Annotated in this window: 216 protein-coding genes, 6 tRNA genes, 5 pseudogenes and 1 riboswitch (2 of these 228 cut by a window edge); of the genes and pseudogenes, 115 read left to right on the forward strand and 112 right to left on the reverse strand. The window is 60.3% G+C overall.

Annotated features, from left to right (window positions below; translation table 11 throughout):
- Window positions 1–55: the end of a type III secretion system export apparatus subunit SctU gene (gene sctU, locus AB7933_RS05370; RefSeq protein ID WP_024073281.1), read on the forward strand. The gene continues 1,043 nt to the left of window position 1, outside the view; the window shows 55 of its 1,098 coding nt (coding positions 1,044–1,098); its start codon lies beyond the left edge, outside the window; its stop codon occupies window positions 53–55.
- Window positions 56–67: 12 nt separating this feature from the next.
- On the opposite strand, the gene AB7933_RS05375 is transcribed toward sctU, so the two are convergent.
- Genes AB7933_RS05375 through sctC form a run of 3 tightly spaced genes read right to left on the reverse strand, consistent with a single transcriptional unit; the run spans window position 68 to window position 2,789 of the window.
- Window positions 68–430: a hypothetical protein gene (locus AB7933_RS05375; protein WP_024073282.1), complete on the reverse strand. Its 363-nt coding sequence runs from the start codon at window positions 428–430 to the stop codon at window positions 68–70.
- 5 nt (window positions 431–435) lie between these two features.
- Entirely contained in the window at window positions 436–639 is a 204-nt protein-coding gene (gene hrpT, locus AB7933_RS05380) for an HrpT family type III secretion system protein (RefSeq protein WP_024073283.1), read from the reverse strand.
- Window positions 636–2,789, reverse strand: a complete 2,154-nt coding sequence (sctC, locus tag AB7933_RS05385) for a type III secretion system outer membrane ring subunit SctC (RefSeq protein WP_024073284.1) — start codon at window positions 2,787–2,789, stop codon at window positions 636–638. The genes hrpT and sctC overlap by 4 nt, the downstream gene beginning before the upstream one ends.
- Window positions 2,790–3,071: 282 nt before the next feature.
- Between sctC and AB7933_RS05390 the strand changes: the two genes are divergently transcribed.
- Window positions 3,072–3,215, forward strand: coding sequence for a hypothetical protein (locus AB7933_RS05390; RefSeq protein ID WP_024073286.1), 144 nt, complete (start codon window positions 3,072–3,074; stop codon window positions 3,213–3,215).
- On the opposite strand, the gene AB7933_RS05395 is transcribed toward AB7933_RS05390, so the two are convergent.
- The 16 genes from AB7933_RS05395 to AB7933_RS05470 form a co-directional block, all read right to left on the reverse strand.
- Window positions 3,199–3,435 (reverse strand): hypothetical protein, encoded by a 237-nt coding sequence (locus AB7933_RS05395; protein WP_024073287.1) that lies wholly within the window; start codon window positions 3,433–3,435, stop codon window positions 3,199–3,201. The two genes, AB7933_RS05390 and AB7933_RS05395, sit on opposite strands and share 17 nt — an antisense overlap.
- 110 nt (window positions 3,436–3,545) lie before the next feature.
- Window positions 3,546–4,136, reverse strand: coding sequence for a type III secretion system stator protein SctL (gene sctL / locus AB7933_RS05400; RefSeq protein ID WP_024073288.1), 591 nt, complete (start codon window positions 4,134–4,136; stop codon window positions 3,546–3,548).
- Entirely contained in the window at window positions 4,114–4,695 is a 582-nt protein-coding gene (locus AB7933_RS05405) for a hypothetical protein (RefSeq protein WP_041160835.1), read from the reverse strand. Before AB7933_RS05405 ends, sctL begins: the two co-directional genes overlap by 23 nt.
- Window positions 4,688–5,473 (reverse strand): type III secretion system inner membrane ring lipoprotein SctJ, encoded by a 786-nt coding sequence (sctJ, locus tag AB7933_RS05410; protein ID WP_024073290.1) that lies wholly within the window; start codon window positions 5,471–5,473, stop codon window positions 4,688–4,690. The genes AB7933_RS05405 and sctJ overlap by 8 nt, the downstream gene beginning before the upstream one ends.
- Window positions 5,474–5,477: 4 nt before the next feature.
- A complete protein-coding gene (locus tag AB7933_RS05415) occupies window positions 5,478–5,843 on the reverse strand; it encodes a hypothetical protein (RefSeq protein WP_024073291.1) in 366 nt (121 codons plus the stop codon).
- Between the two features lie 88 nt (window positions 5,844–5,931).
- A complete protein-coding gene (locus AB7933_RS05420) occupies window positions 5,932–6,099 on the reverse strand; it encodes a hypothetical protein (protein ID WP_024073292.1) in 168 nt (55 codons plus the stop codon).
- Between the two features lie 172 nt (window positions 6,100–6,271).
- The gene (locus tag AB7933_RS05425) at window positions 6,272–6,478 is read right to left on the reverse strand and encodes a hypothetical protein (RefSeq protein WP_143036950.1); all 207 of its coding nucleotides are present in this window, start codon (window positions 6,476–6,478) and stop codon (window positions 6,272–6,274) included.
- 85 nt (window positions 6,479–6,563) lie between these two features.
- Window positions 6,564–7,487, reverse strand: coding sequence for a sigma-54-dependent Fis family transcriptional regulator (locus AB7933_RS05430; protein WP_024073293.1), 924 nt, complete (start codon window positions 7,485–7,487; stop codon window positions 6,564–6,566).
- Window positions 7,488–7,850: 363 nt separating this feature from the next.
- A complete protein-coding gene (ychF, locus tag AB7933_RS05435) occupies window positions 7,851–8,951 on the reverse strand; it encodes a redox-regulated ATPase YchF (RefSeq protein ID WP_024073294.1) in 1,101 nt (366 codons plus the stop codon).
- A 21-nt stretch (window positions 8,952–8,972) separates the two neighbouring features.
- A complete protein-coding gene (gene pth / locus AB7933_RS05440) occupies window positions 8,973–9,557 on the reverse strand; it encodes an aminoacyl-tRNA hydrolase (protein ID WP_010213318.1) in 585 nt (194 codons plus the stop codon).
- A 168-nt stretch (window positions 9,558–9,725) separates the two neighbouring features.
- On the reverse strand, window positions 9,726–10,325 hold the full coding sequence (locus AB7933_RS05445; RefSeq protein WP_024073295.1) for a 50S ribosomal protein L25/general stress protein Ctc: 600 nt from the start codon (window positions 10,323–10,325) through the stop codon (window positions 9,726–9,728).
- 138 nt (window positions 10,326–10,463) lie between these two features.
- Window positions 10,464–11,405 (reverse strand): ribose-phosphate pyrophosphokinase, encoded by a 942-nt coding sequence (locus AB7933_RS05450; protein WP_003208392.1) that lies wholly within the window; start codon window positions 11,403–11,405, stop codon window positions 10,464–10,466.
- 46 nt (window positions 11,406–11,451) lie between these two features.
- A tRNA-Gln gene (locus AB7933_RS05455) sits at window positions 11,452–11,526 on the reverse strand.
- A gap of 37 nt (window positions 11,527–11,563) precedes the next feature.
- Window positions 11,564–12,367 carry a 4-(cytidine 5'-diphospho)-2-C-methyl-D-erythritol kinase gene (gene ispE / locus AB7933_RS05460; protein ID WP_206379620.1) on the reverse strand — a complete coding sequence of 268 codons (804 nt, stop codon included), beginning with the start codon at window positions 12,365–12,367 and terminating at the stop codon, window positions 11,564–11,566.
- Window positions 12,368–12,416: 49 nt separating this feature from the next.
- Window positions 12,417–13,034: a lipoprotein insertase outer membrane protein LolB gene (gene lolB / locus AB7933_RS05465; protein ID WP_024073297.1), complete on the reverse strand. Its 618-nt coding sequence runs from the start codon at window positions 13,032–13,034 to the stop codon at window positions 12,417–12,419.
- A gap of 4 nt (window positions 13,035–13,038) precedes the next feature.
- Window positions 13,039–14,763 carry a tetratricopeptide repeat protein gene (locus tag AB7933_RS05470; RefSeq protein WP_024073298.1) on the reverse strand — a complete coding sequence of 575 codons (1,725 nt, stop codon included), beginning with the start codon at window positions 14,761–14,763 and terminating at the stop codon, window positions 13,039–13,041.
- Between the two features lie 228 nt (window positions 14,764–14,991).
- Here AB7933_RS05470 and hemA point away from each other — a divergent pair, with 228 nt between their 5' ends.
- The 6 genes from hemA (at window position 14,992) to AB7933_RS05500 (ending at window position 20,357) form a co-directional block, all read left to right on the forward strand.
- Window positions 14,992–16,281, forward strand: coding sequence for a glutamyl-tRNA reductase (gene hemA / locus AB7933_RS05475; RefSeq protein WP_024073299.1), 1,290 nt, complete (start codon window positions 14,992–14,994; stop codon window positions 16,279–16,281).
- A complete protein-coding gene (gene prfA, locus AB7933_RS05480) occupies window positions 16,278–17,360 on the forward strand; it encodes a peptide chain release factor 1 (protein WP_024073300.1) in 1,083 nt (360 codons plus the stop codon). Before hemA ends, prfA begins: the two co-directional genes overlap by 4 nt.
- Window positions 17,361–18,191 (forward strand): peptide chain release factor N(5)-glutamine methyltransferase, encoded by an 831-nt coding sequence (prmC, locus tag AB7933_RS05485; protein ID WP_024073301.1) that lies wholly within the window; start codon window positions 17,361–17,363, stop codon window positions 18,189–18,191.
- Entirely contained in the window at window positions 18,185–18,940 is a 756-nt protein-coding gene (locus AB7933_RS05490) for a molybdopterin-synthase adenylyltransferase MoeB (protein WP_024073302.1), read from the forward strand. The genes prmC and AB7933_RS05490 overlap by 7 nt, the downstream gene beginning before the upstream one ends.
- The gene (gene murI, locus AB7933_RS05495; RefSeq protein ID WP_024073303.1) at window positions 18,933–19,727 is read left to right on the forward strand and encodes a glutamate racemase; all 795 of its coding nucleotides are present in this window, start codon (window positions 18,933–18,935) and stop codon (window positions 19,725–19,727) included. Before AB7933_RS05490 ends, murI begins: the two co-directional genes overlap by 8 nt.
- A 111-nt stretch (window positions 19,728–19,838) precedes the next feature.
- Window positions 19,839–20,357 carry an acyloxyacyl hydrolase gene (locus AB7933_RS05500; RefSeq protein WP_024073304.1) on the forward strand — a complete coding sequence of 173 codons (519 nt, stop codon included), beginning with the start codon at window positions 19,839–19,841 and terminating at the stop codon, window positions 20,355–20,357.
- Between the two features lie 169 nt (window positions 20,358–20,526).
- On the opposite strand, the gene AB7933_RS05505 is transcribed toward AB7933_RS05500, so the two are convergent.
- The 12 genes from AB7933_RS05505 to AB7933_RS05560 form a co-directional block, all read right to left on the reverse strand.
- Entirely contained in the window at window positions 20,527–20,832 is a 306-nt protein-coding gene (locus AB7933_RS05505) for a YkgJ family cysteine cluster protein (RefSeq protein ID WP_024073305.1), read from the reverse strand.
- Window positions 20,833–20,886: 54 nt separating this feature from the next.
- The gene (locus AB7933_RS05510) at window positions 20,887–21,366 is read right to left on the reverse strand and encodes a DUF2878 domain-containing protein (protein ID WP_024073306.1); all 480 of its coding nucleotides are present in this window, start codon (window positions 21,364–21,366) and stop codon (window positions 20,887–20,889) included.
- Entirely contained in the window at window positions 21,359–22,630 is a 1,272-nt protein-coding gene (locus AB7933_RS05515; RefSeq protein ID WP_024073307.1) for an SAM-dependent methyltransferase, read from the reverse strand. The genes AB7933_RS05510 and AB7933_RS05515 overlap by 8 nt, the downstream gene beginning before the upstream one ends.
- Window positions 22,617–23,426: a DUF1365 domain-containing protein gene (locus tag AB7933_RS05520; RefSeq protein WP_024073308.1), complete on the reverse strand. Its 810-nt coding sequence runs from the start codon at window positions 23,424–23,426 to the stop codon at window positions 22,617–22,619. Before AB7933_RS05520 ends, AB7933_RS05515 begins: the two co-directional genes overlap by 14 nt.
- A complete protein-coding gene (locus AB7933_RS05525) occupies window positions 23,423–24,670 on the reverse strand; it encodes an NAD(P)/FAD-dependent oxidoreductase (RefSeq protein ID WP_024073309.1) in 1,248 nt (415 codons plus the stop codon). The genes AB7933_RS05520 and AB7933_RS05525 overlap by 4 nt, the downstream gene beginning before the upstream one ends.
- Window positions 24,667–25,449, reverse strand: coding sequence for an SDR family NAD(P)-dependent oxidoreductase (locus AB7933_RS05530; RefSeq protein ID WP_024073310.1), 783 nt, complete (start codon window positions 25,447–25,449; stop codon window positions 24,667–24,669). Before AB7933_RS05530 ends, AB7933_RS05525 begins: the two co-directional genes overlap by 4 nt.
- On the reverse strand, window positions 25,446–25,871 hold the full coding sequence (locus tag AB7933_RS05535) for a nuclear transport factor 2 family protein (protein ID WP_024073311.1): 426 nt from the start codon (window positions 25,869–25,871) through the stop codon (window positions 25,446–25,448). Before AB7933_RS05535 ends, AB7933_RS05530 begins: the two co-directional genes overlap by 4 nt.
- Window positions 25,864–27,309, reverse strand: coding sequence for a deoxyribodipyrimidine photo-lyase (gene phrB, locus AB7933_RS05540; protein WP_024073312.1), 1,446 nt, complete (start codon window positions 27,307–27,309; stop codon window positions 25,864–25,866). The genes AB7933_RS05535 and phrB overlap by 8 nt, the downstream gene beginning before the upstream one ends.
- Window positions 27,310–28,239: a MerR family transcriptional regulator gene (locus AB7933_RS05545; RefSeq protein WP_041161093.1), complete on the reverse strand. Its 930-nt coding sequence runs from the start codon at window positions 28,237–28,239 to the stop codon at window positions 27,310–27,312. It lies immediately after the preceding gene.
- 15 nt (window positions 28,240–28,254) lie between these two features.
- Window positions 28,255–29,220, reverse strand: coding sequence for a YbgA family protein (locus tag AB7933_RS05550; RefSeq protein ID WP_024073314.1), 966 nt, complete (start codon window positions 29,218–29,220; stop codon window positions 28,255–28,257).
- Window positions 29,221–29,332: 112 nt separating this feature from the next.
- Window positions 29,333–29,548: a TIGR02450 family Trp-rich protein gene (locus tag AB7933_RS05555; protein WP_024073315.1), complete on the reverse strand. Its 216-nt coding sequence runs from the start codon at window positions 29,546–29,548 to the stop codon at window positions 29,333–29,335.
- Window positions 29,545–30,531 (reverse strand): NAD(P)/FAD-dependent oxidoreductase, encoded by a 987-nt coding sequence (locus AB7933_RS05560; protein ID WP_024073316.1) that lies wholly within the window; start codon window positions 30,529–30,531, stop codon window positions 29,545–29,547. Before AB7933_RS05560 ends, AB7933_RS05555 begins: the two co-directional genes overlap by 4 nt.
- Window positions 30,532–30,756: 225 nt before the next feature.
- Here AB7933_RS05560 and AB7933_RS05565 point away from each other — a divergent pair, with 225 nt between their 5' ends.
- Together AB7933_RS05565 and hemH are read left to right on the forward strand one after the other, a co-directional pair.
- The gene (locus tag AB7933_RS05565) at window positions 30,757–31,656 is read left to right on the forward strand and encodes a TIGR01777 family oxidoreductase (protein WP_024073317.1); all 900 of its coding nucleotides are present in this window, start codon (window positions 30,757–30,759) and stop codon (window positions 31,654–31,656) included.
- A 14-nt stretch (window positions 31,657–31,670) separates the two neighbouring features.
- Complete coding sequence (hemH, locus tag AB7933_RS05570; protein WP_024073318.1) at window positions 31,671–32,696, forward strand: ferrochelatase; 1,026 nt, start codon at window positions 31,671–31,673, stop codon at window positions 32,694–32,696.
- Between the two features lie 277 nt (window positions 32,697–32,973).
- Here the strand turns inward: hemH and AB7933_RS05575 are convergent, their stop codons facing one another.
- Together AB7933_RS05575 and algW are read right to left on the reverse strand one after the other, a co-directional pair.
- Window positions 32,974–35,070, reverse strand: a complete 2,097-nt coding sequence (locus tag AB7933_RS05575; protein ID WP_024073319.1) for a TonB-dependent siderophore receptor — start codon at window positions 35,068–35,070, stop codon at window positions 32,974–32,976.
- A 112-nt stretch (window positions 35,071–35,182) separates the two neighbouring features.
- The gene (gene algW / locus AB7933_RS05580; protein ID WP_024073320.1) at window positions 35,183–36,337 is read right to left on the reverse strand and encodes a Do family serine endopeptidase AlgW; all 1,155 of its coding nucleotides are present in this window, start codon (window positions 36,335–36,337) and stop codon (window positions 35,183–35,185) included.
- A gap of 102 nt (window positions 36,338–36,439) precedes the next feature.
- Here algW and AB7933_RS05585 point away from each other — a divergent pair, with 102 nt between their 5' ends.
- The 3 genes from AB7933_RS05585 (at window position 36,440) to cysN (ending at window position 40,214) form a co-directional block, all read left to right on the forward strand.
- On the forward strand, window positions 36,440–37,198 hold the full coding sequence (locus tag AB7933_RS05585) for a Nif3-like dinuclear metal center hexameric protein (protein WP_024073321.1): 759 nt from the start codon (window positions 36,440–36,442) through the stop codon (window positions 37,196–37,198).
- Between the two features lie 186 nt (window positions 37,199–37,384).
- The gene (cysD, locus tag AB7933_RS05590) at window positions 37,385–38,302 is read left to right on the forward strand and encodes a sulfate adenylyltransferase subunit CysD (RefSeq protein ID WP_024073322.1); all 918 of its coding nucleotides are present in this window, start codon (window positions 37,385–37,387) and stop codon (window positions 38,300–38,302) included.
- A gap of 13 nt (window positions 38,303–38,315) precedes the next feature.
- On the forward strand, window positions 38,316–40,214 hold the full coding sequence (gene cysN, locus AB7933_RS05595) for a sulfate adenylyltransferase subunit CysN (protein WP_024073323.1): 1,899 nt from the start codon (window positions 38,316–38,318) through the stop codon (window positions 40,212–40,214).
- 117 nt (window positions 40,215–40,331) lie between these two features.
- Here cysN and AB7933_RS05600 read toward each other — a convergent pair whose 3' ends face one another.
- The 3 genes from AB7933_RS05600 to AB7933_RS05610 all read right to left on the reverse strand — a co-directional run bounded on the left by AB7933_RS05600 (window position 40,332) and on the right by AB7933_RS05610 (window position 43,701).
- Entirely contained in the window at window positions 40,332–41,231 is a 900-nt protein-coding gene (locus AB7933_RS05600; protein ID WP_024073324.1) for an acyltransferase, read from the reverse strand.
- Window positions 41,232–43,331, reverse strand: a complete 2,100-nt coding sequence (pta, locus tag AB7933_RS05605; protein WP_024073325.1) for a phosphate acetyltransferase — start codon at window positions 43,329–43,331, stop codon at window positions 41,232–41,234.
- Window positions 43,332–43,410: 79 nt separating this feature from the next.
- Window positions 43,411–43,701, reverse strand: a complete 291-nt coding sequence (locus tag AB7933_RS05610) for a DUF3565 domain-containing protein (RefSeq protein ID WP_024073326.1) — start codon at window positions 43,699–43,701, stop codon at window positions 43,411–43,413.
- Here AB7933_RS05610 and AB7933_RS05615 point away from each other — a divergent pair.
- A complete protein-coding gene (locus AB7933_RS05615) occupies window positions 43,700–44,185 on the forward strand; it encodes an FKBP-type peptidyl-prolyl cis-trans isomerase (RefSeq protein ID WP_012722137.1) in 486 nt (161 codons plus the stop codon). The genes AB7933_RS05610 and AB7933_RS05615 overlap by 2 nt on opposite strands.
- Before the next feature lie 205 nt (window positions 44,186–44,390).
- Here AB7933_RS05615 and rpsT read toward each other — a convergent pair whose 3' ends face one another.
- A complete protein-coding gene (gene rpsT, locus AB7933_RS05620; RefSeq protein ID WP_016976313.1) occupies window positions 44,391–44,669 on the reverse strand; it encodes a 30S ribosomal protein S20 in 279 nt (92 codons plus the stop codon).
- A gap of 253 nt (window positions 44,670–44,922) precedes the next feature.
- Between rpsT and murJ the strand changes: the two genes are divergently transcribed.
- The 6 genes from murJ (at window position 44,923) to ispH (ending at window position 52,457) form a co-directional block, all read left to right on the forward strand.
- Window positions 44,923–46,461 carry a murein biosynthesis integral membrane protein MurJ gene (gene murJ, locus AB7933_RS05625; protein ID WP_024073327.1) on the forward strand — a complete coding sequence of 513 codons (1,539 nt, stop codon included), beginning with the start codon at window positions 44,923–44,925 and terminating at the stop codon, window positions 46,459–46,461.
- 119 nt (window positions 46,462–46,580) lie between these two features.
- Window positions 46,581–47,519, forward strand: coding sequence for a bifunctional riboflavin kinase/FAD synthetase (gene ribF, locus AB7933_RS05630; protein ID WP_024073328.1), 939 nt, complete (start codon window positions 46,581–46,583; stop codon window positions 47,517–47,519).
- Window positions 47,520–47,533: 14 nt separating this feature from the next.
- A complete protein-coding gene (gene ileS / locus AB7933_RS05635) occupies window positions 47,534–50,365 on the forward strand; it encodes an isoleucine--tRNA ligase (protein WP_024073329.1) in 2,832 nt (943 codons plus the stop codon).
- Window positions 50,358–50,870 carry a signal peptidase II gene (lspA, locus tag AB7933_RS05640; protein ID WP_024073330.1) on the forward strand — a complete coding sequence of 171 codons (513 nt, stop codon included), beginning with the start codon at window positions 50,358–50,360 and terminating at the stop codon, window positions 50,868–50,870. The genes ileS and lspA overlap by 8 nt, the downstream gene beginning before the upstream one ends.
- 7 nt (window positions 50,871–50,877) lie before the next feature.
- Window positions 50,878–51,315, forward strand: coding sequence for an FKBP-type peptidyl-prolyl cis-trans isomerase (gene fkpB, locus AB7933_RS05645; protein WP_172831370.1), 438 nt, complete (start codon window positions 50,878–50,880; stop codon window positions 51,313–51,315).
- A 194-nt stretch (window positions 51,316–51,509) separates the two neighbouring features.
- Window positions 51,510–52,457 carry a 4-hydroxy-3-methylbut-2-enyl diphosphate reductase gene (gene ispH, locus AB7933_RS05650; RefSeq protein ID WP_024073332.1) on the forward strand — a complete coding sequence of 316 codons (948 nt, stop codon included), beginning with the start codon at window positions 51,510–51,512 and terminating at the stop codon, window positions 52,455–52,457.
- Here ispH and AB7933_RS05655 read toward each other — a convergent pair.
- Window positions 52,411–52,992, reverse strand: a complete 582-nt coding sequence (locus AB7933_RS05655) for a GspH/FimT family pseudopilin (RefSeq protein WP_024073333.1) — start codon at window positions 52,990–52,992, stop codon at window positions 52,411–52,413. The genes ispH and AB7933_RS05655 overlap by 47 nt on opposite strands.
- 204 nt (window positions 52,993–53,196) lie before the next feature.
- Between AB7933_RS05655 and pilV the strand changes: the two genes are divergently transcribed.
- Genes pilV through thiO form a run of 5 tightly spaced genes read left to right on the forward strand, consistent with a single transcriptional unit; the run spans window position 53,197 to window position 56,503 of the window.
- Window positions 53,197–53,682, forward strand: a complete 486-nt coding sequence (pilV, locus tag AB7933_RS05660; RefSeq protein WP_041160836.1) for a type IV pilus modification protein PilV — start codon at window positions 53,197–53,199, stop codon at window positions 53,680–53,682.
- The gene (locus AB7933_RS05665; protein WP_024073335.1) at window positions 53,679–54,386 is read left to right on the forward strand and encodes a PilW family protein; all 708 of its coding nucleotides are present in this window, start codon (window positions 53,679–53,681) and stop codon (window positions 54,384–54,386) included. Before pilV ends, AB7933_RS05665 begins: the two co-directional genes overlap by 4 nt.
- 7 nt (window positions 54,387–54,393) lie before the next feature.
- Window positions 54,394–54,924 carry a pilus assembly PilX family protein gene (locus AB7933_RS05670; protein WP_024073336.1) on the forward strand — a complete coding sequence of 177 codons (531 nt, stop codon included), beginning with the start codon at window positions 54,394–54,396 and terminating at the stop codon, window positions 54,922–54,924.
- A gap of 11 nt (window positions 54,925–54,935) precedes the next feature.
- A complete protein-coding gene (locus AB7933_RS05675) occupies window positions 54,936–55,337 on the forward strand; it encodes a type IV pilin protein (protein WP_024073337.1) in 402 nt (133 codons plus the stop codon).
- 56 nt (window positions 55,338–55,393) lie between these two features.
- The gene (gene thiO / locus AB7933_RS05680) at window positions 55,394–56,503 is read left to right on the forward strand and encodes a glycine oxidase ThiO (RefSeq protein ID WP_041161094.1); all 1,110 of its coding nucleotides are present in this window, start codon (window positions 55,394–55,396) and stop codon (window positions 56,501–56,503) included.
- On the opposite strand, the gene AB7933_RS05685 is transcribed toward thiO, so the two are convergent.
- Complete coding sequence (locus tag AB7933_RS05685) at window positions 56,490–56,723, reverse strand: PP0621 family protein (protein ID WP_024073339.1); 234 nt, start codon at window positions 56,721–56,723, stop codon at window positions 56,490–56,492. The two genes, thiO and AB7933_RS05685, sit on opposite strands and share 14 nt — an antisense overlap.
- Before the next feature lie 127 nt (window positions 56,724–56,850).
- Window positions 56,851–57,876, reverse strand: a complete 1,026-nt coding sequence (locus AB7933_RS05690; protein ID WP_024073340.1) for an outer membrane protein assembly factor BamD — start codon at window positions 57,874–57,876, stop codon at window positions 56,851–56,853.
- 149 nt (window positions 57,877–58,025) lie between these two features.
- On the opposite strand from AB7933_RS05690, the gene rluD reads away from it, so the two are divergent.
- The 7 genes from rluD to AB7933_RS05725 all read left to right on the forward strand — a co-directional run bounded on the left by rluD (window position 58,026) and on the right by AB7933_RS05725 (window position 63,146).
- Window positions 58,026–58,988: a 23S rRNA pseudouridine(1911/1915/1917) synthase RluD gene (rluD, locus tag AB7933_RS05695; RefSeq protein ID WP_024073341.1), complete on the forward strand. Its 963-nt coding sequence runs from the start codon at window positions 58,026–58,028 to the stop codon at window positions 58,986–58,988.
- Complete coding sequence (gene pgeF, locus AB7933_RS05700; protein ID WP_024073342.1) at window positions 58,985–59,710, forward strand: peptidoglycan editing factor PgeF; 726 nt, start codon at window positions 58,985–58,987, stop codon at window positions 59,708–59,710. Before rluD ends, pgeF begins: the two co-directional genes overlap by 4 nt.
- A 154-nt stretch (window positions 59,711–59,864) precedes the next feature.
- Window positions 59,865–62,429, forward strand: a complete 2,565-nt coding sequence (gene clpB, locus AB7933_RS05705; RefSeq protein WP_024073343.1) for an ATP-dependent chaperone ClpB — start codon at window positions 59,865–59,867, stop codon at window positions 62,427–62,429.
- A 303-nt stretch (window positions 62,430–62,732) separates the two neighbouring features.
- Window positions 62,733–62,808, forward strand: a tRNA-Asn gene (locus tag AB7933_RS05710).
- Window positions 62,809–62,818: 10 nt separating this feature from the next.
- Window positions 62,819–62,895 (forward strand) — tRNA-Pro (locus AB7933_RS05715).
- Window positions 62,896–62,900: 5 nt separating this feature from the next.
- A tRNA-Lys gene (locus tag AB7933_RS05720) sits at window positions 62,901–62,976 on the forward strand.
- A gap of 93 nt (window positions 62,977–63,069) precedes the next feature.
- A tRNA-Pro gene (locus tag AB7933_RS05725) sits at window positions 63,070–63,146 on the forward strand.
- Between the two features lie 193 nt (window positions 63,147–63,339).
- Here AB7933_RS05725 and AB7933_RS05730 read toward each other — a convergent pair.
- From AB7933_RS05730 to AB7933_RS05740, 3 genes are all read right to left on the reverse strand, one after another.
- Complete coding sequence (locus AB7933_RS05730; protein ID WP_017845476.1) at window positions 63,340–64,638, reverse strand: NAD(P)/FAD-dependent oxidoreductase; 1,299 nt, start codon at window positions 64,636–64,638, stop codon at window positions 63,340–63,342.
- A gap of 60 nt (window positions 64,639–64,698) precedes the next feature.
- A complete protein-coding gene (locus AB7933_RS05735; RefSeq protein ID WP_024073379.1) occupies window positions 64,699–64,872 on the reverse strand; it encodes a DUF3094 family protein in 174 nt (57 codons plus the stop codon).
- Window positions 64,873–64,961: 89 nt separating this feature from the next.
- The gene (locus AB7933_RS05740; RefSeq protein WP_017845475.1) at window positions 64,962–65,591 is read right to left on the reverse strand and encodes a DUF1780 domain-containing protein; all 630 of its coding nucleotides are present in this window, start codon (window positions 65,589–65,591) and stop codon (window positions 64,962–64,964) included.
- A 100-nt stretch (window positions 65,592–65,691) separates the two neighbouring features.
- Here AB7933_RS05740 and AB7933_RS05745 point away from each other — a divergent pair, with 100 nt between their 5' ends.
- The 3 genes from AB7933_RS05745 to AB7933_RS05755 all read left to right on the forward strand — a co-directional run bounded on the left by AB7933_RS05745 (window position 65,692) and on the right by AB7933_RS05755 (window position 67,137).
- Window positions 65,692–66,159 carry a hypothetical protein gene (locus AB7933_RS05745; RefSeq protein ID WP_024073380.1) on the forward strand — a complete coding sequence of 156 codons (468 nt, stop codon included), beginning with the start codon at window positions 65,692–65,694 and terminating at the stop codon, window positions 66,157–66,159.
- Window positions 66,156–66,845 carry an energy-coupling factor ABC transporter permease gene (locus AB7933_RS05750; protein WP_024073381.1) on the forward strand — a complete coding sequence of 230 codons (690 nt, stop codon included), beginning with the start codon at window positions 66,156–66,158 and terminating at the stop codon, window positions 66,843–66,845. The genes AB7933_RS05745 and AB7933_RS05750 overlap by 4 nt, the downstream gene beginning before the upstream one ends.
- A gap of 76 nt (window positions 66,846–66,921) precedes the next feature.
- The gene (locus AB7933_RS05755) at window positions 66,922–67,137 is read left to right on the forward strand and encodes a hypothetical protein (RefSeq protein WP_003171680.1); all 216 of its coding nucleotides are present in this window, start codon (window positions 66,922–66,924) and stop codon (window positions 67,135–67,137) included.
- Here the strand turns inward: AB7933_RS05755 and yacG are convergent.
- The 4 genes from yacG to AB7933_RS05775 are packed head-to-tail and all read right to left on the reverse strand — an operon-like array spanning window position 67,134 to window position 70,022.
- Window positions 67,134–67,334 carry a DNA gyrase inhibitor YacG gene (gene yacG / locus AB7933_RS05760; RefSeq protein ID WP_017845472.1) on the reverse strand — a complete coding sequence of 67 codons (201 nt, stop codon included), beginning with the start codon at window positions 67,332–67,334 and terminating at the stop codon, window positions 67,134–67,136. The two genes, AB7933_RS05755 and yacG, sit on opposite strands and share 4 nt — an antisense overlap.
- Entirely contained in the window at window positions 67,331–67,954 is a 624-nt protein-coding gene (gene coaE, locus AB7933_RS05765; RefSeq protein WP_024073382.1) for a dephospho-CoA kinase, read from the reverse strand. Before coaE ends, yacG begins: the two co-directional genes overlap by 4 nt.
- Complete coding sequence (locus AB7933_RS05770; protein WP_024073383.1) at window positions 67,951–68,817, reverse strand: prepilin peptidase; 867 nt, start codon at window positions 68,815–68,817, stop codon at window positions 67,951–67,953. Before AB7933_RS05770 ends, coaE begins: the two co-directional genes overlap by 4 nt.
- Window positions 68,814–70,022: a type II secretion system F family protein gene (locus AB7933_RS05775; protein WP_024073384.1), complete on the reverse strand. Its 1,209-nt coding sequence runs from the start codon at window positions 70,020–70,022 to the stop codon at window positions 68,814–68,816. The genes AB7933_RS05770 and AB7933_RS05775 overlap by 4 nt, the downstream gene beginning before the upstream one ends.
- Before the next feature lie 201 nt (window positions 70,023–70,223).
- Between AB7933_RS05775 and AB7933_RS05780 the strand changes: the two genes are divergently transcribed.
- The 4 genes from AB7933_RS05780 to AB7933_RS05795 all read left to right on the forward strand — a co-directional run bounded on the left by AB7933_RS05780 (window position 70,224) and on the right by AB7933_RS05795 (window position 72,649).
- Window positions 70,224–70,637, forward strand: a complete 414-nt coding sequence (locus tag AB7933_RS05780) for a pilin (protein ID WP_024073385.1) — start codon at window positions 70,224–70,226, stop codon at window positions 70,635–70,637.
- Between the two features lie 34 nt (window positions 70,638–70,671).
- On the forward strand, window positions 70,672–72,081 hold the full coding sequence (locus tag AB7933_RS05785) for an O-antigen ligase family protein (RefSeq protein ID WP_024073386.1): 1,410 nt from the start codon (window positions 70,672–70,674) through the stop codon (window positions 72,079–72,081).
- Between the two features lie 39 nt (window positions 72,082–72,120).
- A tRNA-Thr gene (locus AB7933_RS05790) sits at window positions 72,121–72,193 on the forward strand.
- Window positions 72,194–72,343: 150 nt separating this feature from the next.
- Complete coding sequence (locus AB7933_RS05795) at window positions 72,344–72,649, forward strand: DUF6388 family protein (protein WP_024073387.1); 306 nt, start codon at window positions 72,344–72,346, stop codon at window positions 72,647–72,649.
- Between the two features lie 121 nt (window positions 72,650–72,770).
- On the opposite strand, the gene nadC is transcribed toward AB7933_RS05795, so the two are convergent.
- The gene (gene nadC, locus AB7933_RS05800) at window positions 72,771–73,619 is read right to left on the reverse strand and encodes a carboxylating nicotinate-nucleotide diphosphorylase (RefSeq protein ID WP_024073388.1); all 849 of its coding nucleotides are present in this window, start codon (window positions 73,617–73,619) and stop codon (window positions 72,771–72,773) included.
- 244 nt (window positions 73,620–73,863) lie between these two features.
- Here nadC and AB7933_RS05805 point away from each other — a divergent pair, with 244 nt between their 5' ends.
- The 6 genes and pseudogenes from AB7933_RS05805 to AB7933_RS05830 all read left to right on the forward strand — a co-directional run bounded on the left by AB7933_RS05805 (window position 73,864) and on the right by AB7933_RS05830 (window position 80,221).
- Window positions 73,864–76,014 (forward strand): DUF1631 domain-containing protein, encoded by a 2,151-nt coding sequence (locus AB7933_RS05805; protein WP_024073389.1) that lies wholly within the window; start codon window positions 73,864–73,866, stop codon window positions 76,012–76,014.
- 61 nt (window positions 76,015–76,075) lie between these two features.
- Window positions 76,076–76,639 carry a 1,6-anhydro-N-acetylmuramyl-L-alanine amidase AmpD gene (gene ampD / locus AB7933_RS05810; protein ID WP_024073390.1) on the forward strand — a complete coding sequence of 188 codons (564 nt, stop codon included), beginning with the start codon at window positions 76,076–76,078 and terminating at the stop codon, window positions 76,637–76,639.
- Window positions 76,636–77,472, forward strand: a complete 837-nt coding sequence (gene ampE, locus AB7933_RS05815; protein ID WP_024073391.1) for a regulatory signaling modulator protein AmpE — start codon at window positions 76,636–76,638, stop codon at window positions 77,470–77,472. Before ampD ends, ampE begins: the two co-directional genes overlap by 4 nt.
- 1,120 nt (window positions 77,473–78,592) lie before the next feature.
- Window positions 78,593–78,796, forward strand: a pseudogene (locus AB7933_RS05820) (HAMP domain-containing protein); the annotation flags it as partial.
- A gap of 348 nt (window positions 78,797–79,144) precedes the next feature.
- Window positions 79,145–79,654 (forward strand): annotated as a pseudogene (locus AB7933_RS05825) (methyl-accepting chemotaxis protein); the annotation flags it as partial.
- 129 nt (window positions 79,655–79,783) lie between these two features.
- Entirely contained in the window at window positions 79,784–80,221 is a 438-nt protein-coding gene (locus tag AB7933_RS05830) for a hypothetical protein (protein ID WP_024073393.1), read from the forward strand.
- Here the strand turns inward: AB7933_RS05830 and AB7933_RS05835 are convergent.
- Both AB7933_RS05835 and cra read right to left on the reverse strand, forming a co-directional pair.
- Window positions 80,168–80,944 (reverse strand): TatD family hydrolase, encoded by a 777-nt coding sequence (locus AB7933_RS05835; RefSeq protein WP_024073394.1) that lies wholly within the window; start codon window positions 80,942–80,944, stop codon window positions 80,168–80,170. The two genes, AB7933_RS05830 and AB7933_RS05835, sit on opposite strands and share 54 nt — an antisense overlap.
- A 2-nt stretch (window positions 80,945–80,946) precedes the next feature.
- Window positions 80,947–81,942, reverse strand: coding sequence for a catabolite repressor/activator (gene cra, locus AB7933_RS05840; RefSeq protein WP_024073395.1), 996 nt, complete (start codon window positions 81,940–81,942; stop codon window positions 80,947–80,949).
- A gap of 294 nt (window positions 81,943–82,236) precedes the next feature.
- Between cra and ptsP the strand changes: the two genes are divergently transcribed.
- The 4 genes from ptsP to AB7933_RS05860 all read left to right on the forward strand — a co-directional run bounded on the left by ptsP (window position 82,237) and on the right by AB7933_RS05860 (window position 89,398).
- A complete protein-coding gene (gene ptsP / locus AB7933_RS05845; protein WP_024073396.1) occupies window positions 82,237–85,095 on the forward strand; it encodes a phosphoenolpyruvate--protein phosphotransferase in 2,859 nt (952 codons plus the stop codon).
- Window positions 85,096–86,037: a 1-phosphofructokinase gene (pfkB, locus tag AB7933_RS05850; protein ID WP_024073397.1), complete on the forward strand. Its 942-nt coding sequence runs from the start codon at window positions 85,096–85,098 to the stop codon at window positions 86,035–86,037.
- Between the two features lie 11 nt (window positions 86,038–86,048).
- Window positions 86,049–87,767 (forward strand): PTS fructose-like transporter subunit IIB, encoded by a 1,719-nt coding sequence (locus AB7933_RS05855; protein ID WP_041160838.1) that lies wholly within the window; start codon window positions 86,049–86,051, stop codon window positions 87,765–87,767.
- 89 nt (window positions 87,768–87,856) lie between these two features.
- Window positions 87,857–89,398: an alkaline phosphatase D family protein gene (locus AB7933_RS05860; protein ID WP_024073399.1), complete on the forward strand. Its 1,542-nt coding sequence runs from the start codon at window positions 87,857–87,859 to the stop codon at window positions 89,396–89,398.
- A 73-nt stretch (window positions 89,399–89,471) separates the two neighbouring features.
- On the opposite strand, the gene AB7933_RS05865 is transcribed toward AB7933_RS05860, so the two are convergent.
- Together AB7933_RS05865 and AB7933_RS05870 are read right to left on the reverse strand one after the other, a co-directional pair.
- The gene (locus AB7933_RS05865) at window positions 89,472–91,997 is read right to left on the reverse strand and encodes a PepSY domain-containing protein (protein ID WP_024073400.1); all 2,526 of its coding nucleotides are present in this window, start codon (window positions 91,995–91,997) and stop codon (window positions 89,472–89,474) included.
- Window positions 91,998–92,132: 135 nt separating this feature from the next.
- Entirely contained in the window at window positions 92,133–94,415 is a 2,283-nt protein-coding gene (locus AB7933_RS05870) for a TonB-dependent receptor (RefSeq protein WP_024073401.1), read from the reverse strand.
- 205 nt (window positions 94,416–94,620) lie between these two features.
- On the opposite strand from AB7933_RS05870, the gene AB7933_RS05875 reads away from it, so the two are divergent.
- Window positions 94,621–95,301, forward strand: coding sequence for a Fe2+-dependent dioxygenase (locus AB7933_RS05875; RefSeq protein ID WP_024073402.1), 681 nt, complete (start codon window positions 94,621–94,623; stop codon window positions 95,299–95,301).
- Between the two features lie 2 nt (window positions 95,302–95,303).
- The gene (locus AB7933_RS05880) at window positions 95,304–96,053 is read left to right on the forward strand and encodes a tetratricopeptide repeat protein (protein ID WP_024073403.1); all 750 of its coding nucleotides are present in this window, start codon (window positions 95,304–95,306) and stop codon (window positions 96,051–96,053) included.
- Window positions 96,054–96,103: 50 nt separating this feature from the next.
- On the opposite strand, the gene AB7933_RS05885 is transcribed toward AB7933_RS05880, so the two are convergent.
- The 5 genes from AB7933_RS05885 to AB7933_RS05905 form a co-directional block, all read right to left on the reverse strand.
- On the reverse strand, window positions 96,104–97,267 hold the full coding sequence (locus tag AB7933_RS05885) for a type III PLP-dependent enzyme (RefSeq protein WP_024073404.1): 1,164 nt from the start codon (window positions 97,265–97,267) through the stop codon (window positions 96,104–96,106).
- 476 nt (window positions 97,268–97,743) lie between these two features.
- Complete coding sequence (locus AB7933_RS05890; RefSeq protein WP_024073405.1) at window positions 97,744–98,901, reverse strand: betaine/proline/choline family ABC transporter ATP-binding protein; 1,158 nt, start codon at window positions 98,899–98,901, stop codon at window positions 97,744–97,746.
- Window positions 98,898–99,551: an ABC transporter permease gene (locus tag AB7933_RS05895; protein WP_024073406.1), complete on the reverse strand. Its 654-nt coding sequence runs from the start codon at window positions 99,549–99,551 to the stop codon at window positions 98,898–98,900. The genes AB7933_RS05890 and AB7933_RS05895 overlap by 4 nt, the downstream gene beginning before the upstream one ends.
- A gap of 12 nt (window positions 99,552–99,563) precedes the next feature.
- Complete coding sequence (locus AB7933_RS05900) at window positions 99,564–100,457, reverse strand: glycine betaine ABC transporter substrate-binding protein (RefSeq protein ID WP_024073407.1); 894 nt, start codon at window positions 100,455–100,457, stop codon at window positions 99,564–99,566.
- A gap of 20 nt (window positions 100,458–100,477) precedes the next feature.
- Window positions 100,478–101,194 carry an ABC transporter permease gene (locus tag AB7933_RS05905; RefSeq protein WP_004372306.1) on the reverse strand — a complete coding sequence of 239 codons (717 nt, stop codon included), beginning with the start codon at window positions 101,192–101,194 and terminating at the stop codon, window positions 100,478–100,480.
- 331 nt (window positions 101,195–101,525) lie between these two features.
- Here AB7933_RS05905 and AB7933_RS05910 point away from each other — a divergent pair, with 331 nt between their 5' ends.
- Window positions 101,526–103,109: a peptide chain release factor 3 gene (locus tag AB7933_RS05910; protein ID WP_024073408.1), complete on the forward strand. Its 1,584-nt coding sequence runs from the start codon at window positions 101,526–101,528 to the stop codon at window positions 103,107–103,109.
- A 231-nt stretch (window positions 103,110–103,340) separates the two neighbouring features.
- Window positions 103,341–103,607: a hypothetical protein gene (locus AB7933_RS05915; RefSeq protein WP_024073409.1), complete on the forward strand. Its 267-nt coding sequence runs from the start codon at window positions 103,341–103,343 to the stop codon at window positions 103,605–103,607.
- A gap of 199 nt (window positions 103,608–103,806) precedes the next feature.
- On the opposite strand, the gene AB7933_RS05920 is transcribed toward AB7933_RS05915, so the two are convergent.
- From AB7933_RS05920 to AB7933_RS05970, 11 genes and pseudogenes are all read right to left on the reverse strand, one after another.
- On the reverse strand, window positions 103,807–104,778 hold the full coding sequence (locus AB7933_RS05920) for a peptide ABC transporter ATP-binding protein (RefSeq protein ID WP_024073410.1): 972 nt from the start codon (window positions 104,776–104,778) through the stop codon (window positions 103,807–103,809).
- Window positions 104,778–105,746 carry an ABC transporter ATP-binding protein gene (locus AB7933_RS05925; RefSeq protein ID WP_024073411.1) on the reverse strand — a complete coding sequence of 323 codons (969 nt, stop codon included), beginning with the start codon at window positions 105,744–105,746 and terminating at the stop codon, window positions 104,778–104,780. The genes AB7933_RS05920 and AB7933_RS05925 overlap by 1 nt, the downstream gene beginning before the upstream one ends.
- A gap of 10 nt (window positions 105,747–105,756) precedes the next feature.
- Window positions 105,757–106,668, reverse strand: coding sequence for an ABC transporter permease subunit (locus AB7933_RS05930; RefSeq protein ID WP_026139829.1), 912 nt, complete (start codon window positions 106,666–106,668; stop codon window positions 105,757–105,759).
- 10 nt (window positions 106,669–106,678) lie between these two features.
- A complete protein-coding gene (locus AB7933_RS05935; RefSeq protein ID WP_003215992.1) occupies window positions 106,679–107,689 on the reverse strand; it encodes an ABC transporter permease subunit in 1,011 nt (336 codons plus the stop codon).
- A gap of 76 nt (window positions 107,690–107,765) precedes the next feature.
- A pseudogene (locus tag AB7933_RS05940) lies at window positions 107,766–109,364 on the reverse strand (ABC transporter substrate-binding protein).
- An 80-nt stretch (window positions 109,365–109,444) separates the two neighbouring features.
- Window positions 109,445–110,842 (reverse strand): OprD family outer membrane porin, encoded by a 1,398-nt coding sequence (locus AB7933_RS05945; protein WP_024073414.1) that lies wholly within the window; start codon window positions 110,840–110,842, stop codon window positions 109,445–109,447.
- Window positions 110,843–111,013: 171 nt separating this feature from the next.
- On the reverse strand, window positions 111,014–112,558 hold the full coding sequence (locus tag AB7933_RS05950) for an ABC transporter substrate-binding protein (protein ID WP_370531113.1): 1,545 nt from the start codon (window positions 112,556–112,558) through the stop codon (window positions 111,014–111,016).
- 365 nt (window positions 112,559–112,923) lie between these two features.
- On the reverse strand, window positions 112,924–114,552 hold the full coding sequence (locus AB7933_RS05955; protein ID WP_024073416.1) for an ABC transporter substrate-binding protein: 1,629 nt from the start codon (window positions 114,550–114,552) through the stop codon (window positions 112,924–112,926).
- A 258-nt stretch (window positions 114,553–114,810) separates the two neighbouring features.
- Window positions 114,811–116,412 carry an ABC transporter substrate-binding protein gene (locus AB7933_RS05960; RefSeq protein WP_024073417.1) on the reverse strand — a complete coding sequence of 534 codons (1,602 nt, stop codon included), beginning with the start codon at window positions 116,410–116,412 and terminating at the stop codon, window positions 114,811–114,813.
- Between the two features lie 110 nt (window positions 116,413–116,522).
- Window positions 116,523–119,375 (reverse strand): dermonecrotic toxin domain-containing protein, encoded by a 2,853-nt coding sequence (locus AB7933_RS05965; protein ID WP_143036967.1) that lies wholly within the window; start codon window positions 119,373–119,375, stop codon window positions 116,523–116,525.
- A gap of 360 nt (window positions 119,376–119,735) precedes the next feature.
- Window positions 119,736–120,449, reverse strand: coding sequence for an SIMPL domain-containing protein (locus AB7933_RS05970; RefSeq protein WP_024073419.1), 714 nt, complete (start codon window positions 120,447–120,449; stop codon window positions 119,736–119,738).
- A 204-nt stretch (window positions 120,450–120,653) separates the two neighbouring features.
- Between AB7933_RS05970 and AB7933_RS05975 the strand changes: the two genes are divergently transcribed.
- From AB7933_RS05975 to AB7933_RS05985, 3 genes are all read left to right on the forward strand, one after another.
- Window positions 120,654–121,916 carry an ATP-binding protein gene (locus AB7933_RS05975; protein ID WP_024073420.1) on the forward strand — a complete coding sequence of 421 codons (1,263 nt, stop codon included), beginning with the start codon at window positions 120,654–120,656 and terminating at the stop codon, window positions 121,914–121,916.
- Complete coding sequence (locus AB7933_RS05980) at window positions 121,909–122,469, forward strand: response regulator transcription factor (protein ID WP_010565532.1); 561 nt, start codon at window positions 121,909–121,911, stop codon at window positions 122,467–122,469. Before AB7933_RS05975 ends, AB7933_RS05980 begins: the two co-directional genes overlap by 8 nt.
- A 100-nt stretch (window positions 122,470–122,569) precedes the next feature.
- Window positions 122,570–124,294 carry an ABC transporter ATP-binding protein/permease gene (locus AB7933_RS05985; RefSeq protein WP_024073421.1) on the forward strand — a complete coding sequence of 575 codons (1,725 nt, stop codon included), beginning with the start codon at window positions 122,570–122,572 and terminating at the stop codon, window positions 124,292–124,294.
- 296 nt (window positions 124,295–124,590) lie between these two features.
- On the opposite strand, the gene AB7933_RS05990 is transcribed toward AB7933_RS05985, so the two are convergent.
- Complete coding sequence (locus AB7933_RS05990) at window positions 124,591–125,616, reverse strand: IS110 family transposase (protein WP_024074122.1); 1,026 nt, start codon at window positions 125,614–125,616, stop codon at window positions 124,591–124,593.
- Between the two features lie 124 nt (window positions 125,617–125,740).
- A complete protein-coding gene (locus AB7933_RS05995) occupies window positions 125,741–126,178 on the reverse strand; it encodes a YhcB family protein (protein ID WP_010568046.1) in 438 nt (145 codons plus the stop codon).
- A 147-nt stretch (window positions 126,179–126,325) separates the two neighbouring features.
- On the opposite strand from AB7933_RS05995, the gene AB7933_RS06000 reads away from it, so the two are divergent.
- From AB7933_RS06000 to zapE, 3 genes are all read left to right on the forward strand, one after another.
- On the forward strand, window positions 126,326–126,955 hold the full coding sequence (locus AB7933_RS06000) for an alpha/beta hydrolase (protein WP_024073423.1): 630 nt from the start codon (window positions 126,326–126,328) through the stop codon (window positions 126,953–126,955).
- Between the two features lie 24 nt (window positions 126,956–126,979).
- A complete protein-coding gene (locus tag AB7933_RS06005) occupies window positions 126,980–128,335 on the forward strand; it encodes a tryptophan--tRNA ligase (protein WP_024073424.1) in 1,356 nt (451 codons plus the stop codon).
- 79 nt (window positions 128,336–128,414) lie between these two features.
- Window positions 128,415–129,509 (forward strand): cell division protein ZapE, encoded by a 1,095-nt coding sequence (zapE, locus tag AB7933_RS06010; RefSeq protein WP_024073425.1) that lies wholly within the window; start codon window positions 128,415–128,417, stop codon window positions 129,507–129,509.
- A gap of 112 nt (window positions 129,510–129,621) precedes the next feature.
- On the opposite strand, the gene AB7933_RS06015 is transcribed toward zapE, so the two are convergent.
- The gene (locus AB7933_RS06015) at window positions 129,622–130,542 is read right to left on the reverse strand and encodes a GlxA family transcriptional regulator (protein ID WP_172831371.1); all 921 of its coding nucleotides are present in this window, start codon (window positions 130,540–130,542) and stop codon (window positions 129,622–129,624) included.
- Between the two features lie 220 nt (window positions 130,543–130,762).
- Here AB7933_RS06015 and AB7933_RS06020 point away from each other — a divergent pair, with 220 nt between their 5' ends.
- A complete protein-coding gene (locus AB7933_RS06020) occupies window positions 130,763–131,899 on the forward strand; it encodes an acyl-CoA dehydrogenase family protein (RefSeq protein WP_024073427.1) in 1,137 nt (378 codons plus the stop codon).
- Between the two features lie 137 nt (window positions 131,900–132,036).
- Here the strand turns inward: AB7933_RS06020 and AB7933_RS06025 are convergent, their stop codons facing one another.
- Window positions 132,037–133,077: an NADP(H)-dependent aldo-keto reductase gene (locus AB7933_RS06025; protein WP_024073428.1), complete on the reverse strand. Its 1,041-nt coding sequence runs from the start codon at window positions 133,075–133,077 to the stop codon at window positions 132,037–132,039.
- Between the two features lie 248 nt (window positions 133,078–133,325).
- Here AB7933_RS06025 and rplM point away from each other — a divergent pair, with 248 nt between their 5' ends.
- The 7 genes from rplM to AB7933_RS06060 all read left to right on the forward strand — a co-directional run bounded on the left by rplM (window position 133,326) and on the right by AB7933_RS06060 (window position 138,209).
- Complete coding sequence (gene rplM, locus AB7933_RS06030) at window positions 133,326–133,754, forward strand: 50S ribosomal protein L13 (protein WP_010568039.1); 429 nt, start codon at window positions 133,326–133,328, stop codon at window positions 133,752–133,754.
- A gap of 14 nt (window positions 133,755–133,768) precedes the next feature.
- On the forward strand, window positions 133,769–134,161 hold the full coding sequence (gene rpsI, locus AB7933_RS06035; RefSeq protein ID WP_003171743.1) for a 30S ribosomal protein S9: 393 nt from the start codon (window positions 133,769–133,771) through the stop codon (window positions 134,159–134,161).
- Between the two features lie 266 nt (window positions 134,162–134,427).
- Window positions 134,428–135,021, forward strand: coding sequence for a ubiquinol-cytochrome c reductase iron-sulfur subunit (gene petA / locus AB7933_RS06040; RefSeq protein WP_024073429.1), 594 nt, complete (start codon window positions 134,428–134,430; stop codon window positions 135,019–135,021).
- A complete protein-coding gene (locus AB7933_RS06045) occupies window positions 135,021–136,232 on the forward strand; it encodes a cytochrome b (protein WP_003171746.1) in 1,212 nt (403 codons plus the stop codon). Before petA ends, AB7933_RS06045 begins: the two co-directional genes overlap by 1 nt.
- Window positions 136,232–137,008, forward strand: coding sequence for a cytochrome c1 (locus tag AB7933_RS06050; RefSeq protein WP_024073430.1), 777 nt, complete (start codon window positions 136,232–136,234; stop codon window positions 137,006–137,008). Before AB7933_RS06045 ends, AB7933_RS06050 begins: the two co-directional genes overlap by 1 nt.
- Window positions 137,009–137,154: 146 nt before the next feature.
- Complete coding sequence (locus AB7933_RS06055) at window positions 137,155–137,772, forward strand: glutathione S-transferase N-terminal domain-containing protein (protein ID WP_024073431.1); 618 nt, start codon at window positions 137,155–137,157, stop codon at window positions 137,770–137,772.
- Window positions 137,773–137,789: 17 nt separating this feature from the next.
- Window positions 137,790–138,209, forward strand: a complete 420-nt coding sequence (locus AB7933_RS06060; RefSeq protein WP_024073432.1) for a ClpXP protease specificity-enhancing factor — start codon at window positions 137,790–137,792, stop codon at window positions 138,207–138,209.
- A gap of 65 nt (window positions 138,210–138,274) precedes the next feature.
- Here AB7933_RS06060 and AB7933_RS06065 read toward each other — a convergent pair whose 3' ends face one another.
- Window positions 138,275–139,864: a glucan 1,4-alpha-maltotetraohydrolase domain-containing protein gene (locus tag AB7933_RS06065; protein ID WP_024073433.1), complete on the reverse strand. Its 1,590-nt coding sequence runs from the start codon at window positions 139,862–139,864 to the stop codon at window positions 138,275–138,277.
- A gap of 231 nt (window positions 139,865–140,095) precedes the next feature.
- On the opposite strand from AB7933_RS06065, the gene AB7933_RS06070 reads away from it, so the two are divergent.
- The gene (locus AB7933_RS06070) at window positions 140,096–140,845 is read left to right on the forward strand and encodes a FadR/GntR family transcriptional regulator (protein WP_024073434.1); all 750 of its coding nucleotides are present in this window, start codon (window positions 140,096–140,098) and stop codon (window positions 140,843–140,845) included.
- A 1-nt stretch (window position 140,846) separates the two neighbouring features.
- Here AB7933_RS06070 and AB7933_RS06075 read toward each other — a convergent pair whose 3' ends face one another.
- The 3 genes from AB7933_RS06075 to AB7933_RS06085 form a co-directional block, all read right to left on the reverse strand.
- Window positions 140,847–141,056, reverse strand: a complete 210-nt coding sequence (locus AB7933_RS06075; RefSeq protein ID WP_024073435.1) for a hypothetical protein — start codon at window positions 141,054–141,056, stop codon at window positions 140,847–140,849.
- A 220-nt stretch (window positions 141,057–141,276) separates the two neighbouring features.
- Window positions 141,277–141,651 carry a hypothetical protein gene (locus tag AB7933_RS06080; protein ID WP_024073436.1) on the reverse strand — a complete coding sequence of 125 codons (375 nt, stop codon included), beginning with the start codon at window positions 141,649–141,651 and terminating at the stop codon, window positions 141,277–141,279.
- A 136-nt stretch (window positions 141,652–141,787) separates the two neighbouring features.
- Window positions 141,788–142,933: a phosphatidylcholine-hydrolyzing phospholipase C gene (locus AB7933_RS06085; RefSeq protein WP_024073437.1), complete on the reverse strand. Its 1,146-nt coding sequence runs from the start codon at window positions 142,931–142,933 to the stop codon at window positions 141,788–141,790.
- A 234-nt stretch (window positions 142,934–143,167) separates the two neighbouring features.
- On the opposite strand from AB7933_RS06085, the gene kdgD reads away from it, so the two are divergent.
- The 4 genes from kdgD to garD all read left to right on the forward strand — a co-directional run bounded on the left by kdgD (window position 143,168) and on the right by garD (window position 148,713).
- The gene (gene kdgD / locus AB7933_RS06090) at window positions 143,168–144,079 is read left to right on the forward strand and encodes a 5-dehydro-4-deoxyglucarate dehydratase (protein WP_024073438.1); all 912 of its coding nucleotides are present in this window, start codon (window positions 143,168–143,170) and stop codon (window positions 144,077–144,079) included.
- A gap of 54 nt (window positions 144,080–144,133) precedes the next feature.
- Window positions 144,134–145,579, forward strand: coding sequence for an aldehyde dehydrogenase family protein (locus tag AB7933_RS06095; protein ID WP_024073439.1), 1,446 nt, complete (start codon window positions 144,134–144,136; stop codon window positions 145,577–145,579).
- A gap of 204 nt (window positions 145,580–145,783) precedes the next feature.
- Window positions 145,784–147,148, forward strand: a complete 1,365-nt coding sequence (locus tag AB7933_RS06100; protein ID WP_024073440.1) for an MFS transporter — start codon at window positions 145,784–145,786, stop codon at window positions 147,146–147,148.
- Between the two features lie 11 nt (window positions 147,149–147,159).
- Window positions 147,160–148,713 (forward strand): galactarate dehydratase, encoded by a 1,554-nt coding sequence (gene garD / locus AB7933_RS06105; RefSeq protein ID WP_041160840.1) that lies wholly within the window; start codon window positions 147,160–147,162, stop codon window positions 148,711–148,713.
- On the opposite strand, the gene AB7933_RS06110 is transcribed toward garD, so the two are convergent.
- Genes AB7933_RS06110 through AB7933_RS06120 form a run of 3 tightly spaced genes read right to left on the reverse strand, consistent with a single transcriptional unit; the run spans window position 148,706 to window position 150,914 of the window.
- Window positions 148,706–149,431 carry an HAD family hydrolase gene (locus tag AB7933_RS06110; protein WP_024073442.1) on the reverse strand — a complete coding sequence of 242 codons (726 nt, stop codon included), beginning with the start codon at window positions 149,429–149,431 and terminating at the stop codon, window positions 148,706–148,708. The two genes, garD and AB7933_RS06110, sit on opposite strands and share 8 nt — an antisense overlap.
- A complete protein-coding gene (locus tag AB7933_RS06115) occupies window positions 149,428–150,288 on the reverse strand; it encodes a hypothetical protein (RefSeq protein WP_024073443.1) in 861 nt (286 codons plus the stop codon). The genes AB7933_RS06110 and AB7933_RS06115 overlap by 4 nt, the downstream gene beginning before the upstream one ends.
- Window positions 150,289–150,320: 32 nt before the next feature.
- Window positions 150,321–150,914 carry a GNAT family N-acetyltransferase gene (locus tag AB7933_RS06120; protein WP_024073444.1) on the reverse strand — a complete coding sequence of 198 codons (594 nt, stop codon included), beginning with the start codon at window positions 150,912–150,914 and terminating at the stop codon, window positions 150,321–150,323.
- Window positions 150,915–151,119: 205 nt separating this feature from the next.
- On the opposite strand from AB7933_RS06120, the gene AB7933_RS06125 reads away from it, so the two are divergent.
- The gene (locus AB7933_RS06125) at window positions 151,120–152,061 is read left to right on the forward strand and encodes an AEC family transporter (RefSeq protein WP_024073445.1); all 942 of its coding nucleotides are present in this window, start codon (window positions 151,120–151,122) and stop codon (window positions 152,059–152,061) included.
- 39 nt (window positions 152,062–152,100) lie between these two features.
- On the opposite strand, the gene AB7933_RS06130 is transcribed toward AB7933_RS06125, so the two are convergent.
- The 6 genes from AB7933_RS06130 to gatC form a co-directional block, all read right to left on the reverse strand.
- Window positions 152,101–152,484, reverse strand: coding sequence for a carboxymuconolactone decarboxylase family protein (locus AB7933_RS06130; protein WP_024073446.1), 384 nt, complete (start codon window positions 152,482–152,484; stop codon window positions 152,101–152,103).
- Window positions 152,481–153,527 carry a calcium/sodium antiporter gene (locus AB7933_RS06135; protein WP_041160841.1) on the reverse strand — a complete coding sequence of 349 codons (1,047 nt, stop codon included), beginning with the start codon at window positions 153,525–153,527 and terminating at the stop codon, window positions 152,481–152,483. The genes AB7933_RS06130 and AB7933_RS06135 overlap by 4 nt, the downstream gene beginning before the upstream one ends.
- 58 nt (window positions 153,528–153,585) lie before the next feature.
- The gene (locus AB7933_RS06140) at window positions 153,586–153,957 is read right to left on the reverse strand and encodes a septal ring lytic transglycosylase RlpA family protein (protein ID WP_024073448.1); all 372 of its coding nucleotides are present in this window, start codon (window positions 153,955–153,957) and stop codon (window positions 153,586–153,588) included.
- A gap of 184 nt (window positions 153,958–154,141) precedes the next feature.
- Entirely contained in the window at window positions 154,142–155,587 is a 1,446-nt protein-coding gene (gene gatB / locus AB7933_RS06145; protein ID WP_024073449.1) for an Asp-tRNA(Asn)/Glu-tRNA(Gln) amidotransferase subunit GatB, read from the reverse strand.
- 10 nt (window positions 155,588–155,597) lie between these two features.
- The gene (gatA, locus tag AB7933_RS06150; protein ID WP_024073450.1) at window positions 155,598–157,049 is read right to left on the reverse strand and encodes an Asp-tRNA(Asn)/Glu-tRNA(Gln) amidotransferase subunit GatA; all 1,452 of its coding nucleotides are present in this window, start codon (window positions 157,047–157,049) and stop codon (window positions 155,598–155,600) included.
- A 17-nt stretch (window positions 157,050–157,066) separates the two neighbouring features.
- Complete coding sequence (gene gatC, locus AB7933_RS06155) at window positions 157,067–157,354, reverse strand: Asp-tRNA(Asn)/Glu-tRNA(Gln) amidotransferase subunit GatC (RefSeq protein WP_010567677.1); 288 nt, start codon at window positions 157,352–157,354, stop codon at window positions 157,067–157,069.
- Window positions 157,355–157,564: 210 nt separating this feature from the next.
- Between gatC and mreB the strand changes: the two genes are divergently transcribed.
- From mreB to tldD, 8 genes are all read left to right on the forward strand, one after another.
- Window positions 157,565–158,602 (forward strand): rod shape-determining protein MreB, encoded by a 1,038-nt coding sequence (mreB, locus tag AB7933_RS06160; protein WP_002555108.1) that lies wholly within the window; start codon window positions 157,565–157,567, stop codon window positions 158,600–158,602.
- A 138-nt stretch (window positions 158,603–158,740) separates the two neighbouring features.
- Window positions 158,741–159,859, forward strand: coding sequence for a rod shape-determining protein MreC (gene mreC, locus AB7933_RS06165; RefSeq protein WP_081329150.1), 1,119 nt, complete (start codon window positions 158,741–158,743; stop codon window positions 159,857–159,859).
- Complete coding sequence (gene mreD, locus AB7933_RS06170; RefSeq protein ID WP_024073452.1) at window positions 159,859–160,347, forward strand: rod shape-determining protein MreD; 489 nt, start codon at window positions 159,859–159,861, stop codon at window positions 160,345–160,347. The genes mreC and mreD overlap by 1 nt, the downstream gene beginning before the upstream one ends.
- Window positions 160,348–160,398: 51 nt before the next feature.
- The gene (locus AB7933_RS06175; RefSeq protein WP_024073453.1) at window positions 160,399–160,995 is read left to right on the forward strand and encodes a Maf family protein; all 597 of its coding nucleotides are present in this window, start codon (window positions 160,399–160,401) and stop codon (window positions 160,993–160,995) included.
- Between the two features lie 71 nt (window positions 160,996–161,066).
- On the forward strand, window positions 161,067–162,524 hold the full coding sequence (gene rng, locus AB7933_RS06180; protein ID WP_024073454.1) for a ribonuclease G: 1,458 nt from the start codon (window positions 161,067–161,069) through the stop codon (window positions 162,522–162,524).
- A 75-nt stretch (window positions 162,525–162,599) separates the two neighbouring features.
- Entirely contained in the window at window positions 162,600–166,415 is a 3,816-nt protein-coding gene (locus tag AB7933_RS06185) for a YhdP family protein (protein ID WP_375156316.1), read from the forward strand.
- A gap of 47 nt (window positions 166,416–166,462) precedes the next feature.
- Window positions 166,463–167,311, forward strand: a complete 849-nt coding sequence (locus AB7933_RS06190) for a carbon-nitrogen hydrolase family protein (protein WP_024073456.1) — start codon at window positions 166,463–166,465, stop codon at window positions 167,309–167,311.
- Between the two features lie 16 nt (window positions 167,312–167,327).
- Window positions 167,328–168,770 carry a metalloprotease TldD gene (gene tldD, locus AB7933_RS06195; protein WP_024073457.1) on the forward strand — a complete coding sequence of 481 codons (1,443 nt, stop codon included), beginning with the start codon at window positions 167,328–167,330 and terminating at the stop codon, window positions 168,768–168,770.
- A gap of 44 nt (window positions 168,771–168,814) precedes the next feature.
- Here tldD and yjgA read toward each other — a convergent pair whose 3' ends face one another.
- Window positions 168,815–169,336 (reverse strand): ribosome biogenesis factor YjgA, encoded by a 522-nt coding sequence (gene yjgA, locus AB7933_RS06200; protein WP_024073458.1) that lies wholly within the window; start codon window positions 169,334–169,336, stop codon window positions 168,815–168,817.
- A 108-nt stretch (window positions 169,337–169,444) separates the two neighbouring features.
- On the opposite strand from yjgA, the gene pmbA reads away from it, so the two are divergent.
- The 6 genes from pmbA (at window position 169,445) to AB7933_RS06230 (ending at window position 174,700) form a co-directional block, all read left to right on the forward strand.
- Window positions 169,445–170,791 (forward strand): metalloprotease PmbA, encoded by a 1,347-nt coding sequence (gene pmbA, locus AB7933_RS06205; protein ID WP_041160842.1) that lies wholly within the window; start codon window positions 169,445–169,447, stop codon window positions 170,789–170,791.
- A gap of 148 nt (window positions 170,792–170,939) precedes the next feature.
- A complete protein-coding gene (locus AB7933_RS06210) occupies window positions 170,940–171,335 on the forward strand; it encodes a hypothetical protein (protein WP_024073460.1) in 396 nt (131 codons plus the stop codon).
- Window positions 171,328–172,704, forward strand: a complete 1,377-nt coding sequence (locus tag AB7933_RS06215) for a class II fumarate hydratase (RefSeq protein ID WP_024073461.1) — start codon at window positions 171,328–171,330, stop codon at window positions 172,702–172,704. Before AB7933_RS06210 ends, AB7933_RS06215 begins: the two co-directional genes overlap by 8 nt.
- A gap of 27 nt (window positions 172,705–172,731) precedes the next feature.
- Window positions 172,732–173,160 (forward strand): hypothetical protein, encoded by a 429-nt coding sequence (locus AB7933_RS06220; protein ID WP_024073462.1) that lies wholly within the window; start codon window positions 172,732–172,734, stop codon window positions 173,158–173,160.
- A 1-nt stretch (window position 173,161) separates the two neighbouring features.
- Entirely contained in the window at window positions 173,162–173,773 is a 612-nt protein-coding gene (locus tag AB7933_RS06225; protein ID WP_024073463.1) for a superoxide dismutase, read from the forward strand.
- Between the two features lie 33 nt (window positions 173,774–173,806).
- Window positions 173,807–174,700 (forward strand): ZIP family metal transporter, encoded by an 894-nt coding sequence (locus AB7933_RS06230; RefSeq protein WP_024073464.1) that lies wholly within the window; start codon window positions 173,807–173,809, stop codon window positions 174,698–174,700.
- A 35-nt stretch (window positions 174,701–174,735) separates the two neighbouring features.
- On the opposite strand, the gene AB7933_RS06235 is transcribed toward AB7933_RS06230, so the two are convergent.
- The 10 genes from AB7933_RS06235 to AB7933_RS06280 all read right to left on the reverse strand — a co-directional run bounded on the left by AB7933_RS06235 (window position 174,736) and on the right by AB7933_RS06280 (window position 181,747).
- Window positions 174,736–175,008, reverse strand: coding sequence for an HPr family phosphocarrier protein (locus AB7933_RS06235; protein ID WP_024073465.1), 273 nt, complete (start codon window positions 175,006–175,008; stop codon window positions 174,736–174,738).
- A 16-nt stretch (window positions 175,009–175,024) separates the two neighbouring features.
- Window positions 175,025–175,882 carry an RNase adapter RapZ gene (gene rapZ, locus AB7933_RS06240; RefSeq protein WP_024073466.1) on the reverse strand — a complete coding sequence of 286 codons (858 nt, stop codon included), beginning with the start codon at window positions 175,880–175,882 and terminating at the stop codon, window positions 175,025–175,027.
- Window positions 175,883–175,884: 2 nt separating this feature from the next.
- A complete protein-coding gene (gene ptsN / locus AB7933_RS06245; RefSeq protein ID WP_024073467.1) occupies window positions 175,885–176,349 on the reverse strand; it encodes a PTS IIA-like nitrogen regulatory protein PtsN in 465 nt (154 codons plus the stop codon).
- A gap of 12 nt (window positions 176,350–176,361) precedes the next feature.
- On the reverse strand, window positions 176,362–176,667 hold the full coding sequence (hpf, locus tag AB7933_RS06250; protein ID WP_024073468.1) for a ribosome hibernation-promoting factor, HPF/YfiA family: 306 nt from the start codon (window positions 176,665–176,667) through the stop codon (window positions 176,362–176,364).
- A gap of 75 nt (window positions 176,668–176,742) precedes the next feature.
- Window positions 176,743–178,236, reverse strand: a complete 1,494-nt coding sequence (locus tag AB7933_RS06255) for an RNA polymerase factor sigma-54 (protein ID WP_024073469.1) — start codon at window positions 178,234–178,236, stop codon at window positions 176,743–176,745.
- Window positions 178,237–178,421: 185 nt separating this feature from the next.
- Complete coding sequence (gene lptB / locus AB7933_RS06260; RefSeq protein WP_003171806.1) at window positions 178,422–179,147, reverse strand: LPS export ABC transporter ATP-binding protein; 726 nt, start codon at window positions 179,145–179,147, stop codon at window positions 178,422–178,424.
- Window positions 179,147–179,680 carry a lipopolysaccharide transport periplasmic protein LptA gene (gene lptA / locus AB7933_RS06265; protein ID WP_024073470.1) on the reverse strand — a complete coding sequence of 178 codons (534 nt, stop codon included), beginning with the start codon at window positions 179,678–179,680 and terminating at the stop codon, window positions 179,147–179,149. The genes lptB and lptA overlap by 1 nt, the downstream gene beginning before the upstream one ends.
- Window positions 179,667–180,239: an LPS export ABC transporter periplasmic protein LptC gene (lptC, locus tag AB7933_RS06270; protein ID WP_024073471.1), complete on the reverse strand. Its 573-nt coding sequence runs from the start codon at window positions 180,237–180,239 to the stop codon at window positions 179,667–179,669. Before lptC ends, lptA begins: the two co-directional genes overlap by 14 nt.
- A gap of 8 nt (window positions 180,240–180,247) precedes the next feature.
- Window positions 180,248–180,772, reverse strand: a complete 525-nt coding sequence (locus AB7933_RS06275) for a KdsC family phosphatase (protein WP_024073472.1) — start codon at window positions 180,770–180,772, stop codon at window positions 180,248–180,250.
- Window positions 180,773–181,747: a KpsF/GutQ family sugar-phosphate isomerase gene (locus AB7933_RS06280; RefSeq protein ID WP_024073473.1), complete on the reverse strand. Its 975-nt coding sequence runs from the start codon at window positions 181,745–181,747 to the stop codon at window positions 180,773–180,775.
- 312 nt (window positions 181,748–182,059) lie between these two features.
- Here AB7933_RS06280 and AB7933_RS06285 point away from each other — a divergent pair, with 312 nt between their 5' ends.
- The 10 genes from AB7933_RS06285 (at window position 182,060) to hisC (ending at window position 190,051) form a co-directional block, all read left to right on the forward strand.
- A complete protein-coding gene (locus AB7933_RS06285; protein WP_024073474.1) occupies window positions 182,060–182,869 on the forward strand; it encodes an ATP-binding cassette domain-containing protein in 810 nt (269 codons plus the stop codon).
- Window positions 182,869–183,666 carry a lipid asymmetry maintenance ABC transporter permease subunit MlaE gene (gene mlaE, locus AB7933_RS06290; protein ID WP_024073475.1) on the forward strand — a complete coding sequence of 266 codons (798 nt, stop codon included), beginning with the start codon at window positions 182,869–182,871 and terminating at the stop codon, window positions 183,664–183,666. Before AB7933_RS06285 ends, mlaE begins: the two co-directional genes overlap by 1 nt.
- Complete coding sequence (gene mlaD / locus AB7933_RS06295) at window positions 183,666–184,133, forward strand: outer membrane lipid asymmetry maintenance protein MlaD (protein ID WP_017845975.1); 468 nt, start codon at window positions 183,666–183,668, stop codon at window positions 184,131–184,133. Before mlaE ends, mlaD begins: the two co-directional genes overlap by 1 nt.
- Window positions 184,134–184,144: 11 nt before the next feature.
- Window positions 184,145–184,792 carry an MlaC/ttg2D family ABC transporter substrate-binding protein gene (locus AB7933_RS06300; RefSeq protein WP_041161099.1) on the forward strand — a complete coding sequence of 216 codons (648 nt, stop codon included), beginning with the start codon at window positions 184,145–184,147 and terminating at the stop codon, window positions 184,790–184,792.
- A complete protein-coding gene (locus AB7933_RS06305) occupies window positions 184,789–185,094 on the forward strand; it encodes an STAS domain-containing protein (protein ID WP_024073477.1) in 306 nt (101 codons plus the stop codon). The genes AB7933_RS06300 and AB7933_RS06305 overlap by 4 nt, the downstream gene beginning before the upstream one ends.
- 104 nt (window positions 185,095–185,198) lie before the next feature.
- Window positions 185,199–185,438: a BolA family protein gene (locus AB7933_RS06310; protein WP_024073478.1), complete on the forward strand. Its 240-nt coding sequence runs from the start codon at window positions 185,199–185,201 to the stop codon at window positions 185,436–185,438.
- A gap of 23 nt (window positions 185,439–185,461) precedes the next feature.
- Window positions 185,462–186,727: a UDP-N-acetylglucosamine 1-carboxyvinyltransferase gene (murA, locus tag AB7933_RS06315; protein ID WP_024073479.1), complete on the forward strand. Its 1,266-nt coding sequence runs from the start codon at window positions 185,462–185,464 to the stop codon at window positions 186,725–186,727.
- A gap of 181 nt (window positions 186,728–186,908) precedes the next feature.
- A complete protein-coding gene (gene hisG / locus AB7933_RS06320) occupies window positions 186,909–187,544 on the forward strand; it encodes an ATP phosphoribosyltransferase (protein WP_003188599.1) in 636 nt (211 codons plus the stop codon).
- A gap of 127 nt (window positions 187,545–187,671) precedes the next feature.
- On the forward strand, window positions 187,672–188,997 hold the full coding sequence (gene hisD / locus AB7933_RS06325; protein WP_024073480.1) for a histidinol dehydrogenase: 1,326 nt from the start codon (window positions 187,672–187,674) through the stop codon (window positions 188,995–188,997).
- A 1-nt stretch (window position 188,998) separates the two neighbouring features.
- The gene (hisC, locus tag AB7933_RS06330; protein WP_024073481.1) at window positions 188,999–190,051 is read left to right on the forward strand and encodes a histidinol-phosphate transaminase; all 1,053 of its coding nucleotides are present in this window, start codon (window positions 188,999–189,001) and stop codon (window positions 190,049–190,051) included.
- 129 nt (window positions 190,052–190,180) lie between these two features.
- On the opposite strand, the gene AB7933_RS06335 is transcribed toward hisC, so the two are convergent.
- Together AB7933_RS06335 and upp are read right to left on the reverse strand one after the other, a co-directional pair.
- The gene (locus tag AB7933_RS06335; RefSeq protein WP_024073482.1) at window positions 190,181–191,455 is read right to left on the reverse strand and encodes a uracil-xanthine permease family protein; all 1,275 of its coding nucleotides are present in this window, start codon (window positions 191,453–191,455) and stop codon (window positions 190,181–190,183) included.
- A gap of 2 nt (window positions 191,456–191,457) precedes the next feature.
- Window positions 191,458–192,096 (reverse strand): uracil phosphoribosyltransferase, encoded by a 639-nt coding sequence (gene upp, locus AB7933_RS06340; RefSeq protein WP_024073483.1) that lies wholly within the window; start codon window positions 192,094–192,096, stop codon window positions 191,458–191,460.
- A 164-nt stretch (window positions 192,097–192,260) separates the two neighbouring features.
- Here upp and AB7933_RS06345 point away from each other — a divergent pair, with 164 nt between their 5' ends.
- The 4 genes from AB7933_RS06345 to AB7933_RS06360 all read left to right on the forward strand — a co-directional run bounded on the left by AB7933_RS06345 (window position 192,261) and on the right by AB7933_RS06360 (window position 194,385).
- On the forward strand, window positions 192,261–192,818 hold the full coding sequence (locus tag AB7933_RS06345) for a hypoxanthine-guanine phosphoribosyltransferase (RefSeq protein WP_024073484.1): 558 nt from the start codon (window positions 192,261–192,263) through the stop codon (window positions 192,816–192,818).
- 3 nt (window positions 192,819–192,821) lie between these two features.
- The gene (locus tag AB7933_RS06350; RefSeq protein ID WP_024073485.1) at window positions 192,822–193,289 is read left to right on the forward strand and encodes a WbuC family cupin fold metalloprotein; all 468 of its coding nucleotides are present in this window, start codon (window positions 192,822–192,824) and stop codon (window positions 193,287–193,289) included.
- A 35-nt stretch (window positions 193,290–193,324) separates the two neighbouring features.
- Window positions 193,325–193,810, forward strand: a complete 486-nt coding sequence (locus AB7933_RS06355; RefSeq protein ID WP_024073486.1) for a hypothetical protein — start codon at window positions 193,325–193,327, stop codon at window positions 193,808–193,810.
- A 287-nt stretch (window positions 193,811–194,097) separates the two neighbouring features.
- Window positions 194,098–194,385, forward strand: coding sequence for a PA4642 family protein (locus AB7933_RS06360; protein WP_024073487.1), 288 nt, complete (start codon window positions 194,098–194,100; stop codon window positions 194,383–194,385).
- A 61-nt stretch (window positions 194,386–194,446) separates the two neighbouring features.
- Here the strand turns inward: AB7933_RS06360 and AB7933_RS06365 are convergent.
- The 3 genes and pseudogenes from AB7933_RS06365 to AB7933_RS06375 all read right to left on the reverse strand — a co-directional run.
- Window positions 194,447–194,560 (reverse strand): annotated as a pseudogene (locus AB7933_RS06365) (outer membrane lipoprotein carrier protein LolA); the annotation flags it as partial.
- The gene (mqo, locus tag AB7933_RS06370; protein ID WP_024073488.1) at window positions 194,557–196,065 is read right to left on the reverse strand and encodes a malate dehydrogenase (quinone); all 1,509 of its coding nucleotides are present in this window, start codon (window positions 196,063–196,065) and stop codon (window positions 194,557–194,559) included. The pseudogene AB7933_RS06365 and the gene mqo, both read right to left, overlap by 4 nt.
- 727 nt (window positions 196,066–196,792) lie before the next feature.
- A complete protein-coding gene (locus AB7933_RS06375; protein WP_024073489.1) occupies window positions 196,793–197,026 on the reverse strand; it encodes a hypothetical protein in 234 nt (77 codons plus the stop codon).
- A 193-nt stretch (window positions 197,027–197,219) separates the two neighbouring features.
- Here AB7933_RS06375 and AB7933_RS06380 point away from each other — a divergent pair, with 193 nt between their 5' ends.
- Entirely contained in the window at window positions 197,220–197,804 is a 585-nt protein-coding gene (locus AB7933_RS06380) for a YajG family lipoprotein (protein WP_024073490.1), read from the forward strand.
- Between the two features lie 56 nt (window positions 197,805–197,860).
- Here the strand turns inward: AB7933_RS06380 and AB7933_RS06385 are convergent, their stop codons facing one another.
- Entirely contained in the window at window positions 197,861–198,070 is a 210-nt protein-coding gene (locus AB7933_RS06385) for a hypothetical protein (protein WP_024073491.1), read from the reverse strand.
- A 182-nt stretch (window positions 198,071–198,252) separates the two neighbouring features.
- Here AB7933_RS06385 and AB7933_RS06390 point away from each other — a divergent pair, with 182 nt between their 5' ends.
- Window positions 198,253–198,510, forward strand: a complete 258-nt coding sequence (locus AB7933_RS06390) for a hypothetical protein (protein WP_024073492.1) — start codon at window positions 198,253–198,255, stop codon at window positions 198,508–198,510.
- Window positions 198,511–198,570: 60 nt separating this feature from the next.
- Here AB7933_RS06390 and AB7933_RS06395 read toward each other — a convergent pair whose 3' ends face one another.
- Entirely contained in the window at window positions 198,571–199,734 is a 1,164-nt protein-coding gene (locus AB7933_RS06395) for a 1-acyl-sn-glycerol-3-phosphate acyltransferase (protein ID WP_172831337.1), read from the reverse strand.
- Between the two features lie 131 nt (window positions 199,735–199,865).
- Between AB7933_RS06395 and AB7933_RS06400 the strand changes: the two genes are divergently transcribed.
- The 3 genes from AB7933_RS06400 to AB7933_RS06410 are packed head-to-tail and all read left to right on the forward strand — an operon-like array spanning window position 199,866 to window position 200,978.
- Window positions 199,866–200,048, forward strand: coding sequence for a CPXCG motif-containing cysteine-rich protein (locus AB7933_RS06400; RefSeq protein WP_069075273.1), 183 nt, complete (start codon window positions 199,866–199,868; stop codon window positions 200,046–200,048).
- Between the two features lie 11 nt (window positions 200,049–200,059).
- A complete protein-coding gene (locus AB7933_RS06405) occupies window positions 200,060–200,320 on the forward strand; it encodes a putative signal transducing protein (protein ID WP_024073494.1) in 261 nt (86 codons plus the stop codon).
- 37 nt (window positions 200,321–200,357) lie between these two features.
- Window positions 200,358–200,978: an SOS response-associated peptidase gene (locus AB7933_RS06410; protein ID WP_024073495.1), complete on the forward strand. Its 621-nt coding sequence runs from the start codon at window positions 200,358–200,360 to the stop codon at window positions 200,976–200,978.
- A 69-nt stretch (window positions 200,979–201,047) separates the two neighbouring features.
- On the opposite strand, the gene AB7933_RS06415 is transcribed toward AB7933_RS06410, so the two are convergent.
- Window positions 201,048–201,890, reverse strand: a complete 843-nt coding sequence (locus tag AB7933_RS06415; protein WP_370694637.1) for a methyl-accepting chemotaxis protein — start codon at window positions 201,888–201,890, stop codon at window positions 201,048–201,050.
- Window positions 201,891–201,905: 15 nt separating this feature from the next.
- A pseudogene (locus AB7933_RS06420) lies at window positions 201,906–203,186 on the reverse strand (HAMP domain-containing protein); the annotation flags it as partial.
- A gap of 244 nt (window positions 203,187–203,430) precedes the next feature.
- Between AB7933_RS06420 and AB7933_RS06425 the strand changes: the two are divergent.
- Window positions 203,431–204,249 (forward strand): M48 family metallopeptidase, encoded by an 819-nt coding sequence (locus AB7933_RS06425; protein WP_041160843.1) that lies wholly within the window; start codon window positions 203,431–203,433, stop codon window positions 204,247–204,249.
- 333 nt (window positions 204,250–204,582) lie between these two features.
- On the opposite strand, the gene AB7933_RS06430 is transcribed toward AB7933_RS06425, so the two are convergent.
- The 3 genes from AB7933_RS06430 to AB7933_RS06440 form a co-directional block, all read right to left on the reverse strand.
- The gene (locus AB7933_RS06430; RefSeq protein ID WP_041160844.1) at window positions 204,583–205,167 is read right to left on the reverse strand and encodes a TMEM165/GDT1 family protein; all 585 of its coding nucleotides are present in this window, start codon (window positions 205,165–205,167) and stop codon (window positions 204,583–204,585) included.
- A gap of 88 nt (window positions 205,168–205,255) precedes the next feature.
- A riboswitch (yybP-ykoY riboswitch) is annotated at window positions 205,256–205,377 on the reverse strand.
- Between the two features lie 50 nt (window positions 205,378–205,427).
- On the reverse strand, window positions 205,428–206,426 hold the full coding sequence (locus AB7933_RS06435) for a class I SAM-dependent methyltransferase (RefSeq protein WP_024073499.1): 999 nt from the start codon (window positions 206,424–206,426) through the stop codon (window positions 205,428–205,430).
- A gap of 30 nt (window positions 206,427–206,456) precedes the next feature.
- The gene (locus tag AB7933_RS06440) at window positions 206,457–207,422 is read right to left on the reverse strand and encodes a 2-hydroxyacid dehydrogenase (protein WP_024073500.1); all 966 of its coding nucleotides are present in this window, start codon (window positions 207,420–207,422) and stop codon (window positions 206,457–206,459) included.
- Between the two features lie 84 nt (window positions 207,423–207,506).
- Here AB7933_RS06440 and AB7933_RS06445 point away from each other — a divergent pair, with 84 nt between their 5' ends.
- The 7 genes from AB7933_RS06445 to AB7933_RS06475 all read left to right on the forward strand — a co-directional run bounded on the left by AB7933_RS06445 (window position 207,507) and on the right by AB7933_RS06475 (window position 218,373).
- A complete protein-coding gene (locus tag AB7933_RS06445) occupies window positions 207,507–208,139 on the forward strand; it encodes a LysE family translocator (RefSeq protein WP_041160845.1) in 633 nt (210 codons plus the stop codon).
- A gap of 200 nt (window positions 208,140–208,339) precedes the next feature.
- Complete coding sequence (locus AB7933_RS06450) at window positions 208,340–210,022, forward strand: fatty acid--CoA ligase (protein WP_024073502.1); 1,683 nt, start codon at window positions 208,340–208,342, stop codon at window positions 210,020–210,022.
- 330 nt (window positions 210,023–210,352) lie between these two features.
- Entirely contained in the window at window positions 210,353–212,212 is a 1,860-nt protein-coding gene (locus tag AB7933_RS06455; RefSeq protein WP_024073503.1) for a DUF1302 domain-containing protein, read from the forward strand.
- Window positions 212,213–212,240: 28 nt separating this feature from the next.
- Window positions 212,241–213,605, forward strand: a complete 1,365-nt coding sequence (locus tag AB7933_RS06460; RefSeq protein ID WP_024073504.1) for a DUF1329 domain-containing protein — start codon at window positions 212,241–212,243, stop codon at window positions 213,603–213,605.
- 241 nt (window positions 213,606–213,846) lie between these two features.
- Complete coding sequence (locus AB7933_RS06465; RefSeq protein WP_024073505.1) at window positions 213,847–216,579, forward strand: LuxR C-terminal-related transcriptional regulator; 2,733 nt, start codon at window positions 213,847–213,849, stop codon at window positions 216,577–216,579.
- 130 nt (window positions 216,580–216,709) lie between these two features.
- A complete protein-coding gene (locus AB7933_RS06470; RefSeq protein WP_024073506.1) occupies window positions 216,710–217,354 on the forward strand; it encodes an MBL fold metallo-hydrolase in 645 nt (214 codons plus the stop codon).
- A gap of 245 nt (window positions 217,355–217,599) precedes the next feature.
- On the forward strand, window positions 217,600–218,373 hold the full coding sequence (locus tag AB7933_RS06475; RefSeq protein WP_024073507.1) for an OmpA family lipoprotein: 774 nt from the start codon (window positions 217,600–217,602) through the stop codon (window positions 218,371–218,373).
- A 63-nt stretch (window positions 218,374–218,436) separates the two neighbouring features.
- On the opposite strand, the gene AB7933_RS06480 is transcribed toward AB7933_RS06475, so the two are convergent.
- From AB7933_RS06480 to AB7933_RS06495, 4 genes are all read right to left on the reverse strand, one after another.
- On the reverse strand, window positions 218,437–219,018 hold the full coding sequence (locus AB7933_RS06480) for a BON domain-containing protein (RefSeq protein ID WP_069075278.1): 582 nt from the start codon (window positions 219,016–219,018) through the stop codon (window positions 218,437–218,439).
- The gene (locus AB7933_RS06485) at window positions 219,015–219,608 is read right to left on the reverse strand and encodes a phosphoheptose isomerase (RefSeq protein ID WP_024073509.1); all 594 of its coding nucleotides are present in this window, start codon (window positions 219,606–219,608) and stop codon (window positions 219,015–219,017) included. The genes AB7933_RS06480 and AB7933_RS06485 overlap by 4 nt, the downstream gene beginning before the upstream one ends.
- 92 nt (window positions 219,609–219,700) lie before the next feature.
- A complete protein-coding gene (locus AB7933_RS06490; protein WP_024073510.1) occupies window positions 219,701–220,072 on the reverse strand; it encodes a YraN family protein in 372 nt (123 codons plus the stop codon).
- Entirely contained in the window at window positions 220,072–221,883 is a 1,812-nt protein-coding gene (locus AB7933_RS06495) for a penicillin-binding protein activator (RefSeq protein ID WP_024073511.1), read from the reverse strand. Before AB7933_RS06495 ends, AB7933_RS06490 begins: the two co-directional genes overlap by 1 nt.
- Before the next feature lie 175 nt (window positions 221,884–222,058).
- On the opposite strand from AB7933_RS06495, the gene rsmI reads away from it, so the two are divergent.
- Window positions 222,059–222,426 carry the 5' end (the start) of a 16S rRNA (cytidine(1402)-2'-O)-methyltransferase gene (gene rsmI, locus AB7933_RS06500; RefSeq protein WP_024073512.1) on the forward strand. Its footprint extends 538 nt past the window's final position, so only the first 368 of its 906 coding nucleotides appear in the window; it begins with the start codon at window positions 222,059–222,061; its stop codon lies off the right edge, out of view.

Here is a 222,426-nt window from a genome sequence, read left to right on the forward strand (position 1 = left end):
GGACGATGAGGCCAAGCGAGAGACCCTGGAGTTGCCCGAACTGGACCAGCGTTGAGCCATCGTGTGTTCAACGATTGCAGTGTCGATCCAGGGCTTCAAGTTCTGCGAGCGAGAGCAGGCGGCTGAGGATTTGATCCAGGGGAATATCGGTAGATACCACCGGGTGCCAGAGAATCAGGGCTCCCCCGGCATTCGAAAAGACAAAGCAGCCATCGAACGCCAAGGCCTGTTCGAAGCGGCGTTCCAGCACACGCTGGAACTGGCCGGCCTGTAAGACACGCGGTGCAATTTGCAGGGCCAGGCCGAGCTGTTCCCCGGCTTTCAGCGCAGACAGGTGGATGCCTTTTGACAGGTGCAGGTGAGTGGCAGCGCCACTCACCAGGTCATTGAGGAGTACCCGACGATGTTCGGCGTCTGTGGGTATTTCCATAGGGGTCATCGTTCCAGCGAAACCGTCTGGTGATCCGAACGTTCCCCGGAGGGGCCGGGTTGCACACGCATGTGTTCCGGCCACCAGATCACCATCTTGTCGGCGCTCGATTGTGGACGTGAGCACGAGTCACCCCGGCAGGTGGGGGTGCAACCGGCGACAAACAGCACCAGGCTGATCAATGTAAAGCTGGAGAGTAGGCGAGTCATTCTGGTTTCTTTCCGTTAGGTGCGATCAACGAGGGACGAGAAACGCCAATGTGTTCGTCTTTCACCACAGGGCGCATGGCGATGAACACTTCCGCTTCTTCACCCGGTTTGAGCCAGGCACGCGGCCAGGCGGTCACTGCCAGGGTCTGCGAATTGCTGCACTCTTTCTCATCGATGCGCACATGGCGGTCGTACTGGTTGCGCAGTACCACGACGGCGACGTTGAATTGCGGGCCGACATACCATTGGCTGCGTTCGGTATTGAGTGCGAGCAGGTCACGGGTGGTGCACAAGGTATCCAGGCCCAGTGGCATCGGGGTCGCCTTGAAGGCTTTGGGGACTTGCCCGGTGACGAGTGTGGCCATGGCATGGATCAAGTCGTTGCGCTTGATTTCCGGTGCGTGGGGCGTCATGCGCCGTGCCAGTGGTTTGAGGGCTGTTTGCAGTTCCAACTGATCGGCCTGGGGCAAGTAGCGCGAAGGGTCGGCCTGGTCGCCAATGACCCTGGGCGTGATGATGAACAGGCGCTCGCGTCGATTGTTTTTGCGTTCAGTGGACGAAAACAGCGCCTTGCCCAGCAACGGGATATCACCCAGCAGGGGAATCTTGTTGAGCTGGTCAGTGTTATCGGTGACGTGGAAGCCACCCACCACCAGCGAACGTTTTTCGGCCATGACCGCTTGGGTGCTGACCGCGCCCTTGCGCACATCGGGCCCGATGCGGTTGGGGTTGGATTCGTCGAAATTGCCGTCTTCGATATCGACCGCCAAGTGGATCTGATGGCTGCCACGCGAAGTGATTACCCGTGGGACCACCTGGAAGCTGGTTCCCACGGTGATCGGCAGGATGGTTGCCACTTCGGAGCCGGCCGTGAGGTACTGCGTGCGGTTGAAGTCGATCACTGCCGGTTGGTTTTCCAGGGTCAAGACGGATGGGTTCGACACCAGGGTCGCCAGGCCACGCCGCTCCAGCGCCCTGACAGCGGCAAAGAATCCATCCCGGTTATTGATCGCCAATTGCGACGAGGTGCCTGGGGCGATGTTGTTCACGCCGCCCTGGAAATTGCCATTGCGAAACCCCCAGTTCACGCCGAGCTCACGCATCTGCGTGCGTTCGATGTCGAGGATGATCGCGTCGATTTCCACCAACTTGCGCGCGACGTCCAACTGGGTGATCAGGTCGCGGTACATCGCGTGGCGTTCCGGCAAGTCGTAGATCATCACGGCGTTGTTGCGCACATCGGCTTCGACGCGAATTCGCCCGGGCGAGACCCGTGCGCGCGGGGTCAGGGACATGCCCGGGTCGGCGGTCGCCTGGCTCGTCGGCGGGGTGAGCATCTGGCCCAATAGAGGGTTGCCGAGCCGGGGAAAGCCCTGGGCCAGGGGCGATATTACAGGGGCGCCTGACGCGGCTGAGGGGCGCTGGGTAACCTGCGCGGCAGCTGAGGGAGAGCGAGGTTCAAGCAAACCCTGCAGCATGCTGGCGATACCGGGGATGAGCATTTTCTCGCCGCGATAATCGATCTGGCGGTCTGCCGCATTGGCGAATTTCAGCGGGTAGGTCAGCACGCTCTGTTTTTCGTCGGTAGAACGGCGCTGGCTGCTGAATTGTTTGATCTGTTCTATGTAGCGCTTGGGGCCGGACACCAGCACCACGCCGTCCTCGGGCAATTCGCCCCAGCCGAAACGGCTATCGAGAAGGCCGATATCGGTGAGTGCCTGCTTCAGGTCGGCTACGGTTTCGCTCGACACTTCCAGGCGCGCGGACTCCTGCTGGTCCAGGGTGCTGATGTAGAGGGTGTTGTTGTACAAGTACCACTGGAAGCGGTGTTCAGTCCCCAGGCGGTCGAGCAGTGACTGCGGGGTATTCGCGCGAATCTTGCCGTTGACGTTGCCTTCCAGCAGGCCTTCGATCTGCAATTGCGTGCCAAACGTCTGGGCGAAATCATCGAGTACTTCGCGCAAGGGTTTGTGCTCGGCCTCGTAGGCGTAGGCGGTGTTTTTCCACTCTGGGGGGATGGCGGCAAGGCTGCTGTGCAGCGGCGCCAGCAAGAAGGGCAGGGCCAGCAGGCAACGCCACTGAGTGGGTTTTACGGCTGCAACGGGCGAGCATGAGCGCAAGCGGGGGTGCTTGTGGATCTTGTTAGGCATGGCAGGTTCTCGGTTTCAGTACGGCAACTTACGTAGCGAAAGGGACCTGGACGGGGGGCCAGGCCTTGCCAGGCGCGCGACTACGCTGCGCCAGGTGTCGCGTTGGTTGAAAAGCGCTTCAAGGGATTTCAACAGGTGCTCCTGACTGCAATCCCGAGGCAGGCCTTGCAGCAGCCAGAGGTGGCCGGTTGCGGGAGCCAGGGCCAGGGCGCCCTGGAAATGCGCGAGACTGGACTGACCGAGACGATGCCAAGACTGCAACGAGTAATGTTCGAGGCGTGAATGCGTCAGTTGAACGCCCAGAAGTACGCGGTGTTCAGAGCATTGCACGCTGACTTCATCGTCCTGTTCAAACAGCAGCACATGCTGTTCGCGGCCAGCCAAACAGTCAGCCAGTTTTTGCTGGCAACTACTGGATACCATTGATGACGGCTTTTATCGTGTCGTGCTTGTAGCTGAGATAGCTTGAGCTTGTGGCAAAACTGGACACCAGGTTCGACTTCACCTCGATCATCTGTTCAAAAAGCCGTTGAGCCTCTTCACCGCCTTCGCTGTTATCAACATCGGCGCTGATTTGACTGAGCTGCTTTTCGGCCTGGGCCTGCTGCCGGTAGTGCCTTATGAGTAAACGGTCATCAAACGTCATCGGGGTTTCTCCTCGTTGGGGCTACCCCTGAGTGGCAGCCGATTTGTGACAAGTTCCATCCACCGATTTATTTGTTTTAAAAAACAACCCGCCCTCGCCAAGTCGTATCGTTACTTGATATTGGCCTTGGGGGAGGGCGTCACCAGGTTGTCCAGGGTATCGGTCCAATTGATGTGAAACCCACCGTCTTCTGTTTCCAGGACCAGCGATTGGGCGGCGAGCGTGCTTTCGACTCGAAGCGTCCAAGGCACACCGCAATGGCGGCTGAGCCACTGTTCGACAGGCTCGCGGTCCAGTGGATTGCACAGCAAGCTCGCCTTGATCGGCGGCAACTGGGCATCCAGCAGCTTGTTGAGCAGCGCGGTGAGGCGTTGAGCGGGTAGGGTTTCTTCCAGGAAACTTCGGATCGCTGTGTTTATGACTGACGTCGCGACCTGCTCCAGCTTTTCGTACATCGCCTGGCGTTCCGATTCCCAACGATGCAGTTGGGCGTTGGCGCGCTGCCAGAACTCATGCCCAGCGCTTTCCAGTATTTTTTCGCACTCTGCCTGTGCTTGGCAGGTGAGTGCCTGTGCGTGGGCTTCTGCCTGTTCGATCAATTGACGGGCCTGCGCATAGTCAGCCAGCATTTCTCTGGGAATCAGCGCCATGGGCAGGTTGGGCGTGAGGGTGTGCAGCTCAATCGTGTGGGCGCAAAACATGGCGGGAGTTCTCGCGTGGGGCGTGCGGGGCATCATCGAAGGGAGCAGAGGTGGCGCGCCAGAGAGCGGCTTGCCACAGGGTGTCCAACCGGCCTTGACTATCCATCAGCTTGGGCTGCCGCTCGACTTCAAGTACCCGTGGGGGGGCAAAGCTCAAGCGCAATCGTCGCCAGATGGCGGGGGCCACCCATGCGCGCAGGTAGTGCAAAGGGTCGTCGATGTTCATCTGTGTCGGGTCGGGTGCCAGTGCCTTGGCCAGGCGCTGGCACCAGAGAAGTTGTTCCTGGTTCAAGCGGCTGTCGTTGGGCGCGTTGTAGACCTCATTGACCAACACCAAGACGAGGTCTCGTTGGGGGGCGCTGGCGAGGACCAGTTGCAGCAAGGCGGGCGAAGGGGCAGGGGGGAGCTCGGGTTCGATGTCGAACAGGAGGCTCATCCTGCCATGATGACTGCGTGAAAGCGCTTCTGTTTGTTCAACGCCCGTATGAGTACGCCAATCCGGGTGGGCATGTTTCCAAGGCGAGGCCCACCATCGTACCCAGGCCAGATCCTCACTCATGGGCGTGATCGATTGCCGGTTTTGAGGTGGGAGCATGCATTGTCCTGCGCCGCCAGATCACCCATCCAGCGCCTGCCAGTACCAGGGCGACAAGAGGGGCGGTAACGCTGGTACGCCAGAACCCGAGGTCTTGTTCCGGCACCAGGAAGGGGCCGAGATAGGTCAGCTGTTGCTGCTCCTGATAGGCTGCCGCCGGTACGAAAACGACGGTCAGTTTTTGCGTATTGTCGATGGCCGACGTCATGCCGGGGATGCTGCTGGCCACCATCCTGCGTACCCTGGGGCGAATATTGTCGGGGTCCAGCCGAGGGTCATGCTTGATGAAAACGGAGGCGGATGCCGGTTGCACCGGTTCGCCGGGCGCCACCCGCTCCGGCAGCACTACATGGACGCGCGCAACGATGACACCGTCTATGTTCGATAAGGTCGCCTCCAGCTCCTGGGACAGCGCATAGATGTAGCGGGCGCGCTCTTCCAACGGGGTGGAGATGACACCTTCCTTGCGAAAGATATCCCCCAATGTCGAGCGGGTCACTTTAGGCAGGCCAACGGCTTCAAGCGTGCGGACCGCTCGGCTGATGTCATTTGCCCTGACACGAACGATGACTCCGTCTTTTGCCGGGACTTTCTGGGCACGGATCTGTTTGTCTGCCAACTCCGCAATGACTTCGTTGGCTTCCTGCTCGGATAATTGGCGATGAAGCTCTACGCTTTCACCGCAGCCCGCTAGCAGCAACACCGATGAAAAAAACAACGTAGTGGTTAGACGGCGGGACATACACCTACCCCATGCTGGCGACTTTATCGACGCCTTTCACGATTGCGCCGAGTACCTTGACGCCTGCCACCACGTTAACGTGCGATTCGGAAAGCGATTGGGCGAACTCATGTGCGTCCTTGGTTTTCTTGTTCAGGCTCATGTCCCGAAACCCCTTGGACACTCGTTTCGATAACGTCGCAGACTCAGCAGGCCCCAAGGTCAAGGGGAGGCCCATTCCCGTGGGCGCGGTACCTTTGCCTGGCCGCTCGGAGAGGTTCAGTTGCGCGGTGAAAAAATTGCTGTCGGACGTCCCGTCGAGCGCAGCCGGCGTTTCAGCCTGAGTGATGGTGTTCCCGTTTCCCGGGCCCCCTGCGTTGTTGGTGTACATATGAACCTCCAGCGAGCGCGTCGATTGTTGCATCTGTTGGGCAGTGGAGACCTCCTCTGCCGGATGGGCAAAGGAGGTCGGTTCTTACTTAGGCGAATCTCAACGATTTTACGCGGCCCGCTTTTGCTGTAGTCAGTTCTTGCTCAGCGGTTTTTGCAGCCTCTTCGACAACTTTCTTTTCTTTGTCGGCGTTGATTCGGTCCAGTTGTGCTTGAGCGCCAGCGCTCACTCCACCGGTAGGTATTGAGGAGGACATAAGAGTTACCTTCGTATTTGTCTGGATTGAAGTGCGGACAACGCTTGTTCGTTGTCTTTAGTGTTCTGAGCAACAGTGCAGTTGCTCATTGGCTAGGTGGTCAGCGACAAGAAGAACGTTCCGGTATATAAATAAGTTATTTGTTTTTAATTATTTCTTGTGAGACCGGGGTTCATGCGCTTCGCGATGGGCGATCAAGTGTTATTGCAATGTTGATGGATTCATATTCAATATGCTTTTTGTTATTGTTTGTTTCGTAGCAAGGGCGCTCCGGTGGTTTGTTGCAGCACTTTGCATTGTCAGGAGGGGCATCGTTTTGCGGGGGGCGTTTGATGTTGGTGATTAAACTCATAAAGTTGTTGATCAGGGTTAAGCACATGAAGTTTTCCTGTTGGCGTGTGAGTTAAGTCGCTCTAGAGGCTCACACGTATGTGGGAAATGCCTTCTGCTTCGTTCCAGGCACCCTAAGCCAGTGATATTTCGAGTTGCTTCATCCGGTAGTAGAGCGTGCGTTTGGCAACACCGAGTTCTGCTGCAACGTTATCGACACTGCGTGCGTGACGGCGCAGCGATTCCTCTATCAAGGCTTTTTCAATTTGCTGCAACCTTGCCTTCAGGTTTATTGGCGTGCTCTGTCGATTGGCCAGCGAGGAGGAGAGCGGGGGCAGGCCCAATACGAATCGCTTGGCGGTCGAGCGCAACTCACGCACGTTGCCCAGCCACGGGTGGCACAGTAACTGTTGCAACAACGCGGGGGGCGGAGGTGTTGCGGAACACTTAAAGTAGTTGGCCTCCTGCTCGATCATGTCCATGAACAAGGGGATGATGTGTTCACGCCTGTCACGCAGGGGGGGCAGGTGGATGTTGACGACATTCAGACGGAAATACAGGTCACGTCTGAAGGTGCCTTGCTCCACCATTTCATGCAATGCGTGCTGGGCCGAGGCAATGACGCGCATATCGACCTGGATGGATCGGGTCGATCCAAGGCGCTCGACGCCACGAGATTCCAGTACCCGTAACAGCTTGGCCTGTAACGAGAGTGGCATGCTATCGATCTCATCCAGATACAAGGTGCCCAAGTGGGCGGCTTCTACAAAGCCGGCGCGGGATTGCAATGCGCCGGTATAGGCGCCGCTGTTGACCCCGAATAGTTGGCTTTCGGCAAGGGTTTCCGGGATGGCAGCACAATTGACCGCGACGAAGTTACCCTTGCGCCGCGATAAACAGTGAATGCGTTGTGCCAGGGTGTCCTTGCCAGTGCCGGTTTCTCCAAGAAGCAAAATGTCGATGTTAAGAGGGGCGGTATTGTTGATGGTGGTTTCAATGATGGGGCAGTCGGTGAAAGGTATATCAGTCATAAGTTCATACTGATTGAGGGCCGACATAGTGCGAGTGCTCCAATGCAGTTGTCGCTTTGTTGAAGTTTAAGTTGGCGGTGGGCGCTCGCAAGTAAACCGGAAAACAGCAGCATTGTCATCGTGTTTTCGAACTGAGTTAGTCTTTTTGGAATGTGAGATGTAGAAGATTTTTAATGTGCGAATTCTATTTGGAGCAGGCGGGAATTGTGGTGTAAGAGAAATCTTAAATATGCTTTGAATGGTTTTAAAGTATGCATTTTTTGAGGGCAGGCTGGAAATTGGCCACTGACGATATCTTTGTTAAAGATGCAGGGGAAGGCCGGGGTGACAAATAGAACGCCCACAAAAAAGCCGATGCAGTGCATCGGCTTTTTATTGAAGCGGTAACGCTTACACGTTGAAACGGAAGTGCATTACATCGCCATCTTTAACGATGTATTCCTTACCTTCCAAACGCCACTTACCGGCTTCCTTGGCACCGGCTTCCCCCTTGAACTGGATGAAGTCGTTGTAGGCAATCACTTCGGCGCGGATAAAGCCCTTTTCGAAGTCGGTGTGGATCACGCCGGCAGCCTGTGGTGCGGTAGCACCCACTTTGACGGTCCAGGCGCGGACTTCTTCGACACCGGCAGTGAAGTAGGTCTGCAGGTTGAGCATTTCGTAACCGGCACGGATCACGCGGTTGAGGCCAGGCTCTTCCAGGCCCAGGGCCTCGAGGAACATGTCCTTCTCTTCGCCGTCATCGAGCTCGGCGATTTCCGCTTCGATCTTGTTGCATACCGGCACCACGATCGCGCCTTCTTCGTCGGCAATGGCCTTGACCACGTCGAGCAGCGGGTTGTTTTCGAAGCCATCTTCGGCGACGTTGGCGATGTACATCACCGGCTTGGTGGTCAGCAGGTGGAAGCCCTTGACCACGGCCTTCTCGTCAGCGCCCATGCTCTTCATCAAGCTGCGTGCCGGCTTGCCCAGGGTGAAGTGTGCGATCAGCTGCTCCAGCAGGCCTTTCTGGACCACTGCGTCCTTGTCGCCGCCCTTGGCGTTGCGCGCGACTTTCTGCAATTGCTTCTCGCAGCTGTCGAGGTCGGCGAAGATCAGTTCCAGGTCGATGATCTCGATGTCGCGTTTCGGGTCGACGCTGTTGGAGACGTGAATCACGTTCTCGTCTTCAAAGCAGCGGACCACGTGGGCGATGGCATCGGTTTCACGGATGTTGGCCAGGAACTTGTTACCCAGGCCTTCACCTTTCGACGCACCGGCCACCAGGCCGGCGATGTCGACGAATTCCATGGTGGTCGGCAGGATGCGCTTGGGATTGACGATGAGCGCCAGTGCTTCCAGGCGCGGATCGGGCATCGGTACGATACCGCTGTTGGGTTCGATGGTGCAGAAGGGGAAGTTCTCCGCCGCAATACCGGACTTGGTCAAAGCGTTGAACAAGGTGGATTTGCCGACGTTGGGCAGGCCGACGATGCCGCAATTGAATCCCATGGTGTTTCCCCTCGGTAAGAGTCAGGCCTTCTGGCTGTGCAGGTTTTTCATCGCGCGGTTCCATTCACCGGCGAAGATATCCGGCAGCACGCCGAGGGCAAAATCGATGCTGGCATCGAGTTTTTCCTGTTCGGCGCGTGGCGCACGACCCAGGACGAAATTTGAAACCATACTGGCAACGCCTGGGTGGCCAATGCCGAGCCGCAGACGGTAAAAATTATTCTGATTGCCCAACTGCGCGATGATGTCGCGCAGGCCATTGTGCCCGCCATGCCCGCCGCCCAGTTTGAGTTTGGCAACGCCGGGTGGCAGGTCCAGTTCGTCATGGGCCACCAGGATTTCCTCGGGTTTGATCCGGAAGAAGCCCGCAAGCGCCGCGACAGCCTGGCCGCTGCGGTTCATGTAGGTGGTGGGAATCAGCAGACGAACATCCTGACCCTGATGCGAGAAGCGTCCGGTCAGGCCGAAATATTTGCGATCGGCCACCAGGTTTACACCTTGGGCGTGGGCGATACGCTCAACAAAAAGGGCCCCCGCGTTATGCCGGGTCTGTTCGTATTCGGCGCCTGGATTTCCCAGGCCAACGATCAGTTTAATGGCAGTCACGACAGGGGCCCTTCCTTTGGAGTTGTGGATAACATCGCCGCAACCGGTGTGCGGCGAAAGTGGACAACAAAAGATCATTTACTCAAGAGTAAACGCCGCGTTATCGCCCGCTTTCTCGCTACGTTTCGGTCCGCGATGTTTCCTCAAGCTCCGGCAATACAGAGTGAATTACTCTGCAGCGCCTTCTTCAGCTTCTGGTGCAACGCGTGGAGCGTGAACGTTTGCAACAGCTTTGTCATCACCGTGAGCCAGTGCAACAAACTCAACGCCTTTAGGGGCTTTGAGGTCGGACAGGTGAATGATGTCGCCGATTTCCAGAGCCGACAGGTCGACTTCGATGAACTCAGGCAGGTCTTTCGGCAGGCAGGTCACTTCGATCTCGGCAACAACGTGCGAAACTTCGCCGCCTTTCTTGACCGGAGCGTCTTCACCAACAAAGTGTACAGGCACGATAGCGGTCAGTTTCTGGCCGGCTACGACGCGTACGAAGTCAGCGTGCAGCACGTGACCTTTAGCTGGGTGACGTTGCAGGGCCTTGATGATGACGTTCTGCTTGGTGCCACCAACGTTCAGCTCGATAATGTGGCTGTAGGCCGCATCGTTTTCCAGCAGTTTGGCAATTTCTTTGGCCAGCATGCTGATGGACTCAGGGGCTTTTTCGCCACCGTAGACGACAGCTGGAACCAGGCTTGCGAGACGACGCAGGCGGCGGCTCGCACCTTTCCCCAGGTCGGAACGCACTTCAGCATTCAGGGTAAAATCGTTCATGTTGTATCTCCAAAATAACCACATTCGCCCCAGCGTTTGCGACCAGCGCTAAAGGCGATATGGGCAAAAAAGCCCCGCCCCAACAGTATGCTGGGGCGGGGCGCTTTTCGTCAGTGAGGTGTTCCGTTGGTTTGACCCTTAACGGAACATCGCGCTGATCGATTCTTCGTTGCTGATACGGCGAACCGCCTCGGCAACTACCGGTGCGATATCCAGTTGACGGATACGCGAACAGGCTTGAGCAGCTGCGGACAACGGGATGGTGTTGGTCACCACCAGTTCGTCCAGCATTGAGTTTTCGATGTTCTCGATCGCTCGGCCCGACAGCACAGGGTGTGTGCAGTAGGCGAAGACTTTAGCCGCACCGTGCTCTTTCAAGGCTTTGGCCGCGTGGCACAGGGTGCCGGCGGTGTCGACCATGTCATCGACCAGAATACAGGTACGCCCTTCGACATCACCGATGATATGCATCACTTCAGAGTGATTGGCTTTCTCGCGGCGTTTGTCGATGATCCCGAGGTCCACGCCCAGGGATTTGGCAACAGCCCGTGCACGCACGACGCCACCAATGTCCGGGGACACGATCATCAGGTTTTCAAAGCGCTGGTCTTCGATGTCATCCACCAATACTGGGGAGCCGTAGATGTTATCTACCGGGATATCGAAGAACCCCTGGATTTGGTCAGCGTGCAGGTCAACCGTGAGGACACGGTCGATACCTACCACGGTGAGCATGTCAGCCACGACTTTCGCGCTGATAGCCACACGTGCGGAACGCGGACGGCGATCCTGACGGGCATAACCAAAGTAAGGGATTACAGCTGTGATTCGAGTCGCTGAGGAGCGGCGGAAGGCATCAGCCATCACGACGAGTTCCATCAGGTTATCGTTGGTCGGAGCGCAAGTCGGCTGAATAATGAAGACGTCTTTACCGCGAACGTTTTCATTGATCTCGGCGGTAATTTCGCCGTCGGAAAACTTGCCGACAGAGATGTCACCGAGAGGGATATGCAGCTGACGTACGACACGTCGAGCCAGATCGGGGTTGGCGTTCCCCGTAAAGACCATCATCTTGGACACGCGCAGTACCTAGAGGCTGAGGGTAACCTGGATGAGTATAGGAAAATGGCAGGGGCGGCTGGATTCGAACCAACGCATGGCAGGATCAAAACCTGCTGCCTTACCGCTTGGCGACGCCCCTGTATCTGTTGCAACGAGTACCCAGTACTCGATTCCTTTTAGAGCAGACTTTGCAGCTTGCGATGCAACATCGAAACGTTGCTTCCCTTTGCTACAAACCCTGTAAGGGTCTCTGTAAGAAGGGCCGAGACTTTATCAGCTTCAGCTTTGCTTGGGAAGCCCCCAAACACACAACTTCCAGTGCCGGTTAATTTTGCTTCGGTAAATTTACCTAACAAATTCAAAGCGTTACGTACCTCTGGATAACGCCTTGCTACAACCGGTAAGCAGTCATTTCGACTGTTTCCCTTGGGAACGGGGCGCACTTTAATGGGAGGAGAGTTACGTGTCAACAGTGGATCTGAAAAAATTTCTGCTGTACTTACAGATACTTGCGGGACAAGCACGACGTACCACGGCTCTTCGGGGTATTCGGGGGTGAGTTTCTCCCCCACGCCCTCGGCAAAAGCGGCGTGCCCGCGCACGAAAACCGGGACGTCGGCGCCCAGTGTCAGGCCCAGCGCAGCGAGGCGATCGAGGTCCCAGCCCAGCTGCCACAAGTGATTCAAACCCAGCAGTGTGGTCGCCGCATTCGAGCTGCCGCCACCGATGCCGCCACCCATGGGCAGGATCTTGTCGATCCAGATATCGATGCCGAGGGCGCATCCAGATTGTTCCTGAAGTTTTTTCGCCGCCTTCACGATCAGGTTGCTGTCGTGAGGCACGCCTTCGAATTCGGTATGCAGATGAATCACGCCGTCGTCGCGCAAGGCGAAGGTCAGTTCGTCGCCGTAGTCGAGAAATTGAAACAGCGTCTGCAACTCGTGATAGCCATCTTCACGGCGACCGAGGATGTGCAGCATCAGGTTGAGTTTGGCCGGGGAGGGCAGGGTCAGTTTCTGTGCTGTCACGTTATTGCCCCAGTTTGCGCGGTTGCCAGTCCTTGATCACCAGCGTGACGTCAAGGTCGGGGCCGTGCAGCTTGATGCGCTCGGGCAGCCAGTAGCCGTTCTGTTGCACGTAGCTCAAATATTCGACGTGCCAGCCATCCTGTTCCAGGGTGCCCAGGCGGCTGTCGCCATCAAGGCTCAGGCGGCTCTTGCTGTCAGGTGCCGGCAAGCCGCGTACCCACCACACCAAGTGCGAGACGGGCAGCTTCCAACCGATCTGTTGTTCCAGCAGATCTTCCGGCGAAGTCGCTTCATAACGGCCCTGGTTGGCCACTTCGAGGCTGACCTGCCCCGGTCGACCCGTCAGGCGGGCCGCGCCACGCCCCAGCGGGCCGGATAGGCGAATGTCGTAGTAGTCCTGGCGTTGCAGCCAGAACAGGGTACCGCTGCCCGAATCTTTCGGTGCCCGCACCCCGACCTTGCCTTCGATCTGCCAGCCATCGATGCTGCTGAGCTGATCCTTGTGTTGCTTCCATTGCGCCGGGTTGCCCTGGCCCTCAACGGATTCACGGGCGCCGAAGCCTGCGCAACCGGCGAGCAGGGCGATGAAGCTGAAAACGATAACGTGGCGCAAGAACATAAGCTTAAAGGGTCTCGGATCCGGTCAGGCGTTTGATGGTGCCGCGCAGAATGGCGCTTTCGGGTTGTTCCTTGAGGAACTTTGCCCAGATTTGTCGAGCTTCGCGCTGCTTGCCATTGGCCCACAGCACTTCACCCAGGTGTGCGGCGACTTCCTGGTCGGGGAAGCGTTCCAGTGCCTGGCGCAGCAGGCGCTCGGCTTCGTCCAGGTTTCCCAGGCGGTAGTTCACCCAGCCCAGGCTGTCGAGCACGGCCGGGTCTTCCGGGTTCAGCTTGTGGGCTTGTTCGATCAGCACCTTGGCTTCGGCGTAGCGTGTGGTGCGGTCGGACAAGGTGTAGCCCAGGGCGTTCAGGGCCATGGCGTTGTCCGGGTCGCGCTTGATGATCAGGCGCAGGTCTTTTTCCATCTGCGCCAGGTCATCGCGTTTTTCCGCCTGCATGGCGCGCGTGTACAGCAGGTTCAGGTCGTCCGGGTATTGCAGCAAGGCTTGTTGCAACACCTTCCAGGCGCGCTCGCCCTGATTGTTGGCCGACAGTGTCTCGGCCTGGATCAGGTACAGCTGGATCGCGTAGTCCGGTTCGGCCTCGCGGGCAGCCGCGAGGCGTTTTTCCGCCTCATCCGCGCGCCCGTTGCTCATCAGGATATCGGCCTGGCGCAATTGCGCGGGCAGGTAATCGTTGCCGGGGCCGACCTGGGCGTATTCGAGCAAGGCGGCCTGCGGGTCGTTGCGCTCTTCAGCGATGCGGCCCAGGTTCAGGTGCGCCGAGTCCACATGGCTTTCGCGGGCAATCAGGTCTTCCAGGTAGCCCTTGGCCTCATCCCAGGCCTTGGCTTCCAGGCACACCAGTGCCAGGGAATAGCGCAGTTCGTCGTCGTCCGGGTATTGCTGGACCAGGTTGGCGAACTGCACCTTGGCGTCCTCCATACGGTCCTGCTCGACCAGCGTGCGCGCGTAAGTCAGGCGCAGGCGTTTGTCTTCCGGGTACTTCTTGATGCTTTTTTCCAGCAGCGGAATCGCTTCCTTGCCGCGATTGAGGTTCTGCAGCAAACGTGCGCGCAGCAGGATCGGGGCGATCTCGCCGTCTTCCGGCGGGTTCTTCTCCAGCAGTGTCAGGGCGGCTTCGGGCTCGTCGTCCTGTTGCAGCAGCAAGGCTTTGCCGAACACCAGTTGGCTGTTCTTCGGGTGTTTTTGCAGCAGGCGGTCGAAACTCTTCATCAACCCGTTGCGCGTGTCCTGATCGGTGTCGGCCGCCGACAGCGCCAGGAAGTCGAAATGGGTGTCGCCCTTGCCCTGCAAGACTTTTTCCATATAGACCATGGAATCGTCATAGCGCCCGGCGCGCGCCAATTGAATGGCCGCCGCCCTCTGGGCTTCCAGGTCGTCCGGTGCGTTTTTCGCCCAGATCAGCGAGGTGTCCAGCGCCGCCTGGTCTGCCCCCAGGTACTCGGCGATGCGAAACGCGCGCTCGGAGATCCCTGGGTCCTGGGTGTTGATGGCCTGGGTCACGTAGTTATCCAGTGCAATATCGAAACGATTGCGCTGGCCGGCCAGCTCTGCGGTCAGCAGGCTGTACACCGTTTCTTCACTGAACGAGGAATAAACCTTGGGCTTTTCAGGGGCGGGGGTGCTGTCCTCCACCGGCGGTGTACCGTCCGGCGACACGGGTGCCATGGCCTGGCAGCCGCTGAGGAAGACAAAAGCAAGGAGCAACGCGGAGGATCTATTCATATAGGAAGAGGACGACTAACCTGCGGTCGGATCATCATGACACAAGCCTTCGGCCAAACATAACCGGGGCGCTCTTAATGCGTGTATTGCTGTCCCTGTAGGAGCGGCCTCGCTCCTGCGGTGACGTATTTATAGGCACAAGGTATAGGGACAATAGACGACGGTGGTTGTTCTGAATCTTTCGAAGTAGGACAATTGCCGGCTTCCCGACATCATCAGCGATATTGAATGGCCTTCCTCGCACTCGGTATTAACCACAAGACTGCCTCTGTAGACGTGCGCGAGCGCGTGGCGTTTACGCCAGAGCAGCTGGTTGAGGCGTTGCAGCAGCTCTGCCGTCTCACCGACAGCCGCGAAGCTGCGATCCTTTCGACCTGCAATCGCAGTGAGCTTTATATAGAGCAGGAACATCTCAGCGCGGATGTCGTGCTGCGTTGGCTGGCCGATTACCACCATTTGGACTTCAATGACCTGCGCGCCAGCGCGTATGTGCATGAAGACGATGCGGCAGTTCGTCACATGATGCGCGTCGCTTCCGGCCTCGATTCGCTGGTGTTGGGCGAGCCGCAGATCCTCGGCCAGATGAAATCCGCCTACGCCGTGGCCCGTGAGGCCGGCACCGTGGGGCCGTTGCTGGGGCGCCTGTTCCAGGCCACCTTCAATTCCGCCAAGCAGGTGCGCACCGACACCGCCATCGGTGAAAACCCGGTGTCCGTGGCTTTTGCCGCCGTCAGCCTGGCCAAACAGATTTTCAGCGACTTGCAGCGCAGCCAGGCCCTGCTGATTGGCGCCGGCGAGACCATCACCCTGGTCGCCCGCCATCTGCACGACCTGGGTGTGAAGCGTATCGTGGTCGCCAACCGCACCCTGGAGCGCGCGAGCATCCTCGCCGAGCAGTTTGGCGCCCATGCCGTGTTGTTGTCGGATATCCCGGCCGAGCTGGTGCGCAGTGATATCGTCATCAGCTCCACCGCCAGCCAATTGCCGATCCTCGGCAAAGGCGCGGTCGAGAGCGCGTTGAAGCTGCGCAAGCACAAGCCGATCTTCATGGTGGATATCGCCGTGCCCCGGGATATCGAACCCGAAGTCGGCGAGTTGGACGACGTTTACCTCTACAGCGTTGACGACCTGCACGAAGTGGTTGCCGAAAACCTCAAGAGTCGCCAGGGCGCTGCCCAGGCGGCCGAGGAAATGGTCAGCGTCGGCGCCGAAGACTTCATGGTGCGCCTGCGTGAACTGGCGGCGGTGGATGTGCTCAAGGCGTATCGTCAGCAAGGCGAGCGCCTGCGTGATGAAGAATTGACCAAGGCCCAGCGTTTATTGGCCAATGGCAGCAGCGCCGAAGACGTGCTGATGCAACTGGCCCGTGGCCTGACCAACAAGCTGCTCCACGCGCCGAGCGTACAGCTTAAGAAATTGACTGCCGAAGGCCGCCTCGATGCGCTGGCCATGGCCCAGGAACTCTTTGCCCTCGGTGAGGGCGCGTCAGATAGCTCTTCGGATAAAAAACCGCAATGAAAGCGTCACTGCTCAATAAACTGGACGTGCTCCAGGACCGTTTCGAAGAACTGACCGCCTTGCTCGGCGATGGCGAGGTCATCTCCGATCAGACCAAGTTCCGCACCTATTCCAAGGAATACGCGGAAGTTGAGCCCATTGTGGCTACCTATAAAAACCTGCTGAAAGTGCAGGCCGACCTCGAAGGCGCCCAGGCGCTGCTCAAGGACAGCGACCCGGACATGCGCGAAATGGCCGTGGAAGAAGTCCGTGAAGCCAAGGAAAAACTCGCCGAGCTGGAAGGCAACCTGCAACGCATGCTGCTGCCCAAGGACCCTAACGACGGGCGTAACGTGTTCCTGGAAATCCGCGCCGGCACCGGTGGTGACGAAGCGGCGATCTTCTCCGGCGACCTGTTTCGCATGTATTCGCGCTACGCCGAGCGTCGCGGCTGGCGCGTCGAGATCCTCTCCGAGAACGAAGGCGAGCACGGCGGCTATAAAGAAGTCATCGCCCGGGTCGAAGGCGACAACGTTTACGGCAAGCTCAAGTTCGAATCCGGTGCGCACCGTGTGCAGCGGGTTCCAGCGACTGAATCCCAAGGCCGTATCCACACGTCGGCGTGCACCGTCGCTGTGTTGCCAGAGCCGGACGAACAGGAAGCCATCGAGATCAACCCAGCCGACCTGCGGGTCGACACCTACCGCTCGTCGGGTGCCGGCGGCCAGCACGTGAACAAGACCGACTCGGCGATCCGTATCACCCACTTGCCGTCGGGCATCGTGGTGGAGTGCCAGGAAGAGCGTTCCCAGCACAAGAACCGTGCGCGGGCCATGTCCTGGCTGTCAGCCAAGCTCAATGACCAGCAGACCAGCGCCGCTGCCAACGCGATTGCCAGCGAGCGCAAGTTGCTGGTGGGGTCGGGGGACCGTTCCGAGCGTATCCGCACCTATAACTTTGCCCAGGGCCGGGTGACCGACCACCGGGTCAACCTCACGCTTTACTCGCTGGATGAAATCCTCGCCGGTGGTGTCGACGCGGTGATCGAGCCGTTGCTTGCCGAATTCCAGGCCGACCAGTTGGCGGCCATAGGTGAATAAATGACCATCATTGCCAGCCTCCTGCGTGCCGCAGAACTGCCCGACTCGCCCACCGCGCGCCTGGATGTGGAACTGTTGCTGTCGGCTGCCCTGGGTAAGCCGCGCAGTTATTTGCATACCTGGCCGGAGAAGATCGTCAGCAGCGAGCACGCATTGATCTTTGCCGACTACCTGCGGCGTCGCCGCGCCGGTGAACCGGTGGCCTATATCCTCGGCCAGCAAGGCTTCTGGAAACTCGACCTGGAGGTTGCGCCTCATACCCTGATCCCGCGCCCGGAGACCGAGCTGCTGGTGGAGGCCGCCCTGGAGCTGCTGCCGACGAGCCCTGCCAAGGTTCTCGACCTGGGCACCGGCAGCGGGGCCATCGCCCTGGCCCTGGCCAGCGAGCGCCCGGCCTGGGACGTCACCGCCGTTGACCGCGTGCTCGAAGCGGTGGCCCTGGCCGAGCGCAATCGCCAGCGCCTGCAGCTGACGAACGCTACGGTACTGAACAGCCATTGGTTCAGCGCCCTGCAAGGCCATACCTACGACTTGATCATCAGCAACCCGCCGTATATCGCCGACAACGACCCGCACCTGGTCGCGGGTGATGTGCGCTTCGAGCCCGCCAGTGCCTTGGTCGCGGGCCATGATGGCCTGGACGACCTGCGCCTGATCATCACCCAAGCCCCGGCCCACCTGGCGGCGGGTGGTTGGCTGTTGCTCGAACACGGCTACGATCAGGCCCCGGCCGTACGTGACCTGTTGTTGGGCGAGGGATTTGAGGATGTCCACAGTCGTGTCGACCTCGGTGGCCACGAACGTATCAGCCTGGGACGCCGTCCATGCTGAGCGATCAGGAGCTGTTGCGCTATAGCCGACAGATTCTGTTGCAGGCTGTCGACATCGACGGTCAGTTGCGTCTGAAAAACAGCCGCGCGCTTATCGTTGGCCTCGGTGGTCTCGGCGCTCCGGTTGCGCTGTACCTGGCCGCTGCCGGTGTGGGTGAACTGCATCTGGCGGACTTTGACACGGTCGACCTGACCAACCTGCAACGCCAGATCATCCATGACACCGACAGCGTTGGCTTGAGCAAGGTCGACTCGGCCATGCGCCGCCTGACGGCGATCAACCCTGAAGTCACATTGCTGGCCCATCGCACCGCGCTGGATGCCGATTCTCTGTCGGCGGCGGTGACGGGTGTGGATGTGGTGCTCGATTGCAGCGATAACTTTTCCACCCGTGAAGCGGTCAACGCTGCGTGCGTCGCCGCCGGCAAGCCACTGGTCAGCGGGGCGGCGATTCGCCTTGAGGGGCAATTGTCGGTGTTCGACCCGCGCCGCGCCGAGAGCCCCTGCTACCACTGTTTATATGGGCACGGCAGCGACACTGAATTGACCTGCAGCGAGGCCGGCGTGGTTGGCCCGCTGGTGGGCCTGGTCGGCAGCCTGCAGGCCCTGGAAGCCTTGAAACTGCTGGCCGGGTTCGGCGAGCCGTTGGTGGGGCGCCTGTTACTGATCGATGCCTTGACCACGCGGTTCCGTGAGTTACGCGTCAAGCGCGACCCCGGTTGCAGCGTCTGTGGGACGCAGCATGGTTAAGGACGCGCCAATTGGTGTGTTCGACTCCGGCATCGGCGGGTTGACGGTGCTGGAGGAGATTCAGCAGCTATTGCCCCATGAGTCGCTGCTGTACGTGGCCGACTGTGGGTACATCCCCTACGGTGAGAAAAGCCCGGCTTTCATTCTTGAGCGTTCCCGGCAAGTGGCGGGTTTTTTCCGTGAGCAGGGCGCCAAGGCGTTCGTGATTGCCTGCAATACCGCCACCGTTGCCGCTGTCGCCGATTTACGCCTGGATTACCCCGACTGGCCGCTGGTGGGCATGGAGCCCGCCGTCAAACCCGCCGCTGCCGCCACTCGCAGTGGGGTGGTCGGCGTGCTGGCCACGACCGGTACCCTGCAAAGCGCCAAGTTCGCGGCCTTGCTCGACCGGTTCGCCACCGATGTGCGGGTGATCACCCAGCCTTGCCCGGGCCTGGTGGAACTGATTGAAAGCGGTGACTTGAGCAGCCCGGCCCTGCGTCAGCTGTTGCAGGTCTACATCGACCCGCTGCTCAGTGCCGGCTGTGACACCATCATCCTGGGCTGCACCCATTACCCCTTCCTCAAGCCGCTCCTGGCGCAGATGCTTCCCGCGAGCATCATCCTCATCGACACCGGTGCTGCCGTCGCGCGCCAACTCAAGCGTCTGCTCGGCGAGCGCGACCTGCTGGCCACTGATCCGGCGCAGCCGGCACAGTTCTGGACCAGTGGTGATGTGTATCACCTCAGAAATATCCTACCGACACTTTGGAAACATCCTGGAGTTGTGCGAAGCTTCGGTTCGTGAAAATTTCGTTAAAAATCGCGATTAGAAGCTGAACTTCTGGCTACGCGTCAGCTTCTATTGCCCGTTAGTCTGTACAAAACCCTATAACTTCGTTCGGAAAGGATGTTTCTTATGAAGCGCTTGTTCTGTTTGGCTGCGATTGCGGCCGTTGTGGTGGGACACTCTTTTTCGGCGCAGGCCGCCGGCCTTGAGTTTGGCCTGGGGGCCACCAGTGATTCGACGCTGACCTATCGATTGGGGCTGACGTCGAATTGGGACAAGAGCTGGATGCAGAGCGATGTGGGTCGCCTGACCGGCTACTGGAGCGGCGCTTATACCTACTGGGAAGGTGATGAGCGTGCAGGTGCGAGCAGCCTGTCGTTCTCGCCAGTGTTTGTGTATGAATTCGCCGGGCAGTCGGTAAAACCCTACGTCGAGGCCGGGATCGGGGTGGCGGTATTCTCCCGCACACGCCTGGAAGACAACAACATTGGCCAGGCCTTCCAGTTCGAAGACCGTCTGGGCTTTGGTTTGCGCTTTACCGGCGGGCATGAGGTGGGCATTCGTGCCACTCACTATTCCAACGCCGGGATCAGCAACCACAACGACGGCGTAGAAAGCTACTCGCTGCACTACACGATGCCGCTGTAATTTCAGAACCCTGCAAAACCTGTGGGAGGGGCAAGCCCTGATGCCAGTCCGTTAAGGCTTTTTTGTAGGAGCGAGGGGGACGCCTAGTTCCAACAGAAGGCGATGTACGCTTAACTGGCAGGCATTAGGGGAAGCCCCCTCCCATATTGAGCGTTTCTTCGGCTTGGGATCAGCGATACGCCGTCGTAATCCCTTCACGCTCGACCAGGCACTCCGGCGCACCCATCTCGAACTCCCGGCAAATCAGCGGCCGGCGCTCGTAAATCGTGCACATCATCGTGTCCCGATCCAGCGCCGCGCACCAGCCATCATCCAGGCGCAGCATCACCTCGCCGCCCCAGTCATCGGTATCGATATAGCGCTGCGGTACGCCGGTGTCGGTGATCAGCATGACCTCCAGCTGACAGCAGCAGGCCGCGCACGTTGAGCACGTCACGGTGGGTTCGGCGATTTGGGTATGCGGGATGTTGGTCATAGGCGCGCAGTGTAAGGCAAGTGGGTGACACAGGTGTGAAAGGGCTGACAGACGTCAGCGTGCCAGCCGGTGCAAGCCGACGAACACCGCCGCCCAAAGCAGCGCCAGCCCCGCCATGGTTGGCCACAATGCGTAGCCAAACTGCACGCCCGCCAATTGGCTCCCTGCGTAATACGAGAATGGCCCGCCGAAGGCTCCCAGCACAGCTGCACGCCACCAGGGCCGGGCGCTCCAGGCCAGGCAATGGCGCAAGGTGGTTGCCAGCGTCGCCCACAGCAGGATCAACCACAACGGAATCAGCGGCCCCGGCTCGTTGAACTGAAAAACGCCGAGGTTGCGCAGCAGCGTATCCAGCACCGTACCCACCAGCGTCACGCGGATGATCAGCGCAGCATCCTCGGCCCACGAACTTATCCACAGCAGGTGGACTGCCAGCACCGCCACCCCCACCAGCAGCCAGGGGCTGTCGCCGCCGAGTACGCAGGCAAGCCAGCCGCACTGGAACAGCGCGGCGTTGGCGACGGTTTTAAGCACTGAACCGCCCGAGCAGGGGGGGCGTGATGGCCGAGGGCTTGGCCAGCAGTAACTGTGCGGTGCCGATGGTGCGCTCCATAAAGCCGCCTTCGCAGTAGCACAGATAGAATTCCCACAAGCGCAGGAAGTATTCGTCGTAGCCCAATTCTGTCAGGCGGCCATGGGCGCGGCGAAAGTTCTCATGCCACAGGCGCAGGGTTCGCGCGTAATGCAGGCCGAAATCTTCCATGTGCAGCAGGTTCATATCGGTGTTGCGGCTGACGATATGCAGCATGTTTTGCACGCTGGGCAGGGCGCCGCCGGGGAAGATATAGCGCTGGATAAAGTCGACGCTGTTCTTGGCCTGCTCGAAACGCTGTTCGCGAATGGTGATGGCTTGCAGCAACATCAGGCCGTCACTCTTGAGCAGGTGCGCGCATTGCTTGAAGTAGGTCGGCAGGAAGCGATGGCCCACCGCTTCGATCATTTCGATGGACACCAGCTTGTCGTATTGGCCGGTCAGGTCGCGGTAGTCCTGCAGCAACAGCGTCACCTGGTCCTGCAAGCCCAGGGCCTGGATGCGTTTTTCGGTGTAGGCGAATTGCTCCTTGGACAAGGTCGTGGTGGTGACCTTGCAGCCGTAATGCTGTGCGGCATACAAGGCCATGCTGCCCCAACCGGTGCCGATTTCCAGCAGATGATCGCTGGGCTTGAGCGCCAGTTTCTGGCAGATGCGCGCAAGCTTGTTCAGTTGCGCCTGTTCCAGGGTGTCATCGGCCGTGAGGAACTGCGCCGCCGAATACATCATGGTCGGGTCGAGGAACTCTTCGAACAGGTCGTTGCCCAGGTCATAGTGGGCGGCGATGTTTTTCTGCGAGCCTTTGCGCGTATTGCGGTTGAGCCAGTGCACACCTTGGGTGAACGGCCGCGCCAACTTGGCCAGGCCACCTTCCAGTGCATCGAGTACTTCCAGGTTGCTGACCATCACGCGTACCACGGCGGTCAGGTCTGGGCTGCTCCAGTAGCCATGGATAAACGCCTCGCCCGCGCCGATGGAACCGTTGGCCGCCACCAGGCCCCATACCGCCGAGTCGAGGATCTGGATTTCCCCGAGCAGGTGCGCTTCCCGTGCGCCGAAGACCTGGCGTTCGCCGTCCTCGATGATCACCAGTTGGCCATGGCGCAATTGACTGAGCTGGCGCAGCACGCCCTTGCGCAACAGCGCACTGGTCAGGCCGTTGATGTTCAGGCGGCTGGATTTGACCGATAAGCTAGGGGATTTCATGGCGGCGATCCTTGGTATAACCGACTGCTGTGCGAGAGGCGCCATCGGCGGCCTGATGGGAAAAAATCGGTATGCGCTTGAGTAACAGGTGCAGGGCCTGCCAGTAGATGGCCAGGCAGGTCTTCGCGGTCATCCACGGAAAACGCCACAGGTAACGGTGCAGGCTGGTGCGACTCAGTGCCTCTCTTTGCAGGCTCAAGGTCGCGTCGAAGATTTTTTGCGAGCCCTGCCAATCGGCCATGTGCACGCCAAGCCTGGCGGCGGGTGGGCTGAAGCTCATGCGGTATTCCAGGTTGCGCGGCAGGAACGGCGAGACATGAAACGCCTTGGCCACGGCGAAATGCTGGTGCTCGCCGGCGGCGAGGGCTTGGGCCGGGAGCACATAGTGATAGCGCTCGCGCCATGGGGTGTTGGTCACTTCACACAGGATCGCCGCCAATTGTCCGTCGGCTTCGAAGCAGTAGAAGAAACTCACCGGATTAAAAGCCAGGCCCCAACTGCGGGCCTGGGTCAGCAGGCAGATAGCGCCCTGGGGTGCACGCCCCAGTGCCTTGCCGACTTCCTGGCGCACGGCATCGCTCAAGCTCATGCCGTGGCGTGTGAATTCTCGCAGGTAATCCTGCTGGCGAAAGCCGAAGGGCGCCAGGCGACGCGTGCCGGCCAGGGGCGAAAGCCCAAGCACTTCGTCTTCTTCGCTCAGGTCCAGGTACAGCAGGCCGATGCGGTAGCGAAAGGCGTGGGCCTTGGGCGCGAACCGGCGATGGGCGATCCAGCCGCTGTACAGGGCGCTGTTCACAGGGTTTCTCCAAACGCCTTGCCCACGCGCAATGCGCTGACCACGCCGTCTTCATGGAAACCATTGGCCCAATAGGCGCCGCAATAATAGGTGTGCTGCGCGCCGTTCAATTCTTCCCAGCGCGCTTGGGCGGCCACCGCTGCCAGGCTGTATTGCGGGTGGGCGTAGGTGTAGCGGGCGAGGATCTTCAGTGGGTTGATCATCGGCGTCTGGTTGAGGCTGACGCAAAACGTGGTGGTGCTGTCGATGCCTTGCAGGATGTTCATGTCATAGGTGACGGCCGCCTGGGTCTGCGCGTTGCCGGTCAGCCGGTAGTTCCAGCTGGCCCAGGCCAATTCGCGATCGGGCAGCAAGCGGGTGTCGGTGTGCAGTACCACGTCGTTGTCGGCGTAGGGCAGGGCGCCGAGGATTTGCTGCTCGGCCTGGCTGGGATCACCGAGCAGCGCCAGTGCCTGGTCGCTGTGGCAGGCGAACACCACCTTGTCGAAGGCTTCGGTACCGGCGGCGCTGTGGATGATCACGCCCTCTGCGTTACGTTCCACCCGGCGCACCGGGCAATCGAGGCGGATCTGTTCACGAAAGCTTTGCGTCAGCGGTTCGATATAGCGGCTTGAACCGCCCTCGATCACACACCATTGCGGGCGGTTGTTCACTGACAACAAGCCGTGGTTCTTGAAGAACCTTACGAAGAACTGCAAAGGGAATCCGAGCATGTCGGCCAGGGACATCGACCAGATCGCCGCGCCCATCGGCACGATGTAATGCTGGATAAACCGCGGGCCGTAGCCGCCGGCGGTGAGGTAGTCGCCCAAGGTCATGTCGGCGTTGATGCGTTGTGCTTGCAGGTCCAGCGGTGCTTGGCGATTGAAGCGCAGGATATCGCGCAACATGCCCCAGAACCCCGGCGACAGGATATTGCGTCGCTGGGCAAACAGGCTGTTGAGGTTGTTGCCGTTGTACTCGAAATTCGCGCTCTGGTCGCACACCGAAAAACTCATCTCGGTGGGTTTGAATGTCACGCCGATCTGCCCCAGCAGACGGATGAAGTTGGGGTAGGTCCAGTCGTTGAACACGATAAAGCCCGTGTCCACCGCATAACGTTTGCCCTCGACGGTGACGTTGACCGTGTGGGTATGCCCGCCGATGCGATCGCCCGCTTCGAACAGCGTGATGTCGTGGCGACGGCTGAGCAGGTAGGCGCTGGTCAGCCCGGCGATACCGCTGCCGATAATGGCGATTTTCACAGCTCGTCCTTTTTCGGCGGAGGGCTGCGCAGCATGCGTTTACCGATGATCAGTTGCGCGCGATCTGGCAGTTTCGACAGCGGCCAGAGCGTGGCGATGAACAGCGCCGGGAAGGCGATTTCCAGGGGGCGCCTGTCCAGTTTGGCAAAGATATGCCGCGCGGCCTTGTCCGCCGACCAGCTCAGGGGCATCGGAAAGTCGTTGCGCGCGGTCAGCGGCGTGTCGACAAACCCAGGGCTGATCACGGTGACGTCGATATTTTCCGGTGACAGGCTGACGCGCAGGGATTCGAACAGGTAACGCAGGCCGGCCTTGGACGCCCCGTAGGCCTCGGCGCGGGGCATGGGCAGGTAGGTCACGGCACTGGCGACGCCCACCAGATGCGGCGTGCGCCCGGCGCGCAGCAGGGGCAGTGCGGCTTCGATGCAGTAGCTGCTGGCGAGCAGGTTGGTGCGCACCACATGCTCGACAATCGACGAGTCGAACTGCTGTGCGTCCACGTATTCGCAGGTGCCGGCATTGAGGATCACCGTGTCCAGCGAACCCCAGGTCGCGCTGATGCGTTCGCCGATTTCACGCACGGTCTGACTGTTGGTCAGGTCGCCCGCCACGATCAGCACCTGGCCGGGAAAGCGCTGGGCCAGGGCCTCCAGCGGCCCCTTGGAGCGCGAGCTGAGTGCCACGTGGGCGCCGCTGTTGAGCAGCTCCACGGCGAGGGAAGCGCCGATGCCACTGCTGGCGCCGGTCAGCCAATATCGACGGGGCGGTGTAAGGCTCATCCCATTCTCCTTTTCAGCCAACGGACCACACGGCCGATAATCGGCAAGTGTTCATAAAGCAGCGCGCCCGCATCGAAATAGTCACGATGGCGGTACACCTTGTTCTCGCGCCACATGAGGTGCGAGCAGCCTTCCACCCGGATCACCTTGCCATCGGCCAGGCGCGGGTGGCAAAAACTCATTTTCCAGCGCAGGTAGCCTTCACCGTCGGCCACCTCGTCGACGCCCTGGAAGTCAAAGCGCAGTTGGCTGATATTGCCGTACAGCTCGGCAAAGTAACGGTGCAGCGCCGGCAGCCCTTGCACGTCGTGCAGCGGGTCAGTGAAGGCGATGTCCTTGCTGTACAGGCTGTCGAGCAACTGCAGGTTGTGCTTGTCCAGCGTGGCAAAGGCCTGGGCGAAACGGCGCAGGAAGTCACTCATGCTCGGCTCCGACTGCCTGGCGCGATGGCAGGCTGCGGAAAGCCGCCAAGGCGCGTTCGCGCGATTGCTTGAGGTCGACGATGGCGCGGGGGTAATCGGCCACGCCGAACAAGCCGCCGACGGCTGCGGGGTTGTGCACTTCCTTTTTATTCAGCGCCGCCAGCTGCGGTAGCCAGTGCTTGATAAAGACGCCTTCGCTGTCGAATTTTTCCGACTGGCTCAGCGGGCTGAAAATCCGGAAGTAGGGTGCCGAATCGGTACCGGTGGACGAACTCCACTGCCAGCCGCCGTTGTTGGCCGCCAGGTCGCCGTCGATCAGGTGACGCATGAAGAAGCGCTCACCTTCGCGCCAGTCGATCAGCAGGTTCTTGGTCAAGAACATCGCCACCACCATGCGCAGGCGGTTATGCATCCAGCCGGTCTCCAGCAGTTGGCGCATGGCGGCATCGATGATCGGCAGGCCGGTACGCGCTTGCTGCCAGGCGGCGAGATCCTGGGGCGCATCGCGCCAGGCCAGCGCTTCGGTTTCGGGGCGGAAAGCGCGGTGGCGCGACACCCGGGGGTAGCCCACCAGAATGTGTTTGTAGAACTCCCGCCAGAGCAATTCATTGATCCACGTGATCGCGCCGATGTCGCCGCTTTCGAATTCGCCCTGGTTGGTTTGCAGCGCGGCGTGCAGGCATTGGCGCGGCGACACCACGCCGGCCGCGAGGTACGCGGAGAGCTGGCTGGTGCCGGGTTTGGCCGGGAAGTCACGCTCATCCTTGTAGTCGCTGATCTGCTGGTCGGCGAAGGCGTCGAGGCGGCGGCGGGCCTCGTCTTCGCCGGCGGGCCATAGCGCGCGCAGTGTCTCGCTCGGTGGTTCGAACCCTTCGACCTGGTGAGGGACCGGGTCGCTCTTGAGCTTGAGTGCGGCTTGGGCCTTGGGCGTCGCCACTAACCGGGGTAAAGCAGTGTGCAGGCGGCTGTAGCACACCTTGCGGAACTGGCTGAACACCTGGAAGTAGGTGCCAGTCTTGGTCAGTACGCTGCCCGGTTGGAAAAGCAGTTGGTCCAGGTAGCTGTGGAAGGCCACGCCATCGGCGTCCAGGGCCTGGGCGACGGCCGCGTCGCGACGGCTTTCATGGATGCCGTATTCCTCGTTGACGTGCACCGACGTCACCGACAATTCCCGGCACAGTTGGCTCAGCACGGCAGGCGCCTGGTCCCAGGTCTCGGCGTGGCGGATCAGCAACGGAATGTTCAGCGCACCCAGCGCCTGGCTCAAGTGCTGCAGGTTGCGCAGCCAGAAGTCGACTTTGCAGGGCGCGTCATCGTGGGCCAGCCATTGCTGCGGGGTGATCAGGTACACGGCGGCCACCGGGCCCCGCTGGCTCGCGGCGGCCAGGGCGGTGTTGTCGTGCAGGCGCAAGTCGGTGCGCAGCCAGGTCAAATGCATTTAAAGAAGTCCACGCTGGATCAGACGCTGGTGGGCCGACAATGGGTCTTCGGCCACGAACAATTCCGGGGTGTCGCCGATTAATACGGCCAGCTCCGTTTGGTGGATGCATACCGTGGGTCCGACGATCAGTTTTGGGCAACTGACGCCGGCCAAAAGTTTTTCGAATGCCGACCAGTGGAGGGCTTTGCTCGAATAGAGCAACACGGCACGCGGTTGCAGGTGTTCCACCGCCAAGGACAGTTCGCCGGCGGGCAGGGGCCAGTCGAACACCTCCACCGGGCAGTCGGCGCTGCTGGCCAGCCAGGCGCTGAGCCACACATGCGGTTCCAGGGGCAGGTCGGAATGGTTGATCAGCAGCAGTGGCGCGCCATGCAACTGGCGGTTGTTGTGATAGATGCGCGCGCCAAACTTGCTGCGCAGCCAGGACAGGAAAAACACCCGCTCCATCTGCGCGCCAAACTGGCCCTGCCAGCGTTGTTCCAGTTCATTGAGCAGCGGTAGCAGCAATTGCTCGCACAGGGTGCGCGGCGGGTACAGCGCCATGGCCTGGTTAAAGGCGTCGTCTACGCGGCGTTCGGCCAGTTCGCTGATGGCCTTCACCAGGTTCTGGCGCAGGGAATGCCATTCGTTTTCGACCGCCTCGGGGCTGACCTGGGCTGAGTCGATCAGGGTTTTCACCTGGCTGACGGGCACGCCACGGTTGAGCCAGGTAAGGATCGTGTGGATGCGTTGGACATGCTCGGCGCTGAACAACCGGTGCCCCTTGGGCGTGCGTTGCGGCACGATCAGGCCGTAACGGCGTTCCCAGGCGCGCAGGGTGACGGCGTTGACGCCGGTCTGGCGCGCCACTTCGCGGATCGGCAGCCAACCGTTCTCCAGGGCTTGGGCGATATCTTCGCCAGGTTCGTCGAGCAGGACGGCTTTGATGACACTGTTCATGGGTTAGATCGCATTACGCAGGCTGAGATTTTCCGGGTGCGGCTGCAAGTAGGCCTGCTGCGCGATGTAGCGATCCGGATGGAGGCGAAAGTGATGCTTGAGCAGCGTCAACGGCACCACCAGTGGCACGATGCCTTGGCGGTACTGACCGATGACGGTCTGCATTTCCTGTTTGTCATCGGCACTGATGACCTGCTTGAGGTAGCCGCTGATGTGTTGCAGCACATTGGTGTGGCTGCCGCGGGTGGCGCACTTTTTCAGGCCGGTCATCAGGTCACTGAAGTAGCAGGCCGCCAATTCGTCGAGGTTGGCATCCTTGGACATGCTGCCGAGCCGGTGGCCCAGGCTTTTGTAATGCATCAAGCTGTGGGCCATCAGCAAATACTTGTAGCGCGAGTGAAAGGCGAGCAAGCGGTGGCGGGTCAGGCCCTCGGCCAGCAGTCGTTGCCAGCTGGCGTAGACGAAGACGCGCGCCAGGAAGTTTTCCCGCAGGACCGGGTCATTCAGGCGGCCATCTTCTTCCACGGGCAGGTTCGGGTGGCGAGCGCAAAACGCCTGGGCGTAGATGCCGCGACCGCCGCCGTCCACCGGTGCGCCGTTCTCGCGGTACACCTTGACCCGCTCCAGGCCGCACGAGGGCGACTTCTGCATAAAGATGTAGCCGCACAGGTCAGTGTGTTCGGCGGCCATTTTCCGGCCGTATGCGTCAAGCGGCGCAGTGACGTTCAGTTCGCGATGCACCGTGCCAACGGCCTGTGGCTGTTCGGCATCGCCCACCAGGCGAATGGTTTCACGGGGAATGCCCAGGCCGATCGCCACTTCCGGGCACAGCGGCACGAAGTCGAAATACTCGGCAAGCACCTCGCTGCACAGATGGGATTGTTTGTGGCCGCCATTGAAGCGTACGGTCTCGCCCAGCAGGCAGGCACTGATGCCAATTTTCGGCTTGAAGGACGGGGTAGTGGGCATGGCCAAACCTCTGCAAAATTCCTGTACAAGGTGTAGAACCTGTACAACTAAATCTCATCATAGGTTTGGCGCTGTACAAGTCAAATTATTTGTACAAGTATTTTTGCGCAGGCTATTTCCAGCCGATGTGCCAATTCTCGGCGTTTTGCAGGGTTTGCCAGGCCAGGCGCTCTGTACGCCGGGTCATCACGGCTTGCAACTCGATGTCCAGCACGGTGCCTTCGTCGTCGCGAAACAGTTCAGTGACGAGGAAGTGCTTTTCCTTGTTGCGCGGGCTTGCTGCTGTCCATTTCGACAGCAGCAATTTGGCAGGATTGACGCGGTTCATCGCAGGTGCTCGATCAAGCGTCGCGCGGCTTCCTGGCCGCTGAGCCAGGCACCTTCCACCCGGCCTGACAGGCACCAGTCACCACACACGTACAAGCCCAGGTCGGCGTCGGCCAGTACGCCGAACTCATGGGCGCTGGACGGTCGTGCGTAGAGCCAACGGTGCGCCAGGCTGAAGGAAGGCGCGGGCATGGCGCTGTGCAGCAGTTCGGCGAAGGCACCGTGCAGGTGTTCGATCACCGCTTCCTTGGACAGGTCCAGGTGCGCCTTGCTCCAGGCGCTGGTGGCGTGCAACACCCAGGTGTCGAGGGTGGCGTCGCGCCCCGGTTTGCTGCGGTTGCGTGCCAGCCAGTCGAGCGGGCTGTCCTGCACGAAGCAGCCTTCCATCGGCGTATCCAGGGGTTTGTCGAAGGCCAGGGCGATGGCCCAGGTCGGGTCCATTTTTACGCTGGCAGCGACACCCGCCAGCTTGGGCGCGGCGGCCAGCAGGGCGGTGGCTTGGGGGGCGGGCGTGGCGATGATCACGTGGCTGAACGGCCCATGATTGCCGCCGTCGGCATCCAGCAGGTTCCAGTGGTGCTTGCCTTGGAATACCTCGGTGATCCGGCAACCGAACTCCACCGGCAGGTCGTCGAGCAGCGCGCGGGTGATGGCGCTCATGCGCGGTGTGCCGACCCAGCGGGTCTGTTCATCGGGGGAGGGCGTGAGCTGGCCGGATTTGAAGTTATACAACTGCGGTGTCCACTGCTCGGCCCAGCCGTTGCTTTGCCAGCGCTGCACTTCGTTGACGAAGCGTCGGTCGCGGGCGGTGAAATACTGTGCGCCCATATCCAACGCGCCGGCATCGCTGCGCTGGCTGGACATGCGGCCACCACTGCCGCGGCTTTTATCGAAGAGTTGTACAACGTGCCCGGCGTCTCGTAACGCTCGGGCGGCGGAGAGACCGGCGATGCCGGTACCGATGATCGCGATGGGGACAGTCATGGGAGGCCTCGTTTTACCGTTGGGTACAGACTACGCCGACACCAATAGCTGTACAATATTGTTTTTTGGTATAAGTTTTGGCGTACCTGATCGTTTGGCGTGGCCTATGGTTAAGACTGAGGCTAAACCCGTCTGCTTAAACCAATGTCACGCCCGATTACAAATTGATCCCTGCTTATAAAATAGACCAGTGATCGGCGGCGAACGTTACATGAGGAGCGTCCCATGCATATTTTGCTGACCGGCGGTACCGGCCTGATCGGCCGTCAACTCTGCCAACACTGGCTGGCGCAAGGTCATCACCTGACGGTGTGGAGCCGTCAACCTGCACAAGTCGCCAACGTGTGCGGCGACGCCGTGCGGGGTGTTGCCCGCTTGCAAGAGGTTATCGGCCCGGTGGACGCGGTCATTAATCTCGCCGGCGCGCCCATCGCCGATCGTCCCTGGACGCACAAACGCAAGGCATTGTTGTGGAGCAGCCGCATCAGCCTGACCGAAACCCTGCTGACATGGCTGGAAGGCCTGGCGCACAAGCCGCAGGTGTTGATTTCCGGTTCGGCCGTAGGTTGGTACGGCGATGGTGGTGAGCGCGAATTGACCGAGGCCAGTGGCCCGGTGCAGGACGATTTCCCCAGCCAGCTGTGCATCGCCTGGGAAGAAACCGCCCAGCGTGCCGAGGCGCTGGGCATTCGCGTGGTGCTGGTGCGTACCGGGTTGGTACTGGCGGCTGAGGGCGGCTTTTTGTCGCGGTTGTTGCTGCCGTTCAAACTGGCGCTGGGCGGGCCTATTGGTAATGGTCGGCAGTGGATGCCATGGGTGCACATCAAGGATCAAATCGCCCTGATTGATTTTCTTCTGCACCAGGGGGACGCCAGTGGTCCTTATAATGCCTGCGCGCCGCACCCGGTGCGCAACCGCGAGTTTGCCAAGACGTTGGGCCAGGTGCTGCACCGCCCGGCGTTCATGCCCATGCCAGCCTTCGCATTGAAGGTCGGGTTGGGGGAGTTGTCCGGTTTGTTGCTGGGCGGCCAGAAAGCTTTACCCGAGCGCCTGTTGGCCGCCGGTTTCACTTTCCAGTTCACTGAGTTGAAGGCGGCCTTGGACGACTTGTCCAGCCGCCTCTAGAGATAGGATGTTGCATGACGGATCACGCGTTGTTACTGGTCAACCTGGGGTCACCGGCGTCTACTTCGGTGGCCGATGTGCGCAGCTACCTCAATCAGTTTTTGATGGACCCTTATGTGATCGACCTGCCATGGCCGGTGCGGCGCCTGTTGGTGTCGCTGATCCTGATCAAGCGTCCAGAGCAGTCGGCCCATGCCTATGCCTCGATCTGGTGGGACGAGGGCTCGCCGCTGGTGGTGCTCAGCCGGCGCCTGCAACAGCAGATGACTGCGCAGTGGACCCAGGGTCCGGTGGAGCTGGCGATGCGCTATGGCGAGCCGTCCCTGGAAACCACCCTGACTCGCCTGGCCGCCCAGGGTATTCAGAACGTCACCCTGGCACCGTTGTACCCGCAGTTTGCCGACAGCACCGTGACCACGGTGATCGAAGAGGCCCGGCGGGTGGTGCGCGATAAGAAGCTCAACGTGCAATTCTCGATCCTGCAACCGTTCTACGATCAGGCGGAATACCTCGACGCGCTGGCGGCCAGTGCTCGACCTTATATAGAAGAGCACTACGATCACTTGCTGCTGAGTTTCCACGGCCTGCCCGAAGGTCATCTGAAAAAGCTCGACCCTACTGGCGCGCATTGTTTCAAGGATGCCGATTGCTGCAAGAACGCCTCGCCTGAGGTGCTCGCTACCTGCTACCGCGCGCAGTGCTTCAGCGTTGCCCGGGATTTCGCCGAACGCCTGGGCTTGCCGGATGGCAAGTGGTCGGTGGCCTTCCAGTCGCGCCTGGGCCGTGCGAAGTGGATCGAACCCTACACCGAGGCACGCCTTGAGGCGTTGGCCCAGCAAGGGGTGAAAAAGTTGCTGGTGATGTGCCCGGCGTTTGTCGCCGATTGCATCGAGACGCTGGAAGAAATCGGCGATCGCGGCAGCGAGCAGTTCCGCGAAGCGGGGGGCGAGGAGTTGGTGCTGGTGCCGTGCCTGAATGACAGCGAGCAGTGGGCGGTGGCGCTCAATGCCCTGTGCGAGCGGGCGCCCGTTGCACTGTAATGTGGGAGAGGGGCAGGCCCTCATGCCAGTTAGTTAAGGAAGAACGCTGTAACTGTGGCTAGCGGGCTTTGTTGTGGCGAGCGGGCTTGCCCCGCGTTGGGCTGCGCAGCAGCCCAACCAGCCGCTGAGGAGTGCCTGATACTCCGCATTCCGATTGATTGGGGCTGCTGCGCAGCCCAACGCGGGGCAAGCCCGCTCGCCACAGGTTGCTGTTTGCTTGTTCTATCTCTTAGCTGACTGGCATTAGGACAAGCTCCCTCCCACAGGCTTGATCGTGTTACAGGTTGAGGGTCAGGCTCACGGTGAAGTTGCGCGGCTCACCTGGATTGACCCAATAGCTGCTGTAGGACCGCTCGTAGTATTTCTCATCAAACAGGTTGTTCAAGTTCAGCCCCACGGTGACGTTGTCCGTGGCCTTGTAATGCGCGAGCAGGTCGACGGTGTGGTAGGCGGGCAGCTCGAAGCGGCCACCGGCTTCACCCGAGCGATCACCCACGTAGGTGAGGGCCGCACCCAGGTCTGAACCGCGCAATGCCCCATCCTGGAATTCATACACGCCCAACAGACTGCCGCTGCGCTTGGCTACGCCGAGCATGCGGCTGCCAGTCGGGATGGTTTTGTCACCCTTGGTCACTTCGGCGTCGATGTAGGCGAGGGCGCCAATCACGCGCACCGCGTCGGTCACCTGCCCGGTCACTTGCAGATCAAAGCCCTGGCTGCGTGCCTTGCCCATGGCGCGGTTGGTGTTGGTGGCCGGGTCCAGGGCCAATACGTTTTCCTTCTCGATATGAAAAGCGGCGAGGGTGGCGCTGAGGCGTTCGTCGAACAGCTCGCTCTTGATCCCCACTTCATACCCCACACCTTCCTCCGGCTTGAAGGATTTACCGTCGATATCCAGACCGCTGTTGGGCTTGAACGACGTCGAGGCGTTGGCGAACACGCCGAGTTCAGGCGTGAGCTGATAGAGCAGGCCGGCGCGTTGGGTAAGGGCAGTGTGGGTCTGTCGGCTCTTGGCGTGGTTGCGGGTGAAGTCGTCGGTGCTTTGTTCGAAATGCTCCACGCGTGCGCCGATCATGCCGCGCAGGCGGTCGGTGAAGAGGATCTGGTCTTGCAGGTTCAGCGCCTGGCTTTTGGTCTGTTCGAAGAAGTCGGTACCGGAGCGTGCGCCGTTGGGTTTGGGCTGACCATAGACCGGCTTGTAGAGGTCGATGGTGTAGCGGCTGCCGGCAATTGCGGTCACGCGCTCCTTCTTGCGGTAGTCCTCGTATTCGGTACCGATCAACAATTCATGCTGCCAACTGCCGATATCGAACAATCCCCGGAGCTCAAGCTGGGTAATGCTGTCATGCCAGCCCATGGAGCGTTCGCGGTAGCGGCGATCAACCGTGTGGCTGTCGGTATTCAGCGCACGGTTTTCCGATGCATCGCCCCACAGGCTGCCTTGTTTGTAGTGGCTGGCCAAGCGCAGTTTCCAGACATCGTTGAGGTGGTGCTCAAGGGTGGCCTGGATGCGGTTGTTGTGGTTATCAATATCGCCGTCGTTGGGTTCGCCGAGGAAGGTGGAGCGCGATACGCCTGGGGCGTCGACGATGCCGCGGTCGAAGGTGGAACTGTGGCGTACGAATTCGCTTTCCACCAGCAAGCGGGTGTCCGGGTCAAGCTGCCAGCTGAATGAGGGCGCGACAAATACGCGCTTGCTCTGGACGTGATCGCGGAAGCTGTGGTTGTCCTCCACCGCCAGGTTGACCCGCGACAGCAGGTTGCCCTCGCTGTCCAGCGGCGTATTGACGTCGAGAGCGGTGCGATAACGGTCCCAACTGCCGGCGCTGGTTTGCAGGGTGGTGAAGGCTTCAGGCTGAGGCTTTTTGGTGACGATATTCACGGTGCCGCCGGGATCGCCGCGACCATACAGGCTGGCGGCCGGGCCTTTGAGCACTTCGATACGTTCGATATTGGCCGCGTCCGGTGTGCTTGGGTAGCCCCGGTTGGCGCTGAAGCCGTCCTGGTAGAACTCCGAAGTGGTGAAGCCGCGCACGCTGTATTCGTAGAGCGTAAGGCCGCCAAAGTTGTTCTGCTTGGACACTCCGCCGGCAAACTCCAGGGCGCGTTCCACGTTGGTGCTGCCCAGGTCCGTGAGTACCGAGGCGGGAATCACGCTGATGGACTGTGGGATGTCGCGAAGGGCGGTGTCGGTTTTGGTTGCGCTGGCCGAGCGGGTGGCACGGTAGCCTTTGACCGGGCCGGTGGCGGATTCGTAGGCGTCGGTAGTGACGCTGATGGTCTCCAGTTCAACGGTGTTTTCTTCAGCAGCGGCGGGGTCGAGCAGCAAACCCAAGGCCAGGCCAGCCAAGGGGGCAAGTTTTCGAGACGGCATGATAGAGCGTTCCAATAACGATATTGAAACAATATAACATGTCTAATGAGAATGAATTTGCTTTGAAATATGAGCTTACAGGTACCCGCGCACGGGTACCTGGCGCTGTGGTTTATTCCTCTTCTTTCACCGGCGCAGGCGGTGGGCGCAGGCCGATTTCCGCCAGCAGCTTGATCTCTTTACCGTTGCGCATCACCTGGATCGTCACCTTGTCGGTCGGCTTGATCCGCGCCACCTGGTTCATCGACTTGCGACCATCACCGGCCGGTTCGCCATTGATACTGAGGATCACGTCGCCCAATTGCAGGCCGGCTTTCTGCGCCGGGCCGTCGCGGAAGATCCCGGCGACCACGATGCCTGGGCGCCCGGTCAGGCCGAACGACTCAGCCAGTTCCTTGGTCAGCGGTTGCACTTCAATGCCCAGCCAGCCGCGAATCACCTGGCCATGCTCGATGATCGACTTCATCACTTCCATCGCCAGCTTGACCGGGATCGCAAAACCGATGCCCTGAGAGCCGCCCGACTTGGAGAAAATCGCCGTGTTGATACCGGTCAGGTTGCCGTTGGCGTCCACCAGCGCGCCGCCGGAGTTGCCCGGGTTGATCGCCGCATCGGTCTGGATAAAGTCTTCGTAGCTGTTCAGGCCCAGCTGGTTACGCCCGGTGGCGCTGATGATGCCCATGGTGACAGTCTGGCCCACGCCGAACGGGTTGCCGATGGCTAATGCCACGTCGCCCACGCGCAGGCCGTCGGAGCGTCCCAGGGTAATGGACGGTAGGTTCTTGAGGTCGATCTTCAGGACGGCCAGATCGGTTTCCGGATCGCTGCCCACCACGCGGGCCAGGGTTTCACGACCGTCACGCAGGGCCACCACAATCTGGTCGGCGCCGGTGGTCACGTGGTTGTTGGTGAGGATGTAGCCTTCCGGGCTCATGATCACGCCCGAGCCGAGGCTGGACTCCATGCGCCGTTGCTTGGGCCCGTTGTCGCCGAAATAGCGGCGAAACTGCGGGTCTTCAAATAACGGATGCGCAGGTTTGTTGATGACTTTGGTGGTGTACAGGTTGACCACCGCGGGGGCAGCAATAACCACCGCGTCCGCGTAAGTCACCGGGCCTTGTACTACCGCGCTGGTTTGCGGGGCCTGTTGCAGGTTCACATCAAGGCTGGGCAAGCCCACCCATTCGGGGAAACGCTGAATAATCAGTATTGCAATCAGCACGCCAGCCAGTAATGGCCATCCGAAAAAACGCAGTGCCTTGAGCATCAAGTAAGTCCTGACAGGTTGCAGGGGGCGGGAGAGCGCCCATAATGTCGCGCATTATACGAGGCTGCGAGCGCCTCTGAACGGGATATTTAGGAGTCTTTTATGGCCGTTGCTTTGAGCACCCTCGTCGAGGAAGCGGACCGCTACCTTGGCAGCGCAAGAATTGCCGATTACTGCCCCAATGGCCTGCAGGTAGAGGGGCGTCCGCAAGTGATGCGCATCGTCAGCGGCGTGACCGCCAGCCAGGCATTGCTGGATGCTGCCGTCGAGGCGCAGGCCGACCTGGTGCTGGTGCACCACGGGTATTTCTGGAAGGGCGAGAACCCCTGCGTCACCGGCATGAAGCAACGCCGCCTGAAAACCCTGCTCAAGCACGACATCAGCCTGCTGGCCTATCACCTGCCGCTGGACCTGCACGCAGACGTCGGCAATAACGTGCAACTGGCGCGTCAACTGGACATCACCGTCGAAGGCCCACTGGACCCCGACAACCTCAAGATCGTCGGCCTGGTCGGGTCCCTGGCCGAACCCCTGTCGCCCCGCGATTTCGCCCGACGCGTGCAGGATGTCATGGGCCGTGAGCCCCTGTTGATCGAAGGCAGCGAGATGATCCGCCGCGTCGGTTGGTGCACGGGCGGCGGCCAGGGCTATATCGACCAGGCGATTGCCGCCGGTGTCGACTTGTTCCTGAGCGGCGAAGCCTCCGAGCAGACCTTCCACAGCGCGCGGGAAAACGACATCAGCTTTATCGCGGCCGGCCATCACGCCACCGAGCGCTATGGTGTGCAGGCGCTGGGCGATTACCTGGCGCGGCGTTTCGCCCTGGAGCACCTGTTCATCGATTGCCCCAACCCGATCTGACTAACCCCCATCAACCCGGTGGGAGGTAGGGCGATGTTCATGAGTCGGATGAGTCAAACCTGGGAGTATATTCATATACCGTTTCGATCTAGATCGCTCCCTGAATAGAAGAAGGTGCTGTGCTAGCATGCCCCGCTCGAACACGGCCCGCAGGCCGTCCATAAGATCGTTTTTCCGTGAGTAGCCATGGTCGACAAACTGACGCATCTGAAACAGCTGGAGGCGGAAAGCATCCACATCATCCGCGAGGTCGCCGCCGAGTTCGACAACCCGGTGATGCTCTACTCGATCGGTAAAGACTCCGCCGTGATGCTGCACCTGGCACGCAAGGCGTTCTTCCCGGGCAAGCTGCCGTTCCCGGTGATGCACGTCGACACCCAGTGGAAGTTCCAGGAAATGTACCGGTTCCGCGACCGCATGGTTGAAGAGCTGGGCCTGGAGTTGATCACCCATGTCAACCCGGACGGCGTGGCGCAGGGCATCAACCCGTTTACCCACGGCAGTGCCAAGCACACCGACATCATGAAGACCGAGGGCCTCAAGCAGGCTCTGGACAAATATGGTTTCGACGCAGCCTTTGGCGGTGCCCGTCGCGATGAAGAGAAATCCCGTGCCAAAGAGCGCGTGTACTCGTTCCGTGACAGCAAGCACCGCTGGGACCCGAAGAACCAGCGCCCGGAGTTGTGGAACGTCTACAACGGCAACGTCAACAAGGGCGAGTCGATCCGTGTGTTCCCGCTGTCCAACTGGACCGAGCTGGATATCTGGCAGTACATCTACCTGGAAGGTATCCCGATCGTGCCGCTGTACTTCGCCGCCGAGCGCGACGTGATCGAGAAGAACGGCACGCTGATCATGATCGACGACGACCGCATCCTTGAGCACTTGTCCGACGAAGACAAAGCCCGCATCGTCAAAAAGAAAGTACGTTTCCGTACCCTTGGCTGCTATCCGTTGACGGGCGCGGTGGAGTCCGAAGCCGAGACGCTGACGGACATCATTCAGGAAATGCTCCTGACGCGAACTTCCGAGCGCCAGGGCCGGGTCATCGACCACGATGGCGCAGGCTCGATGGAAGACAAGAAACGTCAGGGTTATTTCTAAGGGGTTGTCACCAATGTCGCATCAATCTGATTTGATCAGCGAGGACATCCTCGCCTACCTGGGCCAGCACGAGCGCAAGGAAATGTTGCGCTTCCTGACCTGCGGCAACGTCGACGACGGCAAGAGCACCCTGATCGGGCGCCTGCTGCACGACTCCAAGATGATCTACGAAGATCACCTGGAAGCCATCACCCGCGATTCGAAGAAGGTCGGCACCACCGGTGACGACATCGACCTGGCCTTGCTGGTCGATGGCCTGCAGGCCGAGCGTGAGCAGGGCATCACCATCGATGTCGCGTACCGCTACTTCTCCACCGCCAAGCGCAAATTCATCATCGCCGACACCCCCGGCCATGAGCAGTACACCCGCAACATGGCCACCGGTGCATCCACCTGTGACCTGGCGATCATCCTGGTGGACGCGCGCTATGGCGTGCAGACCCAGACCCGTCGCCACAGCTTCATTGCCTCGTTGCTGGGCATCAAGCACATCGTGATCGCCATCAACAAGATGGACCTCAACGGCTTCGACGAGCGCGTGTTCGAGCAGATCAAGGCCGACTACCTGAAGTTCGCCGATGGCATCGCCTTCAAGCCGAGCACCATGGCGTTCGTGCCGATGTCGGCCCTCAAGGGCGACAATGTGGTGAACAAGAGCGAGCGCTCGCCTTGGTACACCGGCCAGTCCCTGATGGAGATTCTCGAGACTGTCGAGATCGCCAACGATCGCAACTACACCGACCTGCGTTTCCCTGTGCAGTACGTCAACCGTCCGAACCTGAACTTCCGCGGGTTTGCCGGCACCCTGGCCAGCGGCATTGTGCACAAGGGCGACGAAGTCGTGGTGCTGCCGTCGGGCAAGAGCAGCCGCGTCAAATCCATCGTCACCTTCGAAGGTGAACTGGAACACGCAGGCCCCGGCCAGGCCGTGACCCTGACCATGGAAGACGAGATCGACATCTCCCGTGGCGACTTGCTGGTGCATGCCGACAACGTGCCGCAAGTCACCGACGCTTTTGACGCCATGCTGGTGTGGATGGCTGAAGAGCCGATGCTGCCGGGCAAGAAATACGACATCAAGCGTGCCACCAGCTACGTGCCGGGCTCCATCACCAGCATCGTGCACCGTGTGGACGTGAACACCCTGGCTGAAGGCCCGGCAAGTGCTCTGCAATTGAACGAGATCGGCCGGGTCAAGGTCAGCCTTGACGCCGCCATTGCGCTGGACGGCTATGCGAGCAACCGCACCACCGGCGCGTTTATCGTCATCGACCGTTTGACCAACGGCACCGTGGCCGCAGGCATGATCATCGCACCGCCCGTGACCCACGGCAGTGCGGCGCAGCATGGCAAGTTGGCCCACGTGTCCACCGAAGAGCGCGCGCAGCGTTTCGGTCAGCAGCCTGCCACCGTGTTGTTCAGCGGCCTGTCAGGCGCAGGTAAAAGCACCTTGGCCTACGCGGTTGAGCGCAGGCTGTTCGACATGGGCCGTGCAGTGTTCGTACTGGATGGCCAGAACCTGCGTCACGACCTCAACAAAGGCCTGCCGCAGGACCGTGTCGGGCGTACCGAGAACTGGCGTCGTGCGGCGCATGTCGCGCGCCAGTTCAACGAAGCCGGCCTGCTGACCCTGGCCGCGTTCGTTGCACCGGACGCCGAAGGGCGTGAACAGGCCAAGGCGCTGATCGGTGCCGATCGCTTGCTGACGGTCTACGTGCAGGCATCGCCGCTGGTGTGCGCTGAGCGTGATCCGCAAGGGTTGTACGCGGCGGGTGGGGATAATATCCCGGGCGAGTCGTTCCCTTACGACGTGCCGTTGAATGCCGACCTGGTGATCGACACCCAGGCACTGTCCCTGGAAGACAGCGTCAAGCAAGTGCTGGAGCTGTTGCGTCAGCGCGGCGCGATCTAATTCAAGATCGAGCGCGGTCAACTGTGAGAGGGGGCTTGCCCCCGATAGCGGTGGGTCAGTAAAGCATGTACTGACTGACACACTGCCATCGGGGGCAAGCCCCCTCCCACATTTTGATCAATGTTTGTCTGGGTATTCGGTGTGGAGCCTGTCCAGCAGCGCATCCTTGTCTTCCCATAGCGTGTTGATCCAACCCTGGAACGCCGTCCTGTATTCCCCATCCTGCTCATAATTCTTGCCAATGAACTCGGCCGGAATCGGCACCTCTTCAAACTGCACCACCACGTCCTGCACATTCCCGCACAGCAAGTCCCAATATCCTGGGCGTCCGGCGGGATAGTGGATGGTCACGTTGACCAGTGACTTCAACTGTTCACCCATGGCATCCAGGACAAATGCGATACCACCAGCCTTTGGCTTGAGCAGGTAGCGAAACGGCGAGTTCTGCTGCGCGTGCTTGCCCGGCGTAAAGCGCGTGCCTTCGGCAAAGTTGAAAATACCTACCGGGTTGTCACGAAACTTCGCGCAGGTCTTGCGGGTGGTTTCCAGGTCTTTGCCTTTCTTCTCCGGGTGTTTTTCCAGGTAGGCCTTGGTGTAGCGCTTCATGAAAGGAAAACCCAGCGCCCACCACGCCAGGCCAATCACCGGCACCCAGATCAGTTCCTGCTTGAGGAAAAACTTGAGCGGGCGAATCCGTCGATTGAGCACGTATTGCAGCACCATGATGTCGACCCAGCTCTGGTGGTTGCTGGTCACCAGGTACGAGTGCTGGTAGTCCAGGCCTTCAAGGCCTTTAAGGTGCCAACGGGTGCGGCGCACCAGGTTCATCCAACCCTTGTTGTTGGTGACCCAGGCTTCATGGGTGTGGTTCATCAGCCACTCACTGAAGCGCTTGGCGAACGGCAGCGCCTTGAACAGCGCGACGACAAACAGGAACGAACACAACAGGATCGTATTCAGCGCCAACAACAGCGAAGCGATCACCCCGCGCGCGGCGGCAGGTAGAAAATCCAGCATTTAGATATCCATAGGTCGGTTGGCGGCTTGAATCGCCGTCAGGGCGATGGTGTACACGATGTCATCCACTTGGGCGCCGCGCGGCAGGTCATTCACCGGCTTGCGCAGGCCTTGGAGCATCGGCCCCAGGCTGACGCAATCGGCGCTGCGTTGTACCGCCTTGTGGGTGGTGTTGCCGGTGTTCAGGTCGGGGAATACGAACACGGTGGCCTTGCCGGCTACCAGGCTGTCGGGCGCCAGTTGCCGGGCGACGTTTTCGTTGGCGGCGGCGTCGTATTGCAACGGGCCGTCGATCAGCAGCGAGCTTTGCTGTTCGTGGGCGAGCAGGGTGGCTTCGCGGACTTTTTCCACTTCTTCGCCGCTGGCCGAGTCACCGCTGGAATAGCTGATCATCGCCACCCGCGGGGTGATACCGAACGCGGCCGCCGATTCAGCGCTTTGCAGGGCGATTTCCGCCAGCTCGGCAGCGCTTGGGTGCGGGTTCATCACGCAGTCGCCGTACACCAGCACTTGTTCGGGGAACAGCATGAAGAACACTGACGACACCAAGGTGCAGCCCGGCGCGGTCTTGATCAGTTGCAGGGCCGGGCGAATAGTGTTGGCGGTGGAGTGGATAACCCCGGAAACCAGGCCGTCCACTTCGTCCAGGGCCAGCATCATGGTGGCGATTACCACGGTGTCTTCCAGTTGCTGCTCGGCCATCGGTGCGTTGAGGCTTTTGCTCTTGCGCAACGCCACCATCGGCTCGACATAGCGTTGGCGGATCAGGTCCGGATCGAGAATCTCCAGGCCTTCGGGCAATTCAATGCCTTGGGCGCGGGCGACCGCTTCCACGTCAGCCGGCTTGGCCAGCAGCACACAGCGGGCGATGCCCCGGGCCTGGCAGATGGCGGCGGCTTGGACGGTCAATGGCTCGCTGCCCTCGGGCAGCACAATGCGTTTGTTGGCCGCCTGGGCGCGTTGGATCAGTTGGTAGCGGAACACCGCCGGCGACAGGCGCATCTCCCGTGGCGTGCCGCAACGCTGGTGCAGCCAGCGCGCATCGAGGTGGCTGGCGACGAAATCGGTGATGATCTCCGCGCGCTCGCGGTCATCGATGGGGATTTCCTTGTTGAGGTTGTTGAGCAGGTTGGCGGTTTCGTAGGAACCGGTACTCACCGACAAAACCGGCAGCCCAGCCTGGAACGCGCCGCGGCACAGATCCATGATGCGCGGGTCGGGCAGGGTATCGCTGGTCAGCAGCAGGCCGGCCAGGGGCACGCCGTTGATCGCGGCCAGGCTGACGGCGAGGATGATGTCGTCACGGTCGCCGGGGGTTACCACCAGTACCCCGGGCTTGAGCAGCTCCACGGTGTTACGCATGGTGCGCGCGCAGATGATGATCTTGGTCATGCGCCGGGTTTCGTAGTCGCCGGCATTGAGGATTTGCGCGCCCATCAGGTCGGCCACGTCGCGGGTGCGCGGCGCGTTGAGTTCCGGCTGGTAGGGGATGCAGCCCAGCAGGCGGAAATCGCCGCTGCGCAATAACGGCGAATGTTCTTTCAGGCGGGCCGAGAAGGCCTCCATGCTTTCGTCGGTGCGCACCTTATTCAGGATCACGCCGAGGACTTTCGGGTCTTTCGGGCCACCGAACAACTGGGCCTGCAATTCCACGCGGCCGGAGAGTTCGGTGAGTACTTCATTTTCCGGAGCGGAAACCAGGATCACCTCCGCATCCAGGCTCTTGGCCAGGTGCAGGTTGACCCGGGCCGCGTAGCTGGCGCTGCGGGTCGGCACCATGCCTTCGACGATCAGCACGTCCTTGCCCACGGCAGCCTGTTGGTAAAGGGTGATGATTTCTTCAAGCAACTCGTCGAGCTGGCCATCGCCGAGCATGCGCTCTACGTGGGCCAGGCCGAGAGGTTGGGGCGGTTTCAGGCCGTGGGTGCGGGCCACCAGTTCGGTGGAACGCTCGGGGCCGGTATCGCCGGGGTGCGGCTGGGCAATCGGCTTGAAGAACCCGACTTTCAGCCCGGCCCGCTCAAGGGTACGCACCAGCCCGAGGCTGATGGAGGTCAGACCCACACCAAAATCGGTGGGCGCGATAAAAAAAGTCTGCATGCGAATTCTCTGGAGGTGCATGGCTTCGGTGGCGCTCTATGGTTGAGTGCCTACCGGGAATCAGGCGCCAAGGTTATCGTTATTCGCGCTCCTGCGCACACCAGCCGCAGGCAAAGGGCTGGCCTATTTTTTCAAGGCGTTGCGTGGGCTCCAGCACCCAGACACGAGACTGCCAGGGCGGCTGGTGGCGCAGGTGCTGGGTGTGTCCACAGGACAGCTCGGCAACCCAGTGCAGGTCGTCGTCCTGGTGGAATCCGGTGATGAACGAGGCCGTTGATCGGTCCCGTCCGTCCGGGTTCTGTTCGCTTTCGGGCAAATCCTTGTTTAGACTTGTCCGTTCTTCATTCTTATGCAAAAGGTCTCGCCCCATGACGATCGCCGCTAACAAGGCTGTCTCCATCGACTATACCCTGACCAACGACGCTGGTGAGGTCATCGACAGCTCAGCCGGCGGCGCGCCGCTGGTCTACCTGCAAGGCGCAGGTAATATCATCCCGGGCCTGGAAAAGGCGCTGGAAGGCAAACAGGTTGGTGATGAACTGACCGTGGCCGTAGAGCCTGAAGATGCCTACGGCGAATACTCCGCCGAACTGGTCAGCACCCTGAGCCGCAGCATGTTCGAAGGCGTCGACGAGTTGGAAGTGGGCATGCAGTTCCACGCTTCCGCGCCGGACGGCCAAATGCAGATCGTCACCATCCGTGATCTGGACGGCGACGATGTGACTGTCGACGGCAACCACCCCCTGGCAGGCCAGCGCCTGAACTTCCAAGTGAAGATCGTCGCCATCCGCGACGCTTCCCAGGAAGAAGTGGCTCACGGCCACGTCCACGGTGAAGGCGGTCACCACCACTGATTGATGCACTGATCAGGTGGTAGCAAAAATGCCCCGACTGGTTCGGGGCGTTTTTTTGCCCAGAATTCCCCGTTTTTTTGGCGAGCGGGCTTGCCACAGATCACGGCCAGGACTTTTCAGGCACAAACAAAAATGCCCCGGACCTTTCGGTACGGGGCATTTCTTAACTGTTACGCAACCGGGGTTACGTGGCAGTTCTTACCACTTAGGCTGCTGCAGCAACGCTCAGAGCCTTGATGTGGCCATTCAGGCGGCTCTTATGACGAGCGGCCTTGTTCTTGTGGATGATGCCTTTATCGGCCATACGGTCGATAACCGGCACTGCCAGAACGTAAGCAGCTTGGGCTTTTTCAGCGTCTTTGGTGTCGATGGCTTTAACTACATTCTTGATGTAGGTACGAACCATGGAACGCAGGCTGGCGTTGTGGCTGCGACGCTTCTCAGCCTGTTTTGCACGTTTTTTGGCGGAAGGTGTGTTGGCCACCGTCGAGCTCCTCGAAAGACTTTTTAGGAAATAGCAAACAAAATAGGCCGCGAATCATGCCGATGACTTGATGGGTTGTCAAGGGCGGCTGATGCGAACTGCTGAGTGGTCGATCTGAAGAGGCGGGTGATTTATTTCCGGCGCTTGACCTGTAAACTCGCGAGCTTTGGCTCTGTGCTGTTGCAGGCGCGCAGTATCGCATATGTAGGCGCTTAGTTCGCCTGCTCTTTATCTATAGGCGCAAACTCTTTCAATGAATCTGCTCAAATCGTTGGCCGCCGTCAGCTCTATCACGATGATCTCCCGGGTTTTGGGGTTTGTGCGTGACACCCTGCTGGCGCGCATTTTTGGCGCCAGCATGGCCACGGATGCCTTCTTTATAGCGTTTAAGCTGCCCAACCTGCTGCGGCGAATCTTCGCCGAGGGCGCATTTTCCCAGGCGTTCGTGCCGATCCTGGCTGAATACAAGACCCAGCAGGGCGAAGAGGCGACCCGTACCTTTATTGCCTACGTCTCGGGCCTGCTCACCCTGGTATTGATGCTGGTGACCATCGCCGGCATGCTCGCCGCCCCCTGGGTGATCTGGGCGACGGCGCCCGGTTTTGCCAACACCCCGGAAAAATTCGCGCTGACCACTGATCTGTTGCGCGTGACCTTTCCTTATATATTGCTGATCTCCCTATCCTCCCTGGCCGGGGCGATCCTCAATACCTGGAATCGTTTCTCGGTGCCGGCCTTCGTGCCGACCCTGCTGAACGTCAGCATGATTATCTTCGCGCTGTTCCTTACGCCGTACTTCGATCCGCCGGTCATGGCCCTGGGCTGGGCGGTCCTGGCAGGCGGGCTGGCGCAATTGCTGTACCAACTGCCGCACCTGAAAAAGATCGGCATGCTCGTCCTGCCGCGCCTGAACCTCAAGGACACAGGCGTCTGGCGCGTAATGCGCAACATGTTGCCGGCGATCCTCGGTGTGTCGGTCAGTCAGATTTCCCTGATCATCAACACCGCGTTTGCCTCGCTGCTGGTCTCCGGCTCGGTGTCGTGGATGTACTACGCCGATCGTCTGATGGAACTGCCGTCCGGCGTGCTTGGCGTTGCCCTGGGCACGATTTTGCTGCCGACCCTGGCGCGTACCTACGCCAGCAAGGATCGCCAGGAGTACTCGCGCATTCTCGACTGGGGGCTGCGCCTGTGTTTCGTCCTGGTGTTGCCGTGCTCCCTGGCGCTGGGAATCCTGGCTGAGCCGCTGACGGTGTCGCTGTTCCAGTACGGGCAATTCGATGCACACGACGCCCTGATGACCCAGCATGCGTTGATTGCCTACTCCGTCGGCCTGCTCGGCATTATCGTGATCAAAGTGCTGGCGCCGGGTTTCTACGCCCAGCAAAACATCCGCACGCCGGTGAAGATTGCAATCTTCACGCTGATCGTCACGCAGCTGCTCAACCTGGTATTCATCGGCCCGCTGGCCCACGCCGGTCTTGCCTTGGCGATCAGCGCCGGTGCCTGTATCAATGCGGGCCTGCTGTTTTATCAACTGCGTAAGCAGCAGATGTTCCAACCGCAGCCGGGCTGGGGGATGTTTGCGCTCAAGTTGCTGGTAGCGGTGGCGATGATGTCGGCCGTGCTGCTCGGGCTGATGCACATCATGCCCGCCTGGGATCAAGGCCATATGTTGGAGCGCTTCGTGCGCCTTGGCGTACTTGTCGTCGCCGGTGTGGTGGTGTACTTCGGGATGTTGCTGCTGCAGGGCTTCCGCCTGCGGGATTTCAATCGCAAGTCGCTGGGATAGAGACTTTGCCGTGATAAAACGATTGTTTTATCGATTCGACCCATTTGGCCTGCGCTGTTGCCTGTGATCCGGGGCCGGGTGTGGTTATAATCGACCACTTTATGAGCAAGAAGCGCGTTATGCAGCTGGTTCGAGGTCTCCACAACCTGCGCCCCCAGCATCGGGGCTGCGTCGCCACTATTGGCAACTTTGACGGTGTTCACCGTGGCCACCAGGCTATCCTGGCAAGGCTGCGCGAGCGTGCAGTCGAGTTGGGCGTGCCCAGCTGCGTGGTGATTTTTGAGCCGCAGCCGCGGGAATACTTTACCCCGGAAACGGCACCGGCCCGTCTGGCCCGCCTTCGGGACAAGCTGCAACTGCTGGCCGACGAAGGTGTGGACCGCGTCCTCTGCCTGGCCTTCAACCAGCGTTTGCAGAGCCTCAGCGCCGCTGAGTTTGTCGACCGTATCCTGGTCGATGGCCTGGGCGTACAGCATTTGGAGGTCGGCGACGACTTCCGTTTCGGTTGTGACCGGGTCGGCGATTTCGATTTCCTGCAACACGCCGGTGTCACCCAGGGGTTTACCGTCGAAGCCGCGCAAACCGTCGAACTGGACGGCCTGCGCGTGAGCAGCACCCAGGTGCGTAATGCCCTGGCCGCTGCCGACTTCGCCTTGGCCGAGCGTCTGCTCGGTCGCCCGTTCCGTATTGCCGGGCGGGTATTGCACGGCCAGAAGCTGGCGCGCCAACTGGGTACGCCAACTGCCAACGTGCAACTCAAGCGCCGTCGTGTGCCGCTGACCGGGGTTTACCTGGTGAGCGTCGATATCGACGGCCAATCGTGGCCGGGAGTCGCCAATATAGGTGTCAGGCCCACGGTTGCAGGTGATGGCAAGGCCCACCTGGAAGTTCACCTTTTGGATTTTGCCGGTGATCTGTATGACCGGCGTTTGACGGTGGTTTTCCACCAGAAGCTGCGTGAAGAGCAGCGTTTCGCCTCCCTGGAGGCGTTGAAAACGGCGATCAATGCGGATGTCGCCGCCGCCCGTGCACTAGCCGCACCTAGCGCCCATCGCTAACCGAAGAGCCTTAAATGACCGACTATAAAGCCACGCTAAACCTTCCGGACACCGCCTTCCCAATGAAGGCCGGCCTGCCACAGCGCGAACCGCAGATCCTGCAGCGCTGGGACAGTATTGGCCTGTACGGAAAGTTGCGCGAAATTGGCAAGGATCGTCCGAAATTCGTTCTGCACGACGGCCCTCCTTACGCCAACGGCACGATTCACATCGGTCATGCGCTGAACAAGATTCTCAAGGACATGATCATCCGTTCGAAAACCCTTTCGGGTTTCGACGCGCCTTATGTTCCGGGTTGGGACTGCCATGGCCTGCCGATCGAACACAAAGTCGAAGTGACCTACGGCAAGAACCTGGGCGCCGACAAGACCCGCGAGCTGTGCCGCGCCTACGCCACCGAGCAGATCGAAGGGCAGAAGTCCGAATTCATCCGCCTGGGCGTGCTGGGCGATTGGGACAACCCGTACAAGACCATGAACTTCAAGAACGAGGCCGGTGAAATCCGCGCCTTGGCCGAAATCGTCAAGGGCGGTTTCGTGTTCAAGGGTCTCAAGCCCGTGAACTGGTGCTTTGACTGCGGTTCGGCCCTGGCTGAAGCGGAAGTCGAGTACGAAGACAAGAAGTCCTCGACCATCGACGTGGCCTTCCCGGTTGCCGACGACGTCAAGCTCGCCGAGGCCTTCGGCCTGTCGAGCCTGGCCAAGCCTGCCGCCATCGTGATCTGGACCACCACCCCGTGGACCATTCCGGCCAACCAGGCGCTGAACGTGCACCCGGAGTTCACCTACGCCCTGGTGGACGTTGGTGATCGCCTGCTGGTGCTGGCTGAAGAAATGGTCGAGGCCTGCCTGGCCCGCTACGAGCTGCAAGGCTCGGTGATTGCTACCACGACCGGCTCTGCGCTGGAACTGATCAACTTCCGTCATCCGTTCTACGACCGCCTGTCGCCGGTGTACCTGGCTGACTACGTCGAGCTGGGTTCCGGTACCGGCGTGGTTCACTGCTCGCCTGCCTATGGCGTGGACGACTTCGTCATCTGCAAGAAGTACGGCCTGGTGAACGATGACATCATCAACCCGGTGCAAAGCAATGGCGTATATGCGCCTTCGCTGGAGTTCTTCGGTGGCCAGTTCATCTTCAAGGCCGACCAGGCGATCATCGACAAGCTGCGCGAAGTCGGCGCACTCATGCAAACCGCGACTATCCAGCACAGCTATATGCACTGCTGGCGCCACAAGACCCCGCTGATCTACCGCGCCACCGCGCAGTGGTTCATCGGCATGGACAAAGAGCCCGCCAGCGGCGACACCCTGCGTGTGCGCTCGCTCAAAGCCATCGAAGACACCAAGTTCGTCCCGGCCTGGGGCCAGGCGCGCCTGCACTCGATGATCGCCAATCGTCCAGACTGGTGCATCTCCCGCCAGCGCAACTGGGGTGTGCCGATCCCGTTCTTCCTGAACAAGGAAAGCGGCGAACTGCACCCTCGCACCGTCGAACTGATGGAAACCGTGGCTCAACGCGTTGAACAGGAAGGCATCGAAGCCTGGTTCAAGCTGGATGCCGCCGAGCTGCTGGGTGACGAAGCGCCGCTGTACGACAAGATCAGCGACACCCTCGACGTGTGGTTCGACTCCGGTACCACCCACTGGCACGTATTGCGCGGCTCGCACCCGATGGGCCACGAGAACGGCCCACGTGCGGACCTCTACCTGGAAGGCTCGGACCAGCATCGTGGCTGGTTCCACTCCTCGTTGCTGACGGGTTGCGCCATCGACGACCACGCCCCGTACCGCGAACTGCTGACCCACGGTTTCACCGTCGACGAGACGGGCCGCAAGATGTCCAAGTCGCTGAAGAATGTGATCGAACCGAAAAAGATCAACGACACCTTGGGTGCCGACATCATGCGTCTGTGGGTAGCCTCGACCGATTACTCGGGCGAGATCGCCGTGTCGGACCAGATCCTGGCCCGCAGCGCCGATGCCTACCGTCGTATCCGCAATACCGCACGCTTCATGCTGTCGAACCTGACCGGTTTCAACCCGGCCACCGACATCCTGCCGGCCGAGGACATGCTCGCCCTGGACCGTTGGGCCGTGGACCGTACCCTGTTGCTGCAGCGCGAGCTGCAGGAGCACTACGGCGAATACCGCTTCTGGAACGTGTACTCGAAGATCCACAATTTCTGTGTGCAGGAACTGGGTGGTTTCTACCTCGATATCATCAAGGACCGCCAGTACACCACCGGCGCCAACAGCAAGGCGCGCCGTTCGGCGCAGACCGCGCTGTACCACATCAGCGAAGCGCTGGTGCGCTGGATCGCACCGATCCTGGCCTTCACCGCCGACGAACTGTGGGAGTACCTGCCGGGCGAGCGTAACGAGTCCGTGATGCTCAACACCTGGTATGAAGGCCTGACCGAACTGCCGGCCGACTTCGAGCTGGGTCGCGAGTACTGGGAAGGCGTGATGGCCGTCAAGGTCGCGGTGAACAAGGAACTGGAAGTCCAGCGTGCGGCCAAGGCCGTCGGTGGCAACCTGCAGGCCGAAGTCACCCTGTTTGCCGAGGAAAGCCTGACCGCCGACCTGGCCAAGCTGAGCAACGAACTGCGCTTCGTGTTGATCACGTCCACCGCCAGCCTGGCACCCTTTGCCCAGGCTCCAGCGGATGCCGTGGCCACCGAAGTACCGGGCCTCAAGCTCAAAGTGGTCAAGTCGGCGTTCCCTAAGTGCGCCCGTTGCTGGCACTGTCGTGAAGACGTTGGCGTAAACCCCGAGCATCCGGAAATCTGCGGTCGTTGCGTCGACAACATCAGCGGTGCTGGCGAGGTTCGCCACTATGCCTGATGCAGCGGATCGTTTCGGACGCCTGGGCTGGCTCGTACTGAGCGTGCTGGTACTGGTCATCGACCAGGTCAGCAAGGCTCATTTCGAGGGTTCCCTGGAGATGTTCCAGCAGATCGTGGTAATTCCGGATTACTTCAGCTGGACCCTGGCCTACAACACCGGCGCCGCCTTCAGTTTCCTCGCTGACAGCGGTGGCTGGCAGCGCTGGCTGTTCGCCCTGATTGCCGTGGTGGTCAGTGCGGTGCTGGTGGTCTGGCTCAAGCGCCTGGGCCGCGATGACACCTGGCTGGCGATCGCCTTGGCCCTGGTGCTGGGCGGTGCGCTGGGCAACTTGTACGACCGCATTGCCCTGGGCCATGTGATCGACTTCATTCTGGTGCACTGGCAGAACCGCTGGTACTTCCCGGCGTTCAACTTTGCCGACAGCGCCATCACCGTCGGTGCAATCATGCTGGCGCTGGATATGTTCAAGAGTAAGAAAACCGGAGAGACCGTCAATGACTGATCAGGTATTGGCTGAACAACGTATCGGCCAGAACACGGAAGTCACTTTGCATTTCGCACTGCGCCTGGAGAATGGCGACACGGTCGACAGCACGTTCGACAAAGCCCCGGCGACCTTCAAGGTGGGTGATGGCAACCTGCTGCCGGGTTTCGAAGCGGCCCTGTTCGGTTTCAAGGCCGGCGACAAGCGCAACCTGCAGATCCTGCCGGAAAACGCCTTTGGCCAGCCAAACCCGCAAAACGTGCAGATCATCCCGCGTTCGCAGTTCCAGGATATGGAGCTGTCGGAAGGCCTGCTGGTGATCTTCAACGATGCGGCGAACACCGAGTTGCCTGGTGTGGTCAAGGCTTTCGATGATGCGCAGGTAACCATCGACTTCAATCACCCGTTGGCCGGTAAAACCTTGACGTTCGACGTTGAAATCATCGACGTTAAAGCAATCTGATCAACGACACACAATCATGTGTGGAGTGGGCTTGTGTGGGAGGGGGGCTTGCCCCCGATAGCGGTGGTTCAGTCAGAGGTTTGTCTACTGACCCACCGCCATCGGGGGCAAGCCCCCTCCCACCTATGATCTTCATTGTCGTTTGGGTCAGCGTCACGCCTGACCCAAAATAGCCGCAAGACACGAGGCACCGCATGCAAATCAAACTCGCCAACCCCCGTGGCTTCTGCGCTGGCGTGGACCGGGCGATCGAAATCGTCAATCGCGCCCTGGAAGTCTTCGGACCGCCGATTTACGTACGCCATGAAGTGGTCCACAACAAATTCGTGGTCGAAGACCTGCGCGCTCGCGGCGCGATCTTTGTCGAAGAGCTGGACCAGGTGCCGGACGACGTCATCGTCATCTTCAGCGCCCACGGGGTCTCCCAGGCGGTGCGTACTGAAGCTGCCGGGCGTGGCCTGAAAGTCTTCGATGCCACCTGCCCGCTGGTGACCAAGGTTCACATCGAAGTTGCGCGCTACAGCCGCGACGGCCGTGAGTGCATCCTGATCGGCCATGCTGGCCATCCGGAAGTCGAAGGCACCATGGGCCAATACGACGGCAGCAATGGTGGTGCGATCTACCTGGTGGAGGACGAAAAGGACGTCGCCAGCTTGCAGGTGCATAACCCTGAACGCTTGGCCTTCGTGACCCAGACCACCTTGTCCATGGACGACACCAGTCGCGTGATCGATGCCCTGCGCACACGTTTCCCGGCGATTGGCGGTCCACGCAAGGATGACATCTGCTACGCCACGCAAAACCGCCAGGATGCGGTCAAGCAATTGGCTGATGAGTGCGACGTGGTGTTGGTCGTTGGCAGCCCCAACAGCTCCAACTCCAATCGGCTGCGTGAGCTGGCCGAGCGGATGGCGACCCCGGCGTACCTGATCGATGGTGCCGAAGATATGCAGCGCAGTTGGTTCGACGGTGTCGAGCGGATCGGCATCACGGCGGGGGCTTCGGCGCCGGAAGTCCTGGTGCGTGGTGTGATCCAGCAGTTGCAGGCCTGGGGGGCCACGGGGGCCGATGAGCTCGCCGGACGTGAAGAGAACATCACTTTCTCCATGCCCAAGGAGCTGCGGGTTCGCTCGCTGCTCTGAGCCCCAGGGTGGCGGCGTAGCCCCGGCACAAGGCCTGCTCGGTTTTATCGCTGCGCAGGCTGATGCGTCCGCTGGGCGCCAGTACCACCTGGAACAGGCTCTGTGCCTGATCCGTCGCACACACATGGACGGTGCCGGCACGGAATCCCCCGCCTGCAAACACAGGCTCGCCCAACCCGCTGAAGCGTACTTGGTGCTTGACGGGCCCGTTGCCCACGATCGGTACGCGTCCACTGTCCTGGCGTTCCAGTAATACGGGGTTTTTGTTGTCCAGGTGCCCGCGCCCGCTCACGTCCACGATCACCCGCCACCCTCGACTCCAGTCGTCGTCCATCGCATGAATGATCACCGCTCGGTTGCGTGCGATGGCTTCGGTGCGGGCGTAGCGCATGCCGCCGGCCAAGGATTGCGCTGCGCTGTGCCGCTGCTGTGACTCAAGCAACCCCTTGAAACTTGGCACGGCCAGGTGAGCCAGGACGCCACTTATGATCAGCCCGAGTAGCAGCTCGATCAGGGTAAAGCCGCGTTGTGTCATATGCCGTCCCTCCTTGGACGCGGTAGATAATCAGATGGCAGGCTTAGGTATAGCGCCCTGAAGGGGGCGTTGAATGATGGCTTTTATGTCCAAAGTATTTCCCTATGTTCCGGGTGCAGCACGGTCGAAAAACCGCCGCTAGTCTTTGGCCGCACAGCAGGTTTTTCCTGCTTTCCCCGGCCTTCGACATGGATGACGACGGTAATGCTTGCTTGCCCTGACGTTTTTCTAACCCCTGCTGCACCCGAGCACCAAACTGGCATGACGCTGATCGAGGTGTTGGTGGCGGTGTTGATACTCGCCGTTGGCCTGCTCGGCGCAGCGGTGGTCCAGCTCAACGCGCTCAAGTACACCGACAGCGCGCGAATGACCAGCCAGGCCAGCTTTATCGCCTACGACATGCTCGACCGTCTTCGCGCCAACTCGGGCGCCGACTATTCGTGGGGGCTGGCCGAACGTGCCCCTTCCGTCACTGCCGGGGCGAGTGTGCGTGACTTGGACTTGCACGACTTCGAAGCCAATATCGTCGGTTTTGCTGGTGAGAGCGGCCAAGGTTCGGTGGTCATGCGCGGCAATGAGGTGATCGTCAGCATCAGTTGGGACGATGGCCGTGGCGCAAACAGCGGTGGCGCGAGGGAAACCTTCACCCTGACCAGTCGCATCGCCAGCGAGCCGCAGGTGGGGCCATGAACCGCGCGGTACGTGGGTTCAGCCTGCTGGAGTTGTTGTTGGCATTGGCGGTCGGGTTGATGCTGGTACTTGGCGTCAGCCAGGTCGCAATCAGCGCTCGATCGACCCAGGCCACTCAGCAGTCAGCCATGCTGATGCAAGACGATGCGCGATTTGCGCTCGGCAAATTGATTCAGGACATTCGCCTGGCGGGCATGTTTGGTTGCCTGGATGCGGGCTTTATCGAGAATGCGCCGCAGGCCTTTGAGCGGCCGATCAGTTGGGCAGGGGCGGGCAGCTCAAGGTCCCTGACGCTGGTTACGGCGGATATTGGTGAAGGCAGCGGGAAGCCGGACTGGACGGTGTTGTCCGACTGCTCCGGTTCCGCCCAGGCCTATTCGGGCACGCCACCGCCCGCTGCACCGGGGCAGATTCGGTTTGGCATACGCCAGGTCACCTACACCTTTGAGTCGGGCCAGATGAAAGTCAGTACGCCAGCATCCCCGGCCAAGGCGGTGCTGGTGGATGGCGTGCAGGCGTTCGATATCAGTTTTGGCATGGCGGACCGACCGGGTTCGACACGCGTGGTGCGGTATGAGTCCAGCCCGCTCGATGCTTCATTGATCCTCAGTGTCCGCATTCTCCTCACGCTGCACGACCCGACGGAGCGCGTGAAGGCTCAAACCTGGAGCGTCGTTGCCGCACTGCGTAACCGGTTGGGGTAGGGCGCTCATGGGGCTTGATAAGCGTGTCGATCTTCGCCAGGCGGGCATGGTGCTGTTGATCAGCCTGGTATTCCTGCTGTTGTTATCCCTGGTCGGCTTGTCTTCGATGCAGGGGGCCGTGTCCCAGCAGAAGATCGCCGGCAGCTTCTGGCATCGCAATCAGTCGCTGCAAAGTGCTGAAAGCGGCCTTCGGCTGGGGGAGACAGCCCTGCGGCGGGCAGGTGGTGCGTGGCCAACATGCACGTCACTCGTGACCTGTGCACCGCCAGGCGAGGCGTCTTCGGTAACTGGTGCTGGGCTTCATCCCGTGTCCGCAGTGACCTGGGTTGCCATGACGGGTGGCCTTTACGCTATTCAATCCCTCGGCCCAGCTGTGGGGCTGGTTCATCTGCCGCCCGAAACCCCGGCAATGCTGTATCGGGTCACGGCTGTAGGGCTCAGCGGTCAATCACGCACTGTGCTGGAGGTGGTGTATGCGCGGGTCGGCGAAGGCAGTGGGGCGCGGTTTCAGCGAGTGTTGTGGCGGCAACTTTACTGAGGAATGGTGTCATGGGCATGGATAGCCGAGGTTTTACCCTGATTGAGTTGTTGATCGCGGTGGCGATCATCGCGTTGCTGGCTGGTATCGCCTACCCCGGGTATACCGGCCATGTCCAAAAGGTTTATCGCGCGGAAATTGTCGCGCTGTTGACTGAACAGGCCCAGCATCTGGAACGCTATTACACGAGGAACGGCACTTTTATTGACGCAAACGGCATCAGTGCCGGCAATGATCGCTATAGAATCAGCGTGGCATTGAACCCTCAGGCGTTCAGCCTGCTAGCCACGCCGGTCGTCGACTCAGTCATGGCGGGTGATCGTTGCGGCGAATTCAGCCTGACCAGTACCGGCGTGCGCAGTAATCCGGGCGCAGCACCTGACATGTCGCGTACGACGTGCTGGGGGCAATGATGAGAGTGTTCGATTGGGCGCCGGGCGCGCTTTTCCCTTTTTATCGGCTGGATCAAATGATGGCTAAGCAGCAAGTGGTGATTGTCGGTGGTGGAGTAATCGGCTTGTTGACGGCGTTCAACCTGGCTACCCAGGGCCGGGCGGTCGTCCTGTTGGAGCGAGCGGGGCTTGGGCAGGAATCTTCCTGGGCGGGCGGCGGTATTGTTTCGCCATTGTATCCGTGGCGCTACAGCCCGGCGGTCACGGCGTTGGCCCATTGGTCCCAGGATTTTTATCCACAGCTGGCTGAGCGCTTGTTTGCTGATACCGGGGTCGACCCGCAGGTTCACACCACGGGGCTGTACTGGTTGGACTTGGAAGATGAAGCCGAAGCCTTGGCCTGGGCCGCGCGTGAGGGGCGGCCATTGAGCAAGGTGGATGTGTCGGCTGCCCATGATGCGGTCCCGGTGCTGGGTGGCGGCTACTCCCAGGCGATCTACATGGCGAACGTGGCCAATGTGCGTAACCCGCGCTTGATCAAATCGCTCAGGGCCGCGTTGTCGGCGTTGCCTGGGGTGACGATACACGAGCAGTGCGAAGTCGAAGGGTTTGTGCTGGAAGGCGACAAGGTAGTGGGCGTGAACACGGCCGCAGGGCCGATTTTCGGTGAGCAGGTCGTGCTTGCGGCCGGCGCCTGGAGCGGGGAGTTGCTCGGCAAGCTGGGCCTGTCGCTGCCTGTGGAGCCGGTTAAGGGCCAGATGATTTTGTACAAGTGCGCGCCTGACTTTTTATCGCGCATGGTGCTGGCCAAGGGGCGTTATGCGATTCCTCGGCGTGACGGGCATATCCTGATAGGCAGCACCCTGGAGCATGAAGGTTTCGATAAAACCCCAACCGAGTCGGCGTTGGAAAGCCTGAGGGCCTCTGCCGTAGAGCTGATTCCAGCCCTGGCGGAGGCTGAAGTGGTAGGCCATTGGGCGGGTTTGCGGCCTGGTTCGCCGGAAGGGATTCCCTACATCGGCGAAGTACCAGGCTTCAAGGGGCTGTGGCTCAATTGCGGGCATTACCGCAATGGCCTGGTGTTGGCGCCGGCGTCCTGTCAGTTGTTTGCCGACTTGCTGCTCAAGCGCACGCCGATCATTGACCCAGCGCCTTACTCCCCAGCAGGTCGGATCAACGCTGGATAGACTTGGGGCCTTGCTCCAGATGCGCCTGGGTGCAGTACCACATCTGTCCGGTGCTCAACGCGCGATCCTTTGGCAAGTGCACGCCGCAGTGAGCGCAACGCACCATCAAGGCTGCATCGGGTTCGCCGGCCCGTTGCTGTCTGGCTGCGGGGCTTTTGAATTTGCGCCAGAACCATACCGCGGCAGCAATGACGGCAATCCAGAACAGTAGACGAAGCATGATGGGCAGTTTCTCGACAAGGAATGTGGCAGTTTAGCCAAGGACGTGGCGGGCGCACAGCGTAATAAATACGCGCCCATAAAAAAGGGAGCCACCAAGGGCTCCCTTTTTGCGTCGTGTCGAACGGTCAGTCGAACACGCCGAAGGTCATGTAGCTGAACCACGAACGATCCTGGTTGTTGCCCAAGGCTTGTGGCGTTTCTTCTTCGATCACATCACCATTTTCGTCATGCGGCTTGAGGTCCGAAGGAATCGCTTCCTTGGCGTCTTGGAACTGCTTCATCACGTCCTGGTTGGCGCGGGTTTCGCCCGGCGGCAGCGGTGGACGGGACTCGATCAGGCCCAAGGTGTACTTGCTCAGCCACGAACGGTTGTCTGCTTCGGCCACTTGAGGCACGAACTGGCCGTCTTTCAGGCTTGGGTGGTCCGGGTAGTTGAGCTTCAGGGTTTCCAGGCTGGTGGCCGCCAGGGCGTCCAGGTGCAGGCGCTGGTAAGCCTCGGTCATCACTGCCAGGCCATCACCCACCGAAGGGGTTTCCTGGAAGTTCTCCACTACATAGCGACCACGGTTGGCGGCGGCAACATAGGCCTGACGGGTCAGGTAGTAGTGGGCAACGTGGATTTCGTAGGAAGCCAGCAGGTTGCGCAGGTAGATCATGCGCTGCTTGGCGTCCGGCGCGTAGCGGCTGTTAGGGTAGCGGCTGGTCAACTGGGCGAACTCGTTGTAGGAGTCGCGGGCAGCGCCAGGGTCACGCTTGGTCATGTCCAGCGGCAGGAAGCGCGCCAGCAGGCCAACGTCCTGGTCGAACGAGGTCAGGCCCTTCATGTAGTAGGCGTAGTCGACGTTCGGGTGCTGGGGGTGCAGGCGGATAAAACGCTCGGCGGCGGACTTGGCGGCTTCCGGCTCGGCGTTCTTGTAGTTGGCGTAGATCAGCTCGAGCTGGGCCTGGTCGGCGTAGCGTCCGAACGGATAGCGCGACTCCAGGGCCTTCAGCTTCGCTGTGGCGCTGGTGTAGCTATTATTGTCCAAGTCTTTTTGAGCTAATTGATACAGCTCGACTTCGCTCAGGTTTTCGTCGACGACTTCCTTTGTTGACGAGCAAGCAGCAGTCATGGCGAGGATGGCGATCAGCAGCAGGTGTTTCACTTGCATGGCGGCTTGCGTCCCTATGACGGCCGCTGTCTTGGGCGGGGCCGTCCTGTTATGATGAGCGCCCCGTTGAAAGCCTCGGGGCAAAAGACGCCGTATTTAACCACAAGCGCGCAGCCGAAACCAAAGGCTGTGCCACGCCTAGTCTGAGCATGTCCGATAAAATTGAACTTCGCGCAGAGGTGCCGTCCGAATTGGGCGGCCAACGCCTCGATCAAGTCGCCGCACAATTATTCGCTGAGCACTCGCGCTCGCGCCTTTCCGCCTGGATCAAAGACGGCCGCCTGACTGTGGATGGAGCGGTTATCCGCCCGCGAGACATAGTGCATGGTGGTGCGATTCTTGAGCTGACTGCCGAGCAGGAAGCCCAGGGAGAATGGGTCGCCCAGGACATCGAGCTGGACATCGTCTATGAAGACGACGACATCCTGGTCATCAACAAACCCGCAGGCCTGGTGGTTCACCCGGCGGCTGGGCACGCTGATGGCACCTTGCTCAATGCCCTGTTGCACCACGTGCCGGACATCATCAACGTCCCGCGCTGTGGCATCGTGCACCGCCTGGACAAGGACACCACCGGCTTGATGGTGGTGGCCAAGACCATTCAGGCGCAAACGCAACTGGTTACACAGTTGCAGAGCCGCAGCGTCAGCCGCATCTACGAATGCATCGTGATCGGCGTCGTGGTGGCGGGTGGCAAGATCAACGCACCCATTGGCCGTCACGGCCAGCAGCGCCAGCGCATGGCGGTGATGGAGGGTGGCAAGCAGGCCGTGAGCCACTACCGTGTGCTGGAGCGTTTCCGCTCCCACACCCATGTGCGGGTCAAGCTGGAAACCGGCCGTACCCACCAGATTCGTGTGCACATGGCCCACATCAACTTCCCGTTGGTCGGCGATCCGGCCTACGGTGGTCGCTTCCGCATTCCGCCAGCGGCCAGTGCCACCATGGTTGAGTCGCTCAAGTCATTCCCGCGCCAGGCGCTGCATGCACGCTTCCTGGAACTGGATCATCCGACGAGCGGTAAGCGGATGAGCTGGGAATCGCCTCTTCCAGACGATCTGGTGTGGCTGTTGTCGCTGCTCAAGCAGGATCGCGAGGCGTTTATCGGATGAGTGACTGGCTGATTCCTGACTGGCCCGTGCCGGCTCAGGTCAAGGCCTGCGTCACCACCCGTGCGGGCGGCGTCAGCCTGGCGCCGTTCGACAGCCTCAACCTGGGCGATCATGTCGAGGACAGCCCTGAGGCGGTGCTCGAAAACCGTCGTCGCCTGACTGAAGCCTTTCATATCCAGCCGGCCTGGCTGCGTCAGGTCCACGGGGTGGTGGTGGTCGAGGCTGACCCGAGCCGTATTGCCGAAGCTGATGGCAGTTGGACCAGTACCCCGGGTATCGCCTGTACGTCCATGACGGCCGATTGTCTGCCTGCGCTGTTCTGCAACCGTGCCGGTACCCGCGTCGCCGCTGCCCATGCCGGCTGGCGTGGCTTGGCGGCGGGCGTCCTGGAGGCGGCTGTCGAAAGCCTGGAAACCGAGCCTGCCGATATCCTGGTGTGGCTGGGCCCCGCGATTGGCCCGCAAGCCTTTGAGGTTGGCCCGGAAGTGCGCGAAGCCTTCGTGCAACAGCTACCGGGTACCGCCGAAGCATTTGTGCCGAGCCGCAACCCTGGCAAGTTCATGGCCGATATCTACCAATTGGCCCGTTTGCGCCTTGCCGCACGCGGTGTCACTGCCATCTACGGTGGCGATTTCTGCACCGTGACCGATCCCCGCTTCTTTTCCTACCGGCGCAATCCGCGCACCGGTCGATTTGCCTCCCTTATTTGGCTGGAGCGCTAGACTCTTCTGATCTGCGTCAATTGGCCATAGCTTGAATCTCCCAGAATCGGCCACATCTATAAGGCTATCTGGCAGGTTTCTTCATTCAGGATGTGTTACTCGCGAGCATGCTCGCTCATACATAGCTCCGGCCTGCTCAAAAGGAAGGTGACTAATGCGTATTGATCGTTTAACCAGCAAATTGCAGTTGGCCTTATCGGACTCCCAATCCTTGGCGGTCGGTCTCGACCATCCGGCGATTGAGCCTGCGCACTTGATGCAGGCGCTTCTGGAACAGCAAGGTGGTTCTATCAAGCCGCTGCTGATGCAAGTGGGCTTTGACGTCAACAGCCTGCGCAAGGAGTTGAGCAAAGAGCTCGACCAACTGCCGAAAATCCAAAATCCTACCGGCGACGTGAATATGTCGCAGGACTTGGCACGCCTGCTCAACCAGGCTGACCGCCTGGCGCAGCAGAAAGGTGACCAGTTCATCTCCAGCGAGCTGGTGTTGCTCGCCGCGATGGACGAGAACAGCAAGCTCGGCAAGTTGTTGCTGGGCCAGGGCGTGAGCAAGAAAGCCCTGGAAAACGCCATCAACAACCTGCGCGGTGGCGACGCGGTGAACGACCCCAACCATGAGGAGTCGCGCCAGGCACTGGACAAGTACACCGTCGACCTGACCAAGCGTGCCGAAGAGGGCAAGCTGGATCCGGTGATTGGCCGTGACGACGAAATTCGTCGCACCATCCAGGTTCTGCAGCGCCGCACCAAGAACAACCCGGTGCTGATCGGTGAGCCTGGCGTGGGTAAGACCGCGATTGCCGAAGGCCTGGCCCAGCGCATCATCAATGGTGAAGTGCCAGACGGCCTGAAGGGCAAGCGCCTGCTGTCCCTGGACATGGGGTCGTTGATTGCCGGTGCCAAGTTCCGTGGCGAGTTCGAAGAGCGCCTCAAATCCCTGCTGAACGAGCTGTCGAAGCAGGAAGGGCAGATCATTCTGTTCATCGACGAGTTGCACACCATGGTCGGCGCCGGTAAAGGCGAAGGCTCCATGGACGCTGGCAATATGCTCAAGCCCGCGTTGGCCCGGGGTGAGCTGCATTGCGTCGGTGCGACCACGCTTAACGAGTATCGCCAGTACATTGAGAAAGATGCGGCCCTTGAGCGTCGCTTCCAGAAAGTGCTGGTGGAAGAGCCGAGCGAAGAAGACACCATCGCGATCCTGCGTGGCCTGAAAGAACGCTATGAGGTCCACCACAAGGTAGCGATTACCGACGGCGCGATCATTGCGGCGGCCAAATTGAGTCATCGCTATATCACCGACCGTCAGTTGCCGGACAAAGCCATCGACTTGATCGACGAAGCGGCCAGCCGCATTCGCATGGAGATCGACTCCAAGCCGGAAGTACTCGATCGTCTGGATCGGCGCCTGATTCAACTGAAGGTCGAATCCCAGGCCCTGAAAAAGGAAGAAGACGAGGCCGCGAAGAAACGCCTGGAAAAACTCCAGGAAGAAATCCAGCGTCTGGAACGTGAGTATTCGGACCTCGAAGAAATCTGGACCTCGGAAAAAGCCGAAGTGCAGGGGTCTGCGCAGATCCAGCAAAAAATCGAGCAGTCGCGCCAGGAGCTGGAAGCGGCACGCCGCAAGGGCGACCTGAACCGCATGGCGGAGTTGCAGTACGGGGTGATCCCCGACCTGGAGCGCAGCCTGCAAATGGTCGACCAGCACGGCAAGAGCGAAAACCAGTTGCTGCGCAGCAAGGTGACCGAGGAAGAAATTGCCGAAGTCGTCTCGAAGTGGACCGGTATCCCTGTGTCGAAAATGCTCGAAGGCGAGCGCGACAAGCTGATGAAGATGGAAAGCCTGTTGCACCAGCGCGTCATCGGTCAGGAAGAGGCGGTGGTGGCGGTGTCCAACGCGGTACGACGTTCCCGGGCTGGCTTGTCCGACCCGAACCGTCCGAGTGGCTCGTTCATGTTCCTCGGCCCGACCGGTGTGGGTAAGACTGAGCTGTGCAAAGCCCTGGCCGAGTTCCTTTTCGATACCGAAGAGGCCATGGTGCGCATCGATATGTCCGAGTTCATGGAGAAACACTCCGTGGCTCGCCTGATTGGGGCTCCACCAGGCTATGTAGGCTACGAAGAGGGCGGTTACCTGACCGAAGCAGTGCGGCGCAAGCCTTACTCGGTGATCCTGCTGGATGAGGTCGAGAAGGCCCACCCGGATGTGTTCAACATCCTGCTGCAAGTGTTGGAAGATGGCCGCCTGACGGACAGCCACGGGCGTACCGTGGATTTCCGTAATACGGTGATCGTGATGACCTCCAACCTGGGGTCGGTACAGATCCAGGAACTGGTGGGTGATCGCGAAGCCCAGCGCGCTGCGGTGATGGATGCGTTGACCTCGCACTTCCGCCCGGAATTCATCAACCGGGTCGACGAAGTGGTGATCTTCGAGCCTTTGGCGCGGGATCAGATTGCGGGTATCACCGAGATCCAGCTGGGACGCCTGCGCAGCCGCCTGGCCGAGCGCGAGTTGTCGCTGGAGCTGAGCCGCGAGGCGTTGGACAAATTGATCGCGGTCGGTTACGACCCGGTGTATGGCGCACGGCCATTGAAACGTGCGATCCAGCGCTGGATCGAGAACCCACTGGCGCAATTGATCCTGTCGGGCAGCTTCATGCCAGGGACCAGCGTCACGGCGACCGTGGAAAACGACGAAATCGTCTTCCACTGAGCCTTGCCTGTATGGCGATAAGAGGAGGCCCCGCATTGCGGGGCCTTTTTTTTCGTTAGGGCGTTGAACTGTAAGGCAAAGGCTTGTAAAGTGCGCCCCGCAGCAACGTCAGCCCACGGGTTTCTTCTCCCCAAGGAGAAATCAGAAAGAAGCGCAAATCATTGTCTTAAAAGCAATTTAAAGGGTTGACAGGGGTTTTTAAGATTGTAGAATAGCGCGCCTCAGAGACACGAACGTAGCGATACGGACGGATCGAAGAGAAGGTTGTATCGCAGTAAAAGTTGTAAATTTGAAATGTGTAGTTCCGTGATAGCTCAGTCGGTAGAGCAAATGACTGTTAATCATTGGGTCCCAGGTTCGAGTCCTGGTCACGGAGCCAATTTCAAAACCGGGGTATAGCGCAGTCCGGTAGCGCGCCTGCTTTGGGAGCAGGATGTCAGGAGTTCGAATCCCCTTACCCCGACCATTTTTGGGTCGTTAGCTCAGTTGGTAGAGCAGTTGGCTTTTAACCAATTGGTCGTAGGTTCGAATCCCACACGACCCACCATTTTTGAGACCAGTTAACGCTGGAATCAGATCTTAAGATCAGAGGTCAAAAGCCCTGGTCGTGAAAGGCGACTGAAAGGTCGCCTTTTTTTACCGGGGTATAGCGCAGTCCGGTAGCGCGCCTGCTTTGGGAGCAGGATGTCAGGAGTTCGAATCCCCTTACCCCGACCATATTAAAAATCCTCGTATCGAAAGATACGGGGATTTTTTTTGCCTGGAATTATCTCAAATCCAACACAAAGCGAATATGGGAGGGGGCTTGCTCCCGATAGCAGTGTGTCAGCCACTCATTACTCAGCCGACTCACCGTCATCGGGCGCAAGCCCCCGCCCACATTAGCCGAGCCCCATCAGGGACCGTGTTGTCAGTGAAGCTTGAGTCGCGGCTCGGTCCCGCGCCCGATCCTGCTGCCCAGCATCAGCATCGCCGTGCGGAAGACGCCATACAGTGCCATCTGGTGCATGCGGTACAGCGACACATAGAACATCCGCGCCAGCCAGCCTTCGAGCATCACGCTGCCTGTCAGGTTGCCCATCAGGTTACCCACCGCCGAGAAGCGCGACAGCGAGATCAACGAGCCGTAGTCGGTGTACTTGTACGATGGCAGGTCCTTGCCTTCGATCCGCAGCTTCAACGATTTGGCCAGCAATGAAGCCTGCTGGTGCGCGGCCTGGGCGCGTGGCGGCACGTTGCGGTCGGTGCCGGGTTGCGGGCAGGCGGCGCAGTCACCGAAGGCGAAGATGTTTTCATCGCGGGTGGTTTGCAGCGTCGGCAGTACCTGCAGTTGATTGATGCGGTTGGTTTCCAGGCCGTCGATGTCCTTGAGGAAGGCTGGCGCGCGGATGCCGGCGGCCCACACTTTCAGGCTGGCCGGAATCACTTGGCCGCTGCTGGTGATCAGCGCGTCGGCCGTCACTTCACTGACCGCCGAGTTGGTCAGCACCGTCACGCCAAGCTTCTCCAGGGTCTTATGCACCGGCCCGCCAATCCGCTCCGGCAGGGCGGGCAACACCCGTGGGCCGGCTTCGATCAAGGTGATATGCATGTTTTCGGGTTTGATGCGATCCAGGCCATAAGCCGCCAGTTCGTGGGCGGCGTTATGCAGTTCGGCCGCCAGTTCGACACCGGTTGCTCCCGCACCGACGATGGCGACGCTGATCTTTTCCACCACGTCGGTTTGCCCGGCATGGGCGCGCAGGTAGTGGTTGAGCAGTTGCTGATGGAAGCGTTCCGCCTGTTTGCGCGTGTCGAGGAACAGACAGTGTTGCGCCGCGCCTTCGGTGCCGAAGTCATTCGTGGTGCTGCCGACCGCGATCACCAGGCTGTCATAGCCCAGCACGCGCGCAGGCACCAGTTCGCGGCCTTCTTCATCGAGGGTCGCCGCCAGCTGGATTTTCTTCTGTTCACGGTCGAGCCCGCTCATGCGCCCCAGTTGGAACTCGAAGTGGTTCCATTTGGCCTGGGCGACGTAGTTGAGTTCGTCTTCCGAAGAGTTCAGCGAGCCGGCGGCCACTTCATGCAGCAAGGGCTTCCAGATATGGGTCAGGTTGGTATCCACCAGCGTGATGCTGGCGGTGCCGCGTTTTCCCAGAGTCTTACCCAGGCGGGTAGCCAACTCCAGGCCGCCGGCGCCGCCGCCGACGATAATAATACGATGGGTCATGGGGATATCTCGCAAGGCTAAAAGAAATCGGAGCAGTTCCCCCCGCGAGCGCCAGGCAGCTCATAGCGTCAGGTAACTCAAAAGGCGGCTCAGCAGGCCGAGCCCAATCACCGCCACCAGCACCACCACAAGGAGCAGCCATGGCCGGAAAGGCTTGCGCTCGACTTGGTTCTGGGAGAGTTGCAGGTACTCTTCGACATGCTGTTGGTCATCGGGGTTCAGGCGGCTGGTCATAAAGGCCTCGTCAGGTAGACGTTGCAGAAGGGCGCCACGTTACAGTCGGTGGGTGGGCGCAAACGCTATAAGCGTAGCCTGTGCCCGTGTCACAGGCTGATGCCCACGTCGAACACTATGCTGCGGCCCAGGTTGTTGCGCAAGAAATCCGGCGCGTCCGGGTGGGCGAACAGCACCCGTGCAAACGTCGGCCCCACCAGTGACAGCGAGCGCCAGCCCTGGCGCAGGTACTCGGTGGGCGGCGGGAAGTGACTGTTGAGGTCCAGGACTTCGCGCTTGAGGCTGGCAAACGCGACGATATCCAACTCGCCCAGGTCCATCCCGCGCTCTTTGTAGTTGTGCGCTTTTTTGCGCAGGGTCGGCGCCAGGCGCAACAGGAACTCATGGGCCGGAATTCGTCGCGGCTTGGCTTCGCGCCGAACCAGTTGGCTCAGGGAGAACGCACTGCGCCGACGCAACAGTTCATCGCGCCATTCGTCGTTCAGGCGCCGCCCCTCATCCAGTACGAAGAACACCTCGAAACTGGCGTCGCGAAACAGTACGTCCGGAGGCTCCTGCCCGGCGGCGTGAAACTCTTCGGCGCGGTACGGCACATTCAAGCCTTGCAGCAGGCGTTGGCAGACCCAACGCTCACGCTCCCATTTGCGGGCATTGGACAGGAACGCGTTGGCTTGTTCGGCCGCTACGGTGAGCAGGCGCAAATAATCTGAGTCATCCATGCATGCAGCTTAGCGTCCAAATGATGACGGCAGGAAGTCCCGCCGCAAAAGCTCGGTGTAGACTGGCCACTTGTCCGTTCTCCCTAGCATGAGGTGTGCAGTGAAGTTTTTTGCCGTGCTGTTGCTGAGTCTGTTGCCTGTCGGGGCCCAGGCCGTTGAGGTGGGCGAGCGCGTGGCGCCCTGGACCCTGTTGGATCAGTTCGATCAGGCCTACACCCTGGATGACCAGGCGCAGATCCTGTTGGTCGCCCGCGGCATGGACGCCGCCAAGCAGGTGGACGCGGCCTTGCAAGGCCAGCCCAAAGGTTATCTCGAGGCGCGCCACGCGGTGTTTGTCGCAGACATCCAGCGCATGCCTCGGCTGGTCGCCAAGTTGTTCGCGGTGCCGGCGATGCAAGCCTACAACTATCGGGTGATGCTCGACCGGGACGCCCGTATTGCTCCGCGCTATCCCGCGCCCGCGGATAAAGTGCTCTGGCTGCAACTGGATAACGGCAAGTTGATTGCTCAACACGAGTACAGCTCGGCCGCGGAACTGCGCCAAGCCCTGGAACAGGTCAAGCCGTGATCAGTGCGGCAGTGCTGGCGCCGGCTACCCTCGGCATTGGCTGGTTGCTGTATGCGCCTGTGCTGCTATGGGCGATCCTGCGCTCGCCGTGGGTCGAGCTGTTCGCCGATCGGCGGCGCCAGCATTTGCTGTTTGGCACGGTGTTCGCGCTGTTCATGTTATGGCTGGTGCGGCGGGATTTCGACACCGGCGTCTCCTACCACTTTATCGGCATGACCGCCGTTACTCTGTTGCTCGATTGGCCGTTGGCAATTGTCGGCGGGTTTGCCGCCCAGTTGGGCTTGATGCTGTTGGGGCGCCAGGACCTGGCGGCGGTAGGCATCAACGGCCTGCTGCTGGTCGTGCTGCCCGTGCTGGTCACCGAAGCCTGCGCGTTGCTGGTGGAGCGAGCGCAGCCACGCAATCCCTTCGTGTATATCTTCTGTTCCGGTTTTTTTGCCGCTGCGCTGTCAGCCTTGCTCTGCCTGCTGGTGGGGCTGGGGTTGTTGTGGTTCGACGGGCGTTTTGCAATGCCGGAATGGCTGGAGGATTTTGTCGGTTACCTGTGGCTGATCATCTTTCCAGAAGCCTTTATCAACGGCATGGTGATCAGCGCGCTGGTGGTGTTTTGCCCGGAATGGCTGGAGACATTCAATCGCACCCGCTACCTCTCGGCACCCTGGAAGGACGACGATTCGCAGACTTGACCCAGGTCAAATCGCTCGCAGCGGGGCAGGCCCATGCTTTGCGAAACTTTTCCTGAGCAAGGCGGGAGTACAAATCATGAGTGTGTATGAGTGGGCACGGCAGGAGTTGCGCAGAAGCCAGGACGCGGCACAGGAAATCGGTTTTGACCCAGGCTTGACCCTGCGCGCGATGCTCAGCGCCGTGGTGCAGCAGAGCAAAGGTGTGCGCAGTTTCGAAGACCTGGCCGACGAGTTGCAATACCTTGCAGAGAACCTCGACGACCAGCAGGAGTATGCCTTTATGCGGCCTTAATGGCGCGGCGGCAGGTCTTCGGAAAACAGCTCGTCTTCGGCGTCCGGCGCCACGGGGATCTTGTGTTCCTCAGCGGCCCAGGCGCCCAGGTCGATGAGCTTGCAACGGTCCGAGCAGAACGGCCGGTTGAGGTTGGTCGCTTTCCATTCCACGGGTGCGCCGCAGGTTGGGCATTCGACGGTCAAGGGTTGGCTCATGATCGGCCTCCACGCAAAGTAAGGTAAAAGTGGTGCAGTCGCTCGACCTCGCTGTGCAGCCAGGCGAGGTCTCGGTCATTGACCAGTACGTCATCGGCATGGTTCAGGCGGTCTTCGCGGCTGGACTGGGCCTTGAGAATCGCCTGCACCTGTTGTTCGCTGATGCCGTCGCGCAGCAGGGTACGCTGAATCTGCAGGGATTGCGGCACATCGATCACCAGGATGCGCTGGGTCATGTGGTACTGGCCGGATTCGATCAGCAGCGGTGACACCAGGATCGCATACGGCGATCGGGCGCGGGCCAGGTGATTGCGAATCTCCTCGCCAATCAATGGGTGCAGCAAGGCTTCCAGCCAGCGGCGTTCTTCGGGGACTTCAAAGATCAGCTTGCGCAGCGCGGCGCGGTCCAGTTGGCCGTCGCGCTGCAGCACGCCGGCACCAAAGTGTTCGGCGATGCGGGCGAGCGCCGGACGGCCAGGCTCGACCACCCAACGGGCGGCGTGGTCGGCATCCACCAGGTCGACGCCCAGGTCGACAAAGTGCTGGGCCGCAGCGCTTTTGCCGCTGCCGATACCGCCAGTGAGGCCAAGGATCCAAGGTGTTGCAACAGAAGTGGTCATCTGAAACCGACAGACTGCAAATAGAAGTCGGTTATTTGACCACCCCAGAGCACGGCAATCCAGCCGGCAATTGCCAGATAGGGACCAAACGGCATCGGTGCCGAGATCTCAGCCTTGCGCAAGCGCATCAGAATCAGCCCTACGATCACGCCCACCAGCGAAGACATCAGTAGCGTCATCGGCAGAATCTGCCAGCCGCCCCAGGCGCCAAGCAGCGCCAATAACTTGAAGTCACCATGGCCCATGCCGTCCTTGCCGGTCACCAGTTTGAACAGCCAGAACACTGTCCACAGACTTAGGTAGCCGATCACCGCGCCCCACAGTGCGTCCGGCAGTACGGTCAGCAGGTCGGCGCTGTTGATGATCAGCCCCAGCCACAGCAGCGGCAGGACCAGGATATCGGGTAGCAGTTGGTGATCCACATCGATCAGGCTCATTGCCAGCAGCCCCCAGCTCAACAACATGACTGCCCCGGCTTGCCAGCCAAAGCCAAAATGCCAGGCCACCATGGCCGAGATCAGCCCGCAGGCCAGTTCAGTGATGGGGTAGCGTGCACTGATCGGCTGCTGACAATGGGCGCAACGCCCCCGGAGCATGAGGTAGCTGAGCAGCGGGATATTCTCCCACGGGCGAATCGGGTGATTGCAGTGCGGGCAGCAGGAGTTGGGGTGCATCAGGTTGTAGGTGGGCCCGGCGGGGTCGGCGGGCATGCCGAGCACTTCAAGGGCTTGTGCGCGCCATTCCCGCTCAAGCATTTTCGGCAGGCGCCATACCAGTACATTGAGGAAGCTACCGATGATCAGCCCCAGTACCAGGGCCACTGCGACAAACGCCCATGGCTGCTCAGTCAGCAGCAGGTTCAAAACGCTGTACCGAGTTGGAAGACCGGCAGGTACATCGCAATTACCAGCGCCCCGACAATGCCCCCCAGCACCACCATTATCAGCGGCTCCATCAGGCTGGTGAGGTTGTCGACCAGGTTGTCGACTTCCGATTCATAGTGGTTCGCGACTTTTTCCAGCATGCGCTCGAGTGTGCCCGACTCCTCGCCGATGGCCGTCATCTGAATTGCCATGCCTGGAAAGAGACCGCTGGCGGCCATGGATTGGTTCAACTGCATGCCTGTGGATACCTCATGACGCATATGTTTGATCGCCTGCTTGTACGGCCCGTTGCCGACGGCACCTGCCACTGAATCCAATGCCTGTACCAGCGGCACCCCAGCCGCGAACGTGGTGGAAAGCGTGCGGGCATAGCGTGCCACGGCCGATTTCTTCAGCAGTGTGCCTGCCAAGGGGGCTTTCAACAAACCCGTATCCAGCCCCTGACGAAAGCCAGGGGCTACGCGATAGGCGTGGCGCAGCGCGAAAAAACCGGCCCCGAGGCCAAGCGCCAGAGCCCACCAGGCTTGCTGCATGAACGTGGACAGGCCGATGACGTGCAGGGTAAAACCGGGCAACTGGCGGTCGACCCCGGCGAACAGGTTCTGAAATTGCGGCACCACGTGGATCAGCAGGATGCTGCTGACCAGGCTCGCCACCACCAGGACGGCGATCGGGTAGGTCATGGCTTTCTTGATTCGCGCCTTTAGCTGCTCACTCTTTTCCAGGTGAGTGGCAACGCGTTCCAGCAGCGTTTCCAATGCCCCGGCCTGTTCGCCGGCGGCAATCAGGTTGCAGTACAGGTCATCGAAATAGCGTGGCTGTTTGCGCAGCGCGGTCGCCAGTGCGGTGCCGGCGGCGATGTCCTGCTTCAACCCCTTGAGCAGTTCCTGCATCGGCCGGCTCTCGAAGCCGTCGCTGATGATATCGAAGGCTTGCAGCACAGGAATGCCGGCTTTCAGCAAGGTCGCCAACTGGCGGGTGAGCAGGGCGATGTCAGTGGGTTTGATCGGCGCGGCGAGGCAGGCCAGGCCGGGGAGTTGCCTGCGCACACGGCTGGGGCGGATCCCTTGCTGGCGCAGCTTGGCCTTGATCAGGGCGAGGTTGTGGCCCGTGGTGTGCCCGGACACCCTGCGCCCTTGGCGGTTGGTGCCTTCCCAGGCGTAGGTCCTTGAAGCGTTGTCCATGTCCATTTCCGCACCCAGTTCGTCGAAGTTTTATAGCTTAGTCAGGTGACAAATTCGGGCGGCCTGGTGTTGCACGATAAAATGTCAGAATGTGCGTCTTGTGCGCGATGGGCCGCTCGCGGGTGAGTACACTGGCGCGGCTGTGAAATACGGGGTGCAGGACGCGCCTTGTCATGGGTTCTATTCTGGAGAGTGAATGTGATGCGTCAGAAAGGCTTTACCTTGATCGAGTTGTTGATCGTCGTGGCAATCATCGGCATTTTGGCCACCATCGGCTTGCCCATGTATACCACGCACCAGGCCAAGGCCAAGTTCACCGCGGGGCTGGCTGAGATCACCGCGTTGAAAGCCGGCTACGAGGATGTTTTCAACCAAGGCACCGAGCCGAAGCTGGAACTGGTCGGCGGCACCAGCCCGACCGCCAACTGCAAGATCGACGTGGCCGGGGATGTCGCCACCGGTAACGGTTCCATCAGTTGCGAAATACTCGATGCCCCGGCGCCGGTGCTGGGCAAGACCATTACCCTGACGCGCAGCGCCACCGCCGGCTGGAAGTGCGTGACCACTGCTGAGGCGAAATACGCCGCCAAGGGCTGTGATGCCAGCGGCGCTTAACTTCAAGCCCCGCACATGGATGTAAAGGTGGTCAATGTCGTTATCCCTGCAGCAGCGCGGCAATGTTTTCCTGGTGGCAGCGGTGTGCCTGTTGGTGCTGGGTATCTGTGCCCCTTTCAGTGGGCACGACCTGCAACGAGGGGTGCAGATTGCCCTGGGATTGTGTGCGGTGCTGTATGGGCTGTCGGTTTCTCCGATTGAGCGGCTGGTGGATCGGCCCACCGCCATAGGCCTGGTGCTGATTATCGGGCTGGGCCCGCTGTCTTCGGCCCTGGCCCACCAGCCACTCTGGGCATTTACCGAGGTGGCGCTGTTTATCGTCTGTGGGGCGATTGCGCTTGCATTTGCCTTGCTTCGGCGCCACGGCGGTGAGCCTTTGGACCGCGTCCTGGTGCTGGTCGTGGTGCTGTTGTGCCTGATCAAATCGATCCAGTATCTGCATGCTGGCCTGCTGGCTATTACCAGTGGTCAACGGATACTGGACCCTGACCTGCTCCTGTCAGGTTTTGCCAATAAGCGTTTCTACGGTCAATTCCAGACCTTCACTCTGCCGTTGCTGGCCCTTCCCCTGCTGCTGCCCGGCGTCAGCCGTCCCGTACGAAGTGCGGTGTTGGCGTTGTTGTGTGTCTGGTGGTTGATCGCAATCAGCGGCGGCACACGTGGCACGTGGCTTGGCATGGCGATGGCAAGTGGGGTGCTGGCAGTGCTGGGGCCTTGGGGGCGGCGCTGGCTGGCCTGGCAGTGGGTGGCACTGTGCGGTGGGCTATTGCTGTATTGGCTCTTGTTCACGGTGCTGGTGGGGTACCTGGGCATCGAAGTTTCCCAGGCGGCAGCCGATCGCCTGACCACCTCTCTGTCGGGGCGCGGCCCGATCTGGTGGCAAGCGTGGCACATGCTGGTCGAGCATCCATGGTTGGGTTTTGGGCCGATGCATTTCGCCGATATTGCCAACAACATTGCTGCCCACCCCCATCAGGCGATCCTGCAATGGGCCAGTGAATGGGGCATGCCATCGGCCCTATGCGTGGCAATTCTGGCGTGGCGGGCGAGTTGGGCCACCGTTGGCGTACTCCGTGAACGGGCGCAATTTGCAACGTGTGCCGACCTGCTGCGCACCTGCCTGTTTGCGTCGCTGATCGGCGCGCTGACGCAGTCCATGGTGGATGGTGTGATCGTGATGCCTAACTCGCAGGTGTGGTTGGCGCTGGTGGTGGGCTGGCTGATGGCGTTGCATGCCTGGCGCGCCCCGGCAACGCCCGCATTGCCCCTGGCCTGGGGCGCCTGGAACGTGGCGAGTGTGTTGGCCGTTGGTCTGCTGGTGTGGGTGGCCGTGCGTGACCTGCCGCATCTCCAGCAAGCGCAGCAGCGCTATCTGGATACCCGTGGCGGGTACCTGCAACCGCGCTTCTGGGCTCAGGGCGTGATTGCCCTCTCACCGCCGTAAGTTGCCGGACGCCCGATGCGGTGCTAGCTTTAGCCCACCGCCCGTGTAGCTCAGCCGGTAGAGCAGCGCACTCGTAACGCGAAGGTCGCAGGTTCGATTCCTGTCTCGGGCACAAAGGCAACAGTGTTTCAAAGGCAACGTTTTCAGATGATCCCAGAATGGTTCTGAAGGCCAGACGAGCCGGCATTCGTGCCTGTTCTTTTGTATCTGCGCAACCTTGATGACCCAGATGCATCCCCATTCCTCGATCTAAGAGAACAACATGACCACGACTGAGATGACCCAGGAAGTTCGGCACCAAGCAGCCCTCGACAAGTACATCGGGGAATCGCCGCAGCTTAAAGAAGAGATCAAGGACCTGAGCGCTGAAGATCAGCGTGACCAGATCCAGTGGGCATTCGAGGACGAGGCCGAGAGCCAGGGCTTGCAGCCTTGGGAGCTGACCCTCAAGTACACCTCGACACCGGAAGAGTTCGAAGCGGCACGGCTGGCCCTGCACAAGGAAGCGGCCGAGGTGCTGGGTGTCGAGTGGGAAGAGTACTGCGAGATGAATGACCTGGTGGTTTAAGCGCTTGCTTGTGTAGGAGCGAGCTTGCTCGCGAAAATCGCTAACGATGACGCGGGCTGCCTGGTACCCTGCGGCGTTCTCAGGTTTTTCGCGAGCAAGCTCGCTCCTACAGTTAAGGTGCTCAAATACTGAGGCGCATCGACAAATCCACCGCCTTCACATCCTTGGTCATCGCGCCGATGGAGATGTAATCCACTCCGGTTTCTGCGATGGGCAGCAGGGTGTTTTCATTGATCCCGCCGCTGGCTTCCAGCTTGGCCTTGCCGCCATTCAGGCGCACGGCTTCGCGCATGTCATCCAGGCTCAGTTCATCGAGCATGATGATATCGGCGCCCGCCGCCAGGGCTTCACGCAATTCGTCCAGGCTTTCCACTTCGATTTCCACCGGCTTGCCTGGGGCGATCTGGTGCGCGGCGTTAATGGCCTGGGCAATGCCTCCGCAGGCCGCGATATGGTTTTCCTTGATCAGAAAGGCGTCATACAAGCCAATACGGTGGTTGTGGCAGCCCCCGCAGGTCACGGCGTACTTCTGCGCCAGGCGCAGGCCGGGAAGGGTCTTGCGCGTGTCGAGCAGCTTGACCTGGGTGCTGGCGACAAAATCGGCGAGGTACTGGGCCCGAGTGGCTACGCCTGACAACAACTGCAGAAAATTCAACGCACAACGCTCGCCGCTGAGCAGCGAGCGCGCCGGGCCTTCAAGGTGGAACAGCGCCTGGTTGGGGCTCACGCGTTCACCGTCGGCGACTTGCCAATGCACGGCGACCCGCGGGTCCAGCTGGCGGAACACCGCGTCTACCCAAGCGGTACCACTGATCACCGCCGCATCGCGCGTGATGATCGTGGCCTTGGCCAGCCGTTCGGCCGGGATCAACTGTGCGGTGATGTCGCCACTGCCGATGTCTTCCAGCAGTGCGCGGCGCACATTGGCTTCGATTTCGGCGGTGAGGTCGGCAAGACGGAGGTTCGGCATAACAGGCTCCACAAACAAAGTGCCCCGATTATAGGGGCAGCGCGCGTTTGAACCCAGCCACCTGCTCATTTACACGCCAATGACAGAGTTTGCTGGCGCAACGGCCCTCATTTGCAAGATAATCTCGCGCCTTGCAATTGGCGTCATAGCTTTGACGTACTGGTGATAACCGGAAAACCGCAGTGCCCAGCCGGCCCTGTACCCGATCGTTCCCCAACCCACACCGCCGTTTCAGGAGGCCAGGATGCACAATGACGGAAAGGTGGTGCCTATTCACAAGGCACAGGCCACGCCATCGCCGCTCGCTCGCCTGCCGGTGGTATTGCTGCAGGTTCGCGACAAGTCCGCGCAACAATTGCAGCAGGGCTTGCAGGAACTGTTCGATAACGCCGACGACACCCTGTTCGAAATGGCCGACAAGGCCCGCAACAACATCGATCACCATATTTTCTTTGAAGCCATGCGTGACTTGCGCCTCAAGCGCAAGAATTTCGAACGGGTGTTCATGGAGCAACTGTTCGAGGCCTTTGCCAACCTGGGCCAGGCTGGGCGCGGTGACCTGCAGTTGGTTCCGGTGGTTTCCTACGATACGGCGTCAGGCACCTCCAGCGATGACCGGGAAAAAACCGTGGCGTTGGAGGCCATGCTGGTTCGCGTGCGCCATCGCGATGGCTTGGCCCTGGGGCAATTGACCGCGCGCCTGAATGCATTGCTGGATAAGCACCTGGATGAGCGTGAGAACCCCCTGGGGCCGGCGTTGTTGTGTGAGTTCTTCCTGCGGGCAGGGCGCAGCCTCGGGGTGGAAATCCGCGTCAAGCTGATCATGCTCAAGCTATTTGAAAAGTACGTCCTCAGCGACGCCGACTACCTGTACGGCGAGGCCAATCAGTTGCTGGTTGCCACGGGGGTGCTGCCCGAGCTCAAGGCTGTGCCGTCGCGGCGCCTCGGCGGGCGGGCGACACGCGAGCATCCGCGTGAAGACAATGTGCCGACGTCCGATCAACCGGTCGACGAAAACGGCCAGCAAGCCTTTGCGGCCCTGCAGGAACTGCTGGCGGCCGTACGTGGCAGCGTGGCGCCCACCCTCGAAGCCAGTGCCGAACCTCAGCCGATTGCCACCCGTGACCTGTTGCGCCTGCTGTCGCACTTGCAGCAATACGTACCGGAGCCGGACGTCGAGGACGACTTCGACTTGCGCAACCAGCTTGAACAGCTGTTGACCCGGGTCAGTGTCAAGAGTGGCAAGTCCCGCGTGGTGGAGGATGCCGACGAAGACGTGATCAACCTGATCGCCCTGCTGTTCGAGTTCATGCTCAATGACCATGGCGTGCCTGACGCCTTCAAGGCCTTGATCGCACGCTTGCAGATTCCCTTGCTGAAAGTGGCGGTGCTGGATAAGAGTTTTTTCAGTCGCCCCAGCCACCCGGCCCGTCGGCTGCTCAATGAAATCGCGGCCATGGCCATGACCTGGAACCCGTGCGATGAGTATCAGCGCGACAGCCTGTACGTGCGCATCGAGCAGGTGGTACAGCGTTTGCTGAACGAGTTTGTCGAGGATCCGGCGATTTTTACCCAGCTTTTGACGGAGTTCTGTGCGTTTACCGCGAACGAGCGACGCCGCAGTGAGCTGATCGAACAGCACACCCGTGACGCTGAAGCCGGGCACCTGCGTACCGAAGAGGCTCGCCAGCGCGTGGCGGATGTGCTGAACCGCCGGCTGCTGGGCAAAGTACTGCCGCGCGCGGTGGTGCAGTTTCTCCAGCAGGCCTGGAGCCAGGTACTGTTGCTGGCCAGCCTCAAGCACGGCGAAGAGTCGGTGCAATGGCAGGCGGGGTTGCGGACCATGGACGAGTTGATCTGGAGTGTGAGCCTGCAGCAAGACACCGAGGCCGGGCGGCATTTACTGGAGCAACTACCGGGCTTGCTCAAAGCGTTGCGCGATGGCTTGACCAGCGCGGCGTTCGATCCTTTCAGTACGCGTGAGTTTTTTGTGCGGTTGCAGGCCCTGCATATTCAGCCGGGTGAGGGCGTCGAGACCCTGGTCGAAGTCAGCCAGCCGTTTGTGCTCAGCCCGGGCCTGCCCGACACCGCCGAGGACCTGCCGCTGGACGATCCCGCGCGGCTCAAGGTCCAGCAACTGCGTGTCGGAGGTTGGGTCGAGTTCCAGGCGCTTGAAGAACCCCCCCTGCGCTGCAAGCTTACGGCGATCATGGCACCGTCCAACCGCTACATTTTCGTCAACCGCATGGGGCTCAAGGTCTTGGAGAAAAGCGTCGGCCAACTGGCGCTGGCGTTCAAGCGTGGCACCTTGCGCCTGCTGGACGATGGCCTGTTGTTCGACCGCGCGCTGGCAGCGGTGACGAACACATTGCGTCAACTCAATCGCGGCAAGTGATCGCACCCACCGGGTGGAACGCGGCATACTGGTCACACTTCGTCACGTTCAAGGATCCTGTATGCAGTTGGACCCCACCAGCGGCTGGTGCCAGGGCATTGCGCATTGCCCTTCGCCCAACTTCAACGAGCGCCCCACCGGCGAAATCTCACTGTTGGTGGTGCATAACATCAGCCTGCCGCCAGCGCAGTTCGCGACCGGCAAGGTGCAGGCGTTTTTCCAGAATCGCCTGGATGTCACGGAACATCCCTACTTTGAAGGGATTGCCGACTTACGGGTGTCTGCGCATTTTCTGATTGAGCGCGACGGCACGGTGACGCAGTTTGTATCGTGCCTCGACCGGGCCTGGCATGCCGGGGTTTCGTGCTTCGATGGGCGTGAGACCTGCAATGACTTTTCCCTTGGTATCGAACTGGAAGGTACGGATGACTTGCCGTTCACGGATGCGCAGTATGCGTCGCTGATCGACCTGACGCGCCAGTTGCTGGTGGCTTACCCCGACATTACCCGTCAGCGCATTTGTGGCCACAGTGATATCGCGCCGGGGCGCAAGACCGACCCTGGCCCCGCTTTTGATTGGGTACGCTTTCGTAGCGCCCTGCAGGATGGAGGACACGCACAATGAGTTTCCTGGTATTGGTGCTGGCCGTGTGGATCGAGAAATTCTCGGCCTTGCGCCAGCGGTTGCAGCGTGATGGCGGCTGGTTACGCGAGCTGGCCAAGTTGGAGGCGAGCCCGCGCATGGGCAAGCAGCCGTGGCTGATCCTGGCGCTGCTGGTGTTGTTGCCGGTGGCCTTGCTGGCCTTGCTGCTGCTGGTACTGGAGCCGGTGGCCTACGGCCTGTTGGCGTTGCCGGTGCACCTGTTGGTGGTGATCTACAGCCTGGGGCGGGGGGATCTGCTCGCCGGCCTCGGACCGTTTCGCGATGCGTGGCGCCGGGGCGACTTGCAGGCCGCCGAGCATGTGGCCGAGCGAGACCTGAAGATCGCAGCGGACAGCGGGGAACAACTGCTGGAACGGGTTCAGGGCCATCTTCTATGGCAGGCCTACCAGAGTTTCTTCGCGGTGATCTTCTGGTACTTCCTGCTGGGCCCTGTCGCGGCCCTGGCTTATCGCCTGCTGGCACTGGCCAGTGAGCACAGCCAGAACCCCTTGGTAGCCGAGCGTGCCGGCCAACTGCGCCATGCCTTCGACTGGTTACCGGTGCGCTTGCTGGCGGCCAGCTTTGCCCTGGTGGGCAACTTTGTCGCGGTCAGCCGTGTGATGCTTCACGAATTGCTGAGCTGGGATATCAGCGCCGCGCAGTTGGTCGAAAAAGTCGGTCTGGTGGCCGCTGAGATTCCGCCGCCGGTGGTGGGGGCTGATGGCATCAACAGCCTGGATCGCCTGTGGGAACTGCTGCTGCGTGCGGCGGTGCTGTGGTATGCCGGGTTCGCCATCTGGACGGTGCTGCCCTGACCTGGGAGGAGCCGGCCCGCCGGCTCCGTTCTCGTTAACCTTAAGTTACAAAACTCCCTTTCGATTTGAGCTATACAGACGGAGCGCCAAATAGTGGCTTTCTGCCGCCGCCCTGCGCCTCAAATAAAAATAATAGGAAGGGAGTTCACCCGTGAAGAGCTTGCTCTATCCCGCCGTCGCGCTGATGAACCGCCTGAGCTTCGGCATGAAGTTCAGCCTGATCAGTGTGCTGTTCCTGCTGCCCATGCTGGCGACCAACTATTTCCTGGTGCGTGATTCGTGGCGTGAATTCCAGGGCACCCGCATCGAACTGCAAAGCCTCGACCTGCTCGGCAGCAGCCTGGCCCTGCGCCGCGACCTGGAAACCCTCAACAACCAGGTGCAAATCAACGCAACCCTGGGCCAGTCCGGCAAGGCTGGCGACCTTGAAGGCAAGATCAGCACGTTGGAACAGCATGTGTTGGCACGGGTGCAGGGGCTCACAGCCATGACCACCGACCCTGAGCAAATTGCCGCCTTCGATGCCAAGCGCGACGAATTGATCGCTGCCTTCAAGGCCCAGCAGCAGGAGTCCTCCCTGCTGAGTAAAAGCGCGCTGATCGGCAAGTTGCTCAACAAAGCGCAGATGCTCAGCCAGATCATCGCCAGCCAGGCCGGCTTGAGCCGCGACCCCCAGAGCGATTTGCGCCAGCTCAGCGAGCTGATCACCAGCATCACCCCGCAGGTCACCCAGACGCTGGGGGAGGGGCGGGCGATGGGCGCCTATTCCCTGGGCCAGGGGTTCCTCAATTCGTCCTCCAGCACCCGCTTTGACGAGTTGCTGCAGCAACTGGAAAAACTCCACGCCGAATACGCCCTGAAACTCCAGGACGCCCTCGGTTCCAGCCAGGCCGCCCACGCTGCGCTCGACAGCCTGGCCAAGGCCAGCAATGCCAGCCTCAAGCAAGCCAGTGAGGTCTTCGAAGAGCAGGTGGTGATGGCTGAAACCCTCGACGCACCGTGGCAGGGTTTCTACGACAACGTCAGCCAACTGATGGCCCAGACCTATCAGCTCGATGAAGCCACGCTGGCGTTTCTCGGGCACCAGCTGGAGCAGCGCCTGGCGCAGTACCGTACGCACATGGTGGTGCTGGTGTGTGCCCTGGCGGCGGTGTTTTTGCTGATCTTCTATTTGTACGCTGGCTTCTATGCCTCCACCCGCACCACCCTGCGACGCCTGGGGGTGATGATGGACAAGGTGGCGGCGGGCGACATGACGGTCACGTTCGTCGCTCATAGTCGCGACGAGCTGGGGGAACTGGGCGAGGTGTTCAATGGCACCGTGGCCAAGATCCATGACCTGATCGAGCGCGTCGGCCACACCGTCGGCCAGGTCGAGCTGCAAGCCAACCAAGTGGAGGCGGTCTCAGTCCGCAGCAACCAGGCGGTGTCCGGCCAGCGCAGCCAGATCGAGCAAGTGGCGACCGCCATGAACCAGATGTCCTCCACGGCCCAGGAAGTGGCGCGTAATGCGGCGGCGGCGGTCAGCAGCGCCCATAGCGTCAACGATGAAACCGTCAGCGGTCGTGGCCTGGTGCAATCCCAGCAAGGCAGCATCGCGCGCCTGGCCTTGGACATTGATGAGTCGGTGCGGGTGATCAACCAGTTGGCGACCGATAGCCAATCGATCAGCAGCGTGCTGGAAGTGATCAAGAGCATTGCCGAGCAAACCAATCTACTGGCGCTGAACGCCGCGATTGAAGCCGCTCGCGCCGGAGAGCAGGGGCGCGGTTTTGCGGTGGTGGCCGATGAAGTGCGCACCCTCGCGCGGCGGACCCAGCACTCCACCGAGGAAATCGAGCAGATGATCAGCCGTTTGCACAGTGGTGTCGACGCGGCGGTCAAGGCTATGGGAACCAGCCATGCCATGGCGAATGGCACGGTGGGGCAGTCGGAAAAGGTCCAGCAGGCCTTGGAAAACATCCTGGGTGCCGTCGGCATGATCGTCGATCAGAACCAGCAGATTGCGGCGGCCGTGGAGCAGCAAACCGCCGTCGCCCACGATATCGACCAGAACATCGTCGAAATCAATCGTGCAGGTGAACATGCCGCCCAGGGTGCCCATCAGGCCGAGGCGGCCAGCCGGCAGTTGTCGCGCCAGGTGATTGAGTTGAAGCAATTGATCGGCGCGTTTCGCGTGTAAGAATGTTGAGTAGGATGTTTCTTTTGCTGGAGTGGTACTTGTCTTGATTTTCTTGTACTTCGTCTTTGCTGCCGAGAATGGGTGAGAATTTGTTTCAGCCAATAATCACAGTCCAAGGGAGGCAAGACGATGACCGCTGCCATAGGCATCAAAGGGCACTGCGCCCATTGCGACATCACCTTCGAACTCAAGCCTTGGCAGTTGAATGCCATTGCCATTGAAGAACCCTTCGATTGCCCGTACTGCCATAGGATTCTGCAGTTGTGCTGCACCCGGCAACTGCGTCAGTTCAGGGCACTGGACCATTGGGCCTTGGTACGACTGAGCATGGTGGTATTCACCTGCGTGGCCCTGATCGTGGCGTTGGTGGCAGAGTGGCTCGGGCTGATCAGCGTTATCGGGCAGTTGAATATTTCACTGCTGGTGCTGTTGGTGCATTTCCTGGTGGCACGCTACGCCCGTCATCGGCAGCGGATGACCTTGGACCTGCAAGTGGTCAGGCCGGTCAACGCCCTACCAATTGAACAACTCGCACGCATTGCGTGTGCTCGCTTCAGCCAGCAATAGCGGGCTGAGGCCCATGCGTTCGGCCAGCGCGGTGCAGATATCGGGCAAGTGTTGCGGGCTGTTACGCTGGCCGGGGTACATGGCGGGGGCCATGTCCGGCGAATCGGTTTCCAGCACCACCGCGTCCAGGGGCAGTTGGGCGAGCACCTTATGCATGCGCAGGGCCTGGGGCCAGGTGGCGGCACCGCCCAGGCCCAGCTTGAAACCCAGCTTGATGTATTCGCGCGCTTCTTCCCGGCTACCGGCAAAGGCGTGGATGATGCCGCCCCGTGGCAGGCGGATACGCTTGAGGGTGGCAATCACGGCGGCATGGCTGCGGCGTACGTGCAACAGCGCCGGCAGTTGGAAATCGACGGCCAGTTTCAGTTGGGCTTCAAACAGGTGTTGCTGGCGTGTGCGGTCCAGTTGTTCGAGGAAGTAATCCAGGCCGATCTCGCCGACGGCGCACAGTTGTCGATGGCCGTGCAGGCGGGTCAGCCAATCGCCCAGCTCCGTCAGGTCGGCGGGGCGATGGTCATCGAGGTACACCGGGTGCAGGCCGAAGGCGGCGAACAAGCCTTCATCGCCTTGCACCAGGTCCCACAACCGCTGCCAATTCTGCTGATACACCCCCAGTACCACCATGCGCTGCACGCCGAGTTGGCGGCTGTGGGCGAGGACTTCCCGGCGATCGCTGTCGAAGTCCGGAAAGTCGAGGTGGGTGTGGGTGTCAATCAGCTCCACGCTCAAGCCTCGTGAATACGCCGCTTGAAGGTCCGGCCGATGGCATGCACGCCGGGTTGGTACTGCTCTTCTTCGATGGCGGCCAGGGCCAGGCGCAACGCCGTGTCGGCGATCAACTGATGTTGCTGGGCCATGGCATTGACCGGCAACGGCAGGAAGTCCAGCAACTGCGTATCACCAAAGGTCCCCAGGCGTAGCGGGCGCGATCTGAGCGGGAAATCATGCAGCGCGTCGAACACCCCTTGCAGCAGCACGTAAGAGGTGGTCACCAGCGCGTCAGGCAAATGCCCCAGTTGATGGAGAAGTTGCTCCATCAGTTGGCGGCCACAATCGCGGCTGAAGGCCTCGCCCTGTTCGACGATCACTTCGCCGGTAAAACCTTGCAGTGCTTCACGGAAACCGGCGGCGCGCTCCTGGCTGATGCTCAACTCAGGCCGCGCACCGATCAGCGCGATCTGCTTGGGCACCGGTTGCAGCAGGCTGCTGGTCAGTTGCTGGCAGGCCTGGCGGTCGTCGCTGACCACCGAGCAGAACTGTTCGGCGTTCATCACCCGGTCGATGGCAATCACCGGCAAACCCTTGGTTTGTAACTCGCGATAGCTGTCGTCGCTGGCCGGCAGGCAACTGGCGACAAACAGCGCATCGCAGCGTCGGGCGCGGAACAGTTGCAGCAGTTGGCGTTCGCTGTCGGCATTGTCGTCGGAGCTGGCGATCAGCAATTGATAACCACGCGCGCGGGCGCCTTGTTCCAATAGCTTGGCGATCCGTGCGTAACTGGGGTTTTCCAGGTCCGGCAGGATAAAACCCAGCGTGCGGGTATGCCGGCTGCGCAGCCCGGCTGCCTGGGGGTTGGGCGTAAAGCCATGGGCTTCGACCACCGCACGCACGCGCTCGACGGTCGCGCTGCTGATGCGTTGCTGTTCGGCTTTGCCGTTGATGACATAACTGGCGGTGGTCACGGACACACCGGCCAGACGTGCGATATCACTGAGTTTCAAACCGGGATTTCCTTGTTTTTTAGAGCTGGCCCCGACATTTTGTCCAATCGTAACCGATTACTGCACACGACTAATGTCTCAGCTCAAGTGCCGAGTGGTTCTTCAAGGATGCGCAATTAACGCGTAATCTGCCATAAATTCTAGATTAAACGTTTCAGCAGGCGTATTTTTGCGATGTTCGCTACTGAGTGGCTACTGCCAATTGACTGCTCAGTCGCTTATTCATGATCAACTTTATACTGATTTATTCAAAACAATACCTAGTGCGCCCGCCGCACTAACTAGGAGAACGGCATGCTTGAGCTCACTCACGAGCAGATATCCATGGGCCAGGTGGCTGTGGATAAATCTGCTGCCTTGCACCTGCTCGCTGACCAGTTGGTGGCCGATGGCCTGGTCGCCGAGGGTTATCTCAGCGGCTTGCAAGCCCGTGAAGCCCAAGGTTCGACCTTTCTCGGCCAAGGGATCGCCATCCCCCACGGGACTCCCGAAACCCGCGACCAGGTATTTTCCACCGGCGTGCGCCTGCTGCAGTTCCCCGAAGGGGTGGATTGGGGCGACGGCCAGATCGTTTACCTGGCGATTGGCATTGCCGCCAAATCCGATGAACACCTGCGCTTGCTGCAACTGCTGACCCGCGCCCTCGGTGAAACCGACCTGGGCCAGGCGCTGCGTCGTGCCGGTTCCGCCGAGGCCTTGCTGAAGTTGCTGCAAGGCGCGCCGCAGGAGTTGGCGCTGGATGCACAGATGATCAGCCTGGGCGTGTCGGCCGACGATTTTGAAGAACTGGTATGGCGCGGTGCTCGTCTGCTGCGCCAGGCCGACTGCGTCAGCAATGGCTTTGCCGCGGTGTTGCAGCAAGTCGATGCGTTGCCCCTGGGCGATGGCCTGTGGTGGCTGCACAGCGAGCAAACGGTCAAGCGCCCTGGCCTGGCGTTTGTCACGCCGGATAAACCCATGCGTTACCTCGGCCAGCCGTTGAATGGTCTGTTCTGCCTGGCCAGCCTCGGTGAAGCGCACCAGGCTTTGCTGGAGCGCCTGTGCGCGTTGTTGATCGAAGGTCGCGGCCAGGAACTGGGGCGCGCCACCAGCAGCCGTGCGGTACTCGAAGTGCTCGGCGGCGAACTGCCGCCCGACTGGCCCAGTGTGCGCATCACCCTGGCCAATGCCCATGGGCTGCACGCGCGGCCGGCGAAGATCCTCGCGCAATTGGCGAAAAGCTTCGAGGGCGATATCCGTGTGCGTATCGTCGATGGCCCGGTGGGCGCGGTGTCGGTAAAAAGCTTGAGTAAGCTGCTCAGCCTCGGTGCACGGCGTGGCCAGGTACTGGAGTTTGTCGCGGAACCCACCATCGCCGGCGATGCGCTGCCTGCGTTGTTGGCGGCGGTGGAGGAAGGGCTTGGCGAAGACGTCGAGCCATTGCCGACCGTGGTGGCCCAGGTTGAAATCCTCGATATCGAACCGCTGGCCAGCGCGCCGTTGGCCGGCAGCCAGCTCCAGGCCATCGCCGCCGCCCCCGGCATCGCCATCGGCCCGGCGCATATCCAGGTGCTGCAACCCTTCGACTACCCGCTGCGGGGTGAGTCTTCGGCCATTGAGCGCCAGCGCTTGCAGGCCGCACTCAACGACGTGCGTCGCGATATCCAGGGCTTGATCGAACGCAGCCAGGCCAAGGCGATCCGCGAGATTTTCATCACCCACCAGGAAATGCTCGACGACCCGGAACTGACCGATGAAGTCGACACCCGCCTCAAGCAGGGCGAAAGCGCCGAGGCGGCCTGGATGAGCGTGATCGAAGCCGCCGCCAAGCAGCAGGAGGCGTTGCAGGACGCCTTGCTGGCCGAGCGCGCCGCTGACCTGCGCGACATTGGTCGCCGCGTGCTGGCACAACTGTGCGGTATTGAAACGGCCCAGGAGCCGCACGACCCCTACATTCTGGTGATGGACGAGGTCGGCCCATCGGATGTGGCGCGGCTCGACCCGGCGCGGGTCGCGGGTATCCTCACTGCCCGTGGCGGGGCGACGGCCCACAGTGCCATCGTCGCCCGTGCCCTTGGCATCCCCGCGTTGGTGGGCGCCGGCCCGGGCGTGTTGCTGCTGGCCGCCGGCACCCTGTTATTGCTCGATGGCCAGCGAGGCCGCCTGCATGTCACCCCGGACACTGCCACCCTGCAACGCGCCACCGTTGAACGCGACACCCGCGAGCAACGCCTGCAAGCCGCCTCGGCGCAGCGCCACGAACCTGCGGTGACCCGCGACGGTCACGCCGTGGAAGTGTTCGCCAACATCGGCGAAAGCGCCGGGGTAGCGAGTGCGGTGGAGCAGGGCGCCGAAGGCATTGGCTTGCTGCGCACCGAACTGATTTTCATGGCCCACCCGCAAGCGCCGGACGAAGCCACCCAGGAAGCTGAATACCGGCGTGTACTGGACGGCCTCGACGGTCGCCCGCTGGTGGTGCGCACCCTCGATGTGGGGGGCGATAAACCGTTGCCGTATTGGCCGATCGCCGAGGAAGAAAACCCCTTCCTCGGGGTGCGCGGCATTCGCCTCACCTTGCAACGCCCGCAGATCATGGAGGCGCAATTGCGCGCGCTGCTGCGCTCGGCGGATAACCGGCCGCTGCGCATCATGTTCCCTATGGTGGGCAGCGTGGATGAGTGGCGCGCAGCACGGGACATGACCGAGCGCCTGCGCCTGGAAATCCCGGTGGCCGATCTGCAACTGGGGATCATGATCGAGGTGCCGTCGGCTGCGTTGCTCGCACCGGTGCTGGCCAAGGAAGTGGATTTCTTCAGCGTTGGCACCAACGACCTGACCCAATACACCCTGGCCATCGACCGCGGCCACCCAACGCTGTCGGCCCAGGCCGATGGCTTGCACCCGGCCGTGTTGCAACTGATCGATATCACCGTGCGCGCGGCCCATGCCCATGGCAAATGGGTCGGTGTGTGCGGCGAGCTGGCCGCCGATCCGCTGGCGGTGCCGGTGCTGGTGGGCCTGGGCGTGGACGAGTTGAGCGTGTCGGCGCGCAGCATTCCCGAAGTGAAGGCGCGCGTGCGCGAATTCAGTCTGAGCGAGGCCCAGGGCCTGGCGCAAAAAGCACTTGCGGTGGGTTCGCCCGCCGAAGTGCGAGCCCTTGTGGAGGCCGTGTAGATGGCAAGGATTCTGACCCTGACGCTGAACCCGGCGTTGGACCTTACGGTGTGCTTGGCGCGCCTGGAGCCTGGTGAAGTCAACCGCAGCGAACCCCTGCAGACCCACGCGGCCGGCAAGGGCGTGAACGTGGCCCAGGTGTTGGCTGACCTGGGCCATCAAGTGACGGTCGGTGGTTTTCTGGGGGAAGACAACCCCCAAGCGTTCGAGGCGCTGATCGCTCGCCGTGGTTTTGTCGATGCGTTTATCCGCGTGCCGGGTGAAACCCGCAGCAACATCAAGATTGCCGAGCAGGATGGCCGCGTCACCGACATCAATGCGCCGGGCCCGCTGGTCAGCGAGCAGGCGCAGCAAGCGTTGCTCAACCAACTCATGCTGATCGCCCCCGGGCACGATGCGGTGGTGGTCGCCGGCAGTTTGCCGCGTGGCGTCAGCCCGCAGTGGTTCGAAGACCTGTTGGTGCAGTTGAAAGGCCTCGGTTTGAAGGTCGCTCTGGACACCAGCGGCGCCGCGTTGCGCGCCGGGTTGAACGCTGGCCCATGGCTGATCAAACCCAACACCGAAGAATTGGCTGACGCCCTGGATTGCCCCACGGATTCCGTCGCGCAACAAGCCGACGCGGCTGAGCATCTGCACGCGCGGGGCGTTGAGCATGTGGTGGTATCCCACGGTGCCGACGGCGTGAACTGGTTCAGCCCGGGCACGGCGCTGCAGGCCACGCCGCCCAAGGTCCGCGTCGCCAGCACCGTAGGCGCGGGGGATTCGTTGCTGGCCGGCATGCTCCACGGTTTGCTCAGCTTCGATGTACCCGAAACCACCTTGCGCCGGGCCACGGCGATTGCCGCCATGGCGGTGACGCAGATCGGCTTTGGCATCAGCGATGACGCGCAGTTGGCGCGCCTCGAAAGCGGCGTCCATGTGCGCCCGCTGACAGAACAATAAGAGGGTTTGTGATGAAGTTAGCCATTGTTACCGCCTGCCCGAACGGTATGGTCACCAGTGTGCTGTGCGCGCGCTTGCTGGACGCTGCCGCGCAGCGCCAGGGGTGGAGCACCAGCGTTGAAGTGGTCGACGTGCAGCGCCCGGAACGGCAGTTGTCCCAGGCGATCATCGACGACGCCGAATGGGTCTTGTTGGTCAGCAGCACCCCGGTGGACATGCAGCGGTTTGTCGGCAAGCGCGTGTTCCAGAGCACCCCGGCGCAGGCGTTGCAGGACGTTGACGCGGTACTGCGCCGTGGCGCAGAAGAAGCCCGGGAGTATGTCGTCAGCCTAGCCCCGGTGGCGACGAAGCAGGCCCCGCGTATCGTCGCGATTACCGCCTGCCCCACCGGTGTCGCGCACACCTTCATGGCCGCCGAAGCCTTGCAGCAAGCGGCCAAGCGCCTGGGTTATGACTTGCAGGTGGAAACCCAGGGATCGGTCGGCGCGCGCACACCGCTGAGCCCGCAGGCGATTGCCGACGCCGACGTGGTACTGCTGGCGGCGGATATTGAAGTCGCCACCGAGCGCTTCGCCGGCAAGAAGATCTACCGCTGCGGCACCGGCATCGCCCTCAAGCAGGCCGAAGCGACTCTTAATAAGGCCCTCGCCGAAGGCGCCGTGGAAAGCGCGGCCAGCGGTGCGGTAGCCAAGTCGGAAAAAACCGGGGTGTACAAACACCTGTTGACCGGTGTGTCGTTCATGTTGCCGATGGTGGTGGCGGGCGGCTTGTTGATCGCCTTGTCATTTGTGTTCGGCATCCATGCCTTCGAAGAAAAAGGCACCCTGGCAGCGGCCCTCAAGACCGTTGGCGACCAGGCCTTTATGCTGATGGTGCCGCTGCTGGCGGGCTATATCGCCTACTCCATCGCCGACCGTCCGGGCCTGGCCCCCGGCATGATCGGCGGGCTGCTGGCCGGTACGCTGGGCGCCGGGTTTATCGGCGGGATTCTCGCCGGTTTCCTCGCCGGCTACTGCGTCAAGCTGATCACCCGCGCGATACGTTTGCCGCAGAGCCTGGAGGCACTCAAGCCGATCCTGATCATCCCGTTGCTGGCGAGTTTGTTCACCGGCCTGGCGATGATTTACCTGGTCGGCCCACCCGTGGCGCGTCTGCTCACGGGGCTGACGGATTTTCTCAGCACCATGGGCACCACCAACGCGGTGCTGCTGGGCATTCTGTTGGGCGGCATGATGTGTGTCGACCTCGGCGGGCCGATCAACAAGGCCGCGTACGCGTTCTCCGTCGGCTTGCTGGCGGCATCGAGCGGCGCACCGATGGCTGCGACCATGGCGGCGGGTATGGTGCCGCCAATCGGCATGGGCATCGCCACGTTCCTGGCGCGGCGCAAGTTCGCCCAGACCGAGCGTGAAGCGGGCAAGGCCGCGATGATTCTGGGCTTGTGCTTTATCTCCGAAGGCGCGATCCCGTTCGCCGCCAAGGACCCACTGCGGGTGATCCCCTCCAGCATCGCTGGCGGTGCCCTGACGGGAGCGCTGTCGATGTACTTTGGCTGCAAGCTGGCGGCGCCCCATGGTGGGTTGTTTGTGTTGATCATCCCGAATGCGATGAACCATGCGCTGTTGTATCTGCTGGCGATCGTCGCCGGTAGCCTGCTGACCGGGCTGGTGTATGCACTGATCAAACGTCCGGAAGCGGTGGAACTGACGGCCGCGCCCGCCCAAGCCTGACGCCATGGACAATGTGGGTGGGGCGGTGTCATATCCACTTCATCCACGCGTGTTCAACTTGCCCTTTTGATACTCAAGAGGGCACCTGCATGAGCCACTTCGACCTTGGCCGTCGCCGCGTGATGCAAGTCGTCGGCGCCGGCCTGTTGCTGCCTGGCCTGGCGCCGGCGGTAATCGCGTCGGTCAAAGACCGTCCGCAACTGACCGATGGTGTGCAGTCCGGCGACCTGCTCGGTGATCGCGCGATGATCTGGAGCCGCAGCGACCGCCCGGCGCGGATGGTGGTGGAGTGGGACACCCGCAGTGTGTTCAGTAACCCGCGCCGATTCGTCTCGCCGCTGGCCGACAGCCGCAGCGACTTTACCGCGCGTGTCGAACTCACCGGCCTGCCCGCCGACCAGGCGATTTTCTACCGCGTGCATTTCGAAGATGCCCAGACCGGCGTCGCCAGCGAACCGTGGTTCGGCCACTTGCGCAGCGTGCCGCAACAGCGCCGCGATATTCGTTTTGTATGGAGCGGCGACACCGTCGGCCAAGGCTTCGGGATCAATCCGGACATTGGCGGCATGCGCATCTACGAAGCCATGCGCCTGCGCTTGCCGGACTTTTTTATCCACAGTGGCGACACCATCTACGCCGACGGCCCGGTCCCTGCGCAACTGACCACCGAGGGCGGGCGCATCTGGCGCAACATCACCACCGAAGCCAAGAGCAAAGTTGCTGAAAGCCTCGACGACTATCGTGGTAACTACCGTTACAACCTGCTGGATGAAAACGTGCGGCGCTTCAACGCCGAGGTACCGCAGATCTGGCAGTGGGACGACCATGAGGTGGTGAACAACTGGTCGCCGAGCAAGCAGTTGGATGAGCGTTACCAGATCAAGGACATCAACACCCTGGTCGGCCGCGCGCGCCAGGCGTGGCTGGAATATTCGCCGATGCGCCGACAAAGCGCCGACGGTGGCGGGCGCATCTACCGCAAGCTCAGTTATGGCCCTTTGTTGGATGTCTTCGTGCTCGACATGCGCAGTTATCGCGGCCCCAACGACGACAATCTGGGCGGCGAAAAACCCTTCCTTGGCCGTGAGCAACTGGACTGGCTCAAGCGCGAACTCAAGGCCTCCCAGGCCCAGTGGAAGGTGATTGCCGCCGACATGCCTATCGGCCTCGGTGTGCCCGACGGTGAAGTCAGCCCCGGCGTGCCGCGCTGGGAAGCCATCGCCAACGGCGACCCAGGCCCGGCGCAAGGTCGTGAGTTGGAGATTGCCGAATTGTTGGGGTTTCTACGTGCCCAACAGGTACGCAACCACGTGTGGCTGACGGCCGATGTGCATTACTGCGCGGCGCACCATTACCACCCGGATCGTGCGGCGTTCCAGGATTTCGAGCCGTTCTGGGAGTTCGTCGCCGGGCCTTTGAATGCGGGCAGCTTCGGTCCGAATCCGCTGGATAAAACCTTTGGGCCTGAGGTGGTGTTCGAGAAGGCCCCACCGGCGCAGAACACCTCGCCGTTTGCCGGGTTCCAGTTTTTTGGCGAGGTGCAGATTGATGGGCAGACGGCAGAGTTGACGGTGATGCTGCGCGATCTGGATGGGGTTTCAGTGTTCGAGCAAAAGCTGCAACCGGCCTGACTTGGAATACAGTCAAAAACTGTGGGAGGGGGCTTGCCCCCTCCCACATAGGTTCTTCAGTGGCTAGAGGATCTCAGTACACGTCGCGACGATAGCGGCCCTGTTCGATCAGGCGCTCCACCACCTCGCTGCCCAGCACCTCATGCAGTACTTGATCCACCCCGGTCGCCATCCCCTGCAAGCTTCCACACACATAAATCGCCGCACCGTCCGCCAGCCATCGCCGCAACACGTCTGCCGATTCGCGCAGGCGATCCTGCACGTAGATCTTCTCCTCCTGATCCCGGGAAAACGCCAGGTCCAGCAGGGCCAGGTCACCACTGGCCAGCCAGCCTTGCAGCTGGTCCTGGCACAGGTAGTCGTGGGCGATATTGCGCTCGCCGAACAATAGCCAGTTGCGCTGTTGGCCGTTGGCAATATTCGCCTTGAGCAAGCTGCGCAGACCGGCCAGGCCGGTGCCGTTGCCGAGCAGGATCAACGGTACTGGCACCTGCGGCAGGTGGAAGCCGCTGTTGCGGCGCAGGCGCAGGCTGATCGCGGTGCCAATGGCGGCATGTTCGGTGAGCCAGCCGGAGCCCAGGCCCAGGCTGCCGTCCGGGTGGCGCTCCTGGCGTACGATCAGTTCGAGTACGCCGTCGCTGGCAATCGAGGCGATGGAGTATTCGCGCATGCCCAGCGGCACTAACGCGTCCACCAGGGCCTGGGCATGCAGGCCGACCAGGTGCGTGCGGTTGTCCGGCAGTTGGCGGGTTGCCAGGGCCTGGTCGAGGGTGTGCGGCAGGCCGTCGAGCAGGACTCCATCGCTGCCAGCCAGGCCCAGGCCCCCCAGGAAGCGTTCGATGGCCTGCGGGCCATTGCGTGGCAGGATTTCGACCAGGTCGCCGGCTTCCCAGGACTGGGGCGACGGGCTGGTGAGGCCGAGCAGGTAGACGGCCGAACCGGCGCTGCCACGGTTGAGCAGGGTGCGTTGGCTCAAGGTCCGGTTTTCATATTGGGCGGTCGGCCAGGCCGCCGTCGGTGCGTGGCCGGTTAACTGCCCCAGCTGTTGTTGCCAGTGCAGCAGCGCAGCGCTGTCGCCGCTGTCGACTTCCACCGGGGCGAACAACGGGGTGCCGCCCTGGTGGGTCAGCCAGAAATGCAGGCGCCGGGCAAAGCCGCAGAAGTGTTCGTACTGGCGATCACCCAGGGCCAATACCGAGTAGTTCAAGCCTTTGAGGGGCAGGTTCTGGCCCAGCACGCTGCGTTCGAAAACCCGCGCGCTGTCCGGGGCTTCGCCGTCGCCGAAGGTGCTCACCACAAACAGCGCATGTGCCGACTGGCGCAGGTCTTCGGGGCTTACGCTGCCCAGGGACTGCACCTTCACTGGCAGCCCCGCGGCCTGCAATTGTCCGGCGGTCTGCCAGGCCAATTGCTCGGCAAAGCCGCTCTGGCTGGCAAAACCGATCAGCCAGGCCGCTGCATCGCTGGGGTTGGCTGCCAGGCCGTTGCGCGCATCACGCACCTGGCGTTTTTTGCGGCGACGGTCGAGGTACAACAGCCAGCCGGTGATAAAGAACAGCGGCATGAGCAGCGAACTGACGGTGAGGACAATCCGTCCGACCAGGCCGAAGTAACTGCCGGTGTGCAGCGCATAGACACTGGTCAGCAACTGCGACTTGAGGCGCTTGCTGGCGTAGCGGTCATGGGATTTGACCTCGCCGGTGGCCGGGTCCAGGTTGAGCTGGTTGAGCGCGCGATCATGGGGGGAGTTTGCCAGCAGGTAATACACGATGGCCGGTTGCCCGGCGACCGCCGGCATGCGGATGTTGTAGGCGCTCAAGCCGGGGCCGGCGTTGCTGTAGATGCTGCTCCACATCGCGTCATAGTTGGCGACCGGCGCCGGCCCCTGAGGGGGTGGACCACGCTTGCGCATCCGCTCGTTCTGCGGGGCGTCGGACAACAGTTTGGTCACGCCTTGGTTGTACCAGTCGTAGGACCAGTACAGCCCGGTCAGCGCGGCCAACAGGTAAAACAGCAGGCACCAGGTGCCGAATACCGAGTGCAGGTCCCAGTTGAAGCTGCGGCCTTTTTTGCGCCAGTCCAGGGTCAACCACGCGCGCCAGCTCGCCACTTGGCGCGGCCAGCGCAGGTACAGGCCGGACAGGCAGAAGAACAGCAGGATCAGGGTGCAGGCCCCGGTGATTTGGCGGCCGGTTTCGCCCATGGCGAGGAAACGGTGCAACTGCAGGATAAAACCGAACACGTCCTGGCCGACGGCATCGCCCATATAGTCGCCGGTGTAGGGGTCGAAGTAGCGCATCTGGCCACGGCGTTCGCCGGGTGGCGGGGTGAAGGACACGCGCGCGGCGTTGCCGCTGTCACTTTCCACCCACAGCATCGAAACGGTCTTGCCTTCGGTGGCTTCGAGCTTGCGCACCAGTTCGGCGGGTGGCAGTACGCCGGCTTCGCGCTTTTGCACGAACAATACGCTGGGGTTGAGCGCGCGCAGGATTTCATCCTGAAACGAGACCGCAGCCCCGGTGATCCCCATCAAGGCCAGCACCAGACCGGCAGTGATGCCGAAGAACCAGTGCAACTGGAACAGGGTTTTCTTCAACACGTCGGACCGCCTCGTCTATCTGGATATGTAGGGCACGGCGCGCATTATGCCGTGGCTGTTCGAGAAACATTCTTTTTTACACGCAAAAAGCCCCGCGCATCCGATGCGTGGGGCTTGGGCGAGCGGTTGGCCGCCTTAGAAGTGGAAGCTGGTGGTCAACAATGCCGTACGGCCGGCTGCCTGGTTGGCGAAGTGGGTCGAGAACGCCTTGTCGTAGTAGGTCTTGTCAGTCAGGTTTTGCACGTTCAGTTGCAGGTCGACGTTCTTGGTCAGCTTGTAGCTGGCCATGGCGTCGAAGCGGGTATAGGACGGCACGTAGACTGTGTTGCCTGCATCGCCGTAGACATCATCGACGTAGAACGCGCCGCCGCCGATGGTCAGTTTCGAGGTGATGTCGTAGGTGGTCCACAGGCTGAAGGTGTTCTTCGGCGTGTTCGGCATCTGGTTGCCTTTGTTCGAGCCCGTACTGACAACGCCGTTACGTCCATTGAGGCCGGCGCTGACCAGTTCGCTGTCGAGGTAGCTGTAGCCAGCGAACACTTGCCATTGTTCGGTGAGCTTGCCGCTGGCGGACAATTCCAGGCCGTCGACGCGGGATTCGCCGGCGTTCTGGTAAGTCAGGGCGTCGACCAGGATGCGGGTGTTTTTCTTCTCGGTGCGGAACACCGCGGCAGTCAGTGACAGACGATCGTGGAACAGGTCCCACTTGGTGCCCAGCTCGTAGTTGACGGTCTCTTCCGGTTGCAGGTCGCTGGTGGCGGCGCCCGCAGACAGTGGGTTGCCGTCGGCACCTTCACCCACCAAACCACCGGCTGGCGTTGCCGAGGTGGCATAGGACGCATAGATACTGCCGTTCTCCACCGGCTTCCAGACCAGGCCGGCCTGCCAGTTGAAGAACTGGCTGTCGTCCTTGATCTTGGTGCGGCCGGTGGTGGCATTGGTGTTGGCTTCGGTGTCGAAGGTGTCGTAGCGCAGGCCGACATTCAGCAGCCATTGCGGGTCAAGTTCGATGGTGTCGAACACATAGGCGGCACGGCTGGTGGCCTTGGTGTTGGTGCCGTTGTAGTTGCGTGCGACGCTGCCGGTCCAGGCATCATCCGGGGTCGGGTTGCTCAGTGACGTACATTGGCCGCCCAGGCTGCCCTTGACCACGGTGCACGTCGGGTTGGCGTTGGGGCTGACCGTGTAGCCGCTGACGCGGGTTTCTTCGCCGGTGAACTCCAGGCCGGTGGAGTAAGTGTTCTTGAAGCCCAGCGCCTGGAAGCTGCCGAACAGATCGGTCTGGTTGGTGGTCGTGGTGGTGGTTGAGACACGGGTGTTGGCGCGGCGCCACACGGTGCCGTACTTGTTGACGTTGAGTTTGCTGTCGTCCGGTTGCGTGAGCACGTAGTCCTGGCCGGTGCTGCCATGGCGCAGGGTGTTTTTCAGCGTCATGGTGTCGTTCAAGTCGTGCTCGAAGGAAAACGTGCTGATGTCAGCGCGGGTCTTGCGGAAGTCGCGGCTCTTGAGGCCATAGAAGTTATTGCTGTCGCCACCGTCGTTGGGTTTGTCATGCACGTGAGCGGTGGCGGTCGAGGAGCCGTAGCCGTAGGGGATTCCCGAGTCCGGCAGGTCGTCGCTTTCCATGTGGTAGTAGCTGACGTTGACGCGGGTCGGCGTACCCAGGCCGAAAGTCAGCGAGGGCGCCACGCCCCAGCGGTCGTAGTTCACGGCGTCGCGACCGGCCACGTTTTGTTCGTGGCTCATCAGGTTCAGGCGGAACGCGGCGGTGTCGAGGAACTGACGGTTGACGTCGAGCACATAGCGGCGCGTCTGGTCGGAACCATAGGTGAAGCCACCATTGGTGAAATCCCGCGCTTGTGGCGTCTTGCTCACCAGGTTGAGGCTGCCACCGGCCGAGCCGCGCCCGCCGAACGAGGAATTCGGGCCCTTGCTGACTTCAATGGATTCAATGTCGAAGATCTCACGGCTCTGGCCGCCGGTGTCGCGTACGCCGTCCAGGTAGGTGTCGCCCTGGGCGTCAAAACCACGGATGAACGGGCGATCCCCCTGTGGGTTGCCACCTTCGCCGGCGCCGAATGTAATGCCCGGTACTGTGCGCAAGGCGTCCTGCAACGAGGTGGCGGCGGTGTCCTTGAGTACCTGTTGCGGCACCACGGTGACTGAGCGCGGCGTATCCACCAGCGGCGCGGTGTACTTTTGCGAAGAGGCTTTTTCGACCTGGTAGGAGGTGTTGTCCTGTTCTTCGCCGGTGATGCTGGTAGCCCCCAGGGAGATGCTGTTGCGCTGGCCTTTCTGCCCGGTGTCTTCGGCCGCTTGCGCCAGGTGGGCGACGGAGCTGGCACCGAGGGCGACGCCGATGGCCGAAGCCAGCAGACGTGGTGAACTGGCAGGTGTTTTTAGAGTGGTGCGCGACATGACGTGTCCTTTCCCCAAGGATGTGAGGTCGCGAAATATAGGTGTAACAAGATTTTATATCAATTGAGATACATTGCTATTTGTACTGAATTTACATTCTTTACACTTTTGGCTTACGGTTTTTACACGCTCATCCGTCTAGGCGTTTTACAGAGAGGATAAGAATCAATACCATTGGCGCCTCTTCGTTCCCAGGTATCGTCCCATGCTGCTGCACATTCCCGGCCTGTTCTCTCGTGAGGAAGTGCTGCGCATCCGCCAAGCCCTGGAAACCGCCGATTGGGCCGACGGCAAAATCACCGCCGGGCACCAGTCCGCCAAAGCCAAGCACAACCTGCAATTGCCCGAAGGCCACCCCTTGGCCAAGGAAATCGGTGCGGCGATGCTCGAGCGCTTGTGGCAAAACCCGCTGTTTATGTCGGCAGCGTTACCGCACAAGGTCTTCCCGCCGTTGCTTAACTGCTACACCGCAGGAGGCAGTTTCGACTTCCATATCGACAACGCCGTGCGCCAGCCCAAGGGCAGCCATGAGCGGGTACGCACCGACCTGTCGTCGACGCTGTTCTTCAGCGACCCGGAGGACTACGACGGCGGCGAATTGGAGATCCAGGACACTTTCGGCCTGCAACGGGTCAAGTTGCCGGCCGGCGACATGGTGCTGTACCCCGGCTCCAGCCTGCACAAAGTCAACGCGGTAACCCGCGGCGCACGCTACGCCTCGTTCTTCTGGACCCAAAGCCTGGTGCGCGAAGACAGCCAGCGCACCTTGCTGTTCGAAATGGATGGCGCGATCCAGCAACTGACCGCCGCTGTCCCCGACCACCCGGCGCTGATCCAACTCACCGGCACTTACCACAACCTGTTGCGCCGCTGGGTCGAGGTCTGAGCATGGGGTTTTTATTGCGGCGTGAAGAAGTGCTCAACGTCGAGCAATTGCAATCCATGCTCGATGACTCTCCCGTTCGAGCAGCCCAGGCGATCCTGATCGCGGCCAAGGAGGGTGTGGTCGACGCCCAGGCTTTACTCGGGCAAATCCTGCTGGAGGGCCGTGGTATCGAGCGCGATGAAGCGCTGGCACTGCGTTGGTTCCAGATCGCGGCCCAGGGCGGGCACCGGATGGCGCGCAATATGCTGGGACGTTGCCGGGAGCATGGCTGGGGGAGCGCCGTGGACGAAGCGGCAGCGGCCCGTGAATACCGGCTGGCGGCAGACGCCGGGTTGGATTGGGGGTTGTACAACTACGCCAATCTGCTGGCCACCGGGCGCGGTGTTGCCGAGGATCAACCCCATGCGTTGGCGTGTTATCGCCAGGCGGCAGAGCAAGGCCACGCCAAGTCGATGAACCTGCTGGGGCGCTATCTGGAAGAGGGGCAGTATTGCCCGAGGGATCTGGATGCTGCCGTGGCCTGGTATCGACGCTCAGCCGAAGCCGGCGATTTTCGTGGCCAGTTCAGTTATGCAGCGGTGCTGGCCGACAGGGGCCAGGTCGACGCGGCGCTGGAGTGGTTGCGCAAGGCGCTGGCCGGCGGGAACCTGAAGTTTTTGCGAGTGGCGCACAAGGCGCTGGCGGCGGCGAATGATCCGCAGATTCGGGCGATGGCTGATGCCTACCGACAACGGGCCGCGAGCCTTTCCTGAGCCCAAAAAAAACCCATGACACGTCATGGGTTTTTTTCAGCGCAGCGGTCTTAAATGTAGTACGACTTCAACGGTGGAAAGCCATTGAACTCAACGGCGCTGTAGCTGGTGGTGTACGCACCGGTCGACAACCAGTACAAACGATCACCGATCGCCAGGTTCAGCGGCAGGCCGTACTTGTAGTTTTCGTACATGATGTCGGCGCTGTCGCAGGTCGGGCCGGCGATGACCACTTCTTCCATCTCGCCTTTCTTCTCGGTCCAGATCGGGAACTTGATGGCTTCGTCCATGGTTTCGATCAGGCCGGAGAACTTGCCCACATCCGTGTACACCCAACGCTCGACGGCGGTACGGGATTTACGTGCAACCAATACCACTTCACTGACCAGGATGCCGGCGTTGGCGATCAACGAACGGCCCGGCTCCAGGATGATTTCCGGCAGGTCGTCGCCGAAGTCTTCCTTGAGGAAACGGATGATTTCCTCGGCGTAGGTTTCCAGGCTGTTGGTACGGGTGATGTAGTTGGCCGGGAAGCCGCCACCCATGTTGATCAGCTTGAGGTGGATGCCGTCTTCTTCCTTCAGGCGTTCGAAGATCACTTTGACCTTGGCGATTGCCGCGTCCCACACGCTGATGTCGCGTTGCTGCGAGCCCACGTGGAACGAAATGCCGTACGGCACCAGGCCCAGGTCACGGGCGAGGATCAGCAGGTCCATGGCCATGTCGGTCTGGCAGCCGAACTTGCGCGACAGAGGCCAGTCAGCCGTGGTCGAACCTTCGGTGAGGATACGCACATACACTTTCGAGCCCGGCGCGGCCTTGGCGATGTTGCGCAGGTCGGCTTCGGAGTCGGTGGAGAACAGGCGTACGCCCTTCTCGTAGAAGTAGCGGATGTCCTTGGATTTCTTGATGGTGTTGCCGTAGCTGATACGGTCGGCGCTGACGCCGCGGTCCATGACCTTGTCCAGCTCGTAGATCGAGGCGATGTCGAAGCTCGAACCCTTGTCTTTCAACAGGTCGATGATCTCGACGGCAGGGTTGGCCTTGACCGCGTAATACACCTTGGCGAATTCGAAACCGGCGCGCAGGTCATCGTAGGCCTGGCTGATCATCGCGGTGTCGATCACCACGAACGGGGTTTCTTGCTTGTCGGCGAACGCCTTCATTTTGTCAAAAGTGGCGCGCGCGAAATAATCTTCGACGTTGATCGACATGCTGGGAACTCCTAAGGGCAAACTGATTTGATCAATGGGTGCAACTGAACGTCCTCCGTATCCCCACTTTGGTTCGCCTACTTCCCAAGGCATGTCGCCGAAAGCAAAAAGGCCATGGGGCTATCGCTACCCTTGGCCTTGCTGTCTCGTCGTCAGTACTTGAGCCGGATGGATCGTTTCCAGCATGGACGTTCGGCGCGAACTTTAGGACGTGAGGGGCCATAGATCAACTAAAAATGTCGCGTTTTTGCACGCGTTCGTCGCGGGACCGCGTGCAGCTACTTATGTAACCGACAGGTGTGACGGATTGATGTTCCCCGCAGGCGGATAATTAGGGGGATTTCCCTGACACACCACAGGCCAAATGTGGGAGGGGGCTTGCCCCCGATGGCAGTGTGTCAGTCATGAATATATTGACTGATACACCGCCATCGGGGGCAAGCCCCCTCCCACAGTTTTAAGCGTGTTGTGTCAGATCAGGCCAGGGCAGTCTCTGCAGGCGAAACAATACTGGTCTTGCCCCCACGCGACTTACCGGAACTCAGGTACTCGGCAATCGACTCCTGGGTCACCTCACCCAGGAACACCCGCTCCGCATCCATCACCGGCAGCCACGAGCGATTGAACTCGTACATGCGTGACAACAGGATGCGCAAATGCTCGTCGTACGCCGCCGTGGCGTTGAACTCACGCAGGTACTGGCCGCAGGTGCCGGTTTGACGGTGCAGGTCGCGACGACGTACATAGCCGAGTGCCTTGTTCTCGGTGCACGTGACTACCACATAACGGCGGTCAGTTTCGTCCATCAGCTCCAGGGCCTCGGCCACCGGGGTTTCCGGGCTCACCGACGGGGCGTTGTCGGCCGCATCTTCAGCCTTCACCAGCAGCAGGCGCTTGAGGGTGCTGTCCTGGCCCACGAAGTTGCTGACGAACTCATCGGCCGGATGCGCCAGCAGGGTGTCCGGATGGTCGATCTGCAGCAGCTTGCCGGCGCGGAAGATGGCGATCTTGTCACCCAGCTTGATGGCTTCGTCGATGTCGTGGCTGACCATGATCACGGTCTTGTTCAGCGCGCGTTGCATCTCGAAGAACTCGTTCTGGATCATCTCGCGGTTGATCGGGTCGACTGCGCCGAACGGCTCATCCATCAGCAGCAGCGGGGCATCGGCCGCCAGTGCGCGAATCACGCCGATCCGCTGTTGCTGGCCGCCGGACAGTTCACGCGGATAGCGATGCAAATACTGCTTGGGCTCGAGCTTGATCATGCTCATCAACTCGCGGGCGCGGTCGTGGCATTTTTGTTTGTCCCAGCCGAGCAATTTCGGCACGACCACGATGTTTTCCTCGATGGTCATGTTCGGGAACAGGCCGATTTGCTGGATCACATAGCCGATGTTGCGGCGCAGGGTCACTTCATCCAGGTCGGTGGTGTCTTCGCCGTTGATCAGGATCTTGCCCGAGGTGGGCTTGATCAGGCGGTTGATCATTTTCAGCGTGGTGCTCTTGCCGCAGCCCGAAGGGCCGAGGAATACGCAAATCTCGCCTTCGTTGACGGTCAGGCTTACGTCGTTAACGGCGGAGACAGTTTTGCCGTTGCTTTGAAAAGTCTTGGTCAGGTTTTGAAGTTCGATCATTTGAGCAGTCCTTTTGGAGTCAGCGAGCGTTGCAGCCATTGCAGAAGCAGGTCGGCGAAGATGGCCAGGAGACTGACCAACACGGCGCCAACGATCAGCATCGACATGTCGCTGCGGCTGATGGAAGCCAGAATAAGTACACCCAGGCCGCCGGCGCCGATGGTGGCGGCGATGGTCATCACACCGATGTTCATCACCACGGCGGTGCGCACCCCGGCGAGGATCACCGGCACGGCGATGGGCAGTTCGACCATGCGCAGGCGCTGGCCGAAGGTCATGCCGATGCCTTTGGCGGCCTCGCGAATGCCCGGATCCACACTTGTCAGGGCCAGGTAGGTGTTACGCATGATCGGCAACAGGGAATAGAGGAATACCGCGGTGATCGCCGGCATCGGCCCCAGGCCCTGGCCGAATTTGGAGTAGAACGGCAGCAGCAGGCCGAACAGCGCGATGGACGGTACGGTCAGCAGCACCGTGGCGCTGGCTTGCAGGGGGCCGGCGAGGGTTGGGAAGCGGGTCATCAGCACGCCGAGGGGCACGCCGACGACAATCGCGAGGATGACCGCGATGCCGACCAGGGTGATGTGCTGCCAGGTCAGGTGCAGGACTTGGGCCCAATCAAGATGGGAAAAGGCGTTCAGGAATTCCATGTCTTCTCCTTCTTAGTTGATCGGATGTTGGCGCAGGAAATCGGCGGCAACAGCGGATGGGCTTTCATGGTCGACGTCGACCCGCGCGTTCAACTCGCGCATGGTCTTGTCGTCGAACAGCGCGGCCAGGGGCTTGAGGTCAGCCTCCAGTTGCGGATGCGCGTCCAGGTAAACCTGGCGCACCACGGGGGCGGCGGTGTAGTCCGGGAAGTAGTGCTTGTCGTCTTCCAGCAGCTTCAATTTGAACGCGTTCAGGCGACCGTCAGTGGTGTAGACCAGGCCGGCAAACACCTGGCCATTACGCAGCGCGGTATAGACCAGGCCGGCGTCCATCTGCCGGGTATTTTTGCGCGTGAGGTTCATGTCATACAGCTTGACCATGCCGCCCATGCCGTCGGAACGGTTGGCGAATTCGGTGTCCAGGGCGACCAGGCGCGTGCCTTTGGTTTTTTCGGCCAAGGCTTGGGTCAGGTCACTGATGCTGTTGATCTGCGGGAATTCCTTGGCGACGTTCTCGGGCAGGGCCAACGCGTAGGTGTTGCTGAATTTCGACGGCGACAGCCAGACCAGGCCTTTTTTCGCGTCGAGTTCTTTCACCCTGGCGTAGGACTGTGCGCTGTCGAGCTTCTCATCGACGTGGTTGTAGGCCACCAGCGACACGCCAGTGTATTCCCAGATCAGGTCCAGTTGCCCGCTTTCCTGGGCACTGCGTGCCAGGTTGCTGCCCAGGCCACCGGTCACACGGGCGTCGTAACCCTTGGTGCGCAGGTACTGGGAGGTGATTTCGGCGAGCAGGGTCTGTTCGGTGAACACCCGGGCGCCGATGCGGATCACGGGTTTTTCAGCGGCGTGCGCAAAACCTGCAAACAGCAGGACGCAGCTCAATATCAGAGTCAGTTTTTTCATGTGATTTCCTTTGCCGAGCCTTAAGACGGACGCAACCCGCGTTCCAGCCAGAGGCGGCTGGCCATGGTCACCAGGCCGTCGAGCAGCAACGCCAGCAACGCGGTGCACGCGGCGCCGAGCAGCAGTTGCGGCTGATTGTTCAGGGCGATGCCGGGGAAAATCAGGCTACCCAGGCTGTTGGCGCCAATCAGGAACGCCAGCGGCGCGGTACCGACGTTGATCGCCAGGGCCACGCGCACACCGCCGATGATGATCGGCACGGCGTTGGGCAATTCGACGCGAAACAGCACCTGGCGCGGGGTCATGCCGATGCCGGTGGCGGCTTCTTTCAGCGAGCCTTGAACGTTTTTGAGGCCTTCGTAGGTGTTGCGCACGATGGGCAGCAAGGAGGCGAGGAACAGCGCGAAGATGGCCGGGCCGCTGCCGATGCCGAGGACGCCGAGGGCGATGGCCAGTACGGCCAGGGGAGGGACGGTGTTGCCGATGTTGAAAATCTGCATGAAGCGTTCTGCGCGCCCGACCATGTTCGGTCGGCTGAGCAGGATACCGGCGGGGATGCCCACAATCAGGGCGGCCAGCATGGAGACCAGGACGAGAATCAGATGAGCTTGCAGGTAAAACAATAAATCGTCGCGGTACAGTTCGATCGTGTTGATGCCGATCCAGTGGACCAGCAGGGCCAGGAGAGCGACGACAACCGCTCCTCCTATCAGCCCTTTGCCATAGCGAATAGCCACAGGCGGACTCCTTTTTTCTTCTGTCGGCGAACACATTCCTTCGTGGCATGCCATTCCTGGCTGTCTTCGAATGTGGTCGCGAAAAGCAGCTTGCCAATGCCGGCAAAAGCGGCATGAGGTCAAGCCATGAGCGCAGCCTCGTCAGGCTAACTTGCTGATTTTTCAGCCCCTGTTCCGAGTGCGGTAGCAGGGGAGTGGACGTCTCTACCTTTTAAAAGGTTCCACACTTGGCAGTATTTAGCCACCCCCAATGGGGTGAACGGTGGTCCGCCAGCCTGGGTTTGCGCTATACTCGCCGCCCTTTTTTGACTCACCTGCCAGGCGATTTCCCATGACCCACCAGGCCGCCGAAGTCGCGAAACGCCGCACTTTCGCCATTATTTCCCACCCCGATGCCGGTAAAACCACCATCACCGAGAAGCTCTTGCTGATGGGCAAGGCAATCGCAGTGGCCGGCACGGTGAAATCCCGCAAATCTGACCGCCATGCCACCTCCGACTGGATGGAAATGGAAAAACAACGGGGTATTTCCATTACCACGTCGGTCATGCAGTTTCCGTATCGCGATCACATGATCAACCTGCTCGACACCCCGGGCCACGAAGACTTCTCCGAAGACACCTACCGCACCCTGACCGCGGTGGACTCGGCCTTGATGGTCCTCGACGGCGGTAAGGGCGTCGAGCCACGTACCATCGCCTTGATGGATGTGTGCCGCCTGCGTGATACGCCGATCGTCAGCTTTATCAACAAACTCGACCGCGATATCCGCGACCCGATCGAACTGCTCGATGAAATCGAAGCGGTCCTGAAGATCAAGGCTGCGCCGATCACCTGGCCGATTGGTTGCTACCGCGACTTCAAGGGCGTGTACCACCTGGCCGACGACTACATCATTGTCTACACCGCCGGCCACGGTCATGAACGTACGGATGTGAAAATCATCGAGAAGCTCGACTCCGACGAGGCCCGCGCCCACCTGGGTGACGAGTACGACCGTTTTGTCGACCAGTTGGAACTGGTGCAGGGTGCCTGCCATGAGTTCAACCAGCAGGAATTCCTCGACGGCCAGTTGACCCCGGTATTCTTCGGTACGGCCCTGGGCAACTTCGGGGTCGACCACGTGCTCGACGCCGTGGTGGACTGGGCGCCGCGCCCACTGCCACGCGTGGCCAACGAGCGCACCGTGGAACCGGTGGAAGAGAAGTTTTCAGGTTTCGTGTTCAAGATCCAGGCGAACATGGACCCCAAGCACCGCGACCGTATCGCCTTTATGCGCATCTGTTCCGGCCGATACGAAAAAGGCATGAAGATGCGCCACGTGCGTACCGGCAAGGACGTGCGTATCGGCGACGCCCTGACGTTCTTCTCCTCCGAGCGTGAGCAGCTTGAAGAAGCCTACGCTGGCGACATCATTGGCTTGCACAACCACGGCACTATCCAGATCGGCGACACCTTCACCGAAGGCGAAACGCTGGGCTTCACCGGCATCCCGCACTTCGCCCCGGAACTGTTCCGCCGTGTGCGCCTGCGCGACCCGCTGAAATCCAAGCAGTTGCGCCAAGGCTTGCAGCAATTGGCGGAAGAGGGCGCGACCCAAGTGTTCTTCCCCGAGCGCAGCAACGACATCATTCTCGGCGCTGTGGGCGTGCTGCAGTTCGATGTGGTCGCCAGCCGCTTGAAAGAGGAATACAAGGTTGAGTGCTCCTACGAGCCAATCACCGTGTATTCGGCGCGTTGGATCGACTGCAGCGATAAGAAGAAGCTGGAAGAGTTCTCCAACAAGGCTGTGGAAAACCTTGCGGTCGACGGCGGCGGTCACTTGACCTACCTGGCGCCGACACGGGTCAACCTGGCGCTGATGGAAGAGCGTTGGCCGGATGTGAAATTCCGGGCTACTCGCGAGCACCATTAATTCCTGAGCGTCGCCAAACAGAATGTGGGAGGGGGGCTTGCCCCCGATAGCAGTGTGTCAGCCCGTACATTGGGGGCTGGCACTCCGCCATCGGGGGCAAGCCCCCTTTCACATTTTTGCTTTCGACCAGGCAGGGGATTGGCAAGAATCCGGCATCGGGACTAGCGTCAACGCTGGCGGTACTAAACGGCCGCCGTGCGCGATTCACCTACTGACCGGACGGAATCAACCATGAATATTGTTCAACGCTTAGTGTTGTTGCTGAAGGTACTGGTGCTGTTGTCGTTGGGGATGTCGACGGCCTGGGCACATAACCCGGTGCAGAGTGGGGCGGCAGTGTCTGCGGCGCAGAGTGGGCATGGCAAGGTCCTGCAACTGGCCAAGTCCGAAGCGGAGCCAGGCGACGAGGGCCAAGGTGGCAGTAAGGACGATGACGACTCCACCACCGACGAGCCGGACGATGACAACCCGGATGATGAAGGCGATAGCCAGACGTAGACCTGGCAAAAAAAAGCCCCTCCCGCCCGGTTGATGCGCAACCTGACGGGAGGGGCTGTAGAACGCGTTAACCCCCAACCTCTGTAGGAGCGAGCTTGTTCGCGAAAAAACGGAGAGCGCCACGATAAACCTGAAAAGGCTGCGTTATCGTTGACGATCTTCGCGAGCAAGCTCGCTCCTACAAGAGGGTGGGGCTGCTTCAGGCCACGAATTGCTCCGCGTAGTGGCATGCCACCTGACGGTTATCCAACGGCCGCAACAGCGGCTCCTCACTGCTGCAACGCTCGGTCGCGTACGGGCAGCGCTTGTGGAAAGCGCAGCCAGGCGGCGGATTCAGCGGGTTAGGCAGCTCGCCAACGATCTTGATCTTCGGCTTGTTCGGGTCCGGGTGGATGGTTGGGGTGGCCGACAGCAGCGCCTGGGTGTAAGGGTGCAGAGGCCGGGCGTAGATGTCTTCCTTGGGGCCCACTTCCACCGGGCGGCCGAGGTACATCACCATCACGTCATCGGCCACGTGCTGCACCACCGCCAGGTTGTGGGAGATGAACACATAGGCGGTGTTGAATTCCTGCTGCAAATCCATGAACAGGTTGAGCACCTGGGCCTGGATCGATACGTCCAGTGCGGAGGTCGGCTCATCCGCCACCAGCACTTTGGGTTGCAGCATCATGGCGCGGGCCAGGGCGATGCGCTGGCGCTGGCCACCGGAGAACATGTGCGGGTAGCGCTGGTAATGCTCAGGGCGCAGGCCCACCTGCTTCATCATCGCCTGGACCTTTTCGCGACGTTCGGCGGCGGACAGGTTGGTGTTGATCAGCAGCGGCTCGCCCAGTTGATCACCGACCTTCTGGCGGGGGTTCAACGAGGCATACGGGCTCTGGAACACCATCTGCACGTCTTTGCGCAATTGCTTGCGCTGGGCCTTGTCGGCGCCGGCGACTTCCTGGCCGGCGATTTTTAGGGACCCCGAGGACGGTTCTTCAATCAGCGTCAGCGCGCGGGCCAGGGTGGATTTGCCGCAACCGGATTCGCCCACGACCGCAAGGGTCTTGCCGGCTTCCAGCTCGAACGACACACCATTGAGCGCGCGTACCAGTGCGTGGCCCTTGAACAGGCCACGGGACACTTCGTAGTGACGGGTCAGGTCGCGGGCGGTAAGAACGACGGCCATTACGCCACCTCCTGGTTCAAGGGGTAGAAGCAGCGCGCTAGGCTGTTGGATTTAGGGTCAAGACCTGGGCGGGTCTGGCGGCAGCTTTCCTGCACGTACGGGCAGCGCGGCGACAGCAGGCAACCCTGCGGACGGTCATAGCGGCCGGGCACGATACCCGGCAGCGTGGCCAGGCGCGTGGCGCCGAGGCTGTGCTCGGGGATCGCCTTGAGCAGCGCTTCGCTGTAGGGGTGTGCCGGGATGTCGAACAGTTGCGGCACCTGGCCGACTTCCACCGCCTGGCCGGCGTACATCACACACACGCGCTGGGCGGTTTCCGCCACGACGGCGAGGTCGTGGGTGATCAGCACCAGGCCCATGTTCTGCTCTTTCTGCAACGCCAGCAGCAGGTCCATGATCTGCGCCTGGATGGTCACGTCCAATGCGGTGGTCGGTTCGTCGGCGATCAGCAACTTGGGCTCGCCGGCAATCGCCATGGCGATGGCCACACGCTGGCTCATACCGCCGGACAGTTGGTGCGGGTAGGCGTCCATTCGGCTGGCAGCGCCTGGGATCTCAACCTTTTCCAACAGCTCAATAGCGCGCTTGCGTGCTTGCTTGCCGGACATTTTCAAGTGCAGGCGCAGCACTTCTTCAATCTGGAAACCCACGGTGTAGCTGGGGTTCAGCGCGGTCATCGGGTCCTGGAATACCATTGCCAGGTCTTTGCCGACGATTTGGCGGCGCTGGCGGTTGCTCAGCTTGAGCATGTCCTTGCCGTCGAAGTTCAGGGCGTCGGCAGTGACGATGCCGGGGTGCTCGATCAGGCCCATCAGCGCCATCATGGTCACGGATTTACCCGAGCCAGACTCGCCAACGATTGCCAGTACTTCGCCTTTGTCGACACTGATGTCGAGGCCATCGACCACCGGCACGGCGGTCTTGTCGCCGAAGCGCACGTTGAGATTCTTGATTTCTAACAGTGACATGGGAATCTCCTCAGGCGGCGTTCTTGAGTTTCGGGTCCAGCGCATCGCGCAGGCCGTCACCCATCAAGTTGATTGCCAGCACGCTGAGCAAAATGGTCAAGCCAGGCAGGCTCACCACCCACCAGGCGCGTTCGATGTAGTCACGGGCCGAAGCCAGCATGGTGCCCCACTCCGGGGTTGGCGGTTGTACGCCAAGGCCGAGGAAGCCCAGGGCCGCGGCATCGAGGATCGCCGAGGAGAAACTCAGGGTGGCCTGTACGATCAGCGGTGCCATGCAGTTAGGCAGCACGGTGATGAACATCAGGCGTGGCAGGCCGGCACCGGCCAGGCGTGCGGCGGTCACGTAGTCGCGGTTCAGTTCGCCCATCACCGCAGCACGGGTTAGGCGGACATAGGACGGCAAGGACACGATCGCAATGGCGATCACGGTGTTGATCAGGCCAGGGCCGAGGATCGCGACAATGGCAACCGCCAGCAGCAGGGACGGCAGGGCCAGCATGATGTCCATCAGGCGCATGATGGTCGGGCCCAGCAGGCGCGGGAAGAATCCGGCGAACAGACCCAGCAGGATGCCCGGGATCAGCGACATCACCACCGACGACAAGCCGATCAGCAGCGACAGGCGCGAACCCTGGATCAGGCGCGAGAGCAAGTCACGGCCCAGTTCGTCGGTGCCGAGCAGGAACTGGATCTGCCCGCCTTCCAGCCATGACGGCGGGGTCAGCAGGAAGTCGCGGTACTGCTCGCTCGGGTTATGCGGCGCCACCCAAGGGGCGAAGAGCGCGCAGAACACGATCAGCAACATGAACAGCAGGCCGGCGACCGCGCCTTTGTTCTTGGAGAAGGCTTGCCAGAATTCTTTGTACGGGGACGGATACAGCAGGCTTTGATCGACTGCTGACACGGGAGTAGGTGTGGTCATGGTCATGATCTCAGCGCTGGTGACGGATGCGTGGGTTGGCGAAGCCGTAGAGGATATCCACCACGAAGTTCACCAGGATCACCAGGCAGGCGATCAGCAGGATGCCGTTTTGCACCACCGGGTAGTCCCGCGCGCCAATGGCTTCGATCAGCCATTTGCCGATGCCGGGCCACGAGAAGATGGTTTCGGTCAAAACCGCACCGGCCAGCAGGGTGCCGACTTGCAGGCCAACCACGGTCAGCACTGGGATCAGCGCGTTACGCAGGCCGTGGACGAACACCACGCGTGCAGGCGACAGGCCTTTGGCCTTGGCGGTACGGATGTAGTCTTCGCGCAGCACTTCGAGCATCGACGAACGGGTCATCCGCGCGATCACCGCCAAAGGGATGGTGCCGAGCACGATGGCCGGCAGGATCAGGTGGTGCAGCGCATCCCAGAAGGCGTCCGGCTCGTCAGCCAGCAGGGTGTCGATCAGCATGAAGCCGGTGCGCGGCTCGATGTCGTAGAGCAGGTCGATACGCCCGGAAACCGGGGTCCAGCCCAGGCTTACCGAGAAGAACATGATCAGGATCAGGCCCCACCAGAAGATCGGCATCGAATATCCCGCCAGGGAGATGCCCATCACCCCATGGTCGAACAGGGATCCTCGCTTCAGGGCCGCGATCACCCCGGCCAACAGGCCCAGGATGCCGGCGAACAACAGGGCGGCCATGGACAGTTCCAGGGTCGCCGGGAAGAGGGCGGTGAACTCGGTCCACACGCTGGTCCGCGTGCGCAGCGATTCGCCAAGGTCGCCATGGGCGAGCTTGCCCACATAGTCCAGGTATTGCGCATACAGCGGCTTGTTAAGGCCGAGGCGTTCCATTGCCTGTGCGTGCATCTCGGGGTCGACGCGTCGCTCGCCCATCATGACTTCGACGGGGTCGCCGGGGATCATGCGAATCAACGCAAATGTCAGCAACGTGATGCCGAAAAACGTGGGGATCAATAACCCCAATCGGCGGGCAATAAAACTAAACATCTTGTGGTGTACCTCAATCAGCCGGTTAGGCAAGTCCGGCACCGTCAAGGTCGACGGTGCCGAGCGTTTTTCTTATTTACTTCACCTGGGTGGTGGCGAAGTTATTGGTACCTAGAGGGCTTTGGGTAAAGCCTTCTACGTTTTTGCGCATGGCGGTGAACAGTTTCGGGTAAGCCATGGGAAGCCATGGTTGGTCCTTGTCGAAAACGTCCTGTGCCTGTTCATAGAGTGCAGCGCGCTGGGCGGGTTCAGTGAGGGCACGCGCCTTGTCGATCAGGTCCTGAAATTCTTTATTGCACCAACGGGCGTAGTTTTCGCCGTTCTTGGCCGCATCGCAACTCAGGTTGGGCGTAAGGAAGTTATCCGGGTCGCCGTTATCACCTACCCAGCCTGCGGAAACCATGTCGTGCTCACCGGCTTTGGCGCGCTTGAGCATTTCGCCCCACTCCATGACCTTGATGTTGACCTTCAGGCCAACCTGGGCCAGATCCGCCTGCATACGCTGGGCGCCCATCATTGGGTTGGGGTTGGTCGGGCCGCCGTTGGCGCGAGTGAACAGGGTGAACTCGGTACCCTCCGGCACGCCGGCTTCCTTGAGCAGGGCACGAGCCTTGTCCAGGTCACGTGGCGGGTTTTTCAACTTGTCGCTGAAGCCCAGCAGTGTTGGCGGATACGGGCCGGTGCCCACGACTGCGTTACCTTCGCCAAACAGTGCTTTCGTATAGCCGGCCTTGTCGAACGCGATGTTGATCGCGTGGCGTACCCGCGCGTCGCTCATGTATTTGTGGGTGGTGTTCAAGGCAGTGTAGCTGGTGGTCATCGCTGCCAGACCATCGATCTTCAGGTTCGGGTCTTTCTTGATGCTTGGGATGTCATCCGGCTTCGGATACAGCGCGATCTGGCATTCGTTGGCCTTGAGCTTCTGCAGGCGCACGTTGTTGTCGGTGGTGATCGCCAGGATCAGCGGGTCGGCCGGCGGCTTGCCACGGAAGTAGTCCGGGTTGGCCTTGAAACGCACCTGGGCGTCCTTGGCGTAGCGGGTGAAGATGAACGGGCCGGTGCCGATGGGCTTGGCATTGAGGTCATCGGTCTTGCCGGACTTGAGCAACTGGTCGGCGTATTCGGCAGAGTGAATCGAGGAAAACGCCATGGCCAGGTCGGCCAGGAACGGTGCTTCAGGGCGGGTCAGGGTGAAGACCACGGTGTGGTCGTCAGTCTTCTCGACGCTCTTGAGCAGTTCCTTGAAGCCCATGCTTTCGAAGTAGGGGTAGCCCACGTTGGACTTGGTGTGCCACGGGTGTTTCGGGTCCAGTTAGCGCTGGAAGCTCCAAAGCACGTCGTCGGCGTTCAGGTTGCGCGTGGGTTTGAAGTAGTCGGTGGTGTGGAACTTGATGTCGTCACGCAGGTGGAAGGTGTAGGTCAGGCCATCGGCGCTGATCTCCGGCAGGGCCTTGGCCAGTGCGGGAATCACTTCGGTGGTGCCGGGCTTGAAGTCCACCAGGCGGTTGAACATGGTTTCAGCGGCGGCGTCAGCTGTGACGGCGGTGGTGTACAGGACCGGGTCGAAACCTTCCGGGCTGGCTTCGGTGCAGACCACCAGCGGTTTGGCCGAAACGCCGATCGCAACGCTCAACAGCGCAGCGGCAATAGCGGCTTGTAGCGGGAGCATTTTCATTCGGAGCCCTCTGCAATCGATGGGACCAGACAAGCGTAGACGGCGGGCTCGGATTGAGCCCGCCGTCTACCTGGCGCTAATTAAAGGATGTTGAACGGGATGGTGGTGACCAGGCGGAACTCTTTGATGTTGCCATCAGCTTGTTGCGCGCTGGCGCGGTGAGTCACGTAGGTGCCACGGATGGTGGTGGCCTTGAGTGGGCCGCTCTGAATCGCGTAGGACGTGCCAACGCCGTATTCCTGGTGTTTCTCGCCGTCCATCAGGCGCAGGTCGCTACGCGAAGCGCCGGCTTCACCGTAGGCGGTACCGTTGTAGTGAGTACCGTCGATGCCCCAGCCGCGCGCCGAGTAGACGTTGAACTTCAGGCCTGGCACGCCGTATTCGGCCATGTTGATGGCGTAGGCGACCTGGAAGGACTTCTCGTTCGGGCTGTTGAAGTCCGAGGTCAGGGAGTTGGCCAGGTAGATGCCGTTGGTTTCGTGCAGGTAGTCGAAGTACTCGTCACCGTTAACTTCCTGGTACGAGAAGGTCAGGCTGTGAGCCTGGTGGGTCAGCCCCAGGGACAACGAGTAAGTGTCGTTGTCGATGTTGCCCATCTTCTTGCTGCCGGTGTCGGTGGTTTTGTAGTAGTTCAGGCCGGTGGTCAGTGCCAGGGTCTGTGCATCACCCAGTTCGTGGGTAGCGCCGAAGTAGTACTGGTTCCAGAAGTCTTCAACGTTGGCGGCGAACACGCTGGTTTTCAGGCTTTTGAACGGCTGGTAGTTGAAGCCCAGGGTTTTGACCTTGTCGGTTTCCTGGCCATTGCCGTACTCGGAACGGAATTTCGACAGGCTTTGTTCGGTACGCGGCGAAACGCGATCGAAGATGCCGCCCTGGAACGACAGGTTGCTGAACTCTTCACTGTTGAAACTCACACCTTCGAAGCTCGAAGGCAGGGCACGGTTGCCGATAGTGTCGACGATTCCGCTGCTGAAGTTCTGGCGACCGGCGGTCAAGGTGGTGTTGGACACGCGGAACTTGACGTTAGCCAAGCCCAGTTTGCTCCATTGGCCTACTGCATCACCGTCGGAGTCAGCCAGGGTACGGTTGGAACCGCCCTTGATATCACGCTTGCTACGGTCCAGGACTACAGCGTTGTAGGCCGCCACTTCGGTGGCCACGCCCACGGTGCCTTGGGTGAAGCCCGAGGAGTAGTTGAGAATGGTGCCTTGCACCCAGTTCGTGCGGTTGGCGTCAGTGCGTGCCTGACCGTGCTTCTCATAGGTAAAGCGCTGGCCGCGGAATTTCTTCTCGCTGGAGAACCAGTTGCGAGTGGTACCGCCCAGGCTTTGACCGTCGATAAAGCCTTTGGCTTCGCTTTGCGCGCTGGTGCCGGCCAGGGTGGTAGGCACGAAGTCCTGGCTCTGAGTGTCCGCATAGGCGGTGGCCGTGATGCTGCTGATGGCCAAGGCCAGAAGCGCTTTGCTGCTCAGTTTCATGGGTGAAGCTCCTTTGGTTCTCTTTTTTATGCCGGTCTTTTTAGGTGAACCGGCTATTGGGTGTGTAACTCGATCAAGCTATTGCAAACGTTTGCTGTAGGAAAATTCCCAAAACAAGGCTGCACGTTTGCGAGAGAGCCAACTTCGCTCTCTGCAAATCCGGTTATTTTTTTAGGGGGTGATACTGACGCCTGAGAACACGTTGCGGCCGAAGGGGCTCACTTTGAAACCTTCGACTTTGGCGCTTAACGGCTGGTTGACCGTCGAGTGGGCGACGGGCGTGATAGGCACCTGCGCTTTAAGCAGTTGCTGCGCCTGTTTGTACAGAACAGTCCTTTGTTCGCGGTCGGTGACGACCTTGGCTTGCTTGATCAGCTTGTCGTACGCCGGGTCACACCACATGGAGTAGTTGTTCCCGCCGATGGCGTCGCAGCTGTAGAGAGTGCCCAGCCAGTTGTCCGGGTCACCGTTGTCGCCGGTCCAGCCGATCAGGCTGATATCGTGCTCACCGTTCTTGGTGCGCTTGATGTATTCGCCCCACTCGTAGCTGACGATCTTGACCTTGAGGCCGATCTTCGCCCAGTCGCTTTGCAGCATCTCGGCCATCAGCTTGGCGTTGGGGTTGTACGGCCGCTGCACCGGCATCGCCCACAGGGTGATCTCGGTGCCTTCCTTCACGCCGGCGGCCTTGAGCAGTTCCTTGGCTTTTTCCGGGTTGTAGGCGGCGTCCTTGATGCTGTCGTCGTAGGACCACTGGGTCGGCGGCATGGCGTTGACTGCCAATTGCCCCGCGCCCTGGTACACGGCATTGAGGATGCTCTGCTTGTTCACTGCCATGTCCAGCGCCTGGCGCACTTCAAGCTGGTCGAACGGCTTGTGGCGCACGTTGTAGGCGATGTAGCCGAGGTTGAAACCGGGCTTGGTCAGCAGTTTCAGGTTCGGGTCGGCCTTGAGGGCGTCGACATCGGCCGGACGCGGATGCAGGGTGACCTGGCATTCCCCGGCCTTGAGCTTTTGCACGCGCACCGAGGCGTCGGTGTTGATGGCGAAAATCAGTTGGTCCAGCTTGACCTTGCTCGGGTCCCAGTACTGTTTGTTGGCCACAAAGCGGATCTGCGAGTCTTTCTGGTAGCGCTGGAATACAAAGGGCCCAGTGCCGATCGGCTTCTGGTTGATGTCGCTGGGCTTACCGTCCTTGAGCAACTGCTCGGCGTATTCGGCCGACAGGATGGCGGCAAAGCTCATGGCGATGTTCTGCACGAACGCGGCGTCGATCGTGTTGAGCGTCATCACCACGGTGTGTGGGCCGGTCTTCTCGACCTTGGCGATGTTCTTGTTCAGGCTCATCCCGTTGAAGTACGGAAACTCGGTGGGGTAGGCCTTGCGAAACGGATGGTCGGGGTCAAGCATGCGGTTGAAGGTGAACAGCACGTCGTCGGCGTTGAAGTCCCGCGTTGGCTTGAATTCCTTGTTGCTGTGGAATTTCACCCCTTCGCGCAGATGGAAGGTGTAGGTCAGGCCGTCTTCGGAAACCTCCCACTTGGTCGCCAGGCCAGGCACCACGTTGGTCTCGCCCTTTTCAAACTCGACCAGCCGGTTGTACAGCGGCTCGGCGGCATCGTTGTCGGTGGCGGCGGTGTATTGCGCGGTGTCGAACCCTGCCGGGCTGCCTTCGGAGCAGAACACCAGGCTCTTCTTGTCGGCGGCTTGGCCCATCGTGGCCACAGCCAGCAGGCTGGTGCCAAAAATTGCGGATAGAACGGTGGTATGGCGCATGACGATCCCGATCCTTGATTGTAGTTGTCATCAGCGAGCAATCCCCCGGGCTTTCGGCCAGGGAGACATCACTGATCCCACTCGCAGCAAGTGCCTTTCCGAATTAGATGCCTCTGCTGTCCTACGACGTTATGGGTCGCGGACTTCACAGTAAATGCGCCAAATCGGACTGACCTTGTAGGCAACGGAGTCGCAAATCGCAGTTTGTTACCGTAGGACGGCAACGATTGCGAATGTGGTCTGTTTCCTACGGTCCAGACGGATGCAATAACGGCGACGTTCTGAAACGTCGCCGCCAGTGATCCTTACTTGCCGCTTACGCTCACGCCGTAGAAGGAGTTCAAGCCAAACGGGCTGATCTTGAAGTCCTGCACGGAGTTGCGCATGGGTTGATACACCGTCGAGTGCGCGATAGGTGTCATCGGGACTGCATCTTTGAGGATATGTTGCGCCTGCTTATACAGCTCGGTGCGTTTGGCGACATCCGATGTGGCCTTGGCTTCTTTGACGATGCCGTCGAATTTCTTGTCGCACCATTTGGAGAAGTTGTTACCGGCCAGCGAATCACAGCCGAACAGCACGTTCAGCCAGTTGTCCGGGTCACCATTGTCGCCGCTCCAGCCAATGATCATGGCCTGGTTCTCGCCGCCTTTGGAGCGCTTGATGTACTCGCCCCATTCGTAGCTGGTGATCTTGACCTTCAGGCCGATCTTGGACCAGTCGTTCTGCAGCATTTCAGCCATCAGCTTGGCATTCGGGTTGTACGGACGCTGGACCGGCATGGCCCACAGGACGATCTCGGTACCTTCCTTGACGCCGGCTTCCTTGAGCAGCGCTTTGGCTTTCTCCGGATCGTACTTGGCATCCTTGATGGTGGTGTCGTAGGACCATTGAGTCGGTGGCATGGCGTTGACGGCCAGTTGACCGGCGCCCTGGTAGACGGAGTCGATGATCTGCTGCTTGTTCACCGACATGTCCAGCGCCTGGCGCACGCGCAGGTCTGCCAGCGGGTTAGGCTGGTCGCTGCCCTTGATCTTGTCCATGACGTTGTAAGCAACGTAACCCAGGTTGAAACCGGCCTGGTGCGGCAGTTTCAGGTCCTTGTCTTCGCCCAGCGCCTTGAGGTCGGCCGGACGTGGGAACAAGGTGATCTGGCATTCGTTTTTCTTGAGCTTCTGGATGCGTACCGATGGGTCGGTGGTGATGGCGAAGATCAGGTTGTCGATCTTGACGTCTTCAGGCTTCCAGTAGTCCTTGTTGCCGGTGTAACGGATGTTCGAGTCTTTCTGGTAGCTCTTGAACACGAACGGGCCAGTGCCGATCGGCTTCTGGTTGATGTCCGGGGCTTTGCCTTCCTTCAACAGTTGGGCGGCGTATTCAGCCGACTGGATCGACGCGAAGCTCATCGCCAGGTTTTGGATAAAAGCGGCGTCCACGGTGCCAAGGGTGAACTTGACGGTGTGGTCATCGATTTTCTCGATGTTCTTGATGTTGGTGTCCATCCCCATGTCCGTGAAGTACGGGAACTCGGTGGGGTAGGCTTTACGGAATGGATCGTCTTTATTGATCATCCGGTTGAAGGTGAACAGTACGTCGTCAGCCGAGAATTCACGAGTGGGCTTGAAGTACGGGGTGGTGTGGAACTTGACGCCTTCGCGCAAATGGAAGGTATACGTCAGGCCATCCGGGGACACGTCCCAGCTGGTGGCCAGGCCAGGAATCACTGCGGTGCCGCCGCGTTCGAACTGGCTCAGGCGGTTGAACATGGTTTCGGCCGAAGCATCGAAGTCTGTTCCGGTGGTGTACTGGCCAGGATCGAAACCGGCCGGGCTCCCTTCGGAGCAGAACACCAGGTTAGTTGCCGCATGGGCAAAGGGGGCGGCGGCCATAAGGCCAGCGCTCACTAATAACGGAAGGACTGCGTGTTTAAGCATGTTGGCCTCATGATTTGTTGTCATTTTTGGTGGTGAGGGCGACCTCGTGAGTCGGCCTGCGGATACTTATGCAGGGGCCATACCCATTGCAAGATGCTGAACGGTTGCAAGCGGCAAAGAGTGGTACGAACGTACACGAATGTCGCAATTATGAAAGTTTTGACACAAATGAGCATGTTTAGAGGGTTTTTTCGGTGCGCAAGGCGCACCAAAAAGACCCATATGGCGCGCCTGGCGCACCCGGTTGGGGCGTGGCTGTTACTTATCTAGACTCACGCCGTAGAAAGGCGTCAATCCAAACGGGCTGATCTTGAAGTCTCGCACTTCTTTTCGCAGGGGTTGGAAAACCGTCGAGTTTGCAATAGGCGTTATAGGTACTTGTTCCTTAAGGATTTTTTGTGCCTGCTGATACCACTTTATGCGCTGCTCGCGATCGCTGCTGAGTTTGGCTTGCTGGACAAGTTTGTCGTAGCCCGGGTTACACCATTTGGCGTAGTTGCTGCCCTTGACCGCAGCACAACTGTAGAGCACGCCGAGCCAGTTATCCGGGTCGCCGTTGTCGCCGGTCCAGCCGTAAATCATCGCATCGTGCTCACCATTCTTGGCGCGCTTGATGTATTCGCCCCATTCATAACTGACGATGTTGGCCTTGATGCCGATCTTGTCCCAGTCCTGCTGGATCATTTGCGCCGACATGCGCGCATTCGGGTTGGAAGCCCGTTGCACGGTCATGGCCCACAGGTTGATGGTCGTACCTGGTGCAACCCCTGCTTCTTTTAGTAGCGCCCGAGCCTTGGTCGGATCGTAGGGGGCGTCCTTGATGGTCGGGTCATAAGACCACTGCGCCGGTGGCAAGGCGTTCTGCGCCAATTGTCCGGCGCTTTGGTAAACGGCCTTGATGATCGCGGGTTTGTCGATAGCCATGTCCAGGGCCTGGCGCACCTTGAGCTGGTCCAGCGGCGGGTGGGTCACGTTGTAGGCCAGGAAACCCAGGTTGAAACCGGCTTGCTGTAGCACGCGCAGGTTGGGGTCCTGTTTCATCACCTCGATGTCGGCGGGGCGCGGATAGCCACTGACCTGGCATTCGCCGGCCTTGAGTTTCTGCAGGCGTGACGCGGCATCCGGAGTGATGGCGAATACCAGGTTGTCGAGCTTCACATCCTCGGGCTTCCAATAGTGCTTGTTGGCCACATAGCGAATCTGCGAGTCCTTCTGGTAGCGCTTGAACACAAACGGCCCGGTGCCTACCGGCTTCTGGTTGATGTCTTCGGCCTTGCCTTCCTTCAGCAATTGAGCCGCGTACTCGGCGGACTGCACCGAGGCGAAACTCATCGCCAGGTTTTGTACGAAGGCGGCGTCGACGTTGTTCAGGTTGAAGCGCACGGTGTGCTCGTCGAGTTTGTCGACGCTCTTGATCGTGGTGTTCAGGCCCATGTCGGTGAAGTACGGTGACTCGGAGGGGTAAGCCTTGCGAAACGGGCTGTCGGCGTCCAGCAAGCGGTTGAAGGTGAACAGCACGTCATCGGCGTTGAAGTCGCGGGAAGGCGTGAAGAAATCGGTGGTGTGGAACTTGACGCCATCGCGCAGGTGGAAGGTGTAGGTCAGGCCGTCTTTGGACACCTCCCAACGGGTCGCCAGGCCGGGCTCGACTTCGGTGCCGCCGCGCTTGAACTGGGTCAGGCGGTTGAACACGGTTTCCGCCGAGGCATCAAAATCGGTGCCGCTGGTGTACTGGCTGGGGTCGAAACCGGCGGGGCTGGCTTCGGAGCAGTAGACCAACGTGCTGGCGGCCTGGGCCAGCGGCATAAAGGCCAGCAGGCCAGCGGCGAGGAACAGTGGTTTTAAGGTGATTCTTTCCATGGAGACTCCTGAAGTGGCAGGCATACAAAGTTGCCCAGACAAAAAAACGGCGGTCACCGAGGTTACCGCCGTTCAGGCTTTTCAGGTCAGTCGAGAACGTTCTATCGTTATTACCCTACCGACAGTTGCAGGCGGGAATTCGAGGGACCTTCAATTTTGAATCGATCACCTTCTGCCCCGTTGCTCTTGCGGATCTTGAAAGTGCGCGTCGATGAGATGTCCATATCCTTGATGGGCTCGAGCTCAGCGGAGTCTGTATCAGTCAGCTTCCACTTGGCAGAGATCGTGACGTCGGCGTCTCCGGCCGCCGGGTTGTAGTCGATGAGAAAGTGACGGTCACCCGCACTGGTCAAGTAGTTGTCCTTGAGCAGGGGGGGACCCAGCTCCTGCCACGTGGACGCTGCTGCTCCCTGGTGGGCAACTTCGGAAATCCGCGCGCGCAGTTCTGGATCGGGCACTGCTTGTTCAAATTTGGCGAGGTTGTCTCGCAGGAAGCTGTCCTCCAGGTTTGCAGGTGGATTTTCAAAGCTGGCCTTGAGTTTGTTGAAGTCCATTTCAATTTCGTTTGCGCCAACGCGCAGCGTATAGGGGCTACGGTGCAGGTCTTTGATGAAGTTCGGCGCGTACTCGCCGGCCCCGAACTCTGACGGGATTGCCCTTTCGGAGTCTGACACCGAATACACGCCGTCATTGGCCGCCCAATCGATCTTCAGCCTACGCTTGATCTCGCTACCTTGTTCATAGTGCTCACTGGAAAAAGTGAAGTTGGTTTTTGTGTCGGCATTGACGTACTTGTCAAAGATTTTTGCCCCTGCCATCTGGGTGCCATCTACTTCAACAAACTGACTCGAAACGCTGGGGACTTTGTTCAGGACTTCATCCTGGGTCGGTGCTGGGATCTTTTTTTTCCATGGCCACTCGCGGGCACCTCCTGGGCCGATACCCGGTGCCCACTCACCATCGCCGGTGGAATGCACGGTCATCACCGGCTTGCGGGTTTGTGGGTCGATGATCTGAACGTAGTCGTCGCGCAGTTTGAAGTCGCTTCTGATCTCGTAGACCTTGGGCATACCCGTAGCGTCGGTGTAGCGGATGAACCACCGGTCTACGCCGGAAGCATCTTTAAGCTGATGCATGCCTTTTGCATTTGCCTGCAAGCCTTCAATAACGCGTTCGCCATCCGGGATTGCATAGGCGCTGATATCGGCGGCCTGGGACGGGCGGAGACGGTTGGCAACGTTTTCCTCGGCGCGGGGCTTGATGTCGACGGGCTTTTCCGGGATTTCGCGTGAGGGTGGCGATAGTTCTTCTGCGGCATTCGCTGCGACGACTTCGCCCTCGGCGGCACCGGTGACCAGTTTGCTGGCGCCATGGACGACGCTAGGCAGTGCATTCAGCACACCGAACACAATATGGTCTGCGCCGCCTTGCTTGCCATGCTTGAGGTCGTCGGCGCCAACCCCGGCCTCCACTGCGCCGGCGGCAGCGTAAAACACCTCCAGCCCTATCGCCACTTCTGGCATGACCATGGCCAGCGGGGTCATCATCAAGGCGATTTTGCTGGTGTTCTCCAGCACTTCCAGGAGGGTGGCTTTGGTGACGTCGCCGTCCGTGGTGATCTCGGTTTCGGCGTCGGCGTATGAGCGTTCTTTTTGTCGCTGGGTCATGACCGCGAACGGGTCGCCGGACAGTGGTTCGGTGGTGATGAATTGTTGCGGATCGAATTCGTTCAGCCGTTCGAGAGGCCCGGCATCGGGTGCATTTTTTTTGGTCCAGCCGCTGACACCGACCAACGTTTGATTGACGCCTTCGGAGAAGAAACGATCAGCCTGGTCGCGCAAGCGGAAGTGCATCGATAGCGCTTCACGCTTGACCGGGTCGACAGCCTGTTCAGCCAGCCATGTCTTCATCCGGGCGTGGCTGTCGAACGTATGAATCGGCGAGGAGTTTCCCGGGATGTACAGCAACGTACGGTTGATGGGGGTGCCGTCGTCACCCAATTGGGGCTTTTTGTCGGTGATGTAGAGCAAGTCCGTGGACTTGAAGCCGTTGATGCTCAACAGCCCTACTTCCACATCGGGGTCTTTGCGGGTGGCGGGGGCCAGATCGTCCAGTTTCAGACGCTCCCACGTGGTATTCGACGGCAGGCCGGCGGCGCGCATGACCAGGTCGGTATCACTTGCCTTCAAACTGTTGTTCTCAAATTGCCGCAGGGCAGCACCCACCAGGGATGCTTTGCTCATTTGTTCGTATTTGCTTTGATGGGCAGGCCAAAAGCTATTCAGGAAGTCGGTGTAGGGTTTGCTCCGTTCGGTGTTCCACACGATCTCCCGGAAGGCGGCCGGGGTCTCGCGCAGCAGGTTTGTAGCGCCATAAACCTCCCTCTGGCCGGGGGCCGCCCCGACAAAGATGCCTTCGTAGGTCTTCTGCGGTTGCGCCAGCGGGTCAATCTTATTCTCCAGCACCGACAAAGGGTTCAACGGCGCCATCCGGTTGAGCCAGGTGTGCAGGGTCGACCGCTGTTTTTCGGACTCCGTCTGGTGTTCGTCTTTCTTATTGGCGCGCTGTACGTTATGTAACGCGGCTTTGGTCAGCGATATCTTGTTTAAGACTTTGCCACCCCTGGGTTTTGGCTGCTTGGGGTCGTAGTTCAACGTGACAATAAACGTGTTATCAGGATCAATGTCCTTGCGCCACCGTGTTTTCAACTCGGCCTTGATAATTTCAGCGGTACTTTGGCTCGGCGTTTTAAAACCTTCAGTGGCTTTAGCGATGTATTTATCCACCCCTGGGTTATACGGTAGACCGGGGATCAGTGTTTGGTGATGGTGTTTTCTCCTCGGGCTTTTTTGCCGGGGGGCATGTTCTGTGTTATTGCGGGAAGGCTGGGTGGCGAGCTCTGGTGAGGTGCGAGGCCCATTTGGCATGGATGTCGGAAGAGTGTTTGAGGCAGATGTAATCATTCGGTATCGATCTCCGTAAATTAGCCTCCCTGGCGATTATGTGTTCGATACTTGCGTGGAAAATGATCGTACTGACGTTCCTGCTTTTGGCTTTGTTCTCGTTACACATGGTTGCGGCTGACATCTACTGAAAAGACCTGGCGGCTGATTGCATGACTTCGTCGGATAAAGGCGCGTATTCAGCGTGCGGTAGGGGGGAGAATGAAGAGGCGTGTAATGCGCCATGTGTTCTGATTTATGAAGTTACGGCTGCACCGATAAAAAAGGCGCGTCCTCAAGGCCGCGCCAGATGCCAATCTGTCAGAGAACGGGTTCGCTACTCAGTGAGTTTTCAGGAACCCGTTTGCTTCAGTCAGTACTTTATTGTTGCAGCACTTCGATCACGCCATCGGCGGTCATGCTGACCTGGCTGGTGCCGGCTTCCACTTCAGGGGTAGGGGCCGAATCGGCCAGGGCACCTTTCATCATCATCCCGGCACGGGCGTAAGGCATGGGGTAACCATTGGTGTTGAGGTTCAGGTTGACGATCTTGTAGCCCTTGCCGCCCAGTGCATCGGTGGCCAACTGTGCGCGTGCCTTGAATGCGGTGACCGCTTCCTTGAGCAGCGCATCTTCACTGGACTTGCGCGTGGCGTCGGCGATGGTGAAATCCATGTTTTCCATCTTCAAGGTGTTCAGCAGTTCGCCGGTGAGCTTGGACAGCGCCGGGAAGTCCGCGCTCTCCAAGCGCAACGCGGCGCGTTCACGCCAGCCGGTGATCTTCTGGTTCTTGTTGTCGTAGATCGGGTAGCTGTTGCGGCTGCCCTGGCGCAGGGTCACGCCTTTGACTTCGCGGGCCTGGTCGAGGGCCTTGTTCAGGGTGGTAGTGATTTCGGCAGCGAGCTTGGCCGGGTCGCTGTTCTGGGATTCGGTGTACAGCGTGACGATCATCTTGTCGCGGGCCACCTCCTGGCTGACCTCGGCGCGCAGGGCAATCTGGTTGTAATGCAGCTCATCGGCGGCCATGGCCTGAAGGCTGGCGAGGCTGCCGACGCTGAGGGTGACGATGGCTGCACTGCGAATGAAACGAGACATGGAAGCTCCTTAGGGGGGTCGTATCGGTATGACTGTAGACGGTCACGTTGGGTTCTTCGGGTTTACACATTAGCTACAGGTTGGGGCGCTGCCGACGAACGGTCATTTGCCCGCCCTGCGTCAAAGAGCCACACACGCCGTGTCGGCGGTGCTGCTTCGTTTATACTCCTGCCGATCCGCCTGCAGCGCTCATCGGGAGAGCTCATGCTCGCCGCCGTAAAACTGACTTCCGCCACTCGCCAGAACCTCTGGCGCCTGACGTTCATTCGTACCCTGGTCCTGGCCGCGCAGGCCGGCTCCGTCGGGCTCGCCTATTGGTTCGACCTGCTGCCTCTGCCGTGGCTGCAATTGGGCGTGACCCTGTGCTTTTCCACCGTGCTGTGTGTGTTCACCGCGATCCGGCTGCGCACCACCTGGCCGGTGACCGAACTCGAATACGCGCTGCAACTGGCCTGCGACCTGTTTATCCACAGTGTGTTGCTTTATTTCTCGGGCGGTTCCACCAACCCGTTCGTTTCGTATTACCTGGTGCCACTGACCATCGCCGCCGTGACCTTGCCGTGGCGCTATTCGGTGGTGCTGTCGGGCATCGCGCTGACCCTGTACACGCTGTTGCTGGCGCAGTTCTACCCCTTGCAGACCTTCCCCATTGCACGGGAAAACCTGCAGATCTACGGGATGTGGCTGAGCTTCGCGTTGTCCGCTGCGGTCATCACCTTCTTCGCTGCGCGCATGGCCGAAGAGCTGCGCCGTCAGGAAGAGTTGCGCGCCATCCGCCGCGAAGAGGGCCTGCGCGACCAGCAACTGCTGGCCGTCGCCACCCAGGCCGCGGGTGCCGCCCATGAGCTGGGCACGCCGCTGGCGACCATGAGCGTGCTGCTCAACGAAATGACCCAGGACCATCACGACCCGGCGCTGCAAGAGGATCTCGGCGTACTGCGCGAACAGGTCAAGCAGTGCAAGCAGACCTTGCAGCAACTGGTGCGTGCTGCCGAAGCCAATCGCCGCCTGGCGGTGGAGATGCAGGACGTGACCCAGTGGCTCGACGAAGCCCTGAACCGCTGGCACCTGATGCGCCCCGAAGCCAGTTACCGTTTCCACCTGTTGGGCCAGGGCAGTGTGCCGCGCATGGCGCCGCCGCCGGACTTGACCCAGGCCTTGCTCAACTTGTTGAACAACGCTGCCGATGCCTGCCCCGAGGGCCTGGAAGTGCAACTGGATTGGGATGTGGACGACCTTACGATCAGTATTCGCGACCACGGCGCCGGTGTGCCGCTGGCTATTGCCGAGCAGATCGGCAAACCTTTCTTTACCACCAAGGGCAAAGGCTTCGGCCTCGGCCTGTTTTTGAGCAAGGCCAGCGTGACCCGCGCGGGCGGCTCAGTGAAGCTCTATAGTCATGAGGAAGGTGGCACGCTCACCGAGCTGCGCCTGCCCCGTGTCGCACGAGGAGATATCGATGAGTGACGAGATCCAAGTCGAAGGCGAAGAACTGCCGCACCTGTTGCTGGTAGATGACGACGCCACGTTTACCCGCGTGATGGCACGCGCCATGAGCCGTCGCGGCTTCCGTGTCAGCACCGCAGGCTCCGCCGAAGAAGGCCTGGCCATCGCCCAGGCCGACTTGCCGGACTACGCCGCGCTCGACCTGAAGATGGACGGCGACTCGGGCCTGGTGCTGCTGCCCAAGCTGCTGGAGCTCGACCCGGAAATGCGCGTGGTGATCCTCACCGGTTACTCCAGCATCGCCACCGCCGTCGAGGCGATCAAGCGCGGCGCTTGCAACTACCTGTGCAAACCCGCCGACGCCGACGACGTGCTGGCCGCCTTGCTCTCCGAGCATGCCGACCTCGATACCCTGGTGCCGGAAAACCCCATGTCGGTGGATCGCCTGCAATGGGAGCACATCCAGCGTGTGCTGACCGAGCACGAAGGCAACATCTCCGCCACCGCCCGCGCCCTTGGCATGCACCGCCGCACCCTGCAACGCAAGCTGCAGAAACGTCCGGTACGGCGCTGAACGAAGTCTGAACAATCTGCTTCAGGCTGCACGGCGCCCTGAACCGATCGTCTATGATCGGTTCAAACGCCTGTCATGTTTTTCCTACCGAGCCTGAACAATGAATCAGAACGCTGAGTACTCCGCGGTCAATGACGCGGTGCGTGGGCAGTTTTTCCGCCGAACCTGGGCGATGATCACGCCCTATTGGCGCAGTGAAGAGAAGGGCAAGGCCTGGTTGTTGCTGGCGGTGGTGATTGGCCTGTCGCTGTTCAGCGTGGCGATATCGGTATGGCTCAACCACTGGTACAAAGACTTCTACAACGCCCTGGAAAATAAGGATACCGCCGCCTTCTGGCAACAGATCATCTATTTCTGCGGTATCGCCACGGTGGCGATTCTCGGCGCGGTCTACCGCCTGTACCTGACCCAGATGTTGACCATTCGCTGGCGTGCCTGGCTCACCGAAAAGTATTTCGCGCGTTGGCTCAGCCACAAGAACTACTACCAGTTGGAGCAGGGCGGCTATACCGATAACCCGGACCAGCGGATTTCCGAAGACCTCAACAGCTTCACCTCCAATACCTTGAACCTGGGCCTGGGGCTGCTACGCAATGTGGTCAGCCTGGTGTCGTTCTCCATCATTCTGTGGGGCGTGTCGGGCAGCATTGAAGTGTTCGGTATCACCATCCCCGGCTACATGTTCTGGTGCGCGTTGGTCTACGCCGGTGTCGGCAGTTGGTTGACCCACTTGATCGGTCGACGCTTGATCGGCCTGAGCAACCAGCAACAACGGTTTGAGGCGGACTTGCGTTTCTCCATGGTGCGGGTGCGGGAGAATGCCGAGAGTATCGCCTTGTACAACGGCGAGCCTAACGAAAACCAGCGCTTGAGTGCGCGGTTCGGCAAGGTCTGGCATAACTTCTGGGACATCATGAAAGTGTCCAAGCGCCTGACGTTCTTCACCGCCGGCTATGAGCAGATCGCCACCGTGTTTGCGTTCATTGTGGCTGCACCGCGCTACTTCTCCGGCAAGATCGAGTTGGGCGAGCTGATGCAAATCAACTCGGCGTTCGGCAACGTGCAAGGCAATTTCAGTTGGTTTATCACGGCCTACGCCGACCTGGCCAGCTGGCGTGCGACCAGTGATCGTCTGCTGAGCTTCCAGCAGGCCATGAGCGAGAACGAGCAACGCCCTGCGGCCATCGATGTGCAGCCCCAAGGCGAACGCCTGGTGGTGCAGGGCCTGGGGATGGACCTGGCCGACGGCCGTCATTTGCTCACCGACGCCGACATGACCGTGGAACCGGGCGAGCGGGTGATGCTCAGCGGGCGATCGGGCAGTGGTAAAAGTACCTTGCTGCGTGCGATGGGCCACTTGTGGCCAGCCGGCCATGGCAGCATTCGCCTGCCGGCCAAGCGCTATCTGTTCCTGCCGCAGAAGCCCTACCTGCCGATTGGTACGCTCAAGGATGTGTTGAGTTATCCACAGGACGACAGCGTGTACCCGGCAGAACGTTATGCACAGGTCCTGGAAACCTGCCGCCTGCCGCACCTGGTCGCTCGCCTCGATGAAGCCAACCACTGGCAACGGATGCTCTCGCCGGGCGAGCAACAGCGCTTGGCCTTTGCCCGCGCGTTGTTGTTCGCGCCGCAATGGCTGTACATGGATGAAGCGACTTCGGCCATGGATGAAGAGGATGAAGCCACGTTGTATCAGGCGGTGATCGATGAGCTGCCTGGATTGAGCATCGTCAGCGTCGGCCATCGCAGTAGCCTCAAGCGCTTCCATGGGCGGCATGTGCGGATCGAAGGCGGGTTGTTGCAGGAGCAGCCCGTGTCCTGAGGCAGGGCGCGATCACTGCAGAGCGAGGCCCAACAAAAATCTATGGTCCCCCCCATTTTTGCAATACTGATTAACGGGCGATGTGGTTGGCTTGCTTAAATCTATCCGGCGTCTGTTTGGGGCTTGCCCCAGCGCCACGATGAGAGTCGCGCCTGACGATCCTTAAAAGCCCGTCGGCTTCTGAAGCCGATTTTTATGTCAGGATCTTCGCCAGGCCGGTAGGCCGTTCACGTCATCCGTTGTTCAGCTATCGCAAAACCTGAAGGGTGAATTGTGGTACTGCAACAACCGCAGGGTCAGGCGTTCAAGGCGTCTGGCCCTGCTTCATATTGCGCATGGTGAGCCGCTATCGCCCAAGCGATACGCGCCAGTTTGTTGGCCAGGGCACAGGCCACCACATTCGAGTGTCGTCGGCGCAGCAGCGCTCGCACCCAGTCGGCCAAAGCCCCCTTCTGATGATCCAGCCTCTGCATGTAAACCCTGGAGCATTGCACCAGCAGTTGCCGCAGGTGCTTGTCACCCCGCTTGCTGATCCCCAACAAATTGGCTTTGCCGCCCGTGCTGTACTGTCGCGGCACCAAGCCCACTGAAGCCGCAAAATCGCGACTGCATCGGTATTGCTTGCCATCGCCCATTTCTACAGCCAGAAGGCTGGCGGTGATCGGACCGACACACGGCATGCTAAGCAAACGGCTCCCCAGATCATCGTCGGCCAGCTGGCAAGCCAGTTGTTTGTCCAGTTCCTTGATCTGTTCATCCAGGTAAACGAAGTGATCGTGCAGGCGTTGCAACAGCACTGTCAGCCGCACAGGCAGCTCATGCTCGGCCAAAACAGCTGCCAAACGCTTCATGATGGCTGAGCCTTTGGGCAGGCTGATGCCAAATTCCAGCAGGAAACCGTGCATCTGATTGGCTGTCTTGGTGCGGTCATGCACCAACGACTCGCGCATGCGATGCAGGACAGACAGGGTTTGCTGAGACTCGGTTTTAGGCGTAACGAAGCGCATGGACGGACGGGAAGCCGCCTCGCAAATGGCCTCTGCGTCGATAAAGTCATTTTTGTTGCCCTTGACGAAAGGGCGGACAAACTGCGGTGAAATCAACTTGGTCGTATGCCCCATCGCCGCAAGCTGACGGGCGATGAAGTGAGAGCCGGCACAGGCTTCCGTTACCACGACGCAGCTCGGCAAGTTGCCGAAGAACCGCATCATCTGCGCTCGCGAGAGCTTTTTGCGAAACACCTCGCGGCCCGATTTGTCTTGGCCCAGAAGGTGGAAATTATGTTTGCCGAGATCGATCCCGATCAGTGCTGACTCGCTCATGATGATGGCCTCCAAAAACAAAACACCCTGCGAAAGCGTAGCCCTCGCAGGGTGTGGGGGTGACCATCTCATTAGCCCGGCTGATCATCGATCAGCCGGGCTTTTTTACAGCGCTCGAAAAGGCTTACTTCTTCAAGCCGTAATGCTCATCCAGCATGCCTGGGGCGTTCGGCGTCTTTGGCGCGTAGTCCCGTGGCGGCTCCTGGTTTTCCCGTGGCGGGGTCAGGCGCTCCCGTGGGGTTTGCGGTGCATCGGAATGCAGCGCGGCCAGCAGGCGCTGACGGGTGATGTCGTCGAGTGCCAGGCGGTTGGCGCCATCGGCGAGGTGATCCTGTACTTCCTGGTAGCTCTGGGTGAGCTTCTTGACCAGGGTCGCGGTGGTGTTGAAGTGGGTAACAACCTCGTTCTGATAACTGTCAAAACGTTCCTGGATGTCATCCAACTGACGCTGCGTGCGGTTAGGCGCGGCATTCGGCAGAAGGCGAGCAACCAGGAATCCAATGGCGACACCGGCAACCAGGGCAAGAGTCGGCAACAACCAAACTAAGAGCGAGTGTTCCACGAGTCCTTCCTCTATAAACGGCTTTGCTTTACGTTAACGGCTCGGACCTGCGCTGTATACCGCGATTAAGCTCGCAATGATGCCATGCACAGACTTTTAGCTAGACGAGTCGACCCCTTGAGAGGTCACGGAGTTCATTCCTTGCTCATGCGTGAAACCCCCGTTTTGATCGATGGCCCAGTAGGCCAGTTGGAAGCCTTGTACCTGGATCACCCCGAGCCACGTGGCCTGGCGCTGATCTGCCACCCTAACCCGGTACAGGGTGGGACCATGCTCAATAAAGTCGTATCGACCCTGCAACGCACTGCCCGCGATGCCGGTTTGATTACTTTGCGTTTTAATTACCGTGGCGTGGGTGCCAGCGCCGGCACGCACGATATGGCCACCGGTGAAGTCGATGATGCCGAAGCGGCCGCCGCCTGGCTGCGAGAAAAACACCCGGACCTGCCGATCACCCTGCTTGGGTTTTCTTTCGGTGGTTATGTGGCGGCCAGCCTGGGCGGTCGCCTGGAAGCCAAGGGCGAAAAGCTCGCGCACCTGTTCATGGTCGCCGCGGCAGTGATGCGCTTGCGTGATACTGACGTGTTGCCTCAAGGCTGCCCATTGACCCTGATCCAGCCGCAAACCGACGAAGTGGTCGACCCGCAGACCGTCTACGATTGGTCCGCCGCCCTGAAACGTCCCCATGAGCTGCTGAAAGTGGCAGAATGCGGACACTTTTTTCATGGCAAGCTGACCGATCTCAAGGATCTGGTACTGCCGCGCCTCTCGAATTGATAGCAGTCTGACAAGCGATTACCCATGACGACTCGTACCCGTATCCTCACCGGCATCACCACCACTGGCACGCCGCACCTGGGCAACTACGCCGGTGCGATTCGCCCGGCGATCCTCGCCAGCCAGGACGCCAATGCTGACTCCTTCTACTTCCTGGCCGACTACCACGCCCTGATCAAGTGCGATGACCCGCAGCGAATCCAGCGCTCGCGCATGGAAATCGCCGCGACCTGGCTGGCCGGTGGCCTGGACGTGGACCGGGTGACTTTCTATCGCCAGTCCGACATCCCGGAAATCCCCGAGTTGACCTGGTTGCTGACCTGCGTTGCCGCCAAGGGCCTGCTCAATCGCGCCCATGCCTACAAGGCGTCGGTGGACAAGAACGTGGAAACCGGCGAAGACCCGGATGCGGGCATCACCATGGGCCTGTACAGCTACCCGGTGCTGATGGCGGCGGACATCCTGATGTTCAATGCACACAAGGTGCCGGTGGGGCGCGACCAGATCCAGCACGTGGAGATGGCTCGCGACATCGGCCAGCGCTTCAACCACCTGTTCGGCAACGGCAAGGAGTTCTTCACCATGCCCGAGGCGTTGATCGAAGAAAGCGTCGCCACGTTGCCGGGCCTGGATGGCCGCAAGATGTCGAAGAGCTACGACAACACCATCCCGTTGTTCACCAGCGCCAAGGACATGAAAGACGCCATTTCGCGGATCGTCACCGACTCCCGCGCGCCCGGCGAAGCCAAGGACCCGGACAACTCGCACTTGTTCACCCTCTACCAGGCGTTTGCCAGCAAGGCTCAGGAAGAAGCGTTCCGCGCTGAACTGCTGCAAGGCCTGGGTTGGGGCGAGGCGAAGAATCGTCTGTTCCAGCTGCTGGACGGCCAGTTGGGCGAAGCCCGCGAGCGCTATCACCAGTTGATGGCGCGCCCGTCGGATATGGAAGACCTGCTGCTGGTGGGAGCCAAGAAAGCCCGCGCCGTGGCCGCGCCGTTCCTCGCCGAGTTGCGTGAGGCGGTGGGCCTGCGTTCTTTCGCGAACCAGGCCGCGGCACCTGTGAGCACCAAGAAGAAAACGGCGAAAGCCGCGCGTTTCGTCAGCTTCCGTGAAGACGACGGCAGCTTCCGGTTCCGCTTGCTGGCGGCTGATGGCGAGCAGTTGCTGCTGTCGCGCAACTTTGCTGACGGCAAGGCCGCCGGCGCGGTGACCAAACAACTGCAGAGCGGGAACGCGCTGGATATACGCCCCGAAGCCCTGGGTTTCAGCGTATGGCTGGACGGCGCCGCAGTGGCCGACAGCGCGTCATTTGCCGACGGCGCAGCGCGTGATGCCGCCATCGAAGCCTTGCGCGTCGCGTTGACCCCCCTCGAGGATTAACCCGACCAAGGGTTGATTGCCATTATCCAGGGCCGTCGTTACAGTGACGGCCCGTTTTTGTTGCCTTGCTAACGAAATTATGACGCCCCTAGAACGATATCAAGCTGATCTGAAACGCCCCGAGTTCTTCCACGACGCTGCCCAGGAAACGGCGGTGCGTCATTTGCAGCGCCTGTATGACGACCTGGTCGCGGCCTCGCAAAGCAAGCCTGGGATGCTCAGCAAGCTGTTTGGCAAGAAAGACCGCACGCCGGTCAAGGGCCTGTACTTCTGGGGTGGCGTGGGCCGGGGCAAGACGTACCTGGTGGACACCTTCTTCGAAGCGCTGCCGTTCAAGGAAAAGGTCCGGACGCACTTCCACCGCTTCATGAAGCGCGTGCACGAAGAGATGAAAACCCTACCGGGCGAAAAAAACCCGTTGACCATCATCGCCAAGCGGTTCTCCGAAGAAGCGCGGGTGATCTGCTTCGACGAGTTCTTCGTCTCCGACATCACCGACGCCATGATCCTTGGCACGCTGATGGAAGAACTGTTCAAGAACGGCGTGACCTTGGTCGCGACGTCGAACATCGTGCCCGACGGTTTGTACAAGGACGGTCTGCAACGCGCGCGGTTCCTGCCGGCCATTGCGCTGATCAAGCAGAACACCGATATCGTCAACGTCGACAGCGGTGTCGACTACCGCCTGCGGCACCTTGAGCAAGCCGAGCTGTTCCACTTCCCGCTGAACGACGCGGCGCACGAAAGCCTGCGCAAAAGCTTCCGAGCCCTCACGCCGGAATGCACCCAGGCGGTGGAAAACGATAAGTTGATCATCGAAAACCGTGAAATCATTGCGCTGCGCACCTGTGATGACGTGGCCTGGTTCGATTTCCGCGAGCTGTGCGACGGCCCGCGCAGCCAGAACGACTACATCGAGCTGGGCAAGATCTTCCATGCGGTGATCCTGAGTGGCGTGGAGCAGATGAGCGTCACCACCGACGACATTGCGCGGCGCTTTATCAACATGGTCGACGAGTTCTACGACCGTAACGTCAAGTTGATCATCTCGGCGGAAGTCGAGCTCAAGGACCTCTACACCGGCGGTCGCTTGAACTTCGAATTCCAGCGCACCTTGAGCCGCTTGCTGGAAATGCAGTCCCACGAGTTCCTGTCGCGGGCGCACAAACCCTAGGACCGACACCGTAAAAAATGTGGGAGGGGGCTTGCCCCCGATAGCGGTCTTTCAGTAACAGATGCACTGACTGATCCACCGCTATCGGGAGCAAGCCCCCTCCCATATTTGCTTACGCAGCCTGTTGGAACTGCTGGCGGTACTGGTTCGGCGACAGCTCGGTGTGCTGCCTGAACAACCGCGCAAAGAAACTCGCGTCGTCGTAACCCACCTCATAACTGATGGTCTTGATGCTCTTGCGGCTGCCCGAGAGCAAGCCCTTGGCGGTCTCGATGCGCAGGCGTTGCAGGTAATGCAGCGGCTTGTCGCCGGTAGCGGTCTGGAAGCGGCGCATGAAGTTGCGGATGCTCATCCCGTGTTCCCGGGCGACGTCCTCGAAGCGGAACTTATCGGCGAAGTGTTCTTCGAGCCAGTGCTGGATCTGCAGGATGATCACGTCCTGGTGCAGTTTCTGCCCGCCGAAACCGATACGCCCCGGCGCATAGCTGCGCTGTACTTCGTAGAGGATGTCCCGGGCCACGGCCTGGGCGATGTTGGCGCCGCAGAAGCGTTCGATCAAATAGATGTAGAGGTCGCAGGCCGAAGTGGTGCCGCCGGCGCAGTAGAGGTTGTCGGCGTCGGTGAGGTGCTTGTCCTGGTTGAGCTGGACCTGGGGGAAGCGTTCGCTGAAGGCATTGAAGAACCGCCAGTAGGTGGTCGCCTCCTTGCCATCGAGCAAACCGGCCTCGGCCAGCCAGAACACTCCAGTGGCCTCGCCGCAAAGTACGGCGCCACGGGTATGTTGTTCGCGCAGCCACGGCAGCACTTGCGGGTAGCGTGTGCACAGGGTGTCGAAGTCATCCCAGAAGGCCGGCAGCACGATGATGTCGGCATCTTCGAGGCCGCCGTCCACCGGCATGATCACATCACTGAAGCTGCGCACCGATTGTCCATCGGGGCTGACCAGGCGCGTTTCAAACCCTGGCGTCAGGCCCAGGCCTTGTTGCTTGCCGTAACGCAGGCTGGCGAGGTGGAAGAAGTCCTTGGCTTGCATGAGGGTTGAAGCGAACACCCGATCAATGGCCAAAATGCTGACGCGCCGCAGGGGCGTGGAGATTTGGTTAGACATAATTTCATTTATTCTTATAGGGGAAAGTGGTCACCAGACGGCTGGATCGTCTTATTTTTTGTCGCATGTGTCCAGTGTCCCGTGACGCCTTCGCGGCATAGGCTCTGTGGTTCGTCTTTGTCCGACAATCCACGCAGGTGACTCCATGATCCCCAGAACGTTGTTCAGCCCGGAACACGAACTCTTCCGCCAGAGCGTGCGCACCTTCCTTGAAAAAGACGCCGCGCCGTTCCATGGGCAATGGGAGAAACAGGGTTATATCGACCGCAAGCTGTGGAGCAAGGCGGGGGAGGCGGGGATGCTGTGTTCCCATCTGCCGGAAGCATACGGCGGCCTGGGCGCGGACTTTCTCTACAGCGCGGTGGTGATCGAAGAGATCAGCCGCCTGGGGCTGACCGGTATCGGTTTTTCCCTGCATTCGGACATTGTCGCGCCGTACATCCTGCATTACGGCAGCGAGGCGTTGAAGCACAAATACCTGCCCAAATTGATCTCCGGCGAGATGGTCACGGCCATCGCGATGACCGAGCCGGGCGCCGGGTCCGATCTGCAAGGGGTCAAGACCAGCGCCGTTTTGGACGGTGATGAATACGTGATCAACGGCTCCAAGACCTTTATCACCAATGGCTTTCTCGCCGATCTGGTCATTGTGGTCGCCAAGACCGACCCCAAGGCCGGCGCCAAGGGCACCAGCCTGTTTGTGGTCGAGGCTGATACACCGGGCTTCGATAAGGGCAAGCGCCTGGAGAAAGTCGGCATGAAGGCCCAGGACACCTCGGAGTTGTTCTTCCAGGACGTGCGGGTGCCCAAGGAAAACCTGCTGGGGCAGGCGGGCATGGGCTTCGCTTATTTGATGCAGGAGCTGCCCCAGGAACGCTTGACCGTCGCGATTGGAGCGCTGTCGTCAGCCGAAGCGGCATTGCAATGGACGCTTGACTACACCCGAGAGCGCAAAGCCTTCGGCAAGGCGATTGCCGACTTCCAGAACACCCGGTTCAAGCTGGCGGAGATGGCCACCGAGATTCAGATCGGCCGGGTATTCGTAGACAAATGCATGGCGCTGCACCTGGAGGGCAAGCTCGATGTGCCGACGGCGGCGATGGCCAAGTACTGGGCCACGGACCTGCAATGCAAGGTGCTCGACGAGTGCGTGCAACTGCACGGTGGCTATGGGTTCATGTGGGAATACCCGATTGCCCGGGCCTGGGCGGATGCGCGGGTGCAGCGGATTTATGCCGGGACCAATGAAATCATGAAAGAGATCATTGCGCGGGCGCTTTGATTTTTTGCGGGTCTTGAATGCGTCATCGGGGGGCAAGTCGAATCGTCGCACCGCCCCTCCCACACTTGGAATGCATTCCAATGTGGGAGGGGCGGTGCGACGATTCGACTTGCCCCCGATAGCGCTCTACAGATCAATCAAGGCGCCGGATTCGGATGATCCTTCTGAATCGCCTCAATCCCTTCCAGTACGTCCTTCGACAGCTTCAGATCGGCACTGGCGATGTTGCTGTCCAGTTGCTCCAGCGACGTTGCGCCAATAATGTTGCTGGTCACGAACGGCTGTTGCGTCACAAAGGCCAGGGCCATTTGCGCCGGGTCCAGGCCGTGTTCGCGGGCCAGTGCCACATAACGGCTGCACGCCGCTTCCGACTGTGGATTGAAGTAGCGGCTGAAGCGGCTGTATTCCGTCAGGCGCGCTTTTGCCGGGCGCGCGCCACCTTCGTACTTGCCACTGAGCATGCCGAACGCCAGGGGTGAATAGGCCAGCAGACCGCATTGTTCACGAATGGCGATTTCCGCCAGGCCCACTTCAAAGCTGCGGTTAAGCAGGTTGTAGGGGTTCTGGATCGACACCGCGCGGGTCCAGCCGCGCGCTTCGGCCAGGGCCAGGAACTTCATGGTGCCCCACGGGGTTTCGTTGGACAGGCCGATGTGACGGATTTTGCCGGCCTTCACTTGTTCGTCCAGTGCTTCGAGGGTCTCTTCCAGCGGCGTCAGGTCGTCTTCGTCCTTGTGCTTGTAGCTCAGTTGGCCGAAGAAGTTGGTGCTGCGCTCTGGCCAGTGCAATTGGTAGAGGTCGATCCAGTCGGTCTGCAGGCGCTTGAGGCTGGCATCCAGGGCTTCGACGATGTGCCTGCGGTTATGGCGCAGGTGGCCACCGCGGATGTAGTCGATGGTGTTGCCGGGGCCGGCGACCTTGCTGGCGAGGATCCAGTCGGCACGGTCGCCGCGGCTCTTGAAGTAATTACCGATGTACCGCTCGGTGGTGGCGTAGGTATCGGCCTTGGGCGGCACCGGGTACATTTCGGCGGTGTCGAGGAAGTTGATCCCTGCGGCCTTGGCCCGTTCGATCTGTGCAAAGGCCTCTGCCTCGCTGTTCTGCTCACCCCAGGTCATGGTGCCCAAGGCTATCGCGCTCACGTTCAGATCGGTCCGGCCCAGCTGTCGATAATCCATCGGGTACTCCTTCAGGGAAAACAATCATAAAAGCAGGTTGAATTTTTTTTCGCAATCTGCATAATTGCCCACCTCTTTCTGCAGTGGAAGTGATGCGCCGCCTGCCGAAGAATCTTGCCGTTGAACGGACGCGCCGACCCGAGCCCCCGATAGCGTCTGTATCCGGCTGCCTTTGACTTGTCAAAGTACGCACTATTCAGTAAGATCCGCCGTCTAATTTACAGGGCGGCCCCTGAGGCTATTAAAGAATGACAACTTTTACTGCAAAACCGGAAACAGTTCAGCGCGACTGGTTTGTCGTCGACGCCGCTGGTCAGACTCTGGGTCGTCTGGCCACTGAAGTCGCCAGCCGTCTGCGTGGCAAGCACAAGCCTGAGTACACTCCTCACGTTGATACCGGTGACTACATCGTGATCATCAACGCTGAGCAGGTACGTGTTACCGGCAACAAAGCGCAAGACAAAATGTACTACCGTCACTCCGGTTTCCCAGGCGGCATCAAGTCTTCCAATTTCGAAGGCCTGATCGCTAAGAAGCCTGAGGCCCCGATTGAAATCGCGGTTAAAGGCATGCTGCCGAAGGGCCCACTGGGTCGCGATATGTTTCGCAAGCTGAAAGTCTATGCGGGCGCTGCTCACCCTCATGCTGCTCAGCAGCCCCAAGAACTGAAGTTTTAACGGAATAGTTCATTATGTCGGCGACTCAAAATTACGGCACTGGCCGTCGCAAAACCGCAACCGCACGCGTTTTCCTGCGTCCGGGCACTGGTAACATCTCGATCAACAACCGCACCCTGGACAACTTCTTCGGCCGCGAAACTGCCCGCATGGTAGTTCGTCAGCCGCTGGAATTGACCGAGACTGTTGAAAAGTTCGACATCTACGTCACTGTTATCGGTGGCGGTGTAAGTGGTCAAGCTGGCGCAATCCGCCACGGTATCACTCGCGCTCTGATGCAGTACGACGAAACCCTGCGTGGCGCTCTGCGCAAAGCTGGCTTCGTGACTCGTGATGCCCGTGAAGTTGAACGTAAGAAAGTCGGTCTGCGTAAAGCGCGTAAGCGTCCGCAGTACTCGAAGCGTTAATTCGCTTTACGTTCCACAAAAACGCCCAGCCTCCTCACGGAGCTGGGCGTTTTTTATTACCTGCGATTTATGCACAAATTTCAGCGTGACAACTTGCCACATCCGTAGACCCCCTATACTACAAGGCCTGGAGCTGGAGCTCCGGGTAATTCCCTTGTCAGAGGTGGGGCTTTTCATTACCATTCGGCAAAATTTTTATAAGTTCAGATTTAATACTTAGTAGACGCCTGATTTAACAGGCCAAAAAGCTGATGGGAGAGGACTGAATGAGCAATGACGGCGTGAATGCAGGCCGGCGTCGCTTCTTGGTAGCAGCCACATCCGTGGTGGGTGCTGCAGGAGCGGTGGGGGCTGCGGTCCCGTTCGTGGGGTCATGGTTTCCCAGTGCCAAGGCGAAAGCCGCAGGTGCACCGGTGAAGGTGAATATCAGCAAGATCGAACCAGGTCAGCAGATGATTGCTGAATGGCGCGGCCAGCCGGTGTTCATTGTTCGTCGTACAGAGGAAATCCTGGGAAATCTGAAAAAGATCGAAGGCCAGTTGTCTGACCCCAAATCTGAGAAATCCGACCAACCCGCCTACGCCAAAAACGAAGTACGTTCGATCAAGCCAGAGATTCTGCTGCTGGTCGGTCTGTGTACCCACCTGGGTTGCTCACCAACCTTCCGCCCGGAAGTCGCCCCTGTCGATCTGGGCAAGGACTGGGTTGGCGGTTATTTCTGCCCGTGCCACGGTTCTCACTACGACTTGGCCGGTCGTGTCTACAAGTCTCAGCCTGCTCCCTTGAACCTGCCCGTGCCTCCGCATAACTACGAATCTAACGACATCATTGTCATTGGCCTCGATAAGGAGAACGCGTGATGAGCAAGTTCATGGATTGGGTGGATGCACGCTTCCCCGCCACTAAAATGTGGGAAGACCATCTCAGCAAGTACTACGCCCCGAAGAACTTCAACTTCTTCTACTTCTTTGGTTCCCTGGCACTGCTGGTGCTGGTCAACCAGATCGTCACCGGTGTCTGGTTGACGATGAGCTATACCCCCTCGGCGGAAGAGGCGTTTGCTTCCGTCGAATACATCATGCGTGACGTCGAGTACGGCTCGATCCTGCGCCTGCTGCACTCCACGGGCGCCTCGGCGTTCTTCATCGTGGTCTACCTGCATATGTTCCGTGGCTTGCTCTACGGTTCGTACCAGAAGCCTCGTGAGCTGGTGTGGGTGTTCGGCATGCTGATCTACCTGGCGCTGATGGCTGAAGCCTTCATGGGCTACCTGCTGCCGTGGGGCCAGATGTCGTACTGGGGCGCACAGGTGATCATCTCGCTGTTCGGTGCTATCCCGGTGATCGGCAACGACCTGACCCAGTGGATCCGGGGTGACTACCTGATCTCCGGCATCACCCTGAACCGCTTCTTCGCCTTGCACGTAGTGGCCTTGCCGATCGTGATTCTCGGCCTGGTCGTACTGCATATCCTGGCGCTGCACGAGGTGGGTTCGAACAACCCGGATGGTGTGGACATCAAGAAGCACAAGGACGAGAACGGCATCCCGCTGGACGGCATCCCGTTCCACCCGTACTACACCGTGAAAGATATCGTCGGCGTGGTCGTGTTCCTGTTCGTGTTCTGCTCGATCGTGTTCTTTTTCCCGGAGATGGGTGGTTATTTCCTCGAGAAACCTAACTTCGAACAGGCCAACGCCTTCAAGACACCTGAGCACATTGCCCCGGTCTGGTACTTCACCCCGTTCTACGCGATCTTGCGGGCGATTCCCGACAAGCTCATGGGCGTGATCGCCATGGGCGCGGCCATTGCGGTGCTGTTCGTGCTGCCGTGGCTCGACCGAAGCCCGGTCAAGTCCATGCGCTACAAGGGCTGGCTGAGCAAGATCTGGCTGTGGGTGTTCTGCATCGCGTTCGTGATCCTGGGTGTACTGGGCGTGTTGGCGCCGACTCCTGAGCGTACGCTGCTGTCGCAGGTTTGCACCTTCCTGTATTTCGCCTACTTCATTCTGATGCCGTTCTATACCCGGCTCGAGAAGACCAAACCGGTTCCGGAAAGGGTGACTGGCTGATGAAAAAGTTATTCGTTGCATTGATGCTTGCGGCGCTGCCGCTACTGTCCTTCGCTGCCGAGCATGGCCCGGAGCTGGAAAAAGTCGCTATCGACGTGTCTGACAAGGCTGCCCTGCAGGACGGCGCGCGTACGTTCGCCAACTACTGCATGGGCTGCCACAGCGCCAAGTTCCAGCGCTATGAGCGCGTGGCCGATGACCTGGGCATTCCCCATGAGGTAATGCTCGACAAGCTGGTGTTCACCGGCGCCAAGATCGGCGACCACATGAACATCGGCATGCAGCCGGCTGACGCCAAGACCTGGTTCGGTGCTGCACCGCCTGACCTGACCCTGGTTGCGCGCGTTCGCGGCACCGACTGGCTCTATGGCTACCTGAAGTCCTTCTACGAAGACCCGGCACGTCCTTGGGGTGTGAACAACCGAGTGTTCCCGAACGTCGGCATGCCTAACGTTCTGGTCGGCCTGCAAGGCAAGCAAGTGGTAGGATGCAAGCAGGTTCAGGTCGTTGAAGACGGCAAGAAGCAATACGATCCGTTGACCGGCACGCCTTTGACCCATGAAGCGTGCGATCAGCTGAAGATAGATACCCCCGGTGCACTGACTGACGAGCAGTTCGACGAGAAGGTCAAGAACCTGGTGACCTTCCTGGCCTACTCGGCCAACCCGGTCAAACTGCAGCACCAGCGCATTGGTACTTACGTCTTGCTCTACCTGGCCTTCTTCTTCGTATTCGCCTATCTGCTCAAACGCGAATACTGGAAGGATGTGCATTGATCCAACCGTAAGCAATTGCTGTTAATCTTGCGCGCCCAGCGGCATCTCTGAACCGTAGCGACCTGGACTCCAGGTACTACAGAGACGCTCTCTGGGCGCGCTCGTTTTTGAGCTTTCGATAATTTCAACAAGCGAGGAGGACCGCCATGGGCGTGACCAACCGGTTGGCCTGTTACTCCGACCCCGCCGACCACTATTCCCACCGAGTACGCATCGTGCTCGCAGAGAAGGGTGTCAGCGCCGAGATCATCAGTGTGGAAGCGGGACGTCATCCGCCGAAACTGATCGAAGTGAACCCTTACGGCAGCTTGCCCACCCTGGTCGATCGCGACCTGGCGTTGTGGGAGTCAACCGTGGTGATGGAATACTTGGATGAGCGTTACCCGCATCCCCCTTTGCTGCCGGTGTACCCGGTGGCGCGTGCCAACAGCCGCCTGCTGATCCATCGGATCCAGCGTGACTGGTGCGGGCTGGTGGATGTGATTCTGGATACCCGCAGCAAAGAAGCGGCACGTGTGCAGGCGCGTAAGGAATTGCGCGAGAGCCTGACCGGTGTTTCGCCGTTGTTCGCCGACAAACCTTTTTTCCTCAGCGAGGAACAAAGCTTGGTGGATTGCTGCCTATTACCGATACTCTGGCGTTTGCCGATTCTCGGTATTGAACTGCCGCGGCCGGCCAAGCCGTTGCTTGATTACATGGAGCGCCAGTTTGCGCGTGAGGCTTTCCAGGCAAGTCTGTCTGGTGTCGAACGCGATATGCGCTAAGGCTTAAGGAGCCGCTGATGAACTCCAGTCGACCCTACCTGGTCCGCGCGCTCTACGAGTGGATTGTGGACAACGATTGCACCCCGCACATGCTGGTCAATTCCGAATTTCCTGCGGTGCAGGTACCGCAGGGGTTTGCCAGTGATGGGCAGATTGTGTTGAACGTATCGCCCAGTGCAGTGCGCCACCTGCACATGGACAACGAAGCGGTGAGCTTCGAAGGGCGTTTCGGCGGCGTGCCGCATACGCTGTTCGTGCCGATCGGCGCCATCCTCGGGATTTACGCCCGGGAAAATGGCCAAGGCATGGTCTTTGATCTGGAATCCCCTTTCGAGGACGATGAAACGATCGAAAGCGAAGACGGCGATGATGTGCCACCACCGGATTCAGAGCCGCCGCGTCCAAGCGGTCGGCCGAGTCTGAAAGTGGTGAAGTAAGCCCCTGTAGCCAGCAGGCGAATAGGGGAATGCCTCGGCTTTGGCCGAGGCATTTTTTTGGACGATCAAAAGTGCCCCACGCTTTCGGTTTGAGTGCCTGGCGAGGCACGGTTATTGGGGTCGGCTTGCCAGTCAACCTGATTGATGTTGTCGAGGCTGCGGATCACACATTTCCACTCGATGGCCTGCTGCGCCGGTAGCGTTACGATGCCGCTCCATCGATTAGGGGTGCTGGGTTGCAGGGGGATCGCATGAGCAGGGTCCCATGCGCTCAGTTCCAGCGGTGAACCGACGGCGTAGACCGCTTGCCTGTTCCCTGGCTGAGCGTTGTCGCAATGCAGCGTGAGGGGGACATCCTGTGCCGTCGTGGCGGTTTTCCAAATGCGGATGCGTTGCCCGTCGGCATTCATAACGGGGGTGAAGTCGTCGGGGACTTTGTTCAAGTCGGAGTCCAAGGCCATCAGTATCCGCTGTTGAGTGCCATTGGTGGCGGCCACCAGGCCGGAATATTGGGTCTGGAAACTGATCGGTGAGTCGGCCCTGATGCCGGCACTCTTGCGCAGGGCTATGAGCGTGCGGATCAGGTTGCCACGCCCCCAGTCATACATGGCGGGCCAGTACACGACGGGTATTCCGGGGGCTAGGAGGATGTAGGCGTACGCGAGGTTAATCATCGGATCGGGCAAAGGCCAATGATGTTGACCACCATATTGCCCCGGCGAATAACCGGTATCGTGATTGTCTACGAATGTAACGGCGATTTCGCGCCAAGACTTGACGGGGTTGCCGTTGAGGCCGTGGCGCCATTCGGCGATGCTGCCGTTTTGCATGCGCTCCTTGAGGGCGAAATCGAACACGGCGCAGTGCGAGCGATCCGACCAATCCTTGAGTGCGTCCTGCCAACTGGCCTTGCTGCGCCAGTCGCTGGCGGGGAATTCGCCGGGGCTCTTCCAGAACTCGCCGACACAGAACGCCTGGTCGTTGAAGTTTTTCATCCACAGGTCGACCCGCTCAGGTGAGTAACCGCGTACATAGTCGAAGCGCAAGTCGTGGGCGCTGTAATTGTCCCGCAGGTTGCGAAACTCCTGCATGAAGCGTGGTGAAACCTCTGGGCTGGCGGTATTGAGGTCCGCCGCACCGTCCTCGAATGGATCGCCTTCATCGCAATCGCTGGGGGGCGTGCAGTCATTGCGCCACAGTTTGTAGCCCCGGGGGAAGCGCACCATCACGCCGGGAATCTTGTCGTTCATGTGATTCGGCACCACGTCATACATAACCTGCACGCCGGCTCTCGTCAGGGCCGTGGCAGCTTGCTTGAGTTCAGCGTCGGTGCCGTACGCGCTGTTTTTATCGAAATCGTTCCAGTAGTAGCCTTCACCTCCGCCCGAAGTACCTTTGGCCGGATCGCTCCAGCTGGACTTATCCACCCACACGGGCGGTAACCAGATCTTGGTGAAACCGTCCTGGCCGATAACGGGGGCCATTCGGGCAAGCACTTGGTACCACTTTTCAGGTGTGTTGCGACTGGAGTTCCAGTGAAAGCCTTGCAGGATGATGTCTTCGCCGCCGCCATTACGCAGGGGCGACGGGGCCCCGGTAGCGAAGTTCGTCAGCAGGCTCAGGAGAACGGTGCAGTAGAGAAGTTTGCATTTCATGACGGGTCTCCTGTTGATCAAAACAGGTTTAACTCTGCGCGGTATCGGAGGCGGCGTCTGCTGTGAGAAATGACAGCTCGTCGAGACGTTTTTGCACTAATCCCCAGGACACAAATAGCTAAATCTATTATCGAGCGCGCAGGGTTTGATGAAAGTCATGCCAGGAACGGTGATCGTACAACCGCCATGGGCTATGATGCTTTCTCAGTTCACCCACAAAGATGACCCGATATGCAAAATGCCAACACCGCCCCTCGTCTTCCCCGCAAGCGCCGCAGCCTTGCCCAGGAATTGGTCACGGTGTTGTCCGAGCAAATCCGCGACGGCCAGCTCAAGCGTGGTGACAAATTGCCCACCGAGTCGGCGATCATGGAGGCCCATGGCGTCAGCCGCACCGTGGTGCGCGAAGCCATCTCGCGCCTGCAGGCGGCGGGGCAGGTCGAAACCCGCCACGGTATCGGCACCTTTGTGCTGGACACCCCAAGCCCGAGCGGTTTTCGCATTGATCCGGCCACGGTCGTGACCCTGCGTGATGTGCTGGCGATCCTGGAGTTGCGGATCAGCCTGGAAGTGGAGTCGGCAGGCCTGGCTGCGTTACGCCGCAGTGATGAACAGCTGGCGGCCATGCGTGCAGCCCTCGACGCGCTGAATGAGAGTGCGGCCCACGCCGGCGATGCGGTGGCCTCCGACTTCGCATTCCACCTGGAAATTGCCCTGTCCACCGGCAACCGCTACTTCACCGATATCATGACTCACCTGGGCACCAGCATCATTCCGCGTACCCGCCTGAATTCGGCGCGCCTGGCCCATGATGACCAGCAGCACTACATGAGCCGCCTGAGCCGCGAGCACGAAGAGATCTATGAAGCGATTGCCCGCCAGGATTCGGATGCGGCGCGGGCGGCCATGCGCTTGCATTTGACCAACAGCCGGGAGCGGCTGCGCCATGCCCATGAAGAAGCGGAGGCGCAGCGGGGATAAATCAAGGCTGAATGACGTCTACGTGTAATTCGATATCATTGATTTTGTCTTCTTCGGTGATGATGTATTTCTTGTGTACGACTATGAACACAACGTTGGGTAGAAGCGCGAATTCAAGCCAATCACCTATATTGATGAAGCGATCAAACGAGACCTCTCTCCTTGGAATTTTCAGGTTTGCGGGGAAGATGACCTGGTATTTGCTGTCCATGGATACCTCTGCGTATTGATGGGTTTCCACGTATTGGGGGCTCAATCCGAGCGCAGAGATACTGTGAGAAATCACAGTTCTGACAAACGGCAGGCTCCGTGTGCCGATTTATCTGCTGCTGTGCGCCGAGGGGTATCCGCGTCGATGGCGTCGAAATTTGACCAACACCGGGAGCGGCCGCGCCATGCCCATGAAGCGGCGGAGGCGCAGCGGGGTTGAGCTATGTGGTGATGGTCAGCGAAATCGGCTCAGAGATGATCTGCATGTTGGACTCACTCTGGGCTTTATAGCGTAGCAGCGTGGTTTGGTTCTTGAAGCGCAATAAATCCTGTTTTGGCACCTCGAGTTTCAGGTTCGAACGCCGTTGATATTGTTCCGTGTCCTTTTGCCATTCACCTGCGTCGATTTGGGCTCCCTCCCAAGCTGGCGCGTCCGAATTCGGGCCCAGGATCACGTACACCTTGCCCTTCGGAAAGAGCTCGGCATCGTTTGGAATGCTGACCACGAGCGGCCCTGTGAATGTGGAAAGGTTAACCTCTGCTTGGTCAAAGGGCCCTGTGATACGAATGTTCAGGCCGGGGACTGGATTCGTCATGATGAAATCTCCGTGGTTGTCACAGCGGTGGCCGGGTCAATTCAGGGGCCGGGTTTCTGGCCCCTGAGCAAACTTATCCACTGCAACGACATTGTCCGGAACTGTTAGAAATCCCAGTGTCGACAAACGGTATTCTTCAAGCTGGCGTATTCGGCTTGTAGTCCTTAAGCAACAAATACGTACTCCACCCCCACCAATCATTGGTCCAGTGCTTGTCGTTCAGGTCATTCACGTCCTTGCGCCGCAGTACCTTGTCCCCCTCCATCTTGAACAGTGGCGAGAAGTTGTTCGCCGGATTTTGCGCCGCGTTCAAATCTGGCACATGCAGCGGAGCCTTGAAGTTGGCCGGGGAGGGCGCTACGCCGCTGATAAAGGTCTCGAAGATTTCATCGGCTGAAGCCTGCACCGCACGTTTGACTTGCGTCCGGTTATCCGCGTCGAAGTAGCGTTTGTCGCCATACGCGTGCCACTGATCACCCAGGGCGTTGCGCACGTTGAGCCCGAACTTGCTGTCTTCGTCATGCATGAAACGGCTGATCAGCGAGCCCAGTTCGCCAGGTGTCACCACCGCTGCCAATTGTTTACGCGGGACCCGCAAGTGGCCTGCGGAGAACAGGTCGGTCAAGAAGTGATCAGCAAAACTGTTCATGGCATAGGCCAGTTCCAGTGCCTGGTCGGTGCCGGTTTGATGGGCGACAACGGCCTGTTGCAGGGCTGCCGTATGCCCGGCCAGGTACGCTGACAGCGCCCATTCGCCAAAGTGGTCGGCATTGTCCGCCGCCAACTTCAGGTAGCGGCCCAATGGGATCAATGCCGACACTGCGCTGCCACCACCGGTGATGCGGTTCCACTCTTCCGACAACGTATCACCCAGGGCGTCGTAGGCTTCATGGGCTTGCTTGCCATCCTTGATTGCCTGGTTGACCGCGTTTATCTCCTTTTGCATCACCGCGAGGATCTTGTGAGCTTCTTCCCGTGAGGCGGGCAAAACCGCCAGGGAGTTGAAGGCGGCGATGAAGCGTTGCACGCGTTCGGCTGCCGAGGCGCCATCGCTGATGGGCTGGCCGGGAACCCCATAAAAGTCACCGCCCAGTGCGATCACTTGGCCGTAGGTCAGCGCCAGGCCGTTGGGCAGGTGCAGCTCGACTTGTCGCGCGGGAATCGCCGGGGCGTCCTTGACGAAGCGCAACAGGGTGTCATCGCCGATGGCGGTGTGTTCGCCACCTTCGAAGCGCAGGGTAGGCGGGTTTTTGGTGGGTGCTGCGAGTTCAAGATCTGACATGTTAGCTCCTTGCTATGCCGTAGGAATCTTCCTTGATTACTGTATGTATATACAGCCATCCGGAGAATAGAGGAAAAAATTCCTACGTCAAGAAGGTGAGCCTCAGCACCCTGTGCAAGCACGATCGATGAATTACAGTTGACGAATTATTTTATAGTTGTACGATGACGTACGACATCAACAGAACCAACAACAACCTTTCGCCAGAAAATCTTTGCCCAGGGTGTTCGAATAATGAATCCACAAGAACTGAAGTCCATCCTCTCCCACGGTCTGCTGTCTTTCCCCGTGACCGATTTCAACGCCCAGGGTGACTTCCACCAGGCGGGCTATATCAAGCGCCTGGAATGGCTGGCGCCCTACGGCGCCACTGCGTTGTTCGCGGCCGGCGGCACCGGCGAGTTTTTCTCCCTCGCTGCCAGCGAATACTCCCAGGTGATCAAGACCGCCGTTGATACCTGCGCCACCAGCGTGCCGATCCTTGCCGGTGTCGGCGGTGCCACCCGCCAGGCCATTGAATACGCTCAGGAAGCTGAACGCCTGGGTGCCAAAGGCCTGCTGCTGCTGCCGCACTACCTCACCGAAGCCAGCCAGGACGGGGTTGCCGCCCACGTTGAAGCCGTGTGCAAATCGGTGAAAATCGGCGTGGTGGTCTACAACCGCAACGTCTGCCGCCTGACCGCGCCCTTGCTGGAACGTCTGGCCGAGCGCTGCCCGAACCTGATCGGCTACAAGGATGGCTTGGGTGACATCGAGTTGATGGTGTCGATCCGCCGTCGTCTCGGTGATCGTTTCAGCTACCTCGGCGGCCTGCCGACCGCAGAGGTTTACGCCGCTGCCTACAAGGCCCTGGGGGTGCCGGTGTACTCCTCGGCGGTGTTCAACTTCATCCCGAAAACCGCGATGGATTTCTACCACGCCATCGCCCGTGACGATCACGCCACTGTCGGCAAGATCATCGACGACTTCTTCCTGCCGTACCTGGACATCCGTAACCGCAAGGCCGGCTACGCCGTGAGCATCGTCAAGGCGGGTGCCAGGATCGTCGGCTACGACGCCGGCCCGGTGCGCACTCCACTGACCGACCTGCTGCCGGAAGAATACGAAGCCCTGGCCGCGCTGATCGACAAGCAAGGTCCGCAATAACTTATCTATAAGGCCGCTGAGCAATCAGCGGCCTTTTGCGTCAGGAGAAGATTCGTGTCCCAAGCCAAACGTTTTGAAAACTACATCAACGGTGAATGGGTAGCCGGTGCTGACTATTGCACCAATATCAACCCGTCGGAGTTGTCCGATGTGATTGGCGAATACGCCAAGGCTGATGTTGCCCAGGTCAACGCCGCCATTGATGCGGCCCGCGCTGCATTCCCTGCGTGGTCCACTTCCGGTATCCAGGCGCGCCACGACGCCCTGGATAAAGTCGGTAGCGAAATCCTTGCCCGCCGCGAAGAACTTGGCACCCTGCTGGCCCGGGAAGAGGGCAAGACCCTGCCTGAAGCCATCGGCGAAGTGACCCGCGCCGGTAACATCTTCAAGTTCTTTGCTGGCGAATGCCTGCGTTTGTCCGGTGACTACGTGCCGTCGGTGCGCCCGGGCGTCAACGTGGAAGTGACGCGCGAAGCCCTTGGTGTGGTCGGCCTGATCACCCCGTGGAACTTCCCGATTGCCATCCCTGCGTGGAAAATCGCCCCGGCCCTGGCCTACGGTAACTGCGTGGTGATCAAGCCGGCCGAACTGGTACCGGGCTGCGCCTGGGCCCTGGCGGAAATCATCTCCCGCGCCGGCTTCCCCGCCGGTGTGTTCAACCTGGTGATGGGCAGCGGTCGTGTGGTCGGCGATGTGTTGGTCAACAGCTCGAAAGTCGATGGCATCAGCTTCACCGGTTCCGTCGGTGTGGGCCGTCAGATCGCGGTCAGCTGTGTATCGCGCCAGGCCAAGGTGCAGTTGGAAATGGGCGGCAAGAACCCGCAGATCATCCTTGATGACGCCGACCTCAAGCAGGCCGTCGAGCTGTCGGTACAGAGCGCGTTCTACTCCACTGGCCAGCGTTGCACCGCCTCCAGCCGCTTGATTGTCACGGCCGGCATCCACGACCAGTTCGTTGCAGCCATGGCCGAGCGCATGAAGTCGATCCGGGTGGGGCACGCCCTGAAAAGCACTACCGACATCGGCCCGGTGGTTTCCCAGGCCCAGTTGGACCAGGACATGAAGTACATCGATATCGGCCAAAGCGAAGGCGCGCGGCTGGTGAGCGGTGGCGGCCTGGTGACCTGCGACACCGAAGGCTACTACCTGGCGCCGACCCTGTTTGCCGACAGCGAAGCCGCCATGCGTATCAGCCGTGAAGAGATCTTCGGCCCGGTGGCCAACGTGGTGCGCGTAGCGGACTACGAGGCGGCGCTGGCCATGGCCAACGACACCGAGTTCGGTCTGTCGGCGGGTATTGCCACCACGTCGTTGAAATACGCCAACCACTTCAAACGTCATTCCCAGGCCGGGATGGTGATGGTCAACCTGCCGACCGCCGGTGTGGACTATCACGTTCCATTTGGTGGCCGTAAGGGCTCATCCTACGGTTCGCGTGAGCAAGGTCGCTATGCGCAAGAGTTCTACACCGTGGTGAAAACCAGCTACATCGGTTCGTAATACGCAACATCCCCCTGTCAGGAGGGGGGCTGTCTTTCTGTAGGAGCGAGCTTGCTCGCGAAAAACCCAAGGGCTCCGCGTGCATCCCGAATGCCCGCGTATTCGTTGACATTTTTCGCGAGCAAGCTCGCTCCTGCAGGGGGCGGCATCCAAGAACACATAACTATTACCCGCAAAAAAAATAATTAGTGGGAGTACATCTACATGCAAGCGACCAAGCCAACCCATGTCCGCTATTTGATCCTGCTCATGCTGTTCCTGGTGACCACGATCAACTACGCCGACCGGGCCACCATCGCCATTGCCGGCTCCAGCCTGCAAAAAGACCTCGGTATCGACGCGGTCACCCTCGGTTATATCTTTTCTGCATTCGGTTGGGCCTACGTGGCCGGGCAAATCCCCGGCGGCTGGCTGCTCGATCGTTTCGGCTCGAAAAAAGTCTACGCCCTGAGCATCTTCACCTGGTCGCTGTTCACCGTGCTGCAAGGCTATGTCGGTGAGTTCGGTATCTCCACCGCCGTCGTCGCGCTGTTCATGCTGCGCTTTATGGTGGGCCTGGCCGAAGCGCCGTCCTTCCCAGGTAACGCGCGCATTGTGGCTGCCTGGTTCCCCACGGCCGAACGCGGCACGGCCTCGGCGATCTTCAACTCGGCGCAATACTTCGCCACGGTGCTGTTTGCGCCGCTGATGGGCTGGATCGTCTACAGCTTCGGCTGGCAGCACGTGTTTATCGTGATGGGCGTGATCGGCATCCTCTTCTCGCTGGTGTGGCTGAAGATTATCCACAGCCCGCGCCAGCACCCGATGATCAACGAAGCCGAGTTCAATCACATCGCGGCCAATGGCGCGATGGTCGATATGGACCAGGACAAGGGCAAGGGCAAGAAAACCGATGGTCCGAAGTGGGATTACATCCGTCAGCTGCTGACCAACCGCATGATGCTCGGGGTTTACCTGGGCCAGTACTGCATCAACGGCATCACCTACTTCTTCCTGACCTGGTTCCCGGTGTACCTGGTGCAGGACCGTGGCATGACCATCCTCAAGGCTGGGTTCATTGCTTCGCTGCCGGCGATCTGCGGGTTTATCGGGGGCGTGCTGGGCGGGGTGATATCCGACTACCTGTTGCGCAAGGGCCATTCCCTGACCTTCGCCCGCAAGGCGCCGATCATTGGCGGCTTGCTGATTTCCAGCAGCATCGTGGCCTGCAACTACGTCGACATCGAGTGGATGGTGGTGGGCTTCATGGCCTTGGCCTTCTTCGGTAAAGGCGTTGGCGCACTGGGCTGGGCGGTGGTGTCCGACACCTCGCCGAAACAAATCGCCGGCCTCAGTGGCGGCCTGTTCAACACCTTCGGTAACCTGGCCTCGATCACCACGCCGATTGTCATCGGCTACATCATCAGCACCACCGGCTCGTTCAAATGGGCACTGGTGTTCGTCGGCGCCAATGCGCTGGTGGCGGTGTTCAGCTATCTGGTCATCGTCGGCCCGATCAAGCGTGTCGTACTCAAAGAGCCGCCAAGCAAGGGGCCTGAGTTGACCAACCTAACCGAAGCGCATTCCTGAGAGGCCCCGTGATGCAGTTGATTGAACATGCCGACTCGCCGCGCTCCATTCGCCTGCACGCGCGCGACAATGTAGTGATCGTGGTCAACGACCAGGGCGTACCGGCCGGGACCGAGTTCCCGGACGGCCTGGTGACCGTGGATTTCATCCCCCAGAGCCACAAAGTGACCCTGGAAGACATCCCCGAAGGCGGTCAGATTATTCGCTACGGCCAGACCATCGGTTATGCCCTGGCGCCGATTCCCCGTGGCAGTTGGGTGCAGGAAGATCAACTGCGCATGCCCACCGCGCCGCCCTTGGACAGCTTACCGCTGTCCACCGAGGTGCCGCAGGCCCAGGCGCCGCTGGAAGGGTTCACATTCGAGGGGTATCGCAATGCCGACGGCACGGTCGGCACACGCAATATCCTGGGTATCACCACCACGGTGCAGTGTGTCACCGGGGTACTGGACCATGCGGTCAAACGCATCAAGGATGAGTTGCTGCCCAAGTATCCCCATGTCGATGACGTGGTGGCGCTGACTCACAGCTACGGCTGTGGGGTCGCGATCACCGCGACGGATGCCTACATCCCGATCCGCACTGTGCGCAATCTGGCGCGCAACCCGAACCTGGGCGGCGAAGCCCTGGTCATCAGCCTGGGCTGCGAGAAATTGCAGGCCGGGCAGGTGATGCACGACAACGATAGCTCGGTCGATTTGAGCGAGCCGTGGTTGTATCGGTTGCAGGATTCCAGCCACGGCTTTACCGAGATGATCGAGCAGATCATGGAACTGGCCGAAGTCCGCCTGAAGAAGCTCGACCAGCGCCGTCGGGAAACCGTGCCGGCGTCCGAGCTGATCCTGGGCATGCAGTGCGGCGGCAGCGATGCGTTTTCCGGGATCACCGCCAACCCGGCGCTGGGCTACGCCTCGGACTTGTTGCTGCGGGCGGGGGCGACGGTGATGTTTTCCGAAGTCACTGAAGTGCGCGATGCGATTTATTTGCTGACTTCACGCGCCGAAACCAAGGCTGTCGCCGAGGAACTGGTCCGGGAAATGGACTGGTATGACCGTTACCTGGCCAAGGGCGAGGCGGATCGCAGTGCCAACACCACGCCGGGGAACAAGAAGGGCGGGTTGTCGAACATTGTCGAGAAGTCCCTGGGCTCCATCGTCAAGTCCGGCAGCAGCGCGATCAACGGCGTGCTGGGGCCGGGCGAGCGCTTCAAAAGCAAGGGCCTGATCTTTTGCGCGACGCCGGCCAGTGACTTTGTGTGCGGCACCTTGCAGCTCGCGGCAGGGATGAACCTGCATGTGTTCACTACAGGGCGCGGTACCCCTTACGGGCTGGCCATGGCACCGGTCGTGAAGGTCTCGACCCGTACGGAGTTGGCGCAGCGCTGGCCGGATCTGATCGACATCGACGCCGGACGCATTGCCACCGGGCGCGCGACCATCGAGGAATTGGGCTGGGAGTTGTTCCACTTCTATCTGGACGTGGCCAGCGGTAAGAAGCAAACGTGGGCGGAGCAGCACAAGCTGCATAACGACATCACGTTGTTCAACCCGGCGCCGATTACCTAGAGCAGGTTGGCGGGCGTTGGAGGTTGCCCAGCACTGTTTGGATGTGTGCGTAGACCTGAGCGGGTTCGCTGGCGCGCAAGACATTGTCAGGCAATTGCGTCAGTGGCTGCTCGATAAAGTAGTCCGCGCAGACGAAACCGTCCACGCAGCCGTTCTTGTAGACCTGGAAGTCGGACGCACCATCGCCTACGATGAGCGTTCGGCCTTTCAGCCTGCCAGCGGCACGCCATCGACGGACAATCTCCGACTTGCCCTTCGACGAGCTGAGCAGCGGAGAAGGGCGCGTGAGCAGGACGCGTTTGCCCGCCCACAAGAACTGGTTGGCCGCCACATTTTGGTGGGCGATACCCCATTCACGGGCCGTGGGTACGATCCACTCCGTGTAGCCGCCGGAAATGATATGCAGCCCTACACCGTCTTCTCGCAGCCGGCCAAGGGTTTCCAGCAATACGGCCGGGATGCTGCGAATGGCCTTTTCCACATACTGGTCGATGTGATGGGCACGCACATGGGTTGCCACGCTCATCAGCTTCAACAATTCTCCGATACTTGCTTTGCCGCTCAATGCTTTGGGGGCAATTCGCGCGATCCGGTCAAGCCGCTCGGCACTGTCCGGATGGTCGTGGAGAGCGGCTTTAAGCACTTCCACCGTGCTTTCGTGGTCGACCAAGGTGTAATCGAAATCAAAGATGATGTCGACGTCGTTGCCCATGCTCATCGCGTTGCTCGTTTGTCAGTGCTGCGGTAGGTGTATTTGTCGTCCCGGGTCCAGTGACAGGCGGCAATGGCTAAATGTTCGGCGATGCTTTGCTGAATCTGATCGGCAAACGCTTGATCGCTCTGATGTGCCGTGCGCACTTGTGGCGCCAGGTAGCTCATCTCGAACTCAATGCGCGGCATTGCCAGAAGACGCAGGAACTTCATCAGGCCTGAGGCGTGCAGCGGGTTGGCGGTCAAGCCGAACGGCACATTCAAGCGCAGGGCCAGCGGTACCACGGGCAGCCCGCGATTGAGCATTTCCGGGCGGAACCGGAACAGACCATGGCCATTGTTGATGGTCGTCTCGGGTGTGGTGTAGAGCGCAGTGCCGCTGGGCCTGCGACGAAATTCGCGGATGCGTCTGGCGAGCATTTTCTTGTCGCTGACTTTCCAGAACGTGCCACCGGAACATTTGAAGAGCAGGAAAGCGGTTGCGGCACCGAGGGGGCTGTCGGAGTTGGCTACCATGATGGTCGCTGAGGGCATGGCCAGCACTGGAAAATGATCGAATACACTGATGTGGTTGGCGGCGACGATGCAACCATCGGTATGCGCCGCGACTTGTTTCGGGGACATTTTGCACGTGATTTTCACGCCCAGGATGAACAACAGTACGCGGTACATGAGTTGTTTGGCCGCTACGGGTAAAGGCCAGGCGATCAAGCTGATAAACACCACGGCCTGCAGACGGTTCAAGACAAGTGCGCAGCCCAGCGGCAGGTAAAGCCAGCGCCACAGGGCGCGACCCTTCCAGACCTGAGCGGTGCATAGGTCGGCAACTGAAGGGGAGTGGCAGGTGTTTTTTTCATTGGGCAAGGTCGGGTCTCTCTGAAAGGCAGGGGGCGTCATCAAGCCGTAGCGTGGCTGCGGGTCAGGCGGCGGGAGAATCGGTCGATACGTGCGCGATTCAATGGGCTTATTTCCATGAACCGTTCACGGGTCAGGTCGACTTTCAAATGCGGGCCGAAGGGTGTTTCCATGACAGTCCCGCTGATTTCCGGCAAATGCAGAAAGGCGCGGTTCATCTCCAGGGCGCGGTGATGCTTGATGTTGGTCAGGGTGTAGATCTGATCGAAGCCCAGTTTCAGGAAACCATGCTCCAAGGCCAGATGAATAGCCGTGAAGGGATAGGGGCTGCCCCAGTATTTTTTGAGAAAACGGTTGCCGAAGTTGATGCCGTATTCTTTTTCGGCAAACCCGGCATAACCGATGAAGGGCGAATCCAGGCCCAGGCTTACGGCCCAGCGTGACCAGCCTTGCTGGGCTATTTCCTGCTGGAAACGTGCGATTTCTGCAGCGGCCGTGTCTCGGTTGCGCGTGGTTCCTGCCGATATGTATTGCATGGTCTGCGGATCACCGAGGAGTTCAGCGTAACCCTCGATGTCGTCTTGGTCCCAGGTTCTGAGATATACGTTGTAAAGGTGGTTCACGTTTTGCCGCATTGGTTGTTTCCTTGCCTCACGACTTTCCTAACGAAGAAGGCGTTAGCTTGTGCCGAAGCGGGAACAACGCGGAGTTGCAAAATCTTTGTGTGTTGTAGGCAACGTTACCTTTCTAGGTAGGGACGATTTCAATCAAACCTCATGCGCGGGCCTGAGCTGGCTTATCATGAGCCTTTCCTGAACACAGGTTCCAAGGCCCGTTCTTATGCTGGCAATTTTCCTCACCACCCTCACCATCACCGCGCCGGTATTCGCCATGCTGTTCCTGGGTGTGCTGCTCAAGCGCATCAACTGGATCAACGACAACTTTATCCACACGGCTTCGTCCCTGGTGTTCAACGTCACCATGCCGGCGCTGCTGTTTCTCGGCATCCTGCACGCCGACCTGCATTCGGCGCTCAAGCCGGGTTTGCTGATCTACTTTGCCGTCGCCACTTTGCTGAGTTTTGCCCTGGCCTGGGGCTGGGCGATTTTTCGCTGCGCGCGTGAGGACCGGGGCATCTACACCCAGGGGGCGTTTCGCGGCAACAATGGGGTGATCGGCCTGGCGCTGGCCGCCAGCATGTACGGCGACTACGGTATTTCCCTGGGGGCAATCCTCGCTGCACTGGTCATCCTGTTCTACAACACCTTGTCGACCATTGTGTTGGCGGTGTACAGCCCGGTGATCAAGTCCGACCCGTGGAGCATCTTCAAGAGTGTGGTGGCCAACCCGCTGATCATCAGCGTGATCGCGGCCGCGCCGTTCGCCTATTTCCAGATTGGCCTGCCAGGCTGGCTGGAAAGATCCATGCAGTACCTGGCGGACACCACCTTGCCGCTGGCCTTGATCTGCATTGGCGGCACCTTGTCCCTGGCGGCGTTGCGCAAGAGCGGCAATATGGCGCTGAGCGCAAGCTTGATGAAGATGGTGTGGCTGCCGGTAGTCGCCACGCTGGGCGCCTGGCTGCTGGGGTTCCGTGGGCCGGAATTAGGGATTCTGTTCCTGTACTTCGGTGCGCCGACCGCTGCGGCGAGCTTCGTGATGGCGAGGGCGGCCGAGGGCAATCATGAGCTGGCGGCGGCGATTATCGTGATCACTACCTTGATGGCGGCAGTGACCACGAATATCGGGATTTTTGTGTTGCAGGCGGGTGGCTGGATCTGAGTTTTGGGGGGGGCATTGCTCGCCAATGCTATCTGGCAGTCACTGCTGGTCGGCCTGATACGCCTCGATGACTTCCTGTGCCGCTCTAAACGCATCAATCGCCGCCGGTACGCCGGCATATACCGCGCAATGCAGCAGCGCTTCGCGGATCTCTTCCACGCTGCAGCCATTGTTCAGCGCGCCGCGCACGTGGCCCTTGAGTTCCTGCGGGCACTTGAGCGCGGTGAGGGCGGCAAGGGTGATCAGGCTGCGCGTCTTCAGCGGCAAGCCTTCGCGGTTCCACACACTGCCCCAGGCATGTTCGTTGACGAAGTCCTGGAGGGGCTGGGTGAATTCGGTGGCATTGCCCAGGGCGCGGTCGACGAACACATCGCCCATCACCTGGCGACGCATTTCAACCCCGGGCTTTTTCTGATCGGTCATTGCGATTCCCTCTTGTGTTGGCGGCGCCAGGCTCGCAGCGTGCTGAACAGCAGGAACACCATTAGCACTGGCAGGACGTAAAACAGCATCAGTTGTTCAAGCTTGTTGGCCAGCGGCATACCGGTGGTGAACGCCATCACATGCAGCCCATACGCCAGGTACAGTCCCAGCAGCACCAGGCCTTCGATGCGGGTCACACGGTAGCCGGTATAAAACACCGGCAGGCACAGCACCACCACGCCGAGCATCACCGGCAGATCGAAATCCAGGGCGTTAGGCGACACTGACAGCGGCGATGGCGCAAGCAGGGCCGTCAGCCCCAGTACGCCCAGCAGGTTGAACAGGTTGCTGCCAATCACGTTGCCTACGGCGATATCCCGTTCGCCGCGCAGGGCTGCAATCAGCGAGGTGGCCAGGCACGGCAGGGACGTGCCAACGCCGATCAGTGTCAGGCCGATGATGCGTTCCGACAGTCCCAGGTCACTGGCTACATCCACCGCCGCGCCCAGCAACAGATGCCCGGCCAGTACCAGTACCAGCAGGCCGCCGAACATCAGCAATACACTGCTCAGCCAGGGCGCCTTGGCCACGATGTCCAGCGTGCGCGGACGGCGTGAATGGCGGGTCTGGTAGTGCAGCACGCCGAGGTAGGCCAGCAGGGCACAGAGCAGCAGCAAACCGTCGAGCGGTGTGAGCTCTTCGTTGGCGGCCAGGGTAAATACCAGCAAGCCGGCGAGGATCATGACCGGGATGTCCAGGCGCACCAGTTGGCGCGAGACCCGCAATGGAATGATCAGCGCCGACAGGCCCAGGGTGACGAGGATATTGAAGATGCTGCTGCCGATGACGCTGCCGACGGCAATATCGGTGTTGCCGGCCAGGGTGGCCTGCAGGCTCACGGTCATCTGCGGTGCGCTGCTGCCGAAGGCGACGATCGTCAGGCCGATGATCAGTGGGCGGACCTTGAGGCTGGCGGCCAGGCGCACAGCGGCACGTACCAGGATTTCGGCGCCGACGATCAGCAGCACCAGGCCGCTGACCAGTTCGAGCAGGCTCCAGGGCGAGAGGGCGGTTAATCCGAAAATGGCCAGGGCTCCGTCGTCAATTGTTCAGGGCTTGCACGCGAACCCGTGCGGTGCCGCTGCTCAGCATGCCCAGTTGTTCGGCCGCCTTGCGTGAAAGATCGATCAAGCGCCCACGGGTATGCGGGCCGCGATCATTGATACGCACCACCACGGTTCTGTCGTTGTCGAGGTTGGTGACCTTGACCTGGGTGCCAAAGGGCAATTGCCGGTGGGCGGCGGTCAGGGCGTTCTGGTTGAAAGGTTCACCGCTGGCGGTTTTTTTGCCATGGTGCTTGGCGCCGTAATAAGAGGCGGTGCCGGTTTCATCGTAGCCGTTGGGGTTAATGAGGCCGCTGGCGCAGCCGGCCAGCAGGGAAAACAGGGCCAGGAGGCCGAATAGACGCTTCATTTCCAAGGTGCCCCCATTTCGAGTTTGGGGTGAGCTTATGTGGGAGGGGGCTTGCCCCCGATAGCGGTGATTCAGTCAAAGCATTCAGTGACTGACACTCCGCTATCGGGGGCAAGCCCCCTCCCACACAAGCCCGCTCCCACAGGGGTCCGAGTAGAAGTCTCACTCGGACCATTCATCGCAATCAGCCTTCGAGCTTGCTTTTCAGCAGTTCGTTCACCTGCTGCGGGTTGGCCTTGCCCTTGGAGGCTTTCATGGCCTGGCCGACAAAGAAGCCGAACATCTTGCCGCGCTTGGCTTCGTCTGCTGCACGGTACTGCTCGACCTGTTCCGCGTTGGCCGCCAGCATTTCGTCGAGCACGGCCGAGATGGCGCCGCTGTCGGTGACTTGCTTGAGGCCGCGTTTTTCGATGATTTCATCGGCGCTGCCTTCGCCACTGGCCATGGCTTCAAACACTGTCTTGGCGATTTTGCCGGAGATGGTGTTGTCCTTGATGCGCAGCAGCATGCCGCCCAGTTGCTCGGCGGTGACCGGTGCCTCGTCGATTTCCAGGCCCTGCTTGTTCAACAGGCTGCCCAGCTCAACCATCACCCAGTTGGCCGCCAGCTTGGCGTCACCGGCAATGCTCACGACTTTTTCGAAGTAGTTGGCTTGCTCACGGCTGGACGCCAACACGCTGGCATCGTAGACCGACAAGCCGAACTGCTCCTGGAAGCGCTCGCGTTTTTGCTGCGGCAGTTCCGGCAGGGTGGCGCGGATGTCGTTGAGGAACGAGTCTTCCAGTACCACCGGCAACAGGTCCGGGTCAGGGAAGTAACGGTAGTCGTTGGCTTCCTCTTTGCTGCGCATGGCGCGGGTTTCGTCTTTGTTCGGGTCGTACAGGCGGGTTTGCTGGATCACCTTTCCGCCGTCTTCGATCAGGTCGATCTGGCGGCGGACTTCGCTGTTGATCGCCTTCTCGATGAAGCGGAACGAGTTGACGTTCTTGATCTCGCAGCGGGTACCGAACTCGACCTGGCCCTTAGGGCGGATCGATACGTTGCAGTCGCAACGTAGCGAGCCTTCGGCCATGTTGCCGTCGCAGATGCCCAGGTAACGCACCAGCGCGTGGATCGTCTTGACGTAGGCCACGGCTTCCTTGGCGCTGCGCATATCCGGCTCGGAAACGATTTCCAGCAACGGTGTGCCAGCTCGGTTCAGGTCGATACCAGTGGCACCCGGGAATTCTTCGTGCAGGCTTTTGCCGGCGTCTTCCTCGAGGTGGGCACGGGTCACGCCGACACGCTTGATGGTGCCATCTTCCAACGGGATATCCAGGTGGCCCTTGCCGACAATCGGCAGTTCCATCTGGCTGATCTGGTAGCCCTTGGGCAGATCCGGGTAGAAGTAGTTCTTGCGCGCGAACACGTTGTGCTGGCCGATTTCGGCGTCAATCGCCAGGCCGAACATCACCGCCATGCGCACCGCTTCCTGGTTCAGCACCGGCAGTACGCCGGGCATGCCCAGGTCGACCAGGCTGGCCTGGGTATTCGGCTCGGCGCCGAACGTGGTGGCGCTACCGGAGAAAATCTTCGATTGGGTGGCGAGCTGGGTATGAATCTCCAGCCCGATCACGACTTCCCATTGCATAGTGTTCTCCTCAGAAGCCGGTAGGGGTGCGAGTGTGCCAGTCAGTGTTCAACTGGTACTGGTGCGCCACATTGAGCAGGCGGCCTTCCTGGAAATACGGGGCGAGCAATTGCACGCCAACCGGCAGCCCATCGACGAAACCTGCCGGCATGGACAAGCCTGGCAAGCCCGCGAGGTTGGCGGTGATGGTGTAGAGGTCTTCCAGGTATTCGGCGATCGGGTCGCCGGTCTTGGCGCCGATCTTCCAGGCCGGGTTGGGCGTGGTTGGGCCGAGGATGATGTCGACTTCTTCAAACGCCGCCATGAAGTCGTTCTTGATCAGGCGCCGGATTTTCTGCGCCTTGAGGTAGTACGCGTCGTAGTAGCCGGCCGACAGGGCGTAGGCACCGACCATGATCCGGCGTTGCACTTCGACACCGAAACCTTCGCCACGGGAGCGTTTGTACAGGTCGGTGAGGTTCTTCGGGTTCTCGCAGCGATAGCCAAAGCGCACGCCGTCGAAGCGCGACAGGTTGGAGGACGCTTCAGCGGGCGCGATCACGTAGTACGCCGGAATCGCGTGCTGGTTGTTCGGCAGGCTGATTTCCTTGATCACGGCACCGAGCTTTTCCAGCTCCTTGACGCTGTTGTGCACCAATTCGGCGATGCGCGGGTCGAGACCGGCGCTGAAGTATTCCTTCGGCACGCCGATGCGCAGGCCTTTGATCGAGGTATTGAGGCTGGCGCTGTAGTCCGGCACCGGTTCGTCGATGCTGGTGGAATCCTGCGGATCGAAGCCTGCCATGCCTTGTAACAAAATCGCGCAGTCTTCGGCCGTGCGGGCCAGGGGGCCGCCCTGATCCAGGCTGGATGCATAGGCGATCATGCCCCAGCGGGAAACGCGACCATAGGTCGGCTTCAGGCCGGTGAGGTTGGTAAAGGCCGCGGGCTGGCGGATCGAGCCGCCGGTGTCGGTGGCAGTTGCAGCGGGCAGGAAGCGCGCGGCGACCGCGGCAGCCGAACCGCCAGACGAACCGCCCGGGACGTGTTCCAGGTTCCACGGGTTTTTCACCGGGCCGTAATAGCTGGACTCGTTGGCCGAACCCATGGCGAATTCGTCCATGTTGGTCTTGCCCAGGGTCACGGCCCCGGCGGCCGCCAGCTTGGACACCACGGTGGCGTCGTAGGGCGCCTTGAAGTTGTCGAGCATCTTCGAGCCGCAGCTGGTGCGGATGCCTTGGGTGCAGAACAGGTCTTTGTGGGCGATCGGTGCGCCCAGCAGTGCACCATTGTCACCGTTGGCGCGACGCACGTCGGCGGCCTTGGCCTGGCTCAGGGCCAGCTCCTCGGTGAGGCTGATGAAGCTATTGACCTTGGGGTCGAGCTCGGCGATACGCGCCAGCAGGGTCTTGGTCAGTTCTTCGGAAGAAAACTTTTTGTCGGCGAGACCGCGGGCGATCTCGGCCAGAGTCATGTGATGCATTGCAGGCTCTTTCCCTATTAGTCGATGACTTTCGGAACCAGGTACAGGCCGTTTTCGACCGCTGGTGCGATGGACTGGTAGGCCTCGCGATTATTAACCTCGGTCACGACGTCTGCGCGCAGGCGCTGGCTGGCTTCCAGCGGGTGAGCCAGGGGCTCGATGCCGTCGGTATTGACGGCCTGCATTTGGTCAACCAGCCCCAGAATGCTGTTCAGGGCTGCGGTGGTCTGTGGAAGATCGGCTTCATTCAGGCCAAGCGAGGCCAGATGAGCGATTTTTTCCACGTCGGAGCGTTCAAGCGCCATGGGATTCTCCAGTGGAAAACAGAACGGAGGGCGTCCGTGTGTTAGATTGTCGGAACACTACCGCATTTCTACGGTCATATGGCCGCGATTGTGGGGGTTGGTGCACAGAAAGTCGGCCAATTTAGCACATTGGCGCCTTGCCCAAAATCCCTGTCGTTGTTAGAGTTTGCCGCACTTTTTTACCCACGCGTTGCCTAGGGTCCCTTTCCCATGTTCAAGAAACTGCGTGGCATGTTTTCCAGCGATCTTTCCATTGACCTGGGCACTGCCAACACCCTTATTTACGTGCGCGAGCGCGGTATCGTCCTGAATGAGCCATCGGTTGTGGCTATTCGGACCCATGGTAATCAGAAAAGTGTCGTTGCCGTTGGCACCGAGGCCAAGCGCATGCTTGGCCGAACACCAGGCAATATCGCTGCCATTCGTCCGATGAAAGACGGCGTGATCGCCGACTTCAGCGTCTGCGAGAAGATGCTGCAGTACTTCATCAACAAGGTTCACGAAAACAGTTTTCTGCAGCCCAGCCCTCGTGTGCTGATCTGCGTTCCGTGCAAGTCCACCCAGGTGGAGCGTCGCGCCATCCGTGAATCGGCCCTTGGTGCCGGTGCCCGTGAAGTCTTCCTGATCGAAGAGCCAATGGCTGCTGCGATCGGTGCCGGCCTGCCGGTTGAAGAAGCGCGCGGTTCGATGGTGGTGGATATCGGTGGTGGTACCACTGAAATCGCCCTGATTTCCCTGAACGGCGTGGTGTATGCCGAGTCCGTGCGTGTAGGCGGCGACCGCTTCGACGAAGCGATCATCACTTATGTGCGTCGTAACTACGGCAGCCTGATCGGCGAATCCACCGCCGAGCGCATCAAGCAGGAAATCGGTACCGCTTATCCCGGTGGCGAAGTTCGCGAAGTCGACGTTCGCGGTCGCAACCTGGCCGAAGGCGTTCCACGTGCCTTTACCCTGAACTCCAATGAAGTGCTGGAGGCTCTGCAAGAGTCCCTGGCAACCATCGTTCAGGCGGTGAAGAGCGCCCTGGAGCAATCGCCGCCGGAGCTGGCTTCCGATATCGCCGAGCGTGGCCTGGTACTGACCGGTGGTGGCGCCTTGCTGCGCGACCTCGACAAGTTGCTGGCCCAGGAAACTGGCCTGCCGGTGATCGTTGCCGAAGACCCGCTGACCTGCGTTGCCCGTGGCGGTGGTCGTGCACTGGAAATGATGGATAAACACACCATGGACCTGCTTTCCAGCGAATAAGACCGTTGGTTGCACCATGTTTCGCCCGCAGGCAGCACTTTGCAGTGCTGCCTGTTGGCGTTTATCTTCTTCAATCTGCATCCAGGCCGGTTAGATGCCGTATGAATAAAGAGAAACTTTGCCTGGGAGGAGCGGCCTATTAAACCGCTTTTCGCCAAAGGCCCCTCATTGGGCGTGCGCTTGTTGGTGCTGGTCGTGCTTTCGGTCGCGCTGATGGTGGTCGATGCCCGCTTTGCACTGCTCAAGCCTGTGCGTAGCCAAATGTCGCTGGTATTGATGCAGACCTACTGGATCACCGACCTGCCGCAACGTCTCTACCAGGGCGTGGCCAGCCAATTCGGCAGCCGCACCGAGCTGGTCGCCGAGAACGAAAAACTCAAGACTGAAAACCTGCTGTTGCAGGGGCGCATGCAAAAGCTGGCGGCCCTCACCGAGCAGAACGTTCGGCTGCGCGAGTTGCTCAATTCTTCGGCACTGGTCAACGAAAAGGTCGAAGTCGCCGAGCTGATCGGCATGGACCCCAACCCCTTTACCCATCGCATCATCATCAACAAGGGTGAGCGCGACGGTGTGGTGCTCGGCCAGCCGGTGCTCGATGCCCGTGGCTTGATGGGCCAGGTGGTCGAGTTGATGCCCTACACCTCGCGGGTATTGCTGCTGACGGACACGACCCACAGCATTCCGGTGCAGGTCAACCGCAACGGCTTGCGTGCGATTGCCAGTGGCACCGGTAACCCCGAACGCCTGGAATTGCGCCATGTGGCCGATACCGCCGACATCAAGGAAGGCGACCTGCTGGTCAGCTCGGGCCTCGGCCAACGCTTCCCGGCGGGTTACCCGGTGGCGACAGTCAAGGAAGTGATCCACGATTCTGGCCAGCCGTTCGCCATTGTGCGCGCCGTGCCCACCGCCGCCCTGAACCGCAGCCGCTACCTGCTGCTGGTATTCAGCGACAACCGTACCCCGGAAGAGCGTGCCAACGACGCCGCACAAGCCCAGGAAGCGGAAGACAAGCAAAACGGCACCGCGCCGATCATTCCGGCAACCGTACCCAAGCCGGCGCCTGCCGCATCGGCCACACCGGCGCCCGCTCCGGCAGTAGCGCCCGTGGCCACGCCCGCCAAGCCGGCCGCTCACAGTGCGCGCGCGGTGAAGCCAGCGGCGACCAAGCCGTCGGCCACCACGCCCGCCACCACGACGCCTGCTGCGAAGCCCCCAGCCGCCGCCCCGGCAACCACACGGCAGAGGGAGGAATAATGGCCGGTACTCATTCGAGCAATGGCTGGATCGTCTGGCTGACCTTCGCCATCGGCTTGCTACTCAGCGTTTCGCCACTGCCGCAGTTCATGGAAATCCTGCGTCCGCTGTGGCTGGCCTTGCTGCTGGCATTCTGGTCGCTGAACCTGCCGCACAAGGTGGGCATGGTCACGGCGATGTTCCTGGGCTTGGCGGAAGATGTGCTCTATGGCACCTTGCTGGGCCAGAACGCGTTGATCCTGACCCTGATTACCTTTCTGGTGCTGTCGTTGCAGCAACGCCTGCGCATGTTCCCGATGTGGCAACAGTGCCTGGTGATCCTGGTGATCTTCGGCCTGGCGCAATTGGTGCAACTGTGGCTCAGCGCCTTGACTGGTAACCGCCAGCCGACCCTGGCGCTGGTATTGCCGGCCCTGGTCAGTGCGCTGCTGTGGCCATGGGTCAGTTTTGGCCTGCGCGGGTTACGTCGTCGCTATAAAATCAATTGAATGGATTGCGAGGCTCTGCCTGGTTATCGAACCCCACAGGGAGAGTCTGGAATGAATTCGCTTTATCTGGCTTCGGGCTCCCCGCGACGGCGTGAACTGCTGACCCAGATCGGTGTGCCTTTCACCGTGGTCAGTGCCGCCATTGATGAAACTCCCCTTACAAATGAATCCGCCGTTTCCTACGTCGAGCGTCTAGCGCGTGGCAAGGCAACGGCGGGTTTTGCTGCGCTTGGGCAAACGTCGGGCGCCTGTGTATTGGGTGCCGACACGGCAGTGATTGTCGACGGCCAGATCCTTGGCAAGCCGGTGGATCAGGCGGATGCCCTGGCCATGTTGCTGGCCCTGTCGGGGCGTGAGCATGAAGTGCTGACGGCGGTTGCCCTCACGGACGGTCAGCGTTGTGAAACTCGATGTGTAAGCAGTCGCGTACGTTTCCGGGGTATTTCTGTCGAGGAGGCTACAACCTACTGGCACAGTGGCGAACCCCAGGACAAGGCAGGCGGCTATGCTATCCAAGGGCTGGGCTCGGTGTTTGTGGCCGGGCTCAATGGCAGCTATTCCGCCGTGGTTGGCCTGCCCGTGTGCGAAACCGCGGAACTGCTTGGTCAATTCGGCATACCCTGTTGGCAAAACCTTACCGCGCGCTGAACGCCTGTACTTGCGCGCCAAGCCTTAAGCGATCGGTCACTATTGTGAAAACGCCTGAACGAGACCCAGCCATGAGTGAAGAGATTCTGATCAATATCACGCCGATGGAATCGCGCGTGGCGGTGGTAGAGAACGGTGTTCTGCAAGAAGTGCACGTCGAGCGCACCCAGAAGCGCGGGATTGTCGGCAACATCTATAAAGGCAAGGTCGTGCGCGTATTGCCGGGGATGCAGGCGGCGTTTGTCGACATTGGCCTGGACCGTGCCGCGTTTATCCATGCTTCGGAAATTTCCCTGCGCGAAGGCCCGGCGGTCGAAAGCATCAGTGCCTTGGTTCACGAAGGGCAGAGCCTCGTGGTGCAAGTCACCAAGGACCCCATCGGTTCAAAGGGCGCGCGCCTGACGACCCAGCTGTCGATTCCATCGCGCTACCTGGTGTACATGCCGCGCACCGCTCATGTGGGCATTTCCCTGAAAATCGAAGACGAGGCCGAGCGTGAGCGCCTGAAGAAGGTGGTCAGCGATTGCGTGGCGGCCGAGGGCATCAAAGAGGCGGGCGGCTTTATTCTGCGCACGGCGGCCGAAGGCGCCGGGGCTGATGAGATTCTCATGGACATCCGTTACCTGCGGCGCCTGTGGGACCAGATTGGCGCGCAGATCAAGACCGTTGGCGCGCCCAGCGTGATCTACGAAGACCTGGGCCTGGCCCTGCGCACCTTGCGCGACCTGGTCAGCCCGAAGATCGAGAAAATTCGCATCGACTCGCGGGAAACCTTCCAGCGCACCACGCAGTTCGTCGCCGAGCTGATGCCGGAAATTGCCGACCGCCTGGAGCATTACCCCGGCGAGCGGCCGATTTTCGACCTGTATGGCGTCGAAGACGAAATCCAGAAGGCCCTGGACCGCAAGGTGCCGCTCAAGTCGGGCGGTTACCTCGTTGTGGACCCGGCGGAAGCCATGACCACCATCGACGTCAACACCGGTGCGTTCGTGGGCCATCGCAACCTCGAAGAAACCATCTTCAAGACCAACCTCGAAGCCGCTACCGCGATCGCGCGTCAACTGCGCCTGCGCAACTTGGGCGGGATCATCATCATCGACTTCATCGACATGGAAGATGAAGAGCATCAGCGCCAGGTACTGCGCACCCTCGAAAAGCAGCTGGAACGCGATCACGCCAAGACCAATATCATCGGTATTACCGAGCTGGGCCTGGTACAGATGACCCGCAAACGCACCCGCGAAAGCCTGGAACAGGTGTTGTGCGAGCCGTGCAGCAGTTGCCAGGGGCGCGGTAAATTGAAAACGCCTGAAACGGTTTGCTACGAGATTTTCCGCGAAATCCTACGGGAGGCGCGAGCCTACCAGGCCGAAGGTTATAGAGTGCTTGCCAACCAGAAAGTGGTCGATCGGCTGCTGGACGAAGAGTCCGGTAACGTCGCTGAGCTGGAGGGGTTTATCGGACGTACGATTCGCTTCCAGGTTGAGACCATGTATTCCCAGGAACAATACGACGTGGTGCTGCTCTGATCCTCATTCGTTTCTTTCTACGAGATGCGCAGACCTTGATCTGCCGTCCGCTTACTGCCTTGAGGGTCGCCTGACATGGAGCGTCTGAAACGCTTTTTTGCCGCTTTGACCCGTTGGGGCCTGGGCTTGTGCGCCTTGCTGCTGGTATTGGCGGCGGTCTATGTGAGCCTGGGACGAGAATTGACTCCGCTGGTGGCCGAATATCGTGCGGACATCGAAGCCAAGGCCCAGGCCGCAGTGGATATGCCACTGCACATCGGCAGCCTGGAAGGGCGCTGGAGTGGTTTCGCACCGGTATTGCTGGCCCACGACGTGATGGTCGGCCAGGGCAGCAACGCCTTGCGCCTGGATCAGGTCGAAGTCGTGCCGGATATCTGGGCCAGCCTGATGGCCCGCGAAGTGCGCCTTGCGCACCTGGAAGTCAGCGGCCTGCAATTGAGCGTCAAGGAAGACCAGGACGGCCACTGGGCGCTGCAAGGCCTGCCGGTGCAGGATGACCAGCCGCTGGACCCGGAGCAGGTGCTCAAACGCCTGCAAATGGTCAAGCGTGTGTCGTTGCTCGACAGCCAGGTGACCCTGCAACCGATCGACCATGCCCCGCTGACCCTGACCTATGTGGGCCTGAGCCTGCACACCGGGACCACCCGCCAACGCCTGGATGCCCGCCTGACCTTGCCCGATGGCCAGCCGCTGGCCTTGAGCCTGCGCAGCCGCATTCGCGCAAGCCAATGGAAGGATGCTGAAGTCGACGCCTACCTGAGCCTGCCGCAAAGCGACTGGGCCAAATGGATTCCGGCCAAACTGACTCAACAATGGAAGCTCACGCAGTTCAAGGCGGGTGGCGAGTTCTGGCTCAACTGGGCCAAGGGTGACGTGCAGAGTGCTGTGGTGCGCCTCAATTCACCCCAGGTGAAGGGCAGCTACGCCGATCGCAAGCCCGTGCATATCGAAAACCTCGCCCTGACCGCGTACCTGCAACGCAATGAGCAGGGTCTGAAGGTATTGTTCGACTCGTTGGCGATGAACCTGGGCGAGACCCGCTGGGAATCGCGCTTGCAGTTGCAGCAGAGCCTGGCCACCGACCAGGCGCAGGAGGTCTGGAACCTGCAGGCCGATCGCCTGGACCTCACGCCCATTACGCCGTTGCTGAATGCCCTGGCGCCCCTGCCGGAAGGCTTCGCCAAGACCATCGAGCACCTCAAGGCCACTGGCCTGTTGCGCAATGTGCTGGTGGATTTCCGTCCCCAGGACACGACCGATCAGAAAGTCAGCTTCGCCGCCAACCTTGAGCGGGTGGGGTTCGATGCTTACTTTGGTGCACCGGCAGCGCGGAACGTATCCGGCAGCATCAGCGGTGACCTGGGGCATGGCGAGTTGCGCCTGGACAGCAAGGACTTTTCCCTGCACCTGTTTCCGATCTTCGCCAAGCCCTGGCAGTACATCCAGGCGAATGCGCGCCTGACCTGGAAGCTGGATAAAGAAGGCTTCACCCTGATTGCTCCCTATATCAAGGTGCTGGGGGAAGAGGGCAAGGTCGCGGCTGACTTCCTGATCCGCCTGCACTTTGACCCTGGCCAGGAAGACTACATGGACCTGCGGGTCGGCATGGTCGATGGCGATGGGCGCTTCACGCCCAAGTACCTGCCAGCGGTACTGAGCCCCGCGTTGGACGAATGGCTGCGCACAGCGATTCTCAAGGGCGCGGTCGATCAAGGTTTCTTCCAGTACCAGGGCTCGTTGAACCATGACGCGCTGCCGGCTTCGCGCAACATCAGCCTGTTCTTCAAGGTGCATGATGCAGAGCTGGCATTCCAGCCGGGCTGGCCGCATGTGAGCAAGGTCAATGGCGAAGTGTTCGTCGAGGAGAGTGGCGTACGCATCCTGGCCAGCAAGGGCCAGTTGCTCGACACCCAAGTCAAGGACGTCTACGTCAATATTCCCCACGCACCCGCGGGCAAGGACAGCCACCTGCTGCTCACCGGCGGGTTTGCCGGTGGCCTGGGTGATGGCCTGAAGATTCTCCAGGAAGCGCCAATAGGCACTGCCTCGACCTTTGCCGGCTGGAAAGGCGAGGGGGACCTGCAAGGCAAGCTGGACCTGGATATTCCGCTGGCCAAAGGTACCGAACCGAAGATCGTGGTGGATTTCCAGACCGACAAGGCGCGCTTGCAATTGGCTGAGCCGACCCTGGACCTGACGCAACTCAAGGGTGACTTCCGCTTTGATAGTGCCAAGGGCTTGAGTGGGCAGAATATTACGGCGCAAGCATTCGAACGGCCGATTAGCGCGCAGATTTTTGCCGATGGTAAGCCAGGTAATCTGAGTACCCGAATCACGGCCAAAGGCCAGGTCACGGTCAAGCGGCTGACCGATTGGTTGAAAATCAGCCAGCCACTGCCGGTGTCCGGCGATATTCCGTACCAGTTGCAAGTCAACCTGGATGGCGCCGATAGCCAATTGATGGTCAATTCCAACCTCAAGGGGGTCGCAGTGGATCTGCCGGCACCGTTCGGCATGGCGGCCAGCCAGGGGCGTGACAGTACGTTCCGCATGACCTTGCAGGGCGCCGAGCGTCGTTACTGGTTCGATTATGGCGAGCTGGCGAACTTCACCTTTGCGGCGCCGCCGGACAAGTTCAATGAGGGCCGCGGTGAGCTATTCCTGGGTGATGGCGATGCCGTGCTGCCCGCAGGCAAGGGGTTGCGCATCCGTGGCGTGCTTTCGGAGTTGGACATAGACCCGTGGAAGAAACTCGTGGACCGCTACGCGGGCAATGACCCTGGCGGCAGCGCCAAGCAACTGCTGAGCGGCGCTGACTTCAAGGTGGGCAAGCTGACTGGCTTCGGCAAGCAGTTCGACCAGGTCAACTTGCAGCTTGACCGTAAACCCACCGCCTGGGGCCTGCAACTCGACAGCCAGCAGGCCAAAGGCAGCGTGAACCTGCCGGATGCCAAGGGCGCGCCCATCGCGATCAACCTGCAGTTCGTGAAATTGCCGGCCGTGGACCCGACCGTCCAGGCAGACGAAAACGCCCCGGACCCGTTGGCCGATATCGATCCCAAGGGGATCCCGGCGCTTGATATCAGCATTGATCAACTGTTCCAGGGACCGGACCTGATAGGGGCCTGGTCGCTGAAAATCCGGCCAACCGCCAAGGGCCTGGCCTTTAATAGCCTGGACCTGGGCCTCAAGGGCATGCAGCTCAAGGGCGCGGGGGGCTGGGAGGGTGCACCGGGGGACAGCAGCAGTTGGTACAAAGGGCGCCTGGATGGCAAGAACATCGCCGATGTGCTCAAGGGCTGGGGCTTTGCGCCTACGGTGACCAGTGAAGATTTTCACCTGGACGTAGACGGCCGTTGGCCGGGGTCGCCGGCCTGGGTCGGGCCCAAACGTTTTTCCGGTAGCCTCGATGCCACCTTCCGCAAAGGCCAGTTCGTTGAAGTGGAAGGCGGTGCCCAGGCGCTTCGGGTGTTTGGCTTGCTTAACTTCAACTCCATTGGCCGCCGGTTGCGCCTGGACTTTTCCGACCTGCTCGGCAAAGGCTTGAGCTATGACCGCGTCAAGGGCTTGCTGGCAGCGAGCAACGGCGTATTTGTGACCCGTGACCCCATCACCATGACCGGGCCATCGACCAACCTGGAACTCAATGGCACCCTGGACCTGGTCGTCGACCGCGTGGACGCCAAGCTGTTGGTGACCCTGCCGGTCACCAACAACCTGCCGATTGCGGCGCTGATTGTGGGTGCGCCGGCCATTGGTGGCGCGTTGTTCCTGATCGACAAGCTGATCGGTGACCGCGTCGCGCGCTTTGCCAGTGTGCAATACAAAGTGGAAGGGCCCTGGAAGGATCCGAAAATCACCTTCGACAAGCCATTCGAAAAGCCTAACTGAGACTTTCTGGAGTAGCCTGGAGCTATTCGTTTACGGAGTATCGGCCCATGTCGTTTGCGGTAATTCAGATGGTCAGCCAGAGCGATGTGCTGGCCAACCTGGCCCAGGCCCGGCGCTTGCTGGAGCGAGCGGCAGCGGGCGGGGCGAAGCTTGCGGTGCTGCCGGAAAACTTTGCCGCCATGGGACGCCGTGACGTGGCTGATATCGGCCGTGCCGAGGCATTGGGTGAAGGTCCGATCCTGCCATGGTTGAAACAGACCGCCCGCGACCTCACCTTATGGATAGTTGCAGGCACATTGCCGCTGCCGCCCAGGGACCAGCCGGATGCCAAGGTCAACGCCTGCTCGTTGCTGGTGAATGACCAGGGCGAGATAGTGGCCCGATACGACAAGCTGCACTTGTTCGATGTCGACGTGGCGGATGCCCGAGGCCGTTATCGTGAATCCGATGACTATGCTTTCGGCAGCCATGTGGTGCTGGCGGATACGCCGGTTGGCCGCTTGGGCCTCACGGTATGCTACGACTTGCGTTTCCCCGAGCTGTACAGCGAATTGCGCGCGGCCGGGGCTGAGTTGATTACCGCGCCTTCGGCCTTTACGGCGGTGACCGGCGCCGCGCACTGGGATGTGTTGATCCGCGCGCGGGCCATCGAGACCCAGTGCTACCTGCTGGCGGCCGCCCAGGGCGGTGTCCACCCAGGGCCCCGGGAAACCTTTGGCCATGCGGCGATTGTCGACCCGTGGGGGCGCATACTGACGCAACAGGATCAAGGCGAAGCGGTGTTGCTGGCCGAGCGCGACAGCAGTGAACAGGCGTCGATACGGGCGCGCATGCCGGTGGTGAACCATCGGCGCTTTTTTTCGCAGGGCGCGCAGCGGCCTGCTTCAGAACGATGAATTTAAGGCCAAACCTATGAGCGAGTTGTTGTCCTCAGTCAGTGAACACCTCCTGGCACCCGGTGGCGTGACCATCGAAAGTCTGCAAACCGTGCTCGGCGATCTGGCCGGACCGGGCATCGACGCGGCCGACCTGTATTTCCAGGGGCAGATTTCCGAGTCCTGGGCCCTGGAAGACGGCATCGTCAAGGAAGGCAGTTTCAACCTCGACCAGGGCGTGGGGGTGCGGGCGCAATCCGGTGAAAAAACCGGTTTTGCCTACAGCAACGCGATCACCTTGGAAGCGCTGGGCCTGGCCGCTCGCGCAGCGCGCTCGATCTCCCGTGCCGGTCAACATGGCACGGTGCAGGCGTTCAGTACCCAGGATGTGGCCCAGTTGTACGCGCCGGATAATCCGCTGGAAGTGATCAGCCGTGCGGAAAAGGTCGAGTTGCTCAAGCGTGTCGATGCCGCCACCCGCGCCTTGGACCCGCGTATCCAACAAGTCACCGTGAGCATGGCTGGCGTGTGGGAGCGGATCCTGGTGGCGTCCACCGATGGCAGCCTGGCGGCGGATGTACGGCCGCTGGTGCGTTTCAACGTCAGTGTGATCGTCGAGCAGAACGGGCGCCGCGAGCGTGGCGGTCATGGCGGCGGCGGGCGTACCGACTACCGTTATTTCCTCACCGATGATCGCGCCACGGGTTACGCCCGTGAGGCACTGCGCCAGGCGCTGGTCAACCTGGAAGCCATTCCGGCGCCGGCCGGTACCTTGCCGGTGGTGCTCGGTTCGGGCTGGTCTGGCGTATTGCTCCACGAAGCGGTCGGCCATGGCCTGGAAGGCGACTTCAACCGCAAGGGCAGTTCGGCCTACAGCGGACGCATGGGTGAGATGGTCGCCTCCAAACTGTGCACCATTGTCGATGACGGTACCCTGGCCGGGCGCCGGGGTTCGCTGACGGTCGATGACGAAGGTACGCCGACCGAGTGCACCACGCTGATCGAGAACGGCGTGCTCAAGGGCTACATGCAAGACAAACTCAATGCCCGTCTGATGGGCGTGGCACGCACGGGTAACGGCCGTCGCGAATCCTACGCTCACTTGCCGATGCCGCGCATGACCAACACCTACATGCTCGGTGGCGAAAGCGACCCGGCGGAAATCATCGCCTCGGTGAAGCGTGGTATCTACTGCGCCAATCTCGGCGGCGGCCAGGTGGATATCACCAGCGGCAAGTTCGTGTTTTCCACCAGCGAGGCCTATCTGATCGAAGACGGCAAGATTACCGCCCCGGTCAAAGGGGCAACGTTGATTGGTAACGGACCAGAGGCGATGAGCAAGGTGTCGATGGTCGGTAACGACCTGTCGCTGGACAGCGGCGTCGGTACTTGCGGTAAGGATGGGCAGTCGGTGCCGGTCGGCGTGGGGCAGCCCACCTTGAAGATTGACGCGATCACCGTGGGTGGCACAGGGTCGTAAACCGGGAGCTTCGGGTGGCGAAGACCGCCACCCGGGGAAGAGGATCAGCGCAGGCCGCGTTGAGTCTCGTCCAGCTCACGGATGTACTTGAAGATTTTACGGCTGGTGGCCGGCGCCTTGTTATGCGCCTGCTCGTGCTGGGCCTGACGGATCAGGGAGCGCAGTTGCTGGCGGTCGGCATCCGGATAGTCCACCACGAACTTCTCCAGTACCGCGTCATCGCCCGAGATCAGGCGGTCACGCCAACGCTCCAGGTTATGGAAGCGTTCATTGTACTGGCGAGTGGAGGCATCGAGTTGATCGAGCAAGGTCAGAATGGCGTCAGTGTCCTGGTCGCGCATCAGCTTGCCGATAAACATGATGTGCCGTTTACGCGCGATATTCGCGGTGTGCTTGGGCGCATCCGCCAGGGCCCGACGCATTTCGTCGGTCAGAGGCAATTTTGCAATCAAGTCCGGCTTGAGCGTTGTAAGGCGCTCGCCGAGGTCAACCAGAGCATGCAGCTCGCGTTTGACCTGGGTTTTGCTTTTCTCCCCATCGAGGGAGTCGTCGTAAGAATCAACCATGGTGGCAGTCCGCAAAGAAACGCCGCCATGATAACCAGTCGGGGGCCGCTTGTCCGGCCCGGTCGCTCGATGGCCTTAACCGAAAGCAGAATTTGAGTGGAGAAAACCATGAGTGCAGCCCAAAGCGTCGGTCCGCAAGCGTTACCGGCACTGCAGGAACAAGTCGAGCAGATCCTTGCCGAGGCCAAGCGCCAGGGGGCCAGTGCCTGCGAGGTGGCTGTGTCGCTGGAGCAGGGGTTGTCGACGTCGGTACGTCAGCGGGAAGTGGAAACCGTTGAATTCAACCGCGACCAGGGTTTTGGCATCACCTTGTACGTAGGGCAGCGCAAAGGCTCGGCCAGTACGTCGGCCAGTGGCCCGGAAGCCATTCGCGAGACTGTCGCTGCTGCGTTGGCAATTGCCAAGCACACCTCCGAGGATGAGAGTTCGGGCCTGGCCGACAAGGCATTGATGGCCAAGGACCTGCAGGATTTTGACCTGTTTCATGCCTGGGACATCACGCCAGAGCAGGCCATCGAACAGGCATTGATCTGCGAAGCGGCGGCATTCGATGCCGATGCCCGCATCAAGAACGCCGATGGCACCACGTTGAGCACCCATCAAGGGTGCCGCGTGTACGGCAACAGCCATGGTTTTATCGGCGGTTATGCCTCCACGCGCCATAGTTTGAGCTGCGTGATGATTGCCGAGGCCAATGGGCAGATGCAGCGCGATTACTGGTACGACGTGAACCGCCAGGGCGAATTGCTGGCGTCTCCTGCCAGCATTGGCCAACGTGCTGCGCAACGTGCCGCGAGTCGCCTGGGCGCGCGCCCGGTACCGACCTGCGAAGTGCCGGTGCTGTTTTCGGCAGAGCTGGCCGGTGGTTTGTTCGGCAGCTTTCTGGGGGCGATTTCCGGCGGCAACCTGTATCGAAAATCATCGTTCCTTGAAGGCGCGATCGGCCAGAAACTGTTTCCTGAGTGGCTGACCATCGATGAGCGTCCACACCTGATGCGCGCGATGGGCAGTTCGTCGTTCGACGGTGATGGCCTGGCGACCTATGCCAAGCCGTTCGTCGAGAAGGGCGAATTGGTGTCCTATGTCCTGGGCACCTATGCCGGTCGCAAGCTCGGTTTGCCCAGTACGGCCAACGCGGGTGGCGTGCACAACCTGTTTGTGACCCACGGTGATGAAGACCAGGCGGCGCTGTTGCGGCGCATGGGGCGTGGCCTGCTGGTGACCGAGTTGATGGGCCAGGGTCTGAACATGGTCACCGGAGATTATTCCCGGGGCGCGGCAGGTTTCTGGGTGGAAAATGGCGAGATTCAATTCGCCGTCCAGGAAGTCACCATCGCCGGCAATATGCGCGATATGTTCAAGCAGATCGTTGCCGTCGGGAATGACCTGGAACTGCGCAGCAACATTCGCACGGGTTCGGTATTGATCGAACGGATGACGGTCGCCGGTAGCTGATCCTTACGACGCTTCACAAAAAAGGCGCGCCCTCCTGGAGATGGCGCGCCTTTTTTGTGGGCGCATGGTTGAAGGATGGGAAGGGCGACCTTGTTTTGATTCTCAATATCATTTAATAATGAATATCATTATTGAGCGAGTGCGGATCATGAGTACTGTCCTGCATGAGGATCCCTATCTGGAGAGCTGGCGCTGGATGAGTCGCCAGATTCGTTGTGGCCTTGATCCCAATGAACCTCGCCTGATCGAGCATTACCTCAATGAAGGTCGATACTTGGCGTGTTGTACCGCGACCCACCCGTGGACGATCGCCGAAACGGCATTTCGCCTGCTGATCGATACCGCCACTGATATCGCATTGCCCTGGCACTGGCGCTCAATGTGCCTGGACCAAGCCTGGCGACCGCTGCGCGACCTGGAAAAACTCTCCCACTGTGCCTGCCGCCTCAAGCGCTGGCAGACCTTTGCCTGGCAATTGGCGACCTGCGAATTGCTGCCGTCTATTTCTCATTCCGACCTAGTGCAAGGATCTAATGATGAGTAACACCCGTATCGAACGCGACAGCATGGGCGAACTGCAAGTCCCCGCCGAGGCCCTGTACGGCGCACAAACCCAGCGCGCGGTGAATAACTTCCCGATCAGCCACCAACGCATGCCGGCACAATTCGTTCGTGCGCTGATCCTGGCCAAGATCGCGGCCGCCAAGGTCAACGTCGACCTCAAGCAGATCAGCGAAGGGCAGGGCAAGGCCATTGTCGACGCCGCCCAAGGCTTACTGGAAGGGGACTTCATGCAGCACTTCCCTGTGGATATCTTCCAGACCGGTTCCGGCACCAGCTCCAACATGAACGCCAACGAAGTCATTGCGACCCTGGCCAGCCGTCTGCTGGGCGAGGTGGTCAACCCCAACGATCATGTGAACTGTGGCCAAAGCAGCAACGACATCATCCCCACCACCATTCACGTCAGCGCGGCGTTGGTGCTGCATGAGCAAACCCTGCCGGCCCTGCTGCACCTGGTACAGGTCATCGAGCAGAAGGCCATACAAGTGCACCCGTTCATCAAGACTGGCCGCACCCACCTGATGGACGCCATGCCCGTGCGCATGAGTCAGGTGCTTGACGGTTGGGCGCAGCAGCTCAAGGCCAATATCGGCCACCTGCAGGACCTGCTGCCAAGTCTGCAGGCGCTGGCGCAGGGAGGGACGGCAGTGGGCACCGGGATCAACGCTCACCCGGAGTTTGCTGCACGTTTCAGCCAGCGACTGAGCCAATTGACCCAGGTGCAGTTCACGCCTGGCAAGAACCTGTTTGCGCTGATCGGCTCTCAGGACACCGCGGTTGCCGTCTCCGGCCAATTGAAAGCCACCGCCGTATCGTTGATGAAAATTGCCAACGACCTGCGCTGGATGAACTCCGGCCCACTGGCCGGCCTCGGCGAAATCGAACTGGAAGGCTTGCAGCCTGGTTCCTCAATCATGCCCGGCAAGGTCAACCCGGTGATCCCGGAGGCCACGGCGATGGTTGCCGCGCAAGTCATCGGCAATGACACCGTCATCACGGTTGCCGGCCAATCCGGCAACTTCGAGCTGAACGTGATGCTGCCGATCATTGCCCAGAATCTACTCAGCAGCCTGGAGCTCCTGGCCAACGCCAGCCGCCTGCTGGCGGACAAGGCGATCGCCAGCTTCAAGGTCAACGAAGCCAAGCTCAAGGAAGCGCTGTCGCGCAATCCGATCCTGGTGACTGCACTCAACCCGATCATTGGTTACCAAAAGGCTGCTGAAATCGCCAAGAAGGCCTATCAGCAAGGCCGTGCGGTGATTGATGTGGCCCTTGAGCACACCGACTTGCCCCGTAGCCAACTGGAAGTCCTGTTGGATCCGGAAAAACTCACGGCCGGCGGCGTGTAATCACCGACCCTGCTTTGGAGGCTCACCATGGAGCACTGGAAACGCACGATCGAACGGGCCAATCGCTGCTTTATGCAGGGCGAATTGGTTGACGCTCGCGAGGCCTATCTGCAAGCCCTGGCCCTGGCCCAAGTGCTGTTCGAGCGCTGGGCGAACGCCGACGAAGCAGTAGCGGCTTGCGTCATTTCCCATCACAACCTGGCGGACTTGCACCTGCGCCTGAATCAGCCCGAGGAAAGCGCCGAATACCTCTGTGCTATTCACCAGCGCTTGCTGCAGGCCATGCAGGACGTGCGTCTGAGCCCGCAACTGCGCGAAGCGGCCTTGCGCCAGAGCAGCAAGACTTACGTCGAACTGTTGAATTTTATCAGTGATCACGGTGAGTACCCGCGCACCCATCGCTTACTGGGCGGTACTGCCGTGCAGCCGACCACGTCTCAATACGGAGCACATTGATATGAGCTACACCTTGCCTGCCTTGCCCTATGCCTACGATGCCCTGGAACCGCATATCGATGCGCAAACCATGGAGATTCACTACACCAAGCACCACCAGACCTACATCAATAACCTCAATGCTGCGGTCGAGGGCACCGAATTTGCGGGCTGGCCGGTGGAGAAACTGGTGTCCAGCGTGCAACAACTGCCGGAAAAACTGCGTGTGGCCGTAATCAACCAAGGCGGCGGCCACGCCAACCACTCACTGTTCTGGGCGGTGATGTCGCCTAAAGGTGGTGGCAAGCCCGATGGCGCGCTGGGAAAAGCCATTGAAGAGCAACTCGGTGGTTTCGACAGTTTCAAGGAAGCCTTCACCAAAGCCGCCTTGACCCGTTTCGGCAGTGGCTGGGCCTGGCTGAGCGTCACCCCGCAAAAGACTCTGATAGTGGAAAGCAGCGGCAACCAGGACAGCCCACTGATGAATGGCAATACGCCGATCCTCGGCCTGGACGTCTGGGAGCATGCTTATTACCTGCGGTACCAGAACCGTCGGCCTGAATACATCAATGCCTTCTACAGTGTCATTAACTGGCCGGAAGTTGCTGCACGCTATCAGGCCGCGCTGGCCTGACAGTTACCTCGATAACAAGATCTAAGGCCGACTATGGGCACTGAAACACTGGCGATCAGTAGCGTGCGAATGTTTCGTTATGCGTTTGGCTCGCTGCTGCTATTGGCAGGTACTGCATTGCTGGTGGCCCACGGGCTGGCCTGGCTGGATCTGGAGCCGCGCATCCTGCGCGCCTTGCAAGGCGGGGCGATTTGCGCGCTTGGCACGGCGCTGGGGGCGGTTCCGGTATTGGTGATTCGTCGGATGCCGGTGGCGTTGAGCGATACCTTGTTGGGCTTCGGTGCCGGCGTGATGCTGGCGGCGACTGCCTTTTCGCTGGTCGTACCTGGTATTGCTGCTGCCGAAGCCCTTGGCCTTTCGCCCTGGGGGGCAGGTGGGCTGATCAGCTTCGGCATCATGCTGGGGGCATTCGGTTTGTATCTGGTGGACCGCAAAGTCTCCGGCGCCAGCCCGGAGATGTTGGTGGGTACGCCGGATAAACCGGTGATTCCACCGCGCATCTGGCTGTTTGTGTTTGCCATCATCGCCCACAACATCCCCGAAGGCATGGCCGTTGGCGTTTCAGCCGGCGGCGGCATGCCGGATGCCGACAGCCTGGCCATGGGCATTGCCTTGCAGGATGTGCCGGAAGGGTTGGTGATTGCGTTGGTATTGGCCGGGGCGGGGATGTCGCGGGTCAAGGCCTTCCTGATCGGTGCGGCGTCAGGCTTGGTAGAGCCAGTGTTCGCCGTGCTTTGCGCCTGGCTGGTGACCCTGGCCGAGGTGCTGTTGCCGCTTGGCCTGGCGTTGGCTGCCGGGGCGATGCTGCTGGTGGTGACTCATGAAGTGATCCCCGAATCGCGGCGTAATGGCCACGAAAAGCTTGCCAGTCTGGGGCTATGTAGCGGTTTTTGCTTGATGATGGTGATGGATACCGCCTTGGGGTGAAGCCCCTGGCTTCACGCCCGCCTCAGCGGATGGTTTTACTCACCCTCATCAAAGAAGTTGTTGATCAGCTCCACCAGGGCTTCCATTGCTTCCTGCTCTTGCTCGCCCTCGGTGCTCAAATGAATCTTGGTGCCCTTGCCGGCTGCCAACATCATCATCGCCATGATGCTTTTGCCATCGACCATGGTCTCCGGTGTGCGCCCGGCGCGGATCTGGCAAGGGAACTTCCCGGCAATACCGACGAATTTGGCAGAGGCGCGTGCGTGCAGGCCCAGCTTGTTGATGATTTCAATTTCCAGAGCGGGCATCGCGCAGGTGTTCCTTTCAGCTGAGGTCGCGGTGGCGGACCTGGACATTCTTGAGGGTTTTTTGCAGCACCTGGCCCAGGCGTTCGGTCAGGTAGACGGAGCGATGGTGGCCGCCGGTGCAGCCGATGGCAATGGTGACATAGGCTCGGTTGCTCGCGGCAAAGCGCGGCAACCATTTGAGCAGGTAGCTGGAGATGTCCTGGAACATCTCCTCCACATCCGGTTGTGCGGCCAGGTAGTCGGCCACTGGCTGATCCAGCCCCGACTGGTCACGCAGCTCTGGTTTCCAGTAGGGGTTGGGCAGGCAGCGCACATCGAAGACCAGGTCGGCATCCACCGGCATGCCACGCTTGAAGCCAAAGGACTCGACCAGAAATGCCGTGCCAGGCTCTGGCTGGTTCAGCAGGCGTAGCTTGATGGCATCGCGTAACTGGTACAGGTTGAGGCTGGTGGTGTTGATCTTGAGGTCGGCGAGGTCAATGATCGGCCCCAGCAACTTGGTTTCGTCCTCGATGGCTTCGGCCAGGGAACGATGGGGGCTGCTGAGAGGGTGGCGTCGACGGGTCTCGGAGAAGCGCTTGAGCAGGGTTTCTTCGTCGGCGTCCAGATACAGCACATCGCAATGAATGTGCTTGGCGCGCACCTCTTCGAGCAATTCCGGGAAGCGCGTAAGGTGGCTGGGCAGGTTGCGGGCATCAATCGAAACGGCGACCAGGGGCTGCGCCAATTCGGTGTGGATCAGGGCGCGTTCCGCCAACTCCGGCAGCAGCCCGGCGGGCAGGTTGTCGATGCAATAGAAACCGTTGTCCTCAAGAACGTTGAGGGCGGTACTTTTACCCGAGCCAGAGCGGCCGCTGACGATGATCAAACGCATGATTACTGCCCGTTTTGCTCATCCAGGACAACTTGGTACAGTGCCTCGTTGCTGCTGGCACTGCGCAGTTTGTCGCGTACGTCCTTGCGGTCGAGCATGCTTGCGATCTGCCGAAGCAGTTCCAGGTGCGCATCGGTGGCGGCCTGTGGGACCAGCAGAACAAACAGCAGGTCTACCGGGGCACCGTCGATCGCGTCGAAATCGATAGGCGCGTCCAAGTGCAGCAGGGCGCTGACAGGTGTGTCGCAGCCTTTGAGGCGGCAGTGAGGAATGGCGATGCCGTTGCCAAAACCGGTGGAGCCGAGTTTTTCACGGGCAATCAGAGCCTCAAAGACATCTTGCATCTCCAGATCAGGCACTTCTCGGCTGATCAGGTTGGCAATTTGTTCGAGGGCTTTCTTCTTGCTGCCGCCCGGCGCGTTCACGAGGGAACGGCCGGGGGTCAGGATGGTTTCAAGTCGGATCATGGGTGGGGAGTGTTAGCGGCCGGTGCCCTGAAGGAGGCTCAACTGCTTTTCCTTATGCTTTTTGATTTGGCGATCCAGTTTGTCGGTCAGGTCGTCAATGGCGGCATACATATCAGTATGCTCGGCATTGGCGACGACTTCTCCGCCGGGTATACGCAAGGTGGCTTCAATTTTCTGCTTCAGCTTTTCGACAGTCATAATGACTTGCACGTTGGTGATCTTGTCGAAATGCCCCTCAATTCTTTTGAGTTTTTCGCCGATATAGGCGCGCAGCGGTTCGGTCACTTCCAGTTGGTGTCCACTGATGTTGACTTGCATACAGCTTCTCCTTCGTTGCCAGTGCATAAAGCGGCGGGTAGGAATACCCGCCACTGGAACGCTGTGGCCCGCCCGTCACATCAAACGCTTACGCTCGCTGGAAGGCGCGATCCCAAGGGACTCGCGGTACTTGGCGACGGTTCGACGGGCGACCTGAATGCCTTGTGCCTCCAGTAAACCAGCGATCTTGCTGTCACTCAACGGCTTTTTCTGATTTTCCGCCGCAACCAGTTTTTTGATGATCGCGCGGATCGCCGTGGACGAGCATTCGCCGCCTTCGGAGGTGCTGACATGGCTGGAGAAAAAGTATTTCAGCTCATATATGCCCCGTGGGGTATGCATGAATTTTTGCGTGGTCACCCGGGAAATCGTTGACTCATGCATGCCAACCGCTTCGGCGATGTCATGCAGCACCAGAGGCTTCATCGCTTCGTCGCCGTATTCCAGGAAGCCACGCTGGTGCTCGACGATCTGGGTGGCGACTTTCATCAGGGTTTCGTTGCGGCTTTGCAGGCTCTTGATGAACCAGCGCGCTTCCTGCAACTGGTTGCGCATGAAGGTGTTGTCGGCGCTGGTGTCGGCGCGACGCACAAAACCGGCATATTGCGGATTGACCCGCAGGCGCGGTACCGACTCCTGGTTCAGTTCCACCAGCCAGCGCTCGTTGTCCTTGCGTACGATCACGTCGGGGACGACGTATTCGGCTTCGCTGGACTCGATCTGCGAGCCCGGGCGAGGGTTGAGGCTCTGTACCAGCTCGATCACCTGGCGCAGGTCGTCTTCCTTGAGCTTCATACGGCGCATCAACTGGCTATAGTCGCGGCTGCCCAGCAGGTCGATGTAGTCCGTGACCAGGCGTTGGGCTTCGGCAAGCCAAGGCGTCTTGGCAGGCAGTTGACGCAGTTGCAGCAGCAGGCACTCGCTGAGGGTGCGCGCGCCAATGCCGGCGGGCTCGAATTGCTGGATGCGGTGCAGGACGGCTTCGATCTCGTCCAGTTCGATATCCAGTTCCGGATCGAAGGCTTCAAGAATCTCGTCGAGCGTTTCGTCCAGGTAACCCTGGTTGTTGATGCAGTCGATCAGGGTCACGGCGATCAGGCGATCGGTGTCGGACATCGGCGCGAGGTTCAATTGCCACAACAGGTGGCTCTGCAGGCTCTCGCCGGCGGACGTGCGGGTGGTGAAGTCCCACTCGTCATCATCGTTGCTGGGCAGGCTGCTGGCGCTGGTCTGGTAGACGTCTTCCCAGGCGGTGTCCACGGGCAGCTCGTTGGGTATGCGTTCGTTCCAGTCGCCTTCCTCGAGGTTATCCACCGTCGGGGCGGTTTCCTGATAGGAGGGTTCCTGCACATCGGGGTTGGGTTTTTGCTCGATGTTGTCGGCCAGCGGGTCTGCATTGTCGAAGTCGTCGCCTTCTTCCTGGCGTTCGAGCATCGGATTGGACTCCAGGGCCTCCTGGATTTCCTGTTGCAGGTCCAGGGTCGACAATTGGAGCAGGCGGATGGCCTGTTGCAGCTGCGGTGTCATCGTCAGCTGCTGGCCCATTCTCAGGACTAGCGATGGTTTCATGGCAGGGGCTTAACACCTTATTCGCCGGCGCAATGCGCCATCCACGACAGGGCGCGTGAGCGCCAAACATAAGCAAATTATATGCCTGATATCGGGGGCTTTGCCTAGAGCGCGGTAACAATAAAAATCCGGAGGTTTTTATTGACTCCCGCGCACCGTGGCCAACGGCCGTGACGCCAGGCTGCTTACAGGCGGAACTCGTGGCCCAGGTACACTTCCTTGACCAGTTCGTTGGCCAGGATAGTGGCGGAGTCACCTTCGGCAATCAGCTGGCCATCGTTGACGATGTAAGCTGTTTCGCAGATATCCAGGGTCTCACGGACGTTGTGGTCGGTGATCAGTACACCGATGCCCTTGGCCTTGAGGTGATGGATGATCTGCTTGATGTCACCCACCGAGATGGGGTCCACGCCGGCAAACGGTTCGTCCAGCAGGATGAATTTCGGCGCGGTCGCCAGGGCGCGGGCAATTTCAACGCGACGACGCTCACCACCGGACAGGCTCATGCCGAGATTGTCGCGAATGTGGTTGATGTGGAATTCCTGCAGCAGGCTTTCCAGCTCTTTGCGGCGGCCGTCGCGGTCGAGTTCCTTGCGGGTCTCGAGGATGGCCATGATGTTGTCGGCCACCGAGAGTTTGCGGAAGATCGACGCTTCCTGGGGAAGATACCCAATACCTGCGCGTGCACGGCCATGCATCGGCTGGTGGCTGACGTCCAGGTCATCGATCAGTACGCGACCTTGGTCCGCCTGCACCAGGCCGACGATCATATAGAAGCAGGTGGTCTTGCCGGCGCCGTTGGGGCCGAGCAGGCCGACGATCTGGCCGCTGTCGATCGACAGGCTGACGTCGCGCACGACCTGACGGCTTTTATAGGCCTTGGCCAGATGCTGGGCTTTCAGGGTTGCCATTACTCGGCCTTCTTCTTCGGCTGGATAACCATGTCGATACGTGGGCGTGGCGCAGTGACCTTGCTGCCGTTGGCCCGGCCGGCATTGGCGACCTGCTTCACGGTGTCATAGGTGATCTTCTCGCCTTCGGTGGAGTTGCCATCGGGGCTGAGCACCTTGGCCTGGTCGATCAGGACGATGCGGTTTTGCTGGGCGTGATACTGGATGGTCTTGCCGTAGCCCTTCATCGGGGCGGTATCGGTAGCGGCCTGCTTCTGTTCGAAGTAGGCCAGGTTGCCCACCGAAGTCACGACGTCGATGTCGCCAGCGGGGGTGCGAGTCAGTGTCACCGTGTTACCGGTGATTTTCATCGAGCCCTGGGTAATGATCACGCCGCCTGTATAAGTGGCGACGCCTTGCTTGTCATCCAGTTGCGCATCGTCAGCTGAGATGTGGATCGGTTGCTGGCTATCGTTCGGCAGAGCCCAGGCGCTCACGCTTCCCAGTGCTGCGCCCAGACCGAGCAAAATAGGGAGGGTTTTAACGAGCCTCATACTGTCCTCTTACGTTCGATAGCAGGTGTATCCTGCTTTCTTTCAAATACGCTTTCATTCCCTTGCCAGTCGATACACCGCCAGCGCCGTCGATTCTAACGTCTTGCTCGGTCTGCGCATATTGCTTCTGTGGGAATACGGTCATGCGTGTGGTGGTAATAATGGTGTCGCGGTTCTGTGCGTCAGTACGTGCGACGCGCACCGAGTCGATCAGTTCCACCTGGGTACCGTCCGGGTTGACCTCGCCGCGCTTGCTGGTGACGTGCCATGGGAACTCGGTGCCGCGGTACAGGTTCATGTCCGGATTGGTCAGCAGGGTGACCTCGGAGGCCTTCAGGTGCTCGACCTTGTCCGACGTCATTTCATATTGCACCTTGCCATCGGGCAGGAACTGCACGCTATAGGCATTGGTTGCGTAATAGTCGATAGCCCCTTCATCAACCTGCGCAACAGGCTGGTCGAGAAAGCGCTCCGGGCTGATATTCCAGTAGCCCACCGCCAGGAACAGCGCGGCGATGCCTGCGAATAGCAGGAAGTTGCGAATCTTTTTACTCAGCATAAAACGCTCTATAGGTAGGCGGCATGGGCCGCTTCGAGGCGGCCTTGGGCCCGCAGGATCAACTCGCAGAACTCACGGGCGGCGCCTTCGCCGCCACGGGCCGTGGTGATGCCGTGGGCGTGCTCGCGAACAAACGCCGCCGCATTGGCGACGGCCATGCCCAGGCCCACGCGGCGGATCACCGGCAAGTCGGGCAGGTCGTCGCCCAGATAGGCGGCCTGCTCATAGCTTAGGTGGAGTTGGCCAAGAAGCTCGTCCAGTACCACCAGTTTATCCTCACGGCCCTGATACAGGTGAGGAATCCCCAGGTTTTGTGCGCGGCGTTCCACAACCGGCGTTTTTCGGCCGCTAATAATGGCAGTTTGCACTCCCGCTGCCATCAACATCTTGATGCCCTGGCCATCGAGGGTGTTGAACGTCTTGAATTCGCTGCCGTCTTCGAGGAAGTACAGGCGGCCATCGGTCAGCACGCCGTCAACGTCGAAAATCGCCAGCTTGATGTGCTTGCCGCGTTGCAATAGGTCGCTGGTCATTTACATCACTCCTGCACGCAGCAAGTCGTGCATGTTCAGGGCGCCAATCGGGCGGTCATCGTTATTGACGACCACCAGCGCGCCGATCTTGTGGTCTTCCATGATCTTCAGCGCTTCGGCTGCAAGCATCTCGGGGCGTGCGGTCTTGCCATGGGGGGTCATCACCGCGTCGATGGTGGCGGTGTGGATGTCGATGGTGCGGTCCAGCGTGCGGCGCAAGTCGCCGTCGGTGAACACTCCGGCCAGGCGCCCGTCGGCCTCGAGGATCACGGTCATGCCCAGGCCTTTGCGGGTCATTTCCATCAGCGCATCCTTGAGCAGCGTGCCCCGTTGGACATGGGGTAGCTCATCGCCGGAGTGCATGACGTTTTCCACTTTCAGCAGCAGGCGACGGCCCAAGGCACCCCCTGGGTGGGAAAACGCGAAATCTTCAGCAGTAAAGCCACGGGCTTCCAGTAACGCCACGGCCAGCGCATCGCCCATGACCAGGGCGGCGGTGGTGGAAGACGTGGGGGCGAGGTTCAGGGGGCATGCCTCGTGGGTCACGTGAACGTTCAGGTTCACTTCGGCTGCCTTGGCCAGCGTCGATTCCGGGTTGCCGGTGATGCTGATCATCTTGATGCCCAGGCGCTTGATCAGCGGCAACAGGGTCACGATTTCGTTGGTGGTGCCGGAATTGGACAGTGCCAGGATGATGTCATCCTTGGTGATCATGCCCATGTCACCATGGCTGGCTTCGGCCGGATGCACGAAGAATGCGGTGGTTCCGGTGCTCGCCAGTGTCGCGGCGATCTTGTTGCCGACGTGGCCGGACTTGCCCATGCCTACCACGACAACGCGGCCCTTGCTGGCCAGAATCATCTCGCAGGCGCGTACGAAATCTGCATCGATATGGGCCAGTAAGCCTTCTACGGCTTCAAGCTCGAGGCGAATGGTGCGTTGTGCGGATTGGATAAGATCGCTGGATTGGCTCATGTCTGAAATCGTATAGCCTGACGAAAAGTCGGCGATTATAACGGTAATGAGCAATTCCCTCACGCAAGTTCGTCAGGCTTTATTCTGCGGGTGGCATGAGATTCCCTCTCAGTAACATAGCCAGCAACGTTTTTTCCCTGTCCCCAATCTGAACAAGCGCTTTTCCGGCCTTGGGCGCGTTGTACCAGCAGTGATATAGTTCGCCGCCAGTTCGGTTCACCCAGCCCATACGTCTATCTATATCGCGCAATCGTGCAAACGTTTGTCGCCAATACGGTGTCTGAGTGAGAAGCTGCATCCCAAGGAGTTTAGATGAGTGCCGATAACGCCTACGCGGTCGAGCTGAAGGGCCTTACCTTCAAGCGCGGGACGCGCAGCATCTTCAATAACGTCGATATTCGCATTCCCCGTGGCAAGGTCACGGGCATCATGGGGCCTTCCGGTTGCGGCAAGACCACCCTGTTGCGGCTGATGGGCATGCAACTGCGCCCCAATGCCGGCGAAGTGTGGGTCAATGGCCAGAACCTGCCGACGCTGTCGCGTAGCGAGCTGTTTGACGCACGCAAGCACATGGGTGTGCTGTTCCAGAGTGGTGCGCTGTTCACTGACCTGGATGTTTTCGAGAACGTGGCGTTTCCGCTGCGAGTGCATACCCAGCTGTCCGATGAAATGATTCGTGACATCGTGTTGCTGAAACTGCAGGCCGTGGGCCTTCGCGGTGCCATCGACCTGATGCCTGACGAGTTGTCCGGTGGCATGAAACGTCGTGTCGCCCTGGCGCGCGCCATCGCCCTTGACCCGCAGATCCTCATGTACGACGAGCCCTTCGTTGGCCAGGACCCGATCGCCATGGGCGTGCTGGTACGCCTGATCCGCCTGCTCAACGATGCGCTGGGGATCACCAGTATCGTGGTGTCCCACGACCTTGCAGAAACCGCGAGCATTGCCGATTACCTGTATGTCGTCGGCGATGGTCAGGTGCTGGGGCAGGGCACGCCTGAAGAGCTGATGAACGCTGACAACCCGCGTATCCGCCAATTCATGACCGGCGATCCTGATGGCCCGGTGCCTTTTCATTTTCCGGCAGCGGACTACCGCGCAGATCTTCTGGGGAAGCGCTGATGCGCAAGACATCACTTATCGAAAGGGTTCGCCTTTTCGGCCGCTCCGGCATCGACATCATCGAAGTGCTGGGGCGTTCGACCATTTTCCTGTTCCACGCCTTGCTGGGCCGCGGTGGCATCGGCGGCGGCTTTGGCTTGCTGATCAAGCAACTGCACTCCGTCGGCGTGATGTCCCTGGTGATTATCGTGGTCTCCGGGGTCTTTATCGGCATGGTGCTTGCGTTGCAGGGCTTCAACATCCTATCCAGCTACGGCTCGGAGCAGGCGGTCGGGCAGATGGTCGCCCTGACGCTGCTGCGCGAGCTGGGGCCGGTGGTGACTGCCTTGCTGTTCGCCGGGCGCGCCGGTTCCGCGCTGACCGCTGAAATCGGCAACATGAAGTCCACCGAGCAGTTGTCCAGCCTGGAAATGATCGGCGTGGACCCGCTCAAGTACATTGTTGCCCCGCGCCTGTGGGCCGGCTTCATTTCCCTGCCGCTGCTGGCGATGATTTTCAGTGTGGTGGGTATCTGGGGCGGTTCGTGGGTGGCGGTGGATTGGCTGGGGGTCTACGAAGGCTCCTACTGGGCCAATATGCAAAACAGCGTTACCTTCAGCGGCGACGTGCTCAACGGCATCATAAAGAGCATCGTCTTCGCCTTTGTCGTGACCTGGATCGCCGTATTCCAAGGCTATGACTGTGAGCCCACTTCAGAAGGGATCAGTCGTGCCACCACCAAGACCGTTGTGTACGCCTCGCTGGCGGTACTGGGCCTTGACTTCATTTTGACCGCCTTGATGTTTGGAGATTTCTGATGCAAAACCGCACTGTGGAAATCGGTGTCGGCCTTTTCTTGCTGGCTGGCATCCTGGCTTTACTGTTGCTCGCCCTGCGAGTCAGTGGCCTTTCGGCCAGCCCTACCGCCGATACTTATAAACTTTACGCGTACTTCGACAATATCGCCGGTTTGACTGTCAGAGCTAAGGTGACCATGGCCGGTGTGACTATCGGCAAGGTCACGGCAATCGATCTGGACCGCGACAGCTTCACCGGGCGAGTGACCATGCAACTGGACAAGAAGGTCGATAATCTGCCGACTGACTCCACTGCATCTATCCTCACTGCGGGTCTGCTGGGCGAGAAGTACATCGGTATCAGCGTGGGCGGGGAAACAGCCCTGCTCAAGGATGGCTCGACCATCCACGACACGCAGTCGTCGCTGGTACTTGAGGACCTGATCGGTAAATTCCTGCTCAATACGGTCAATAAAGACGCCAAATGAGGAACCTGTTCATGATCTCTACCTTGCGACGTGGCCTGCTGGTACTGCTTGCGGCGCTGCCGCTGATGGCTAACGCGGCAGGTTCTGCGCACGAACTGGTGCAGGACACCACCAGCAAAATGCTGGCTGACCTGACTGCCAATAAAGAGCAGTACAAGCAAGACCCGAGTAAGTTCTACGACGCGCTCAATACCATTGTCGGCCCTGTCGTCGATGCCGAAGGCATTTCGCGCAGCATCATGACGGTCAAGTACTCGCGCAAGGCCACGCCTGCGCAGATGCAGACGTTCCAGGAAAACTTCAAGAAGGGTCTGTTCCAGTTCTATGGCAACGCCCTGCTGGAGTACAACAACCAGGGGATCACTGTCGATCCGGCCAAGGATGAGTCGGGTGACCGCACCAGCGTTGGCATGACCGTCAAAGGCAGCAACGGTGCGATCTACCCTGTGCAGTACACGCTGGAGAAGGTTAACGGTGAGTGGAAACTGCGCAACGTGATCATCAACGGTATCAACATTGGCAAGCTGTTCCGCGACCAGTTCGCTGACGCGATGCAGCGCAATGGCAACGACCTGGACAAGACCATCAACGGTTGGGCCGGTGAAGTGGCCAAGGCCAAGGAAGAAACCGATAAAGCAGCCGGGAAACCCGCGCAATGACCGAGTCGGCTGTTCGTATCGGCGAAGCCGGCGAGCTGTTCCTCAGCGGCGTGCTGGATTATCGCTCCGGGCCTGACCTGCGCAAGCAGGGCCAGGCGCTGATCAAGGCGAGCACCGCGCCTGCGCTGGTGCTGGACTGCTCGGCGGTAACCAAGTCCAGCAGCGTCGGTTTATCGCTGCTGCTGTGCTTTATACGTGATGCCGAGGCGGCGAAAAAAACGGTCAGTATCCGTGCGCTGCCCGACGACATGCGTGAAATTGCCGAAGTTTCCGGTCTGACCGAACTGTTGGCGCATCCTTAATAAAGAAGCCCCCCGTCAGAGTCCTGCTATGCGGGGTTCGCAGGCGCGGGGCTTTTTTGTATGATGTGCGACCCGTGCGCACTGGGCGCCGATAGAGGTTGAGCATGCAGGCCCTAGAAGTTAAGAGCTTCCTTGAAGGAAAGCTGCCGGAAACGAAAGTAGAAGTTGAAGGCGAAGGCTGCAACTTCCAGCTGAACGTGATTAGCGATGAACTGGCGGCACTCAGCCCGGTCAAGCGTCAACAGCAGATCTATGCCCATTTGAACCCGTGGATCACCGATGGCAGCATCCACGCGGTCACTATGAAATTTTTCAGCCGCGCGGCCTGGGCCGAGCGCACCTGAGCCCCCAAGGCGTCGAGATTCTTATGGATAAATTGATTATTACCGGCGGTGCCCGCCTTGATGGCGAGATTCGCATTTCCGGTGCGAAAAACTCTGCCTTGCCGATCCTGGCCGCGACCCTGCTGTGCGATGGCCCCGTAACCGTAGCCAACCTGCCGCACCTGCATGACATCACCACCATGATCGAGCTGTTTGGTCGCATGGGTATTGAGCCGGTAATCGACGAGAAGCTGTCCGTCGAAATCGACCCGCGCACCATCAAGACCCTGATCGCCCCGTACGAACTGGTGAAAACCATGCGTGCGTCGATCCTGGTGCTGGGCCCGATGGTTGCCCGTTTCGGCGAAGCCGAAGTCGCATTGCCTGGCGGTTGCGCCATTGGCTCGCGTCCGGTGGACCTGCACATCCGTGGCCTTGAAGCCATGGGCGCAACCATCGACGTCGAGGGTGGCTACATCAAGGCCAAGGCGCCGGAAGGCGGCCTGCGTGGCGCCAACTTCTTCTTTGATACCGTCAGCGTGACCGGTACCGAGAACATCATGATGGCCGCTGCCCTGGCCAACGGTCGCAGTGTGCTGCAAAACGCCGCTCGCGAGCCTGAAGTGGTCGACCTGGCCAACTTCCTGATCGCCATGGGGGCCAACATCACCGGCGCCGGCACCGACACCATCACCATCGACGGTGTGAAGCGCCTGCACCCTGCCACCTACAAAGTGATGCCGGACCGCATCGAGACCGGTACCTACCTGGTTGCTGCTGCCGTCACCGGTGGTCGCGTCAAGGTCAAGGACACCGATCCGACCATCCTGGAAGCGGTCCTGGAGAAACTGCGCGAAGCCGGTGCCGAAATCACCACCGGTGAAGACTGGATCGAGCTGAACATGCACGGCAAGCGGCCAAAAGCCGTCAACGTGCGTACTGCTCCGTACCCGGCGTTCCCAACCGACATGCAGGCGCAGTTCATCTCCTTGAACGCGATTGCCGAAGGCACGGGTGCAGTGATCGAGACCATCTTCGAAAACCGCTTCATGCACGTGTACGAACTGCACCGCATGGGCGCGAAGATCCAGGTCGAAGGCAACACGGCCATCGTTACCGGCACCGAGAAGCTCAAGGGCGCGCCAGTCATGGCCACCGACCTGCGCGCTTCGGCCAGCCTGGTGATCTCGGCGCTGATCGCCGAAGGAGACACCCTGATCGACCGCATCTACCACATCGACCGTGGTTACGAATGCATCGAAGAAAAACTGCAGATGCTCGGCGCGAAAATCCGCCGCGTACCGGGCTAGTCCCAGTAGCTGCGAAAACATCCACTGTGGCGAGCCCGCTCGCCACAGTAAGATGTTTTGCGGTTAACTGAGTTTGTCCCTGCTGAATACGATTTCAAGTCGAGGCTGTCATGGCCTCGATCTGTGTCTGGCGCCGTTTGCGACCGGACAGCAATAGCCTGATGAAGGACTGACATTTCCCATGTTGACCATCGCACTGTCCAAGGGCCGCATCCTTGACGACACCTTGCCGCTTCTGGCTGAAGCGGGCATCGTGCCGACCGAGAATCCGGACAAGAGCCGCAAGCTGATCATCCCTACGACCCAGGATGACGTTCGCCTTTTGATCGTACGGGCTACCGACGTGCCGACGTACGTTGAGCATGGCGCGGCCGACCTCGGTGTCGCCGGTAAGGACGTGCTGATGGAATACGGCGGCCAGGGCCTTTACGAGCCGCTGGACCTGCGCATTGCCCTGTGCAAGCTGATGACCGCCGGCCGTGTCGGTGATGTCGAGCCTAAAGGTCGCCTGCGCGTGGCCACCAAGTTCGTCAACGTCGCCAAGCGCTACTACGCCGAACAAGGCCGTCAGGTCGACATCATCAAGCTCTACGGCTCGATGGAGCTGGCACCGCTGATTGGCCTGGCCGACAAGATCATCGACGTAGTCGACACCGGCAACACCTTGCGTGCCAACGGCCTGGAGCCCCAGGATTTCATTGCCGACATCAGCTCCCGGCTGATCGTCAACAAGGCTTCCATGAAAATGCAGCACGCCCGTATCCAGGCGTTGATCGACACCCTGCGCAAGGCAGTGGAGTCTCGACACCGCGGTTGACTCACCCGCGTAGCTTAAAAGCTGCGCCCGTCTATCCGCCTCATAGCCAGAATTCTCAGGTGCCCAAGCGGAGCGAACGGTAGTTTAGGGCGCCTGAGTTTTTGCCAATTCTATTGAGGCCCTCGCTATGACCACGTCCACTGCAATTGCCCGACTCAACGCTGCCGACCCGGATTTCGCCCATCATCTGGATCATCTGCTGAGCTGGGAAAGCGTGTCCGACGACTCGGTCAACCAGCGGGTGCTCGACATCATCAAGGCCGTGCGCGAGCGCGGTGATGCAGCGCTGGTGGATTTCACCCGCCAGTTCGATGGCCTGGACGTCAAGTCCATGGCTGACCTGATCCTGCCTCGTGAACGCCTGGAGCTGGCCCTGACGCGCATCACCGCGCCGCAGCGCGAAGCCCTCGAAGTCGCTGCGACCCGAGTGCGCAGCTACCACGAAAAGCAGAAGCAGGACTCCTGGAGCTACACCGAAGCCGATGGCACCGTGCTGGGCCAGAAGGTCACGCCACTGGACCGCGCCGGTTTGTACGTGCCAGGCGGTAAAGCCTCGTACCCGTCGTCGGTGCTGATGAATGCGATCCCGGCCAAGGTGGCGGGCGTGACCGAAGTGGTCATGGTGGTGCCGACCCCGCGTGGTGAAATCAACGAGCTGGTACTGGCAGCGGCTTGTATCGCCGGCGTCGACCGCGTGTTCACCATCGGCGGCGCCCAGGCTGTCGCGGCCCTGGCCTATGGCACCGAAAGCGTACCGAAGGTCGACAAAGTGGTCGGCCCCGGCAACATCTACGTCGCCACCGCCAAGCGCCATGTGTTTGGCCAGGTCGGTATCGACATGATCGCCGGGCCTTCGGAAATCCTCGTGGTGTGTGACGGCCAGACTGACCCGGACTGGATCGCCATGGACCTGTTCTCCCAGGCTGAGCACGACGAAGATGCCCAGGCGATCCTGGTCAGTCCCGATGCCGAGTTCCTCGACAAGGTTGCGGCCAGCATCAATAAGCTGCTGCCGACCATGGACCGCGCCGACATTATCGAGAAGTCGATCAATGGCCGTGGTGCGCTGATCCTGGTGCGTGACATGGAGCAGGCCATCGAAGTGGCCAACCGTATCGCACCGGAACACCTGGAGCTGTCCGTGGCCGACCCACAAGCCTGGTTGCCGTCGATTCGCCATGCGGGTGCGATCTTCATGGGCCGCCACACCAGCGAAGCCCTGGGTGACTACTGCGCGGGTCCCAACCACGTATTGCCGACCTCCGGCACCGCGCGCTTCTCGTCGCCGCTGGGGGTGTATGACTTCCAGAAGCGTTCGTCGATCATCTTCTGCTCGCCACAAGGTGCTTCCGAGTTGGGCAAGACCGCTTCGGTGCTGGCCCGTGGTGAATCCCTGAGCGCCCACGCCCGCAGCGCTGAATACCGCATCCTTGACGACAAGAAAGGTAATTGAGATGAGCAAATTCTGGAGCCCCTTCGTCAAGGACCTCGTGCCTTACGTACCCGGTGAGCAGCCGAAGCTGACCAAGCTGGTCAAGCTCAACACCAATGAAAACCCCTATGGCCCATCGCCCAAGGCGCTGGCGGCCATGCAGGCCGAGTTGAACGACAACCTGCGCCTGTACCCGGACCCCAACAGCGACCTGCTCAAGCAGGCCGTGGCCAAGTACTACGGGGTCGACGCCGGCAAAGTGTTCCTCGGCAACGGTTCCGATGAAGTCCTTGCGCACATCTTCCATGGCCTGTTCCAGCACGACTTGCCGCTGCTGTTCCCGGATATCAGCTACAGCTTCTATCCGGTGTACTGCGGCCTCTATGGCATCAAGTCCGACCCGGTGCCGCTGGATGAGCAGTTCCAGATTCGCGTTGCGGACTACGCCAAGCCCAACGGCGGGATCATCTTCCCCAACCCGAACGCGCCGACTGGCTGTGTGCTGGCGCTGGAGGCGGTGGAGCAGATCCTCAAGGCCAGCCCGGATTCGGTGGTGGTGGTTGATGAAGCCTATATCGACTTTGGTGGCGAAACGGCGATCAGCCTGGTCGACCGTTACCCGAATCTGCTGGTGACCCAGACCCTGTCCAAATCGCGCTCACTGGCTGGTTTGCGCGTGGGCCTGGCGGTGGGGCACCCGGACCTGATCGAGGCGCTGGAGCGGGTCAAGAACAGCTTCAACTCCTACCCGCTCGATCGCCTGGCGATCGTTGGCGCGGCGGCGGCGTTCGAGGACCGTGAGTATTTCGAGAAGACTTGCCAGTTGGTGATCGACAGCCGTAACAAGCTAGTCGCGCAATTGGAAGGCAAGGGCTTTGAAGTATTGCCATCGGCTGCGAATTTCATCTTCGCCCGCCACCCTCAGCACGACGCAGCGGGCCTGGCAGCCAAGCTGCGTGAGCAAGGGGTTATCGTGCGGCACTTTAAGCAGGAGAGGATTGCCCAGTTCCTGCGGATCAGCATCGGTACGCCGGAACAGAACCAGGCGCTGATTGATGGCTTGGGTGAGCTCTAAGCCACACTGAAGATGTAAAAATGTGGGAGGGGGCTTGCCCCCGATAGCAGTGTGTCAGTCGCTACATGTGTGACTGATACACCGCCATCGGGGGCAAGCCCCCTCCCACATTTGGTTTTGCGTTGGCAGTTAGAGCAGCGGTTCGTCAGGCTTTTTGTTCTTCCAGCCATCATTGCCCGGCAGCAGCAGGTTCAGACCAATCGCGACCACCGCACACAAGGCAATGCCCTTCAGGCCGAAGTCGTCCGGCCCCGTGCCGGTACCCACCAGCACACCGCCAATCCCGAACACCAGGGTCACCGACACAATCACCAGATTGCGCGCCTCGCCCAGGTCGATCTTGTGGCGGATCAGCGTGTTCATGCCCACTGCGGCAATCGAGCCGAACAACAGGCATAGAATCCCGCCCATCACCGGCACCGGGATGCTCTGCAGCAGTGCGCCGAACTTACCGATAAACGCCAGGCTGATGGCAAAGATGGCAGCCCAGGTCATGATCTTCGGGTTGTAGTTCTTGGTCAGCATCACCGCGCCCGTCACTTCGGCGTAGGTGGTGTTCGGCGGGCCGCCAAACAGGCCAGCGGCCGTGGTGGCGATGCCGTCGCCCAGCAAGGTGCGGTGCAGGCCCGGTTTTTTCAGGTAGTCGCGCCCCGTCACGCTGCCCACCGCGATCACGCCGCCGATATGTTCGATCGCCGGAGCCAGGGCTACCGGGACGATAAACAGGATCGCCTGCCAGTTGAACTCCGGCGCGGTGAAGTGGGGCAGGGCGAACCACGGTGCGGCGGCGATCTTCGCCGTGTCGACCACGCCAAAATAGAATGACATGGCAAAGCCCACCAGCACGCCGGAGATGATCGGCACCAGGCGGAATATGCCTTTGCCGAACACCGCCACGATCAGCGTGGTCAGCAACGCTGGCATCGAGATCAGCATCGCCGTCTGGTAATGGATCAACTCGGCACCGTCGCCGGATTTACCCATCGCCATATTGGCGGCAATCGGCGCCATGGCCAGGCCGATGGAGATGATCACCGGGCCGATCACGACCGGCGGCAGCAACCGGTCGATGAAGCCGGTGCCCTTGATCTTTACCGCAGCGCCAAGGAAGGTGTAAACGAAACCGGCCGCCATCACCCCGCCCATGGTCGCCGCCAGGCCGAACTGCTGCTTGGCGAGAATGATCGGGGTAATGAAGGCAAAGCTCGACGCCAGGAATACCGGCACCTGCCGCCCGGTCACCAGCTGGAACAGCAGCGTGCCCAGGCCGGCGGTGAACAACGCGACGTTTGGATCAAGACCTGTAATCAGCGGCATCAACACCAGCGCGCCAAATGCCACGAAGAGCATCTGTGCGCCAGACAGGATCTGGCGCCAAAGCGGGTCGTTGAATTCATCCTGCATGCTCACGCGTCCTTCTGCTTGGTACCGAAGATCTTGTCGCCGGCATCGCCCAGGCCCGGGATGATGTAGCCGTGTTCGTTCAGGCGTTCATCGATGGAGGCCGTGTAGATCTGCACGTCCGGGTGGGCCTTCTCGACAGCGGCGATGCCTTCCGGCGCGGCCACCAGCACCATCGCGCGAATGTCCTTGCAACCGGCCTTTTTCAGCAGGTCGATGGTGGCGACCATGGAACTGCCGGTGGCGAGCATCGGGTCGATGATCATCGCCAGTCGCTCGTTGATTTCCGGTACGAGTTTTTCCAGGTACGTGTGCGCCTGCAGGGTTTCTTCATTGCGGGCCACGCCCACGGCGCTGACTTTGGCGCCCGGGATCAGGCTGAGTACACCTTCGAGCATGCCGATACCGGCCCGCAGGATCGGTACCACGGTGATTTTCTTACCGGCGATTTTCTCGACCTGGACGGGACCCGCCCAACCGGGGATCTCGTAGCTTTCCAGGGGTAAATCCTTGGTGGCTTCGTAAGTGAGCAACGCTCCGACTTCCTGAGCAAGCTCACGGAAGTTCTTCGTGCTAATGTCGGCGCGGCGCATAAGGCCGAGCTTGTGTCGGATCAGCGGATGGCGGATCTCGCGAGTGGGCATGGGAAAGGCTCCGGCGGCGGGCAAAAAAACCGGCCTAGATTAATCTATCCGAGGGTGTTGTCCTATAGACATCTAGTACGTTAGTCCATTAAGGCTTGAACGTTGCGCCTCACATGCGTACCTTTGCCCGCTTTTCTTGCCACAGCACCCCCTTGGAGAGCGCCATGTCCGCTGATCTCGAGCATATCCGTCAAATCATGCGCGAGGCTGACTGCCTGTACACCGAAGCGCAAGTCGAAGAAGCGATCGCCCGGGTCGGCGCACACATCACTCGCGAGATGGCCGATACCAACCCGGTGGTCTTCTGCGTGATGAATGGGGGCCTGATCTTCGCCGGTAAATTGCTGACTCATCTGCAATTCCCGTTGGAAGCGTCCTATCTGCACGCCACCCGTTACCGCAACGAAACCAGCGGTGGCGATCTGTTCTGGAAAGCCAAGCCGGAAGTCTCGTTCATCGACCGCGACGTGCTGATCATCGACGACATCCTTGATGAAGGGCACACCCTGGGCGCGATCATCGACTTCTGCAAACATGCCGGCGCGCGCAAAGTACACACCGCCGTGCTGATCGACAAAGATCACGACCGCAAGGCGCGTCCTGAGTTGAAAGCCGATTTCGTCGGTCTGCCGTGCATCGATCGCTACATCTTCGGTTACGGCATGGACTACAAAGGTTACTGGCGCAATGCCAATGGGATTTACGCCGTCAAAGGGATGTAAGGCATGACTCGCTTTCTTGACCAGACGTTGTTTGCCGAGTTGGCCGAGAAAGCGGCCGCCAGCTCCCGTGGCCGGCACCACCATAACTTCCATCAGATGGAAGAGCCGTGCCATCGCCTGGCGGTGGGCCTGCAACCCGATACGTATGTACCCCCTCACCGTCACCTGAGCGCGGACAAGGCTGAAACGCTGCTCGTGCTCAAGGGGCGCCTGGGCTTGTTGGTGTTCAGCGAGGCCGGCGAGGTGCTTGCCCAGCGTGTGATGCAGGCGGGCGGTGAGTGTTCGGGAGTGGATCTGCCACCGGGTGTTTTCCATGGCTTGGTGGTGCTGGAGCCCGATACCGTGATGTTCGAGTGCAAGGCCGGGCCCTATCGGCCGGTTGGTGAGGGTGAACTGGCTGACTGGGCGCCCCGCGAAGGCGATGCCGATGTGGCGCAGTATCAACGCTGGATGCTTGCCCACTTCGATTGAGCTACAGTGCTGGGCCATCTTCTGCGGAGCGGCCCATGAGCCTGTTGATACGCACCTGCGCCGCCCTGGCGCTGACCTTGAGCCTGCCCCTGGCCGCCGCGCCTGCGCCGATGCACAGTCAATTCCTGCCGCCGGACGACCTGGCCTTGCGCGCCGAAGCGCCTGACCAGCAGCAACTGCTGCAAATTACCGAATATGCAGTGGTGGTGGGTAACCAGCGTCAATCCACCCAGCAGCCGATTCCGGTGACCTCTCCGTTGATGATTCGACTCAAGGGCAAGTCCTTGAACAAGGGCGCGACCATCGCCCAGGTGGTCCTCAATTTCGATGCCGAAAGCAAAAGCCTGAAAAAGCCGGCATACGATGACAAGAGTAAAACCTTGACCCTGTCGTACCCGGTGACCCAGTACCGAGTGATTGTCGACTTGCTGCGCAATGACACGGTATATGTGCAGTTCCTCAGTTACGCCAATGGGCATATCTGGGCGGATTTGCATACCGGGGCTGTTCGTACCAAATAGCAAAAATACTGAAGAACCAATGTGGGAGGGGGCAAGCCCCCTCCCACAGTTTGATCTGCATTCATCAGGTAGGCCTCAGTTGGCTTTTGCGGTCTTGGAGCAACGGGAGTTGTACTGGTGTACTCGATTAAAAATGTGGGAGGGGGCTTGCCCCCGATGAGGGCCTGTCAGTTGATGCATCTGTGGCTGATCCACTGCCACCACATTGGTTCTTCAGCGCTTTCGAAGCCCGCGCCTCGCAGGTAGACTTCAAACCCCGTGTAAATGTCTGCAGGCTGGAGTCGGTAATGCGTAAAGATAAGAAACAGGTGATTGGCGACGAAATCGGCGACGATCAAATCAAGTTGTTCCTGGACTTCGAGCCAGTTGACGCGACTTCACCGTCCCTGCACAAACTGATCAAGGCCTATCGTGGCCTGCGTATCGACGATTTCGAACGCTTCCTGGGCTTCTTCAAGGCTGCTGGCCTGGACCTGGACGGCAAGGACGAGCATGGCCGGACCTTTGTCGACCTGATCAAGGACCAGCGCAACGCCGCCGAGTACATCGAGCTGATCGACAACGCCCGCGGCTGACGCTTGCGAGGCATAAAAAAACGCCCCGCTCTCAGCCTGAGAGCGGGGCGTTTTTGCTTTTAACTGTAGGAGCGAGCTTGCTCGCGAAGAACGCAAGGGCACCCCGTTTAATCAGGTGCCCCGCATTATCGTTGACGATTTTCGCGAGCAAGCTCGCTCCTACAGGGGCGATCAAGCGTAGCTTTCAGCCTCGTTGCTTTGCTCTACAAGCTCCAGGCTGATGTTGTTCTGCGCATTGATCTTGCGATACAGCTCAGCATCGGTTTCCAACACTTTTTCCCGGGCCGGGAAGATCTCATGCAGCTTGGTGGCCCATTCGCCGGCAGTTTTTTCCGGGAAGCAGCGCTCGATCAGTTCCAGCATGATCGACACCGTTACCGACGCGCCAGGAGAAGCACCCAAAAGCGCCGCCAACGAACCGTCCTTGGCTGCGACCAGTTCGGTGCCGAATTGCAGCACGCCGCCTTTCTTCGGATCTTTCTTGATGATCTGCACGCGTTGGCCGGCCACTTCCAGGCGCCAGTCCTCGGCTTTGGCTTCCGGGTAGAAGCGGCGCAGGGATTCAAGGCGCTGCTCCATGGACTGCATCACTTCGCTGACCAGGTACTTGGTGAGGTCCATGTTGTCCCGTGCCACGGCCAGCATCGGCCCGATGTTGCCGGCGCGCACGGACAGCGGCAGGTCGAGGAACGAGCCATGCTTGAGGAACTTGGTGGTAAAGCCGGCGTAAGGCCCGAACAGCAGGGACTTCTTGCCATCGACCACGCGGGTGTCCAGGTGCGGCACGGACATCGGTGGCGAACCCACCGCGGCCTGGCTGTAGACCTTGGCCTGGTGGTGCTTGACCACTTCCGGGTTGTCGCAACGCAGCCACTGCCCGCTGACCGGGAAGCCGCCAAAACCTTTGCTCTCTTCGATACCCGAGGCTTGCAGCAGGGGCAGGGCCGCACCACCGGCGCCGAGGAACACGAACTTGGCGTCCACATCACGGCTGTTGCCGCTGTTGACGTCCTTGATGCTCACAGTCCAGCCCGCGCCGTTGCGCTTGAGGCCGGTCACGCGCTTGCAGTACTTGACCTGGGCGTCCGCCGAGCTGGTCAGGTGGCTGAGCAGTTGGTTGGTGAGGGCGCCGAAGTTGACGTCGGTGCCGTTCACGACACGGGTTGCCGCGATTTTTTCGTCCAGCGGGCGGCCTGGCATCATCAGCGGCATCCACTCGGCCATCTCGCTGCGGTCTTCGGTGTAGTGCATATCCGAGAACGCGTGGTGCTGGCTGAGGGTTTCAAAGCGCTTCTTGAGGAAAGACACGCCTTTTTCGCCCTGAACGAAGCTCAGGTGCGGCACCGGGCTGATAAAGGACTTGGACGAGCCAAAGGTGCCTTTTTTGGTCAGGTACGCCCAGAACTGCTTCGACACCTCGAACTGGGTGTTGATGTGCACGGCTTTCTTGATGTCGATGGAACCATCGGCGGCCTGGGGGGTGTAGTTGAGCTCACACAGGCCAGCATGACCGGTACCGGCGTTGTTCCACGGGTTGGAACTTTCCGCGGCACCCGAATCCATCAGCTCAACGACTTCCAGCTTGAGGCCGGGGTCGAGCTCTTTGAGCAGTACGGCCAGGGTGGCACTCATGATGCCGGCCCCTACCAGTACTACGTCGACTGCTTCGTTATGCGCCATTTAACGCGTCTCCAAAATCTGCAGCACCAAATTGACGGCATGGCTGCCAGGAGTGACGGGGCGGTTCACGTGTTGCCCCAGGTTACCCATGGCCAGGATCGCCATGTCCGATTCGCAATTCTTTGCAACTTCAGCGCACGCTTCCTGCCGGGCTAATCTGCCTATGAACGCATTCATGGGCGCCTGTGGCAATTCGACTTATGGTCAAAGCGTGCGATTCGTGCAACCAATCCGTAGCGGACAGGATCAAGCCAGCGTTTTTGAGGCGTGCTCGTTCCTGTGTGGTTGGGCTGTTCCAGACGCTGATGGTGCTTGTACAAACGCCAAACTATTCATTTGCTCGCCACACTCTTGTGAAGTTGTGAAAACCCGTTTTTTCACGCTCTTTTGAAGACGTGAACCTCAAAAAAGGGCTGCCCAGTCTGGCACCTGGCCCGCGACACCTCTGCCGACATGCGGCAAAACGGGCAAACAACTCAAGTGGCCGAGCGCAATGGCAGCTCTGGCAGATTCGGTAAAGAAGGGTGGTTTGCAAGGAAAACAGCAAGCGCGCCAGCTTCACTCGATCTGTGTGGGCGGCTCTCTGTGGGCGATTCTTGGGGGTTAATACCGAGGCATTAACGATGCTGCGAGGCCCGATCAGGAGACGTCCTTATAATCGGGGGGAGATTGTAGCGAAGAACGCTAAGGAAATGGGCGTGTTTTATGACTTTTATTAGGTGTTCGGTCAGGCGGCCAACGGCTGGTGACTTGGCGACTGCGCAGGGCGCTGGCTGATGCGCGCGCGCGCTGGCAAGGGGTGGTGCATCCAGCTCAAGCGAATTTCGTCGATTTCCACCCAACCTTCGCCGACCGGCGGCAGGCTGCACTCTTTGAAGGCCTGGCAGCGGCCTTGGGCATCGAGCAGGGCAAACTGGCGAAGGGCGGGCTTGCGAGAGAACAGTGACCAGAGAAAATGCATGGGATCGACCTCCTTGGATTGAAACCAAGCATGCGCGCCCACGATGACGCACTCGTGTATCAGCGGTGACATATCTGTGACACCGAACCGCTACATCGCCAGCGGGTCATAGGTTGTAACTGGCGCTAGTTCCCGGCAATGGCCGCCCGCTATACTGCCGCGCTGTCGGTACTCGATTTCTGGAGAGAAGAGCATGTTGCAACGCCTGTTGTTCGGTTTGATCACTGTGACCAGTTTGACCCTGGTTGGCTGCGCCAACAGCCCGCAACAACTCAGCCCGCAGCCGATAATCACCACGCAGTTGGCGCCCGTGGGGCACGGCCAGCCGGTGTCGGTGCGTGTAGTGGACGGTCGTCCATCACCCACCCTGGGCTCCCGTGGCGGCTTGTACCCGGAGACCGCACTGGTGTCGGTGAACGCTGCAGACGTGCTGCCCAAGCTGCAAGCCCAGGCCGAAGCCGCCGTGCGCCTGCTGGGTTTTACCCCGGCCAATTCGCCGGGCGCCCCTCAGTTGACCATCACCCTGGCCGAGCTGAAGTACCAGTCGCCCAAGGACGGCCTGTATGTGACCGAAGCCTCTATTGGCGCGACGTTCAAGTCTGACGTCACTGCCGGCACCCGTCGCTACAGCGGCCGTTATGGTGCGTCCCTCAATCAGCGCTTTGGCATGGCGCCGAACCAGGAGACCAATACCAAGCTGGTCAGCGATGTGCTCAGCGACGCCCTGACCCGTCTGTTCAAGGACCCAAGCATCGGCTCCTTGCTCAGCTCGCAATAACCGCTCAATAAAAAACCGGGCCCATCGCTGGGCCCGGTTTTTTTATGCCTTCGGTTTCAGGCTGCGGTGTCGATACAAAAGTCCAGCAGGCTCACCCCCGTCAGCAAATCAGCCTCCGGCAAGTCTGCATGTTGATGCCCGCCAAGGGCGCAATACACCAGCCAGTGGCGGTCCTGGACGTTGAATGCCAGGCCGTCGACCAGCGCCTCCTGCTCATCGCTTTGGGCGATCAGATACAGCCGATCCTGGTTCTGCGCGTGCAACATGACAAGCTCCCGAGCGTTCGAAGGGCAACAGAGTGGCCTGTTAAGGTGACGTTCAGGTGACGCCGTAAATTACTGGATACATTAGCCGTCAATGGAGGAAGGAGTTGGACGGCGCAGGAGGTGACTATCCTTCAGGTTTGTATCTGAATGGATACCAGAATACTGATTCACCGAGGTGTGTGATGGCACTGCCCGCACTGCTGATCAATGCTGTTGCCTTATTAGTGGCCTGCCCGGGTGCAGTGCTGCTGTTCATTACCCGCTTTCGCGAGCAGCGTGCGATGGCCGACCTGGCTGCGCAGAGCGAAGAGCGCGCAATCGACCAACCGATGCTGTTTCTGGATGTGCGCACCGAACGGGCGCATCGCCTGGCCTATCGCATTGGCTTTGCCTGCCTGGGACTGTCGCTGGCCATGTCCTGGCTCAGCACCCACCTGTAAAAACACCACAAAACACCAGTGGGAGGGGGCTTGCCCCCTCCCACCTTTTTGTTTCGGTGTTTACAGGGGGATTCCGGCTTTAACGCGGTACTGGTTGCGAACGGGCGTTGCATATTGCACCACCAGGAACGGCCGGTGCTCGGCCGGGCATTCATTCAAGCGCCGTTCCCACTCGGCTTTTGCCTTGGCCAGTTCGTCCGCCGGGAAGACATCTGCCGCCGTGGGCACCTGCAATTGTGGGTCGGCGTCGCTCCACTGGGCGTACGCCAGGTAGTGCACCGGGAACAAGCGATAGCCCCCGAGGATCTGCCGGTCCATTTCCGCCGCGAGCAGCTTGGTATCTTCGAAACGCTCGGTGATCGGCGCCGCGAAGTTCACATGCACACGACCCTTGTAGCCGGTGATGCCCAGCGCAATGCTCACATCGTCCTCGCCCGGCGCCTTGCAGTAGGTGCCGGTGGTGGCGCGGATGTACAGTTCGCGGGCCTTGGCAGCATCGCAGGGGTCGTATTCGTAGCTGATCGACACCGGCGTCAGGTTCAACGACTGGATCACCTCGGCAAACGGCTCGTCCTTGCGGCTGACGTGGAACATCTTCAGGATCGCCGATTCGGTGCGGTCATCCCCATCCTTGGCGCGGCCTTCGGCCTGGGCGATCCAGATCGACTGGCAGTCGTTGCGGATCGAATGGTTGATGTACGCCGACAGCAGCTGATAGGCCGCCATTTTTTCTTTTCGCCCAGTGATCGAGCGGTGCACGATAAAGCTCTTGTTCAAGCGCATCAGGTCGCTGACAAATGGCTTTTGCAGCAGGTTGTCGCCGATGGCGATGCGCGGTGTCGGCAGGCCGGCGTGGTACACGGCGTAGTTGACGAAGGCCGGGTCCATCACGATATCGCGGTGGTTGGCCAGGAATACGTAGGCGGTGCCCGACTTGAGTTGCTCGACGCCGGTGTAGGTCACGCCGTCGGTCGCCCGGTCAATGGTGTGGTCGACGTAGTACTCGACTTTGTCCTGCAGCGTGGCCACGGTGGTCACACCGGCGAATTCGCGGCGCAGCTTGCGGGCGATCATCGGCTTGAGCAGCCAGCCCAGGGCGCCGGCAAAGCGCGGGAAGCGGAAGTGGGTCAGGATGTCCAGAAAGGCCTTGTCACTGAACAGCCGGTCCAGTACTGCCGGGACTTCGCTGTCGTTGTAAGGTCGGATGGTATCGAATTCGCCCATCATGCTCTCTTGTTAGAAACGGCTAGGGTAAGTAGAGGAAATACCAGGGTGCGGCCGCAATATTGGCTCTGCCGTGAATAGCCCTGTAAATAGACCGGCGATTATACGCACAAGTCACTTGGGAGACCGCGATGCTGGAAGATGCGACGTACGATTGTCCTTATTGTGGTGAAGAGGTCGAGACAACGGTGGATCTGTCGGGGGGTGATCAGACCTATATCGAAGACTGCCAGGTGTGCTGCCGCCCGGTCACTTTCAATCTGCAGGTCCATGGTGACGAATGGATGCTGGAAACGCGCAGCGAAAACGAATAACGGGGGCGCCCATGCAGCGAATCTACGAACCGGAAAACCTGATGGAAGGCGAGCTGCTGCAACAGATGCTCGCCAGCGAGGGCGTCGAGGCGCACCTGGTGGGGCGGCATTTGCTCGGCGGCACCGGCGAATTGCCGATTTTCGGGCTGCTGGGTTTGGAAGTGGATAATGACCAGGCCGCGTATGCTCGCGAGCTGATCACCGCTTATAACGGCGCGCAACCGCTGCCCGGCGATGAACCCGACAGCTTCCCCGACGTGTTGGTCTGTTAGGCTGTCGGTCGGTTTACCCCAAGAGTCGTGTTGCCCCATGTGTGGACGTTATGCCCTGTTTCGCTGGAACCCCTCATTTGCTGCCTTGCCGGGTTTTCCGGCAGACCAGCAGGCCCAGTGGAACATCTCCCCGAATGATTCGGTGCTGATCCAGCGCGCCACCGACGGCCAGCGCACCCTGGCCCGCGCCCGCTGGGGCCTGACCCCAGCGTGGCTGACCGACCTTTCCCGCACCCCGGCCCATGCCCGTGCCGAAACCCTGGCCGAGCAACCGATGTTTCGCGAGGCCTTTCGCCAGCGTCGTTGCCTGCTGCCGGCCAACGGTTTCTACGAATGGCGCGGCACCCAGCGCAAGCGCCCGTACTGGCTGACACCGGGCGAGGGTTCGACGCTGTTTTTTGCGGCGATCTGGGAAGCCTATCCGGTGCAGGAACAGGTGTGGCTGAGCACGGCAGTGGTGACCCAGGCGGCGCAGAGCCAGCGCCGGCCGTTGATTCTGGATGCGGCGGGGCAGGAGGCCTGGCTCGATCCTGAAACACCGTTGCATGTGTTGCAGGGCTTGTTGGCCAGTGAGCCGACCGCGTTGCGCGAGCGGGTACTGGCCAATATGGTGAACGATCCGAAGCTCAATGGCCCGGAGTGCCTGACGCCGGGTTGAGCCTGTGAGTGATCTGCGGCCTCATCGCGAGCAATGCCCGCGATAGGCCGCTCAAGATCGCCGAAAAGCTTAAACCTTGAACTGATTGATCAAGCGCCGCTGCTGCTCCGCCAGTTTGGTCAAATCCGCACTGGCCGCACTCGACTCATCCGCACCGCCCGCCACTTCATTGGCCACTTGGCCAATATTGATCACATTGCGATTGATGTCCTCGGCCACCGCGCTCTGCTCTTCGGCAGCGCTGGCGATCTGGGTGTTCATGTCGTTGATCACCGACACCGCCTGGGTAATGGTCTCCAGTGCTTCGGCGGCCTTGGCGGCGTGCTGCACGCTTTCGTCGGTACGGTTCTGGCTGTCTTCCATCACGCGCACCACTTCTCGCGTACCTTGCTGCAACTGCTGGATCATGGCCTGGATTTCTTCGGTGGCCTTCTGGGTCTTTTGCGCCAGGTTACGCACTTCATCTGCCACGACGGCAAACCCACGGCCTTGCTCGCCGGCCCGTGCCGCTTCAATCGCCGCATTGAGCGCCAGCAGGTTGGTCTGTTCGGCAATCCCACGAATGGCTGTGAGGATCGCGTTGATGTTCTCGCTGTCCTTGGCCAGGGTTTGCACCACGCCCACGGCCTTGCCGATTTCTTGGGCGAGTGCGCCGATCGAGCTCGAGGTGTCGCGCACAATGCGCATGCCTTGGCTCGCGGCCTGGTCAGCGTGGTTGGCCGCTTGCGCAGCCTGGGTCGCGTTACGCGCTACGTCCTGGGCGGTGGCGGTCATTTCGTGCACCGCGGTGGCGACCTGGTCGATCTCGACCATCTGTTTATGCACGCCCTGGTTGGTGCGAATCGCGATGTCGGCAGTGTGTTCCGAAGAGTCGCTGACCTTCTGCACCGAACTCACCACCTGGGTGATCATGCCCTGCAGCTTGATCAGGAAAGTATTGAAGCCGGTGGCAATCGCGCCCAGTTCATCGGCGCGATCACTGGTCAGGCGCCGCGTGAGGTCGCCTTCGCCCTGGGCGATGTCGTTGAGCATCGCCACCATTTGCTTGAGTGGGCGAGCGATGCCGTGACCTACCAGCCAGATCACCAGCAAGCCAATGCCAGCAATCAACAGGCCGACCATGGTCATGCCGAAGATATCGGTCTTGCGCTGGGTATCCAGGTCGCTTTGCAGTGTTTGCAGTTCGGCCATGACGGCGCTCAGGGGTAACTGCATCATCAGGGTCCAGCGCGCGTCGGTCTGACCGATGTTGAACGGCAGGAACAGTTCGATATGCCCGTGCTCATGGTCGATGTCGTACCGCACTTCGCCGACTTTCAGTTGATTGAGATTGGCCAGTTCGTTGCCGTCGAGCAGGTCGGAGGCTTTTTCACCGAGCTTGCTGGGGTCCTTGGTAGACGCCACCAGGCGTCCGTTGCTGGAGATCAGTGCCAGTTCACCGGCTCCGTTGTAGAGTTTTTGATCCGCGCTGGTGAGCATGTCCTGGATGAAGTTCACCGACAGGTCGGCACCGACGATGCCCTGGAAGGCGCCGTCAATCATGATCGGTTCGATAAACGAAGCCAGCATCACCATGGCGTTGCCGACCTTGTAAGGTGCGGGGTCGATGGCGCAGGGCTTTTTGCTTTCCTTGGAGCACAGGTAGTACTCGCTGGCGCGCACGCCCGTGGACAGCATCTTCTGATCGGCGACATCGGCGAGCTTGTCCAGGCCGAGGCTGCCATCCGCGTTGCGATACCACCAAGGAATGAAGCGGCCGTCGACACCCATGCCGACGATGGGGCTTTTCACGTAGGCAGCGTCGTTGTGATCGATCGCATTGGGTTCCCAGCCGATATAGGCGCCGAGGATTTTCGGGTTGCGCACCACGGTTTCGTGCAGCAGGTTGATCAGTTGTTCGCGGCCAATTTGCAAGGCGGCATCGCCTTTGGCGTCTTTCATGCCGAGCAGGGCGTTGGTGGTGGCCAGGCTTCTTGCTGTCACCAGGGGCGCCTCCAGTTCTCGCTGGATCAATGTGGCCTGGGTTTGCGCCAATGCAGTGAGGCGCTGTTCGATGATCTGCTCGAACTGTGCCTGGGTGCGGGCCTGCACCATCTCCTGTGTGCGGGCGCCGGCAAACAAGGCGTAGAGCACCAGCACGGCGACCACACTCAGCACAATGGCCCCGGCCAGTGCGGCGACGGAAAACTGAATCGACTTGAACTTCATGAAGGCTCCAGGCGCAGGGGGGGAAGGGCTGCTTGTTTATATCGGCCATGGACGCGGGAGGCATGAGGGTTTGCTCCACGAATTAATGCGAGCTGTCGCAAATGGAATGCTTGCCGCCGTTGTCGGGGTGTGGGATGTATCTGAAATTTAGCGGCTACACGTCTGGTGTATCTGGCGTCGATACAATTCACCGCCTACGATACGCGCCATGTTTTCAGGGCTTTTTTTCAGGGAGAGTATGTTGATGAAGAAATCATTGGCCGTAAGTGTGTTGGCAGCAGCGGTACTGCTGGCCGGGTGTCAATCGGTCAACACCACCAGCGGTGGCGCCGTTGGGGTTGAGCGCAAGCAATATATGTTCAGCATGCTGTCGAGCCAGGAAGTCGACCAGATGTATGCGCAGTCCTATCAGCAGACCCTGGGCGAAGCCAGTAGCAAAGGCCAGTTGGACAAGACCAGTGCCAACGCCAAGCGCGTGCAGGCTATCGCCAACCGCCTGATCGCCCAGGCGCCCACCTTCCGCCCGGATGCGGCGCAGTGGAAGTGGGAAGTCAACCTGATCAAGAGCGATGAAATGAACGCCAACTGCGGGCCTGGCGGCAAGATCTTCGTGTACAGCGCCTTGATCGACAACCTCAAGCTCACCGATGACGAGTTGGCCGCAGTGATGGGCCATGAAATCGCCCACGCCTTGCGCGAGCATGGACGTGAAGCCATGTCCAAGGCCTACGGCATCGAAATGGCCAAGCAGGGCGCCGGTGCGTTGTTCGGCCTGGGCCAGGACAGCCTGGCGCTGGCCGACACCGTGGCCAACTACGGCATGACCTTGCCTAACAGCCGCAGCAATGAGAACGAAGCAGACCTGATCGGCCTGGAACTGGCGGCCCGCGCGGGCTACAACCCGAATGCGGCCATCACGCTATGGAACAAGATGGCCAAGGCTTCGGAAGGCGCGCCACCGGAATTCATGAGCACTCACCCGGCCTCCGACAGCCGGATCGCCTCGTTGCAGGCAGCGATTCCGAAGGTGATGCCGCTCTACCAGCAGGCCAAAAAATCTTGATCCTGTGAAGGTCTAAATGTGGGAGGGGGCTTGCCCCCGATAGCGGTGTAAAGCCAGTGGAGATATCGACTGGCGCACCGCAATGGTGGGCAAGCCCTAACACCTGTCAGTTAAGAGATAGAACGGGCAAACAGCAACCTGTGGCGAGCGGGCTTGCCCCGCGTTGGGCTGCGCAGCAGCCCCAAAACACAACCCCGGAGCTGCCTGGCACCCTACAGCGCTCTTATTGGGGCTGCTTCGCAGCCCAACGCGGGGCAAGCCCGCTCGCCACAGTTACAGTGTTTCTCCTTCACTGGCAGGCATTAGGGCAAGCCCCTTTTCACAGTGGATCGCTTAAATCCAGCCGCTGCTCTGCATGGCTTTGTACACCGCCACAATCGCCAGGACAAAGAACGCCGTAGCCGCCAGTCGACGAATCAACGTCAGCGGCAGTTTCTCCGCTGCGAAATTCCCCGCCAGAACCACCGGGACGTTGGCAATCAACATGCCCAGGGTGGTGCCGATGATCACCAGCCACAACTCCGGATACTGGGCCGCCAGCATCACTGTGGCGATCTGTGTCTTGTCACCGATTTCTGCAAGGAAAAACGCAATCAGCGTGGTCAGGAATGGCCCGAATTTGCGCGTGGTACTGGCTTCGTCATCATCGAGTTTGTCCGGCACCAGGGTCCACAGCGCCGTGGCACAGAAGCTTGCCGCCAGGATCCAGTGCAACACCGCATCCGAGAAGAAACTGCCAAACCAGGCACCCACGGCACCCGCAGCCGCATGGTTGGCCAGGGTCGCGGCGATGATGCCGGCGATGATCGGCCAGGGTTTGCGAAAGCGCGCGGCAAGGATGAGTGCGAGCAGTTGCGTCTTGTCGCCGATTTCGGCCAAGGCAACGATTGCGGTAGGAACGAGTAGTGAATCCAGCATCAGGTAGTTTCCAGGGGGCGGGTCGACACGGCTATGACACGTACAGCCTTCCCGCCCCGGGTAAGGTGTGCGTGTCATAGGTCTTGTCAAACCCCGGTCCGTCTGTGCGGACTCCTGGGTCGCATACGCCATGGCCTGTTGACCAAGTATGTTGACGTATGCCGGACGAGCGTGGCGCTCGTGGGAGACTACTCCCCTAGGACGGAGCGGATTCTGCCTAGGCAAAATCCATTCGGCAAGCCTTCTTTTTCAAATGCCCATCAGGGGCGCTTGGCGCGGTAGATGCGAAAACCATTGCCCTCGGCCTTGACCGCACACACGCCCAGGTGCTCTTCGATCAACGGTTGGTACTTCAGGAAGCTATTCGCAACCAGGCGAAGTTCCCCACCTTTTGCCAGGTGTTTTGCCGCTTTTCGCAGCAGGTTTTCAGTGGCGAAATAATCGGTGTGCACCCCGACATGGAACGGCGGGTTGCTCAAGATGGCGTTCAACCCCATCGGTGCGGCGTCGATGCCATCACCGGTCAACACCTCGGCCTCCAACCCATTGGCGGCCAGGGTGAGGCGACTGCTGGCGGCGGCGAAGGCGTCCACATCCAGCATCGTTACGGTGTTGTGTGGGTAGCGACGCTTTACCGCCGCCCCCAACACACCGGCGCCGCAACCGAAGTCCAGCAAATGGCCGCTGGGCAGCTTGTCCAGATGCTCCAGCAACAGCTCGGTGCCACGATCCAGACGGCCGTGGCTGAACACACCCGGCAGGCTCACCACCTTGAGCGGCCCTTCGGCCAGCGGTACTTCGAACACCTGTGCCAGGCTCTCCAGCTCGAGCGCCTGGGGCGCATTGGCCACGGTGACTTGCCACAGCTGGCAATGCCGTGCGTTGTCGAGCTTGCGCGGTTTGCCAAAGGGCGCCATCTGCTTGGCGGCGCTTTCGATACCGGCTTTTTTCTCGCCCACCAGAAACAGCTCGGCGCCGGGCAGGCGTGCGGCCACGGCATTGAGCAGGTAGTCGGTGAGGTCCTTGGACTTGGGCAGGAAGATCACCGCGGCATCGAACCCGCGCTCGGGCGCATTCACGCCAAACTGGCTGCGCTCCGGGAAGCGTGCGTCGAGCGCCGCCTGGTCGCCGGCATGCCAGCACCAGCCGTGGGCGTTGGGCAGGCGACCGAGCAGGTCGTCGGCGGGCAAGCCCACCAGCAACAGGTTGCCTTGAAAAAGTTCGGCCTGACGAAGCAGTACTTCACTGCGCGGATCCATGGTCTGCTCCTTGAAAAGGGGCGCAGTTTATCAACTGACGACGCGCAGCGGGGCGCCGCTGAAAAAGCCCCTGGCGTTTTCCGCCAATTGGCCAACGATGCGCTGCCGCGCCTCGCGACTGCCCCAGGCGTTATGCGGCGTGACGATCAAGCGTGGGATATCACTGGCCAGCAGCGGGTTGCCGGCGACCGGTGGCTCGACACTCAGCACGTCGGTCGCCGCGCCACCCAGGTGGCCGCTGCGCAAGGCATCGGCCAGGGCCTGTTCGTTGATCAAGCCACCGCGTGCGGTATTGACCACAAACGCTCCGGGCTTGAGCAGCGCCAGTTCGCGGGTGCCGATAAAGTCGCGGGTATGTTCATTGAGCGGGCAGTGCAAGGTCAGCGCATCGACCTGCGCCAGCAATTCATCCAACGGCACGCGATCAGCACGGGCAGGGCGCCCGGGAATCGCGCCGAGTAGCACGCGCATGCCAAAGGCTTCGGCCAGGCGCGCCACGGCACTGCCCAGTTCGCCATGGCCCAGCAGGCCAAGGGTTTTGCCTTCCAGTTCGACGATAGGGTGGTCCAGCAGGCAGAACTGCTTGGCGTGCTGCCATTTGCCCGCGCTCACATCCTGCTGATAGTCCTTCAAGCGCGTCGCCAGGTTGAGCAGCAGCATGATCGTGTGCTGCGCCACCGACGGAGTGCCGTAGCCCTGGCAGTTGCTCACGGTGACGCCATGGGCGCGGGCGGCCTCCAGGTCAACGTTGTTGGTGCCGGTGGCCGACACCAGGATCAACTTGAGCTCCGGGCAGGCCGCGAGGGTTTCGCTGTTGAGCGGGATTTTGTTGCTGATGGCGACTTGAGCGCCTTGCAGGCGTTCGATCACATTTTGCGGCGTAGTGCCCGTCAACAGCTGCAAGTCGCTGAAACGACTGCGCAGCTCACTGAGGTCAAGATCTCCCAGGTCCAGGGAGGGGTGATCAAGGAAGACGGCGCGGCGATTGTTCGTCATCAACTGTACCTTTTGCGACAGGGTTCGAAGGCGTAATCTGCCGAGCCTATCAGATGAAATAATCCGTTACTTAATGGAGTGAGTATGTACGCCGCCGAGTTCTTGACCGTAGCCCTGATTCACTTGTTGGCGGTGGCCAGCCCCGGCCCGGATTTTGCGGTGGTGGTACGTGAGAGCGTGACCCACGGCCGTCGCGCCGGGACTTGGACCGCGCTGGGCGTGGGCTCGGCAATTTTCCTGCATGTGGGCTATTCGTTGCTCGGCATCGGCCTGATCGTGTCCCAGTCCATCGTGTTGTTCAACGCACTGAAATGGGCCGCGGCCGCGTACCTGCTGTACATCGGCTTCAAGGCCCTGCGCGCGCAACCGGCCAAGCCTGTCGCCGAAGGCGAGTTACACCGCGAAATCGGCGAGCGCACCCCGCGCGGCGCATTTACCGCAGGCTTCGTCACCAACGGCTTGAACCCCAAGGCCACGCTGTTCTTCCTGTCGCTGTTCACCGTAGTGATCAACCCGCACACGCCGCTGGCGATCCAGGCCGGTTACGGCGTGTACCTGGCGATGGCGACGGCGTTGTGGTTCTGCCTGGTGGCGATGTTGTTCAGCCAGCAGCGTGTGCGCGCCGGGTTTGCGCGGATGGGGCATTGGTTTGATCGGACGATGGGGGCGGTGTTGATTGCGATTGGGGTAAAACTGGCGTTCACCAGCGCGAAATAAACGCTGTACTCGAGTAAACCCCATCCAGTGTGGGAGCAAGCCCCCTCCCACATTGGACCTCCATCGCTCCTGAATAATGGCTCAAAGCTAGCATTCCCCTGCCTCTACAAATCATTCCTTTGGCTGATTTGGCTGAAACATAACCTCTCTAAAGTGCAGGTCTTCAAGCCAAGACCGTGCAGTCATAAAAAGGGATTCGTATGTTGCAGACCCGTGTTATCCCGCCCGCCGAAGGCGCCTACCAATATCCGCTGTTGATCAAGCGCCTGTTGATGTCCGGTACCCGCTACGAGAAGACCCGGGAAATCATCTACCGCGACAAGCTGCGCTACACCTACCCCACGCTGATCGAACGGGTCGCGCGCCTGGCCAATGTGCTCACGGAAGCCGGGGTCAAGGCCGGTGACACCGTGGCGGTGATGGATTGGGACAGTCACCGTTACCTGGAGTGCATGTTCGCCATCCCGATGATCGGCGCGGTGATCCACACCATCAATGTGCGCCTGTCGCCGGAGCAGATTCTCTACACCATGAACCACGCCGAGGACCGCTTCGTACTGGTCAACAGCGAGTTCGTGGGGCTCTACCAGGCCATTGCCGGGCAGCTCACCACGGTCGACAAGACGTTGCTGCTGACTGACGCGGCCGAAAAAACCGCCGAGCTGCCCAACCTGGTGGGCGAATACGAAACCCTGTTGGCCGCTGCCAGCCCGAAGTACGACTTCCAGGATTTCGACGAACATTCCGTCGCCACCACCTTCTACACCACCGGTACCACCGGCAATCCCAAGGGTGTGTACTTCACCCATCGCCAACTGGTGCTGCACACCATCGGCGTGGCGACCATCATGGGCTGTGTCGACAGCGTGCGTCTGCTGGGCACCAACGATGTGTATATGCCGATCACGCCGATGTTCCATGTGCATGCCTGGGGCCTGCCGTATGTGGCGACCATGCTCGGCCTGAAGCAGGTCTACCCCGGCCGCTATGACCCGGAATACCTGGTGGAGCTGTGGCGCAAGGAAAAGGTCACCTTTTCCCACTGTGTGCCGACCATCCTGCAAATGGTGCTCAACGCCAAGGCGGCCCAGGGCGTTGATTTTGGCGGCTGGAAAATCGTCATCGGCGGCAGTGCCCTCAACCGCACGCTGTATGAAGCGGCCAAGGCCCGTGGGATTCAGCTGACCGCTGCGTACGGCATGTCCGAGACCGGGCCGTTGGTGTCCTGTGCCCACCTCAATGACGAGCTGATGGCCGGCACCGAGGACGAGCGCACTACCTACCGCATCAAGGCCGGCGTGCCCGGGCCCTTGGTGGACGCGGCGATCATGGACGCTGAGGGGAATTTCCTGCCCGCCGACGGCGAGTCCCAGGGCGAACTGGTGCTGCGCGCGCCGTGGCTGACCGAGGGTTATTACAACGAACCGCAAAAGGGCGCTGAGCTGTGGGACGGTGGCTGGATGCACACCGGCGACGTAGCCACCCTCGACGCGTTTGGCGTGATCGACATCCGCGACCGCATCAAGGACGTGATCAAGACGGGCGGCGAGTGGATCTCCTCCCTGGCGCTCGAAGACCTGGTCAGCCGCCACCCGGCGGTACGCGAAGTAGCGGTGGTGGGCATCGCCGACCCGCAGTGGGGCGAGCGCCCGTTTGCCCTGTTGGTGGTGCGTGATGGCCATGTGATAGGGGCCCGCGAGCTCAAGGAACACCTCAAGCCTTTTGTCGAATTGGGCCATTTGAGCAAGTGGGCGATTCCAAGCCAGATCGCCGTTGTTACGGAAATTCCCAAGACCAGTGTCGGCAAGCTCGACAAAAAACGTATCCGCATTGACATCATCGAATGGCAAGCCAACAACAGTACGTTCCTGTCCACCCTTTGAGGTGATTTGCCGTGCCCTCGGGGCACGGCAGCGCTCTATCTCAACGCTTCACTTGTGATTTGCCCATTTTCAGCCATCCTTTCCGCGCCGGCCTTCGTCGGCGTGGCGAAAGGGCTGTGGTAGACGGGTTGGTGGTGCAAATCACACTTTAGAGGGATCAAGCGGTACCCCCTGCTGGCTATAGTCCCCTTCAGAGTTTTTCAAGGATGTTGCGCTTCGGGCCATGGGGGCCCGGTTGCCGGGCGGCATTGGAATCGTTGTATTCCGGCCGTTACATGCATCACAGAAAGAACTCACTGCCATAACAATAATGCACATGGAGTAGCGTCGATGACCTCAGTAAACCAGTTCTGGCGCCGGGCGCGACTGCCCCTGGCCGTCAGTCTCGCCTCTACGCTCGCCGGGCCCGCATTCGGCGTCAGTTTCAATATCGGTGAAATCGAAGGGAGCTTTGACTCGTCGCTGTCGGTGGGGGCGAGTTGGTCGACAGCCAAGCCCAACCGCGATCTGATCGGCGTCAACAACGGCGGCAAGGGCTTGTCCCAGACCTCCGATGACGGCCACTTGAACTTCAAGCGCGGCGAGACGTTCTCGAAGATCTTCAAGGGCATTCATGACCTGGAACTGAAGTACGGCGATACCGGTGTGTTTGTGCGTGGCAAGTACTGGTATGACTTTGAACTCAAGGATGAAAGCCGGGAGTTCAAGGACATCAGCGACAACAACCGCAAAGAGGGCGCCAAGTCTTCTGGCGGCCAGATTCTCGATGCGTTCGTTTATCACAACTATTCGATTGCAGATCAGCCAGGGGCGGTGCGCTTCGGTAAGCAGGTGGTGAGCTGGGGGGAAAGCACCTTCATCGGCGGTGGCATCAACTCCATCAACCCGATCGATGTGTCTGCATTCCGTCGTCCGGGCGCCGAAATCAAGGAAGGCTTGATTCCGGTCAACATGTTCTATGTGTCGCAAACCTTGACCGATAACCTGTCGGCGGAAGCGTTCTATCAGTTGGAGTGGGACCAGACTGTCACGGACAACTGCGGTACGTTCTTTTCGCAGCCGGACGTCGTTTCCGATGGCTGCAGTGACAACCTGCGGGTACTCAACAGTCGACGCTTCTTGCCGGGGGCTGTCCTTCCAGGTCTTGCCGCCAATGGTGTGGATGTCAATAACGAGGGCGTCCTCGTTCGTCGTGGTGCCGATCGTGACGCGCGCGATAGCGGCCAATTCGGTGTTGCCTTCCATTACAACTTCGAGCCGCTGGACACGGAGTTCGGTGCGTACTTCATGAACTACCACAGCCGTGCGCCGATTTTCAGTGCGCAGGGCGCGCCACAGTCTGCTTACACGGGGCCTATCGGGCTTCCAGGCACGTTGCGTCCGCTGGTTGTCGCGGGTAATTCCAACTATTTCATCGAGTACCCTGAAGACATTCGCCTTTATGGTTTGAGCTTCTCCACCACCTTGCCGACAGGCACAGCATGGAGCGGTGAGTTGAGCTATCGCCCTAATGCCCCTGTGCAATTGAGCACCACCGACATTCTCTACGCCGGTGTCACGCCGCTGCCAGGCTACGGGAATGCTTCTGTGTTGAAAGGCAGTCCAGGCCAGGATCTGCATGGCTACAACCGTAAGGAGGTCACCCAGTTCCAGACCACGTTCACGCACTTCTTCGACCAAGTGATGGGCGCCAGCCGCTTGACCACCGTCGCTGAAATCGGTGTGACACACGTGGGGGGATTGGAAAGCAAATCCGAGGCTCGTTACGGGCGTGATCCGGTCTTCGGCCCTGGTACGTTGCCTGGCGGTTTCTGTACTACGCTGAACAACTCGACTGCTCAGGGTGGGGGGCTGGCTAACGCCTCCAGCCTCAATACCAACTGCAATAACGATGGCTTCACCACTGCCACGTCCTGGGGCTACCGCGCACGTGCCATCTGGGAATACCCGGACGTCTTCGCAGGCGTGAACCTCAAGCCAAACGTGGCGTGGTCCCATGACGTCAAGGGTTACTCCCCTGGTCCGGGCGCCAACTTCGAAGAGGGCCGCAAAGCCGTCAGCTTGGGCCTGGATGCCGAATACCAGAACACCTACACCGCCAGCCTGAACTACACCAACTTCTTCGGCGGTGATTTCTCAACGGTGAATGATCGCGACTTCGTTGCTCTGAGCCTCGGCGTGAACTTCTAAGCACACTGCATTTCAGGAAGACCAGAACATGAAAATAACTAAAAGTCTGTTGCACGTCGGTGTGCTCGGGCTGTCGATCCTGGCGAGCAACGTCATGGCGGCAGTCTCGGCGGATGAAGCTGCCAAGCTGGGCACGACCCTGACTCCGATGGGCGCCGAAATGGCCGGTAACGCGGCAGGCACCATTCCTAAGTGGTCGCCGCTGCCGACCAATGCCGGCGCGGTCGATGCCCGTGGTTTCCTGGCCAACCCGTACGCCAGTGAACAACCGCAATTCACCATCACCGCGCAGAACGTCGAGCAGTACAAAGACAAGCTGGCCCCTGGGCAGTACGCGATGTTCAAGCGCTACCCGGACACCTTCAAGATGCCGGTCTACCCGACCCATCGCGGCGCCACCGTGCCGGCCGATGTGTTTGCCGCCATCAAGAAGAACGCCACCAACACCAACCTGGTGTCTGGCGGTAACGGCCTGGAAAACTTTGAAACCGCCGTGCCGTTCCCGATCCCGAAAAGCGGCGTCGAGGTGATCTGGAACCACATCACCCGTTATCGCGGCGGCAGCGTGACCCGCCTGGTGACCCAGGCCACGCCGCAAACCAACGGCTCGTTCAGCCTGGTGTATTTCAAAGACCAGTTCGTGTTCCGCGACAAAATGAAGGACTTCGACCCGAAAAACCCAGGCAACGTGCTGTTCTACTTCAAGCAGCAAGTGACCGCGCCGGCCCGACTGGCCGGGGGTGTGCTGTTGGTGCATGAAACCCTGGACCAGGTGAAGGAGCCGCGCTCGGCGTGGGTCTACAACGCCGGCCAGCGTCGTGTGCGCCGCGCGCCGCAGGTGTCGTATGACGGGCCGGGTACCGCTGCCGATGGCCTGCGTACCTCCGACAACCTCGATATGTACAACGGTGCACCGGACCGCTACGACTGGAAGCTGGAAGGCAAGAAAGAAATCTACATCGCCTCCAACAGCTACAAAATCGACGATCCTAAGCTCAAGTACGTCGACATCATCAAGGCCGGCCACATCAACCAGGACCTCGCACGCTATGAGCTGCGCCGCGTCTGGCACGTGGTCGCGACCCTGAAGGAAGGCCAGCGCCACATCTATGCCAAGCGTGACTTCTTCATCGACGAAGACACCTGGCAAGCGGCCGTGATCGATCACTATGACGGTCGCGGCCAACTGTGGCGTGTCGCCGAAGCCCATGCCGAGAACTACTACGACAAGCAAGTGCCGTGGTACGCCCTGGAAACGCTCTACGACCTGCAGTCCGGCCGCTACCTGGCCCTGGGCATGAAGAACGAAGAGAAGCAGGCCTATGATTTCGGCTTCACCGCCACCACCAGCGATTTCACCCCCGCGGCCCTGCGCCAGGACGGTGTTCGCTAAATTGCACTAGTGCCTCAATGTGGGAGGGGGCTTGCTCCCGATAGTGATGTGGCAGTCAGCGCATGCATTGACTGGTCCGCCGCTATCGGGAGCAAGCCCCCTCTCACTTTTGGGTTGTGCCGATATTTCTTGTCGCAGTTATTTTCAGTCAATTGTTGCAAAGATCTACAAACCCTCCGCTTTTACCGCTAGTCTGCGGACATCTGCAATGCCGATAACAGCCTTCTACAAGAGCCCGGCGATGACTGATCTGTCTCGAATCCAGGGGCCTTCCAGCGCGGTCGTCCCGTCCCTGGAAGGTCGCTTCTACAGGCCGCCGCTGCCTGACGGCTACGTGCTGCGCCCCCGTCTGTGCGAACGGCTGAGTGCAGGGCTGGACGGGCGACTGTTGCTGGTCAGTGCACCCGCGGGGTTCGGCAAGAGCTCATTGGCGGTGGAGTTCTGCCAGGGCTTGCCGGCCCATTGGCAAAGCCTGTGGCTGGGCCTGAGCCCCCGGGACAACGACCCTGGCCGTTTCCTCGAGCGCCTGCTCGACGGGCTGCAACAATACTTCCCGCAAATCGGCGCCCAGTCCCTGGGGCTGCTGAAAATGCGCCAGCGTCATCAACCCTTTGCCTTTGAAGAATGGCTCGATGGCCTGCTCGATGAGCTGACCGTGCATTTGTCCACGCGCACGCCGCTGTTGCTGGTACTGGATGACTACCATCTGGCCCAGGGCCCGGTACTGGATCGCTGCCTGCAATTTTTCCTCAATCATTTACCCGATGGCCTGGTGGTGCTGGTCACCAGCCGCCAGCGCCCGGACTGGCACCTGGCGCGCCTGCGCTTGTCACGCCATCTACTGGAGCTGCATGAGCAGGATCTGCGCCTGACTCACGACGAATCCCTGGCCGTGCTGGATCGCCACAGCAGTTCATTGCGTGGCGAGGCGCTGGATAACCTGATCCGCCGCAGCGAGGGTTGGGTCGCCGGGCTGCGTTTCTGGCTGCTCGCCGCCTCCGAGGCCGGTAACGAAGGCTCTTTGCCGCAAAGCCTGCACGGCGGGGAAGGGCTGATCCGTGATTACCTGCTCGAAGAGGTGATCGATTGCCTGCCGCCCGAAGTGCAGGCCTTTCTGTTCGATACTGCCCCTCAGGAACGCTTTTGCAGCGAGCTGTGCGACGCCGTGCGCGAAGCCCATGACAGCGCGGAAATCCTGCGCTACCTGCAAGCCCACCAGGTTTTTCTGGTACCTCTGGACGAGCAGGGTCACTGGTACCGTTACCACCATCTGTTTTCGGACCTGCTGCGCACGCGCCGCGCCACCAGCACCGCGCTGTTACCGGCAGCCAGCCTGCACCTGCGGGCCTGCCGCTGGTTCAACGCGCAAGGCTTGATCGATGAGGCGGTGGAACAGGCATTGCGTGCCGGCCATCTGGATGTGGCCGCCAACCTGGTACAGAACCTGTCCGAAGAGCAACTGCTGGCCGAACAGAACGTCGGCATGCTGCTGCGCTGGAAAATGGACTTGCCCGATAGCCTGCTGATCAGTACACCCCGGTTGATCGTGCTCTATAGCTGGGCCCTGGGGCTGGCGTGCCAGTTGGATGCGGCGGAAGAGTTGTCCAGTTACCTCAGTCGCTTCCTGCCGGCACCGTCGGCCACGGCGCAGAAGTCGATGCTGGCCCAGTGGCTGGCGCTCAGCGGGATTATCGCGCGTGGTCGCGGTGACCGCGAATTGACCCAGCGTTATTGCAGCGAAGCCTTGGAAAGTTTGCCGCAGCGTCGCTATGGCCAGCGTCTGATGTGCCTGTCGACCTTGTCCAACCTGGCCATTGTCGACGCCGACCTGTGGCGCGCCCGCGGCCTGAACCGCGAGTCCCTGGAATTGGCGCAGCGGGTCGGAAACCCGCTGTTCGAAGCGCTGGCCCATTACGACCGTGCGCGAGTGTTGCAGGCGCGCGGCGAAATCCTGCGTTCCCTCGATGAGGTTCGCCAGGGCCTGCAACGCCTGCAGGGCCTGGCGCCGCAGCGGTTGTACGCCGTGCGTGCGCGATTGTCGCTCTATGAAGGTTATTTGCTGCTGGCGCGCTATCAGCCTGAGGCCGGCCTTGCTCGTCTGCGGGCCGGGCTGGTTGAAGCGCGCGCCTGTCGCGACATCAGCGTACTAATCGGCCATTGTGTGATCGCCAACTTCGAAGGGCGCCGTAACGACTTCCCCAAAGCCTTCGCCGAACTGGCCGAGGCCGAGCGCTTGATGCACATCTGGGACGTGCCGCCGATCTACTACCTGGCGATGATCACCCTGATCAAATGCGAATTGTGGCTGGCCCAGGGCCGCACCGACCTGGCTGACGCCTGGCTGACGCGGTTGGGGCAAACCTATAATGGTCAACACGCGGCTGCCGCGCCGGAGTTTCATCCGCACCTGCCGCAACATATCGGGCTGCAACAGGCCGCCCTCGATGCGATTCGCCATCAAGCGGATGCGGCGTTGGAGCGTCTTGAAGACCTGGCGCAACAGGCGCACAACAGTGGGCGACAAATGATTGCGCTGATGGCGTTGACCCAGCAGGCGCAACTGCTGCTGGAAAACGGCCAGGAAGCCAAGGCACGGCCGGTGTTGGCGCGGGCGCTGGAGGCCGGCTCGGGAGGGGCATTGCAGCCGTTCCAGCGTTTGCTCGAAGGTTACCCGCAGTGGATGCGCGAACAGCTTGGCAAGGACCCTCACGGCTTGCTGAACCAGAGCCTCTTGGCGCTGCTGCCGGCCGTTGCGGTCGCGGAGCCGTCGCCTGGTCATGAAGTCCTGAGCGCCCGTGAATTGGCGGTGCTGCAATTGATCGCCCAGGGGTGCTCGAACCAGGAAATCAGCAACCGCCTGTTCATCTCCCTGCATACGGTCAAGACCCACGCCAGCCATATCAACAGCAAGTTGGGGGTGGAGCGACGAACCCAGGCGGTGGCGCGGGCGCAAGAGTTGAGGTTGATTGGCTGAAACGTAAACCTTACGGCGGGCGAGCTTGCCCGCGTTGGGCTGCGAAGCGCACCCAGTCTGGTTTAATAGTGCAATTATTTTGGCGATGCTCGCCGGAAAACGATAATTCATTTGCACTGGAGGACCGCCCATGACCACCGCCAAGCCGACTCTCATCCGTGAAACCTTTCCCGTCGGCCCGTTGCAGTGCAACTGCACCATCATCGGTGACCCCATCACTAAAAAAGCCATCGTGGTCGACCCCGGTGGCAACCACGAATTGATCCTGGCGCGCCTCGATGCACTGGGCTTGAAGGTGGTGAGCATCATCCACACCCACGCCCATCTCGATCACTTCCTCGCCTCCGGCCAGTTGAAGGAGAAAACCGGTGCCACCCTGCACCTGCACAAGGATGATCAGTTTCTCTGGGACAACCTGGAAATGCAGTGCCAGATGTTCGGTGTGCCCTACACTCCGGTGCCTTCGCCAGACCAATGGCTGGTCGATGATGAAGCGTTGGCCTGCGGCTGTGGCGTGGCGCTGCATACGCCGGGGCACACACCCGGTTCGATGAGTTTCTGGTTTGCCGATGCCAAGCTCCTGATTGCTGGCGACACCTTGTTTCGACGCGGCGTAGGGCGAACGGATTTGTGGGGCGGCGACCAGGCGGCGATCGTGCGTTCGATCAAGCAGCGGCTCTATACGTTGGATGAGGGCGCGACGGTGGTAACCGGTCACGGCCCGGATACGCGGTTGGGGGATGAGATGCGTGAGAATCCCTTTGTGCGCGCGTAATGGGGCAGGGGACGTCGGTAGTCCAGCTTTCGGCGCTGTGGTGTCTGGAGAATTGCTGTAGCAAAAACACAGGTCGCGTTCAGCCTGCTTCTGCTACGGTTTCTGTAGCGGTAATCCTGGCCAGTTTTTTGTTACAGCTCTGGATGCGGTTGCGGAATTTTTACCGTTTGTCGCGTTCCAAACTCGGCACAGGTCCATTGCCTATGTCCTCTGCACCACAGAATGCAAAAGTAGGAGCTTCCTTCATGTTCACTCCGCGTCGTCTGCTTGTTGTCGCTACTGCCGTAGCCCTGTTGTCTGGCTGCGCTTCACCTAATCCATATGACGGCAGCCAGGGACAGGCAAATAATGGATCGCAAGGCGGCATGAGTAAAACCGCCAAGTACGGCGGCCTTGGTGCCCTGGCCGGCGCACTGGCCGGTGCGGCCATCGACCATAACAACCGTGGCAAGGGCGCGCTGATCGGCGCGGTGGTTGCCGGTGCAGGTGCGGCTGGCTATGGCTACTATGCCGACCAGCAGGAAAAGAAACTGCGCGAAAGCATGGCCAATACCGGGGTTGAAGTTCAGCGCCAGGGCGACCAGATCAAGCTGATCATGCCGGGCAATATCACATTTGCCACCAACTCGGACGCGATCTCCAGCAGCTTCTACCAGCCGCTGAACAACCTGGCCAACTCCCTCAAGCAATTCAATCAGAACACCATCCAGATTGTCGGTTACACCGACAGTACCGGCAGCCGTCAGCTGAATATGGACCTGTCCCAGCGTCGTGCGCAGAGCGTGGCCAACTACCTGACCTCGCAAGGCGTCAACGGTGCCAACCTGAGCGCGCGCGGTGCCGGTCCGGATAATCCGATTGCCAGCAACGCCGACGTTAACGGCCGTGCGCAGAACCGTCGTGTCGAAGTGAACCTCGGTCCGATCCCTGGCCAGCAGTACGGCCAGCCTGCAGGCCAGCAACAAGCGCCCCAGCAGAACAATCAATTCCAGGGCAATCCGTACCAGCAGTACCAATAAACGCCGGCCACTAAAAAGGGCGCTGTGCAGTCAATGCACAGCGCCCTTTTTATTGCGTTCAGATCAGTCGATGTATTCAAACACCTTCACAATTTTCTGCACGCCGGACACACCCTGTACCAGGTTGGCCGCACGGGTCGCTTCCGCCTGGGTCAGCAAGCCCATCAGGTAAACGATACCGTTGTCGGTCACGACTTTGATGCGCGAGCCAGGAATCGCGTTATCGGTCAGCATCTGCGCCTTGATCTTGGTGGTCAGCAAGGCATCGTTGCTGATAGCCAGCAGGGTGATCGGGTCCATCACCTGCAATTCGTTGTGGACCTTCTTGACCCGTTGAACAGTCGAGGCCGCTTGTTCGGCCTGGGCTTTCAGGTCGGCGCGCGGTGTTTGCCCGGCAAGCAGTACCACGCCGTTGAAGCTGGTCACGACGATACGCGACGCGCCGTTGCCCAGGTCTGGCGCGGCCTTGGCGATGTTGACTTCGACCTTTGTTTCGATCAACGAGTCGTCGATCTTGCTGCCAAAGGTACGGGTGCCCTTGTCGTCCTGGATGGGGGTGTCACGTGTCGCAGTGATTGCCGTGCTGCACCCGCTGATGCTGAGGCATAGCGTGATGGCCAATAGGCTGAGGCGTTTAACGGTCATTCTTCACTCCCGAACAGTTGGCTGTCGATCAGATCGCACAGGCAGTGGATCGCCAGCAGATGGACTTCCTGAATACGTGCGGTGACAGTGGCCGGTACGCGAATCTCCACATCCTCGGGCAACAGCAGCGACGCCATGCCGCCGCCATCGCGTCCGGTCAATGCTACGACAATCATTTCACGATCATGTGCGGCCTGGATCGCCTGAATAATATTCGCCGAGTTACCGCTGGTGGAAATCGCCAGCAACACATCACCCGGTTGGCCCAGGGCACGGATTTGCTTGGAGAAGATTTCGTTGTAGCTGTAGTCGTTGGCGATCGAGGTGATCGTCGACGAATCTGTGGTCAAGGCAATGGCCGGCAGGCTCGGCCGCTCGCGCTCGAAGCGGTTGAGCAGTTCGGACGAGAAGTGCTGGGCATCGCCGGCCGAACCGCCGTTGCCGCACGAAAGCATTTTGCCCTCGTTGAGCAAGGCATTGACCATGACCTGACTGGCTTGCTCGATGTGCGGTGCAAGTACGTCCATCGCCTGTTGCTTGGTGTCGATGCTGGCCTGGAAAAGCTGGCGAATTCGGGATTGCATGTCCATCTGTGTGACCTTAAGTAGCGCGGCTGTTTGGCACAGGTATGTGCAGCCCGCAAAGCAAAGAGCAAAAGTGTGTGGTGAAAATGTCCGGCGAATCAGCTGTCGAAGGCGTCTTTGAGCCAGGTCAGATCAGCAAGGCCTGCCGGTGTGCTTTCCATGGCAACCACATCGAAACGGCAGGGGGAGTCAGACCAGCGGTGCTCCTTGAGTAGGAAGTACTGCGCGGCGAGTATCAGCTTCTGACGCTTGCGCCCGTCAATACTGGCGAGCGCGCCACCCCATTGTGCGTGTTTTCTGTAGCGGACTTCGACGAATACTACTGTATCGCCGTCAAGCATGACCAGATCAAGCTCGCCGCGTTTACACAACCAGTTCTGCGCCAGAAGGCGCAGACCCTGTTGTTGCAGGTATTTCAGAGCTTGAAGTTCGGCATCCTTGCCGCTTTTTGCGCTGGACCGCTCGGGCATCAGCGTGGGGTATCAGGCAGGCGCTGGACCTCGCCGCTGACGAATTTCGCCCATGGCATCTGGCGGTCGACGCGCTGGTTGGCGCTGATACCCAGGCTGCCCGAAAGGCCATCAACCCGTGTATCCGGCAGGGCCTTGAGCTGACCCAGGCGTGGCGCCAGGCGGTAGGCATCGACACCCATTGCATACAGGCGGCCGAGGCTGCCATTGGCTTGTGGCCATTGCGCGGCGACCTGGTTGCGCAGTGGGTCGGTGGTGTTGAGCAGCCAAGGGGTTTCGCAGAACATCACGTTGGTCATGTCCAGGTACTGGTTCTTGTCGCCGCTGGCACTGAATACGTGGGACGTGGCGTACACCGGTACATCACCGGCGTATTGGAAGTTAAGGGTCGGCTTGATCTGCTGGGCCAGTTGCGGGGTCACGGCCAGGAAGATGAACTCGATGTCCTGGCGACGCGAAGGTTGCGCGGCCACGTCGGTGCCGACGGTGCTTTGCAGGCTCTTGGCGCGGCCTTCGCTTTTGCGCAGTTGGAACAAGTCGGCGATCTGCTGTGCAAGGGCGACCGGCTGGTCGACGTACTCGACGCCTACGACGGTGCCGCCATTGGCTTCCCAATCCTGACGGAAGGCTTTGTAGACGCGCTCGCCCCATTCGCCACGCGGCACCATGGCAGCGGCGCGGTGCAGGCCATCGGCACGGGCGCGACGTGAGACTTCGCGGGCTTCGTCTTCAGCGGCCAGGCCGAACTGGAACAGCTGGGCCGGGCTTTGATCGGTCTCGCTGTAGTTCAGTGCCAGGGTGGTGATCGGTAATTGCGGACGTGCGCTGAGCTGTTTGACCAGTGGTTTTTCCAGCGGACCGACGACCAGTTGCACGCCGGCAGCCTGGGCCTTGGCGTAGAAGTCGTCGAGGGAGGTCAGGCGCGAGCTGTCGTAGAACTCGATCACCGGCGGTCGCTGGCCGGCTTGCTCGGCCTGGTAATGCGCAGCCATGAAACCTTCACGCAGCGCCTTGCCGACGGACGCCAGCGGGCCTTCCTGTGGCAGCAGCAGGGCGATCTTGTTCAGGGGCTGGCTGGCGAGTTCCTTGAGCTTGGTCAGCGGGGTTGGCAGTTGCACGGCCGCCGGGTGCCCTGGGTTCTGCGCGCGCCAGGTGTCGATCGCCGCCTGTTGTTGCTCCAGGGTGCCAGCGCCCTTGACGGCCTGGGCCAGGGTGATCCAGCCGTCCATTGTCGGGTTGCCGCTGGCTTGCAGTTGCTCGGCCGGGAGTGCGGCAATCAACGTCCAGATGGCTTCGTGGTTGCTCTTGGCGACATCACCGCTGAGCAATGGCGCCATGGCCACACGCTCGCGAGCCGCGGCCAGGGTCTGGCCATCGGCTTCATAGGCGCGAGCGTGCACGGTGCCGGTGCGGATCTGCTGCTCGGGCGGCAGGTCCTTCAGGCTTTGCAGGCTAGGGTGGTTCAGGGCGGTCAACGCAGCCTTGGGCTGGTTGCGCGTCATCGCCAGTTCGGCGGCCAGGGTGCTGGCAAAGATTTGTGCGGCGGGTTTGAGAACATCCAGCGGCACCTGCGCAAGGATCTGCGACGAGCGGCCGGGGTTGTTCTGGCGGTAGGCCATGTCAGCCGCACTCAGGCGCAGCAAGGCCGCCTTTTCTGGCGTCTTGGCGGTGGTCGCCTGTTCGAGCAGTTGCTCGATACTGGCATCCGGGGTCCGTGGAAGGTCGCCAAGGCTGGACGAGGGCGAGCTGGCGCAAGCGGCCAACAAGGCAGCGAGGCAGAGGGCGGAGAGCAGCCGCAGGCAAGCGATCATGTAAGTGTCCTGATACCGATCAAATTAGCGTGGAATTGTACCCAAGCACTGGCCCAGGCGCGATGTTACTGGCGTGAAACTGTCGATTTAGGTCGTGTAAATGTTGCGATTGGCTGTGCACGGCTGAAAAGGCATCGGCTTCGATGGCATATTTTCAAGGCGTCTACGCGCTACAATGTGGCTTTTGCCAACCATCGAGGTGTGCGTTTTGACTGCTCCAGGTCCTTTGAATTCCACTGCAGGCTCGCTTTTTGTCGTGGCGACGCCCATTGGCAACCTGGACGATATCAGTGCGCGGGCGCTGAAAGTGTTGCGCGACGTTAAATTGATCGCAGCGGAAGACACCCGGCACTCCCAGCGTCTGATGCAGCATTTTGGTATCAGCACGCCATTGGCTGCGTGCCATGAGCATAACGAGCGCGAAGAAGGCAGTCGTTTTATCACGCGCCTGCTGGCAGGTGATGACGTGGCGCTGATCTCCGATGCCGGTACCCCGCTGATCTCTGATCCGGGTTATCACCTGGTTCGCCAGGCGCGTGCTGC

Source organism: Pseudomonas gorinensis (genome assembly GCF_042015035.1).
GTDB classification, from domain to species: Bacteria; Pseudomonadota; Gammaproteobacteria; order Pseudomonadales; family Pseudomonadaceae; genus Aquipseudomonas; species Aquipseudomonas gorinensis.

What these genes read in the sequence shown, in the direction of transcription:
- AB7933_RS05395 (WP_024073287.1), bottom strand. Translation starts at nt 3,435, where the DNA reads ATGACGTTTGATGACCGTTTACTCATAAGGCACTACCGGCAGCAGGCC.
- AB7933_RS06175 (WP_024073453.1), top strand. Translation starts at nt 160,399, where the DNA reads ATGAATTCGCTTTATCTGGCTTCGGGCTCCCCGCGACGGCGTGAACTG.
- AB7933_RS05560 (WP_024073316.1), bottom strand. Translation starts at nt 30,531, where the DNA reads ATGACTGTCCCCATCGCGATCATCGGTACCGGCATCGCCGGTCTCTCC.
- zapE (WP_024073425.1), top strand. Translation starts at nt 128,415, where the DNA reads ATGACGCCCCTAGAACGATATCAAGCTGATCTGAAACGCCCCGAGTTC.
- lspA (WP_024073330.1), top strand. Translation starts at nt 50,358, where the DNA reads ATGCCTGATGCAGCGGATCGTTTCGGACGCCTGGGCTGGCTCGTACTG.
- AB7933_RS05615 (WP_012722137.1), top strand. Translation starts at nt 43,700, where the DNA reads ATGACGATCGCCGCTAACAAGGCTGTCTCCATCGACTATACCCTGACC.
- AB7933_RS06075 (WP_024073435.1), bottom strand. Translation starts at nt 141,056, where the DNA reads ATGGACAGCAAATACCAGGTCATCTTCCCCGCAAACCTGAAAATTCCA.
- AB7933_RS05445 (WP_024073295.1), bottom strand. Translation starts at nt 10,325, where the DNA reads ATGAACGATTTTACCCTGAATGCTGAAGTGCGTTCCGACCTGGGGAAA.
- AB7933_RS05965 (WP_143036967.1), bottom strand. Translation starts at nt 119,375, where the DNA reads ATGATTACATCTGCCTCAAACACTCTTCCGACATCCATGCCAAATGGG.
- AB7933_RS05390 (WP_024073286.1), top strand. Translation starts at nt 3,072, where the DNA reads ATGCGTCAGTTGAACGCCCAGAAGTACGCGGTGTTCAGAGCATTGCAC.
- gatC (WP_010567677.1), bottom strand. Translation starts at nt 157,354, where the DNA reads ATGGCGCTTGAACGCTCCGACGTGGAAAAAATCGCTCATCTGGCCTCG.
- AB7933_RS05555 (WP_024073315.1), bottom strand. Translation starts at nt 29,548, where the DNA reads ATGAACCGCGTCAATCCTGCCAAATTGCTGCTGTCGAAATGGACAGCA.
- AB7933_RS06005 (WP_024073424.1), top strand. Translation starts at nt 126,980, where the DNA reads ATGACGACTCGTACCCGTATCCTCACCGGCATCACCACCACTGGCACG.
- pgeF (WP_024073342.1), top strand. Translation starts at nt 58,985, where the DNA reads ATGAGTGACTGGCTGATTCCTGACTGGCCCGTGCCGGCTCAGGTCAAG.
- rng (WP_024073454.1), top strand. Translation starts at nt 161,067, where the DNA reads ATGAGTGAAGAGATTCTGATCAATATCACGCCGATGGAATCGCGCGTG.
- murJ (WP_024073327.1), top strand. Translation starts at nt 44,923, where the DNA reads ATGAATCTGCTCAAATCGTTGGCCGCCGTCAGCTCTATCACGATGATC.
- algW (WP_024073320.1), bottom strand. Translation starts at nt 36,337, where the DNA reads ATGCTCAAGGCACTGCGTTTTTTCGGATGGCCATTACTGGCTGGCGTG.
- petA (WP_024073429.1), top strand. Translation starts at nt 134,428, where the DNA reads ATGAGCAATGACGGCGTGAATGCAGGCCGGCGTCGCTTCTTGGTAGCA.
- AB7933_RS05420 (WP_024073292.1), bottom strand. Translation starts at nt 6,099, where the DNA reads ATGTCCTCCTCAATACCTACCGGTGGAGTGAGCGCTGGCGCTCAAGCA.
- ispH (WP_024073332.1), top strand. Translation starts at nt 51,510, where the DNA reads ATGCAAATCAAACTCGCCAACCCCCGTGGCTTCTGCGCTGGCGTGGAC.
- AB7933_RS06025 (WP_024073428.1), bottom strand. Translation starts at nt 133,077, where the DNA reads ATGGATTATCGACAGCTGGGCCGGACCGATCTGAACGTGAGCGCGATA.
- ptsN (WP_024073467.1), bottom strand. Translation starts at nt 176,349, where the DNA reads ATGATCCGACTTGAAACCATCCTGACCCCCGGCCGTTCCCTCGTGAAC.
- thiO (WP_041161094.1), top strand. Translation starts at nt 55,394, where the DNA reads ATGATGGCTAAGCAGCAAGTGGTGATTGTCGGTGGTGGAGTAATCGGC.
- AB7933_RS06140 (WP_024073448.1), bottom strand. Translation starts at nt 153,957, where the DNA reads ATGAAGCGTCTATTCGGCCTCCTGGCCCTGTTTTCCCTGCTGGCCGGC.
- pmbA (WP_041160842.1), top strand. Translation starts at nt 169,445, where the DNA reads ATGAGTGCAGCCCAAAGCGTCGGTCCGCAAGCGTTACCGGCACTGCAG.
- AB7933_RS06345 (WP_024073484.1), top strand. Translation starts at nt 192,261, where the DNA reads ATGTCCGCTGATCTCGAGCATATCCGTCAAATCATGCGCGAGGCTGAC.
- garD (WP_041160840.1), top strand. Translation starts at nt 147,160, where the DNA reads ATGCAGTTGATTGAACATGCCGACTCGCCGCGCTCCATTCGCCTGCAC.
- AB7933_RS06415 (WP_370694637.1), bottom strand. Translation starts at nt 201,890, where the DNA reads ATGATCACCCAGGTGGTGAGTTCGGTGCAGAAGGTCAGCGACTCTTCG.
- rapZ (WP_024073466.1), bottom strand. Translation starts at nt 175,882, where the DNA reads ATGCGTTTGATCATCGTCAGCGGCCGCTCTGGCTCGGGTAAAAGTACC.
- AB7933_RS06495 (WP_024073511.1), bottom strand. Translation starts at nt 221,883, where the DNA reads ATGATCGCTTGCCTGCGGCTGCTCTCCGCCCTCTGCCTCGCTGCCTTG.
- AB7933_RS05735 (WP_024073379.1), bottom strand. Translation starts at nt 64,872, where the DNA reads ATGACCAGCCGCCTGAACCCCGATGACCAACAGCATGTCGAAGAGTAC.
- rpsI (WP_003171743.1), top strand. Translation starts at nt 133,769, where the DNA reads ATGTCGGCGACTCAAAATTACGGCACTGGCCGTCGCAAAACCGCAACC.
- AB7933_RS05530 (WP_024073310.1), bottom strand. Translation starts at nt 25,449, where the DNA reads ATGAGCCTTACACCGCCCCGTCGATATTGGCTGACCGGCGCCAGCAGT.
- AB7933_RS05685 (WP_024073339.1), bottom strand. Translation starts at nt 56,723, where the DNA reads ATGCTTCGTCTACTGTTCTGGATTGCCGTCATTGCTGCCGCGGTATGG.
- AB7933_RS06080 (WP_024073436.1), bottom strand. Translation starts at nt 141,651, where the DNA reads ATGACGAATCCAGTCCCCGGCCTGAACATTCGTATCACAGGGCCCTTT.
- cysN (WP_024073323.1), top strand. Translation starts at nt 38,316, where the DNA reads ATGTCGCATCAATCTGATTTGATCAGCGAGGACATCCTCGCCTACCTG.
- AB7933_RS05375 (WP_024073282.1), bottom strand. Translation starts at nt 430, where the DNA reads ATGGAAATACCCACAGACGCCGAACATCGTCGGGTACTCCTCAATGAC.
- AB7933_RS06305 (WP_024073477.1), top strand. Translation starts at nt 184,789, where the DNA reads ATGACCGAGTCGGCTGTTCGTATCGGCGAAGCCGGCGAGCTGTTCCTC.
- AB7933_RS06065 (WP_024073433.1), bottom strand. Translation starts at nt 139,864, where the DNA reads ATGAAATGCAAACTTCTCTACTGCACCGTTCTCCTGAGCCTGCTGACG.
- AB7933_RS05665 (WP_024073335.1), top strand. Translation starts at nt 53,679, where the DNA reads ATGAACCGCGCGGTACGTGGGTTCAGCCTGCTGGAGTTGTTGTTGGCA.
- AB7933_RS05885 (WP_024073404.1), bottom strand. Translation starts at nt 97,267, where the DNA reads ATGTCGATCAACGTCGAAGATTATTTCGCGCGCGCCACTTTTGACAAA.
- AB7933_RS06110 (WP_024073442.1), bottom strand. Translation starts at nt 149,431, where the DNA reads ATGAGCATGGGCAACGACGTCGACATCATCTTTGATTTCGATTACACC.
- AB7933_RS05930 (WP_026139829.1), bottom strand. Translation starts at nt 106,668, where the DNA reads ATGACCACACCTACTCCCGTGTCAGCAGTCGATCAAAGCCTGCTGTAT.
- AB7933_RS05915 (WP_024073409.1), top strand. Translation starts at nt 103,341, where the DNA reads ATGAATATTGTTCAACGCTTAGTGTTGTTGCTGAAGGTACTGGTGCTG.
- AB7933_RS06435 (WP_024073499.1), bottom strand. Translation starts at nt 206,426, where the DNA reads ATGGATCCGCGCAGTGAAGTACTGCTTCGTCAGGCCGAACTTTTTCAA.
- AB7933_RS05875 (WP_024073402.1), top strand. Translation starts at nt 94,621, where the DNA reads ATGCTGCTGCACATTCCCGGCCTGTTCTCTCGTGAGGAAGTGCTGCGC.
- pilV (WP_041160836.1), top strand. Translation starts at nt 53,197, where the DNA reads ATGCTTGCTTGCCCTGACGTTTTTCTAACCCCTGCTGCACCCGAGCAC.
- rluD (WP_024073341.1), top strand. Translation starts at nt 58,026, where the DNA reads ATGTCCGATAAAATTGAACTTCGCGCAGAGGTGCCGTCCGAATTGGGC.
- yjgA (WP_024073458.1), bottom strand. Translation starts at nt 169,336, where the DNA reads ATGGTTGATTCTTACGACGACTCCCTCGATGGGGAGAAAAGCAAAACC.
- AB7933_RS05775 (WP_024073384.1), bottom strand. Translation starts at nt 70,022, where the DNA reads ATGGACAACGCTTCAAGGACCTACGCCTGGGAAGGCACCAACCGCCAA.
- AB7933_RS06405 (WP_024073494.1), top strand. Translation starts at nt 200,060, where the DNA reads ATGCAGCGAATCTACGAACCGGAAAACCTGATGGAAGGCGAGCTGCTG.
- hemA (WP_024073299.1), top strand. Translation starts at nt 14,992, where the DNA reads ATGGCCTTCCTCGCACTCGGTATTAACCACAAGACTGCCTCTGTAGAC.
- pta (WP_024073325.1), bottom strand. Translation starts at nt 43,331, where the DNA reads ATGCAGACTTTTTTTATCGCGCCCACCGATTTTGGTGTGGGTCTGACC.
- sctJ (WP_024073290.1), bottom strand. Translation starts at nt 5,473, where the DNA reads ATGTCCCGCCGTCTAACCACTACGTTGTTTTTTTCATCGGTGTTGCTG.
- AB7933_RS06225 (WP_024073463.1), top strand. Translation starts at nt 173,162, where the DNA reads ATGAGCTACACCTTGCCTGCCTTGCCCTATGCCTACGATGCCCTGGAA.
- mreB (WP_002555108.1), top strand. Translation starts at nt 157,565, where the DNA reads ATGTTCAAGAAACTGCGTGGCATGTTTTCCAGCGATCTTTCCATTGAC.
- mqo (WP_024073488.1), bottom strand. Translation starts at nt 196,065, where the DNA reads ATGGCGCATAACGAAGCAGTCGACGTAGTACTGGTAGGGGCCGGCATC.
- ispE (WP_206379620.1), bottom strand. Translation starts at nt 12,367, where the DNA reads ATGCTGCACATCCTCGGTCGCCGTGAAGATGGCTATCACGAGTTGCAG.
- lptC (WP_024073471.1), bottom strand. Translation starts at nt 180,239, where the DNA reads ATGCTGAGTAAAAAGATTCGCAACTTCCTGCTATTCGCAGGCATCGCC.
- AB7933_RS05670 (WP_024073336.1), top strand. Translation starts at nt 54,394, where the DNA reads ATGGGGCTTGATAAGCGTGTCGATCTTCGCCAGGCGGGCATGGTGCTG.
- AB7933_RS06300 (WP_041161099.1), top strand. Translation starts at nt 184,145, where the DNA reads ATGATCTCTACCTTGCGACGTGGCCTGCTGGTACTGCTTGCGGCGCTG.
- AB7933_RS05500 (WP_024073304.1), top strand. Translation starts at nt 19,839, where the DNA reads ATGAAGCGCTTGTTCTGTTTGGCTGCGATTGCGGCCGTTGTGGTGGGA.
- AB7933_RS05945 (WP_024073414.1), bottom strand. Translation starts at nt 110,842, where the DNA reads ATGAAACTGAGCAGCAAAGCGCTTCTGGCCTTGGCCATCAGCAGCATC.
- AB7933_RS05425 (WP_143036950.1), bottom strand. Translation starts at nt 6,478, where the DNA reads ATGTGCTTAACCCTGATCAACAACTTTATGAGTTTAATCACCAACATC.
- AB7933_RS06445 (WP_041160845.1), top strand. Translation starts at nt 207,507, where the DNA reads ATGTACGCCGCCGAGTTCTTGACCGTAGCCCTGATTCACTTGTTGGCG.
- AB7933_RS06310 (WP_024073478.1), top strand. Translation starts at nt 185,199, where the DNA reads ATGCAGGCCCTAGAAGTTAAGAGCTTCCTTGAAGGAAAGCTGCCGGAA.
- ileS (WP_024073329.1), top strand. Translation starts at nt 47,534, where the DNA reads ATGACCGACTATAAAGCCACGCTAAACCTTCCGGACACCGCCTTCCCA.
- AB7933_RS05535 (WP_024073311.1), bottom strand. Translation starts at nt 25,871, where the DNA reads ATGAGTGACTTCCTGCGCCGTTTCGCCCAGGCCTTTGCCACGCTGGAC.
- hpf (WP_024073468.1), bottom strand. Translation starts at nt 176,667, where the DNA reads ATGCAAGTCAACATCAGTGGACACCAACTGGAAGTGACCGAACCGCTG.
- AB7933_RS05505 (WP_024073305.1), bottom strand. Translation starts at nt 20,832, where the DNA reads ATGACCAACATCCCGCATACCCAAATCGCCGAACCCACCGTGACGTGC.
- nadC (WP_024073388.1), bottom strand. Translation starts at nt 73,619, where the DNA reads ATGCCGAACCTCCGTCTTGCCGACCTCACCGCCGAAATCGAAGCCAAT.
- cysD (WP_024073322.1), top strand. Translation starts at nt 37,385, where the DNA reads ATGGTCGACAAACTGACGCATCTGAAACAGCTGGAGGCGGAAAGCATC.
- rplM (WP_010568039.1), top strand. Translation starts at nt 133,326, where the DNA reads ATGACAACTTTTACTGCAAAACCGGAAACAGTTCAGCGCGACTGGTTT.
- AB7933_RS06060 (WP_024073432.1), top strand. Translation starts at nt 137,790, where the DNA reads ATGAACTCCAGTCGACCCTACCTGGTCCGCGCGCTCTACGAGTGGATT.
- AB7933_RS05975 (WP_024073420.1), top strand. Translation starts at nt 120,654, where the DNA reads ATGCTCGCCGCCGTAAAACTGACTTCCGCCACTCGCCAGAACCTCTGG.
- AB7933_RS05830 (WP_024073393.1), top strand. Translation starts at nt 79,784, where the DNA reads ATGACCGCTGCCATAGGCATCAAAGGGCACTGCGCCCATTGCGACATC.
- hrpT (WP_024073283.1), bottom strand. Translation starts at nt 639, where the DNA reads ATGACTCGCCTACTCTCCAGCTTTACATTGATCAGCCTGGTGCTGTTT.
- AB7933_RS05895 (WP_024073406.1), bottom strand. Translation starts at nt 99,551, where the DNA reads ATGGAATTCCTGAACGCCTTTTCCCATCTTGATTGGGCCCAAGTCCTG.
- AB7933_RS06285 (WP_024073474.1), top strand. Translation starts at nt 182,060, where the DNA reads ATGAGTGCCGATAACGCCTACGCGGTCGAGCTGAAGGGCCTTACCTTC.
- AB7933_RS06400 (WP_069075273.1), top strand. Translation starts at nt 199,866, where the DNA reads ATGCTGGAAGATGCGACGTACGATTGTCCTTATTGTGGTGAAGAGGTC.
- AB7933_RS05675 (WP_024073337.1), top strand. Translation starts at nt 54,936, where the DNA reads ATGGGCATGGATAGCCGAGGTTTTACCCTGATTGAGTTGTTGATCGCG.
- ptsP (WP_024073396.1), top strand. Translation starts at nt 82,237, where the DNA reads ATGCTTGAGCTCACTCACGAGCAGATATCCATGGGCCAGGTGGCTGTG.
- AB7933_RS06120 (WP_024073444.1), bottom strand. Translation starts at nt 150,914, where the DNA reads ATGCGGCAAAACGTGAACCACCTTTACAACGTATATCTCAGAACCTGG.
- yacG (WP_017845472.1), bottom strand. Translation starts at nt 67,334, where the DNA reads ATGAGCCAACCCTTGACCGTCGAATGCCCAACCTGCGGCGCACCCGTG.
- AB7933_RS06385 (WP_024073491.1), bottom strand. Translation starts at nt 198,070, where the DNA reads ATGTTGCACGCGCAGAACCAGGATCGGCTGTATCTGATCGCCCAAAGC.
- AB7933_RS06425 (WP_041160843.1), top strand. Translation starts at nt 203,431, where the DNA reads ATGAAGAAATCATTGGCCGTAAGTGTGTTGGCAGCAGCGGTACTGCTG.
- hemH (WP_024073318.1), top strand. Translation starts at nt 31,671, where the DNA reads ATGACGGATCACGCGTTGTTACTGGTCAACCTGGGGTCACCGGCGTCT.
- AB7933_RS06130 (WP_024073446.1), bottom strand. Translation starts at nt 152,484, where the DNA reads ATGACCGATCAGAAAAAGCCCGGGGTTGAAATGCGTCGCCAGGTGATG.
- AB7933_RS06455 (WP_024073503.1), top strand. Translation starts at nt 210,353, where the DNA reads ATGACCTCAGTAAACCAGTTCTGGCGCCGGGCGCGACTGCCCCTGGCC.
- AB7933_RS06215 (WP_024073461.1), top strand. Translation starts at nt 171,328, where the DNA reads ATGAGTAACACCCGTATCGAACGCGACAGCATGGGCGAACTGCAAGTC.
- AB7933_RS05415 (WP_024073291.1), bottom strand. Translation starts at nt 5,843, where the DNA reads ATGTACACCAACAACGCAGGGGGCCCGGGAAACGGGAACACCATCACT.
- AB7933_RS06055 (WP_024073431.1), top strand. Translation starts at nt 137,155, where the DNA reads ATGGGCGTGACCAACCGGTTGGCCTGTTACTCCGACCCCGCCGACCAC.
- lolB (WP_024073297.1), bottom strand. Translation starts at nt 13,034, where the DNA reads ATGTTCTTGCGCCACGTTATCGTTTTCAGCTTCATCGCCCTGCTCGCC.
- AB7933_RS06395 (WP_172831337.1), bottom strand. Translation starts at nt 199,734, where the DNA reads ATGGGCGAATTCGATACCATCCGACCTTACAACGACAGCGAAGTCCCG.
- prfA (WP_024073300.1), top strand. Translation starts at nt 16,278, where the DNA reads ATGAAAGCGTCACTGCTCAATAAACTGGACGTGCTCCAGGACCGTTTC.
- AB7933_RS06380 (WP_024073490.1), top strand. Translation starts at nt 197,220, where the DNA reads ATGTTGCAACGCCTGTTGTTCGGTTTGATCACTGTGACCAGTTTGACC.
- AB7933_RS06350 (WP_024073485.1), top strand. Translation starts at nt 192,822, where the DNA reads ATGACTCGCTTTCTTGACCAGACGTTGTTTGCCGAGTTGGCCGAGAAA.
- ampD (WP_024073390.1), top strand. Translation starts at nt 76,076, where the DNA reads ATGCAGTTGGACCCCACCAGCGGCTGGTGCCAGGGCATTGCGCATTGC.
- AB7933_RS05575 (WP_024073319.1), bottom strand. Translation starts at nt 35,070, where the DNA reads ATGCCGTCTCGAAAACTTGCCCCCTTGGCTGGCCTGGCCTTGGGTTTG.
- AB7933_RS05860 (WP_024073399.1), top strand. Translation starts at nt 87,857, where the DNA reads ATGAGCCACTTCGACCTTGGCCGTCGCCGCGTGATGCAAGTCGTCGGC.
- AB7933_RS06015 (WP_172831371.1), bottom strand. Translation starts at nt 130,542, where the DNA reads ATGCAAGCCAAGGACTTCTTCCACCTCGCCAGCCTGCGTTACGGCAAG.
- AB7933_RS06275 (WP_024073472.1), bottom strand. Translation starts at nt 180,772, where the DNA reads ATGACCAGCGACCTATTGCAACGCGGCAAGCACATCAAGCTGGCGATT.
- AB7933_RS05600 (WP_024073324.1), bottom strand. Translation starts at nt 41,231, where the DNA reads ATGCTGGATTTTCTACCTGCCGCCGCGCGCGGGGTGATCGCTTCGCTG.
- AB7933_RS05585 (WP_024073321.1), top strand. Translation starts at nt 36,440, where the DNA reads ATGGCCGTTGCTTTGAGCACCCTCGTCGAGGAAGCGGACCGCTACCTT.
- AB7933_RS05565 (WP_024073317.1), top strand. Translation starts at nt 30,757, where the DNA reads ATGCATATTTTGCTGACCGGCGGTACCGGCCTGATCGGCCGTCAACTC.
- AB7933_RS05795 (WP_024073387.1), top strand. Translation starts at nt 72,344, where the DNA reads ATGACCACGACTGAGATGACCCAGGAAGTTCGGCACCAAGCAGCCCTC.
- AB7933_RS05970 (WP_024073419.1), bottom strand. Translation starts at nt 120,449, where the DNA reads ATGTCTCGTTTCATTCGCAGTGCAGCCATCGTCACCCTCAGCGTCGGC.
- AB7933_RS06335 (WP_024073482.1), bottom strand. Translation starts at nt 191,455, where the DNA reads ATGCAGGATGAATTCAACGACCCGCTTTGGCGCCAGATCCTGTCTGGC.
- AB7933_RS06255 (WP_024073469.1), bottom strand. Translation starts at nt 178,236, where the DNA reads ATGAAACCATCGCTAGTCCTGAGAATGGGCCAGCAGCTGACGATGACA.
- AB7933_RS05655 (WP_024073333.1), bottom strand. Translation starts at nt 52,992, where the DNA reads ATGACACAACGCGGCTTTACCCTGATCGAGCTGCTACTCGGGCTGATC.
- AB7933_RS05980 (WP_010565532.1), top strand. Translation starts at nt 121,909, where the DNA reads ATGAGTGACGAGATCCAAGTCGAAGGCGAAGAACTGCCGCACCTGTTG.
- AB7933_RS06470 (WP_024073506.1), top strand. Translation starts at nt 216,710, where the DNA reads ATGACCACCGCCAAGCCGACTCTCATCCGTGAAACCTTTCCCGTCGGC.
- phrB (WP_024073312.1), bottom strand. Translation starts at nt 27,309, where the DNA reads ATGCATTTGACCTGGCTGCGCACCGACTTGCGCCTGCACGACAACACC.
- AB7933_RS05920 (WP_024073410.1), bottom strand. Translation starts at nt 104,778, where the DNA reads ATGGCCGTCGTTCTTACCGCCCGCGACCTGACCCGTCACTACGAAGTG.
- hisG (WP_003188599.1), top strand. Translation starts at nt 186,909, where the DNA reads ATGTTGACCATCGCACTGTCCAAGGGCCGCATCCTTGACGACACCTTG.
- AB7933_RS05430 (WP_024073293.1), bottom strand. Translation starts at nt 7,487, where the DNA reads ATGTCGGCCCTCAATCAGTATGAACTTATGACTGATATACCTTTCACC.
- AB7933_RS05925 (WP_024073411.1), bottom strand. Translation starts at nt 105,746, where the DNA reads ATGTCACTGTTAGAAATCAAGAATCTCAACGTGCGCTTCGGCGACAAG.
- AB7933_RS06125 (WP_024073445.1), top strand. Translation starts at nt 151,120, where the DNA reads ATGCTGGCAATTTTCCTCACCACCCTCACCATCACCGCGCCGGTATTC.
- ribF (WP_024073328.1), top strand. Translation starts at nt 46,581, where the DNA reads ATGCAGCTGGTTCGAGGTCTCCACAACCTGCGCCCCCAGCATCGGGGC.
- AB7933_RS05955 (WP_024073416.1), bottom strand. Translation starts at nt 114,552, where the DNA reads ATGCTTAAACACGCAGTCCTTCCGTTATTAGTGAGCGCTGGCCTTATG.
- AB7933_RS06465 (WP_024073505.1), top strand. Translation starts at nt 213,847, where the DNA reads ATGACTGATCTGTCTCGAATCCAGGGGCCTTCCAGCGCGGTCGTCCCG.
- AB7933_RS05405 (WP_041160835.1), bottom strand. Translation starts at nt 4,695, where the DNA reads ATGAGTGAGGATCTGGCCTGGGTACGATGGTGGGCCTCGCCTTGGAAA.
- AB7933_RS06355 (WP_024073486.1), top strand. Translation starts at nt 193,325, where the DNA reads ATGAGCCTGTTGATACGCACCTGCGCCGCCCTGGCGCTGACCTTGAGC.
- AB7933_RS05950 (WP_370531113.1), bottom strand. Translation starts at nt 112,558, where the DNA reads ATGGGCCAAGCCGCCGACAAGAAGAGCCTGGTGTTCTGCTCCGAAGGC.
- AB7933_RS06210 (WP_024073460.1), top strand. Translation starts at nt 170,940, where the DNA reads ATGAGTACTGTCCTGCATGAGGATCCCTATCTGGAGAGCTGGCGCTGG.
- AB7933_RS05515 (WP_024073307.1), bottom strand. Translation starts at nt 22,630, where the DNA reads ATGAAATCCCCTAGCTTATCGGTCAAATCCAGCCGCCTGAACATCAAC.
- AB7933_RS05780 (WP_024073385.1), top strand. Translation starts at nt 70,224, where the DNA reads ATGCGTCAGAAAGGCTTTACCTTGATCGAGTTGTTGATCGTCGTGGCA.
- AB7933_RS05805 (WP_024073389.1), top strand. Translation starts at nt 73,864, where the DNA reads ATGCACAATGACGGAAAGGTGGTGCCTATTCACAAGGCACAGGCCACG.
- AB7933_RS05690 (WP_024073340.1), bottom strand. Translation starts at nt 57,876, where the DNA reads ATGCAAGTGAAACACCTGCTGCTGATCGCCATCCTCGCCATGACTGCT.
- AB7933_RS05740 (WP_017845475.1), bottom strand. Translation starts at nt 65,591, where the DNA reads ATGGATGACTCAGATTATTTGCGCCTGCTCACCGTAGCGGCCGAACAA.
- AB7933_RS06070 (WP_024073434.1), top strand. Translation starts at nt 140,096, where the DNA reads ATGCAAAATGCCAACACCGCCCCTCGTCTTCCCCGCAAGCGCCGCAGC.
- AB7933_RS05880 (WP_024073403.1), top strand. Translation starts at nt 95,304, where the DNA reads ATGGGGTTTTTATTGCGGCGTGAAGAAGTGCTCAACGTCGAGCAATTG.
- AB7933_RS05755 (WP_003171680.1), top strand. Translation starts at nt 66,922, where the DNA reads ATGAGTGTGTATGAGTGGGCACGGCAGGAGTTGCGCAGAAGCCAGGAC.
- ychF (WP_024073294.1), bottom strand. Translation starts at nt 8,951, where the DNA reads ATGGGATTCAATTGCGGCATCGTCGGCCTGCCCAACGTCGGCAAATCC.
- tldD (WP_024073457.1), top strand. Translation starts at nt 167,328, where the DNA reads ATGAGCGAGTTGTTGTCCTCAGTCAGTGAACACCTCCTGGCACCCGGT.
- AB7933_RS06235 (WP_024073465.1), bottom strand. Translation starts at nt 175,008, where the DNA reads ATGCCCGCTCTGGAAATTGAAATCATCAACAAGCTGGGCCTGCACGCA.
- sctC (WP_024073284.1), bottom strand. Translation starts at nt 2,789, where the DNA reads ATGCCTAACAAGATCCACAAGCACCCCCGCTTGCGCTCATGCTCGCCC.
- coaE (WP_024073382.1), bottom strand. Translation starts at nt 67,954, where the DNA reads ATGACCACTTCTGTTGCAACACCTTGGATCCTTGGCCTCACTGGCGGT.
- pfkB (WP_024073397.1), top strand. Translation starts at nt 85,096, where the DNA reads ATGGCAAGGATTCTGACCCTGACGCTGAACCCGGCGTTGGACCTTACG.
- lptB (WP_003171806.1), bottom strand. Translation starts at nt 179,147, where the DNA reads ATGGCAACCCTGAAAGCCCAGCATCTGGCCAAGGCCTATAAAAGCCGT.
- AB7933_RS05870 (WP_024073401.1), bottom strand. Translation starts at nt 94,415, where the DNA reads ATGTCGCGCACCACTCTAAAAACACCTGCCAGTTCACCACGTCTGCTG.
- clpB (WP_024073343.1), top strand. Translation starts at nt 59,865, where the DNA reads ATGCGTATTGATCGTTTAACCAGCAAATTGCAGTTGGCCTTATCGGAC.
- AB7933_RS05490 (WP_024073302.1), top strand. Translation starts at nt 18,185, where the DNA reads ATGCTGAGCGATCAGGAGCTGTTGCGCTATAGCCGACAGATTCTGTTG.
- AB7933_RS06480 (WP_069075278.1), bottom strand. Translation starts at nt 219,018, where the DNA reads ATGACCGTTAAACGCCTCAGCCTATTGGCCATCACGCTATGCCTCAGC.
- AB7933_RS06485 (WP_024073509.1), bottom strand. Translation starts at nt 219,608, where the DNA reads ATGGACATGCAATCCCGAATTCGCCAGCTTTTCCAGGCCAGCATCGAC.
- sctL (WP_024073288.1), bottom strand. Translation starts at nt 4,136, where the DNA reads ATGTTTTGCGCCCACACGATTGAGCTGCACACCCTCACGCCCAACCTG.
- AB7933_RS06450 (WP_024073502.1), top strand. Translation starts at nt 208,340, where the DNA reads ATGTTGCAGACCCGTGTTATCCCGCCCGCCGAAGGCGCCTACCAATAT.
- AB7933_RS06100 (WP_024073440.1), top strand. Translation starts at nt 145,784, where the DNA reads ATGCAAGCGACCAAGCCAACCCATGTCCGCTATTTGATCCTGCTCATG.
- lptA (WP_024073470.1), bottom strand. Translation starts at nt 179,680, where the DNA reads ATGAGGCTCGTTAAAACCCTCCCTATTTTGCTCGGTCTGGGCGCAGCA.
- prmC (WP_024073301.1), top strand. Translation starts at nt 17,361, where the DNA reads ATGACCATCATTGCCAGCCTCCTGCGTGCCGCAGAACTGCCCGACTCG.
- AB7933_RS06050 (WP_024073430.1), top strand. Translation starts at nt 136,232, where the DNA reads ATGAAAAAGTTATTCGTTGCATTGATGCTTGCGGCGCTGCCGCTACTG.
- AB7933_RS06475 (WP_024073507.1), top strand. Translation starts at nt 217,600, where the DNA reads ATGTTCACTCCGCGTCGTCTGCTTGTTGTCGCTACTGCCGTAGCCCTG.
- AB7933_RS06190 (WP_024073456.1), top strand. Translation starts at nt 166,463, where the DNA reads ATGTCGTTTGCGGTAATTCAGATGGTCAGCCAGAGCGATGTGCTGGCC.
- gatB (WP_024073449.1), bottom strand. Translation starts at nt 155,587, where the DNA reads ATGCAATGGGAAGTCGTGATCGGGCTGGAGATTCATACCCAGCTCGCC.
- AB7933_RS05785 (WP_024073386.1), top strand. Translation starts at nt 70,672, where the DNA reads ATGTCGTTATCCCTGCAGCAGCGCGGCAATGTTTTCCTGGTGGCAGCG.
- AB7933_RS06280 (WP_024073473.1), bottom strand. Translation starts at nt 181,747, where the DNA reads ATGAGCCAATCCAGCGATCTTATCCAATCCGCACAACGCACCATTCGC.
- mlaD (WP_017845975.1), top strand. Translation starts at nt 183,666, where the DNA reads ATGCAAAACCGCACTGTGGAAATCGGTGTCGGCCTTTTCTTGCTGGCT.
- AB7933_RS05910 (WP_024073408.1), top strand. Translation starts at nt 101,526, where the DNA reads ATGACCCACCAGGCCGCCGAAGTCGCGAAACGCCGCACTTTCGCCATT.
- AB7933_RS05855 (WP_041160838.1), top strand. Translation starts at nt 86,049, where the DNA reads ATGAAGTTAGCCATTGTTACCGCCTGCCCGAACGGTATGGTCACCAGT.
- AB7933_RS06085 (WP_024073437.1), bottom strand. Translation starts at nt 142,933, where the DNA reads ATGTCAGATCTTGAACTCGCAGCACCCACCAAAAACCCGCCTACCCTG.
- AB7933_RS05890 (WP_024073405.1), bottom strand. Translation starts at nt 98,901, where the DNA reads ATGATCGAACTTCAAAACCTGACCAAGACTTTTCAAAGCAACGGCAAA.
- AB7933_RS05960 (WP_024073417.1), bottom strand. Translation starts at nt 116,412, where the DNA reads ATGGAAAGAATCACCTTAAAACCACTGTTCCTCGCCGCTGGCCTGCTG.
- ampE (WP_024073391.1), top strand. Translation starts at nt 76,636, where the DNA reads ATGAGTTTCCTGGTATTGGTGCTGGCCGTGTGGATCGAGAAATTCTCG.
- AB7933_RS05730 (WP_017845476.1), bottom strand. Translation starts at nt 64,638, where the DNA reads ATGACCCATCGTATTATTATCGTCGGCGGCGGCGCCGGCGGCCTGGAG.
- AB7933_RS06020 (WP_024073427.1), top strand. Translation starts at nt 130,763, where the DNA reads ATGATCCCCAGAACGTTGTTCAGCCCGGAACACGAACTCTTCCGCCAG.
- AB7933_RS05610 (WP_024073326.1), bottom strand. Translation starts at nt 43,701, where the DNA reads ATGGGGCGAGACCTTTTGCATAAGAATGAAGAACGGACAAGTCTAAAC.
- mreD (WP_024073452.1), top strand. Translation starts at nt 159,859, where the DNA reads ATGGCCGGTACTCATTCGAGCAATGGCTGGATCGTCTGGCTGACCTTC.
- AB7933_RS05990 (WP_024074122.1), bottom strand. Translation starts at nt 125,616, where the DNA reads ATGAGCGAGTCAGCACTGATCGGGATCGATCTCGGCAAACATAATTTC.
- AB7933_RS06440 (WP_024073500.1), bottom strand. Translation starts at nt 207,422, where the DNA reads ATGACGAACAATCGCCGCGCCGTCTTCCTTGATCACCCCTCCCTGGAC.
- AB7933_RS05935 (WP_003215992.1), bottom strand. Translation starts at nt 107,689, where the DNA reads ATGTTTAGTTTTATTGCCCGCCGATTGGGGTTATTGATCCCCACGTTT.
- AB7933_RS06490 (WP_024073510.1), bottom strand. Translation starts at nt 220,072, where the DNA reads ATGCCCGAGCGGTCCAGCGCAAAAAGCGGCAAGGATGCCGAACTTCAA.
- kdgD (WP_024073438.1), top strand. Translation starts at nt 143,168, where the DNA reads ATGAATCCACAAGAACTGAAGTCCATCCTCTCCCACGGTCTGCTGTCT.
- hisD (WP_024073480.1), top strand. Translation starts at nt 187,672, where the DNA reads ATGACCACGTCCACTGCAATTGCCCGACTCAACGCTGCCGACCCGGAT.
- AB7933_RS06045 (WP_003171746.1), top strand. Translation starts at nt 135,021, where the DNA reads ATGAGCAAGTTCATGGATTGGGTGGATGCACGCTTCCCCGCCACTAAA.
- AB7933_RS06220 (WP_024073462.1), top strand. Translation starts at nt 172,732, where the DNA reads ATGGAGCACTGGAAACGCACGATCGAACGGGCCAATCGCTGCTTTATG.
- murI (WP_024073303.1), top strand. Translation starts at nt 18,933, where the DNA reads ATGGTTAAGGACGCGCCAATTGGTGTGTTCGACTCCGGCATCGGCGGG.
- gatA (WP_024073450.1), bottom strand. Translation starts at nt 157,049, where the DNA reads ATGCATCACATGACTCTGGCCGAGATCGCCCGCGGTCTCGCCGACAAA.
- murA (WP_024073479.1), top strand. Translation starts at nt 185,462, where the DNA reads ATGGATAAATTGATTATTACCGGCGGTGCCCGCCTTGATGGCGAGATT.
- mlaE (WP_024073475.1), top strand. Translation starts at nt 182,869, where the DNA reads ATGCGCAAGACATCACTTATCGAAAGGGTTCGCCTTTTCGGCCGCTCC.
- AB7933_RS06430 (WP_041160844.1), bottom strand. Translation starts at nt 205,167, where the DNA reads ATGCTGGATTCACTACTCGTTCCTACCGCAATCGTTGCCTTGGCCGAA.
- AB7933_RS06460 (WP_024073504.1), top strand. Translation starts at nt 212,241, where the DNA reads ATGAAAATAACTAAAAGTCTGTTGCACGTCGGTGTGCTCGGGCTGTCG.
- AB7933_RS06390 (WP_024073492.1), top strand. Translation starts at nt 198,253, where the DNA reads ATGGCACTGCCCGCACTGCTGATCAATGCTGTTGCCTTATTAGTGGCC.
- AB7933_RS05470 (WP_024073298.1), bottom strand. Translation starts at nt 14,763, where the DNA reads ATGAATAGATCCTCCGCGTTGCTCCTTGCTTTTGTCTTCCTCAGCGGC.
- AB7933_RS06185 (WP_375156316.1), top strand. Translation starts at nt 162,600, where the DNA reads ATGGAGCGTCTGAAACGCTTTTTTGCCGCTTTGACCCGTTGGGGCCTG.
- AB7933_RS06410 (WP_024073495.1), top strand. Translation starts at nt 200,358, where the DNA reads ATGTGTGGACGTTATGCCCTGTTTCGCTGGAACCCCTCATTTGCTGCC.
- AB7933_RS05985 (WP_024073421.1), top strand. Translation starts at nt 122,570, where the DNA reads ATGAATCAGAACGCTGAGTACTCCGCGGTCAATGACGCGGTGCGTGGG.
- hisC (WP_024073481.1), top strand. Translation starts at nt 188,999, where the DNA reads ATGAGCAAATTCTGGAGCCCCTTCGTCAAGGACCTCGTGCCTTACGTA.
- AB7933_RS05550 (WP_024073314.1), bottom strand. Translation starts at nt 29,220, where the DNA reads ATGCCCACTACCCCGTCCTTCAAGCCGAAAATTGGCATCAGTGCCTGC.
- AB7933_RS06360 (WP_024073487.1), top strand. Translation starts at nt 194,098, where the DNA reads ATGCGTAAAGATAAGAAACAGGTGATTGGCGACGAAATCGGCGACGAT.
- AB7933_RS06230 (WP_024073464.1), top strand. Translation starts at nt 173,807, where the DNA reads ATGGGCACTGAAACACTGGCGATCAGTAGCGTGCGAATGTTTCGTTAT.
- AB7933_RS05900 (WP_024073407.1), bottom strand. Translation starts at nt 100,457, where the DNA reads ATGAAAAAACTGACTCTGATATTGAGCTGCGTCCTGCTGTTTGCAGGT.
- AB7933_RS06375 (WP_024073489.1), bottom strand. Translation starts at nt 197,026, where the DNA reads ATGCATTTTCTCTGGTCACTGTTCTCTCGCAAGCCCGCCCTTCGCCAG.
- upp (WP_024073483.1), bottom strand. Translation starts at nt 192,096, where the DNA reads ATGCCCACTCGCGAGATCCGCCATCCGCTGATCCGACACAAGCTCGGC.
- AB7933_RS06000 (WP_024073423.1), top strand. Translation starts at nt 126,326, where the DNA reads ATGCGTGAAACCCCCGTTTTGATCGATGGCCCAGTAGGCCAGTTGGAA.